The sequence below is a fragment of the Rhodococcoides navarretei genome, from assembly GCF_038069675.1.
Lineage (GTDB): Bacteria > Actinomycetota > Actinomycetes > Mycobacteriales > Mycobacteriaceae > Rhodococcoides > Rhodococcoides navarretei.
Genome location: NZ_JBBPCN010000001.1, coordinates 1,542,859 through 1,773,544 on the forward strand (window position 1 = coordinate 1,542,859; position 230,686 = coordinate 1,773,544).

At 62.6% G+C, this 230,686-nt stretch carries 198 protein-coding genes, 3 rRNA genes, 2 pseudogenes and 2 riboswitches (2 of these 205 running past the window's edge); of the genes and pseudogenes, 96 read left to right on the forward strand and 107 right to left on the reverse strand.

Features of this window, described 5'->3' with window-relative positions:
* Positions 1-439 carry the 5' portion of a hypothetical protein gene (locus AABD04_RS07595; protein ID WP_341440728.1) on the reverse strand. Its footprint begins 209 nt before the window's first position, so only the first 439 of its 648 coding nucleotides appear in the window; its start codon is at positions 437-439; its stop codon lies off the left edge, out of view.
* On the reverse strand, positions 439-1,107 hold the full coding sequence (locus AABD04_RS07600; RefSeq protein ID WP_341440729.1) for a hypothetical protein: 669 nt from the start codon (positions 1,105-1,107) through the stop codon (positions 439-441). Before AABD04_RS07600 ends, AABD04_RS07595 begins: the two co-directional genes overlap by 1 nt.
* A gap of 262 nt (positions 1,108-1,369) precedes the next feature.
* Between AABD04_RS07600 and AABD04_RS07605 the strand changes: the two genes are divergently transcribed.
* Entirely contained in the window at positions 1,370-1,894 is a 525-nt protein-coding gene (locus tag AABD04_RS07605) for a hypothetical protein (protein ID WP_341440730.1), read from the forward strand.
* 26 nt (positions 1,895-1,920) lie between these two features.
* Positions 1,921-2,445: a hypothetical protein gene (locus AABD04_RS07610; RefSeq protein WP_341440731.1), complete on the forward strand. Its 525-nt coding sequence runs from the start codon at positions 1,921-1,923 to the stop codon at positions 2,443-2,445.
* Positions 2,446-2,464: 19 nt separating this feature from the next.
* Here the strand turns inward: AABD04_RS07610 and AABD04_RS07615 are convergent, their stop codons facing one another.
* From AABD04_RS07615 to AABD04_RS07630, 4 genes are all read right to left on the reverse strand, one after another.
* Entirely contained in the window at positions 2,465-2,635 is a 171-nt protein-coding gene (locus AABD04_RS07615; protein WP_341440732.1) for a hypothetical protein, read from the reverse strand.
* Between the two features lie 300 nt (positions 2,636-2,935).
* On the reverse strand, positions 2,936-4,033 hold the full coding sequence (locus AABD04_RS07620; RefSeq protein WP_341440733.1) for a serine hydrolase: 1,098 nt from the start codon (positions 4,031-4,033) through the stop codon (positions 2,936-2,938).
* Positions 4,034-4,298: 265 nt separating this feature from the next.
* The gene (locus AABD04_RS07625) at positions 4,299-4,868 is read right to left on the reverse strand and encodes a hypothetical protein (protein ID WP_341440734.1); all 570 of its coding nucleotides are present in this window, start codon (positions 4,866-4,868) and stop codon (positions 4,299-4,301) included.
* A gap of 82 nt (positions 4,869-4,950) precedes the next feature.
* Positions 4,951-5,724 carry an 8-oxoguanine DNA glycosylase OGG fold protein gene (locus AABD04_RS07630; protein ID WP_341440735.1) on the reverse strand — a complete coding sequence of 258 codons (774 nt, stop codon included), beginning with the start codon at positions 5,722-5,724 and terminating at the stop codon, positions 4,951-4,953.
* Positions 5,725-5,845: 121 nt separating this feature from the next.
* Here AABD04_RS07630 and AABD04_RS07635 point away from each other — a divergent pair, with 121 nt between their 5' ends.
* Positions 5,846-5,980: a hypothetical protein gene (locus AABD04_RS07635; protein ID WP_341440736.1), complete on the forward strand. Its 135-nt coding sequence runs from the start codon at positions 5,846-5,848 to the stop codon at positions 5,978-5,980.
* A 257-nt stretch (positions 5,981-6,237) separates the two neighbouring features.
* Here the strand turns inward: AABD04_RS07635 and AABD04_RS07640 are convergent, their stop codons facing one another.
* Entirely contained in the window at positions 6,238-7,335 is a 1,098-nt protein-coding gene (locus AABD04_RS07640) for a DNA cytosine methyltransferase (RefSeq protein ID WP_341440737.1), read from the reverse strand.
* 163 nt (positions 7,336-7,498) lie between these two features.
* Here AABD04_RS07640 and AABD04_RS07645 point away from each other — a divergent pair, with 163 nt between their 5' ends.
* From AABD04_RS07645 to AABD04_RS07680, 8 genes are read left to right on the forward strand one after another with little or no spacing between them, the layout of a single operon-like run.
* Complete coding sequence (locus AABD04_RS07645; RefSeq protein WP_341440738.1) at positions 7,499-9,286, forward strand: UvrD-helicase domain-containing protein; 1,788 nt, start codon at positions 7,499-7,501, stop codon at positions 9,284-9,286.
* Positions 9,283-12,477, forward strand: coding sequence for a helicase (locus AABD04_RS07650; protein WP_341440739.1), 3,195 nt, complete (start codon positions 9,283-9,285; stop codon positions 12,475-12,477). Before AABD04_RS07645 ends, AABD04_RS07650 begins: the two co-directional genes overlap by 4 nt.
* Positions 12,474-14,216 (forward strand): DUF1998 domain-containing protein, encoded by a 1,743-nt coding sequence (locus AABD04_RS07655; RefSeq protein ID WP_341440740.1) that lies wholly within the window; start codon positions 12,474-12,476, stop codon positions 14,214-14,216. The genes AABD04_RS07650 and AABD04_RS07655 overlap by 4 nt, the downstream gene beginning before the upstream one ends.
* 60 nt (positions 14,217-14,276) lie before the next feature.
* Positions 14,277-17,072, forward strand: a complete 2,796-nt coding sequence (locus AABD04_RS07660) for a DEAD/DEAH box helicase (RefSeq protein ID WP_341440741.1) — start codon at positions 14,277-14,279, stop codon at positions 17,070-17,072.
* A 3-nt stretch (positions 17,073-17,075) separates the two neighbouring features.
* Positions 17,076-21,776 (forward strand): restriction endonuclease subunit M, encoded by a 4,701-nt coding sequence (locus AABD04_RS07665; protein WP_341440742.1) that lies wholly within the window; start codon positions 17,076-17,078, stop codon positions 21,774-21,776.
* Positions 21,773-28,045 (forward strand): DEAD/DEAH box helicase, encoded by a 6,273-nt coding sequence (locus AABD04_RS07670; protein ID WP_341440743.1) that lies wholly within the window; start codon positions 21,773-21,775, stop codon positions 28,043-28,045. The genes AABD04_RS07665 and AABD04_RS07670 overlap by 4 nt, the downstream gene beginning before the upstream one ends.
* Positions 28,042-30,213, forward strand: a complete 2,172-nt coding sequence (locus tag AABD04_RS07675) for a UvrD-helicase domain-containing protein (protein ID WP_341440744.1) — start codon at positions 28,042-28,044, stop codon at positions 30,211-30,213. The genes AABD04_RS07670 and AABD04_RS07675 overlap by 4 nt, the downstream gene beginning before the upstream one ends.
* On the forward strand, positions 30,200-32,014 hold the full coding sequence (locus AABD04_RS07680) for an ATP-dependent helicase (RefSeq protein WP_341440745.1): 1,815 nt from the start codon (positions 30,200-30,202) through the stop codon (positions 32,012-32,014). Before AABD04_RS07675 ends, AABD04_RS07680 begins: the two co-directional genes overlap by 14 nt.
* A 70-nt stretch (positions 32,015-32,084) precedes the next feature.
* Here the strand turns inward: AABD04_RS07680 and AABD04_RS07685 are convergent, their stop codons facing one another.
* On the reverse strand, positions 32,085-34,034 hold the full coding sequence (locus AABD04_RS07685; protein ID WP_341440746.1) for a DUF262 domain-containing protein: 1,950 nt from the start codon (positions 34,032-34,034) through the stop codon (positions 32,085-32,087).
* A 68-nt stretch (positions 34,035-34,102) separates the two neighbouring features.
* Here AABD04_RS07685 and AABD04_RS07690 point away from each other — a divergent pair, with 68 nt between their 5' ends.
* Positions 34,103-36,871: a DEAD/DEAH box helicase gene (locus AABD04_RS07690; protein ID WP_341440747.1), complete on the forward strand. Its 2,769-nt coding sequence runs from the start codon at positions 34,103-34,105 to the stop codon at positions 36,869-36,871.
* A 509-nt stretch (positions 36,872-37,380) separates the two neighbouring features.
* Here the strand turns inward: AABD04_RS07690 and AABD04_RS07695 are convergent.
* The 4 genes from AABD04_RS07695 to AABD04_RS07710 form a co-directional block, all read right to left on the reverse strand.
* Positions 37,381-37,563, reverse strand: coding sequence for a LuxR C-terminal-related transcriptional regulator (locus tag AABD04_RS07695; RefSeq protein ID WP_341440748.1), 183 nt, complete (start codon positions 37,561-37,563; stop codon positions 37,381-37,383).
* An 81-nt stretch (positions 37,564-37,644) separates the two neighbouring features.
* Positions 37,645-38,448: a CBS domain-containing protein gene (locus tag AABD04_RS07700; protein WP_341440749.1), complete on the reverse strand. Its 804-nt coding sequence runs from the start codon at positions 38,446-38,448 to the stop codon at positions 37,645-37,647.
* 503 nt (positions 38,449-38,951) lie between these two features.
* On the reverse strand, positions 38,952-39,605 hold the full coding sequence (locus tag AABD04_RS07705; RefSeq protein ID WP_341440750.1) for a response regulator transcription factor: 654 nt from the start codon (positions 39,603-39,605) through the stop codon (positions 38,952-38,954).
* A gap of 38 nt (positions 39,606-39,643) precedes the next feature.
* Entirely contained in the window at positions 39,644-40,849 is a 1,206-nt protein-coding gene (locus tag AABD04_RS07710) for a sensor histidine kinase (RefSeq protein ID WP_341440751.1), read from the reverse strand.
* 165 nt (positions 40,850-41,014) lie between these two features.
* Here AABD04_RS07710 and AABD04_RS07715 point away from each other — a divergent pair, with 165 nt between their 5' ends.
* The 4 genes and pseudogenes from AABD04_RS07715 to AABD04_RS07725 all read left to right on the forward strand — a co-directional run bounded on the left by AABD04_RS07715 (position 41,015) and on the right by AABD04_RS07725 (position 45,178).
* Complete coding sequence (locus tag AABD04_RS07715) at positions 41,015-41,641, forward strand: DUF4352 domain-containing protein (RefSeq protein ID WP_341440752.1); 627 nt, start codon at positions 41,015-41,017, stop codon at positions 41,639-41,641.
* Between the two features lie 79 nt (positions 41,642-41,720).
* On the forward strand, positions 41,721-42,365 hold the full coding sequence (locus AABD04_RS07720) for a vWA domain-containing protein (RefSeq protein ID WP_341440753.1): 645 nt from the start codon (positions 41,721-41,723) through the stop codon (positions 42,363-42,365).
* Between the two features lie 417 nt (positions 42,366-42,782).
* A pseudogene (locus tag AABD04_RS25155) lies at positions 42,783-42,896 on the forward strand (DUF6188 family protein); the annotation flags it as partial.
* A 725-nt stretch (positions 42,897-43,621) separates the two neighbouring features.
* Positions 43,622-45,178, forward strand: a complete 1,557-nt coding sequence (locus tag AABD04_RS07725) for a TerD family protein (RefSeq protein WP_341440754.1) — start codon at positions 43,622-43,624, stop codon at positions 45,176-45,178.
* 316 nt (positions 45,179-45,494) lie between these two features.
* On the opposite strand, the gene AABD04_RS07730 is transcribed toward AABD04_RS07725, so the two are convergent.
* The 9 genes from AABD04_RS07730 to AABD04_RS07770 all read right to left on the reverse strand — a co-directional run bounded on the left by AABD04_RS07730 (position 45,495) and on the right by AABD04_RS07770 (position 54,610).
* Positions 45,495-46,106, reverse strand: coding sequence for a hypothetical protein (locus tag AABD04_RS07730; RefSeq protein WP_341440755.1), 612 nt, complete (start codon positions 46,104-46,106; stop codon positions 45,495-45,497).
* A 258-nt stretch (positions 46,107-46,364) separates the two neighbouring features.
* Entirely contained in the window at positions 46,365-47,288 is a 924-nt protein-coding gene (locus AABD04_RS07735) for a hypothetical protein (protein ID WP_341440756.1), read from the reverse strand.
* A 20-nt stretch (positions 47,289-47,308) separates the two neighbouring features.
* Positions 47,309-49,012, reverse strand: coding sequence for a protein kinase domain-containing protein (locus AABD04_RS07740; protein WP_341440757.1), 1,704 nt, complete (start codon positions 49,010-49,012; stop codon positions 47,309-47,311).
* Complete coding sequence (locus tag AABD04_RS07745; protein ID WP_341440758.1) at positions 49,000-49,746, reverse strand: PP2C family protein-serine/threonine phosphatase; 747 nt, start codon at positions 49,744-49,746, stop codon at positions 49,000-49,002. Before AABD04_RS07745 ends, AABD04_RS07740 begins: the two co-directional genes overlap by 13 nt.
* Before the next feature lie 83 nt (positions 49,747-49,829).
* The gene (locus AABD04_RS07750) at positions 49,830-50,333 is read right to left on the reverse strand and encodes an FHA domain-containing protein (RefSeq protein ID WP_341440759.1); all 504 of its coding nucleotides are present in this window, start codon (positions 50,331-50,333) and stop codon (positions 49,830-49,832) included.
* On the reverse strand, positions 50,321-50,983 hold the full coding sequence (locus AABD04_RS07755; protein ID WP_341440760.1) for a 4Fe-4S single cluster domain-containing protein: 663 nt from the start codon (positions 50,981-50,983) through the stop codon (positions 50,321-50,323). The genes AABD04_RS07750 and AABD04_RS07755 overlap by 13 nt, the downstream gene beginning before the upstream one ends.
* Complete coding sequence (locus tag AABD04_RS07760) at positions 50,980-52,815, reverse strand: AAA family ATPase (RefSeq protein ID WP_341440761.1); 1,836 nt, start codon at positions 52,813-52,815, stop codon at positions 50,980-50,982. Before AABD04_RS07760 ends, AABD04_RS07755 begins: the two co-directional genes overlap by 4 nt.
* The gene (locus AABD04_RS07765) at positions 52,812-53,993 is read right to left on the reverse strand and encodes a hypothetical protein (RefSeq protein ID WP_341440762.1); all 1,182 of its coding nucleotides are present in this window, start codon (positions 53,991-53,993) and stop codon (positions 52,812-52,814) included. The genes AABD04_RS07760 and AABD04_RS07765 overlap by 4 nt, the downstream gene beginning before the upstream one ends.
* Entirely contained in the window at positions 53,990-54,610 is a 621-nt protein-coding gene (locus tag AABD04_RS07770; RefSeq protein WP_341440763.1) for a hypothetical protein, read from the reverse strand. The genes AABD04_RS07765 and AABD04_RS07770 overlap by 4 nt, the downstream gene beginning before the upstream one ends.
* A gap of 240 nt (positions 54,611-54,850) precedes the next feature.
* Here AABD04_RS07770 and AABD04_RS07775 point away from each other — a divergent pair, with 240 nt between their 5' ends.
* Positions 54,851-56,296 carry a phenylacetate--CoA ligase family protein gene (locus AABD04_RS07775; protein ID WP_341440764.1) on the forward strand — a complete coding sequence of 482 codons (1,446 nt, stop codon included), beginning with the start codon at positions 54,851-54,853 and terminating at the stop codon, positions 56,294-56,296.
* Positions 56,293-57,390: a ThiF family adenylyltransferase gene (locus tag AABD04_RS07780; protein WP_341440765.1), complete on the forward strand. Its 1,098-nt coding sequence runs from the start codon at positions 56,293-56,295 to the stop codon at positions 57,388-57,390. Before AABD04_RS07775 ends, AABD04_RS07780 begins: the two co-directional genes overlap by 4 nt.
* 129 nt (positions 57,391-57,519) lie before the next feature.
* Here AABD04_RS07780 and AABD04_RS07785 read toward each other — a convergent pair whose 3' ends face one another.
* The 3 genes from AABD04_RS07785 to AABD04_RS07795 are packed head-to-tail and all read right to left on the reverse strand — an operon-like array spanning position 57,520 to position 61,984.
* Complete coding sequence (locus AABD04_RS07785; RefSeq protein ID WP_341440766.1) at positions 57,520-59,007, reverse strand: hypothetical protein; 1,488 nt, start codon at positions 59,005-59,007, stop codon at positions 57,520-57,522.
* Positions 59,004-60,431: a hypothetical protein gene (locus AABD04_RS07790; RefSeq protein ID WP_341440767.1), complete on the reverse strand. Its 1,428-nt coding sequence runs from the start codon at positions 60,429-60,431 to the stop codon at positions 59,004-59,006. The genes AABD04_RS07785 and AABD04_RS07790 overlap by 4 nt, the downstream gene beginning before the upstream one ends.
* Positions 60,428-61,984 carry a hypothetical protein gene (locus tag AABD04_RS07795; RefSeq protein ID WP_341440768.1) on the reverse strand — a complete coding sequence of 519 codons (1,557 nt, stop codon included), beginning with the start codon at positions 61,982-61,984 and terminating at the stop codon, positions 60,428-60,430. Before AABD04_RS07795 ends, AABD04_RS07790 begins: the two co-directional genes overlap by 4 nt.
* A gap of 309 nt (positions 61,985-62,293) precedes the next feature.
* On the opposite strand from AABD04_RS07795, the gene AABD04_RS07800 reads away from it, so the two are divergent.
* Positions 62,294-63,106 (forward strand): hypothetical protein, encoded by an 813-nt coding sequence (locus AABD04_RS07800; protein WP_341440769.1) that lies wholly within the window; start codon positions 62,294-62,296, stop codon positions 63,104-63,106.
* A gap of 3 nt (positions 63,107-63,109) precedes the next feature.
* Positions 63,110-65,692, forward strand: a complete 2,583-nt coding sequence (locus tag AABD04_RS07805; protein ID WP_341440770.1) for a tetratricopeptide repeat protein — start codon at positions 63,110-63,112, stop codon at positions 65,690-65,692.
* Between the two features lie 74 nt (positions 65,693-65,766).
* On the opposite strand, the gene AABD04_RS07810 is transcribed toward AABD04_RS07805, so the two are convergent.
* The 9 genes from AABD04_RS07810 to AABD04_RS07850 all read right to left on the reverse strand — a co-directional run bounded on the left by AABD04_RS07810 (position 65,767) and on the right by AABD04_RS07850 (position 76,682).
* Entirely contained in the window at positions 65,767-66,495 is a 729-nt protein-coding gene (locus tag AABD04_RS07810) for a CHAP domain-containing protein (protein ID WP_341440771.1), read from the reverse strand.
* Between the two features lie 190 nt (positions 66,496-66,685).
* The gene (locus AABD04_RS07815) at positions 66,686-67,804 is read right to left on the reverse strand and encodes a hypothetical protein (RefSeq protein WP_341440772.1); all 1,119 of its coding nucleotides are present in this window, start codon (positions 67,802-67,804) and stop codon (positions 66,686-66,688) included.
* A gap of 102 nt (positions 67,805-67,906) precedes the next feature.
* Entirely contained in the window at positions 67,907-68,728 is an 822-nt protein-coding gene (locus AABD04_RS07820; protein ID WP_341440773.1) for an ABC transporter permease, read from the reverse strand.
* Positions 68,728-69,552, reverse strand: coding sequence for an ABC transporter permease (locus tag AABD04_RS07825; protein WP_037148404.1), 825 nt, complete (start codon positions 69,550-69,552; stop codon positions 68,728-68,730). The genes AABD04_RS07820 and AABD04_RS07825 overlap by 1 nt, the downstream gene beginning before the upstream one ends.
* Positions 69,549-70,358: an ABC transporter ATP-binding protein gene (locus AABD04_RS07830; protein ID WP_341440774.1), complete on the reverse strand. Its 810-nt coding sequence runs from the start codon at positions 70,356-70,358 to the stop codon at positions 69,549-69,551. Before AABD04_RS07830 ends, AABD04_RS07825 begins: the two co-directional genes overlap by 4 nt.
* Before the next feature lie 30 nt (positions 70,359-70,388).
* A complete protein-coding gene (locus AABD04_RS07835) occupies positions 70,389-71,405 on the reverse strand; it encodes an ABC transporter substrate-binding protein (protein WP_341440775.1) in 1,017 nt (338 codons plus the stop codon).
* A 176-nt stretch (positions 71,406-71,581) separates the two neighbouring features.
* On the reverse strand, positions 71,582-72,841 hold the full coding sequence (locus AABD04_RS07840) for an amidase (RefSeq protein WP_341440776.1): 1,260 nt from the start codon (positions 72,839-72,841) through the stop codon (positions 71,582-71,584).
* Positions 72,787-74,604, reverse strand: a complete 1,818-nt coding sequence (locus AABD04_RS07845) for a hydantoinase B/oxoprolinase family protein (protein WP_341440777.1) — start codon at positions 74,602-74,604, stop codon at positions 72,787-72,789. The genes AABD04_RS07840 and AABD04_RS07845 overlap by 55 nt, the downstream gene beginning before the upstream one ends.
* Positions 74,601-76,682 (reverse strand): hydantoinase/oxoprolinase family protein, encoded by a 2,082-nt coding sequence (locus AABD04_RS07850; protein ID WP_341440778.1) that lies wholly within the window; start codon positions 76,680-76,682, stop codon positions 74,601-74,603. Before AABD04_RS07850 ends, AABD04_RS07845 begins: the two co-directional genes overlap by 4 nt.
* Positions 76,683-76,999: 317 nt before the next feature.
* Between AABD04_RS07850 and AABD04_RS07855 the strand changes: the two genes are divergently transcribed.
* The 6 genes from AABD04_RS07855 (at position 77,000) to AABD04_RS07880 (ending at position 83,014) form a co-directional block, all read left to right on the forward strand.
* Positions 77,000-77,734: a FadR/GntR family transcriptional regulator gene (locus AABD04_RS07855; RefSeq protein ID WP_243595429.1), complete on the forward strand. Its 735-nt coding sequence runs from the start codon at positions 77,000-77,002 to the stop codon at positions 77,732-77,734.
* 132 nt (positions 77,735-77,866) lie between these two features.
* Positions 77,867-78,430, forward strand: a complete 564-nt coding sequence (locus AABD04_RS07860; protein ID WP_341440779.1) for a MaoC family dehydratase — start codon at positions 77,867-77,869, stop codon at positions 78,428-78,430.
* Positions 78,427-79,644, forward strand: coding sequence for a CaiB/BaiF CoA transferase family protein (locus AABD04_RS07865; protein WP_341440780.1), 1,218 nt, complete (start codon positions 78,427-78,429; stop codon positions 79,642-79,644). The genes AABD04_RS07860 and AABD04_RS07865 overlap by 4 nt, the downstream gene beginning before the upstream one ends.
* Positions 79,641-81,011 carry an MmgE/PrpD family protein gene (locus AABD04_RS07870; RefSeq protein ID WP_341440781.1) on the forward strand — a complete coding sequence of 457 codons (1,371 nt, stop codon included), beginning with the start codon at positions 79,641-79,643 and terminating at the stop codon, positions 81,009-81,011. The genes AABD04_RS07865 and AABD04_RS07870 overlap by 4 nt, the downstream gene beginning before the upstream one ends.
* 24 nt (positions 81,012-81,035) lie before the next feature.
* Positions 81,036-82,199, forward strand: a complete 1,164-nt coding sequence (locus AABD04_RS07875) for an acyl-CoA dehydrogenase family protein (RefSeq protein WP_341440782.1) — start codon at positions 81,036-81,038, stop codon at positions 82,197-82,199.
* Complete coding sequence (locus tag AABD04_RS07880) at positions 82,196-83,014, forward strand: HpcH/HpaI aldolase/citrate lyase family protein (RefSeq protein ID WP_341440783.1); 819 nt, start codon at positions 82,196-82,198, stop codon at positions 83,012-83,014. Before AABD04_RS07875 ends, AABD04_RS07880 begins: the two co-directional genes overlap by 4 nt.
* A 33-nt stretch (positions 83,015-83,047) precedes the next feature.
* Here AABD04_RS07880 and AABD04_RS07885 read toward each other — a convergent pair whose 3' ends face one another.
* From AABD04_RS07885 to AABD04_RS07910, 6 genes are all read right to left on the reverse strand, one after another.
* Positions 83,048-83,263: a hypothetical protein gene (locus AABD04_RS07885; RefSeq protein ID WP_045840812.1), complete on the reverse strand. Its 216-nt coding sequence runs from the start codon at positions 83,261-83,263 to the stop codon at positions 83,048-83,050.
* Positions 83,264-83,289: 26 nt separating this feature from the next.
* The gene (locus tag AABD04_RS07890) at positions 83,290-83,580 is read right to left on the reverse strand and encodes a 2TM domain-containing protein (protein WP_341440784.1); all 291 of its coding nucleotides are present in this window, start codon (positions 83,578-83,580) and stop codon (positions 83,290-83,292) included.
* A gap of 450 nt (positions 83,581-84,030) precedes the next feature.
* Complete coding sequence (locus tag AABD04_RS07895; RefSeq protein ID WP_341440785.1) at positions 84,031-84,840, reverse strand: ABC transporter ATP-binding protein; 810 nt, start codon at positions 84,838-84,840, stop codon at positions 84,031-84,033.
* A gap of 9 nt (positions 84,841-84,849) precedes the next feature.
* The gene (locus tag AABD04_RS07900; protein ID WP_341440786.1) at positions 84,850-85,878 is read right to left on the reverse strand and encodes an ABC transporter substrate-binding protein; all 1,029 of its coding nucleotides are present in this window, start codon (positions 85,876-85,878) and stop codon (positions 84,850-84,852) included.
* Positions 85,879-85,913: 35 nt separating this feature from the next.
* Positions 85,914-86,783, reverse strand: coding sequence for an ABC transporter permease (locus tag AABD04_RS07905; protein WP_222068610.1), 870 nt, complete (start codon positions 86,781-86,783; stop codon positions 85,914-85,916).
* 116 nt (positions 86,784-86,899) lie between these two features.
* The gene (locus AABD04_RS07910) at positions 86,900-87,928 is read right to left on the reverse strand and encodes a LacI family DNA-binding transcriptional regulator (RefSeq protein ID WP_341440787.1); all 1,029 of its coding nucleotides are present in this window, start codon (positions 87,926-87,928) and stop codon (positions 86,900-86,902) included.
* A 211-nt stretch (positions 87,929-88,139) separates the two neighbouring features.
* On the opposite strand from AABD04_RS07910, the gene AABD04_RS07915 reads away from it, so the two are divergent.
* Genes AABD04_RS07915 through AABD04_RS07930 form a run of 4 tightly spaced genes read left to right on the forward strand, consistent with a single transcriptional unit; the run spans position 88,140 to position 92,402 of the window.
* Positions 88,140-89,297, forward strand: a complete 1,158-nt coding sequence (locus AABD04_RS07915; RefSeq protein ID WP_341440788.1) for a Gfo/Idh/MocA family protein — start codon at positions 88,140-88,142, stop codon at positions 89,295-89,297.
* Positions 89,294-90,475 (forward strand): dihydrodipicolinate synthase family protein, encoded by a 1,182-nt coding sequence (locus AABD04_RS07920; RefSeq protein ID WP_341440789.1) that lies wholly within the window; start codon positions 89,294-89,296, stop codon positions 90,473-90,475. The genes AABD04_RS07915 and AABD04_RS07920 overlap by 4 nt, the downstream gene beginning before the upstream one ends.
* Positions 90,472-91,323, forward strand: coding sequence for a sugar phosphate isomerase/epimerase family protein (locus tag AABD04_RS07925; protein ID WP_341440790.1), 852 nt, complete (start codon positions 90,472-90,474; stop codon positions 91,321-91,323). The genes AABD04_RS07920 and AABD04_RS07925 overlap by 4 nt, the downstream gene beginning before the upstream one ends.
* The gene (locus AABD04_RS07930) at positions 91,320-92,402 is read left to right on the forward strand and encodes a glycerate kinase (protein ID WP_341440791.1); all 1,083 of its coding nucleotides are present in this window, start codon (positions 91,320-91,322) and stop codon (positions 92,400-92,402) included. The genes AABD04_RS07925 and AABD04_RS07930 overlap by 4 nt, the downstream gene beginning before the upstream one ends.
* A 51-nt stretch (positions 92,403-92,453) precedes the next feature.
* Here the strand turns inward: AABD04_RS07930 and AABD04_RS07935 are convergent, their stop codons facing one another.
* Positions 92,454-93,107 carry a hypothetical protein gene (locus AABD04_RS07935; protein WP_341440792.1) on the reverse strand — a complete coding sequence of 218 codons (654 nt, stop codon included), beginning with the start codon at positions 93,105-93,107 and terminating at the stop codon, positions 92,454-92,456.
* A gap of 248 nt (positions 93,108-93,355) precedes the next feature.
* Here AABD04_RS07935 and AABD04_RS07940 point away from each other — a divergent pair, with 248 nt between their 5' ends.
* The 3 genes from AABD04_RS07940 (at position 93,356) to AABD04_RS07950 (ending at position 95,059) form a co-directional block, all read left to right on the forward strand.
* On the forward strand, positions 93,356-93,910 hold the full coding sequence (locus AABD04_RS07940) for a DUF3558 domain-containing protein (RefSeq protein ID WP_341442986.1): 555 nt from the start codon (positions 93,356-93,358) through the stop codon (positions 93,908-93,910).
* A 14-nt stretch (positions 93,911-93,924) separates the two neighbouring features.
* On the forward strand, positions 93,925-94,338 hold the full coding sequence (locus AABD04_RS07945) for a hypothetical protein (RefSeq protein WP_341440793.1): 414 nt from the start codon (positions 93,925-93,927) through the stop codon (positions 94,336-94,338).
* A gap of 145 nt (positions 94,339-94,483) precedes the next feature.
* Positions 94,484-94,602, forward strand: a riboswitch (SAM riboswitch).
* Positions 94,603-94,630: 28 nt separating this feature from the next.
* Positions 94,631-95,059: a mandelate racemase/muconate lactonizing protein gene (locus AABD04_RS07950; protein ID WP_341440794.1), complete on the forward strand. Its 429-nt coding sequence runs from the start codon at positions 94,631-94,633 to the stop codon at positions 95,057-95,059.
* 39 nt (positions 95,060-95,098) lie between these two features.
* Here AABD04_RS07950 and AABD04_RS07955 read toward each other — a convergent pair whose 3' ends face one another.
* The 3 genes from AABD04_RS07955 to AABD04_RS07965 all read right to left on the reverse strand — a co-directional run bounded on the left by AABD04_RS07955 (position 95,099) and on the right by AABD04_RS07965 (position 96,895).
* Positions 95,099-95,563, reverse strand: a complete 465-nt coding sequence (locus tag AABD04_RS07955) for a nucleoside deaminase (protein ID WP_341440795.1) — start codon at positions 95,561-95,563, stop codon at positions 95,099-95,101.
* 136 nt (positions 95,564-95,699) lie between these two features.
* Positions 95,700-96,077, reverse strand: a complete 378-nt coding sequence (locus AABD04_RS07960; protein ID WP_008714841.1) for a DUF6941 family protein — start codon at positions 96,075-96,077, stop codon at positions 95,700-95,702.
* A complete protein-coding gene (locus AABD04_RS07965) occupies positions 96,074-96,895 on the reverse strand; it encodes a hypothetical protein (protein ID WP_341440796.1) in 822 nt (273 codons plus the stop codon). Before AABD04_RS07965 ends, AABD04_RS07960 begins: the two co-directional genes overlap by 4 nt.
* Before the next feature lie 75 nt (positions 96,896-96,970).
* On the opposite strand from AABD04_RS07965, the gene AABD04_RS07970 reads away from it, so the two are divergent.
* The 5 genes from AABD04_RS07970 to AABD04_RS07990 all read left to right on the forward strand — a co-directional run bounded on the left by AABD04_RS07970 (position 96,971) and on the right by AABD04_RS07990 (position 102,158).
* Complete coding sequence (locus AABD04_RS07970; protein WP_341440797.1) at positions 96,971-99,430, forward strand: SEC-C domain-containing protein; 2,460 nt, start codon at positions 96,971-96,973, stop codon at positions 99,428-99,430.
* A gap of 181 nt (positions 99,431-99,611) precedes the next feature.
* Entirely contained in the window at positions 99,612-99,908 is a 297-nt protein-coding gene (locus tag AABD04_RS07975; RefSeq protein ID WP_341440798.1) for an SAV_915 family protein, read from the forward strand.
* Complete coding sequence (locus AABD04_RS07980) at positions 99,905-100,189, forward strand: type VII secretion target (RefSeq protein WP_341440799.1); 285 nt, start codon at positions 99,905-99,907, stop codon at positions 100,187-100,189. Before AABD04_RS07975 ends, AABD04_RS07980 begins: the two co-directional genes overlap by 4 nt.
* Before the next feature lie 41 nt (positions 100,190-100,230).
* Positions 100,231-101,259, forward strand: coding sequence for a hypothetical protein (locus AABD04_RS07985; RefSeq protein WP_341440800.1), 1,029 nt, complete (start codon positions 100,231-100,233; stop codon positions 101,257-101,259).
* 83 nt (positions 101,260-101,342) lie between these two features.
* A complete protein-coding gene (locus AABD04_RS07990) occupies positions 101,343-102,158 on the forward strand; it encodes a hypothetical protein (protein WP_341440801.1) in 816 nt (271 codons plus the stop codon).
* 122 nt (positions 102,159-102,280) lie between these two features.
* Here AABD04_RS07990 and AABD04_RS07995 read toward each other — a convergent pair whose 3' ends face one another.
* Together AABD04_RS07995 and AABD04_RS08000 are read right to left on the reverse strand one after the other, a co-directional pair.
* Positions 102,281-103,504: a type II toxin-antitoxin system HipA family toxin gene (locus tag AABD04_RS07995; RefSeq protein ID WP_341440802.1), complete on the reverse strand. Its 1,224-nt coding sequence runs from the start codon at positions 103,502-103,504 to the stop codon at positions 102,281-102,283.
* Positions 103,501-103,761 (reverse strand): helix-turn-helix domain-containing protein, encoded by a 261-nt coding sequence (locus tag AABD04_RS08000; RefSeq protein WP_341440803.1) that lies wholly within the window; start codon positions 103,759-103,761, stop codon positions 103,501-103,503. The genes AABD04_RS07995 and AABD04_RS08000 overlap by 4 nt, the downstream gene beginning before the upstream one ends.
* Before the next feature lie 265 nt (positions 103,762-104,026).
* Here AABD04_RS08000 and AABD04_RS08005 point away from each other — a divergent pair, with 265 nt between their 5' ends.
* Entirely contained in the window at positions 104,027-105,772 is a 1,746-nt protein-coding gene (locus AABD04_RS08005; RefSeq protein ID WP_341440804.1) for a TerD family protein, read from the forward strand.
* 133 nt (positions 105,773-105,905) lie between these two features.
* Positions 105,906-106,193: a hypothetical protein gene (locus AABD04_RS08010; RefSeq protein ID WP_341440805.1), complete on the forward strand. Its 288-nt coding sequence runs from the start codon at positions 105,906-105,908 to the stop codon at positions 106,191-106,193.
* A 703-nt stretch (positions 106,194-106,896) separates the two neighbouring features.
* Here AABD04_RS08010 and AABD04_RS08015 read toward each other — a convergent pair.
* From AABD04_RS08015 to AABD04_RS08035, 5 genes are all read right to left on the reverse strand, one after another.
* On the reverse strand, positions 106,897-108,522 hold the full coding sequence (locus AABD04_RS08015) for a long-chain fatty acid--CoA ligase (RefSeq protein ID WP_341440806.1): 1,626 nt from the start codon (positions 108,520-108,522) through the stop codon (positions 106,897-106,899).
* Between the two features lie 67 nt (positions 108,523-108,589).
* Positions 108,590-109,669 (reverse strand): alpha/beta hydrolase, encoded by a 1,080-nt coding sequence (locus tag AABD04_RS08020; RefSeq protein WP_341440807.1) that lies wholly within the window; start codon positions 109,667-109,669, stop codon positions 108,590-108,592.
* A 71-nt stretch (positions 109,670-109,740) separates the two neighbouring features.
* Positions 109,741-110,664 carry a hypothetical protein gene (locus tag AABD04_RS08025; RefSeq protein WP_341440808.1) on the reverse strand — a complete coding sequence of 308 codons (924 nt, stop codon included), beginning with the start codon at positions 110,662-110,664 and terminating at the stop codon, positions 109,741-109,743.
* Between the two features lie 31 nt (positions 110,665-110,695).
* A complete protein-coding gene (locus AABD04_RS08030; protein WP_341440809.1) occupies positions 110,696-112,051 on the reverse strand; it encodes an FGGY-family carbohydrate kinase in 1,356 nt (451 codons plus the stop codon).
* Positions 112,052-112,061: 10 nt separating this feature from the next.
* Complete coding sequence (locus AABD04_RS08035) at positions 112,062-113,066, reverse strand: LacI family DNA-binding transcriptional regulator (protein ID WP_341440810.1); 1,005 nt, start codon at positions 113,064-113,066, stop codon at positions 112,062-112,064.
* 75 nt (positions 113,067-113,141) lie between these two features.
* Here AABD04_RS08035 and AABD04_RS08040 point away from each other — a divergent pair, with 75 nt between their 5' ends.
* Entirely contained in the window at positions 113,142-113,723 is a 582-nt protein-coding gene (locus tag AABD04_RS08040; RefSeq protein WP_341440811.1) for an AAA family ATPase, read from the forward strand.
* On the opposite strand, the gene AABD04_RS08045 is transcribed toward AABD04_RS08040, so the two are convergent.
* Both AABD04_RS08045 and AABD04_RS08050 read right to left on the reverse strand, forming a co-directional pair.
* Entirely contained in the window at positions 113,708-114,715 is a 1,008-nt protein-coding gene (locus tag AABD04_RS08045; RefSeq protein WP_243595396.1) for a LacI family DNA-binding transcriptional regulator, read from the reverse strand. The two genes, AABD04_RS08040 and AABD04_RS08045, sit on opposite strands and share 16 nt — an antisense overlap.
* Before the next feature lie 31 nt (positions 114,716-114,746).
* Positions 114,747-115,472: an SDR family oxidoreductase gene (locus AABD04_RS08050; protein WP_341440812.1), complete on the reverse strand. Its 726-nt coding sequence runs from the start codon at positions 115,470-115,472 to the stop codon at positions 114,747-114,749.
* 406 nt (positions 115,473-115,878) lie between these two features.
* Here AABD04_RS08050 and AABD04_RS08055 point away from each other — a divergent pair, with 406 nt between their 5' ends.
* The 4 genes from AABD04_RS08055 (at position 115,879) to AABD04_RS08070 (ending at position 120,358) form a co-directional block, all read left to right on the forward strand.
* Positions 115,879-116,658 carry an ATP-binding cassette domain-containing protein gene (locus AABD04_RS08055; RefSeq protein ID WP_057475871.1) on the forward strand — a complete coding sequence of 260 codons (780 nt, stop codon included), beginning with the start codon at positions 115,879-115,881 and terminating at the stop codon, positions 116,656-116,658.
* Entirely contained in the window at positions 116,655-117,752 is a 1,098-nt protein-coding gene (locus AABD04_RS08060; RefSeq protein WP_243595393.1) for an ABC transporter permease, read from the forward strand. Before AABD04_RS08055 ends, AABD04_RS08060 begins: the two co-directional genes overlap by 4 nt.
* A gap of 53 nt (positions 117,753-117,805) precedes the next feature.
* Positions 117,806-118,777, forward strand: coding sequence for an ABC transporter substrate-binding protein (locus AABD04_RS08065; RefSeq protein WP_341440813.1), 972 nt, complete (start codon positions 117,806-117,808; stop codon positions 118,775-118,777).
* Positions 118,778-118,879: 102 nt separating this feature from the next.
* On the forward strand, positions 118,880-120,358 hold the full coding sequence (locus AABD04_RS08070; RefSeq protein ID WP_341440814.1) for a mannitol dehydrogenase family protein: 1,479 nt from the start codon (positions 118,880-118,882) through the stop codon (positions 120,356-120,358).
* On the opposite strand, the gene AABD04_RS08075 is transcribed toward AABD04_RS08070, so the two are convergent.
* Together AABD04_RS08075 and AABD04_RS08080 are read right to left on the reverse strand one after the other, a co-directional pair.
* Positions 120,346-121,137, reverse strand: coding sequence for an acyl-CoA thioesterase (locus AABD04_RS08075; RefSeq protein WP_341440815.1), 792 nt, complete (start codon positions 121,135-121,137; stop codon positions 120,346-120,348). The two genes, AABD04_RS08070 and AABD04_RS08075, sit on opposite strands and share 13 nt — an antisense overlap.
* Positions 121,138-121,218: 81 nt before the next feature.
* On the reverse strand, positions 121,219-122,265 hold the full coding sequence (locus AABD04_RS08080; RefSeq protein WP_341440816.1) for an SDR family oxidoreductase: 1,047 nt from the start codon (positions 122,263-122,265) through the stop codon (positions 121,219-121,221).
* Between the two features lie 167 nt (positions 122,266-122,432).
* Between AABD04_RS08080 and AABD04_RS08085 the strand changes: the two genes are divergently transcribed.
* Positions 122,433-122,675 carry an ArsR/SmtB family transcription factor gene (locus AABD04_RS08085; protein WP_374230295.1) on the forward strand — a complete coding sequence of 81 codons (243 nt, stop codon included), beginning with the start codon at positions 122,433-122,435 and terminating at the stop codon, positions 122,673-122,675.
* Here the strand turns inward: AABD04_RS08085 and AABD04_RS08090 are convergent.
* Entirely contained in the window at positions 122,659-123,060 is a 402-nt protein-coding gene (locus AABD04_RS08090) for a hypothetical protein (RefSeq protein ID WP_341440817.1), read from the reverse strand. The genes AABD04_RS08085 and AABD04_RS08090 overlap by 17 nt on opposite strands.
* Positions 123,057-124,559, reverse strand: coding sequence for a class I SAM-dependent methyltransferase (locus AABD04_RS08095; protein ID WP_341440818.1), 1,503 nt, complete (start codon positions 124,557-124,559; stop codon positions 123,057-123,059). The genes AABD04_RS08090 and AABD04_RS08095 overlap by 4 nt, the downstream gene beginning before the upstream one ends.
* A 29-nt stretch (positions 124,560-124,588) precedes the next feature.
* On the opposite strand from AABD04_RS08095, the gene AABD04_RS08100 reads away from it, so the two are divergent.
* Together AABD04_RS08100 and AABD04_RS08105 are read left to right on the forward strand one after the other, a co-directional pair.
* The gene (locus AABD04_RS08100) at positions 124,589-125,092 is read left to right on the forward strand and encodes a DUF1648 domain-containing protein (protein WP_341440819.1); all 504 of its coding nucleotides are present in this window, start codon (positions 124,589-124,591) and stop codon (positions 125,090-125,092) included.
* 17 nt (positions 125,093-125,109) lie between these two features.
* Entirely contained in the window at positions 125,110-125,889 is a 780-nt protein-coding gene (locus AABD04_RS08105; RefSeq protein WP_341440820.1) for a hypothetical protein, read from the forward strand.
* Positions 125,890-125,974: 85 nt separating this feature from the next.
* On the opposite strand, the gene AABD04_RS08110 is transcribed toward AABD04_RS08105, so the two are convergent.
* On the reverse strand, positions 125,975-127,225 hold the full coding sequence (locus AABD04_RS08110; protein WP_341440821.1) for a TetR family transcriptional regulator C-terminal domain-containing protein: 1,251 nt from the start codon (positions 127,223-127,225) through the stop codon (positions 125,975-125,977).
* 173 nt (positions 127,226-127,398) lie between these two features.
* Between AABD04_RS08110 and AABD04_RS08115 the strand changes: the two genes are divergently transcribed.
* The gene (locus AABD04_RS08115; RefSeq protein ID WP_243610097.1) at positions 127,399-127,659 is read left to right on the forward strand and encodes a LuxR C-terminal-related transcriptional regulator; all 261 of its coding nucleotides are present in this window, start codon (positions 127,399-127,401) and stop codon (positions 127,657-127,659) included.
* Positions 127,660-127,663: 4 nt separating this feature from the next.
* Here AABD04_RS08115 and AABD04_RS08120 read toward each other — a convergent pair whose 3' ends face one another.
* Complete coding sequence (locus tag AABD04_RS08120) at positions 127,664-128,317, reverse strand: DedA family protein (RefSeq protein ID WP_341440822.1); 654 nt, start codon at positions 128,315-128,317, stop codon at positions 127,664-127,666.
* Positions 128,318-128,404: 87 nt separating this feature from the next.
* On the opposite strand from AABD04_RS08120, the gene AABD04_RS08125 reads away from it, so the two are divergent.
* On the forward strand, positions 128,405-129,424 hold the full coding sequence (locus AABD04_RS08125; RefSeq protein ID WP_341440823.1) for an SMP-30/gluconolactonase/LRE family protein: 1,020 nt from the start codon (positions 128,405-128,407) through the stop codon (positions 129,422-129,424).
* 146 nt (positions 129,425-129,570) lie between these two features.
* Positions 129,571-130,116 (forward strand): hypothetical protein, encoded by a 546-nt coding sequence (locus AABD04_RS08130; RefSeq protein WP_341440824.1) that lies wholly within the window; start codon positions 129,571-129,573, stop codon positions 130,114-130,116.
* A 24-nt stretch (positions 130,117-130,140) separates the two neighbouring features.
* Here the strand turns inward: AABD04_RS08130 and AABD04_RS08135 are convergent, their stop codons facing one another.
* From AABD04_RS08135 to AABD04_RS08145, 3 genes are read right to left on the reverse strand one after another with little or no spacing between them, the layout of a single operon-like run.
* Positions 130,141-130,626, reverse strand: a complete 486-nt coding sequence (locus tag AABD04_RS08135) for an SRPBCC family protein (protein ID WP_341440825.1) — start codon at positions 130,624-130,626, stop codon at positions 130,141-130,143.
* A gap of 3 nt (positions 130,627-130,629) precedes the next feature.
* The gene (locus tag AABD04_RS08140) at positions 130,630-130,956 is read right to left on the reverse strand and encodes an ArsR/SmtB family transcription factor (protein WP_341440826.1); all 327 of its coding nucleotides are present in this window, start codon (positions 130,954-130,956) and stop codon (positions 130,630-130,632) included.
* 48 nt (positions 130,957-131,004) lie between these two features.
* Positions 131,005-131,634, reverse strand: a complete 630-nt coding sequence (locus AABD04_RS08145; protein ID WP_341440827.1) for a TetR/AcrR family transcriptional regulator — start codon at positions 131,632-131,634, stop codon at positions 131,005-131,007.
* A 134-nt stretch (positions 131,635-131,768) separates the two neighbouring features.
* Between AABD04_RS08145 and AABD04_RS08150 the strand changes: the two genes are divergently transcribed.
* The 4 genes from AABD04_RS08150 to AABD04_RS08165 all read left to right on the forward strand — a co-directional run bounded on the left by AABD04_RS08150 (position 131,769) and on the right by AABD04_RS08165 (position 134,914).
* Entirely contained in the window at positions 131,769-133,067 is a 1,299-nt protein-coding gene (locus AABD04_RS08150) for an alpha/beta hydrolase family protein (RefSeq protein WP_341440828.1), read from the forward strand.
* A gap of 108 nt (positions 133,068-133,175) precedes the next feature.
* Positions 133,176-133,865 (forward strand): DUF998 domain-containing protein, encoded by a 690-nt coding sequence (locus AABD04_RS08155; RefSeq protein ID WP_341440829.1) that lies wholly within the window; start codon positions 133,176-133,178, stop codon positions 133,863-133,865.
* A 64-nt stretch (positions 133,866-133,929) separates the two neighbouring features.
* On the forward strand, positions 133,930-134,505 hold the full coding sequence (locus AABD04_RS08160) for a DUF3558 domain-containing protein (RefSeq protein ID WP_341440830.1): 576 nt from the start codon (positions 133,930-133,932) through the stop codon (positions 134,503-134,505).
* A 172-nt stretch (positions 134,506-134,677) separates the two neighbouring features.
* Positions 134,678-134,914, forward strand: coding sequence for a hypothetical protein (locus tag AABD04_RS08165; protein ID WP_341440831.1), 237 nt, complete (start codon positions 134,678-134,680; stop codon positions 134,912-134,914).
* 60 nt (positions 134,915-134,974) lie between these two features.
* On the opposite strand, the gene AABD04_RS08170 is transcribed toward AABD04_RS08165, so the two are convergent.
* Positions 134,975-136,348: a dicarboxylate/amino acid:cation symporter gene (locus AABD04_RS08170; RefSeq protein ID WP_335742239.1), complete on the reverse strand. Its 1,374-nt coding sequence runs from the start codon at positions 136,346-136,348 to the stop codon at positions 134,975-134,977.
* Between the two features lie 320 nt (positions 136,349-136,668).
* Between AABD04_RS08170 and AABD04_RS08175 the strand changes: the two genes are divergently transcribed.
* A complete protein-coding gene (locus tag AABD04_RS08175; RefSeq protein ID WP_341440832.1) occupies positions 136,669-137,346 on the forward strand; it encodes a SanA/YdcF family protein in 678 nt (225 codons plus the stop codon).
* A gap of 42 nt (positions 137,347-137,388) precedes the next feature.
* Here AABD04_RS08175 and ehuA read toward each other — a convergent pair whose 3' ends face one another.
* The 4 genes from ehuA to ehuB are packed head-to-tail and all read right to left on the reverse strand — an operon-like array spanning position 137,389 to position 140,456.
* The gene (gene ehuA / locus AABD04_RS08180) at positions 137,389-138,150 is read right to left on the reverse strand and encodes an ectoine/hydroxyectoine ABC transporter ATP-binding protein EhuA (RefSeq protein WP_243610208.1); all 762 of its coding nucleotides are present in this window, start codon (positions 138,148-138,150) and stop codon (positions 137,389-137,391) included.
* Between the two features lie 19 nt (positions 138,151-138,169).
* A complete protein-coding gene (gene ehuD / locus AABD04_RS08185) occupies positions 138,170-138,814 on the reverse strand; it encodes an ectoine/hydroxyectoine ABC transporter permease subunit EhuD (RefSeq protein WP_243595373.1) in 645 nt (214 codons plus the stop codon).
* Positions 138,811-139,542, reverse strand: coding sequence for an ectoine/hydroxyectoine ABC transporter permease subunit EhuC (gene ehuC / locus AABD04_RS08190; RefSeq protein WP_341440833.1), 732 nt, complete (start codon positions 139,540-139,542; stop codon positions 138,811-138,813). Before ehuC ends, ehuD begins: the two co-directional genes overlap by 4 nt.
* Positions 139,543-139,565: 23 nt before the next feature.
* Complete coding sequence (gene ehuB / locus AABD04_RS08195; RefSeq protein WP_341440834.1) at positions 139,566-140,456, reverse strand: ectoine/hydroxyectoine ABC transporter substrate-binding protein EhuB; 891 nt, start codon at positions 140,454-140,456, stop codon at positions 139,566-139,568.
* Between the two features lie 363 nt (positions 140,457-140,819).
* On the opposite strand from ehuB, the gene AABD04_RS08200 reads away from it, so the two are divergent.
* Positions 140,820-142,415 carry an ABC-F family ATP-binding cassette domain-containing protein gene (locus AABD04_RS08200; protein ID WP_341440835.1) on the forward strand — a complete coding sequence of 532 codons (1,596 nt, stop codon included), beginning with the start codon at positions 140,820-140,822 and terminating at the stop codon, positions 142,413-142,415.
* Between the two features lie 10 nt (positions 142,416-142,425).
* Here AABD04_RS08200 and AABD04_RS08205 read toward each other — a convergent pair whose 3' ends face one another.
* The 8 genes from AABD04_RS08205 to AABD04_RS08240 all read right to left on the reverse strand — a co-directional run bounded on the left by AABD04_RS08205 (position 142,426) and on the right by AABD04_RS08240 (position 152,503).
* Positions 142,426-144,042, reverse strand: a complete 1,617-nt coding sequence (locus AABD04_RS08205; protein ID WP_341440836.1) for an AMP-binding protein — start codon at positions 144,040-144,042, stop codon at positions 142,426-142,428.
* Between the two features lie 21 nt (positions 144,043-144,063).
* A complete protein-coding gene (locus AABD04_RS08210) occupies positions 144,064-145,365 on the reverse strand; it encodes a DUF2786 domain-containing protein (RefSeq protein ID WP_341440837.1) in 1,302 nt (433 codons plus the stop codon).
* 89 nt (positions 145,366-145,454) lie between these two features.
* Positions 145,455-146,264 carry a hypothetical protein gene (locus tag AABD04_RS08215; RefSeq protein WP_341440838.1) on the reverse strand — a complete coding sequence of 270 codons (810 nt, stop codon included), beginning with the start codon at positions 146,262-146,264 and terminating at the stop codon, positions 145,455-145,457.
* A 186-nt stretch (positions 146,265-146,450) separates the two neighbouring features.
* Positions 146,451-148,046, reverse strand: coding sequence for an FAD-dependent oxidoreductase (locus AABD04_RS08220; RefSeq protein ID WP_341440839.1), 1,596 nt, complete (start codon positions 148,044-148,046; stop codon positions 146,451-146,453).
* A gap of 62 nt (positions 148,047-148,108) precedes the next feature.
* Positions 148,109-149,128 (reverse strand): AurF N-oxygenase family protein, encoded by a 1,020-nt coding sequence (locus tag AABD04_RS08225; RefSeq protein ID WP_341440840.1) that lies wholly within the window; start codon positions 149,126-149,128, stop codon positions 148,109-148,111.
* Positions 149,129-149,220: 92 nt separating this feature from the next.
* On the reverse strand, positions 149,221-150,522 hold the full coding sequence (locus AABD04_RS08230; RefSeq protein WP_341440841.1) for a T3SS (YopN, CesT) and YbjN peptide-binding chaperone 1: 1,302 nt from the start codon (positions 150,520-150,522) through the stop codon (positions 149,221-149,223).
* A 91-nt stretch (positions 150,523-150,613) separates the two neighbouring features.
* Entirely contained in the window at positions 150,614-151,780 is a 1,167-nt protein-coding gene (locus tag AABD04_RS08235) for a hypothetical protein (protein ID WP_341440842.1), read from the reverse strand.
* Between the two features lie 48 nt (positions 151,781-151,828).
* Positions 151,829-152,503: an NUDIX hydrolase gene (locus tag AABD04_RS08240; RefSeq protein WP_341440843.1), complete on the reverse strand. Its 675-nt coding sequence runs from the start codon at positions 152,501-152,503 to the stop codon at positions 151,829-151,831.
* 61 nt (positions 152,504-152,564) lie between these two features.
* Between AABD04_RS08240 and AABD04_RS08245 the strand changes: the two genes are divergently transcribed.
* Complete coding sequence (locus AABD04_RS08245) at positions 152,565-153,491, forward strand: ADP-ribosylglycohydrolase family protein (RefSeq protein ID WP_341440845.1); 927 nt, start codon at positions 152,565-152,567, stop codon at positions 153,489-153,491.
* Entirely contained in the window at positions 153,488-153,997 is a 510-nt protein-coding gene (locus AABD04_RS08250) for an O-acetyl-ADP-ribose deacetylase (RefSeq protein ID WP_341440846.1), read from the forward strand. The genes AABD04_RS08245 and AABD04_RS08250 overlap by 4 nt, the downstream gene beginning before the upstream one ends.
* Before the next feature lie 6 nt (positions 153,998-154,003).
* On the opposite strand, the gene AABD04_RS08255 is transcribed toward AABD04_RS08250, so the two are convergent.
* Positions 154,004-154,693: an excalibur calcium-binding domain-containing protein gene (locus tag AABD04_RS08255; RefSeq protein ID WP_341440847.1), complete on the reverse strand. Its 690-nt coding sequence runs from the start codon at positions 154,691-154,693 to the stop codon at positions 154,004-154,006.
* Between the two features lie 171 nt (positions 154,694-154,864).
* Complete coding sequence (locus AABD04_RS08260) at positions 154,865-155,215, reverse strand: VOC family protein (protein WP_341440848.1); 351 nt, start codon at positions 155,213-155,215, stop codon at positions 154,865-154,867.
* 148 nt (positions 155,216-155,363) lie between these two features.
* On the opposite strand from AABD04_RS08260, the gene recC reads away from it, so the two are divergent.
* Genes recC through recD form a run of 3 tightly spaced genes read left to right on the forward strand, consistent with a single transcriptional unit; the run spans position 155,364 to position 163,803 of the window.
* Positions 155,364-158,630, forward strand: a complete 3,267-nt coding sequence (recC, locus tag AABD04_RS08265) for an exodeoxyribonuclease V subunit gamma (RefSeq protein WP_341440849.1) — start codon at positions 155,364-155,366, stop codon at positions 158,628-158,630.
* Positions 158,627-161,944, forward strand: coding sequence for a UvrD-helicase domain-containing protein (locus tag AABD04_RS08270; RefSeq protein ID WP_341440850.1), 3,318 nt, complete (start codon positions 158,627-158,629; stop codon positions 161,942-161,944). The genes recC and AABD04_RS08270 overlap by 4 nt, the downstream gene beginning before the upstream one ends.
* Positions 161,941-163,803 (forward strand): exodeoxyribonuclease V subunit alpha, encoded by a 1,863-nt coding sequence (gene recD, locus AABD04_RS08275; RefSeq protein WP_341440851.1) that lies wholly within the window; start codon positions 161,941-161,943, stop codon positions 163,801-163,803. The genes AABD04_RS08270 and recD overlap by 4 nt, the downstream gene beginning before the upstream one ends.
* A 21-nt stretch (positions 163,804-163,824) precedes the next feature.
* On the opposite strand, the gene AABD04_RS08280 is transcribed toward recD, so the two are convergent.
* The 4 genes and pseudogenes from AABD04_RS08280 to AABD04_RS08295 form a co-directional block, all read right to left on the reverse strand.
* Positions 163,825-164,643 (reverse strand): TY-Chap domain-containing protein, encoded by an 819-nt coding sequence (locus AABD04_RS08280; RefSeq protein WP_341440852.1) that lies wholly within the window; start codon positions 164,641-164,643, stop codon positions 163,825-163,827.
* Positions 164,644-164,721: 78 nt separating this feature from the next.
* Positions 164,722-165,864: pseudogene (locus AABD04_RS08285) on the reverse strand (sulfite reductase subunit alpha); the annotation flags it as partial.
* Positions 165,865-165,972: 108 nt separating this feature from the next.
* The gene (locus AABD04_RS08290; protein ID WP_341440853.1) at positions 165,973-167,442 is read right to left on the reverse strand and encodes a DUF2079 domain-containing protein; all 1,470 of its coding nucleotides are present in this window, start codon (positions 167,440-167,442) and stop codon (positions 165,973-165,975) included.
* A 50-nt stretch (positions 167,443-167,492) separates the two neighbouring features.
* Positions 167,493-168,473 (reverse strand): GTP pyrophosphokinase, encoded by a 981-nt coding sequence (locus AABD04_RS08295; protein WP_243595352.1) that lies wholly within the window; start codon positions 168,471-168,473, stop codon positions 167,493-167,495.
* A 91-nt stretch (positions 168,474-168,564) separates the two neighbouring features.
* Between AABD04_RS08295 and AABD04_RS08300 the strand changes: the two genes are divergently transcribed.
* Positions 168,565-169,539 (forward strand): sigma-70 family RNA polymerase sigma factor, encoded by a 975-nt coding sequence (locus AABD04_RS08300; protein ID WP_341440854.1) that lies wholly within the window; start codon positions 168,565-168,567, stop codon positions 169,537-169,539.
* Between the two features lie 12 nt (positions 169,540-169,551).
* Here AABD04_RS08300 and AABD04_RS08305 read toward each other — a convergent pair whose 3' ends face one another.
* Positions 169,552-169,959 (reverse strand): VOC family protein, encoded by a 408-nt coding sequence (locus AABD04_RS08305; protein WP_243595350.1) that lies wholly within the window; start codon positions 169,957-169,959, stop codon positions 169,552-169,554.
* A 168-nt stretch (positions 169,960-170,127) separates the two neighbouring features.
* Positions 170,128-170,397 (reverse strand): hypothetical protein, encoded by a 270-nt coding sequence (locus AABD04_RS08310; RefSeq protein ID WP_243595349.1) that lies wholly within the window; start codon positions 170,395-170,397, stop codon positions 170,128-170,130.
* A gap of 269 nt (positions 170,398-170,666) precedes the next feature.
* On the opposite strand from AABD04_RS08310, the gene AABD04_RS08315 reads away from it, so the two are divergent.
* Positions 170,667-171,848, forward strand: a complete 1,182-nt coding sequence (locus AABD04_RS08315) for an NAD(P)/FAD-dependent oxidoreductase (protein ID WP_341440855.1) — start codon at positions 170,667-170,669, stop codon at positions 171,846-171,848.
* A gap of 70 nt (positions 171,849-171,918) precedes the next feature.
* On the forward strand, positions 171,919-173,028 hold the full coding sequence (locus AABD04_RS08320; protein ID WP_341440856.1) for a hypothetical protein: 1,110 nt from the start codon (positions 171,919-171,921) through the stop codon (positions 173,026-173,028).
* 34 nt (positions 173,029-173,062) lie between these two features.
* On the opposite strand, the gene AABD04_RS08325 is transcribed toward AABD04_RS08320, so the two are convergent.
* Genes AABD04_RS08325 through AABD04_RS08340 form a run of 4 tightly spaced genes read right to left on the reverse strand, consistent with a single transcriptional unit; the run spans position 173,063 to position 178,054 of the window.
* Complete coding sequence (locus tag AABD04_RS08325) at positions 173,063-174,505, reverse strand: GntP family permease (RefSeq protein WP_341440857.1); 1,443 nt, start codon at positions 174,503-174,505, stop codon at positions 173,063-173,065.
* Positions 174,502-175,140 carry a bifunctional 4-hydroxy-2-oxoglutarate aldolase/2-dehydro-3-deoxy-phosphogluconate aldolase gene (locus tag AABD04_RS08330; RefSeq protein WP_341440858.1) on the reverse strand — a complete coding sequence of 213 codons (639 nt, stop codon included), beginning with the start codon at positions 175,138-175,140 and terminating at the stop codon, positions 174,502-174,504. The genes AABD04_RS08325 and AABD04_RS08330 overlap by 4 nt, the downstream gene beginning before the upstream one ends.
* Complete coding sequence (locus tag AABD04_RS08335) at positions 175,137-176,750, reverse strand: N-acyl-D-amino-acid deacylase family protein (protein WP_341440859.1); 1,614 nt, start codon at positions 176,748-176,750, stop codon at positions 175,137-175,139. Before AABD04_RS08335 ends, AABD04_RS08330 begins: the two co-directional genes overlap by 4 nt.
* 14 nt (positions 176,751-176,764) lie before the next feature.
* Entirely contained in the window at positions 176,765-178,054 is a 1,290-nt protein-coding gene (locus AABD04_RS08340) for a type III PLP-dependent enzyme domain-containing protein (RefSeq protein WP_341440860.1), read from the reverse strand.
* 121 nt (positions 178,055-178,175) lie between these two features.
* On the opposite strand from AABD04_RS08340, the gene AABD04_RS08345 reads away from it, so the two are divergent.
* The 6 genes from AABD04_RS08345 to rrf all read left to right on the forward strand — a co-directional run bounded on the left by AABD04_RS08345 (position 178,176) and on the right by rrf (position 186,117).
* Positions 178,176-179,198, forward strand: a complete 1,023-nt coding sequence (locus AABD04_RS08345) for a sugar kinase (protein ID WP_341440861.1) — start codon at positions 178,176-178,178, stop codon at positions 179,196-179,198.
* The gene (locus tag AABD04_RS08350) at positions 179,195-179,992 is read left to right on the forward strand and encodes an IclR family transcriptional regulator (protein ID WP_341440862.1); all 798 of its coding nucleotides are present in this window, start codon (positions 179,195-179,197) and stop codon (positions 179,990-179,992) included. The genes AABD04_RS08345 and AABD04_RS08350 overlap by 4 nt, the downstream gene beginning before the upstream one ends.
* Positions 179,989-180,390: a RidA family protein gene (locus AABD04_RS08355; RefSeq protein WP_341440863.1), complete on the forward strand. Its 402-nt coding sequence runs from the start codon at positions 179,989-179,991 to the stop codon at positions 180,388-180,390. Before AABD04_RS08350 ends, AABD04_RS08355 begins: the two co-directional genes overlap by 4 nt.
* A gap of 452 nt (positions 180,391-180,842) precedes the next feature.
* Positions 180,843-182,360 (forward strand): 16S ribosomal RNA (locus AABD04_RS08360).
* A gap of 351 nt (positions 182,361-182,711) precedes the next feature.
* Positions 182,712-185,867, forward strand: a 23S ribosomal RNA gene (locus AABD04_RS08365).
* 133 nt (positions 185,868-186,000) lie between these two features.
* Positions 186,001-186,117 (forward strand): 5S ribosomal RNA (rrf, locus tag AABD04_RS08370).
* The 16S, 23S and 5S rRNA genes sit together here, the layout of an rRNA operon.
* 1,340 nt (positions 186,118-187,457) lie before the next feature.
* On the opposite strand, the gene AABD04_RS08375 is transcribed toward rrf, so the two are convergent.
* Positions 187,458-187,742, reverse strand: a complete 285-nt coding sequence (locus tag AABD04_RS08375) for a GNAT family N-acetyltransferase (protein ID WP_341440864.1) — start codon at positions 187,740-187,742, stop codon at positions 187,458-187,460.
* Between the two features lie 186 nt (positions 187,743-187,928).
* Between AABD04_RS08375 and AABD04_RS08380 the strand changes: the two genes are divergently transcribed.
* The gene (locus AABD04_RS08380) at positions 187,929-188,699 is read left to right on the forward strand and encodes a hypothetical protein (RefSeq protein WP_341440865.1); all 771 of its coding nucleotides are present in this window, start codon (positions 187,929-187,931) and stop codon (positions 188,697-188,699) included.
* A gap of 230 nt (positions 188,700-188,929) precedes the next feature.
* Positions 188,930-189,250, forward strand: a complete 321-nt coding sequence (locus tag AABD04_RS08385) for a homoserine dehydrogenase (RefSeq protein WP_243597054.1) — start codon at positions 188,930-188,932, stop codon at positions 189,248-189,250.
* Between the two features lie 22 nt (positions 189,251-189,272).
* On the opposite strand, the gene AABD04_RS08390 is transcribed toward AABD04_RS08385, so the two are convergent.
* A complete protein-coding gene (locus tag AABD04_RS08390) occupies positions 189,273-189,638 on the reverse strand; it encodes a helix-turn-helix domain-containing protein (RefSeq protein WP_243610853.1) in 366 nt (121 codons plus the stop codon).
* 73 nt (positions 189,639-189,711) lie between these two features.
* Here AABD04_RS08390 and AABD04_RS08395 point away from each other — a divergent pair, with 73 nt between their 5' ends.
* Entirely contained in the window at positions 189,712-190,368 is a 657-nt protein-coding gene (locus tag AABD04_RS08395; RefSeq protein WP_341440866.1) for an FMN-dependent NADH-azoreductase, read from the forward strand.
* Between the two features lie 130 nt (positions 190,369-190,498).
* Here AABD04_RS08395 and AABD04_RS08400 read toward each other — a convergent pair whose 3' ends face one another.
* The 6 genes from AABD04_RS08400 to AABD04_RS08425 form a co-directional block, all read right to left on the reverse strand.
* Positions 190,499-191,245: an ABC transporter ATP-binding protein gene (locus AABD04_RS08400; protein ID WP_341440867.1), complete on the reverse strand. Its 747-nt coding sequence runs from the start codon at positions 191,243-191,245 to the stop codon at positions 190,499-190,501.
* The gene (locus tag AABD04_RS08405; protein ID WP_341440868.1) at positions 191,238-192,074 is read right to left on the reverse strand and encodes an ABC transporter permease; all 837 of its coding nucleotides are present in this window, start codon (positions 192,072-192,074) and stop codon (positions 191,238-191,240) included. Before AABD04_RS08405 ends, AABD04_RS08400 begins: the two co-directional genes overlap by 8 nt.
* Positions 192,052-193,065 carry an ABC transporter substrate-binding protein gene (locus AABD04_RS08410; protein ID WP_341440869.1) on the reverse strand — a complete coding sequence of 338 codons (1,014 nt, stop codon included), beginning with the start codon at positions 193,063-193,065 and terminating at the stop codon, positions 192,052-192,054. Before AABD04_RS08410 ends, AABD04_RS08405 begins: the two co-directional genes overlap by 23 nt.
* Positions 193,062-193,784 (reverse strand): TenA family protein, encoded by a 723-nt coding sequence (locus AABD04_RS08415; protein ID WP_341440870.1) that lies wholly within the window; start codon positions 193,782-193,784, stop codon positions 193,062-193,064. The genes AABD04_RS08410 and AABD04_RS08415 overlap by 4 nt, the downstream gene beginning before the upstream one ends.
* A riboswitch (TPP riboswitch) is annotated at positions 193,778-193,877 on the reverse strand. (Overlaps the previous gene by 7 nt.)
* Before the next feature lie 62 nt (positions 193,878-193,939).
* The gene (locus tag AABD04_RS08420) at positions 193,940-195,337 is read right to left on the reverse strand and encodes a sugar porter family MFS transporter (RefSeq protein ID WP_341440871.1); all 1,398 of its coding nucleotides are present in this window, start codon (positions 195,335-195,337) and stop codon (positions 193,940-193,942) included.
* Between the two features lie 118 nt (positions 195,338-195,455).
* Complete coding sequence (locus AABD04_RS08425) at positions 195,456-196,103, reverse strand: hypothetical protein (RefSeq protein WP_341440872.1); 648 nt, start codon at positions 196,101-196,103, stop codon at positions 195,456-195,458.
* A gap of 98 nt (positions 196,104-196,201) precedes the next feature.
* Between AABD04_RS08425 and AABD04_RS08430 the strand changes: the two genes are divergently transcribed.
* The 7 genes from AABD04_RS08430 (at position 196,202) to AABD04_RS08460 (ending at position 204,378) form a co-directional block, all read left to right on the forward strand.
* Positions 196,202-197,779: a carboxylesterase/lipase family protein gene (locus AABD04_RS08430; RefSeq protein ID WP_341442987.1), complete on the forward strand. Its 1,578-nt coding sequence runs from the start codon at positions 196,202-196,204 to the stop codon at positions 197,777-197,779.
* Positions 197,780-197,916: 137 nt separating this feature from the next.
* A complete protein-coding gene (locus AABD04_RS08435; protein ID WP_341440873.1) occupies positions 197,917-199,431 on the forward strand; it encodes an ATP-dependent DNA ligase in 1,515 nt (504 codons plus the stop codon).
* Between the two features lie 104 nt (positions 199,432-199,535).
* Complete coding sequence (locus AABD04_RS08440; RefSeq protein WP_243597139.1) at positions 199,536-200,375, forward strand: nitrilase-related carbon-nitrogen hydrolase; 840 nt, start codon at positions 199,536-199,538, stop codon at positions 200,373-200,375.
* Complete coding sequence (gene hydA, locus AABD04_RS08445) at positions 200,375-201,796, forward strand: dihydropyrimidinase (protein WP_341440874.1); 1,422 nt, start codon at positions 200,375-200,377, stop codon at positions 201,794-201,796. The genes AABD04_RS08440 and hydA overlap by 1 nt, the downstream gene beginning before the upstream one ends.
* A gap of 3 nt (positions 201,797-201,799) precedes the next feature.
* Positions 201,800-202,831 carry a TIGR03842 family LLM class F420-dependent oxidoreductase gene (locus AABD04_RS08450; RefSeq protein ID WP_243610862.1) on the forward strand — a complete coding sequence of 344 codons (1,032 nt, stop codon included), beginning with the start codon at positions 201,800-201,802 and terminating at the stop codon, positions 202,829-202,831.
* Positions 202,832-202,941: 110 nt separating this feature from the next.
* Positions 202,942-203,073 (forward strand): hypothetical protein, encoded by a 132-nt coding sequence (locus AABD04_RS08455; protein WP_341440875.1) that lies wholly within the window; start codon positions 202,942-202,944, stop codon positions 203,071-203,073.
* On the forward strand, positions 203,074-204,378 hold the full coding sequence (locus AABD04_RS08460) for an aspartate aminotransferase family protein (protein WP_341440876.1): 1,305 nt from the start codon (positions 203,074-203,076) through the stop codon (positions 204,376-204,378).
* Between the two features lie 70 nt (positions 204,379-204,448).
* Here the strand turns inward: AABD04_RS08460 and AABD04_RS08465 are convergent, their stop codons facing one another.
* Genes AABD04_RS08465 through AABD04_RS08475 form a run of 3 tightly spaced genes read right to left on the reverse strand, consistent with a single transcriptional unit; the run spans position 204,449 to position 206,947 of the window.
* Entirely contained in the window at positions 204,449-205,831 is a 1,383-nt protein-coding gene (locus AABD04_RS08465; protein WP_341440877.1) for an FAD-binding oxidoreductase, read from the reverse strand.
* Positions 205,832-205,890: 59 nt separating this feature from the next.
* On the reverse strand, positions 205,891-206,424 hold the full coding sequence (locus AABD04_RS08470) for a DUF3558 domain-containing protein (protein WP_341440878.1): 534 nt from the start codon (positions 206,422-206,424) through the stop codon (positions 205,891-205,893).
* A 7-nt stretch (positions 206,425-206,431) separates the two neighbouring features.
* A complete protein-coding gene (locus tag AABD04_RS08475; protein WP_341440879.1) occupies positions 206,432-206,947 on the reverse strand; it encodes a DUF3558 domain-containing protein in 516 nt (171 codons plus the stop codon).
* Between the two features lie 191 nt (positions 206,948-207,138).
* On the opposite strand from AABD04_RS08475, the gene AABD04_RS08480 reads away from it, so the two are divergent.
* Positions 207,139-207,450, forward strand: a complete 312-nt coding sequence (locus AABD04_RS08480) for a hypothetical protein (protein WP_341440880.1) — start codon at positions 207,139-207,141, stop codon at positions 207,448-207,450.
* A 7-nt stretch (positions 207,451-207,457) separates the two neighbouring features.
* Here the strand turns inward: AABD04_RS08480 and AABD04_RS08485 are convergent, their stop codons facing one another.
* Both AABD04_RS08485 and AABD04_RS08490 read right to left on the reverse strand, forming a co-directional pair.
* Entirely contained in the window at positions 207,458-208,102 is a 645-nt protein-coding gene (locus tag AABD04_RS08485) for a Type 1 glutamine amidotransferase-like domain-containing protein (protein ID WP_341440881.1), read from the reverse strand.
* The gene (locus tag AABD04_RS08490; RefSeq protein ID WP_341440882.1) at positions 208,099-208,539 is read right to left on the reverse strand and encodes an HIT family protein; all 441 of its coding nucleotides are present in this window, start codon (positions 208,537-208,539) and stop codon (positions 208,099-208,101) included. Before AABD04_RS08490 ends, AABD04_RS08485 begins: the two co-directional genes overlap by 4 nt.
* 254 nt (positions 208,540-208,793) lie before the next feature.
* Between AABD04_RS08490 and AABD04_RS08495 the strand changes: the two genes are divergently transcribed.
* From AABD04_RS08495 to AABD04_RS08505, 3 genes are read left to right on the forward strand one after another with little or no spacing between them, the layout of a single operon-like run.
* A complete protein-coding gene (locus AABD04_RS08495; RefSeq protein ID WP_341440883.1) occupies positions 208,794-209,912 on the forward strand; it encodes a Re/Si-specific NAD(P)(+) transhydrogenase subunit alpha in 1,119 nt (372 codons plus the stop codon).
* Positions 209,912-210,235, forward strand: a complete 324-nt coding sequence (locus tag AABD04_RS08500) for an NAD(P) transhydrogenase subunit alpha part 2 (RefSeq protein ID WP_243597072.1) — start codon at positions 209,912-209,914, stop codon at positions 210,233-210,235. Before AABD04_RS08495 ends, AABD04_RS08500 begins: the two co-directional genes overlap by 1 nt.
* Positions 210,235-211,656 carry an NAD(P)(+) transhydrogenase (Re/Si-specific) subunit beta gene (locus AABD04_RS08505; protein WP_243610868.1) on the forward strand — a complete coding sequence of 474 codons (1,422 nt, stop codon included), beginning with the start codon at positions 210,235-210,237 and terminating at the stop codon, positions 211,654-211,656. The genes AABD04_RS08500 and AABD04_RS08505 overlap by 1 nt, the downstream gene beginning before the upstream one ends.
* A gap of 40 nt (positions 211,657-211,696) precedes the next feature.
* Here the strand turns inward: AABD04_RS08505 and AABD04_RS08510 are convergent, their stop codons facing one another.
* Positions 211,697-212,413 (reverse strand): hypothetical protein, encoded by a 717-nt coding sequence (locus AABD04_RS08510; protein WP_341440884.1) that lies wholly within the window; start codon positions 212,411-212,413, stop codon positions 211,697-211,699.
* A 592-nt stretch (positions 212,414-213,005) separates the two neighbouring features.
* On the opposite strand from AABD04_RS08510, the gene AABD04_RS08515 reads away from it, so the two are divergent.
* Entirely contained in the window at positions 213,006-213,332 is a 327-nt protein-coding gene (locus tag AABD04_RS08515) for a hypothetical protein (protein WP_243597075.1), read from the forward strand.
* A gap of 112 nt (positions 213,333-213,444) precedes the next feature.
* Positions 213,445-214,470: a phosphotransferase family protein gene (locus tag AABD04_RS08520; RefSeq protein WP_341440885.1), complete on the forward strand. Its 1,026-nt coding sequence runs from the start codon at positions 213,445-213,447 to the stop codon at positions 214,468-214,470.
* 4 nt (positions 214,471-214,474) lie between these two features.
* Here AABD04_RS08520 and AABD04_RS08525 read toward each other — a convergent pair whose 3' ends face one another.
* Together AABD04_RS08525 and AABD04_RS08530 are read right to left on the reverse strand one after the other, a co-directional pair.
* Positions 214,475-214,948, reverse strand: a complete 474-nt coding sequence (locus tag AABD04_RS08525; RefSeq protein WP_341440886.1) for an acyl-CoA thioesterase — start codon at positions 214,946-214,948, stop codon at positions 214,475-214,477.
* A gap of 10 nt (positions 214,949-214,958) precedes the next feature.
* Entirely contained in the window at positions 214,959-216,185 is a 1,227-nt protein-coding gene (locus tag AABD04_RS08530; protein WP_341440887.1) for a benzoate/H(+) symporter BenE family transporter, read from the reverse strand.
* Positions 216,186-216,361: 176 nt separating this feature from the next.
* On the opposite strand from AABD04_RS08530, the gene AABD04_RS08535 reads away from it, so the two are divergent.
* The gene (locus AABD04_RS08535; RefSeq protein WP_423228218.1) at positions 216,362-217,108 is read left to right on the forward strand and encodes a GntR family transcriptional regulator; all 747 of its coding nucleotides are present in this window, start codon (positions 216,362-216,364) and stop codon (positions 217,106-217,108) included.
* 2 nt (positions 217,109-217,110) lie between these two features.
* Here the strand turns inward: AABD04_RS08535 and AABD04_RS08540 are convergent, their stop codons facing one another.
* Together AABD04_RS08540 and AABD04_RS08545 are read right to left on the reverse strand one after the other, a co-directional pair.
* Positions 217,111-217,575 carry a PTS sugar transporter subunit IIA gene (locus tag AABD04_RS08540; RefSeq protein ID WP_341440889.1) on the reverse strand — a complete coding sequence of 155 codons (465 nt, stop codon included), beginning with the start codon at positions 217,573-217,575 and terminating at the stop codon, positions 217,111-217,113.
* Positions 217,572-217,802: a glucose PTS transporter subunit EIIB gene (locus AABD04_RS08545; RefSeq protein WP_032378914.1), complete on the reverse strand. Its 231-nt coding sequence runs from the start codon at positions 217,800-217,802 to the stop codon at positions 217,572-217,574. Before AABD04_RS08545 ends, AABD04_RS08540 begins: the two co-directional genes overlap by 4 nt.
* Positions 217,803-217,965: 163 nt before the next feature.
* Between AABD04_RS08545 and AABD04_RS08550 the strand changes: the two genes are divergently transcribed.
* The 3 genes from AABD04_RS08550 to nagB are packed head-to-tail and all read left to right on the forward strand — an operon-like array spanning position 217,966 to position 221,207.
* Positions 217,966-219,213 (forward strand): PTS transporter subunit EIIC, encoded by a 1,248-nt coding sequence (locus tag AABD04_RS08550; RefSeq protein WP_335742805.1) that lies wholly within the window; start codon positions 217,966-217,968, stop codon positions 219,211-219,213.
* Positions 219,210-220,394 carry an N-acetylglucosamine-6-phosphate deacetylase gene (locus tag AABD04_RS08555; RefSeq protein WP_341440890.1) on the forward strand — a complete coding sequence of 395 codons (1,185 nt, stop codon included), beginning with the start codon at positions 219,210-219,212 and terminating at the stop codon, positions 220,392-220,394. The genes AABD04_RS08550 and AABD04_RS08555 overlap by 4 nt, the downstream gene beginning before the upstream one ends.
* Positions 220,395-221,207 (forward strand): glucosamine-6-phosphate deaminase, encoded by an 813-nt coding sequence (gene nagB, locus AABD04_RS08560; RefSeq protein ID WP_341440891.1) that lies wholly within the window; start codon positions 220,395-220,397, stop codon positions 221,205-221,207.
* 1 nt (position 221,208) lies between these two features.
* Here nagB and AABD04_RS08565 read toward each other — a convergent pair whose 3' ends face one another.
* The 3 genes from AABD04_RS08565 to AABD04_RS08575 form a co-directional block, all read right to left on the reverse strand.
* A complete protein-coding gene (locus tag AABD04_RS08565; RefSeq protein WP_341440892.1) occupies positions 221,209-222,036 on the reverse strand; it encodes a shikimate 5-dehydrogenase in 828 nt (275 codons plus the stop codon).
* A gap of 10 nt (positions 222,037-222,046) precedes the next feature.
* Entirely contained in the window at positions 222,047-222,721 is a 675-nt protein-coding gene (locus AABD04_RS08570; protein ID WP_423228219.1) for an HNH endonuclease family protein, read from the reverse strand.
* A 145-nt stretch (positions 222,722-222,866) separates the two neighbouring features.
* On the reverse strand, positions 222,867-223,772 hold the full coding sequence (locus AABD04_RS08575) for an NADP-dependent oxidoreductase (RefSeq protein ID WP_341440894.1): 906 nt from the start codon (positions 223,770-223,772) through the stop codon (positions 222,867-222,869).
* A 105-nt stretch (positions 223,773-223,877) separates the two neighbouring features.
* Here AABD04_RS08575 and AABD04_RS08580 point away from each other — a divergent pair, with 105 nt between their 5' ends.
* The 5 genes from AABD04_RS08580 to AABD04_RS08600 all read left to right on the forward strand — a co-directional run.
* Positions 223,878-226,712, forward strand: coding sequence for a DEAD/DEAH box helicase (locus AABD04_RS08580; RefSeq protein ID WP_341440895.1), 2,835 nt, complete (start codon positions 223,878-223,880; stop codon positions 226,710-226,712).
* On the forward strand, positions 226,712-227,470 hold the full coding sequence (locus AABD04_RS08585; protein WP_243597106.1) for an SWIM zinc finger family protein: 759 nt from the start codon (positions 226,712-226,714) through the stop codon (positions 227,468-227,470). Before AABD04_RS08580 ends, AABD04_RS08585 begins: the two co-directional genes overlap by 1 nt.
* A 79-nt stretch (positions 227,471-227,549) precedes the next feature.
* Positions 227,550-229,058, forward strand: a complete 1,509-nt coding sequence (locus AABD04_RS08590) for a CoA-acylating methylmalonate-semialdehyde dehydrogenase (protein WP_341440896.1) — start codon at positions 227,550-227,552, stop codon at positions 229,056-229,058.
* A 7-nt stretch (positions 229,059-229,065) separates the two neighbouring features.
* Positions 229,066-230,205: an isobutyryl-CoA dehydrogenase gene (locus AABD04_RS08595; protein ID WP_243597108.1), complete on the forward strand. Its 1,140-nt coding sequence runs from the start codon at positions 229,066-229,068 to the stop codon at positions 230,203-230,205.
* Positions 230,202-230,686, forward strand: partial view of an enoyl-CoA hydratase/isomerase family protein gene (locus AABD04_RS08600; protein ID WP_341440897.1) — the start only. 574 nt of this gene lie beyond the right edge of the window; only the first 485 of its 1,059 coding nucleotides appear in the window; its start codon is at positions 230,202-230,204; its stop codon lies beyond the right edge, outside the window. The genes AABD04_RS08595 and AABD04_RS08600 overlap by 4 nt, the downstream gene beginning before the upstream one ends.

Here is a 230,686-nt window from a genome sequence, read left to right on the forward strand (position 1 = left end):
CGAGTTGGTCGATGGTGAACGACGGGGTGACGCAGTTCGCGCCGTCGGGTATCGGAGCATCTGCTGCCTGGCAACCGGACGAGAATTCACTGTCGCCGATCTTGCAATAGATGTTGCCCGACGGCGACTTCCAGCCCACCTGATTGCCGTACGCGCTGTATCGAGCCGGGTCGACGGGGGTGATGGGTGCGGTGTTGTTCGCGGTATCGGCGACGGTCGGGTTCGATTCGGTCGCCTGTGGTGCTTCTGTCACACCTTCCGCGTCGCCATCGGTGGAGTCGGTCGGCGCGGCAATGGTCATCTGCGGAGGCGCGGGTATCTGCGCGGACACACTGGTGGCTGGGGCCGGATCAGCAGCGGGTGTTTCCTGACTGCCACATGCCGTCAGTGCCGCAGTGGTGAGCGCTGCGGTCAGCGTGAGTTTCCAGAACTCCCTCATCAGAATGCGATGTTGACGTCGCGGGAGATCATGAAGCCTCGGTCGCCGTCGTAGCAGGTGATGCCGGCCTCGGTGGAGCGACAGAATGTGCCGGTGACTCCGATGACCTGGCCGTATTCCAAGACTCGAGGGCGTTCAGGTCCGCCGACGAAGATGCCCTGATTGGTGCAGATCTGATCGACGGTGCCGTCTTGGTTGATCTTCACCCCGTAGGTGTTGTTCTCGGTGTTGAGGCACTCGCGGCCGGTGTTGCCCGGCACCGAGTAGCGGACCTGGCAGCCCACGATGGTCCCGGGCGCATTGGAGGAGTTGAATCCGCAGAACACGTTCCCGCTGGGGGACTGGAAGAAGTACTGTCCTCCGGCTTGCTCGAAGTTGCGTGCATCGACGTTGACGTCGTCGCGGTTCGGGGCGGGCGATACGGCTGGCGTGACCGCGGCGGTGGGTATTGCTTGTGCTGGGGTGACCACGTCTGGAGCCTGTGCGATTCCGCCTGCGCCGCTTCCACCGTCGGAGTCGGAGTACCCGTTTGCCGACGGAGCAGCCGCTGCACTGGTGGCCGGGGTGTTTGGGTTGCTCACCGGCTCGTCGGAGCCGCAGGCCGTGGCTGCGAGAGCGGTAACGGCGATCAGCGCGCATGTGGCCACGATTGTGCGGACTTGGCTCATTCGATGATCCTCACCGGTGGCTGCGGAGTGCATCACCTCTGATCATTGAATCGAACGGGCCAAGTGGTCTGTTAACGTCGTTCGTGTCACGACCCCGTCACGAATCGGTATCCGGGCGGTCCTTTTGTCGCTGTGGCTGCGAGGGTGGGTCGGGTAAAGACTCAAGAACCACTTGATGTTTCAGGTTCAACCTGGGGTTCTTGGTCCGGTGTCACGTGCGATCCGGTATCTCGTTGTGCGACATGAGCGAAAGGCGTGCTGTATGCGAAAAACATTGCGGCGAGCGGTCGTATCGATCGCACTGACGATTCCCCTGATTCTGGGGCTCGGCGCGGGAACGGCCGTGGCAGTGCCACAGACCACGCTGCTCCAGATTCCGGTCGTCACCGGTTTCCAGATCGCACCCGGTGCCGTCCCCGGTGGGCTGTTCCAGACCATTCCGATGAAGGCCACGGTCGGTACCGAGCCGGGTGTTCTGCTGTTGTCCACGGCGAATATCGCGCCGTATGCAGACCAGTATCCGTACCGAAGTCTCGGTGTGAACTGGCGAAACTGGGACATCGGCTTCCGCGGAAGCGCGGGACTGCGGCATTGGCAGGACAACCCCAACCCGGGCCCGCCCAACGACCTGCCGCCGCTACACAGTGAGCAGTACCCGCGCGAAGTAGCTCTGCCCACCGGAAGTGGCTGGGTCGAGATCACCGTGACCCACTACCGCGACTACCACTACGGCGAGCCCTACGCCGACACCCTGATCCCGGGCAAGGGTCTCATCTACGTCCCCTGATCCGAACGCGTATCGAAAGGCACACAATGCGAACATCCTTCCGACGCGGAGTAGTTGCGCTGGCGCTCTCCGTGCCACTGGTTCTGGGTGTCGGCGCTGGTACGGCAACGGCGGCACCCACGACGTCCGAGCTTCTGGTTCCTCTCGTCACCGGGCCGGAGTTCGGTCCGGCCGGGGTTCCAGGCGGACTCGTTCAGACGATTCCGATCGAGGCGACAGTAGGTGACAAGCCGGGTGAGGTGCGCTTCGCGGCCGCGGCCATCAGGCCGTACTACTACCAGTTCAATTACCGCTTCCTGACGGTGAACTGGCGCAATCTCGACACCGGAGCCGTCGGAGCGGTCGATCTGCGGCACTGGGAAGCCCTCGAGAACCCATCGCTACCGATCAACGCGGAGCCGAGATATCCGGTCAATCTGCCTCTCGAAGTGACCGCGCAGACCGGGGCGGGCCCGGTGGTCGTGACGGTCACTCACAATCGGGAGCAGTGGCAAGCCCCGCCGGCATCGAACGCTCTGATCCCCGGGTTGGGTGTGTTGTTCGTACCCTGACACGCGGTGTTGTAGGCGGTCAGGTACCCAGATCGCCTGCGATATCCGCTGCGGCGAGCATCGAGACAAATAGCGGCACAACTCGTTTGGCGGCGATTCGATAGTCTCCGCGGCCGTGCTGCTCCACGATGTTCGCCGAACTGAGCGTCTTGAGATGGTGATAGATCTGGCCGGACGAGCCGAGCCCCACCGCTGCAAGGAGATCCGCCGCGTTCGCCGGGCCTCGGCAGCAGTGTCCGCACGATCTGCAACCGCACCGGATGTCCCAGAGCTGCAAGCACTTCTGATGCCGACGGAACGGGTAACTCCACGATGGCGTCGGGGGAGTAGCCGATGTCCCAGCGGACTGTGCCGTGCAGATGGACGTCGCCTTGGTAGGCGATCATGCCGCCCGTCGACGGGGCGGCATCGAGCTGCTCGGGAGCGTCGCGTCGTTCCAGCTCGGCGACGCGCGCCTCCAACTCTGCCAGTCTCGACTCGAACTCTGCGCTCACACCACGCAGGCTATCCGGTCGAGTACCTCGGGCGAGAGCATCGCCTCGAGGATGAGGCCCTGTTGCACGCCCATTCCGGTGATAGCCTGATCCAATCGGGCAGCCGGCAGTCCGTCGGTCAGCCACACAGCCGTCGCGACTGTTCCGTCGTTGCGGCGCAGCTCGAATCCCTGGGTCAGAACGCCGGCGAGACTGCCGCCCTTGAAGCCGACTCCGCGAACGCTGTCGCCTGCGGGCTGCCATTCCAATTGGCGCACAATGGTGTCGGACGCATCGCCGAAGGTGTCGTCGGTGAAGGCGCGATACATCTCGTTGAGTTGTTCTGCCGAGCCGCCGCGGAAGGTGCTCTGCACTCGGTCGGCTTGTTCCTCGTAGGTCGAGGGTTGGATGGCTGCGCTGACCTGCGCCCGGAACTGTGGGTCGAACGCCCACATCTGCGCGGTCTCCCATCGGTCACCGTCGGCGAGGGCCGGGTCGTACAGCGACAGAATGTCGGTCACCAGACTCGGTACCTGGAAGTTCTCCCACCCTCCGGTCGCGGCGGCGTCGACGATCGCTTGGTCGCCGAGTCGATACCGGAGATAGTCGGGAACCGAATTGTCGCTCTCCTGGATCATGGCCGTGACCATGTCGTCGACGCGTACCGTGGCCTGGGGATCTGTTGCCGCGATGCCGTCGTTCGCGATGCCCAGCCTGTCCAACGCGGCCGGGTGTGCGCCGGCATCGGTACCGGGTACGTACCAGCGTTCCCAATCAATCAGTGGCACTTGCTCGTTCGGGTCGATGGTGCCGTCTGCGACTGCTCGGGCGTAGGCGGCGAGATGCACCACCTTGATCGCCGATGCGAGCACCTGTTCCTGGTCGGCACGGTGTTCGACGGTTCGGCCGCGGCCGTCGTCGATGACAAGGCTGACGGTGTTGGGTGCTTGATCGATCAGTCCGATCCACCCGTCCTCGGTGGCGAGGTCCGTCGAGGTGACGGGAGCGCAGTTCTCCGGCGTTGGAGTGGCGGCATTCGAGTCGGCGGCGGTGGCACATCCGCCTACCAACAGCACGGCCGCGCAGGTCGTCGAGATCCAGATCGAGCGTCGCATCGAGCCCTCTACCTGTTTCCGTAATTACGGATAACTGTAAAAGGTGGTCGAGTCACCTGACAACCCCGCTTCTGATCTCCATCCGATGCCTGTCAGTGCCGACAGAGCCTCGGTGGGGATTGCGCGGTAGCGCCGGAAGCCACGTCCGCCGAAGTCGTGTTGTCGAAACCCTCTCCGTACGAACTGCTTTCGCACGAAGAGTCGTACCGATTGTCGATGCCAGTCGGTTGAGGAAAGTGAGGCTGCCGAGGACGCCGTGAACGGTTCACGACCTGAACGGCTGTGCCGCCTCGTCCGTCGCGATGTCAGCTCGCCGAACGAGGTGGCCGGTCGCGCGAACCGCAAACAACAGCCCGATGACAGTAGCTCCCACCACGTTGCTCGTGCGGTAGTCCGCATTGTTGGCACATACGCGTACGAACTCGCTCTGTGGGATCGGTCGATCCCGCACGATGGGTTCTCCCGACGTGCCGTCGGTTTCGCTGAGGTCGTCGTCTTGGACTCTGTCGATGATCGAGCCGCACACGACTCGGTTGTTTCCTACGCTTTCGGTGGACACCGAGAAAGGAGTCAGCAGGGCCCACCCGGCGGAAAGCAGGGCGGCAGTAGCGATCAGGCCACAGGCCAGTGCCCACAGTGTGCGCAGCTCTTGCGGCCGTCGCGCCCGCCACCAGCAGTAGTTGGCCGCTCCGCCGAATGCGGCGAGCAGAAGCCACCATTGCCAATCCGAATTGAAGACCAACCAATACGTGGACACCACGAGGATCACCCAGAATGCCGTGGTGAACCATGTGGGATGCACCTGACCGAGTCGCCCGTGCAGCTGCATGCTCATCGCTACATCATGGCCGCTTGCCGGCGGGGGCGTCGTCACGAGCGGGCGGAATTCGGTCTGAGGTGCGTGGGTACTCGACCGTTCAGAACAAGGTGGGTGCGGTGTAGCGGCCGTGTCGTGCTTCGTTCAGTCGGGCGCTCCAGCGCTGCACGAGCCACATTTCGACGAGTTCGGGGCTGGTGCCGATGTCGGTGGCCCATGCGGTGATGAGTTCGACGTAGCGGTCGTAGCGACGACGAGTGAACCCGGTGACGGACGGGTCTTCGAGCCATCCTTCGTGGATGAGGGTCGAGACTCCGTATTGGTCGATCAGCTGCGCCGGGCCGCCGTAGACCGACGCCTTCACCGCCCACAGGAATATGGCCATCAGGGACATTCCGACGCCCGGGGCGTCGGGCCAGCCGGACCAGGTCGAGTTCGGGTGGTCAGGCACTGCGCGGTTGCGTACGCAGCTGTCGAGGACAGCGAGAGTCTTCGCGACGGGATTCTCGTCGGGACGGCTGAGGTGCGGGTTCATGACATCTGGGAATCGCCGCATCGCTCTGCGGTGCCGATGGCTGCCCTGCCACGCCGCGCAGAGGAACAGCAGGCCGAGCGAATCGTGTTCGCCTACTGCCAGATCGGTGCCGATCCGAAGATCGTTGCGCTGCACGGTGGCATCGCCATACTCGACAATTTCGCCGTCGAGGTTGCGGCCGCGTAGTCGAAGATCATGACCCGCGCGGTCGAGGTGGCCGTTCCACCAATCCAGGTCCACCTCCACACCGTCGTCGAGGACATGCAGGTCGTAGTTGCGGTGCTGACACCACTGCACACAGGCCGTGGGCGGCGGGAACCCCTCGTCGAGTCGTGACATACCGCCATCGAAGCATCGGGTACCGACACATCCGGTGGCGTTTCCGATGTACCTGCGCGCTGTCGGTCCCATATGGAACTGTGGGGTCTGGTTAGCCATCAGAACGAACAGGGGAGTGCCGGTGACCGTTGCCGACAATGCTGTCGACAGGCCAGTGGTCGACGTGGTGATCGATGCCATCGGCGCGGACACTGACCTGTTCGATGAGGTCAAGTACTACGTGCTCGCAGCGCTCGAAGGGCCGACGGCACAATAAGAACTACTCGACGGCGTCTCGACTCCCCGAGTCATCGGACGACAGGACTGTCGAAGAGCCCGTCGGCGCGTTCCTGACGTCCATCGGTGTGGCGGGCTCCCGGGGTATCGGCCCGAAGGCGACACTCGAATTGCGTCCTGCTTCGGGATCGCCATCGTCAGTAGTTCCAGAGGATTGGCCTGTTCGGGTTGGATAACGATTACGAGCAAGATGGGTTGAGTTGCAGGACTTTTGAGTGGCGAGGAGATGGTGGCTTGTCAGCCGGTGAGCAACGGCTCTCTCAACGCAGTTTCCCTGATGATGCCGGACACACCGGAACTAGACTCGCTCCAGGGTAGGCGCACTGCCTCGTCGAGCCGCGCGCTGTCGATTAATCGACCTGTAGCGGTTGCGAGGACGTGTGCTGCGAAACGTGGTGGCACAGCGTTTCCAACTTGCTGTCCGATATCTCCACCGCGCCAGGGGAAGTCGGAAGGAAATGTCTGCAAGATGCCCGCTTCGGGGAGTGATAGACGTGATTGTCGTCCGTCCGGGAACTGCAGCCTGTTGCGGGTGATTTTCCCGGTCACGGTTGCAGCCGGCTGGTCAGCGCTTCGTCGTCCACGATTTTTGGGATCACCACCGCTGCCGTAGTTCGAAATGACGGTGAATTCGTCATTACGATTGAGGGCATCAGCCATCGACACCCATCCGAGCAGATGTGATTCGCCCGGAGGCAAAGTTCCCTTGTGATACGCCTGGTGGGTCTCCGGGGGGAGCGCAGCTTTGCCATTTCGGCGCGCGATCAACACCGCCCGCCTGCGCGTTTGCGGCACACCGAACTGTTCGGTGCGCAGAACGTCGTGACAAACATCGTAACCATTGGCTGCCAAAACGCGCCCGATCGCTTTCCAGACAGGCAGGACTGCTGGTACCTGCTCAAGGACGATGGATTCGTATGGGGTGCCTTGTCGAAGGGCTTGCATTGCCCATCGAAGTGGTTCGACCACCAGGCCGGTTCGCTCATCGTGAAGAGTGCGAAGTCTCGTTGCGATATCCTTCCCGCTGGCGAGCTCGTCTACCAATCCGAGCACGGTATCAATGGCCTTACGGCCGGTTCCGGAACCGGCGATCGTGAACGTCTGGCACGGTGGCCCACCTGCAAGCACTTTGGCACCAGGGAAGTCGTCGGGGCCGAATATACGAACGTCGCCCTGTACGGTGCGCAGTCCGGCTGCCATCCTCGTCTCGCATGCGCGCGGATCGAGCTCGATCCCGCACACCGATAGACCCAGCCATGACGCGCCGACGTCTAACCCGCCTGGTCCCGCGAAGAGGTCTACGACGTCAAGGTGTGCGTCGAGTGATTCGGCCATGTGTCGATGTTATCCCGCTGGCGGCCACTCGAGTGCCTTCGACAAGCAGTCGAGTGTATTGCTCAAGCAACACGGGAAAGTTCAACGTCCGTACAGATTGCCGCCTCGCAAGGTAGAAGTGGTCATAAGCGATAGCTGTCTTGGAACAAGGGGTTGTTCGGTTTTGGTTGTTTTGGACGAAGCGCAACGTCGCGTGGTCAATGCGCCTGCTGAGGCGCGGCTAATGGTGGAGGCGCCGGCCGGGTCTGGCAAAACCGAGGTTGTCGCGTCTCGTATCGCGTATCTGGGAGCCGACGAGGGTCTGTCGGCGACAGCGGAGATCTTGGTGTTGAGCTTTTCCCGTGCAGCCGTTCATGCAGTCCGAACGAGAGTGTCGGAGGGCGAGAGAGTAGAGGCGAACGTACGCACATTCGACTCCTTCGCGTCGCAGCTCTTGCTTGATTTCGACATCGAGCCGCTGAGCTCGTACGACCAGCGAATCAGGCAGGCCACCGCAGCACTTACAGCCCTACAGGACCCGCCAGACCTGATCGCGGATCTGGCTCATGTCCTCATCGACGAGGTCCAGGATCTCGTCGGGGATCGTGCCGAGTTCGTCCTGGCTGTACTGGCGCACCTGGATGCGCACGCGGGCATCACTGTGCTGGGCGACCCGCTACAAGGAATCTACGACTTCGTCCTTGACGACTCAAGCAGCGCAATGAGCTTTGACGCATTCTTCGACGCGCTCACCGGGGAGTTTGGCCTCCAACGCTTGACTCTTGAGCACAACTACCGTGCGAGAGGTGCAGATTGTGTTCGTCTTGCCAATGTGGTGAGGGGACTTCGTCTGGAGACGGACCCGAGTTGTGCTCTCGATTTACTTGACGGCTTCGAAGGGTCGCTGCCGCAGGTGGATCAGCCATCGGACTGGAAGTTTTTGCAGTATTACTTTGGGCGGACAGCAGTGCTGTGTCGAAGCAATGCAGAAGTTCTGCGCATTTCCCGATCGATGGTTGATCACGGTATTCGCCACGTGGTGAGGCGGCCGGCGCGGTCATCTGGTGCTGCGCGTTGGATCGCTCCTGCTTTATGCCGCCTCAGCGGTCCGATCGTTGCGCAGTCGGACGTCGAGTCCGCCCTTCGCATCCAGCTCGATGACCTTAATGCGGAGAACGCCTGGTATGTCCTCAAGTCGGCGGAGGGCCGATCTCGGAATTACAAGCAGATTGACCTTGGCCGCCTGCGGGCGAAAGTTCGCTCTGCGGCTATGCCGATCGCCCTGACGCAGGGGGACGACCTGGAAGTCATCGTCTCGACGATCCATCGTGCCAAGGGACTGGAGTTCGATAACGTGGTAATAGTCGAGTCGACTGTGGGCTTCGAGGAAGAGCCATGGGCTCAAGTTCGCCGAAGGTACGTTGCCCTCAGCAGGGCGCGAGATTCAATTGCTTTAACGCGCCTGCCCCAGGCGCGGTCGTCGATTCGTGAATTCGATTGGCTCGCAAACCGTTTACAGGAGAGAGTAGGAAGGTCGGGTCAAACGCGAGCTCGCGCGATTGAATTTTGCCCGGCCGATGTCTACAGTGACCGACCTTCTGCCGGAGATGAAGTCGACGCACGTGCGGTACAGCAAATACTCGAGGCGGCGCTACCGGGCGTCGCTGTGGAGGGCACACTAGATACTGCCCTGTCCAGTGTGAACCACCCGATCTATACGCTAAGGATTGACGGTGCGCCCATCGGCCGGACGGCGGACGAGTTCGGGCATGCGTTCGCTTCGCTCTTCAGGATCAAGCAGGGTTTCTGGCCCGCCGAGCTTGTCGACCTGACGTTGGCGTCGGTCGAGACCACCGCTGGAGATCCGCGCTTCACCGAGGAGGCCGGTCTCGGTCCTGGGGGATTCTGGCTGGTCCCACGAGTAGTCGGACTGGCAAAGCCGTTATGGGACGTCATGGAGGAAGCGCGATGAACGAGCAAGATGCACTCGACGAAAAGTACAGGTTTCGCGAAGACATGGTTGATGCCCTGGTGGCCGACCTCGTCGGTCCGGCAGATGGAGATCGCGAGCACGTTGGTGAAGCTCCACTGAGCAGATACGTTATTGGTGCCCTGTGGCCGCGAATTTCCGATGATGACGATGACATCAATGAGTCGATGCAGAAGTCGTCAGCCGAGCCTGACAGTGCTGAGTCTGACTCAGAGGGCACGGATGATGGCAATCCGGTTGCTCAGGCGCTAGCTCGATTTCCGTCATCGATGGGGATGACGTTTTCCGTACGTGCCTCAGCGGGCCACGTTGTGATAGCTAGTTCCGCGGCGCGGTATGAGCAGCCGATCGATGACGATCAGGTCGCTCAAGATTGGGTCCGAGTCCCATCAAAAATAGAGCCGGTTGTTCAACAATTGGCTAAACCTGGGGTGCACCGGCGCGAGGTTGCCGACGGGCTAGAGCTCTATTGTTACGTGCGACCCGTCAGGAACGGTATCGTCACGCTATCTGTGGCTCTCAACAACACACATGTCGCCCTTCAGGGGGACATGCGTGACGCCATTTCCTGGTTTCAGGTCGGAATTGAAGCGCGAACCCAGAACGCAGACATCGTGGACCGCTCGTCACCCGGAAACATCGGGCATGACGCTGACTTAGACAGTGCTGCACTGATGTATCGACATGCCTACACCTTTGCCATCGGTCACGGATGTGCCGCCGATTGGGAGCTGGGCGCGATCGACAACGGCGCGGTTCCCCACGTAGCAACAACCTTCATTCCGACGCATGAGGTCCACCGAGCGCGTCCGGGTGCGTTGGAGGGCGTCGATCTTCGGATGTCGAGTCTCGCGGACCAGTCGTTGGATAAAGTCACCGCGAGCCTGAGAAGCCTGACCGGACAGTACCGCGAGTGGATCGACAACCTCGCGCAAACTATCGCATCGGGTGCCGCATCGGTGTCTGAAGAGCTCGCGCCGGTCGCTGCTGGTCATATTGCCGAGATGCGACGCGTCGCAGACCGTATCGACGCGGGCATACGCCTGCTAGAGGATGACGAAACGGTCTACAGAGCTTTCAAACTCGCGAATCGCGCGATGCAGCGGCAGCGCGCTCGGCAGGACTGGGTCCGTTCGGGTGCGAAGCCTGGTGAGTTGACCGACGGATCGGCCGCAGCATGGCGACCCTTCCAGATTGCGTATGTGCTTCTAAATCTTCCAGGTATTGCTGATCCCAAGCATGAAGACCGTGACGTCGCCGACCTGCTGTGGTTTCCGACGGGCGGCGGCAAAACGGAGGCGTACCTCGGCTTGGTCGCGTTTGTCATCTTCCTGCGTCGCATTAGGAGTTCGTCCGCGATAGGCGTGGCCATCATCATGCGTTATACGCTGCGACTGTTGACAATTCAGCAGTTCGAGCGCGCTTCGATGCTGATGTGCTCACTGGAAACAATTCGGAGGGACAACGCGTACCTTGGGTCGCGCGGGTTCTCGATCGGGCTCTGGGTCGGTGCGGGCGCTACACCGAATAGCGTTCGCGAGGCGCGAACGTCCCTGAATAAGTTGGCGCGGAACGAGACTTTGATCGAGAAGAATCCCGTCCAGCTGACCCAGTGCCCCTGGTGCGGAGCAATTATGGACCACGAGAACTACTCTGCCCCAAGAAACCCATATGATCACCTGATCATTGCATGCGGTACGTCGACGTGTGACTTCAAAGACGGCCTGCCGGTGCATGTAGTCGACGAGGACGTCTACCGTGAGCGTCCGGAACTTGTTCTCGGAACCGTCGACAAGTTCGCGATGATGGCGTGGAACGAGAACGTCGGAAAGTTGTTCGCGCGGGACGGTCAGGGCATACCCCCGGAGTTGATCATCCAAGACGAGTTGCATCTGATCTCTGGGCCCCTCGGGTCGATGGTCGGTCTCTACGAGACAGCCGTCGATGCTGCATGCACAGTCACGTCGCTCGACGAGGAGTCGAATCGCGCTCGGCCGAAAGTCATCGCGTCCACTGCGACGATCCGTCGTGCCGACAAACAGATCGCTTCGGTATTCGCACGCAAAGCGGCACTTTTCCCGCCGCCTGGTATCGACCCTGATCGATCCTTTTTCGCTGAACCGTCCACAAAGGAGGAGCTGGGGACGCGTCGGTACGTCGGAATAATGGCGTCAGGGACCAGTCACGCGACGCTCTTAGTCCGCACCTACGCAGCCCTTCTGCAGGCTGCGAAGGACGTCCCTGGTAGCGACGAGACGCGAGACCCCTACTGGACGCTGCTGGGATACTTCAACAGCCTGCGAGTGCTCGGTAGCGCGAACCTTCAAGTCGAGGGTGACGTGCGGGAGCGACTGGGCGTTGTAGCCGGACGCAAGGGCACGGAGAAGCGCGAACTAAAAGTCGTGAACGAGCTGACTAGTCGTGTTGCGTCGTCCGAAATCCCTGAGCGCCTCAAGGCCTTGGAACGACGGCTCGGCGGCGCTAACCCGCCGGACGATGTGGTGCTCGCGACGAACATGATCTCGGTAGGCGTAGATATCGACCGACTTGGCCTCATGACGGTGATGGGACAGCCGCAGGCGAGTGCTGAGTACATCCAGGCCACCAGTCGCGTCGGTCGTCAATACCCTGGACTCGTAATAACCATTTTCAATTCGGCTCGGTCGCGTGATCGCTCGCATTACGAAAGCTTTCGCCCCTTTCACCAGGCTCTCTACCGCGCCGTTGAAGCGACCAGTGCAACGCCGTTTGCGGCGCGTGCCCGAGATCGGGGACTGCACGGTGTCCTTATTTCGATGGCGCGTCTATTGATCCCAGGGTTGTCCGGCAATGGGTCTGCATATCTAGCCGACGTTAACTGGGATGACTTGACGAAGGTTGTTGCGCTGATTGAGCAGCGTGTGAGCATGGTCGAGGGTGACGAAGCAGAGGGCACGGCGGACGAGTTGGGGGATCTGCTCGACATTTGGTCCGACGCCGGCCAGGCGCGGGAGTACATGAAGTACCAGAACAGGGAATTGGAAGCCGCGCTGATGGTGCGACCCGAGGACGCCTTGACGAACGACGAGATCGAATACTCGCAGCGCGAGGTCCCGTGGCCGACGTTGCAGAGCATGCGCGACGTGGACGCCGAAAGCAGTCTCTATCAGATCCCAATGAAGAGGAAGCCATGAGCACCGCCGACGCGAAGGCACGCCGCAGCCAATTACTCAGCACCTACGGTATTGGAGGGTTGTTTCCTTCCGAGACGTCGAGTTTTATGATTGTCGGTCTCGATTTTTGGAACGAAGACCGAGCGCCGGTGATAAGCGAGCCCAGGCTGGCCCGGTCACTCGACGTCAAGGAACTCAAGTCGCCACCTGCAGGAGGGCGTAAAGATGTTCCGGTGGTGCGGTTTCCACAAACGCAGATCTGCCCAGGATGCAGGCGAATCGGCAGCGCGGCCGAGCTGGGCGGTGATTGGAATGCGTCGCAATGTAAGTGCAAGGAGGGGCGAGCCGGGGTAGCCCTGTCCCCGTTCCGTCTCATCACTGCATGCACGCGTGGCCACATCAACGAGTTCCCGTTCTACAACTGGTTGCACGCAGGTCATGCCACGACACCCGGCGACAAGCACGACATGAAGATGGTGTCGTTAGGTCGGACTTCATCTCTGGACGATCTGGTCCTTGAATGTAGCTGCAATGTGCCGCGTCGCTCGCTTGATGGTGCCTCACAGGGGCACGCGATGAAGGGAATCTTGTCGTGCAAGGGCTTTCGCCCGTGGCTCGGGCCTGAGTATGCCGAACCGTGTGACGAAACACCGAGGGTGTTGCAACGTGGTGCATCGAACGTTTGGTTCCCGGCGGTGCGGTCGGCGATATCGATTCCGCCGTATTCCGAGGCACTCGCGAAATTCGTAAACAAACACTGGGTTTCACTTGAAGACCCTGCCACTGTCAACGATGCGCTGCTGGTCAAAATCGCTAAGGATTCCCGCGGCCGATTCACCGTCACACAAATAGTCGCGGAAGTCGACCGTCGCCGCGGTGAGCAGAATGGCGACGCAATCGGCGAGGAACAGCTCCGTAAACAAGAATTCGGTGCATTGATGGACGGTCGTGATGCGACACGAGATGAGTCGGATTTCGTCTGTGAGAAGACTGTCGTCGGTGGGGACTTCGACGGCGACGTTCCCAGCATCATCACCGATTTGCGGAAAGTGACTCGGCTCCGCGAGGTTCGGGCGCTATACGGGTTCTCTCGACTGACCGGTTCAAACGACCCGGACACTCTATGCACTCTGTCCGGTGAGCCCAAGTACTGGTTGCCGGCAATCGAGGTCATCGGCGAAGGAATCTTCCTGGCGATGGACCGACAAGCGCTGAGCGACTGGGCAGGGGACAAGTTCGCTCAGAAGCGGCGCCATAGCCTCCAGAAGGCAGCCAATCGTCAGGCGGAGGCGTTCAAGAGGCCGCCCGTCACGGTCGACATCGCCAAGGTTGCCTTGCACACCTTCGCTCACGTCCTCATTGACCAGCTGTCGCTCGATGCTGGTTACCCGGCGTCGGCTCTACGGGAACGGCTGTTCGTCGACCAAGAGATGGCAGGAATTTTGGTTTACACCGCGAGTTCGGACTCGGCGGGCAGCTTGGGCGGTGTCGCATCGCAAGCTGATCCAGAACAGTTCGCAAAGGCGATCAACGAAGGTCTGACTCGCTTGTCGTGGTGCTCTTCCGATCCGGTCTGCATCGAGTCGACCGCATCGGGAACCGATGCGCTCAACCTCGCGGCGTGCCATGCATGTGTTCTCGCCCCCGAGACGTCGTGCGAGTTGAACAACACCCTGCTCGATCGTGCACTGTTGTTCGGTACGCACGAGGAAGACGAAGAGGATGCGGGGTTGTTCAGCGAATTCCTTGCACGGGCATAGCTGCCAAACAAACCCAGGGAAGTAGGCGACACGGTGGCAGATATTGCCGCGGGAGAACGAGTGATCGTTCGCGATGAAGAATGGCTGGTCCGGTCCGTCCGGTCGACCGAGTTCGACGGGACTCGGGTTGAGGTGACGGGGGTCAGCGAACTAGTTCGCGATCTCGATGCGGTTTTTTTCGACCACCCCGAGCTCGACGACATCGAGCGCCTCGATCCGAAACAGGGCACCCTCGTTGCCGATACCTCGCCGGGATTCCGACGCACCCGGCTCTGGCTCGAGTCGGTCCGTCGGGGTAGCCCGATCCCCAGTGCCGACACCCGCATCACGGTTGGCCATCGCGCCCTGCTCGATCGCATGGACTACCAGCTTCGGCCGGCTTCTCAGGCTCTACAGAATCTGCGACCACGCATCTTGATCGGCGACGCGGTCGGCCTGGGCAAAACGCTCGAGATCGGAATCCTTCTGTCCGAACTCATCCGACGCGGACGTGGCGAGCGCATTCTGGTCGTGACGCCGCGCGCTGTCCTCGAGCAGTTTCAGCAGGAACTGTGGACCAGGTTCGCCATTCCCCTGATCCGTCTGGACTCGGATGGCATTCAGAAGGTCAAAAGAGACCTGCCCGCGTCACGTAATCCGTTTAGCTATTACAAGCGGGTCATCGTCTCCATCGACACTTTGAAGAACCCGGCCAGGTACAAGCACCACCTCAAGAACCAGCACTGGGACGCCGTAGTGATCGACGAGTGCCACAACCTCATCAACCGCGGGACGCAGAACAACGCACTCGCGAAATTGCTCGCGGAGCAGACCGATGCCTTGATCCTGGCCAGTGCTACGCCACACAACGGCAAGCCGGAGTCATTTGCTGAGCTGGTGAACTTGCTGGATCCGACTGCGATCGCAGATCACGACAAGTACTCGGCGAAAGACATCGAGCATCTATACGTACGACGCCACCGGAATTCGCCGGATGTGAAGCTCGACGTGGCACATAAATGGAAAGAGCGTTTGCAGCCGGAAGTTGTCGGAGTCGAACCGACCCCAGCAGAGCTGGACGTGCTGCGCGAGCTGGAACATGTCTGGCTGCATCCCGACGGGCCATCGGTCATCACCGGGCAGGGGCGGCAACTGTTTCCGTGGACGCTGTACAAAGCGTTCCTTTCCTCGCCCAAAGCGCTGCGCGCGAGCGTCGGAAGACGCCTCAAGAACGTCGACGACGAGAAGGGGCCGGAGGCGATGGCGCTCCGACGCCTCGACGAGCTGGCAGCGGCTGCTGACAAAAGCACCCCCGCCAAGCTCGACGCGCTCATCCGCCACCTTCAGAAAATCGGGGTCGGCAAAGACTCCGACACTCGTGTCGTGATCTTCTCCGAGCGCATCGACACCATCGACTGGCTACACGACGAGGTCAGCAGGCGACTGAAATTCTCCGGCAAGCCGACAGCTGACTTGCACCCGGTCGAACTTTTGCACGCGGGATTGTCCGACCAGAAAATCCAAGAGGTCGTCGAGGGGTTCGGGCAAAGCTCGTCCCCCATTCGAGTGCTGGTGGCCTCTGACATGGCTTCGGAGGGGCTGAACCTCCACAAGGAGTGCCACCAGTTGGTGCACTACGACCTGCCATGGTCGTTCATCCGTATCCAACAGAGGAATGGTCGTATCGATCGCTATGGCCAGCTCCATCGACCGCAGATCACCGCACTGGCTCTTACCGCCGAAGCCCACGCCGATGTCACCGACGACCTGAACGTGGTGACGAAGCTTCTGCGGAAGGAAGACGAAGCGAACCGAGCTCTCGGCGATGCAGGCGCGCTCCTCAACCTCCATGACGCGAAGATCGAAGAAGCCGAGGTGATGGAGGCGATCCGACAAGGAAAGGACATCGACGACGTGGTCCCCGAGGCCACACCGGCCAAGCTCAATCCTTTTGCGGCGTTGATGGCCACCGGCGGCGAACACCGTGCCGACACGTCTCCCGAGACAGCGGAGCTGTCGACATTCTTCGAGGACGACGACAACTACCTGACCGATGAGCTCGCGGACATCAGTAGCGGCAAACTCGGGCCGGATATGGAGATCGAGCGCGACGCCGACAATGATTTCGTCGCGTTCAGGCCCCCTGACGATTTGATCAATCGATTCCGCGATCTGCCGCCTGACTACCTCGACGAACAAGGCATCGCCGAGCGACTGCGGCTCACCGGCAGCAAGACGTTCGCACAAGGACGGTTGACTCGTACCCAGAAGGCAAAAAAGACATCCTGGCCCGACGTGCATTTCTTGGCGCCGATTCATCCCGTGCTCGACTGGGCCGGTGATCGCGCTGTGGGTCGATTCGGCCGGAACGAGATCCCGGTCGTCGCAGGCGACGTGGACGAACCCCATTTCTTGACTCAGGCGGTCTGGTCCAACGACGCAGGCAGCCCGGCTATCGCGCACTGGGGTGCCGTCGGTGGGCTACCGGGTGATCCTGATGTTCGTGACTTCGACGAGATCGTCGACGTCGCGGGCATTCGTGAAGGCGCGACTAACCCGGGGGTCAACAACGAACTCCTTGGAGATTTGCAGAAGAACGTTGCGGGGGCAGTCGATGCTGCGACAGCACATATTCGTACTCGACGAGACGACTTCGAGGTCGAACTCCTCGAACGAGTGGACCGATACCGCGCCAGCCTTAAAAGCTGGGAGCAAACTGCCTTGACGGTGTTCACCGAGACCGGCGCGCGGAAGAACACGCGACTGGACATCGAAAAGACCGCCGATGCCTGGAGTGCGATCATCGATTCACTTGCGGCCTCAGGCGATCCGTTCGTACGGGTCGTCGGCGTCATCATTCCGAAAGCGAGGGCCTGAGTCGTGTTCGATTCGATCCACAACGCCAACGACTTCTTGTCCGAGCATTGGCTCGCGGAAGTTTTCCCATCGAGATTGAAGGACCTCGCCAAGGGGTGGAAGGAACGTGCCGAACAGGACAAGCCGACGCCGCTGCGAGGTCTGTCGGCCATTGCCGGCGCTTACCTGAAGGAACTTGCCGACCTCCCTCCAGTAGGGGCATCGGAGTACCCGAGCCGAGTGACAGAGGTCCATACCGGATTGCTCGCAGCGGTCGGGTTCCAGGCTGCCGCGACAACAATTGAAACGCTGCAAGCGAATACACCCATCGATGTCCCCCTTCTGGCACGTTTCCCCAGCACCAGTACGACGGACTCGCTGCACATCCTGCACGCGGTACCTGTCGACAGCGTCGATGCGCTCCTCGGAGGCGATGCGGAGCTCATCGAGCCGTTCCGAATCCACGTCACCAGTCAAAATATCGAGGAGGTGACGTCGGTGGCTGACGCGGTGACGCAGTTGTTCGTGAGCGACGACGCACCTCGGTACCTGCTGGTCGTAGCCGGAGGTGTGGCGCTGTTGACCGACGTCGCACGGTGGGCAGAAGGCCGGTACCTCGGCTTCGACATTGCGACCGCGCTCGACCGTCGCGACGTCAAGGCCGCAGGCGAACTCGCCTACCACGCCGGATTGTGGTCTTCGGATGCGCTGCTTCCGGATGAAGATGGCAAGACCGAACTCGATCACTACACCGAAGACTCTGAAAAGCACGCGGTCGGCGTCAGCGAGGACCTCCGGGAGGGACTCCGTATCTCGATCGAGAAGATCGCGAACGAGGTACTAACCCGCAGGCGTGCTGCGGGCCTGCAGGTCGAGGGCGTGCCCGAATTGCCGCGCGACCTGACCACGCAGTCGCTCCGGTTTCTGTATCGAGTCCTGTTCTTGCTCTTCGCCGAAGCTCGACCAGAACTGGGCGTTCTGCCCGTGGGCACCCCCGAGTACGAATCGGGCTATGGCCTTGATCGCCTCCGGGAGATGGTGCAGGTGCCGTTGGCCGGAAGCTCGGCCGAGGGCCACCACTTGCACGAGTCACTCGATCGGCTGTTTCGCCTGGTCAACACCGGCCACAACGCAGGCCGCGCGAGCACCGATGCCTTTGTATTCGAGCCGCTTCGGTCGGATCTGTTCGATCCTGAAGAGACGCCCCTCATCGACGGTGAGGGGATGCGACTCAGTAACCGGGTACTGCAAGAGGTGCTGAACCTTTTGCTCCTGTCCAAGCCGTCAAAGAACAAGAACAGGCAACGCGGATACATCTCTTATGCGCAGCTCGGCATCAACCAGCTCGGTGCCGTGTACGAGGGGCTGATGTCTTACTCGGGGCTGATCGCCACCGACAACATGATCGAAGTGGCCAAGGACGGAAATGCCGACAAAGGTTCCTGGCTGGTGCCGTCGACAAAGTCGGCTGAGTACGACGAGAAGGACATCGTCTGGCGCGAGGACCGTCTGACTGGTCGAAAGGACATTGTCCGTCATCCCGAGGGCAGCTTCGTATTTCGTCTGTCCGGCCGAGACCGACAGCGCAGTGCCTCGTACTACACACCGGAAGTTCTCACGAAGTGTGTGGTGAAGCATGCACTTGCCGAACTGGTCACCGATGAGACGACGGCCGGCGAGATTCTCGAGTATCGCATCTGCGAGCCGGCCCTCGGCAGCGGGGCGTTTCTCAATGAAGCTATCAATCAGCTATCGGCTGAATATCTAAGCCGCCGGCAAGATGAACTCAAGGAGCGAATCAAGCCGGAGGATTACACGACTGAGCTCCAAAAGGTGAAGGCATACCTGGCGCTGCACCGGGCTTATGGCGTCGACTTGAATTCCACTGCAGTCGAACTCGCAGAGGTCTCACTGTGGCTGAACGTTATGCACCCCGGACTTCAGGCACCATGGTTCGGGCTGCACCTTCGGCGCGGCAACTCACTAATCGGAGCCCGCCGCGCCACCTATGACTTCACCTCGCTTGGTCGAGCCAAGAAGAGCTGGCTGAAGACTCCGCCTATCGATCGGCCACTGTCCGAGGGCGGAATCGGCGACGGAGAGATCCACCACTTCCTTCTTCCTGCCGACGGTTGGGCCGCAGTCGCTGATGCCAAGCAAGCGAAAGAGTTGGCACCTGAAGCGGCTCAGGCCCTGAGGACCTGGCGTAAGTCGATCACCAAAAAGCCCGACGCTAAGCAACTCAACCGATTGCGGTCCTTGGCGACGCGCGTCGAGCGACTGTGGGCGCTAGTTCTTCGGCGGCTTGAGATCAGCGAGCAGCAAATTTCGCGACAAATCGACGTGTGGGGCGCTAAATTGACGCCGTCCGCTGATGTAGTCGATCGAGGCAGGGTCGAAGAGGAATTGCATGACCCTGAGGGGCCCTACGCGCGGTTACGCCTGGTCATGGATGCTTGGTGCTCACTCTGGTTCTGGCCGCTTACCGCATCAGAACTTAACGACGACAAGGAGCATTCCTACTTACCCGACCTGAATGAGTGGATCCTCACTCTTGAGGAGCTTCTCGGTGCAGCCGGTATCCAGAAGATTGACAAATCGCAAGGCACGTTCCAGGATCTCGCCGGTGGGTTCGAAGAACTTGCAATGATCGATGACCAAGACCGAGTGTTCTCCGGTATGCGGCGAATGCCTGACCTGCTGGTAAGGCACCCTTGGCTCGGCCTGGTACGTGAGATCGCACGGGTTCAAGCCTTTTTCCACTGGGAGTTGGACTACGCGTCAGTATTCAGGCATGGCGGCTTCGATTTACAGATTGGCAATCCTCCTTGGGTTAGGCCATCGTGGAATGACGCAGTAGAGCTTGCGGAGGCGCAACCGCAATTTTTGCTGGCGGAGAAAATAGAAAATAGCAAGTTTAAACTTATGAGGCTACACGTACTGGAAAGTAATTACCGACACTCATATTTGGAAAGTCTTTCGATGTGGGCGGGGTCAGTAAGCGTCCTCGGAAGTGTCGTAGAGTATCCCTTGTTGCGCGGAACAAAAGTGAACCTTTATAGCGCGTTCATTGACCGCTTCTTTCGAAACCTCGCCCCGAAGTCCGCAGCCGGAATCCTTCATCCAGAGGGAGTTTTCACCGACCCTAAGGGCGGTGCTTTCCGAGAGCAGATCTACGTTCGGCTACGCAGGCATTTTCAGTTCGGAAACAATCTATTGCTTTTTCCTGAAATCGACAACAATATATCGTATAGCGTGTGCGTGTATGGAACTCCGCGAGAAATAAACTTTCTAAATATGTCGACGTTGCAAGACCCGGCACTTGTAGATGGAAGCCTTGAGCATGACGGAGAAGGTCCGGTACCTGCAACCCAACATCCCTGGGGAGGATGGGATCTGCGGCCACACAAGTCTCGCGTCGCGCGAGTCGACCGGACCGTTCTGAAATCCTGGGCGCAAGTATTCGACCCGCCCGGAACCCTGCCCGAACGTGCTCGCTTGGTCCGCCCGCTCACAACTGAGCACCTTAGTATCCTGGCTGTGTATGCCCAGCAAAGCCGAAAGCTCTCGGATCTCGATTACATCTTTACCTTTTGTTTTGACGAAGGAAAAGCGAAGCGTGAAGATCAGATTGTATGGAAGACGGAGCGTAACGAGCGCTGGGCAGATGTGATTCTGCAAGGCCCAAATATATCAGTGGCGAACCCGCTATACAGAGAGCCGAACGAGAATTGCAAATCGAACAAAGATTGGTCCACGATTGATCTGGATGGGTTTGACGAATTATACATTCCTCGAACAAACTACCAGGCTGCCGGAACTTTCTCAGACTACAGGGAAAGTTTACCGATGTGGGGCGATGCCGTTGCAACGGACTGCTTGCGAATGGGTTGGAGGAATATGACTCAGCCGGGTTTGGAGCGATCGCTTCATGCCGCGTTGCTTCCTAGAGGTGCAGCTCACGTCCACGCAGTGTGTTCGATGGCGGTTGGTTCACGAGAATCGATCGGTCGTACAAGCGAGTCACTGGAGTCTCTGTGGGAATTAGTACGCCTGGCGGGTTTGTGGGCGTCGTTGCCGTTTGACTATCTAATTAAGGTAAGTGGCATGAGTCACGTCAGTCCGGAGCTGATAGCTAGCTTCCCGGCACCTCACGACGAAAATCTTAGTAACTGGCTCGTCCGCCGAGCCCTACGTCTCAATTGCATGAGTCGGGACTTCTCTGAGTACTGGAACACCTTGGAGTCTAGCCTCGACACCACCGATAGGTGGACATCGGCGTTTGGGCCCTATTGTTCGGACTTGTCCCGCTCCGGACGCTGGGATAGATCTAGCCCTTTGCGCCTCGATATGGAGCGTAGAAGTGCGTTGGTCGAAATTGACGCACTCGCCGCACTGATGCTCGGTTTGACCTCGGAGGATCTCGCACTCATGTATCGAGCACAGTTTCCGGTGCTCCGCAAATACGAGTATCAGATGTACTTCGACGCGGACGGTAGAAAAATTGCTAAAGAACACCACGCGCAGGGTGTCTGGCAAAAGAAAGACGACTTCAAGCTATTGGAGGCATGGAGTAGTGGGCAGGATTGCGGAGATCTCCTCGACCGTTATAAGCCCTTCGCGCCCGATGCTAACCATGATGATCCGTGGTTCTATAAGCCGGACCGTGAGGCCGAGATGCGTATCGCCTATGCTGACTTCGAACAAAGACTCGCCAAGGCATGAAACTTAAACAACCCTCATTTCCTTCTCTTTTGGCCGAGGAGACGCGCAGGTCAATTGTTGAGTACCTATCGACAACTTTTGCTTTGTCTGATCCCACTGCTCAGACTGCGTTGCGTGGCTTCTTGGCAAGCCCTGAGACTGGTATTTTCCGCGGCCCGTACGTGAAGGTTCGAACGCCCTATGAATCCGTTGGTCAGGGACGGCAGTCCCCGCTCGAGTGGCTTCCACCGGGGTTTAGGCCTTTCCGGCACCAGGCCGAGGCGTTTCATCGTTTGTCGACGAACGGCAAGCCTGCGCAGCCGACCATCGTCACAACCGGTACGGGTTCGGGCAAAACGGAATCATTCTTGGTTCCGGTGCTCGATCACGCACGTCGAGCTGCGGCCCGCGGCGAAACGGGCATCAAAGCGATCATTTTGTATCCGATGAATGCTCTGGTAACCGACCAGGCGCGTCGGCTGGCCGAGTACATCCATGACGACCCGCGTCTTGCGGATGTAACCGCAGGCGTTTACATCGGCGGCAACGGGAAGCGTCGCCGCCCTACTCAGCACGCTCTGATTGACCACCGAGACACGTTGCGGCAGAACCCTCCCGACATCCTTCTGACCAACTATCGGATGCTCGACCTGCTGTTGCTGCGCGCGGCTGACGCAGGCCTGTGGTCAGATGCCGCGACCAGCCTTCAATATCTGGTTCTCGACGAGTTCCATACGTATGACGGCGCTCAAGGAACTGACGTCTCCATGTTGCTCCGCCGTTTGGGTGCCAAGTTGGGAGTTGCGGGCGAGGGAAGGCCGCTCGGCCGTGTGACGCCGGTCGCCACGTCGGCGACGCTGGGAGGTGGCTCGCGAACGGCCGAACTTCTTGCGTTCGCCGAAACCGTATTCGGGACGCCGTTTGACGCCGAATCGCTAGTCACCGAGAGCGCGTTGACCGCTATCGATGTTGTTGGCGACGTCGACTTCACTCTCGAGATCCCGACGGTCGGCGACATCCTGAACACATCGACACCAAGATCGTCCGACCCTCAATCATGGGTGCCGTTGGCAGAAGCTGTCCTGAATGCGGCAGGTCACCCTGTAAACGGGAAAGGCCCGGACTTCACCGACCCCGTGGTGGTGGGTGAGAGTCTTCGAAGGCATTTCCTCACTAGGGTGGTGATCGACGTGTTGGGCGGTGACCCTCGGTCAATCTCAGATGCCGTGACGGGGATCGCTCAAGCGGGCATCCTGCCGTGGGGAGTCCACAACACCTCTCGGCCAGAAGAAGTTCAGGCCGCTTTGTTGAAATTCCTAGCCTTGCTGTCGGTCGCGCGGGTACAGGATCCGCACGGCACGCTCCGGCCGTTGGTGAATGTCCAGGTACAGGTATGGGTTCGCGAGGTCAGCAGATTACTTCGCGCCGTGGCTCCGGAACCAGAATTCCATTGGTGGCACGACGGTCCCAGCGAAGGACCACCGACGCTGCCCGCGGCCTATTGCCGGGTATGCGGTCGCGCCGGATGGATGGCAGCAACCACTGAACTCGGCGACAGCCTCTCCGGGGAACCAGTAGCAGTCTGGCGCAACAGCGCTCGACCGACGTCTCGAGGGAAGACGCGCGTGCTGCTCGCTGCTGACGCTGCCGAAAACGGCGTTTCGCATCTCGATCCGGAGACTCTCGAAATTCAGCCCAAGCCAGGCGATGGCTTGCTGCCGGTGCACGTGTCGGCGACAGCTGAGGACGCCGCTAATGAGGTGTGCCCGTCGTGCGGGGCGCGTAACGCGATCCGGTTTGTGGGCTCGAGCGTTGCCACGCTGTTGAGCGTCGGTTTGACGACCGAGTTCGGTTCGAGTGTGCTGGCGGATGACGAGAAGAAGACGCTGGTGTTCACCGACTCGGTCCAGGATGCCGCTCACCGGGCGGCATTCATCGAGGGCCGCGCATTCGCGTTCAACTTCAGGTCCGCGATGTTCCGGTCCGTGAGCGCCGGTCGAATTGACCTCGCCGCCGTTGCCGAACGCCTCGCGACGAGCACCTCGACCGACGATTTATATGCGATCACGCCTCCCGACTTCGCCCGCCGCCTTGCGGGCGATGCCGACTGGCTCGACCATGATTCTGGTGGTGGACTTCGTTCACTACTCGCAATGCGACTGGCCTTTCAAGCGCATCTGGAGGCGGGACTCAATGCACGCACCGGTCGTACTCTCGAAATCACATCGGCTCTGTCGGTGGATGTCGATGTCGATCTGACGTCATTCGCCGAGCACAGCCGCGAAGCGCATCAGAATCTCGCGCAGCTCAGCTTGGCCAGCTCGTTGCCGAGCAGTCGCTATGAGCCGTGGTTACTGGGTCTGCTCGATCACCTCCGCGTCAACGGCGGGATAGTTCATCCGTGGCTGCACACTTACATCAAGGAAGAAGGTAAGCGCTGGTCGATCTGGGGCGGGAGTCCCGATGGCATGACCAAATTCCCCCGAGGCCGGCCTGCGCCATCGTTCTACACGACGGGCGTCGCCGGCGACAGCGACCTCCAGTCACTCAATCCGCGCGGCGAATCCTGGCTCACTGATTGGACGAAGCGCTGCCTCGAAGTCACGCCGAGCGAGGCGCGGGCGTTGCTCACCGCTGTCGTCGATCAGCTTGCGAACGCCGAAGGACCGCTGCAACGACGCTCAGGCGAGCGCGGTGCACACATCTACGGATTGGACCCTGCAGCTGTACTCCTCGACGGCACCGACGTCGCCCGTCTGGAATGTCCTGTGTGTCATCATGTCCAGCCATCCGCTGCATCCCGCATCGCGATCTGGGAAGGTGCGCCATGCCCACGGATGCGATGCACCGGCCGACTCGGCACCGTGGAGATCGAGCCCACGAACTTCTATCGCGATCTCTACCGCAGCGGCAGGATCCGCCGCATTGTCAGCGCCGAACACACCGGACTCCTGGACCGAGACGAACGGGAGCTGGTCGAGGCTCGATTCAAAACCGGAGGTTCTGCCTCGGACCCTAATATTTTAGCCTGCACTCCGACACTGGAACTCGGCATCGACATCGGTGATCTGAGCACAGTTGCTCTCGCCTCGCTGCCGCGGTCAACGGCCAGCTACCTGCAGCGCGTAGGACGTGCAGGGCGGTCGACCGGTAACGCCTTCGTGCTCGCCGCGGTCCCCACCTCTCCACGCGACCTGTACTTCTTCGCAGAGCCCGAACACCTCCTCGCCGGCGAGGTTCTGCCGCCGGGCGCTTACCTCGACGCGACCGAGCTTCTGCAGCGCCAATACTTTGCGTTCTGCCTGGACAGGCTCGCTGCGGGAACCATCTCGCTCCCGCAACCTATGCCCACCAGATTGGCCGAGTGCCTCGACGACGGCATGGCTGATGGTCACTGGCTACGATCCGTGGTCGAGGAATGCATCGCCCAGTCTTCCGAACTCGCTTCTCAGTTCTTAGCGCTCTTCGGCGACCATGTCAGCGAGGACTCCCGCGTAGGCCTTCGCGTGTTCGCTGATGGCGGTCTTCGTACAGTCGTCGCGGAGACGGCGGCACGGTGGGCGGGTGAGAGCGACGAGATCCGTTCGCGCCGTAATGAGCTGGCGAAGACGATGGACGAGATAGACAAGCACGGACATCTCGGCGATCTCGAGAAAGAAGATCGCAAGCGCTGCGCAGGCGAATTCAAAGCCCTCAGCGATCAGCTCTACGAACGAAGCAAACTCGAGACGTTAACCGGCTTGTCGGGCGTGGGGCTCTTGCCGAACTACAACTTGCTGGACGATTCGACGGCTCTCGACGTTCACCTGTGGTGGACCACCGGCACCGCACCCGGTGGCAAGCCGCAGGCCGAAGCGCTGGATCTCACCTACGAGCGGGGGAGCTCAACCGCGCTAACCGAACTCGCGCCCGGTGCTTTCTTCTATGCCGGGGGCAAGCGCGTCGAGATCGACGCGGTGGACATCGGCCCGTCGTCCCGACCGCACTGGCTCGCCACTCGCCTGTGCCCTGACTGCGGTTGGGGGACAACCGATTCAGCTCCGGTGTCAGCCTGCCCTCGGTGCCATTCCGCGGCGGTGTCGGACTCCGGCGCCGTGCACGACGTACTCGAACTACGAAAGGTGTCCGCGGTACATCGCCTCGATGACGTCCTCATCGACGAGGAAGCCGAAGACCGCACACGAACCTTTTTCAGCACAACCACGAGCGTCGACATCGATCCCACGACGATCACCAAGGCCTGGCGACTGAAGGACAAGGCATTCGGTGCCGAGTATGCGCGGATAGCGGTGGTCCGCTCCATCAATACCGGGCTCGGCGACGCGCCCGGAGAGGACGTCACGATCGCGGGCGAAACGAATAACGCCGCTGGCTTCACGACGTGTGCGCACTGCGGCGTCGTCGTACGTCGAGCGTCCGCAACTGCCGACGCCCGACATCGTGGGTATTGCGCAACGCGTCGCGGCACCGCCGAGAAGTGGACTCGGCTGTTGCTTTCCCATGAGCTCAGTACGCAGGCTGTCCGACTACTGCTCCCGGTGTCGTTGCTGCACTTCGAGACGACCCTTGCCTCGTTCAAAGGTGCGCTGTTGTTGGGGCTTCGAAAGGACTTCGGTGGAGATCCCCAACACCTCTCGGTGGTCGCTTCGAGCATGACCGACTCCGCAGGGGCAATCCGTCGGTTCCTGGTACTTCACGACACAGTTCCAGGCGGTACCGGTTACCTTGACCGCTTCGGTGAGTCCGATCGCCTCCAGCACATTCTCGTGCTGGCGCATGAGGCATTGGCTCAGTGTCCGTGCCGCACCGAAGAGCGCGCCGCGTGCCATCGTTGCCTGTACGGGGTGCTCTCACCGCGAGAGATGCCGAATGCGTCACGTGACTCGGCTCTACGCTTGTTGGATGAGTTCCTGGCGGAATGGGACGTCGAAGAAATAGATTCCGTCACCGGCGTGGATATCGGGTCGGTACAGCTCAGTGAGTTAGAGATTCGTTTCCGCGAGGCGTTGAAGCTACATCTCGACCAGCGAGATGGTGCGTCGTTCGAGGTATCGATCGGCGCGAAGGGCGAAGAACTCGACATCCGTCTACCCGGGGGTGGAGGCGAGGTCCGGCGCTGGCGTATGCGTCCGCTGGTGCAGGTCGTCGAACTCGGCGTCGCGACCGAGCCCGATTTCCTGCTGACCCGAGTCGACGCGCAAACCGCGGATGTTGCAATCTATCTTGACGGCAAGCACTTTCACGCGAGTGTCGAGAATAATCGAACGGCGGATGATGCTTTCAAGCGGGACGCCTTGCGTCGGGGTGACAAGCGTGTCTGGTCGATCTCGTGGGATGACGTTGCGGTGTTCGAGAATGTTTCGGCCAAGCTGACAAGCCCCGAGATGCTTCACCAGCACACGAAAAATGTTGTCGGCGAGACCATGTCCGACACTCGCGTCAGATACATGTGGGGAAACCCGATTACTTTTCTGATCGAGTATCTCGCAGACCCAGATGACGACGTGTGGGGTGCCGGAGCGGTTCAGACCACTCTTGAATTAGTCCCGGCATCCCCAAAGCATGGGCGCGCTGCGCCCGTTCAAACTACGGGTGCCCAGTTGGGCGCAGCGCTCGTCGCACTTGCTGAAGGGCTAACTCCACCCGCAGACGCGAGCGGCACGATCATGATCGTCCCGCGCCACGGACTGACTGGTCTCCCGATGTGGATCTGTGCGGACACTGCTGACCACGAGCGTTCCCTTGGTGTGCTTTCCGTTCTAGACGATTCGGAAGCCGCGATCGGTGGACTGGACCACGACGCGCACTGGCGTGACTGGCTCCGGTGGTCCAACGTCTTCCAGTTCTTGACGATGCCGGTCTATGGCACCGTGATGCCCCGGCGAATGGCCGCTATCTGGACTACCAGATCACTGGGGGAATTGGTCTCACAGCCGATACCGCTTGCCGGTGCGGGCAGCGACCTGTCCGAGGCCGGACTCGAAATGCCTGCGGACTGGACACTCGTCGCAAAATACGCGGATACATCGCTTGCCGAACTGATCTGGTCGCTGGTGCAGCGAGGAGTAGCTGCGCCGGAGTCAGGGCTCGAGATCGGACGGGTCGACATGGTCTGGCAAGTCGAGATGGCTTGGGAGGATTCCAAGGTGGCGGTGGTGATCGACTCCGATAGCGAACGCGAGAAGTGGTTGGACGACCACGGGTGGGCCGTCGTGAGCATCGATGCGGGCAGTGACACGAAGTCGACAGCAGTGAACCTCGACGCATTGATCACGAAAGGAGTGAGATGACCGTTCAAGTTCTCATACATAAACAGTTCGAGGATTCCTACGACCGACTAGACGGGAGCATCCGAAACCGGGTGCTCAACTTCATGGTCCGACTTCAGCGAGAGCCCGAGTCTCCAGGTCTCGATCTCAAGCATCCGCAGGGTGCCCAGAGTCACGTACGTACCGCGAGGGTCACCGACAACTACCGTGCGGTTCTGGTCACCTCGGGTGCAGACGGTGACACGGAGCTGCTATCGCTGATAGCAGTCAAGAAGCACGACGACGCTTATGAGTTCGCGAGCACAATTCGTCTCGAGGTGAATACGAAGACCGGCGCGGCCGAGTTATATCAGCCCGCCCTACTGCAGGCGGCGATGGAAAGTGCTCCGACGACGGCTACGAATTCCGAACTGAGGTTTCTTCCCAGTAGCGTGCGCCAACTGGACCTTGAACGGTTCGGTATAGCCCCTGACATTGCCGAGAAACTGGTCTCGGTGATCGGCGAGAAGCCGTTCCTCGCAATCGCTGGTGCACTTCCCGATACGCAAGGTAGCGCCTTGCTCGACCTTGCGTTCGGGAAGAGTCCCGATGAGGTGTGGCAGGACTATGGCATCGACAACGTCGGTCCGATCGATGTTGATGATGTTGAGACGGCGTTCCAGCGACCCATTACCAGGCTCAATTTCACTGCGGCTGCGGCCGACAATGAAGATGAGCTGCGCGCAGTGCTCGAAGGTGATTTTGCAAAGTGGCGAGTCTGGTTGCACCCATTGCAGCGGTCGCTGGCCTACCACGACGGGTGGAATGGGCCGTATCGAGTCACCGGCGGAGCAGGCACAGGCAAGACGGTGACAGCCATCCACCGGGCGCGTCATCTTGCGGAGGGTCTCGACTCGGCTGGTCCGTCGTCGAAGGTCTTGCTCACAACGTTCACACGGAACTTGGTAAGGGCCATCGAGGCTCAGCTCGTCGAATTGGCTGGCCCAGGTATCTTGGGAAAGGTTGATGTTCTTAACGTCGACTCCTTGGCGAGATCAATCGTCGCGGCAAGTGAACCGGGCCGGGTGCTGGTTCAAGGTTCGACAATCGTTCATGAGAGCGCCGATCGAGTCTTGGAGCTGTGGCGAAGTGCCAGACAATCGGCATCCGGTAGCTGGGAACCGGAATTCCTAGCCGATGAATGGTCTTTGGTGGTGCTGGGCAACGCGATACAAGACGAAGCTGGTTACCTTCGGATTCCGAGGAGTGGGCGCTCACGGAGACTGAGTCGGCCTCAGCGCGCCGACGTATGGGTAGCGGTCGAGCAGTTTCAGAGGCTGATGCGCGCCGATAAATTGATCACGTTCACCGAACTCGCGGCACGGGCCGCAGCTGCTCTGGCTGGCGACCCATTGCTTCGAGCCTCGTTCGACTACCGCCATGCAGTTGTCGACGAGGCTCAGGACCTGCATCCCGCGCACTGGAAGATGTTGCGGGCTCTGATTGAGCCAGCTTCCGACGACCTCTTCATCGTCGGCGACGCCCACCAGCGCATTTATGGTCGACCGACGCCCCTGTCTCGATTCGGGATCGAGACCAGAGGGCGTTCGCGACGGTTAACCATCAACTACCGCACGAGTCGGGAGATCCTCCGGTGGACGCTCGGTGTCGCGGATCCTGACGTAGACGATCTCGACACTGAGTCCGATACATTGCAGGGTGCCCGGTCGGTCTTCGGTGGGCCGGAGCCAGAAATAATCAGCTTCAAGAATTCGCAAGCAGAGAGCGCCGGCATCGCCGCGCTCGTGAAGAGCTGGTGTGCAGACGGATTAAGGGCATCGGACATTGCGGTTTTCGCCTACGAGAAGCGACACATGACAGAGCTGGTCGAGTCCCTAACTGCAGAGGGGCTGAAGAGCGCAATCGTTGGCCCTGACACGCGAGAAGAGAAGCTCGGCGACGTGGTCCGGGTAATGACGATGCACCGTGCCAAAGGGCTCGAATACAGAGGAGTGGTGTTGGGTCGAATGGGTGCGGCCGACTTTCCGCCTCGGTACGTCAAGAGCATGACCGGTGCAGCGAAGGACCGTGAACTGAAGAAACTTCGCAGCGTGCTCTATGTTGCCGGATCGCGTGCCCGCGAACGTATGGCGATAGCCTCCACAGGGCCCGTCACTGGCATCATTGGGGGCGAGAATGCAGGAGGATGAATCGGCCGCCGACAACTTGGCGGCGATAGAGCTCGACGCAGACCAAATGGCCATCGTCAATGCACCTGCGAATGCGCGCACCCTGGTCACCGCAGGTGCCGGGCAAGGAAAAACCGAGGTCGTCGCGGCACGCGTCGACCACCTGGCGGCGAGTGAGGGGCTGTCGCCATCGGTCGAGATACTGGTCCTCAGCTTCTCGCGTGCAGCGGTGGCGGCGGTTCGACGAAGGACTGCGGAGCGTGACTCCGGAACACCACACGTTCGGACATTCGACTCCTTTGCGTCCTTCCTTCTGGGGGAGAACGACGTTGAGCTGCATGGTGGTTTCGATCATCGAATCCGAGAGGCCACGAAGCTCTTAAAAGGACAGGGAGATTTGGCGGGCGTCGAAGACTTGCGTCATGTGATTTTCGACGAGGTACAGGATCTTGTCGGCGACCGAGCAGAGTTGGTTCTCGCGCTCTTGGGCAAGTTAGGTGATGAGGTTGGCTTCACAGCACTGGGTGATCCGTTGCAAGGAATCTACGACTTCACACTTGAGGAATCCCGCAGCAAGCGGACGTCAGACGATTTTCGTCATGAGCTAGTCGCTAATTTTGGTGCAAGGGTATTGTCTCTGTCAGTTAACTACCGCGCTCAAGGTCGTCGTCCGAAAGATGTTGTGCGACTCGGTATCAAAATGCGTGATGAACCATCGAATACGACAGCGGCAGGACATCTTAAGAATCTGTCCAATACATTCCCGCACTCTGGGATCGTATCTGACTGGTCGTTCCTTTACGAACAGAACGGTAGTGTCGCGGTTCTTTGCGCGACGAACGGTGAGGTTCTGCGAGTTTCTAGGGTGCTCTCTACGCAGAATATCTGCCACGTCGTTCGCCGGAACGCTGAAGATTTCGGTGCGGCCCGGTGGATTGCCGATGTTTTCGACGGGATGGCCGGCCCCGAGGTTGCACGGGGGGATGTAGTTTCACGTATCGAAGAGCAGCTCGAAGGCATTCTTCGGGACGAAGCTTGGTATCGACTGAAGGCTGCTGAGTCGCGGCCTCGTTCCAAGGATCAGCTCAATCTGCACCGTATCCGCGGCCTCATCAGCGGGAGGGGTTTACCGTTGGAACTGACTGAACCGGATTCGGTAGATATCGTTGTGTCAACCATCCACCGAGCGAAAGGCTTGGAATTCGACAGCGTCTACTTTGTTCATCCGGACTGGGTGAAAGGAGACCCGGACTCTTGGGCCAGGTTACGTGAGCGGTACGTCGCGCTGAGTCGGGCCCGACATGATATTGCCGTCGTCGAGCTTCCGTCTGATTGGTCGTGGTTCGAGGACCATGAGGGGCGGCTGAGAGAGCGCAAGAAGAGCAAAAAGGGCAATCGCTACACCCGGGCCTTCGAAGTTAAATCTGATGATGCAGAGGTCGTCGGGAGGGCGGATACCGGCATTTTGGCAGCACAGGACGTCCAAGAGGCCCTTCGAGAGGTCGACCTCGGCACTCCCGTCACCGGAGTTGCAGAACCTGCGCTGTCCCATGGCAAGGACATTCCTGCTTTTGTTTTGACGACGAGCTCGGGGTCCGAAATCGGCATGACGGGAAAGCAGTTCGGGCGCTATATGAATTACGAATTCGGCTACCGATTCAAGGACGAAGGTTGGGACGGCATCACCATCGAGGGGATGAGACTCACGTCTGTGGAGACGGCTGCCGGGGACCCACGTTTAGGCGAGAGCGTGGGTCTCGGTCCCTCTGGTTTGTGGCTTATTCCACGGTTGGGTGGTCTAGTTGCACCAGTGGATAAATAATTAAGCATAGAATTCGGCCAAAACGATGGGTGTGTAGCGATGACCGCCGACCAAGGGGTGGTTCGTATGCTCAATCGCTTGCTTTTATCTCGCCAATCTTTTCGATAAAGAACCTGTCGCCTAGCTTGAGCAGCTCTACGCCGTTGATCAACGAGTTCAACTCGGCGTCGACATCCTGCTGATCGATCTCGGTCGAAAGGCTGAGCGTATCGTATGGCAGTGCGGTACCGATTGGTAGATTAGCGAAGCGGTCGCAAAGTTCGTCAAGTGCGCTCTGTACCGCGGGCGCAAGTGCCGCTGGCGGGGGTGGTATAGACTTGCTGTCTGGGTGTGTCCATCGACGACAAAAGGCGTCAGCCATTGCGGCGGCGCGGACTGCTACTGCCGCATCCGATATCTCAGATAGCGCGAGCGCATTCACCAGAAAATCGTCTTTGGGAAAGAACCTTTCGCGCTCTACCCAAGAGGTCACGGTAGCAATTCCTCTTGGTCGGGGTGAGTTGACCAAACCAAGGTTGCCGATCGAATTTCGCAGGGCGTCACTACGGACATCATCTCCTACGAGAAGCTGCGCTACCTCGAATGTGTCCGGGGCTGGTTCGGCGGCTATACCTGACGCAATGAGTAGACCTGCTTCGCAACCGCGGATGACGAGCTTGCTGCGTGCCCGTGTGAGATTCTTGTACAGCGGGGTGGATATCAGGACGTCCCGCATCTCTTTGTTCGAAGGCCAACGGCCGGACTCCGATGTATTAGATAGCAGAAAGTTCTTGACTACGGGCTCGAACGGAGCGTCGGCTCCACGCAAGGCCTTGAGAAGATCCAGCAACATCCTGTTGTAATTCTTACTAGTGGACCGTAAAACGGCACGCCGGACCAGCCATGACTCGATGTGGGCATAGGCCGCGGACCGGTCGTCTGAACTGGAGTGCTGCTCAAGGTAGAGCACCACGGGTGCAAGGACAGACGTGTCAAGGGCCTCCGCAACGTCCATAAGTTTCTGGTGTGTTGCGCCGGCCGATCGCACGATGATCCGCCGATAGGCGTCGCTATTTGTAGCAATGTGTTCGATACGTTCGACCAGATCTTCGCGACCAGAGTTTGCAGTCAAGGCCTTAAAGGCCGTGAACAGTTCAGTAGACAAGACTTCCTGGCCGCTACACATCGTGAGATAGTGCCCGAAAAACGCGTCGAGACGTGATCGGATGAGCCGGCCCTGCCGGATCTCCTCGCGCCAGAAGTCCGTTTCGAGCCGACGCCAGTGATCGTCGAAGACTTGCTCAACGTCTGCACCCGAGCGCTCCAAGAGCTGAAAGAGGGAGTTTTTCACCAAATCGCTTGGGAGCAGAGGTGTGCCACGGTCGTTAAGGCTCTCGAAGATGACCTGGGCGTTGTCGGTTGCCGCGAGTTCGATGACAACGACCTGCAGACCAGTTCGAAGCACTTTCACCAAAGACGCTGTTCTTTCGGGATCCGTGCGAGACTCTTCCAAGAAAGCCAAGGTCGCACCCAAGAAATAATCGTATGCGTCGCGAAGCCGGGAGTCGCCGGGCCCCGGTGCGTCCCCGCTCACGATGGATCGAAATTCAGTTCGGTCCCGCAACGTGGGCCAGACCTTGAACGGTGCAAAATCGGCATCCGAAAGGCCTTCGTCGTTGCTAGTCAACGAACGGAGCGCTCGGACCAAGCGCGCCTGCGCGTCGGTAGCAATCATCGCATCACGGACAGCGCACAGAACGACCTGTAAAGTCGTAACTCGCTGCTGGCCGTCGATAACCTGTCGCACACTGATGTCCGCCGAATCCTTCTCAGTTGCGTCCAGGACGACGGCACCCAGAAAGTGCGGTTCAGCATCCTCATCGGTCGAGAAGCGATCGACCATCTCAGTGATGTCGTTCCAGAGAGGTTCCCAATTCCGGGTGCGTGTCCACACGTAAGGCCGTTGGAAGACCGGCACGACAAGACACTGCTCACCCTCGAACAAGTTGCGCAGTCGCTGAGCGGTTGCCTTCAAATCCATGACTCCGTCGGTGTCGGCTGATCTAATCCACTATGACGGTATCGGACAATGACGACAGAGGAGCCCCAATGAGTGGTGTGGCCGCCGCGATTTTCGATGAGCTCAATCGTGTGGGGGCCCTGTCTGCTGACCAACTCGCCGAAAACCTGGGGGAGTCGGTCGGCTTCGTCGAACAAGCGTTGGTAGACAACCACTTGGTGTTCCAGACCGTCGGCGATACGAGAGTCTGGAGCGTCGCTTCACCTGAATCGTTCGGTGCGGCCTTGTATTTGAACCGCCTAATGCGAAGGTGGCAGGTAGAAGCTCTCCAAAAATGGTTGTTGAGCGGCCGTTCAAGCCTAGTCGAGGCTGTGACCGGCGCGGGTAAGACCGATTTGGCTCTCGCTGCGATCGTCGAGGCTAGACGGCGAGGGCTCGCGGCTTTGATCGTGGTTCCCGATCAACACGACATTGATGCATGGTCTAAGGCGCTGTCGACAGGCATTCCTTCATCAATCGTTGCCCAAGTTGATCGAGGAACCGGCTCGCTCGACGCGTATCCTATATTGCTGGCTCGTTCATCAATTTTGGGCGACAGACGGTTGCGGTTCGCGAGGAGGGAACGTCTGCTGATAATCGATGAGGTAGATCAGCTCTCGGTTACTGACTTTGCGAATTTGACAAAGATTGGGACTGTCACGGACAAGCTAGGCTTGACGGCGGCCTATGAGTGGCCTGATCTTGGGGCAGAGAGCGTCCTAAAGCCGTATTTCGGCGACGTCATCGACGGTTGTGACTATCTGCGAGCTGTCGAAGACCGAATGATGGCTCCTCCGGTGGTCGTTGCTGTCGGGGTGGATTTTACCGACAGCGAGGCCCGCGACTATCGAATCGCAACCGACAAGGCGTCTGCCTTAACGGCCGAACTTCTCGATGCTGACGATGGCTCACCGGAGGGGGCACTTTCGCTTGCACGACGTCTTGACGCGGATGCAGCCGTAGGACCTCGAACGAGCACTGCACGGGCACTGCTTGGAGTGGATCGAGACAGACGCGCAATACTAAGCCGCTGCACGGCGAAAATGTCCGTTGTTTCTACCTTGCGGCAGGCAATGCATAATACCGATTTGAGCGCCGTCTATTTCGACTATGACGGAGCAGACGGAACCGATACTAACGTGCAACCGAAGAAGACCGCGCAGAGTACTCCATCTGTCGGAGTCCTACTCTCGGTCCCGCGCACACCTCGGTCATTGATGGGACTGTTGGCTCGCGTATTTGAACTAAATTCTCCTTCAGAAGCCTTTGTCACGCTGGTCTATGTCAGAGGGACAATGGAGGATCCGCAGACGGATTCTGCTGCGGCCAACCTTGCCCTCCTACGCGAAATTGCCCTTGAGTTCAACGACGTGAACGAGAGTGATGCTCTCTCATTGCTTTTGCTCAGAGCCAGTGAACGTGACGGAGGGCTCGATGTATCGCTCGATTCCGGATTCAACGATGGCGGCCCCATCGAGGGCCCGGACACCTGGTCCGTCGTAGATGCGATCAAAGATATTTTTGATGATTATCAAGGCTTCCCCCTTTGGGAAGAGATTCGAGAATTGCTACCAGACATCGACGCAGAGCAAACGCTCAGGCAAGGCGTTGACGGTATCTCGTGGATGCCAGTCGGTTCTGCGCTTGTCGGTGCTGGTGGCCCGGGCACCCGTATCGAGCGCATACGTGCGTTGTCCGTGCTGGCAGACGTGTTCGAGGAACTCGGAGCGCATGCTCAAGAACTGAGCGACCTGGCTCAGGCGTTTTCACGCTCGGCACTGCTTTCCGAGAACATGACAACAAACAGAATCAGGGAGTTGTGGACAGGCTTGGGCGGTCGAGTAGCGCCTGGTGATAGAGCGCCGGTCGAAGTGCGCTCGGTCGATGACGTCATGCCGCTCGCCGCTGACGTTGATATGAGCCCGGCTCTGCGCCGTGTGTTGGTTGCGTTCGATGCTGCAGTCAGCAATCGAGGGGGCGCAATGAGAGGTCCGCTTGGCTCTCGCAAAGACGAATACGAAGTGTTGGACGCTCGGGGGGTCCGCCGGACAGTACGTCTTGCCGCTGACGACGCAGAGGGGTGGTCTGTCCCAAAAGCCGAGCTCAATCAAGCGAGCAACGCAGTTCGCGTCTTCATGAGTGCTTTGGATCATCATCGATTCTATATATTCACGGCCCCTGAATTTCAGCAGGTTGCCCGGGAAGCGACAAAGAACTCCACTTTCGGGCAGAAAGGGAAGGCCAAGTCGAAAATAATCGTGATCCCAAAAAGATCTGTTGTGGCCGGGCTTGATAAGTGGGAAAAGCTCGGCACGCTGGCAATGTCGAGCGCCGCAACCGCCAATTCGACGTCCATTTCCGAGTCGCGTGTCAGGCGAGCTCATGGTACTTCGAGCGTCGACCCTGCCTCGGGCGGGAGATCAACGATCGGCGCAGTCGAAATATCAGGGACCGGCGCGCAGAAATTTTCGCCGGATGCGTCCATCGTCGAGCCTTCCGACCATCCCTTGTTCGATAGCGCCGGCCGCATTCGAGTTACATTGAAGGTCGATTCCCATTCGGTCCCAGGTGCTTTGGATACCGTCACCGGACAACTGCAGATTGCTGAGGTGGAGGTCGCAGGTAAGAATTCCGGAAAGCTATTCAGGAATGCGGCAACGGCCGCCTCGGCAGTGAGATCGATGAACAAGCCTGAGACTACTTTCAGCGACGGAATTTCTGAATGGACGGTTGACGGAACAAATGGAAAGTTTCTAGCGCATTATCTCGACCAAAGTTCTTGGACAATTGAGATTCCCGAAAAGAGCTCCGCCGGGTAAACGGTGGCTGTCGGGTTGAGGGCTGTCAGCTTGACCGGCTCCGGCTTAGGTCTCAGGCTGGCCCTTAGTCGGTGCGGGTGGGTTGGCTCAAAATCGGAGACGGACTAACTAATCTTGACTAAACTCAAACTAATGGTCTCAGCTGGGTGACCGACGGTCTGACGACGTTTTAAATCCGCTTCTGGCTAATATTGAAATCTAGCAATCGTACTCTTGTTGTGGGTGCATTTGGGCAGCGCGCTAAGCCTAGGTGAGGTCCAGTGCGCCGTGTAAGTGGCGTTGGTTAAACCAGTCGACACATCACATAGTTGCGAACTCGACATCGTCAGTTGTCTTCTTGGGTCCGATCAGAAACGGCAACGCGTCAATGCTGCCTCCGTCACAAATGATCTAATTGAGCTCTACGTCAACGCGTTATCGTAGGTGTTTCCGATGCTTCTGATCGATGTTGTAATACCCCCGAATATAGGCGTTTTTGCATCACGTGACTATTCCTGCCCGGAAGGCAGCTAATGCCGCCGCCAACTCGAGTGCGCACAACCGAGTTCGATGAATATTTTAGAGATATGGGTCTTCACCGTCGTCTCACTGAGGTACAGCTCTGAGGAGATGTCCGCGTTGGTTGAACCAGTAGGCAAAATGCGGAACACATCTGGACCCCGCGGACGCATCATGTCCATCGACATTGTCATCGAGGCCGGTGTGGCAATTTAGACGTCAAAGACTCTAAAATGAGTCAACGGCTTGAGATGGCACTCACCTCTTAGGTCGATCTATTTGACATCCTTATTCAGAAGCTTTAACCATTTCAGGAAATTCTGAGCTTGTGTAAGCACTTCGGGTTCTGGCGGGTCCGGGCTGAAATGCATGATCTCGTTCCTAAGTTCCCTGAGGCTCTGCAGTGCCTCAAGGAAAACGTTGCGGTCCACATACCAATTGATACGATCCCAATTCGTGGGACGCTCAATTAGTCTTTGGATCTCTCCGAGAGTTAAATCTTCAGCCGATATTGCTTCGCGACCAGGATCATTGGGATTTTTCGAGTCTTCGATATCTGTCGTGGTGAAGTGAGTATTGACGATCTGTCGGAGGTGACGTTCGGCCTCGCCGGCAAGCAGAAATGGGCCTGCCAAGATTTGAAATGCTTCACTCAGATCGGCGGTCGTTACTATTCCGCAAATTCGATTTTCAACGTCCCGTACAAATAGATAGCCAGAATCGATGATACGTGGGATTTGGCTTAGTAAATCGTCGTCTAATGAGACGGACTCGGCCGTAGAAATGCATAATCTAAGATCTGCCTCAGGCGAGTGGACTGTGGCCTTAGCGATGGATTCCCAGCTAATCGCTCCCTCGAGCTTTCTGCCGCCCTCGATTACTGCTAATTGGGAGTAGTCGTGCCGAATCATCAAGGATTGTGCTTTCCTGAGCGAATCGCTTTTGCTAACTGAGATCAAGCCGCGGTTCGCAGACTCAAGACTCGACACTCGAAGCGAGTTAATCTGTGGCGCAATTGGTGCGATCGGTGAACCTACCGGACTGTTTTCTGTGTTCTGGTGCTCTTGTTTAAGAAGCACCTTTATCTGACTGTCGATCCAGCCCGTTTCGAATGGGGGGGGAAGTGGTCAGGCCATGACGAGTCAGGTCGTCATTGATCTTTTTAAGTACCCAAACTCCGCGACGCTTAGCGCCCCATGGGGCAAGAAACTCTCGAATGGACGTTGTTACTTCTTGTGTTGTTGCTTGTTGGGCGGCCCTTTTGAGGAACTCTTCCGATTCCATTCGATGATCCTACCGCGTCTTCTCCCGTAGTGTGCCATTTTCTGGCCGTTTGTCTGAACTCGCGTTTCCTCTGCTGAGGTGCTGTCGATCCTGGCGACTGCCGCAGACAAATTGGAGCAGATCGTCTGGAAATCTCGGCCTGGAGTTGCGTGCAGGTGCCGTATTAGATGCCTCGCGCTTTAACTGTGTCCGTTCATTGTCGACATGCATACTGCACGAGACTGGCTTCTGATCCGGCGGTGCATTCTGTTCTACGGCAGTTTGAAGTCAGGCGGCCGGCGATGTTAGCTCGATTCGCTCACGTGACCATTCCCGCTCGAAATGCCGCCAGTGCCTCCTCAACTCGATTTCGCACACCGAGTTTCACGAAGATCCCGGAGATATGGGTCTTCACCGTCGTCTCGCTGAGGTATAGCTCGAAGGAGATGTCCGCATTGGTCGAGCCAGTAGCCAAGATGCGCAGCACATCTCGTTCCCGCGGGCTCAGCGCATCCATCGACACGGATGTCGACGCCGCCGGCAATACCGACGTTGCCACAATCTTCCGCAGCGAATCCTCACTGAACAACGTATTGCCCGATGCCACCGCTCGAACCGACTGATGGAACGTCTCGGGTGCTTCACTCTTGCTCAAGAAGCTGTGCGCCCCCGCCTCGATGGCCCGGACTACCAGATCGTCCACATCCATCGCCGTCATCGCAATAACCTTCGGGGGATGGGCGAGCGTCATCAACTCGCGGGTGCAATCCAATCCGCCGACCCGTCTCATCTGAAGATCCATCAGCACCACGTGCGGCCGGAACGCCGCCACCGCAGCAGGCACCTGGTCACCGTCCTCCACATCCGCCACTACCGAAATGTCCGGGGTCTTCGCGAAGATGTCGGTCGCGCCACGTCGAACGAAGGGATCGTCGTCGACGATCAGAACGGTGATCACGGCTGGCGCTGTCATGGTTCGCTGAGCTTAGAACGCGACTCCGACACTGCCCGTCAGGAGTACCACGGCAGCCAGCACGAGACCACGAATTCGCCCGGCTGAGCGCCGGCAGCAAACGTGCCGCCCACCCCGCGGACTTGTTCGGCCAGTCCGGTCAACCCCGCACCCGACCCATGCGCAAACGCCGGTTGTCCCATCAGCTGATTGCGTACGTCCACGCGAAGGCCAGCCTGATCGGACCCGTGCACCGCCACCCGAATCGTCGAACCGGCGGCATGCTTCTGCGCATTGGTGAGCGATTCCTGCACCACCCGATACACCACATGACTGCTCGCAGCGCCGATTTCACCGGGCGTCACATCGAGCATCAGCGACGTGTGCAAGCCCGCGTCCCGTGCCGAGTGCACCAGATCCGAGATGCCCTCGACGCTTTGCCGACCACCGCCCGAGGCATCGGCCGATCCGCGCAGCACGCCGATGATGCGCTTGAGCTCGTCGAGCGCATCGTGGGCGGTCTGCCGAATCAGCGACGCAGTTTGGGCTACCTTCTCGGGTCCATCGGTGCTGTTGACTTGCATTCCGCCTGCGAACAACGAGATGCGACTGACGCTGGCAGCGAGGGTGTCGTGCATGTCGCGGGCGATGCGCGCGCGTTCCGCATTCAGCAGCATCTCCTCACGAAGAGCGTTGGACTCCACCGTCACCTTGTCTCGCGTGACCACAGCCTCCGTCAGGTCGGATCGTGTGCGTCGCAGCACCGCTCCACCCACGACCAACCCGACGAGCACTGCCGCGACGACCCACGGAATCCACGCCGGGACGTCCCACTCCACCGGCATGGATCCGTCCTCGGCCTTCGCCGAACCGAGGGTCAGCACGGAGTAGTACCGACTGCGATGCGCGTCGTACGTCAACGACACCCCGCACGCGACGTACACCGCGACGGCAGCGGCCGCCAGCGGCTTGGTGCGCGCGAACGCACCGACGGCAAACAGGGCGATCAACGCTGCCGTCGCATCGGTTGCGAAGAACAGCGGCCCGGCCAACGCCAGACCCAGAACGATCCATGGCCGCTCGTGTCGCCAGATCAAGGCGACGCCGGCGATCAGGTTGAGCGTGACTCCGAGGCCCAGGTTCCACCCGGGCGTCCCGGATGAGCCCGCCAACCCGGCGGTCATCAACGAGCAGAACAGGCTGAAGGCCACCGCCGCCGTAGTCCAGGCTTTGCGGCGCAGGGTGCCTGTCCGGTGGGTGCTCACGAACAGAAGCGTACGGCCGAGCACCGACACGATGAATCGTCCGAACGGCCCGCATGTCCGATCGGATGCGACCGAAAGGAGGAGGGGCACCGACCGGTAAGCCGAGGCGCGGACAGGGCCGACTGCGGTGTGGTTGATGCATCGCCGAACGAGAGGAATTACGACATGACCAACCACAACCCGAACCCCCAGCAGCAGCCGTACGCCCCGCCCGCTCCCGAGCAGAAGAAGAGTTGGTTTGCCCGACACAAGATCTTGACCGTCATCCTGGCGGTCGTCGTGTTGGGTGTCCTCATTCGGCTCATCGGTGGTGGTTCGTCGGAGAGCCCGACAGCTCCCGCGCCGGCCGGATCCCCGTCGTCGGAAGAAGCAGCTACTGCGGCCCCTGCCGAGCCGACTCAGCCGGGAATCGGCGTCCCAGTGCGCGACGGCAAGTTCGAGTTCGTCGTCACCGCGGTCGCAGCACCCGTCGCGACGGTCGGCTCGGAGTATCTGACGCAGACCGCTCAGGGTGAGTTCGTCCAGGTGAAGATGTCCGTACGCAACATCGGCGATCGTGCGCAGAGCTTGGACGCGTCCTCGCAGAAGTTGCTGGACGCGGACGGCAAGCAGTACTCGGTCGACAGCCTCGCGACTGCCTACCTCGATGAGGGCATCGGCTACGAACAGATCAACCCGGGCAACGCGCTGGACACGACCGTCGTGTTCGATGTCCCCGTCGGGACCGTGCCTGCCGAGATCGAGCTGCACGATTCGGCGTTCTCGGGCGGCATGACGGTCACCCTCCGGTGATCGCCGCGAACAGCACTTGCGCTCTCTCCGAATCTATTTCACTCGTTGCAGTTTCGGCTGCGACCTGAAGGAGGAAACTATGACCAACCCTCAGTTGTCCCTTGTCGCCGCACTGCCCGACCGGTCCGGCTCGATGCTTTCCATCGCCGACGACACCCGCGGCGGATTCGACTCGTTCGTCGCCAAGGAGCGCGAGGCTGACGGTCGGACCGTGGTCACGCTCGCGCAGTTCGACGACCGGTACGAGCTGGTCTACGACAACACGCCCATCGAGGACGTCGCCCCGCTCGTACTCGAGCCGCGGGGCAGCACCGCGTTGTACGACGCGATCGGCCGGCTCGTCAGCGAGGTCGGCACCGGGCTGGCCACGATGCCGGAGGACGAGCGTCCCGGCTCGGTGACGGTGCTCGTGATGACCGACGGTCACGAGAATGCGAGCCGGGAGTGGACCAATTCTGCTGTGCGGAAGCTGATTCAGCGGCGGGAGGCCGAGTACAGCTGGGACTTCGTGTTCCTGGGATCGAACATCGACGCCGTCGAGGTGGGTGCCGATCTGGGCTTTCAACGGGACAAGTCGATGACGTACGTCTCGACGTCGGTCGGTGTGACGGCAGCCTTCGATTCGGTGGCGGACTACCAGCATCGGAAGCGCTCGGCCGGTGTCGATGCGTGTTCGGTATCGGCTTTCAGTTCGGAGGACCGCAGGCGCGCGCAAGGGGAGTAGGGGAGAGGGGCGACGGACAGACAGCGTCACGCAATGGGGCTCTCCAATGTCAGCCGAGTGGAACCGCGCGCGGCGCTGCTGCGTCCAACAGGGAGGTGTTCGACGGGTCAACACACGGTGAGACGTTCGTCGGGGCTCGACTTCAGTTCCGAAAGGTTGGTAGCGGGTGTACCTGCCGCTGGCAGGCCAAATGATTGTGTCCCTGGAGTTCGGGTTCTCCCTCGCGCTGCAAACGAATCAAAGTTGCGCGCTGCGAAAGCGAATCGAGTTTTGATCTCCACACGCCCGGGCCCGAAGTGTTCCGAGATGCGCCGGACGCAACGCTCTCCGAGCACATCTCCGTCAGGCGTCTCGAGGGCAGGGAGTCGTCCGTGCGTACGCTTCCAATAACGGCGACCTGCGGATCGATTCGCCGATGGTGCGAGCCTGACAGTGCTTCTCGATCCTGATTTCGAGGCGTGGACGGTCGCTGCGCCTCAAGGCTTCAAGGCTGTCAGTGTGGCTGGCGGCGGGTTCACAGTCTGGGATTGAAACATATTCGTCGCGGTCCTGCGGGCCTGCAAAGGGTTGCTAGCCATCCTACGAGATTTGTGTCGCTATGGCTCCTCGGGCCGACAAGAGCGAGGCGGTGCCAGCAAGCGTGTACCAGAATTCGTCTGAACAGTCTATTTCGGAGGGTCGAACATCTCTGTACTGTGCGATTCGTATGGAAACCGCTGAGATGGGAGTACGCCCTGGAACGCAAGACGTGCTGCAAGCGTCTCCACGGTTATCCCGGAGGCGGCAGCGATTTCGGTGAACGTGTCACCCGTCCTAGGTGCAGCAACGTCGGTGTCTTGTGCAACACACGCGATGGCTACTGGGAGTAGCGCAGCAGCATCAGCGCTTGAGATCGGCACCTTGAAAATGGTGTCGACAGAAAGAAAGACGCCATCATGGGAATATTCACGCGGCAGCGCACTGTCATCGACTGGACTTCGGAAAAGATTGTTCCACTGCCGAATTGGCAGGCGCACCAGACTGCGCGGCCGAGTTTTGCGGCCCTCGCTGACGCCCTGATCTCGGAGAGTGGTCGTGACTCGAGGCGCATCGACACCGCTAAGGTCGTCGGCGCACTGACAAACATCTGCAAATCCATCGCCTGCGAGAATCTTCCTGACAGAGTTGCGGCGATCGAGGCAATTCTTGAGAGGCCCGGGCCCACACGAGATGAGATCTGGGACTACTTCACGCACGCGGGAGCCAAAGGCGTGGCGGTGTCGAACAATATCGGGGAGCTACTGACAAGCGAAAAAGTCCGCAACGTCATCAATAAGATGATCGACGAGGGGCAGGTTGCCGCAACCGGCGATACCGCGCCGGACGGACTGCCGATGATGTCGCCGGACAGCCCTGAAACGGTTGCTCTGTCCGACCCCGGCGGCGACGAGTTGGATCCGGTTCGAACGGCATTCAATTTGATCAGTAGCGTCGGCGTCAGTGTAATCGTGTACGGCCCCGGGAACGTTTTCGATTGCTTCCTTGCCACGTCTAGAGCCGCACCGATCTTCTCGGAGACGACCACCGAAAGCGGTCTCCTCGGTGCGTTTCCAGACCTGCCGAATTCGTACTGGTTCGGAATCGATGGTGTCGACGGCTCTGCAATCGTCGTGCCCGTCGCCCCGAACGTTGATGGAAATCGTATTCTTCACGAGATCATCTACCCGGTCTTGGGGGTGGGGCCACCGTGGTCGACGGCGATCGCCCGTGGCTCGGTCGTCCCCGCCACGTTCGCAAAAATTTTCGGTCGGTCCGTTATCAGGCGGGTTTGGCACCTACCTGGGCTACACGAGCTCGCGCCCGTCGGCTGCGATCCGCTCGAACTGTCGTGGGATCACCGAGCGCAGTTGATCGCTGACGGATGGACGAAAATAAGTGGGGACGCCTTCTCGAGAGAGTTCGCCGATGGTCAGGGCGGCCGTTTCGCCGTCCATCTCGCGCCGTGGGACGGCTCACACACGGTCTTCGCTGTTATCGGTGAACCTGTGGCGGGTCGAATCCCGCAAGAACTGACACGTTTCACGTTCCACTCGTGCGAGGTCGCGCTGGCGTACGAGCAGATCGTACTGATCGAGAGGCTGCGGGGTCCTGGCCTTCCGTCGCTGGCCGATATCAAAGTGGCCGCTGACCGCGTGTCCGAGGGGCTGAGTGTCATTTCGGGCGCGAGCGTGAACCCGCCATCTCGAGGCGTGGCGGATCCACCGGCCGAGAGCATCCCCGTTTCGGAGTACGAACACCAGCCGATCGCGGCAGTGGTGCTGACCCGTGGCGCGAATTGTGCAATGTCCGCGCACCGTGTGCGCGTGGAGCTGCGGTGGGACACCGGCCCCGCCGGAGCCACATTGGATACATCCGCATTGTTGTTGGCGAACAACGGACGAGTGCGATCCGATTCGGATTTCGTCTTCTACAACCAGCCACGCCATGACAAGTGTTCGGTCCGGCACGAGAGGTCGACGGGCATTGCGACAGTGAACGACTGTGTAGCAATGGATCTGACTACGGCAACTTCTTACGCGGACACCATCGTCGTCGTGGGTTCTCTCGACGGGAGAACATTCTCCGCACTACAGGGACTATGTGCGGTCGTGGTCGACTCGGATTCGGGAGCGAACGTCATATCGTTCCCGATCACAGGGTTGAGCACCGAGACAGCCCTCATCGTCGGTGAGATGTACCAGCGCAACGGTGGGTGGAAGTTCCGAGCAGTCGGCCAAGGGTACGCAGCCGGCTTACGCGGTGTGGCGGAGGATTTCGGAATCACCGTCGACTGAGGTTCTTATTGGAGCACAGTCGTGTCGACACAGATGATGCGCGGTGGCGCCACCGCGCAACGAGCTCGGTACGAAGGGCAGAGCGATGATGCCCAACGTATTTGTACCCGGATGTCGAAGTCGCACCGAATGTCGGAGTCGAAGCCCGCACATTGTCCGTCAGACCAGACGATTGCGTCGATTCGATCGTGGGTGCCGTTGTCCCTCGATAGTCGTATTCGGAAGTGTCATCGTCGCAGCCTCGAATCCGGTTGACCCCGTACTGGTCAGCTTGTCGGGGACAGAAGCCCTCTGTGTGCTGTTCTCGAGCAGACCGTCACGCCGTTGTGCGTTCGAGCTCGAGGGCGGCAACGGCGTCGAATGCTTTGCGTCGTTTCATCAGGAACTGCACGGTGTGAGCGACCTCGATCGCACCCCATACTGCGATCCATTCGGACAGCCAGATCTGAAGAACGACCGCGTCATCTTCGGGTTCGATGGAGAAGGACATCACGGGGCGGTCCTTCCGGCCACCTCGGAGAAATCCGAGCCGCTGGTTGATCTGCCCTTCTCCATTCACTTTGACCCAGCCTTTGAAGACGCCCGCGTTCGCCATCGCCTGCTCGATATCCCGAGGCGTGATACCGGTGAAGGTCGCACGAATCTGACGCTTGGCTATGCCCGTCAGGATCCATGCGCTGATGAAATACGCAATCGCGAAAATGAAAAATCCGTACAGATACCCCATGATGAACGGCTGCCTCTCGATTGGTCGATCTCTTCTCGATCGGCAAATCATGACCGAGAAGAGGCAGGCGCGAAAGTCGTTCAATCGCCTTAATGCTTTGCCGCGCAACGGGAATTGTAGTGCGTTCAAACGATTGATGGTTGCGGTGAAGCATGCGAAGCTCTGTATTCGTCCAGGCCACAACGCGAAGGAATTCAACATGAGTCAGTGCAAGAAGTGTTTTCGCCCGGTCCATGAATGCAGCTCGTGCAATGGAGGACGGGCAAGCGGCCTGGCAGGCAAGCTCACATGCAGCAAATGCAACAACACCGGTTCACAGTGCAACGAGCACGGCGGGTTCTGGAAGTAACGCCGGAGCAATACACGATCGATCACGAAGCCCTCACCGCACTCGGTGAGGGCTTTCGGTTGTCAATTAAGCTTTACCGCAAAGTGTCTCGGCTCGGTCGGGTGGGCGTATCACGCGACGGTGAACAGATTGTTGGCCGCACCGTCGAGTGTGAATCTGATGTGACCGCCGAATTCGGTGGTCAGATCCACACCGACAGCAAGAGGGTTCATGGGTTCGCGCGAGATCTGGTACACGCTGGTGGAGCCGCTGGTGATCAAGGGCTCGGTCCAGTCTGGCATGTTCACCACGATATCGCCTGTGAAAGTGTCGCCGTTGCCGAGATCGAATGAGCCGACGAAGATCCAACCTCGATAGACATTGATTCGATTGCACCCGTCCACGTCGGTGCCGCGGGTACGCCCGAGATGCACCTGCCACAATTCGCGCTGCGACGCACCGTTCTCGGAGTCGAAATCCCAGCTGTAGCAATCGATGTACTCTTCCGCGAACGGATACGAGGTCTCCCGGAGCGACGCGACGGTTTTGGCCTCCGCGTCGTCCCATTGCGACATGGTTGTCGGAATCAGGATCGCGATCAGTGCTACCGCCAGAACCCACCCGAGAATCACAGAGGGCTGCCGGAACGCCCACGGCCGCACAAGCAAGAACACTGCAAGCACGGCCACGACAACCGCCAGACCACCGAGATAGTCAGGCAGAAAGTGATCCCCCAAACCTCGCGCCCGTTCGTCGTATACTGCAGGGTCCGGTACGAGGAGTGGGGTCTTACGCAGCACGAAGTGACCTAGCAGGTAGGGACCGAGAACGGTGACGGCGGCACCGCCTGCGAGCGTAATCGCCGAAAAGTCCGTACCTCGCCTTCGGTTGGCCTGCTGCCGCTGGGTCGCTTCGATCCCGGCGAGCCGAGTTCGTTCGATCTCTTGGAGCCGTTGAACTTCCGCCAGGTCGTTCGCGGCAACCTGAGCGCGAGCGGAAGCAGCCTGCTGCTGGGCGAGTTCGACCGTCGCGTCCGCGAGTACGACAGCAGCCAAAGTGTCATTGGAACGCGTAGTCACAACTGTGCCTCACTTCGCAGTCGAGCGAACCACGGAGTTTCGCCCGCAAACTCGAACTGCGGCCCGTCGATACGTGACCGAACCTGGCGTACGAACTCGTCCACCACGGCGTCGTCGGACGCGGCAATAAGTAGGCTCTGGCGAATGATGTGACTGCGAGCCGAGCTCTCGAGAGGGATGTTCTTCGACCGCGCAAGCGCGATGGCCTGCTCGGCGATGTCATGCCAGTTCGCGTCGATCATCTTGTACGAGGCTCTGGACTTGCCCGAATTGATGCAACCCAGAAGGTCGTGATCGTAGAGCTTTTCGATTGCATCGTCGTTTCCATTGCTGTCGGCCAGTTTTCGTAGCCGGCTCGGCGAGCTGATGTTGCAGCTCTGGTAGATAAGATCAGCAGCGGGTGCGAGGCGCGCCACGAAGTAGGGAACCAACTCATCGGGCCCCCACTTGCTGCCATGGGAGGACACCTCGGAGTAGGTTTCGCCGGTCCGAGCAGAACCCGTCAACCAGTCGATAAGACGCTGGCGTCCCTTGCCCGCCAGAGACCGAGCGGCAACCTCGGGATTCGACGACATGGCAGCGCCGAGTTTTGCCGCATCGAAGAATTCTCCGACCCCTGGCAGTGCATAGGAGGTGGACGCCAGGTGCACGGCCGGCTGACCGACGGCGGGTTCGTCTCCGCGTGCGGCGTCGTCGAGGGGTCGGTGGACTTTCGGCGACTTGTTGTCCAGCCACGACTTGATCTCAGGCATTCCCCAACGAACATCCGGGTCACGAGTCAGCAGGCCCGCCAACAACATCCGCCAGCGCTTCAGATGCTCGGGACGCACCTTGCTGTCATCGAGCTCCGACAGAGATACATCACGGGACAGCAGGTGGCTCTCGATGGTGCGATTGTCGATCCAGGAACCGTTGTCCAGCTGGAAGTACCCCCGCCCCAGCAGTACCTGATACATCACCATGCCGAGGCTCCACCAGTCGGCGGCAGTTGTCTTGTACCTCATGAGTTCGGGTGCATTGAAGGCGATCGTGCCGAGACCGAGGTTGGTGAGCCTGGACCGGTCACCGAGATCGACCGTCAATCCGAAATCAGCGAGCACCAGGTCGAGCGGGATATCGGTGCGCACGAGGATGTTTTTGGGCTTGATGTCTCCGTGAACAAGTCGGTTGGAGCCCGCAGTTCCTTGCATGCCGTGGATCGCATCGGCAATCTGGGTCAGTATCTCCACCGCATGTTTGTTGGTACCGAACCCGCCGCGGTCGGCCAAATACGACTCCAAGGTGCCGAAGCGGCACAGTTCCATGAGTTCGTAGTGCACTCCATGATCCATACCCGGTGCTTCGAGCAGCTGAACCGCGACCTCGGGCGGGAAGTGGGTGCGGTACTGTTCCGAACCGAATTCAAGAGCATATTTGGGCTCGTGGCGGTAGAGCTTGACGGCTACCTCGTTGCCCTTCTCATCCGTGCACAACCACACAGATGCCTCGGCACCGTCACCGAGTGGCCTGACCATGGTGAAGCGAGCATCCAGGCCCGGTGGCAGCCGTTCGCGCAGATATGCGGTCGGCGTGCCCCCATCGAGGTTGGTGGGCGGCGCTGAACTGTTGTCCAGTCGCGTGCGAGGAGATGATGGCCTGGTGTAATTGATCTTCGGGGCTCGGGGGCCGTCGATCGGGTCGAGACGTGTCACATCGGCCATGCTGTTCCTACCTTGTTCGCGTTGATTTCGTTGGCGTCTGACGTCGGGGCAGTGTCGGCTCGATGATCCAGAGGGGCGATGGCCTCGATTTGAACTACGGTCACGTTGTCCCCGCCGCCGCCTGCCAACGCGAGATTTCGCAGTTCGGTGACGAGGTCGGTGCCGGTGGCCAGTGCGAGTCGTTCCACATCGTGGGGGTCCGAATAGTCGTCGAGACCGTCCGTGCACAGCAGTAGTCCAGGGGACGGCGGAAGGGGTGACTCGAAGAAATCGGGTTCGAGTATCAACCGCTTCCCCCCACCGAGGGCCTGTTGCAGGACGTTGGACCCAGCCTGTCTGTGGTCCACGCTGAGTTGGGTCAGATATCGTCCGTCCACCTGATAGCACCTCGAGTCGCCGACGTTGAACACCACGGAGTGGCCAGCTGGGTCGACGACGACACCGACTACGGTGCACCCCATTCCCGCGAGTTCCGGACGGGCGTCACCGACGTCATTGATGGCGTCCGACGCGTTCTGAAGCATCGTTCCCAGTTGGTCCAGCACCGCGCCTCGGTCCAACACAGCGACCCCGTCGACACCGGTGAATGCCTCGGGATCGGTGAGTATCTCGCACGCAAGACGGCTCGCTTCTTCGCCGCCCTCGTGCCCGCCCATTCCGTCGCAGACGACGATCGCCGTCGGTGCCGTGATATCGAACTCGGATATCAGAAGGCCGGGTTGAGGGCCTCTCATCGACCATCCATTCCAGCCGATGCAGTCCTCGTTGCCTGATCGTTCGAGGCCACGGTGGGTGATTGCGGAAACTCGAATGCGCATCAGGACTCCCATCGAATGTCGATGTCGACGTCGGCTGCCAGCCTCAACTTCTGCCCAGGACGAACTTCGTACTCGGTATCCGGTGGAATCTTCTTGTCATTGACGAACGTTCCGTTGCTCGATTGCGTATCGGTGACGAGGAGTCTCTGCCCGTCGAACCGAATAATTGCGTGGTACCTGCTCACATTGGTCCGACTACGGAAGATATCCGCAGTCGGATAGTCGTCGTCACGACCGACCGGAAGAGACTGTCCTGCATCGAGGTCGAGCGTCGAGCCACAGGTGACCAGCCTCAGCGTTGCCCGGGAGCCAGTCGGATCCAACGTCGTGCGCGGGCTCGGCACGACGGGCTCTTTACTTGGATCGGGTGGAGGCGGTACGACGGCCTGTGGCTCCGATTCGATATCCCACAAGTCCGAGCCGTCGATCGTGCACTGCGAATATGTATTGCGGTCGAATGTTCGACCGCAGCACACGACGATATCGGGAGCTAGGTCAGCCATGAGGTTCTCCTGAGATCCACGCCTCGTGAAGCGAGTTGTTGTTCGAACTTGCGCATGTCGCCGTCGGTGGGAATGCCCACCATCCAGATCGATTCCGCGTCGACGTGAACCGATATGTCTCGTCGCTGACCGGAGTAGTCACTCTCGAGCGTGTCGGCGGGGTATCGGGTGCGCGCCAGTTCGCTGAAGGTGTGGACAATTTGATTCGCCGATCCACGCAGTGCGCAGTCCGTCGCACCGGCGGCAATGTAAGGACCGCTGACGAGCACGTCGACATTGCCGCGCATCCAATCGAATCTGTCCCCGAGCTCTCGAGGCGTCCGTCCCGAGTACAGCAGGATGTCGATCGGTTGTGTTGTGCACGAGCGCCATCTATGGATTTCCGCTATTAACTCTGTGAGAGCTACGGGTTGGTCGTTCGGCTCGCCCCCTGAGATGGTCACTCCGTCGATGGCGTCGAAGGGAATGCTGCGCAGCCACTGCGCAACTTCATCGATGCGCACACCGCTCGACGGCTCGAACGGCCAGGTATCCCGGGAGACACACCCCTTGCAGTAGATGGTGCAGCCCTGAAACCAGATGCCCGCTCGGCGACCGAATCCCAGGTTGTGCACTGGATAGTGCAGACGGGAGAGCAGCATCGACGTCATCGGAGAACCACCGACCATCCGCCGGCGTCAGTTCCCAGTTCCTCGACAGTCACCGACTCGGTGCCGAGGGGCAGGTCGAACAACGCTCTCGCCAATGGGTTGACCAGAAGCGACTCCACCGTCGTTCCGACACCTCGGCCACCGAAATCGAGCTTGGTCAGAGCCTCGCTGATCAATCGTTGATGGACAGAGTCAGAGACTGTCACGTCGATTCCCGTGGCGTCAGCCACTCGCGAGACGACGTTATCCACGAACTTCGGAACAAGCAGGCGCGCAGTCGATTCCGAGATGAAATCGAATACGACGATATTGTCGCCGATCCGGTTCAGTAGTTCGGGCCGACCGATTTCCTTGGTGAAGTGATCGCCGACCGCTTCTCTGATTGCGCTCTCGACCTCGCGGAACTCGGAACCGCGCGGCACCACGGGCACCCGCGTGCCGAACTCGTCGGTTCGGTAGACGCCCAGATTGGAGGTGAACACGAGGAGGGTCTCGGAGAAGAACACCGTTGCACCGGTGCCATCCGTGAGCCGTCCGTCCTCCAGGATCTGCAGAAACTTGTCGAGGATTCTGGGGTGGGCCTTTTCGATCTCATCGAAGAGAACAAGACGAAACGGCTGCTGTCGTACAGCGTTGGTCAATTCGCCGCCGCTGTTGAAGCCGGTGTACCCGGGCGGAGCCCCGATGAGGCGGGCTTCGGCGTGTTCGGAGGAGAACTCGCTCATATCGAATCGAACGAACGCGTCCTCCCTGCCGAACACCAGTGCCGCAATGGCCTTTGCCAGTTCAGTCTTGCCCACGCCTGTCGGGCCCGCGAAGAACAGCACGCCCTGAGGACGAGACCCGCCCGACGACGCGTGCGCACCCGTCAGGCCCATGGCAGACCGGATCAATATGTCGACCGACTTACGAACAGCCGCAGGCTGACCGAGTACTTTCCCTTCCAGATGCTTCGGCCCGTCCTTGATTCGCTTACGTAGCGCCGGATCCTGCCAGGGGTTGTCAGGGACGCCCACTCGGAAGGTGCGTATGGCGTCCTCGATAGCGGATGCGGGGATGAGACGGTCGATCGCCAGACGGTTGATCTCGCGGATGGAGCGAAGCGTCAGCCCGCTCGTCTGAGATGCATATCGAGCCACGATGTCGTCGAACAGTGGCCCTGGTTCCGGTGCGTCTGGCAGAGACGCCACGTGGCTCGCCGCCATGATTGTGCGCTGGGACATCCCAGGCGCGGGAATGGACACGACGCGGGCGAGCTCGCCGCCTATCAGCCAGTGGGGAAGGTCGCTCTCGCGGTCGAGCAGCCATACCACTGTGTTGTAGAGCGGAGTGCGGTGCGGTCCGGCGACTTTGACACGTTTCGCGGTGACGAGAAGCTTCTCGGCGGTGACGAGCAACGTGTGCATGGCTGGCTCTGAGAAGTCCGAGTCCGGAGTGAGACGGGACGCGCTGTCGATTACCACGCAGCATGGGAGTGTGGACATGACCACCGACCGCAGTAGACGCGGCAGCCAGTCCAGCAGACGTTCGTTCTCGGCCGACGGTGCGGTCGCTGCGATGATGTCCGCGGCGACACCGTCGGAGTCGATCGCCGACCTCGCACCGTCGACTGGGTCGGCGACGATCACGCTCGTGTGACCCGCCGTCGACAGGAGCGAGATGACGGCATCGACAACCGACGACACTCGAGGGTGCGGAGACTGCGGCCGCGGCAGCAACACCAAGTCGCGCTGATTCCCGGTGACGAGAATCTGAGGATTCGCGGCCAGCGCCACGTCGATCTCGCGCAGCCACGCCGGCAACTCGTCGATCGAGCCGGCGTCCGGGGTCATTCTCGTGTCCGTTCGTTCTCCCGCGTACGACGCGTACCGACGTGCGCTGGCTTGGCTGTTGCCGGTGCTGCAAGGGTCGAAGTGATCAGCTTCGGAGTAGTCACGCCGGCCGGTACAGCCCTGACTCTGCCCGGCATCACCCCACGTGCTCGCAGTGCTTCTATGAGCGGATCGAGATCCGAGCACATCTGCTGTTCGGCGGCGAGATCGTCACCCTTGTCAGTGGCGGCTGTCGTCCTGACGGTACGCAGCCCGATCTCCCCGTCGCTCACATTCGCCGTCACAGCATGAGTCTGTGGACCGGAGCGCTTGAACACCGCTGAACTCGGTGTTTCGAGGTCGATCGGAGACACCGAATAGCCAAGTTCGACAAGGGATTCGGTCACTACTCCCAGTACGAAGGCCTGATCCCGCTCTTCCCGTTCGAGAGCAGACTGCATTGCGAGCGTTGCCCGGGCGGAGGTCAGCGACGGTGTCGGGTCCAGATGGGATTCGAGCGCATGGTCCGCGCCGTCCAGGAGCATGTCGATTCGACTGCGGTCGAGTAGCAAGGAAGCTTCGCACCTGATCTCTTCGATCTGCCCGCGGTTGTCGATCCGTTGCTGGGATCGGCGGTTGGCTGCGTTCACCCGGCTGCTCAGGTCCGAGAGGAGCAACCGAGCGCGAGCTGGCGGGGCACGCAGAACCCCTGCCGCCATCGTCTCCAGCTCATCGGACTGCTCGACCAACGACGACAGGACTCGTCGAACACGGTCGGCGATATCGCTCTTGGTCCCGATATCGACCTTTTCGGCGTCTTCGAGGACGTTGTGTGAGGACTTGGGCCGAACGTCCTCTGCCAACACAGAGGCTGCCGATTCTCGCTGGTCCAGTTCCTCGAGAATCGCATCCAGATTGTGGGTGATTCGTTGTGAGCGTTGCGCGCTCAGTTGTGACTCCAACCTGGTGTGCGCCGAAGCCAGCGTTCGCTCCAGCTCCGCGCACGCTGCCTCGATAACAGCGGAAGTCCCGGCTGGCACCGCGCCGGGAAGAACACTAGCGTCGCTCATGTTCAGCGCAGAGCATCTCAACGAAAAGGCCTGTACGCGTCCGTTCAGCGCGCGCCACTTCTGCATTGCGTCTTCGGCGCGACGGCGTTCCAGTGCGATCTCGTATTGAATTCCTTTGGGGCCGCTCATATCCGCATCCTGGCGAACGGCTCGGCCTCGGCTCCTGTTGCGGCAGACATTCTGATGCCGCCGAACACGAGGTGGCCTGCCACCGCGAACAGGGGAGGCCACCACCAACTCGCTGCCGACCCCGAGCCTGCCAGTGCTTGATAAAAGAGGAGTAGAGCGCCCAGTGCGAACCCGCCGATACCCGCTGAAGAAATTACCTCTTCGCCATCCGGATAAGGAAAGACGAAGGCCAACCCGACCAGGCACACGATCATTGCAATCAGCAGCTTGGCAAGAAGCCCGTACAGCGTGCCCGGTCCGCTGCCAGAGGTCGCACCGCTGTCACCTGACAGGAAAACCGTCTGAGTGATGTTGTCGCTGAAAACTGTCAGGATCGACCCGACGACCGGAGTCAGAACCCACAGCGGAACCGACACGAACATCAAGCTGAAACCCTGCCCGCGCACCCGTCGAAGGAATGCCGAACGTTGCATTCTCCGATTTTCGGCTCGTTGTGCGGCGTCGATGCGGGCGGTTTCGATATCGGCCTGCTCTCGCGCAACCTGCGCGGCCCGAGCCTGGACGGCTAGCTGTTGCGCATGAGCAACCGTGGCGTCCGCAAGGATGACGGAGGCCAAGTTGGCATTCGTTCGCACATACACCTCTGTCTGAAACATTGGATGAGCCAGAATCTTTGGAGCCGTACCCCCGGGCGAGTGTCAGCAGGAGATCAGGATTCCATTTGCCTGCCGTGTTGTCTGTACGTCGATCGTCTGACAGAGCAGGCATGACTGTGAGTCGGCCCAAAGACGTTTCGGGGGTTCGGTATCCCGTGCAGCAAGACGATCCACGTCTTGTTCCACGAAAGGAACTCGGCCATGTCGTTGACACAGTCGACACGGAGCGCTGCAGGAGTGAACGGGGCGTTAGACACGTTCTGGAAGGCGGTCCGCAGCACCGACGCGTATCCGGATTTGCTGATGAACCTGGGATTCGACCCGAACGGCGTGCGAACATCAGCGGATTTTTCGCACGTTCCGCCCATGACCAAGAAGAACTACCTCTCGATGTACTCTCTCCCGCAGTTGATTCCGGGTGGAGATGTTGCATCCGCATGCCTGTGGTCGTCGAGCTCGGGTTCCTCGGGCACCCCGACGAACTGGCCGCGCGCGGAACTATCGCTGCAACAGAGCGTCGATCTCCACGAGCGCATCCTGCGGCAGCAAGGAGCCGACCGAAAGTCGACATTGCTCGTGGTGTGCTTTGCGATGGGCAACTGGATCGGCGGCATCTACACGATGCGGGCGGTCGAGGAACTTCGCAAACGGGGTTTTCCGGTGTCAGTGGTCACGCCCGGTGTTCATGTGGATACCGTTCGGGAGAACATTGCGTCGCTCGGTCGCCACTACGAACAGGTACTGGTCGCCGGGTACCCACCCTTCGTCCGTGACGTACTCGATGGAGCAGGTGAGCAAGTACTCGACCAGGATCTGAAGTTTCTTCTGGCCGGCGAAAGCATCAGCGAGGCCTGGCGGGACGGAATACTCGCCTTGGTCGGCAAGTCCGATCGCCCCGAGGACGTCTGCTTGGTCTACGGAACTGCGGACGCGGGGATGATCGGTCACGAGACACCGACGACCATCGCTGTTCGACGCCTGGCCGTCGGCGACACTGAGCTCGATGCATCAATCTTCGGCGGTACTGCAGCGTCGGCGACATTGGTGGAATACGACGCGTCGATGCGGTTCGTCGAGACCGACGACGACGGGTTCCTGCTTTTCACGGTCGACAACACCATTCCGCTGATTCGATACCGAATCAATGACATCGGTGAGGTACTGAGCGCGGAAGAGATGCGGCGCAGGCTGTTTGAAGCCGGTCACACCGTCGACGTCGCGGCCACGACTGCGCACTCCGGCTATATCGTGCTGAAGCGTCGGGCAGACATCGCAGTGTCGTTCTACGCGGTCAACATATATCCCGAGCCTGTCCGGACTGCTCTTTCCGATCCAAGGCTGTCGAACACCGTCACGGGAAAGTTCTTCATGACAACTACTCCGCAGAAGGATCTGCGTGACGGATTGTCCTTGCACGTGGAGTTGCGGCCCGGCGTAGGCTCGGCCGAGCGGGCAGATGCTACGTGTGGGGACCTCATCAAGACCGCCGTCGTGGATGCCTTGGTTGCGGCAAGCAGCGAATTCGAGGAGTTACACGGTCTTCTGGGAACGCTGGCAGAGCCGAAGGTCACCTTCGGAATGTTCGCCAGTGATGGCTTCGAAGTGGACGTCAAGCTACGTCACATTCGGAAAGTGAGTGGACGATGATCGAGGTACTTCACCCCACCGATGATGCGGAAAGGATCGAGGAACTACGCCGAGCCGAATACGGACTGGCATACGTCGACGGCTGGGCGACCGCGCGGTCGGAGCTGATCGCGATAGATTCGTTCAGCTCCCTGCCGCTCGACTGGAACGACGAGCGTGTCGTGGATAGTTCGAGTCGCTTCATTCACTTCCCATGGCGATCTACCCTGGTCCGTCTTCCGGACAGTGAGCACTTCTACCGTCTGCGAACCGCGCGTAACCGTTTTCTGATCGACAACGACGAGCAAACCACGTGGGGCTCGGCCCTGATCGGAATCGCGGGGCTGAGCGTCGGATCGTCGGTGGCGGCGGTATGTTCGCTGACCGGCGCCCGTCGCTTCCATATCGCGGACCCCGACACCCTGGGCCCGAGCAACCTGAACCGGCTTCAGGGTTCGGTGTGCGACCTGGGCATGGCGAAGGTGACGCTTGCACAGAGAAGGATCTTGGAGATCGATCCGTATTCGGACGTGTCCGGGTTTCCTGGCGGTTACACGAGTACGGACGGGACGTTTCTACGGTCGTCGGGCGGAGAACGGGTGGCGGTATTGGTGGAGGAGATGGACGATCTCGCGATGAAGTTGGCAATTCGTCTCGAGGCCCGCGCATTGCAAATTCCTGTTGTGATGGCAACTGACAACGGCGACAACGTCATTCTCGACGTCGAGCGCTATGACCGCGACGCAAACTACCCACCGTTCCATGGTCGAGCCGGGGATCTGACAGCGTGCAGCGAGTCCGAACTCAACGAACCCGCGAACCGAACGCGATTGGCCAACGCAATCGTCGGGAGCGACGTTACCCCGCGCACTCGATACTCGCTCACCGAGGTCGGACGGACACTGCCGTCATGGCCTCAGCTCGGAACGGCCGCGAACGCGGCCGGTTCGACGGCGGCCTTGGCAGCGAGACTCATGGTGTCGGGTGCGGATATCCAATCCGGTCGATACCGAGTCGATCTGGATCGCATTCTGCTCGGTGAGTCGGCATCACTTGCGACGCGGTGGAACGAGCTGGACGAGAGTGCTTTCGTGAGGTCGATGGCGCAGCAATAGCTACGCGAAAGCATTAGTGGTCGTCAGCGATATCCGTCCATCGGACTATCCCAACGCCCATCAAAAGATGCCTGATCTGGGTTGCGTAGCGTCCGAACGGGCGCGGGCGTTGCGCAATTCGGGAAGCTGCTACCCCGGCGACGGATCGGTGCCGTGTACTCGGGATCGTTCGGCACCGCGTGAACGGATCTGGGCACCTCTCGGGACCCTGGTCTCGGCGACGGTGTGCGTCAACGCTGCCCAGACGATGGGGGAGTGTTCGACGGCGGCAGGGCTCGATTCCCACTTCGTCAGTTGCTCGCGTTGCCATTGATGCACGAGTCCGATCGGGTCGTCGCGAGAGTGTGCACGGTCGACGGCCAAAGCCAGTTCGACCGTAGGGAATACCGATCTGCGCACTCCGGCGACGGAATGGAATGCGTGGTCGGTCGGTAAAGTCCATCGGGTCGTGGTGACGAGTGAAGCACCCGAGTCCACCATGGCGACAACCAAACCGAACGTCTCCGCCGACCGGAAATCGACGCCCCCCTCACACGCGATGAGTGCCACCCGGGACGGCATCGGCCAGATTTCGTGGCCGGGCTGGGGGCCGTCCGATCCGTGCAGAGCCCAGACCCTTTCGTCCGTACACTGCTGGGTTCCCAACAGAAGATCCAAGGCGGACAACGGAAGGTGATCGTCCGGTCGCGCGGCGGCGAGAGTTCCACGCTTCGTCTGTGGTCGGAGGGGCTCTGCCATGCCCCACGATGCCGAACCGGCCGCCCCGGCGGTGTCGTGTAGGTGAATCGATGCCGATCCAGGTTCGTCGGCCGCCGACGACACATGGCCGAAGTAGAAGAACCGGGATCGCGGAACGTGAAGTTGATGCGACAGGTCGAGCCTGCTGATGATCTGGGACGTGTTCAGTCGCGTGTGCGAACTACTGTTACCCACACCGGCTTCGGCTGAAATTCCCTTGATCAGTGCATTCTTGGCAAGGCCTGCCAACGTTCTTCCCAGTCCATGCTCGACGGCCCGGACCGGTAACGACGGATCGAGAACATGAAGTGCAGGGAAGTGGCTCACCTTCGCCCATTGCGGAGGAAGCACAGTGCGCTCAGCGTGAACGGTGGACGGCGGGTCGAAGGTGATGACGGCGACATCCAGCAGTCGCCGGCCTGCATCCACGAACAGCAATTCCCACGGCACGCGCGCCAGCGTCGGACTGGGTGTAATCCTCATATGCACAGTGCCGTGGCTGCCTGCGCGGTCAACTATTTCCGCCCGCAAGGTCTCGGGTAGCACCGCTTCGGTGAGCCGCGCGGACAACAGACGTTCCTCGGCGAGGTTCGTGAAGGACCCGGTCGCCAGCGCACGATGGGCGGCGGCCTCCCTGGATTCGTACTCGACGTCGTCGCTGCTGCCGTTGCTACCGCTGGCGTCGAGAGGCCGAGGTGCCAGGAGCGCGCGACCGAGGAGATCGAGCGCAGCGCTCGTCTGTGCAGGGTCGAGCTTGACAGCGCTCGGTTTGGCCGGAGCGTCGAGCCAGGTCCACGACAGATAGGTGGGACCTGCGTCGGCTGCCCTCAGCAGTACGACGGGCCAGGACGATCGATCGGCCTCCGGGTGGTCCGTCACCGGCGCACATCGAGGTCGGAGTCGTCGAACTGCGGTGCCCGGACAAGTTCGGCCAAAAGTGGTTGTGCGCCGGCAGGTTCAGGCGTACGGGACTCGATCCGCTCGACGAATGCCCGAATGGCGTCGATACGGGCTGTCACCAATTCGAGCAGGGGCGTCGATTCGACGCCGACCGAGGTGCGGACACGCTCGAGTGCGGCAACCGCACGGTCGGCTGCATCGAGCGCATCGACGGTGAAACCGTCCGCGACCGACTGCGCAGCATCTGTCGTCTCCTCGTCTGCCGCAGTTCCGACGGTATGAAGTGCGGCAGTCGCCGAGCGTCCCAGACTCCACGCTTCGATCATATTTCGGTCCGCGTCGATCAGGGCCGGGGCAAGTTGTCCCAGACGGAGGTCTCGCGGATCGCCTGTGCAGTCGAAAACCCCAAATGTGGCCGTCTCGAACTCCGCTTCCATAGACGAAAAAGCGCCCGTCAGGGTGGTCCCGTTCGGTACCAACGGCGTGGTCGCGAGCAGCTTTCCCGAGCGGTCTGCAGCGAACCCGATCAGTCGGGAGGCTTCGGCACACTGCGGATCCACTCCATAGGCGAGTCGGACAGTCAGGACCACCCGGGGTGGTCGAACGGCGGTGTCGAGCTCAGCTCGTAATTCGGGTACCCGGGCACCTCTCCACTCCAGGATTCTCGGCGGGACGAGATTAGGATCGACGAACGCCCACTCCACTTCGGAGCGCGCGGTCGACTCTCCTCCCGCCAAGTCGCTCCCGACGAGATCGAACGCTTCGGCCTCGACCAGATCTTCGAGCCACCGCATCAGTAGCTCGTCGTCGAAGGCACCGATAGCGGCGATGGTGTCGACTCGTCCCGACAGGGCTGCAATGGCGTATCCCCAGTCCTCGCCGATCGTGACGTCGCGGGCGGATGCGGCCAGGAGCGCGAGTTCAGACGTTGCGCTACTGCAGGTCTCACCGTTTTCGCAGTCTTCGGTGAGTATCTCCAACGCCGGGGAGGCTGCGGCTACCAAATGTGCGGCCCCATCGTGATCGCCGGTGCGGTAGCGCGCGCCCGCCTCGTCCAACATGAGTGCACCCTCGTCGATCGGGGAGGGCTCCCACCTCGCTATCGCTGAGGTACGGGCCCTGCGTGTCCACGCCGCAACAAGGTGCAAGGCATCGCACTCGATCTCGGATCCAGCACGAGTGGTCTCGATGATCTGCACGACGTCCTGCTCTGCCACCGCGTCGGCGAACGCCTGCACGTTGCTGTCGCGGAGCACTCGCCAACTCAGCAGTGTCGACGTGTCGGCTGCGTCGAGAACGACGTCGACGCCCGGTGCGATTTCGACGGCGACTTCCGCTACAGCCGGCGCAAGCCCACTGTCCCAACTGAATGCTGTCGCGTCGGACAGAACCGGCCGGCTCATGATGTGCTCTCCGTCAGTAGGTTCCATGTATCGCGATACTCGTGGAGAGTACGCAGGACCTCTGCTGTCTTCTGGGCCCAGGTCTGACCCGAGGCTCTCTGGCCGACGACCTCGAAACCGTCGCCACCAACGATGTCGTCGTCGTTGAGCGAGATGGCCAGCGCTCCGCACAGCAGTCGAGCAGCGAACGAGATCGATGCCCTTCGGTTCGCCGCCAGGGTGTCGGCGGGCCGTTCGGTGTCGTAGCGGTGAGCGATCGCCCGTTCGATCTGTCCTGATTGGATGTTGTCCTCGAGTTCGGAGAAGTGATCTGCATCGAGGTTCGCGTACGCGCCCAATATCTCCAGGACTGTCGCACGTTCCCAGCAGGTGGACGTGCCGCCCGCCGTCCACCCCCAAGGATTCGTCGACTCCACCTCGCTGGTGGACACGTGCTCCCGCGCCTGGCGGAAGAGGGCGCGGAGCACAGTGCGGCGGTGTTCGAGATCGTCGTCGGGAACCGAACTGCGCTGCGGCAGAGTCAGAACCGCGTCGAAGTTCGCCGGCCGGTCGCTCACTGAACTGTGGTGCTCCTCGCGCAGTAACTTGCGCTGTAGGTCCTGCGTGGCGCGTTTGAGATTGGATCCGTACACCCGAGCGATCAGTTCGTCGTCGAATGGCACACCATTGATGTGAAGCCGCAGGAGATTCCGCTTGGCGCGACGCCACGCTTCGCCGGCCACATCGGCGGTCGTGTAGAGAGTGCTGCCCTGAATCAGAGGTGCGTCCGAGACCGGCTGATCGGCCTCGCGCGCACTCAGAAACTTCGACAGGGTGCCGTCCACGAACCGCGATTCGGATGGCGTCGGCAAGCGGTCCGCAGCGTCGGGCTCGCCGTATCTCTCGGTGAGATCGTCCAGCGCGGCAATCAGCGCTGAGCGTGTGCTCTCGTCGATGTGATCATCCGTGCGTTCCAAATATTCGGTCAGCTTGCCGCTGTATGCCCGCATCGCCGCCGCGATGATCGCACCTCGGTAGATCTCCGGGTTCTCGACGAATGTGTCGGCGTGGGCACGGGAGGCGGTGACGGTCCCGCACTCGACTACACCGATCATCGAGTTTCGGGCAGATGTTCGCGGTGGGCCGTCCTCGTACTTGCGGAGCGCCTTCGATATGGCGTTCGGCAGGTCCCTGGGACGTTCACGTTTCACCTCGCTGACGATGCCTGCCGAGCAACGAGCGAAGGGGTCTGCGTACCGCGCCGTGACGGTACAGACGTCGTCCCAGATATCGCGTCCGCCGAGTATCTGATTGATCCCTTGCCGCATTCGTCGGGCTGCTTCGGGTGAAGACGCCTGCACAACCCAGGTAGCGGACCCCAGCTCGCTCATCCATCTCGCCAGGTCCTCGGCAAGATGCTTGATGTTCGGTTTGGGCTCCGGAGCTGCCTTGACCCAGAGGTGGATCAGCTGGGTGCGGGAGATCGACTCGGCGGCGGCGCGTCCGGTCTGCGATGTGTCGTCGGCCCACCACCCACTGGTCACCCAGGAACTGTCGGGTGGTCTATAGGGCATGCGCTGACTCCTCTTGCTCTGTCTCGCCTGTGACCGTGTTCTTCCGTCACGACGATCATGGTGTCAATGTCTAGTCGGCAAGCCCAGCAATGTCATTCGCTCGAACGACACTGGCGCTCGACATCGTGTTGCGCTCGCCAAGGTCTGGACCGAACCCCCATGCGAGTCGAGTTCGATTCGCCTTACTGAATGACTTTTACAGCCAGGCAAGATCGGTGATCATTGGTCACGGCGACGGGACTCGACAGCTGGCGCCCTTCGGTTCGATACGAAAGAGGGTCACATCGCCGTGTGCGCCGGGGTTACTGCGTGACTGCGATCGTCATCGTGCTGGCTTTCTCGATGATCATCGCCCACTTCCTGCTTGGACGACGAGCGTTCGCACGTGATGACCGACCATCCGGCGGCGGTGGGCTGTCCGGCGTCAACCCCGACGGTGTCGCGTTTCTGGGCGGCTTCGTGGCGGTCGCTGCCCTCGTTCAGCTCAGTGCTGCCGGCCGCATCGACATCGGGTCGTCCCTCGTGATCGGTACCTTTTTCGCTGCCGTCGCGTTCGTTCTCAGCAAGCTTCGACGCGTTCCCGGCGTCGAGCCGGCCGGGAACCTGCTGTACTCGCTACTCGGACTGATCGCGCTCTTACCCGCTCTGGCCGGTGTGACCGAACCTCAGATCTGCGGTGTCGAGACCAACGTCCCATTGCGTATTTCAGCAATTGCCTTGTTCGTTCTGGTCGCCGTGGTCAGTGGGGCGGCCGGATTTTTCATTGGAGGCCTGCGCAGTTCGGTGGTGAGCAGCGTCGGCCTGGGGTGGTTCGGAGCAGTCGACGTGGTCCTGTTCCTCACGTCGCCAGTTGGGGTCGTGGGAGGACCCGGACCGATGGTGCTGGGGCTGAGCGCAGCCGTCGTACTCGGTGCGATCATCGGGGTCGCCCCTGAGCTAGGGCTGATGACCGTCGGCGTCGGACTCGCCCTGATCGTTATGTTGACCTCGGCATACGGATCGACTCTGGATTGCCAGGATGCGGACTCGGTCGGATCCGTTTCGGCGTTCGTCGCCTATGGGCTGGTGTTCTGTGTTCTCCGACTGGTAGTCGGCAAACTGTCCAAGAATCGGGTCGAGTAGACTATGACCGAAAATGCCTGGCCCAGTGCGGCTTTCCTGGTAGGGCTCGACTTGTTGGACCAAGGTCGAACAAACGAATCCCTCGGCGTCATGTGCCAAGTTTTGGCTGATTGCGAGTCAGCGGGAAATGCGTACCGCATCGCGCATTCTCTGAGGTGGATCGGCGCTCTGCAATTGGAACTGGGTGAGCTGAAGTCGGCTGTGGATTCGCTGCGTTACGCACTCCGACTTCTCGTCGACGTGGACGACGTCGAGCTGACCGCCGATTGCACTGGAATCCTGGGAATGGCGTTGACCGAACTCGGCGATGTGCAGGAAGCGGTGAAACTTCTCGAAGCGACATGCGCGGTCTGCGGCAATTGCGGTGACATCGAGTCGGAGGGGTTGTATTCGAACGCGCTGGGGGAGGCATACGAGAAACTGGACACTTTTGGCCCAGCGCGTCGCGCTTACGTACGTGCCGCAGAGTGTTTCCGGCTCGCCGAGCACTGGGCCGAAGCGGCTGACAGCAGCGAGAGCGCTGGGTCCTGCTCGATCGAGATGGATGACTCCCCGGGGGCGCGGAGCGCATTTCGAATCGCTCGGGACCTGTACGAGCATGACGGCGACGAACTCGACGCCGCGCGTTGCCAGTTCTTGTTCGGGCTGTGCTCGGGCCTGGACAACATCGTTGAAGCCGAGAGCGAGTTACTCTCCGCAATAGACTATTTCGGCTCGACGTCGCACAAGGAAATGGAGGGTGATTGCTGGGAGCAGCTCGGCGAGCTCTATATGGCCGCGGAGCGTGTGGATGATTCATTGACTGCCTTTGAGAATGCGCTTTCCCGTCGGGAGGAGACCACGGGGGGAATACAGAGTGCATACTGTCACCGGCAATTGGCTCGGCTGCATGCACATCGACAAGCGGTCGAACCCGCTATCTCGTCGTTTACTGCGGCCCGGAACCTCTATGTCGATGTGGAGCCTGCAGAGGCGGCAGACATCGACATAATTCTCGGCGAAATACTCGAAGATCTGGGCAGGTTGGAAGAATCGCTCGTTGCCTACACAAGGGCCAGGCCTGTACGTGTCGCGCTCGACAACGAGGTCGCAGTCGCGTTGTGCGACATGAACATCGGTACGGTACGTATGCATATGGGAGACCACACCTCGGCTGAGAGGATTTTGGTCGGGGCGTCTGCAGTGTTCTCGGCGGCGGGGGAGCACGTCGATCACGCTCGGAGTCTCCGCTACCGTGCGGCGGTCAAAAGAGAGCTGGCGGAGCTAGCCGAGGCAGAAGCACTGCTGCACGAAGCGCTTCGTCTGGTGCAGGGGTTCGACGACGTCGCCGAGTTGGAGAACGACTGTAAGCAGGACCTAGCGCTACTGCTATACCTGTCGACAGATTTCAGTGGCGCGATCGACGAACTCGCTGTGATCCGTGCGGAGTACGTTAGCTTGGGAGTCAGTGCGAAGGCTGACCTGTGCCTTCAAAACATTGGTGCTGCATACTCCTCTTTGGGCCGTTACGCAGATGCAGAACGTGCTCTGGTCGAATCGCGGAACGCACTCGAGAATAGCGGGATCTATTCGGCGGCAGCGGTATCCGACGCACATCTCAGTCAGCTGTATCTCGAGACAGGCAGGCTGGAGGATTCCGAGAACGCTTTCGCACGCGCTCGACGTACCTTCGAGTCGATGGGCGCCACCGACCGTATCGCCATGCTCGATCAGAATTTGGCCGGCCTGCATATGTCCCGCGGCGATCTCGATGCAGCGGAGGAAGCCTTCCGCCGCGCCGCCGCGGTCTTCGCCGCCCTGGATCAGAGACCGAGGAGTGCCCTCTGTCGATGTAATCTAGGGGCGGTTGCGCTTTTGAAGTCACAGTTCGGCAGGGCCGCCCACATTATCGGCGAGGCGTTGCATGAGCTGAGGTCGGACCCAGCTCACCGACGTACAGTGGCCTGGGCTGAGCGAAATCGGGCATGCGCAGAATTGTTGCTCGGCAACAAGAACCGCGGACTGGTGCATCTCGGTGCTGCGCGGACCCTCGCGCTCGAGCTCGGCACAATGCTGGATGTGGCAAAATGTGACTACATTGCGGCGTTGTGGGACGTATCCGACACTGGAGACGACCGGCTGCGCGAAGGGATCGACCTGGCTCTCCCGGCGCTGCAATACCTCGATGCTCAGCGGTTCCAGTTCAGTTCCGCCGGTACGCGCGAAGCATGGTCGAAAACTGTCGCTTTGTGGACATCGAACCTATTCGACTGGGCTCATCGCTTGGACGACGAGGCGCTCATGGCTGAACTCATCGAATCCGCGATCAACTCTGGGACGCACGTATCCGATTCGCCCGCCGACTTGACGGCTGTGTCGATGGACCTCGCATCATCTGGACACGACATCGACTTCGGTGCCAAACAGCTACCGACGCTCGATATCGGAGGGAGAGCAGGTTCTCTCATTGCCGGTGCGGTTCTACCGATGCAACCTCCACCCATGCTGGTGATGCCTGATGGCCGCATTGCCCTGGGGGCGTACTTCCGTGCCGCAGACAGTCGATACGGTAAGCAAGCGCGGCCCTCGGCTGTAAGCGTTGTGTGAGACGCTGAACGAATTCTGGACGCGCTCAAGAGGTCCCGTGTGCGAGCGATTGACTCGCCCGCACACGGGATGGCTCATGGTGCGAGGATGTAGCTCATCCCAGCTACGTCCTTGAGAACGAAATTACCGTAGCCGTTCATGTCCCTGCCGCGGATGTAGCGGCCATCGGCTCGGTTTTCCACCGAGTCGACCCACCCGACGTGTCCGTAGTTGCGGTCGGCACCGTGAACTCCCGGCTGAAACACCACGATGCTGCGCGCCTGCGCATCGGCTACCACGGTCCAGCCATTGGCTCGCGCGTCATTGCCCCAATCTTTCGCGTTACCATGAATATTCGGGTAATAACCGGTCGCAACTTTCCAATAGTTCTTTGCTCCCCACGTGCATTGTCCCGCAGGCGCGTCGTTGCTCGCCATTGTCCGGCCCATGGTGCGTCCGGTGTTGGCCGACGGTGCCGGGGTGCCACACCGCGGGGTGACGGCCGAATTCGAGCCCGTTTCCAGATACGAGTCGGTGACGTAACCGCCACCATCGATCGTGTACCAGATTGTCGACGTAGTGCGGTACGGGCCGGTCACTGCCTGTCCTGGGACCCAGCAATTGATTCCTACGCTGGTTCCGGCGGGAATTGTCCGGACGACAGGGCCGCCGGTGTTGGGCGCGTTGCGGACGTTGACTTGTTGGATTACTTTGCCGGTCTTTATGCCGGCGTCGGCCAGGGGCGCGTTCAGCATGCTCAGCGAGGTTAGGGCAATACTGGAAGCAACTAGGGCCAACATGGCGGTGCGAGTGCGATACGTCATCGAAGTCTCCTGGGTCGGGTTCGCTTACACGACCTTTACCGAACCCCCGAGGGCATCGAAATAGCCGGGCGTACTCGACGGCCACTTCGGGCCTGCCGATCTGCCGGAAAACTCGGCAGATCGAATGGGCCCCGGGTCTCGGCCTGTCCAGGAACCTAATCGGTGTTACCGGCAGAATTGACGTTCGGGCTCAACACACCTCGTTGCCGAGTGTCGGATCGAAATGGCCACCCATGGACGGGAAATACCATTGCACCCTCGAGTAGGCGCGGCGCGTGTTGCAGGTCGAGATGTCGTAGGCAATGACCTCCGCCGGCATCATCTCGGCGTCCGCGACGGAGTCGACTACGTACAGCGCGTTTCCGTGACCGGTTGCACGTTCGCCACCCCATGAATCCCACACGATGTCGCTGACCAAACCACTGGGCGACCCGCCGAAATATATCTTGGCGGGGGTTGTTTCGCCATAACCCTCGGAATAGGAGGGCGGTCGGCCGCCGAGGACAATGTTCGGATCCAGTTCGGAGACCGTCGGCGCGAACGCTGGGGGAGCGGAATGCACCGGTTCGCATTCGAACGTCCCAGTCTTGGCGAGCTTGTTCGGACTGGTGTACTCACCGGGCACCCTTGTCGTGTCGCTCTCAGACCATGCGCCGTTTGCCCAATCGGAAGTGACAGTCTCCGTGTACGCACCACCCGGGGTCGGTGTTCCGTAGCTGCTGTCACCCTCCGTCGTGACCGCCCCGACCGACCCTGGCTGCGGGCACCGCACCAGGACTCGCAAACCCTCAGTAGGCACCGTCCATGCCGTCGGGTCTTCGAATTCAGAAGCAAGGACGGGGGGAGCGGGAACGACCACGGGTCCGTCGTCCCACCCGATCACGCCGAACAGTTCCGAACCGCCGAGCCCGAATTTTCCGTCGACGACGATATCCGCGCCCTGTCCGCGCGTGATGTAGTACGCACCGACGAACACGTTCGACGGCGTGATGTCGCTGCGCAGAATGTGCTTATCCTCGATACTTGCAGTTGATACAGTGCCGCCCGTGTCGACGTGGACGCTGACCAGACCGTCGACCAATTCGATGGCCACATTGTCAGTGTTGCCGTCACCGTCCACGTCGACGGACGCGACTACCTCACACGGACCACGGGTGCCGTCGCACGGGTTGCCTGCTGGTGCTCGCTGTGGACTCGAAGCTGTGTCCTCGTCGACGGCCGACGAGGATGCCACCGCATTGGGCCCTGTGGTTGGCTCGACGCCGTCTTCACCGCACGCCGCAACCAAGAGTAGAACGGACGTTGCCATGACACTGAAGACTTTCCTTCGCCGCATATCCGTGAATGTAAAGTGGCAGAGGGCAGAACGGTATCCGGTGTTTGATCGACGATGGCCGCCGAACCGTCCTCGTCAGCGGCCGCCGTATTTCGAGGTGATGCGAGTTTCCAACCACTGCAGCGCAATGGTGGGCGGCAATGCCATCACGAGGATCAGCACAACTGTGCCCATGATGTTTTCCATCCGCACCAGGCTGACGTTGCGCAGAAGTTCGTATCCGATGCCGCTGGACGACGAGAACATTTCGGCGAGAAGCAGTCCCAGGAACGCCAAACCGAACGTCATCCGCATACCCGTCGCCAATGCCGGAAGCACTGCGGGAATGACGATCTGACGGATCAACCGGGGCCAGCTCACCTGCAGTGATGCGGCCATCTTGAGGTGAATTCGCTGGACCGATGCTGTGGCCTCGACCGCGACGAGGAACATCGGGATGAAGGCGGCGTAGAAGGAGAAACCGAATCGGCTCAGTGCGCCGATACCGAGGAACGACAAGAAGATCGGGTACAGCACGATCTTCGGAATGCTGTTGATCGAGTACACGATCGGGGCGATGGTTCGGGTCCAGAACGGACTCAGTCCCAGCGTCAGACCCAGCAGTGAACCCACGACCGTGCTGGCCAGAAACGCGAGCACGAGGATGCGCAGCGAGTCACCGACATTGGCGCGGAAGTCCGCCTTGCCCAGGTCCTCGACGAGCGAGGCCATGGCCTCGGCGGGCGTCGGGAAGATGAGACTGTCGACCAGAACGGCCGCGACCCACCAGATCAGAACCGCGAGAACGGCCACGACCACGGGAGGGAGGAACCGTCGGGCGTTGTCGCGACCTACGGACGAGACGGCTTTCGGGGGAGCGGTCGGGGTGGTGGCTACTCTGTCCAAGGTGCTGCTCATCAGCGGCGCCTCCAATCGAATCGGTTGAGCGCGAGCGAGATCAGCGAGGTCGAGAGCAGAGCGATCAGCGCCACGATGAGGATCCCGGCGTACATGTCGGCGATGTCGAATCCGTCGTAGGCGATGGAGATGAAGTGGCCGAGCCCTTGAGTCGACAGGATGAACTCACTGGCCAGCACCGAGATGACGGCGTACGAGAGACCCAGCTTGAGTCCGGTCACTATGCTCGGCAGCGCATACGGAAGCAGCACCGATCGGAAGTACTGCCACCGCGTGAGCATCAGTGTGGTGCCGAGCTTGGTGACGATCGGCGATACCGAGTTGAATCCGGTGCGCGCGTTCAATGCGACCACACCGAAGGCGAAGATGGTGGACAGGATGGCGATCGGAGCCACACCGGCACCGAACAACACCACCATGATCGGGTACAGCGCGAACGTCGGAACCGCGTAGTAGACGTTGAGATACGGCTGAAACGCTCTGTCCCACAGCTCGTACCGCCACAGAACGTACGCGGCGGCGACACCGAGTACGGAACTGAGCACGAACGCCAGAACGATGATACCCAGCGTTCGGCCCAACTCGTCGATCAGGAAGTCAGGGTCGGTCAGCAAGCTCAGCGACGTCGAGATCATGTCGGTCACCGGAACGATGTCCAGGGGTGAGGCGAAGAACCGTGCCGAGATGTCGATGGCCACCAGTGCCGCGACGAGGATGAGCACGGTCCATCCCCATGCGGGGAGACCGAGTTGTCTGGAGGGGGCCGGCCGGATGTATCCGGGGACCACGGAGGCGCGCGTGCTCTCGCGCGTGGGCGCACTCATGGTTCGATGCTCATGGTCTTCTTGGCCTCGTCCCGCAGCCGCGACCAGATACGTTCGTGAAGTGCGACAGCCTCGGGACTCGCCAGTACGTCTTCGGACCGTGGACGCGGCAGGTCGATGTCCACCTCGTCGATGAATCGGCCGGGCCGTGCACTCATCACCATCACGCGATCGGAGAGCAGTACCGCCTCCTGGATGCTGTGGGTGATGAACAGGACTCCGCACGTGAGCTTTTCGACGATCTTCAGTAGCTCGTACGACATGACCAGTCGCGTCTGCTCGTCGAGCGCGCCGAACGGCTCGTCCGCGAGAATGAGGTCGGGCTCCATGGACAGGCAGCGCGCGATGGCCACACGCTGGCGCATACCGCCGGACAACTGGGTGGGGTAGTGGTCGCCGAACTTGCTCAGCCCCACAGTGTTCAGCAACTCGTCGGCGCGGGACCGACGTTCCTTCTTGCCGACGCCCCGGACTTCGAGAGCGAACGCGACGTTGTCACGGACGGTCCGCCAGGGCAGCGTCGCCGATTCCTGGAAGATCACTGCCGTCTTGGACCGAGGGCCGGTCAGCGGTTGGCCGTCCACGTGCACGGTGCCGCCGTCGTGATCCTGTAACCCGGCGAACACTTCGAGGAGAGTGGACTTACCGCAGCCACTGGGTCCGACGACGGAGACGAATTCGCCTCGGCCGATGGACAAGTCGATCTCGTGGAGGGCGGTCACATCACCGAAGTGCCGCGACACCGACGAGGCGACGGCGATGGCGGAGGTGGTGTCGGGGCGGGGTCGAGTCGCTGCTTGGGTCACGTCGCTACCTTCTGGTGGTGGGAAATGCTGTCAGGAGTCGCAGTCGCCGGGAACATCGTTCTCGACTCCTTCGGCGAGGAACTCCGGGTCGAACAGAGTGCAGAAATTGGGTACGCGATCGCTCCCCGACGCTTCCACGCCGTCCTGGGCGGATTCGACGGACGCTGTATCGAAGCCGCCGCCCCACGTGCCGACCGAGGACGCGCGTTCGACCACTGCGGTGGCCGATTCGACGTCGAATCCCGTGTAGTTCGCGTAGATCTGGGCAGCGGCAACAGGATCGGCCTCGATCGACGCGACCGCTTCGGTGTAGCCGGCGTTGATGGCACGTACGACCCCGGGGTTGCTCGCGGCGTAGTCCTTGGTCGTGGTGATCGTCGACTGCAGGAACCGCGACATGTAGTCGGGACTACTGACGATCAATTTGAAGTCCTCGGGCCGCTGTTCGGCGACGATCGAGGGGACGAGGGCGATATCGACGTTTCCGGCTTCGAGAAGTGCGAAGCCTTCGCCGATTCCGCCGGAGGCAACCCGCTCGATCTGTCCCGGTTCAACGCCCGCGAGTGAGGGAATGAGGCGCGTGAGGGCGTCGGACGCGGAGTTGGGGCGGGTGTAGGCCCAGCGACGTACGTCCTCGATGGTGTTGATGTTGGGGTTCGAGGCGAGCGCGTAGAAGTTCATCGGATACGGCCCCTGGGTGCCGCCGCCGACGATGCGCAGCTCGGAGCCGGCCGCATCCGCCTGCACGATCGACGGGTAACTGACCTCGCCGATGGGGATGTTGCCGTCGAGCAGGGTTCGCATCGTCGCGCTGCCGCCCTTACCCGGCACGATGTTCTCCACGATCACACCGTGCTTCTCGAACAATCCCTGCTGCTGCGCGACAAGCCAAGGGATGCTGTAGATTTCGGCCGCTGCCGAGACGGTGACATCGATCGTGACCGGATTGGCGGGGTCCGCGTCGGGACCGGGATCGGATCCACAGGACACCAATGCGGTGGACAGCGTCAGTGCTGCCATGATGGACGTGGCTCGGCGTAAATGCATCTGCGTCCTCGCTGGATGATCGGCGTAGCGCTTACCGAAGTGGGAGTGGCGGCTGTCGCACGAGCACTCATGGTGAGACGTACGTAACAACTGTGTTCCACCTAAACATAAGATGTTTAGGGCGTCAAGACGGCCTCATTCGGCCCGGATGCCGAGAAATCAGTCCCGCAGCTCGGTTAAAGATCTGATGTATGCGGCGGAGTTGTCCGATGCCAGTCGGTCACCGACTGGTAGCGCTCACCCAGGGCGAACAGTGCGCCCTCGCGGCGCGATGCAGCCGTCAGCTGCGCTCCGACCGGCATGCCCGAGGACGGGTGGAATCCGACCGGCAGGGCCAGCGTCGGACCGTCGTGCAGAGACCACGGGTACGTGAACTGACCCATTCGGCGTGAGAGAGCGACAACATCGTCACCCCCGTCCCTCGGGGGGACGTCGACGGGCATGGCCGGGGTCAACACCACGTCGACCATCTCGAACGTCGCGGCCGTGGCCTCGCGGAAGCGGTGGCGGCCAGTGAGTGCGTGAGCGCGATCGGCATCGGAGATGCTCAGGCCCAACGCTATTCGCTCACGGGTGGCGGGTTGAAAGCGTTCGGGCTCCGTGTCGAGCCGGTGCCGATGGCGGCGGGCGAGGTCGCTGTAGACGATCGTGTAGACGATGTCCTGGGCATCGGCTGCGTGCTCGAGTTCGATGGGGACGATCTCGTAGCCCAGCTCGGCGAACGTGCGCACCGCGGCTGCGACGGTCTGCGCGACGCCCGGGTCCACGTCCGCTGTGAGGAACACGGTGGGGACACCGATGCGCGTGACGTCCGAGGGTTCGGATGGGTTGGGGGACAGGACGTCGAAAAGGGCTTTCACCTCGGTGATCGACCGCGCCATCGGGCCGACGGTGTCGAATTGCTCGCTCACCGGGAACACGCCGTCGTTGCTGATCGACCCCCAGCTCGGTCGTAGACCGGTGATTCCGCACGCCGCGGCGGGTAGGCGCACCGACCCGCCGGTGTCGGTGCCCAGAGACGCGTCGACCAACCCGGCAGCGACGGCGATCCCCGAACCACCACTCGACCCGCCGGGCACCCGAGTGCGATTCCACGGGTTGTACGACGGGCCTGCGGCCGAGTTCTGCGAGGTGACGCCGACGGCGAACTCGGCCATGTTCAGTTTCGCGACCACCGACGCGCCCGCGCGACGCAGGCGGACGACGACCTCCGCATCAGCGTCGGCGACGTTGTTCTCGAAGAACTCCGACGCGCAGGTGGTTTCGACGCCGGCGACGTCGATGTTGTCCTTGACGCCGATGCGCAGGCCGGACAGGGGCCCCGGGGTGTCGTTCCGGTCGTCGATCCACCGGACGACACCGCCGAAGGTCCCGTCCTCGATCAGGCTGCGCTCCGGGCGCGCAGCTCGGACGTCGCGTCCTCGTCGACCGTCCACGAATCGGTGTTCACGACCACACCGTAGTCGCGTCGGGCATCCTCCTCGGTGAGGTACTCGTCCCAGACGTCGCTGAGCACCTGGAAGGGATCACGCTCGAAGGGATTTCCGAAGCCGCCGCCCGAGGGCAGTTTGATCTCCAGCGTCTCACCGGAACGAATCGTCTCTTGAGTGACCTTGGAGTACAGCACTTCCTCGCGATCGGTCCCGGCGTTCCTGGTGAACGAGCCGGACACACCGTTGTGGCCACCGAGCGCTCCGGCCGGCGGATCCGACCGGTTGTCGGCTTCGGAACCGAGGAACGTATCGGTCTCCATCAACCACTTGCGCACACTGCCTATACCGCCGCGCCACTTGCCCGGTGCGGGTGCCTCGTCGCGCAGCTCGTACCGCAATGCGCGCATGGCGTGGTTGAGTTCGAGCTCTTCGATCGGGTTGTTGCGAGTGTTGGCCATCAGAGCGTCGACGGCGTCCATGCCGTCCTTGCCGTTGCGGCCACCGTAGGAGCCCTCGTTGATTTCGATGTAGACCCAGTACGATTCGCCGTCCGGCGCGATACCGGAGTAGGCGATGGCGCACAGCGCGGCGGACGATCCCGCGATCGCATGATCCGGAAGTACCGGGGCCAGAGCGAGATTGATCGAGTCGAACACGCGGTTCACCTGCGAGAACCGCGCGAAGCACGATGCGGGGAAGTCCGGGTTGAAAATCGTCCCCTCGGGGGCATAGGCCTTGACGGGTCGGAAGCACCCGTCGTTCTGAGGAACGAATTCCTCGGTCAGATCCTCGTCGAGCAGGATCGTACGAATGGCCGAGACAGCCACCGGCAGAACCGAACCCTCGAACGGGACGTTGAACGCGGTGGGCACCTGGCTGTTGGAGCCGGTGAGGTCGATGAGAATGTCCTCGCCCTCGACCTGCACCCGCACGGCCACCTTGAGCGGTTCGTCGCGGTTCTTACCGTCGTCGTCGAGATATCCGATGGGCGCGGTGTAGCTGCCGTCGGGAATCTCGCGAATCTTTTTGCGCAGCATCGATTCGGAGTAGTCCATCCACCGCTCGCCCGCGCTCATGACGGTGTCGAGGCCGTACTTCTCGAGCAGCTCGGTGAATCGTTTCTCGCCGATCCGCGAGCAGGCGATCAGTGCTTCGAGGTCGCCGCGGTTCTGCTCGGGCGTACGGACGTTGTCGAGGATGTGCTGGATCAGGTAGTCGTTACGGACGCCGGCCTCGTAGATCTTCATCGAGTCCATCAGCTTGCCCTCGGCCCACACGTCGACGACGTCCATGCACAGGCCGGGGAAGTTACCGCCGACGTCGGACACGTGACCGGTACACCCGGCGAAGCCGATGTGCTCGCCCTGCCAGAAGATCGGAATGATCACGCCGTAATCGGGGGAATGGGCCGCACCGTGGTACGGATGATTGTGCAGCACCACATCTCCGGGCTTGTACGTTCCGGCGAGGCGACGGTTGACACCCTTGATGTAGGCGGGAATCGAACCACAGTGCATCGGAGTTGAATCCGATTCGCACAGTTCACGTCCGTTGATGTCGAAGATGCCCGCGCCGAGGTCCTCGGACTCTCGGATGAGCGAGGAGTACGCCATGCGGTAGAGGACCTGGGCCATCTCCTTGGCCATCGACTGCAGTGCTCCGCCGATGACGCGCAGGGTGATGGGGTCGACCTCGACGTCGTTCCAGGTTCGAGTGGATTCGCCCGCCAGTGACACTCCGGTGGTGGGCATCAGCGCCTTGCTCATGCGGGGTTCCTCTCGATGATGATGTGGCCGACGGCGTCGACGGTGGCGTGCTGATTCATGCCGATGATCGTGGTGGAATCGAACTGCTCGACGATCGCAGGACCGTCGATCTGGTTGTTCGCCAACAACAACGACCGCTCGTACACCGGGGTGTCCACCCATTGCGGCGCGGACGTCTCGTCCTGCCAGAACAGCGCCTGCGTGGTCGTCTTGATCGCGGCGGAGGAGTCGGCGGTACCCACGGCGATGTCGGCGATCTGCACGTGGGGGACCGCACCCACTCCGGTGACTCGGACGTTGATCAGCTGTACGGGCTTGTCGTCGAACCGCTGTGAGTAGGTGCGGCCGTGCACGTCGTGGAATGCCTCGGCGACGGTCTTGACCCACACGTCGTCGATGTTGCCGTCCGGCGCGGCGACGCGGAGTTCGTAACCCTGGCCGACGTACCGGCAGTCGACGCTGCGTTCGAGCGAGATGTTTTCCGCCGCAACGCCGTCCTTCTCGAGCTGCGCGACGGCGAGGGCCGACAGACGCTCGATCTGCTCCTGCAGAAGTTCGATGTTCGGGTCCGCCGACGACGTCCACACCGTCGTCGGCTCCTCGTAGCGGATGTCGGTGGTGAGCAGGCCGACGGCGGAGGTGATGCCGGGGTGACCGGGCACGATCACGCGCGGAATACCGAGCTGGTCGGCGATCTGCCACGCGAACAGCGGCCCCGCTCCACCCTCGGCGATGAGTGAGAAGTCGCGCGGGTCATAGCCTTTGCGGACCGAGTGCAGGCTGATCGCCTCGGTCATGGAATGGGCGAGGATCTTGAAGATGCCCATTGCGGCGTCGTCGAGTGGCGTGTCGAGCTTGTCGGCGATGTGCGTCTGAATCGCCTGACGTGCCAGCTCGGGCTTGACCTCCATGGTTCCGGACAGGAAGCTCTTCTCGCGCAGCCATCCCATCATCACCATGGCATCGGTGGAGGTCGGTTCGGTGCCGCCGTGCCCATAACAGGCGGGACCGGGAACGGCACCCGCACTACGTGGTCCGACGCGGAACATGCCCCCGTCGTCGACCACGGCGATGGAACCGCCGCCGGCACCGATGGTGTCGACCTCGGCCATCGGCACCATCGCGTGATAGTCGCCGATCCGGGTGTCGAGCAGATGCTTCATCCGCAGCGCGCCGTCCGGTGCCACGCCGACGTCCGCCGAGGTGCCGCCGACATCGAGGGTGATGACACTGGGGAACCCGGAGGCCTTACCGATGGCGCAGCCACCCAGCAAGCCGGCGACCACGCCGCTGGTCAGGAGTGAGACCGGGATTTCGCTGGCGCTGCGCGAGGTGACGAGTCCGCCCGCGGAGGTCATGAGGTGCACGTCTTCGCCGACCTGCGCCGCCTTGGCCTTACCCGCCAAGTTCTCGATGTACTTCGAGGTCTTGGGTCCGATGAAGGCGTTGAGCGCTGCGGTCGAAAAGCGTTCGTACTCCCGGTATTGCGGGGCCACTTCGCTGGAGAGGGAGATGAAGACGCCCGGAAACTCCTCCTCGATGATGGCTCTGACGCGTTGCTCGTGCGTGGGGTTGCGGTACGCGTGCAGGAATGCGACGGCGATGGCCTGCACGCCTCGCTCGCGCAGCAAGCGAACCTGTTCGCGCACCGCATCTTCGTCGAGTGGGGTGAGAATATTTCCTGCGGCGTCGATGCGCTCCGGGACCACCCGACGGTTGCGTCGCGGCACGAGCTGCCACTTCTGCCACGGAAGATCCTGGTAGTTCGAGTAATTGAGAGGACGCTTCTTGCGCGCGATGTGCAGCAGGTCGCGGAAACCCTCGGTGGTGATCATGCCGACGTCGCAGCCGTTGTGCTCGAGCACGATGTTGGTGGCCACGGTGGTGCCGTGGAAGAACATGTCGATCTCGGACGGGTCGATCCCGGCGCGTTCGGCGAGAACTTTGATTCCGTCCATCGTGCCGATCGAGGGGTCGTGGTTGGTGGACGGGGTCTTGTGCACGACGACGGTGCCGTCGTCGTCCCACAGGACGAGGTCGGTGAACGTGCCGCCGACGTCGACTCCAATTCGTTTCATGTTGCGTCCGTTCTGTCGGTGCCCGAGTGGAGCGGGAAGGCGTGCTCCGCCTGTCCTACGAAGTCGTTGTGGTCACGGCTGAGGTGACATGAGTCATAGTGCTGATGATCGGCGAGAAAAGCAATACCTCTGATGTATTGGGACCGAATTCTCAGGATTCGCGGTCCGATCCGGGACCATGCCGACGATTCCCCGCTAAAAAGCGGATGTATCGAGGGTCGAGATCCCCGCATCTCGGAGCATCGGCCAGGCTAAGCTCGAGCCGACCAGTACCCACCGGTCAGCAGAAGCAGTCGAGCGACAACCAGGGGGAAGACGTGGCCCAATCGGCACCGCTCAAGGCAACAGCCAAGAGCGTCCCCGCGTATGCGGTTCTCGCGGGACACCTGCGTACCCGCATTCTGTCCGGTGAGCTGCAACCGGGAGAGCGGCTCCCCGGCGAGGCCGAGCTGACCGCCGAATTCGGCGTCGGACGCAGCACCATCCGAGAAGCGCTTCGGTCGCTGGCCAGCCAAAATCTGATCGAGACGACCAGGGGAGTGACCGGGGGAAGCTTCGTGGCCGTCCCCAGCGTCGGGCACATCAGTGAGCACCTGGAAACCGGTGTGGCGTTGATGGCCGCCGCCGAGACCGTCACGGTCGACCAGCTGATGGAAGTGCGCAACCTGATGGAGGTGCCGGCCGCCGGCATCGCTGCATTTCGCCGCACCGACGAGCATCTCGAGCAGCTCAACGCGTCGATCTTCGACCCCAACGACGTGCAGGGCCCCGAAACGTTCACCAAGAACCAGGAATTCCACCTGGTCCTGCTCCGTGCAGCGCACAACCCGCTGCTCGAGCTCATCACGGCTCCCGTATTCCGAGTGTTGTCCGGCCGATTCGGCCGCGACCACGCACCCGAGGGCTTCTGGCAGTGCGTCGACAGCGACCATCGCGGTCTGCTCGACGTGGTGGCCGCCGGGGATTCCATGGCTGCGATGGACTTGATGCGTAAGCACCTCGACCACCTCGGCGACTCGTACCGACAGATGGACCGACTGCGCACCTCGTGAAACATCTGCTCTTTATGGAGCGATTCGCCGCAAAACTTGTCGTCCACCGGTTTCGTCGAACCCTTGACGCCGTAAACATCTGATGTTTATGGTCTAGGTAAGGCACTCGCCAAACTGACACGAGGAGACACGGTGGCAATCCATCCGGCCGTTCTGGGGCGCTTCTTCGATGACTACGCCGTGGGGGACGTCTACCAACATCCCTTCGGGCGGACGATCTCGGAGACCGACAACACGTGGGTCACACTGCTGTCGCTCAATACCAACCAGAACCACTTCAACGCGCATCTGGCGTCGCAGAACCCCATCACCGATGGGAAGGTCATCGTCAACTCCGGCTTCACCGTCTCTGTGGTGCTGGGGCTTTCGGTGATCGACATGAGTCAGAACGCGATCTCGAACCTCGCCTTCACCGATATCAAGATGTCTCACCCCGTCTACGCAGGCGACACCCTGTACGCCGAAAGCATCTGCACCGGGTTGCGCAAATCCGAGTCACGCCCCTACGCCGGCATCGTCTCGATGATCACCCGCGGCCTCAATCAGGATGGCGTCGAGGTCATTTCGTGGAAGCGCTCGGTCATGGTCGCCACCCGCGACAGTGGCATCGGGCAGAACTACTTCCCCGAAGCACAGAACGGCCCGCTCGAACTCCCGGCAGACCTTGAACTACAGACGAAAGACTCCGACGCATGAGGCCACTCGAAGACGTCCGCATCATCTCCCTCGAGCAGTACGGCGCAGGCCCGTTCGGTAGCTTGCACCTCGCCGATCTGGGCGCGGATGTCATCAAGATCGAGGACCCCAGCGTGGGCGGCGACGTCGGCCGCTACGTCCCGCCCTACAACGAGGGCGAGGACTCGCTGTTCTTCGAGAGCTTCAACCGGAACAAACGCTCTCTCTCACTGGACCTTTCGACCCCGAGCGGCCGAGCGGTGTTCGAGGACCTCGTCCGCACCAGCGACGCCGTCTACTCGAACCTCCGCGGCGACGTGCCCGAGAAGATCGGCATCACCTACGACCAGCTCAAGCACCTCAATCCCGCGATCGTGTGCTGCAGCCTCACCGGCTTCGGCATGACCGGTCCGCGCGCGAAAGAACCTGGCTACGACTACATTCTGCAGGGTCTCGCCGGCTGGATGAGCGTCACCGGCGACCCGGACGGCCCGCCCACCAAATCCGGTCTGTCCCTGGTCGATTACTCCGGTGGATTCGTCGCCGCGATCTCGCTGCTCTCGGGATTGCACGCTGCCCGACGCGACGGCATCGGTGGGGACTGCGACGTCTCGTTGTACGACACCGCGATGTCTCTGCTCACCTATCCCGCGACGTGGCACCTCAACGCCGGCTTCGAGCCGATCCGCACGAAGAACTCGGCACACCCCTCCCTGGTTCCGTTCCAGGCCTTCGAGGCGACGGACGGCTGGCTCATCGTCGGCTGCGCGAAGGAGAAGTTCTGGGACCGTTTGGTTGTTGCCATCGATCGCCCGGATCTCGGTGCCGATCCGCGGTTCACCAACTTCTCGCTGCGCGGTAAGCACCAGGACGTGCTGCTGCCGATCCTGGAAGATGTGTTCGCCACCAACACCGTCGATCACTGGCTCTCGAAGCTCGGCCCTGCCGGGGTGCCTTCCGGGCCGATCAACGACGTCGAGCATGCGCTGACCGAACCCCACACGCTCGCACGCAATCTTGTGGTCGAGACCGAGCATCCGGTGTACGACACGGTGCGCCAGGTCGCCTCCCCGGTCAATTTCGGATCCGAGGCCAAGCAGTACCGCCGTGCTCCGCAGCGCAACGAGCACTTCGACGACATCGTGCGCGACCAACTGGGATACGACGACGAACGCGTCGCAAAACTGAAGGCGGAGGGAGCCTTCGGTACGGCGAAGGACGAGGTGCGGGCGTGACCTCGACGATCCTGGCGGAGTGGGCATCGGGTGTCACCGTCGCCGATCTGTCCGAGGACGTCCGGCACGCGGCCGCACGTCACCTACTCGACGGCGTCGGTAATACCGTTGCGGCCCAACGTCTCGGCTATGGCCGACCGGGCTGGACAGTAGCCGACGCCCTGGGTGGGCCCCAGGAAGCCCGGCCACTCACCGGAACCCGCGGACTGTCCGCGCCGGCAGCCGCCTTCGCGACCGGGGTGATGCTGCACTCTCTGGATTTCGACGACACGCATGCGGGCGCTCTGGTGCACGCGACGGCGGTATCTCTTCCTGCGGCATTCGCCGTCGGACAGCAAGTGTCGGCCTCGGGTGCAGATGTGCTGACCGCCGCGGCCCTCGGGCTCGAAACCGCCTGTCGCCTCGGCGAAGTCAGTCCGCACGGATTTCACGCTCGGGGCGTGCATGCCACGGCAGCGGTGGGACCGTTGACGGCCTCGCTCGTTGCCGGACACCTCTCGAAGTTCGACACCGAAACACTGGTCAACGCCCTGGGCATCGCCGGGTCGTCCAGCTCGGGACTGCTCGAGTTTCTCGATACCGACGCCGACACCAAGGCGCTGCATCCCGGATCGGCCAGCATGAACGGTGTGCTGGCCGCCCGGCTCGCGGCCGCCGGAGCCACCGGACCGTCGTCGGTTCTCGAAGGTCGACGCGGACTCTACGCAGCGTTGACCGACCGGCCGACGAACTTCGCGTCACTGACCGAAGGACTCGGGACGCGGTGGGAAGCCACCCGGATCGGCATCAAGCCGTATCCCAGTTGCCAGCTGATGCACGTCACGCTCGATGCAGTGACGAAGGCGCTCGGCGACAGTACGGTTCAGGCGAGCGACGTGGCCGACATCGAGGTGTTCGTTCACCCCGATTCGAGTCCGTTCGTCTGCGGACCCAACACCGGGGTCGCGTCACCGCGTAGTACCTACGACGGCAAATTCGACCTGCCGTGGAGCGTGGCCGCGCTGCTGCACGACGGTGCCATCACCGTCTCGACTTACACCGACGAATCCATCGCACGCGAGAACGTCCTCGTCACCGCCCGCAAGGTACGGGTGACGAACCTACCGTCCGAGGTTCCCGCGGCGGCCGCGTCGGGCAGGGCGGTTCTCACCCTCACCGACGGACGAGTGCTCGACGCCTCCGTCGGCGGCAGCCAAGGAAGCGCCGGGTTCCCGCTGAGCGACGACCGTCTGCTGGAGAAGTTCCTCGGCAACTGCGGCAACGACTCTCGTGCCACCGAGCTGGCCGACCGCGTCCTCGGGTTGGTCGACGAAACCGACTTGACCGCCATCCTCGACCTCGCCGCAGCCATCGCGCCGGCACCCTGACACTTCAACCGACAGGACATCATCATGGACTTCACGTACGACGAGCAGCAGACGGCCTTCCGGAAAGCATTGCGCACCTTTGTCGACAAGGAAATCATCCCCGTCGCGAACGAGTGGGAGAAGACGGGTCGATACCCCACGGAGATCGTCGAGCATATGAAGGCCATGGGACTGTTCGGGATCACGACGCCGGAGGAGTACGGCGGCCTCGACCTCGACAAGGTCTCGTTCACCCTGGTGTACGAGGAGCTGGCCCGCGGATGGATGGGCGTCGCCGGCATTCTCGGCAGCCACAACCTCTCGTGCTGGATGATCGGCAAGCACGGCACCGAGGAGCAGAAGAAGACGCTGCTGCCCAAGCTCGCGTCCGGTGAATGGCGAACGGGCGTCGGTCTGACCGAGCCGGGTGCCGGCACCGACCTGCAGGGCATCAAGACCACCGCCAAGCGCGACGGCGACCACTACGTCGTCAACGGTGCCAAGACGTGGATCACCAACGCACGCCACGCGAATGTGCTTCCGGTACTGGTGAAGACCGACACCACGACCACGCCGGCCCACAAGGGCATGTCGCTGCTGCTGATCGACACCAGCACCGACGGTTTCGAGGTGCAGCGCGACATGGGCAAGCTCGGCTACAAGGGCACCGAATCGTGTGAGATCACGTTCACCGATGTGCGCGTCCCCGTCGACGCAGTGCTCGGTGGGGTGGAGGGTCGTGGTCTGCAGCAGGCGCTGTCCGGTCTCGAGATCGGTCGCCTGAATATTGCCGGACGCAGCGTCGGCATCGCACAGGCCGCCTACGATGCTGCCCTCGAATACGCGAAGCAGCGCACCGCATTCGGGCAGCCCATCGCCGAGTTCCAGGCCATCCAGCTCAAGATCGCCGACATCGCGACCCAGCTGCAGGCTGCACGTCTGATGACGTACTGGGCTGCATCACAGGCGGATTCGGGTAAGCGCGTCGACATGGAGGCCGGCATGGCGAAGTACTTCGCCTCCGAAGCCGCCATCACCGCCAGCCTCGAAGCCATGCGCATTCACGGTGGCTACGGCTACTCCACCGAGTTCGTCGTCGAGCGTCTCTACCGCGACGCTCCGCTCATGGCCATCGGTGAGGGCACGAACGACATCATGCGCACCGTGATCGCCAAGTCTCTCGTCGCGGGCACGGGCGTCATCGGATGAGGACGGCTCTGACCTACCTCTATGTTCCCGGGGACGTGCCGGAGCGTTTCGACAAAGCACTGGCATCGGGCACCGACGCGGTGGTGTTGGATCTCGAGGACGCCGTCACTGCGGCGAACAAGGATCACGCCCGTGCGACGGTGGCCGAGTGGGTTGCTGCCTGCGATCCGGGTGACGTGCAGATCTGGGTGCGGGTGAACCCAGGGCCGTTGCAGGAGAGCGATATTCGCGCGGTGTTGCACCCGAACCTGACCGGTATCTGGCTGCCCAAGGTGTCGTCTGCTCGCGAGGTGGAGCAGGCCGATGCTCTACTGAGTGGCACCGGCGCGGTGGTCTCGCCCCTCATCGAGACGGCCGCCGGAGTGTTTGCCGCTCTCGAGATTGCCCGTGCCCCTCGGGTCAAGTTTTTGCAGATCGGGGAGGTGGACCTGGCCGCAGATCTCGGCGTCGACGGCTCGGCGGAGTCACTGTCGTTCGTGCGTGCTCAGGTGGTGGCAGCCAGCGTGGCGGCAGGAATCGATCCGCCGCCTGCGGCGGTGTCGCGAAACTTCCGAGATTCCGATGCGTTCGAGGCCGATACTCGCACGTTGGCCGGTCTCGGATTCGTCGGACGCGCGTGTATACATCCGGCTCAACTCGCGCGGGTGCGAACGGTGTTCGTGCCCTCGGAGGACGAGGTGCGTGAGGCCGAGGAGATGTTGGCCGACTTGGAACGTGCCACCTCGGGAGTGGCCGTGGACAGCAAGGGATTCCTGATCGACGAGGCCGTGGCCCGAACTGCTCGCCGAGTGGTGGACCGGGCCGCGTCGCGATAGCCGATCCGGTGGATTCGAGACGGCGGCAACAGGTTACCCGGCCAACGCCCCGAGGGCCTGGTAGACGAGGAACGCCGGCCAGACGAACGACTTGAGTACGGCGACAACGTGTTCGCCGAATCCTGACGCGGCCTGCCACCAGAAGATCAGACTGCCGATGCCGCCGAAGAAGTACACCGCCTCACCTCCGGTTCCCGGAGTGGAACGGGTCGACGTGCGGTGCGTGTGCTCTCGATCTGTAGCGGACATCGAATTCTCCTGCTCGTCGTGAGTGGTCAACTTCGTTCTTGGATGCGCTTCATCTCGCGCTGGATACGCGCTTCGCTGGGGGAGTGGCCGAAGGCGTCGTATGCGTCGAACAGCACACCGATTCCCCAACCCACGATCGAAAAGATCGGCCAGAAGAACGGACGGCCGTTCATCGCCCAAATTCCGGTCAGGCAACCATTGACTATCAGGTAGATCATCAGATGGACCCGAAAGTCCGCCTGCCTGTTCAAGCGCGCAACTGCTCGCGTACGTAGATCAGGCTTGTCGGTTGCACCCTGCTCTTGTCCCGTGGTCATCACGTTCGCCTTCCCTCTGCGGCTGCGTCGGAGATTCATCGTCCATCGATGTCGACCGGCGACCCTAGGGCCTTGTGTCACATGGACCCGACCCGATCGGCCCGGAAACCGAGGCCTCGGGCCGGCCGTCCTGCTGCGATCGAGCGACCGTTGCGTGTTCAGAATTCGAGTAGCTGCCGGAAGACATGCGAGGGAGCCGTCCGGTGAGCGGCCAAGGAGCCGGGAAGCGAGTGGGCGAACTCGTGGGCGCTCGGACCGCGGGACGCTGTGGTGGATGTCAGCTCGATCAATCCGGACATGCGCGAGGGGCGAATTGGTGCGATGAGCGTGCAGCGACGGCAAGATATGTTGGGTCTCGGAGAAGAGCGTCGGTATTCTTTGTCCTGAGCCGAGACGCCGGAAGGCCCTGCAGACCGGTGTCATCTGCAGGGCCGAGTATGGGAGTTGTACTCAGTCCGCGCTCGTCGTCGCTCCCAGCAGATCACGCACAGTGTTTGCAACACTGATGAATTCGGGCTTCTCCATCGTGGCGCTGTAGTCCCGATGCACAGGAAGGTCGACGTCGAGGATGTCCACTATCCGACCCGGCCGCGGGCTCATGACGACGACCCGGTTGGCGAGGTAGACCGCTTCGGCGACGGAGTGAGTGACGAGCATGACCGTCGTGCCGGTTTCTCGCCAGATGCGGTGCAGCTCGACGTTCATCTTCTCGCGGGTGAGAGCGTCCAGAGCGCCGAACGGCTCGTCCATGAGCAGCACCTCCGGCTCGTGCAGCAGGGCACGGCACAGGGATACGCGCTGCTGCATGCCGCCGGACAGCTCGTGGGGGAGAGCTCCCTCGAAGCCCGTCAAACCGGTCATCTCGATCAGCTGATCGGCTTTCGCGGCCGCGGCCTTCCTGTTCATTCCGCGCATCTCACCCTGAAGCAGAATGTTCTTCCGCACCGTCCGCCATTCCAGCAGGGCCGCGCGTTGGAAGACGTAACCGATGTTGCGCTGGGGGCCGTGCACCTCCTTGCCTGCCAGCTCCACCGAACCACGAGAGGCACCGGTCAGGCCGGCGACCACCTTGAGAAGGGTGGACTTGCCGCAGCCGGACGGCCCTGCGATGGAAACGAATTCGCCCCTGCCGACTCGGAGGTCGACGTCGGAGAGAGCGGTGACGTCACCTCGCTTGGAGGAGAACTGGACGGTCAGGTTGTCCACCGATACCGCGGTGTCGGTCATCGTTGTCGGCCGTTCACTGGTGATGGCGTTCATGATTGCGTCTCATTCCTCGTTGGAGGTGAAGCTGGAGTCCCAGTACGTCGACGCCTCGGCTCCGGTCTCGGTGAGTCCGGCGTCGCTGAGGATGCTGATGGTGTTGGCCCAGTCCTCGTCACTGTTGACGCCCGGTGCCATTCCTTCGGTGTTCTCGGTCGTGAGCAGTGGGATCGTCTCCTGCCATTGCTGCAGCAGCACCGACTCCGGCGGAGTCTGCGGGTCCTTACCGACCATCGACGCCACGGCCGCTTCCGGATTGGCGATGGCTGCCTCGAACGACTCGCGGGTGGCGTCGACCATGGCCTGAGCGAGCTCCGGCGAGTTCTCGATGGTCGACGTGTTGGCGATGAGGCCGTTGCTGTAGAAGTTCAGCCCCTCATCGGAGTAGCGGAGATAGCGCATCTCGCGTCCGGACTTGTTCGCGATGTTGGGCCCTTGGTCGTGTGCGAAGCCGATGAGACCGTCGACCTGACCCGACAGCATCGCGGCGATCTTGCCTGCGGAGTCCAGACTCTGCTGCTGAACCTGGTCCTCGGGAACGCCGGCGCGGTCGAGGAAGATGGGGAATGTGGTGGTGGGGGCGTCGCCGGCGGACACGGCGATGGTCTTGCCTGCGAGGTCGGCGGTGGTCTGGATCGGTCCGTCCGCGTAGACCTGCACAGCCGACGGCGTCGTCTGCAGGAATACGCCGAGGCTCTTGACCTTCACGCCCTTGTCGATGTTGGACATCACGGCCGCGGTATCGGCCCAGCCGAAGTCGGTTTGGTTCGAGCCCGCCGCCTGGGTGGTCTTGGTCGATCCTTGTCCGGCGGTGATGGTGAGGTCGATACCGTGCTCGGCGAAGATTCCCTCCTGCACGCCGTAGTAGAACGGGGCGTGCTCGCCGTAGGGATACCAGTTGAGCATCAGCGAGGTCGCGGTGGTCTCACCGTCGGTGCCAGGGGCCTTTTCCTCGCCGCCACCTCCTCCGCTGCATCCGGCGAGTACCAGAGCGGACGACGCGACGGTCGCCACCAGAACGTTCTTGAGCTTCATGGAATGTGTCCTTCGATGTAGGGAGAGCAAGCGGGTCACACAGCGCCGACGGACGCGGTGGAGCGACGCGATGCGTGCCAGGGGATGAGGAATTTCTCGGCGATCTCGATGATCAGGAAGAGGAGAATTCCCAGTAGGGACATGATGATGAGCGCAGCGAAAAGCATTGCTGTGTCGATGTTTCCGTTGGCCTGGAGGATCACGTACCCCAGACCTTCGTTGGCACCGACGAATTCACCGACCACCGCACCGGTCACCGCGAGTGTTGCGGCGATCTTCAGGCCGGACATCAGCTGGGGCAACGACGCGGGAAAACGCACCTTGCAGAACGTCTTCCATTTGCTCGCGCCCATCGTCGAGGTGAGTTCGAGGATCTCGGGATCGACGGAACGCAATCCCGCCATTCCGGCGATGACGATGGGGAAGAACGCCATCAGGACGGCCACGAGGATCTTGGGGCTCGGACCGAAGCCGAGCCACACGACGAACAGCGGCGCGATGGCGATCTTCGGGATCACCTGCGCGAACAGGATGAGCGGGTACATCGTCTTCTCGATCGAGGACGAATAGATCATCACCACCGCGACGGCGATGCCGACCACCGAGGCGATGACGAAGCCGGCAATGGTCTCGTAGGTGGTCACCCAGGTGTGGCCGGCGAGGTAGGAGGCGTTGTCCACCATCGTCGACCACGTGTCACCGGGTGACGGGAGAATGTAGGGCGCAACGAGTTCGGAGGCGGTGACGGCCCACCAGGCGGCGACGAGCACAGCCACGAGGGCCAGTGGCCGCCACAGACCGGACCAGGTATTGCGGAGCGAAGGGAACCGTCGACGACGGGTCGGTGCGGGTTGAGGAACCGACGCAGTGGCAGAACGGACTTCGACCGACGATGTTGTCGTCATAAGGAGTCCTCGAGCTAGTAGGAGAGCGGGTCCGTCTACTCCCGCTGGAATGCGCTTTCCGAAGCTGTCGCCCAACGTAGTGTGATTGCGCCCACAGTGTCAAGCAATTCGGACAATCAGCTGTTCAGGGCAGTGCTGCGCCGCAGCACGACGGTCCCCGGTGCCCACTCCCGGCTTCCGGGGCGACTCTGCGGATCGAGGGCGAGCTGCACGGCTCGCTCGCCGATGTCGACCAACGACAGAGCGACGGTCGTCAGGCTCGGGGAGTGATCCCGCAGGGTGGGGATGTCGTCGAATCCCGCGACGCAGACGTCCTCCGGCACGCTCAGGCCCAGCTCGCGCCACGCTGCGATTGCCCCGATGGCCATGACGTCGGTGACCGCGAATACGCAGGGAGGTGTGCCGTGGCCGGGGGAGAGCTCGAGCGCAGCCGCCAGGCGTCGTGCGGCGCTGTAGCCACCGTCTCGCGAGAAGTCCCCGGCCACTTCGATTTCCGGTGTGAGGCCGTGTGTGCACAGTGTCTCGACGAAGCCGTTGCGACGATCGGTCGAGGTCCGGATATTTCCCGGTCCGCCGATGATCGCGAAGCGTCGATGGCCGTGTGCGTGCAGGGCCTGTGCCAGAGCCGCCGATGCGGCGAAATTCTCGGGTTCGACCGCAGAGGCGAACGGCACCGGTTGCCCGATCACCACCACCCTGCCGCCGTTGTCGCGGTATGCCGCGAATTCTTGTTCCAACGCTCGGTCCAAGTCGCCACTCTGCCTCGAGCCGGCCAGGATGATGGCGTCGGCGCGGTGCGAGATGAAGGTGGCGACCGACTGCCGTTCGAGAGCGAAATCGCGCTCGGTACTGGCCAGCAGTACCAGCTTGTCGGCCGCGCGAGCCTCGTTCTGCACGCCGCGAACGATGGACGAGAAGTAGGGGTCGGCCACGTCGTGCACCACGAGCCCGATCAGGCCCGTCGACGACCGGGCCAGCGCTTGGGCCTGAGCGTTGGCGATGTAGCCGAGATCGGCCGCTGCTGCGCGCACGCGATCGGCCACACCCTCGCCGGGTACTCGTGACGAGCCGTTGAGCACCCGCGACGCTGTGGCCTGCGAGACGCCCGCCGCCGCGGCCACATCGCTGAGTCGTACTGCGGCCATGCACACTCACCCCCTGCGAAATCATTGCGATCGACGGTCGCCTCTTGACCGATCGACTCCGACAGCATAGCTTGGAAAGCGCATTCCGAAGCTGACTTTTCCTCACGACGCGTAGTGGACTTTCCGCCACACCGTCGATACGGCCCCATCCGTCATGGCTCGCCGTCGTCCCACGTCCTTCGTCATCAGTGCACAGAAAGGGCAATCTCTCATGCCCACACCAACCCGTACCTTGCGCATCGCCATGAACGGCGTGACCGGCCGCATGGGCTACCGTCAGCATCTCCTTCGGTCCATCCTGCCCATCCGCGACGCCGGTGGACTCCTCCTCGACGACGGCACGCGCATCCAGGTCGAGCCGATCCTGGTCGGCCGCAACGAAGCCAAGCTCCAGGAGCTCTGCACCCGGCACGGTATCGCCGAGTACACCACCGACAGCGCATCCGTCATCGACGACGCGTCCATCGACATCTACTTCGACGCTCAGGTCACCTCGCGTCGCGCCGAGGCACTCTCGTCGGCGATGAAGGCCGGCAAGCACATCTTCACCGAGAAGCCGACCGCCGAAACACTGACACAAGCCATCGAACTGGCCCGCATCGGACAGAACGCGGGCATCACGGCCGGCGTCGTACACGACAAGCTCTACCTCCCCGGACTGGTCAAGCTCAAGCGGCTCGTCGACGAAGGATTCTTCGGCCGCATCCTCTCCCTACGAGGCGAATTCGGCTACTGGGTCTTCGAGGGCGAGGGTCAGCCCGCCCAACGCCCCAGCTGGAACTACCGGGCCGAGGACGGCGGCGGCATCGTCGTCGACATGTTCTGCCACTGGAACTACGTGCTCGAAGGCATACTCGGCAAGGTCGAGACCGTCACCGCCAAGACCGCCACTCACATCCCGACGCGCTGGGACGAGCAGGGCAACGAATACGCCGCCACCGCAGACGACGCCGCCTACGGCATCTTCGAGATGGAGAACGGCGTTGTCGCCCAGATCAACTCGTCGTGGGCGGTGCGAGTGTTCCGAGACGAACTGGTCGAATTCCAGATCGACGGCACGCACGGATCGGCGGTCGCGGGGTTGCGCAACTGCGTCGCCCAGCATCGTTCGCACACCCCCAAGCCTGTGTGGAATCCAGATCTGCCCGTCACCGAACCGTTCCGCGAACAGTGGCTCGAGGTCCCCGCGAACGCCGACCTGGACAACGGTTTCAAGTTGCAATGGGAAGAGTTCCTGCGTGACGTCGTCGCCGAACGGCCGCACCGCTACGGTCTGCTCTCCGCCGCCCGCGGTGTGCAGTTGGCCGAGCTCGGTTTGCGTTCCTCCGCCGAGGGCCGCCGCCTCGACGTCCCGGAGATCGCGCTGTGACCGCCGTCGACTCCCGGGTGTCGATCACCCTCCCCGGCCACGGGTTCTACGCGCTCGGCGAACCGGGCGAGTGGATCAAACCCACCGCACCCATCACCTCACGCGTCGCATATGCCGCCGCACACGTCATCCCTAGTGTCATGGGGGACAACACTCCTGGGGCTCCCGCCGACATCGACTGGGACGCCACTCTGGCCTACCGCCACGAACTCTGGTCCTACGGACTGGGCGTCGCCGACGCGATGGATACCGCCCAGCGCGGCATGGGCCTGGACTGGGCCGCGACGTCCGAGCTGATCCGCCGCTCCGGAGCCGAAGCCGCTCGCGTCGGCGGGTCACTCGCCTGCGGTGCGGGCACGGACCAACTCGACTTGGATGCGCTGCCGTCGGGCAAGGACGGTCTCGTTGCTGTGCTCGACGCCTACCGCGAGCAGATCGCGGTGGTCACCGAGTCGGGCGCGAAGGTCATAATCATGGCCTCACGCGCTCTGGCTCGGGTCGCGACGTCTGTCGACGACTATCTGTCGGTCTACTCGACCCTGCTCGACGAGGTCGATGAGCCAGTCGTATTGCATTGGCTCGGAACGATGTTCGATCCGGCGCTCGCCGGGTATTGGGGGAGCTCAGACATCCCCTCGGCCACTGCGACTTTCGAGAGCCTGATCGCCTCGCACTCATTCAAGGTCGACGGCGTGAAGGTGTCGTTGCTCGACGCGCAGCACGAGATCGCCCTGCGAGCCGGGCTGCCCGACGGCGTCCGCCTCTACACCGGCGACGACTTCAACTACCCCGAGCTGATCATCGGTGATGGACAGCATCATTCGGATGCACTGCTCGGCATCTTCGCCGGTATATACCCCGCGGCGTCGACGGCATTGCAGGAACTCGACCTCGGCAATACCGCTCGCGCCGAGGAGATTTTGCGCTCGACGCAGGAACTCGGCCGGCACATTTTCGCCGCTCCCACGTATTATTACAAGACCGGAATTGCGTTCCTGTCGTGGCTCAACGGCAAGCAACCTGGGTTCTCGATGGTGGGCGGCTTGTCATCCGGACGCAGCGTGAAGCATCTGACGACGCTGTTCGTCCTGGCCGATCGCGCAGGGTTGCTGGCGGATCCATCGCTGGCCGCGCACCGCATGGGGCTCTACCTCGAACTGAACGGGGCAGCGTCGTGAGTATCGCACCGTTCGACCTCGACAACCCTTACTCAGCACTGTCTCTCAACACCAAGACGACGAACGCCTGGACGCTGAAGCAAGCCGTCGACGGTGCCGCTCGAGCCGGGCTGGGTGCAATAGGTCCGTGGCGGGATCGAATTCAGGAAGCCGGTGTGAGCGAGTCGGCCAAGCTGATCTCGGACGCCGGTCTGCGGGTGTCGAGCCTGTGTCGCGGCGGGTTCCTCACGGCCATCGACGACGACGGTCTCGACGACAACCGTCGCGCTCTCGACGAAGCCGCCGAACTCGGGGCACCCGAGCTCGTGATGGTCATGGGTGGCATCCCCGATCGCGACCTCGTCGGAGCTCGGGCGCGAGTGGAGGAGAGGCTGGCCCTGCTCGTTCCGTACGCACTCGAGCGTGGGGTGCGCATTGCGCTCGAACCCTTGCACCCGATGTTCGTGGCCGACCGCGCGGTCATCTCCACACTGGGACAGGCATTGTCGATGGCCGAGCCGCACCCGGTGGAGGCCGTGGGCGTCGTCGTCGACACCTTCCACGTGTGGTGGGATCCGGATCTGGAGTCACTGATCCGAATTGCTGGTGAGCGTGGCCGCATCAGCTCGTACCAGGTGTGCGATTGGCTGGTGCCGATGGAAGCCGACCCCCTCCTCTCGCGCGGAATGATGGGCGATGGTGTGATCGACTTCGAGTCCATCGGCCGATGGGTTCGAGGCGCTGGATACCGGGGTGATGTGGAAGTGGAGATCTTCAACGCTGCTGTGTGGGCGACCGACGGGGACCAGGTGATCGAGACGATGAAGCAGCGCTACCGCGATCTGGTTCTGCCCGGTCTGATCGCATGAGAATTCTCTTCGCCCCCGATTCCTTCAAAGGCACCATCGACGCTGTCGATGCCGCCGCGGCGCTGATCGAGGGGTGGGCGGCTGTCCGCAGCGGTGACGACCTGGTGTCGATGCCGCAGGCCGACGGGGGTGAAGGGACACTCGATGTGCTGGCAGCGTGCTCGGCGGGCTCGACGTGGTCGTCGGTGTCCGGTGTCTGCGGCCCGGACGGTCGGCCCGTCGACGCGCGATGGTTGACGCTCGAGAACGGCCGGGCGGTGATCGAGCTGGCGGAGTCCTCGGGCATCGCGATGATGGTGTCGCTGAATGCACTGACCGCGACGACGCGCGGGCTCGGAGAGGTGATCCGGGAGTGCGGTTCGGATCGAATCTCGGTGGCACTCGGGGGCTCGGCCTCCACCGACGGTGGGTTGGGAGTGCTCCGGGCACTGGGTGTTCGGGTGCTGGACGAATTGGGTCAGGACGTTCCGGAGGGCGGTGCCGGTCTGCTGGTCGCCCGATCGGTGGACGCGTCGGGTCTCGCGGGAGTGCCGTCCGACATCGAATTGCTGACCGATACGCGCGCGGTGTTGTTCGGACCCGACGGTGCCGCACAGGTATTCGGGCCGCAGAAGGGTGCGTCGGCCGCCGACATCGAGGTACTCGACGAGGCGTTGCAGCGCTGGGCCGGGTTGCTCGCCGACGCCGGCTTGCCGGCCGATCCGTTCATGCCGGGGACCGGCGCTGCGGGCGGAGTGGGAATTGGGCTGTGCGCGCTGGGGGCTCGTGTATCCGGCGGGGCGGAACGGGTGTCGGAGCTGACAGGACTGTCGGCTGCGGTTCCTGCAGCGGACCTCGTGGTGACGGGTGAGGGCAAGTTCGACCGCACGTCGCTGACGGGCAAACTCGTCGGACATGTGGTCCAGATGTGTTCGGACGCTTCAGTTCCGGTGGCGGTGGTCGCCGGGGCGGTCGATTCGGACGTCGACGTGCGGACCGTGTCGCTGACGGACCTTGCCGGCAGTGGGGAGACGGCCATGGCGGATCCGCGACGGTGGTTGATCGACGCTGGACGGCGTCTGGCCAATGAAGTCCGATAGCGAGGGCCACAGAGAACTACGAGGGCGGCGCGGAGGTCGAGCCTCGAGCTCCTAGGCCGTCGTACGCAATGCCCACGCCCGCGCGAGTGCAAAGGTTGCCACGAGTACGCACAGCACCGCCACGATCACGGCGACGAAGGTCGATGCCGTCGTGGAGAATCCGCGAATCCAGGCAGTCCCCGTTCCGACGAGAGTGGCGAGGACACCTCCTACCGGGAGAAAGGCAGCCACGACCTTGGTCGTCCGGGACGACAACGGATCGTGACTTGCCCTGAGCAGCAACCGAACCGAGGCGACTCCGAGCGCGTAGGCGAAAACTCCGGTGCCTGCGTATATCGGCAGCAAGTACTCGGTCGAGACGCTCGAATTCAGACCGGAAAAGCTTGTTCCGACCAGAATCAGTACGGGCGTCATCCCCAGCGTCACTCCGATCAGACCGGCAACGGCGACCAGCCCAACTCGCCGAGAGGGATCGACAGCGAATCGAAAGCCGCACAGGTACAGCACCAGGCCTGCGAGCATCCCGACCACTGCCCCGACTGACGCAGCGACAATGGGCTGCACCCACGGCCCCAGCGTGGTGTCCGGACCATAGAACGACCCGCCGGAGACGTACGCCGAGTACCCCGCAGTCGAGGTCGCCGAGTGACCCAGCACTGCAATCACCGCGCCGAGCAAAGCAAAACCACTTCCCTGTTTGATCACGCGTCAATGATGACGGATGTCCGATCTTCGTAGAGAAATTCGGACGGAGTGTTGCCCGGTCGTCGAAGGATGGCTCGTTCCCTGCCGCGGCTTCGCCCCGGGGTGCGACGGTGTCCACTCGAGCGGGGCAATCGTCGCACCGATCGGGAAACGCCAGGCACAACTGCGTCCGATCCGATGGAACCGATGTCGCGGTAGCTGCGTCCAACATCAAGGATGGGTTCCATGGACGGAGTGCTGTGAGCAAGATGCGATTGCTGATCGGGAGTGCGGCCGGCGTGATGCTGGTGGCAACCGGATGCGGAGGGGCGACCGAAGGCATACCCGTTGCAGCACCGTCGACGACATCGGTGATGCCAACCGCTCCGGCGAACGGGGCGTGGGATCCGTGCACCATCCCAGACGCTGCCATCGAAGGTGCGGGGTTGGCCGTGGAGACGAAGTCTTCGAACTTGGTGGGGGATCTGCCGATCTCGGAAGACTGGATGACGTGTATCTGGACAAACCCTCTGCCAACGCCGTGGTATCACCTCGGAATCTTCTCGTCCACTGAAAGTCTGGACTATCTGCGTGGGAGTGGACGTTTCGGGCAGTTCGAGCCGATTGAGGGCCTCGACGGGTTGCGGTTCCGCCGGACTACTCAGTACGACGAGGTCAACTGCGGCGTCGCCTTCGAACACCCGAATGGCGTGTTCTACCTCGTCCTCGACGGCTTTCTGGCGACCCAGCCCCTCGGAGATCCGTGTGTCGAGGTGGAACGGTTGGCGCGTTCGCTCCGGCCATCCATGCCTTCATCGAACTAGTTGGGGAGGAACTGATGGGGTCAGAAACGAACGAGCTGGCGGCTTCGATGCAGCAGTGGCAGTGGCAGTGGCAGTCGCTGTCGATGCAGGCAGAGGCCGGGCAGCTCGAGATTCCAGAAGGCGTTGCGTTCCAGTGCGACGAGGTATGCGCTGCCTACATCAGGCATTTAGGAGACATGGCGCGTAAGACGGAGTACTTGGTCGACGTCGAGGCGTTCGGCACCTTGGATTCGGCCAGACAGCTCGGCAAGAAATTCGAGAGGATTGCCTACAGTGGTGATCGATCACTGCGCGTGGTGTTGATGCAACATATCGAGGTCATCGAACTGATGCGGTCCGTGTTCAAGCGCTATTTCGATGAGGCCGAGTACGCCGATCAGCGGACGTTGCAGTCCATCGGGGAGATCGCGGAGGGTCTGGGCAGGTGACTTTTCGCGCCGAGGTTCGAGTCGATCGATGCCGCTGGGCGGGTGAACAGATTCTGTCCAGACGCTGAATCGGTATTCGAGGTGAATGTCGACAGTGGTGGAAATTCGTTGTCCAACCCGTACCCCTCGGCTACTGTGGATGAAGGTTCAAGAGCAATAGCCGTACGTACCTGGCCGGCTGTTCGGCAACCCCGTCTCCATCGACAGGGTGCCCCAGGGGAAGAACCGGCGCGTCCCGCAACCGCAGGCGTGCAAGTCGATGGAGGGTTGCACCTCCGGGGCGAGGTGAACGATGTCCGGTAGTGATGAACTCGAAGCAGCGCAAGCGAAGTGGGAACCCATTCCGCCGGAACGCCGTCGTACTTGGTGCCAGACGCTACTGAGTTACCCGCCGATCTGGTACGGCGTGTTCCCGATGATCGAGACTCGAAGGCTGGTGCTCGAAGGCAGGTACGCCAATGCCGAAGCTTGGATCGACCTTGCGAAACGTGCTGAAGCAGTGGGCTTCACGCCGCAGACGTGGTTGATATTCCGACAGAGTCTCGAGCCCGCGTACCTGAAGGATCGGTTCTCATCCCATCCCGAGAACATGCCCAAGCGGCGTGGGAACGGTGGTGTCGAGACTGTGGTGGTCGATCCCGAGGACTTCTCCGAGTGGCCATGGCTGTTCGAGGCGGGGTACCGCGCGGGCGAGGCGACCTGGCAGGCGCTGGTTCGCTGAGTCACCCGAGCACAGACAGAACCGGTTCGGCGGCAGCGCTCATGCGTCCTCCCCGATATCCTCGAACCACAGGCTCGGACGCTCGGCGAGCATGCGTTCCATCAGTTCCACGCATTCGACGTTGTCGACGACGTCGACCTGCACGCCGTGCTCGCGTAGCAAGCTCTCCGATGTCTCGAACGAGCGGTTCTCACCGACGACGATCCGAGGAATCTCGTACAGCAGAGCGGTTCCCGCGCACATGAAGCATGGAGACAACGTGGTGTAAAGCACCGACTTTCGGTACACCGACGCCGGAAGCCGCCCTGCTCGCTCGATGCAGTCGGTTTCGCCATGACGGATTGCGCTGTCCATCTGGACTCGGCGGTTCCGACCGACCGCAAGAACGTCGCCATCGTGAACGAGTGCCGCGCCTATGGGAACCCCGCCTTCCTCCCAACCGATCCTCGCCTGTTCGAGTGCAAGTGCGAGAAAGTACTGGTCTCCGCGCAATGGACTGTTCACATGCTCTCCTCGGTGTTCAAAAAAAGCGTATGCAATTCGTGTCCTCGAAAGGACCTGGGTGCCTCCCATAGCAAGGGGTACCGAGAATGCGATCGGGGTCGGATGTCGGCGCGGCCATGAGCATCGCGTCCCGACGTCAGCCGAAGGCGATGCGAAGCCCGACGCTCGCGGTGGCCCCACCGGCGCTGAGGATGAAGTTGTGCCGTCCTTCGTCGCGAAACACCATTTGCATCGGTAGGAACCAGAAGCGATTCTCTCCGGTGAAGCCGGCACCGGGGATCTGAAGGCCACCCTGATTCACGATGTGTTCGCCGTTCGCGTCGAGCACTTCGAGTGTCGCGGGAAAGTCCTTACCGATGTCGTCGGGTCCCGTCTGCAACAGCGCGACCAGGCGGCATTCGAGCATGCGGGTGTCGCGTGGAACCGTGCAGGTATCCCAGACGCCTCCGAGGATATCGAGCATGTCTTCGCTGACCCGTGCGTACTCCGCGAAAAACAACCCGGTGATGATCATCGGCTGGTCTCATCCGTTTCGTAGTAGGGAAGTGATGTCATCGCATCCAGAACGGCCGGGCGAAAAGGTTGCGGCACTGTGTACTTGCCGTCGCAGACCAACCACCCATCGGCAATGAATCGCTCCAGCATGCCGCGAAGTATCAACGCCTCGATGTGTTCGTACAGATCCCCGGCACCGACCGGGCCGACTGCCGGGAGCCGCGTCCGCGGAGTGCTCGTCATCGCGGCGAGAACGATCTGTCCGGCAACGACATCGACGGCCGGGGACGGACGTAGGGGGTCCTCGCTGAAGAAGTGACGACCGATGACGTGCGAGAGTGCCGTTCGGTGAGCGGCGAGGGAGCTGGCAAGTGAGTGGGCGAACTCGTGCGCATGTGGACCGGGAACGGCTGTGGTGGAAGTCAACTCGATCAATTCGGCCGCTTTCGCCGCATCCCACAGTGTCATCAACCCTGGGATCTCGAGCATCGATCTCGACTTCAATGCGCGCCCATCCAACTCCACGCCGACGGCGTTCGCCAGCTCGCGAACCGACCCTGGCCGCGGAACACCCGTGCCGGTGATCGGTCGTGACGTACCGAGCCAGACGAGAAGCGAGCGAAGCTGCGCTATCGGCTTCGACGCGGTCAGCGCTGCCAACTCTTCGCCGGCGTCTGGCGTTGCGGGCTCGATGCCGTGGGGCGTCACCCGTTCGACTGGGGACTGGACTGTCGGCTCGACGTCGTCGGCCAAGTCCGCGGTGGTGGTACGGGATCCCCGGCGACCGAACAGTGGAATCACTTCGGCGAGGTCGCGACCTGTGCGGTGGGGAGTCACACGCACATCTTATGGAAGACGCGGGGGCTCGCGCTGGTGTCCACCTTCCCGACCGTCACGTTCATGGTGGCCGCGATGGACGACAACGATAATTACGACGAGCTCGATACTGCAGCTCTCGATGTCCTGCGGGAGCTCGGTCCGCTGAGCACCGAGGACTGGGCGATTGCCATGCCCGACCGAGGATTCGGACGCCGGCGGGATATGTACGAACTCGTCGACATTGTCGATTCGGTCGATCTGGCCTTTCTGCCGGACATGCGGAAGATCGCAGTCGCCACGGTGTTGGAGGGCCGCGCCCTCACTCACCGTTTCAACCACCGGGAGGTGGCGTCGGACATCATCGAGTCGATGGACGACCTGTCGCCCATCACGACCCTCTTGCAGTTCGCCGAGGATCCCGCTGGCCTTCGCACGAAGTACCGAGGAATCGGTGACGACCAGATCTTCACCATTCGCGGCATCGATGACCCGCAGTGGCCGCCCAGCGAAGCGCTCGTGCTCCCAGAGGGGACGCTCAGCGACTACGAACCAGGTGACCTCGTATCGCTCGTCGTGGTGGACGGCGTGGTTCGTATTCGAGCGGTCGACGGCCCGCTGGAGCACATCGACGTCACAGCCGCGCTGCACGAGATTGTGCCCGAAGACGAGAGCGTCGAGCGCGATGCTGTTGTCTACCAACTGATGTACGACCGTCCGGACCTCTTCGCGAAACCAGGACCACCGCTGTCCGAGATCTACGCCGGTGCCGGCATCGAACAATCCGATGACTATGTGGCCCGCACAGGATTCGACTTCGACGCCGCGGCGGCCACCACGCGAATGAACATTGTCGCCAACACCTTCGGAGTTGATACCGACGAGGCCCGTGCACTCATCTGGTTCGGCGACATCATGCGGGACATCCGCGGCGAGGCCGCTCACGACGCCCAACAGCGTGCCGAGGCGGCGGTATCGGACGGTGCAGATGAGCTCGCCTCACTTGCTCGATCCGACGTAGCCGCCCTGGCGCTGAACAGGCATTTCGACAGCGAGGGGGCCGCGGAGGCGTTGCTGCATGTGGCACACGCGTTGCTGAATGCAGGGCCGCGGCGGGTGACCGCAGCTGCGCACTGGTTCCGCGCTACCGCGCTGGACCGGCTCGGGGACGCACTATCGGCTGAGAAGGCGCTGGAGAAGGCACTCGACGCCGACTCGCATTTCGAACCTGCAGTGCTGGCTCTCGCCGAGTACGCGTCGACGCGGGGAGACGCGGTCCGTGGACTGTCTCTTCTCGGCCGTATCGATCCCGACGCAGGCGCGGATCTGCGAGAGATGTTGGAGCCGTACGTTCCTCAAGATCGCCCCGATCTGGGGCGTAACGATCGCTGCTGGTGCGGCTCGGGTCGCAAGTACAAAGTATGTCACCTCGGCAAGAACGGTCTTTCACTCGAGGAGCGCGGAGAGTGGCTCTATCAGAAGGCCGGTGGTTACGCGACAGGGGCGAATTCCGCGGAGCTCATTCTCGCTCTGGCGCGCATCCGCACGGAGCATCTCGGTAGTGGCGACGATGCGTTGGCGAAAGCCTTCGATGAACCGTTCGTCGGCGACGTCGTGTTGTTCGAGGGCGGGAGATTCGCCGAGTTCGTGACTTCTCATGGCCCGCTACTTCCAGCCGACGAGTTGATGCTGGCCCAGCAATGGCTCCTGGTGGAACGGTCGATTCACGAGATCGAATCGGTCAGTCCCGGAGAAGGCATGTCGCTGCGTGATATTCGTACCGGCGACCGACATGACGTCACGGAACGCTCGGCCAGTCGACAGTTGTCTGCAGGACAATTCATCTGCTCGCGCGTCGTACCCGTCGGTGAAGGGTTCCAGATCTTCGGAGGAATCGAACCCGTCGATCCGTCTCAACGTACAGAGCTGATCGAGATCCTCGACGCCGATCCGGTCGATGCCGAAGATCTGGTGAGCTTTCTCAGCGCCCGGCTGGCTCCTCGCCGAATCGAAACGCGTGACGGTGATCCGATGGTGTTGTGCGAGGCAGTGTTCGAGCTCGGTGAAGTCGGGGGACTACGGCGGAGGCTGAGCCGCAAATACGGGGCAGCGGAGGGCGATCGTTGGCACTGGAAGGCCGGAACGGCCATCCTCGGCACACTCACCCTGGACGGCACCCAACTGACGCTGGAAGCAATGTCCGAACGCCGAATCGACACGTTGATCGATGACCTGATGACCCTTCACCCCGATGCGGATCAGATGAGCCAAAGACGCCTCTCGGCGGAAGAAGCGATGGCCGAGAGGTCGGGGGAGGCGACAGAGCCTGTCGAGGTGACTCCGGAGCTGGCTGCGCTCCTCGACAAACAGGTCCGTGCATACGAACAGAAGTGGCTCAGCGAGTCCATCCCCGCCCTCGAAGGTTGGACGCCACGCGATGCCGCCGCAGATCCGACTCGTCGCGATGATCTCATTCGTCTTCTCGACTCTTTCCCGGAAGAAGAGCGAGTTGGTGCGATGAGCGTGCGTCGACTACGCGACATGCTTGGTCTGTGAGGAACACGTCGGCGCTTCCGCTCCTGAAGTGAATGGATTCGCATGGTTCGGTGGAACCGATTCGTCACGGACTGCGTCCAATGGTGTGAGCGCGACGCGGTGGCGGGCCAGACGAAGATAGGGAACCGAACGGCTACTTGCTGCGTCTGATCTGTCGTGGGGTTCGACCTCCCCACGGTCGATGGGGGAGAAGATGCGGCTACCGGACAACATTCCACCTGTGGTGTACGTACCGTGCACCGCGCACGTCTCCATCGTGGAGCAGGCAGTGGTCGACCTACGCACCACCCGCGACGGGCGTAGTGCCCTGCTCGCGTATTCGGCACTGGATCGGCTCCATACCTGTTGTGGCGATGACCAACCCTGGATGGTGCTGCCGACAACGGCCCTGTCGAAAATCTACGAGTCACATCCGTTCGACCTCCTGCTGATGGACGTCATGATTCCCCAGCACGAACGTCGGAGCGTCCACCAATGACCCTGTACGTCGACGTTGCTGTACTGCGCGATTCCGCGGACACAATGCTCAGAATCGCCGACGACTTCGACACCGCAGCGTCGTCGATCCCCGACGCCGCTGACACCGGTATCGGAGCGCCGGCGCTGGCCGGGATTCTAGCGCTGTTCACCGGCCGCGGCGGCGAACTGCAAACCGCATTGGCGTCGTACTCGGCCGCGCTCGACGAATGCGCCTCCGAATACGAGACCCAGGACGTCACCACGGCCGAAGAGGTCAACGCCGCGCTCTGGGAGCAGTGACGGTGCCCATCGACACGAAAGTCGACGGCAGCGTGGCCTCTGTGCACGCTGTCGCCGGGTGGCTTCGCAGCAGCTTCGCCGCGGACCTCAGTACCTCCATCGACACGCTGGATAGCACCAGAAATCGAACAGACGCCGGATGGGACGGCCCCGCATCCGAAGCCTTCTTCGCGCAGGCGCTTACCACTACAGACGGTGCCTCTCAGTTGGCCACTGCAGCAGCAGATTACGCCGCCAAGGTCGACGCATTCGCTGCGGCACTACAGGCATTGCACGATGGGATGCGTGACATCCGATCGGACGCAATCGATGCTGGACTCGACGTCATCGACGACACCATCATCGAACCCATCGACGACGCCCTGCGCGGTACTTTCGACGCTCTCGAGCGGAGAGTCGCGCAACTGCGAGGCGACGAGACCGCGGCGGGCGAGCAGATCAAAGTCGACTACATCGACGCGGCCGCCAAGACCTTTTTCTTCGGAGGCTCGGTAGCGATCGGCCTGGCGCAAGCGGCGATGGAAACGCGTGCGTGGTTGATGACCTCGAAAGCCAAAGATATGTATGCGCGGGCTGTTCAGTGGGCCGAGTTTGCCCGCACGGCCCCTGCCGGGTCTCCCTTCTCAACTGTTTACCGCGATTTCGGGTTCTCCGACTTTCTTCGGAACCAGGCCGACGACCTGGTCCGGAACGCTGATGACCTGTACTCGAAGGCCGGAAGATGGGGGTTGCGTGCTGGAGGCGGCTTGGCGGTGCTCAGCATCGGCTACGACATCGCCAACGGTAAGCCTGTCGACCAGGCCGTAGTTGCCGGTGGATTGGGGTTCGGGGCCGCGGTGGCCGCGGGGGCAATGATTGGCACCGCGATTCCCTTCCCCGGTGTAGGTACAGCTGCGGGAGCGATAGGCGGTGCTTTCGTGGGAATTATCACCTCCGGAATGGTCGATGACCTCTACCAAAACGGATTTCACTCGGTGGCTGACTCCATAAACGCGGGATGGAACTCAGCAGACGAGACGGCCACGGCAATCAAGGACGTCACAACCGGGGTGTGGAATGCAATCTTCTAAATCTCCGAGGCGTTGGACCTCCGATACTTGACGAAAAAAATAGGTACAAATGCCGCAACTGACCACTTCGCAAACTTGCTTCCATGACGACCGGAGACACTGTGCACACCGATGATCCGAGAGCCTCTGGACTGGCCGAGTACGTCCACGAGAACCGGATCGACATCAAATTCATTGCTGGTCTGTTATTTCTGGAGTTCTTCGCATTCGCGATCAGCTTCGGCGCGATTCAATCAATGGTTGCAGAAAGCTCGATTTCCTCTTTCTGGGGAGTGCTTATCGGGCTGATGATCGGTTTGACTCCCGCAATGCGTATCTCTCACAGGGCCGGGCGCTCGACGGGCCAGGCGGTATATCGGACTACAACCGGATCTAGTGTCCGCTACAAGCACGGCGTGTTTCGATTGTGTCTGGTTATCATGGTCCTGGCGGGGACAGGACTCATGTGGCTAGGGCTACAGGACGGCATCCGCGGCGAAACAGTTGTCGGCGTTGTATTCACAATTCCGTTCGTCGTTCTGTCCGTAGGCTTGATACGCGGTGGACGGCGGCGTCCGAGAATTGAACTCACACGTGAAGGTGTCATTCAAGAGGGGTATGGGTTCAGGAAGATCATTCCATGGGAAGCGCTGAAAGATGCAGTACTGAAACCGAAATGGCCACCCGAGCTTGAGCTGCGGGCACCAATTCTCGGCTCGTTCGAGCACGCCAAACTGACCCGGCTCAAGCTGGACGAACAGCCGATTTTCTTCCCCGGCGCTTTGATCGACTGTCGATTCTTCGACGTCCACCCTGTAGTCCTGACTCGATGGATCCGGCTGTACCTCGACCACCCGAAACTGCGACACGAACTCGGTACGGATGCCGCCACCGAACGCCTCGCAAACCTGCTGCCATGACCATCCGTTACCCGGTCGCTCGCTTGGGCGCGGGGACTACCTGCTTTGCGCATCGCAGGACATGCGCCACGATCTCGGTCTGAACCTTGTCTTTTGCACCGAACGGCGACCACAGCACCAGTTCAGGACAGCTCTGTGCAGCGCTGATCGAGTAGCTGCTTCAACTGACGAGTTTGTTTGTCATCGAATCCGATCACGTCGACTTCATCGATTCCGTTTTGAACGCCTGCGCAGACGTCGTCGAGGATTCGTCGAGTCGCTCGCTCGGGCATTCTCAGGCGGCCGGCGGACTCGACGAAATGAGCTCGTGTCCAACGGTTCGCGCGCCCGTAGAAGTTCAATGCCATCGGATCGCTCCACGACGCGTAAGGCTGCGTGCACAGAAGGTCGTAGGCGGGTGTGATCGACCAGAGTCCCCGGGAGTTCTTGTGTATCGAATAGTTCTTGCCGTGCAGGTCGCCGTTTCCGATCGCATACGAATAGGCCGTCAAGCGAAGGAGTTCGGCGGTGGCCTGGCGCGCGGAACCGCCACCGCGCTCGACAGTGTCCGCGAGCAGCCCAATCACCGCTTCGGTCTTCATTCGGTACTTGGACGCGGGATAGAGCCCGGATACTTGGCACGCATCCTCTTGCGGTAGCCGTTGTTCACCGATCCGGTCGAATCGCGCCACCAGCAGACCGCTGATTCCCTTGTCGTCCTCGATCACGCGGTGTTCCGGCACCGAAAGCCCGCATCTACGTGCCAGATTCATGAAGAAGCTCTCGTTCTCGACCAATCGCGGCAGTCGCGCCGGCGGGGCGAGTTTCAGAATGGCAGGCCCGGCCGTAGTCGACACCGGAGTCGAGTACATCTGCGCGGACACTTTGCCCTGAACGCCCGGCAGAGCGGACGGATCCTGACTCACCGACTCACCCGTTGACAGGGAATCGAAGAGGCGACGAAGATCTGGAACGCGGTGCCTCGAATCGAATGCATTGCCCGGCAACGACATCTCTTGACCACGTGGAAGCACCCGAACATCCCCGATGGTGTCCGATCCGACCGCCAGCAGCAGCGTGAAGTGATCGTCCTCGGACGTCTTGGTAGCCCTTACCACTCCGGTGAGACGAACGCCTTCCGGCAGCAGGCCCGCGAAAAAGGCAGGGACGCTACCGCCCGATGCCCGCGTCTCCAGCGACGACTTCGGAATCGACCACGCGAGATCCGGCGCAGAAGCGCTGTCGAGGTAATCGCTGCCGTACCGAAACACGACGTCGTTCCCCACACGCGTCAGTGAGCCGGCGAGAAGATCGCCCTTGTAGACATCGGCTGCATCGACATCCCGCAGCTCGGATACTGGGATCATGTCGCGTCCAGTGGCGGCACAGGTGATCCGGCGCGCGTGAGCAATGTGATCTCGCAGCCCAACGCTTCCGCGACAGCGACCGCGCCGTCGAGCTGCACCGTGTCTTTTCCGCCCTCGAGCGCCTGGACTGTCGAGCGGCCCACGCCGGCGAGTAGCGCTAAATCGGCTTGAGTCATGCGCAACTGATGCCGACGCGCGACGAAGGCTCTGGCCAGGTCGCCGGAGTGCTTCCGAGCTCGTCGTCGTGGTTCGGCCATGATCTCTCCTTGTGCTTGCGCAGGCATGCATATCGGAGCTTACATCGCGAACTATCCGAGGGATAGCTTTTATGCTTGTAGAAAAAGGCATAAGCACGCAGAACATGGCGTCGGGAGAGCTTCCTGGCTTTTAGGGCATGCGTTCCAAAGCTTAAGCCTTCGGATAGCGCAAACCAGCTCTGCTAGCCACGATTTGACTCGTGATCAGCAGCTCGTACGGCATAGTAACCACCACAGTCCGACTGCGTCGATTGGTGGAAGCTCTGTGAAGAACGCGCTCAAAAGCGGCAGCGACAAGTGGGTCGTCGTCGATGTCGAGACCTCGGGTCTCAAGGCATCCCGTGATCGGGTGCTCAGTGTGGCCGCTATGACGATCGACGAGGACGGACGCGTCGGGCGCGAACTGTCGACTCTGGTGAACCCGGGCTGCGATCCCGGTCCGGTACACATCCACAAACTGACGCGCGAACGGCTTGCCGATGCACCGACTTTCGACATGATCGCCCCGCAACTGATGGATCTGCTGGACGGTCGAACCATGGTTGCGCACAACGCGAGCTTCGATCACGGCTTCTTGAAGCTCGAATCGATGCGTGCCGGCATCGACATGCCGACAAAGCAACGACTGTGCACCGTCGCATTGTCGAGACGATTGCAACTCGACACTCCGAACCACAAGCTCTCTACCCTCGCCGCACACTGGAAAGTGCTGCAGTCCAATGCACATGATGCCTACGACGATGCCCGAGTGCTGGCGCAGGTGTTCACTCACAGTGCTCGACTGGCCAGGTCGCTCGAACTTCCCCTTCCCGTCGTCACGTGCACCGAGCGCTTGACGCTGTATCCGGACACTGTTCCTCGTACCCATTGCCCGTGGGAGAACCCCGGTCCTCTTGCTGAGGACGGTGCACTGATTCAGGGCATGCGAGTCGTGATCAGCGGCGACACGCGGATCCCGCGGTTGCGTCTGGCCGCTCAGCTCACCGAAGCCGGCTTGGACGTGATGAACTCCGTCAGCCGATTCACCAGTGTGGTGGTGTGCTCGGATGCCACAACGGAAAGCAGAAAGGTCGAACGTGCTCGCGCCCATGATCTTCGGGTCATCTCGGAGTCGGAATTGCTCGACCTACTGCGGAATGTGCAACCAGGATCGCCGAAAGGTACTCGGCCGCAGACCCAGCCGAAGCCACCCGTGCAGAAGCCCGATCCAGTCACCAAGCCCTGGCAGGCAAGAAGGGTCTTGGTCATGGGCGGTTCGCACGCCGAGTCCGTACTGATGCGATCCCGTCTGATCCAACTCGGGGCCACGCCCGCTGTGAACCTCAGCGCAGGCGTCACCGACATCCTGATCCTGGACGGGGGCGACGGGGATCCTCGGATGCCGAAAGTGAAAGAACGGGACCTCACACTGCTGACGCCGGCAGCGATCGACCGTGAACTGAAGATCGAAGTGCCTGCGCCGCTCCCCGCTCGGCGGTCTCGAATCGCCCAGCTAGTGCCACGGGGTGGCGTCGTCGACCTCGACCCTCATCAGACACTGTTCACGGTCAACAGTTCCTGGGGCGCCGATGAGTCCGGGCGCGTCGGCGTCGACGTCGTCACATTCCTGGTCAATGACGACGAATTGGTGTCCAGTGACGAGGATTTCGTCTTCTACAACACTCCGGCTACCTCGGACGGTGCCGTCTCGATGTCGATCGACGGCGACAGTGAGCAGGGTGTACGGATCGATCTGGCACTCGTTCCCGACGAATGCGCGCGCATCGTCGTCGCCGCAGCGATCGATGGCGACAAGACGTTCGGTGACGTCGGTGCCGTCTCGGTATCGCTCGATGGATTCGAATCGACGGTTGCTACGGCTGTGCTCGACGCGGCTACGACCGAACAGTCGATGCTGCTTGCAGAGATCTATCGCCGAGGGTCTGGTTGGCGCTTTCGGCCCATCGGTCAGGGCTACGACGACGGATTGGCCGAGCTCGCGGTCAGATACGGCGTCGAGGTCGACAGCTAGCCGACCTTCCTCTTTCGCAAGCGGTAACGAGACTGATGATTGGCGCGACGTCACCCATGAAGGGATCGAGTCGGTGCCCGGATTACGGCCGGCGACATTTGTGCAGACCGTGCCGCCGACGAAAGGCCCTCGAATGAAGCGCACCAACAGACGCATTGCAGTGGTGACCGGAGTACTGGCCCTCCCGATTACTGCCGGAGCCACCATGGGAGTTGCGACCGCCAGCGCCGACGAATGGCATTATGGCCCCGTCTATCGCGCCGAGCAGTCCGGGGAAGGCGCGCAGTACTTTTGCAACAAGGCGCTGTCGCTCGAGAAGGCGTCACAGTCGTACATTGTGGTGCCGTGCACCAACGTCGAGAACACCGACACCTGGTATCGAATCGTGGTGAACCCCTACAACTGGGGCTGGAGCGGGTAGTCCGGTCCGTCGAGGGGTAACACGAATCGTTAGCGGTCGCTGTGCACGGGATGGGCAATACCGCTGGCACTCGCCTTTCCCGCAAGGCTCAGACGACCAAGCTGTCAGTGGCCCGTTCTACGCTCGTCACCAAAGTAGTCGGCCGAATGCGTAGGGGGACGAAATGGTGACTCTGTCTGCAGTATCAGCGCTGGTAGCGGTTTGTGTGCCGCTCATCGCGACCCTTCTGCGGCGAATGCGGGATGAGAATCTCAGCGGCCGCGCGAGGACGCTCGCCCGGGCTTATGAGCGGAAGGAACGGCAATTCGCCTTCGCAGAGAACCTGGAAGCCATGGGCTTGCGCGACGAGGCAGCCAGGTCTCGTTACGACGGACTGTTTGCGCTCTACCGGGTAGGGGTGCAGCGGAACTATCGGCAGTCCAATCCGGCCGAGTTCGTAGCAGCCTTCGCCGGAGGGTTGGCCGTTCTCCTGGGTGTAGGCATGGCGCTGCTAGCTCCTCGGTCGTTTCTTGCTTCGGTCCTCTCAGCCGGCCTGGTGTGTGTAGCCGCGGTGGCTTACGTCGCGTGGGGGTGGTTTGCGTTTCGTGAAGTTCAACGAACCAAGCCTCGTATCGAAGCGTTTGTCGCAGATTTCGCATCGGAGTGCGGTTTGAGGGTGTCGCGCTGAGACGCGGCGAACTGCGACGCGCGGAGAAATGCTCCCCTATACCAGCTCGATAACCTCCAGCGCCCCGTCGGCGTGTGAGCTCCGCAGTCGTTTCTTGTCGTATTTGCCGACACTGGTTTTCGGAACCTCATCGATGAAAGTCCAACGTTCGGGCAATTGCCAATGCGCGACACGACTGTCGAGGAATTCCCTCAGTTCCTCGGCCGTCACCGACGCACCCTCGCGCACGACGACAGCTACCAAGGGGCGCTCGTCCCACTTCGGATCGGGCACGCCGATGACTGCGGCCTCGCGTACGGCGGGATGGCCCATCACCTGGTTCTCGAGTTCCACCGACGAAATCCACTCGCCACCGGACTTGATGATGTCCTTCGAGCGGTCGGTCAGGCGGAGGTAGCCGCCCTCGGAGATGGTTCCCACGTCACCGGTGCGCAGCCAACCGTCGTCGAACTTGTCGTCCGCATCGGCTCGGTAGTAGCTGCCGGTGATCCATGGGCCACGCACCTCGAGTTCACCGACGGTCGTGCCGTCCCAGGGCAACACCTCACCGGCATCGCCGACGAGTCGTGCTCGAACGCCGGCGACGAATCTGCCCTGTGTGCAACGTAAATCGAACTCGTCCTCCGGCGACAGACCGGCGTCGGGCTTGCCGGAGGTGCCCAGCGGCGAGGTCTCGGTCATGCCCCACGCCTGCGAGATGTGCACGCCGTACTTCTCGTGGAATGCCTTCATCAGGCTCGGTGGGCACGCGGCACCGCCGACCACCACGTCACGCAGACTCGACAGATCCGCCGGGTGCTCGTCCAGGTGTGAAAGCAGAGCCTGCCAGATGGTCGGAACGGCCGCAGCGGCTGTCGGCCGCAGAGTCGACATCATCTCCGCCAACGGGGCAGGCTGGAGGAACCTGTCGGGCATGATCAGAGACGCACCGACCATCAGCGCTGCGTAGGGCAAACCCCACGACATCGCGTGGAACATCGGCACGATGGCCAACACCTTGTCGGACTGGGCGATTGCCATCGCGTCGGTCATGCAGGCCTGCATCGAGTGCAGGTAGATCGAGCGATGCGAATACACCACGCCCTTGGGGTCGCCGGTCGTGCCCGAGGTGTAACACATTGCGGCAGCAGATCGTTCGTCGAGCTCGGGCCAGTCGAACTCCTCTGGCTGACTCCTCAGCAGATCCTCGTAGCCCAGCACCTCGATACCGTCGGGTGCAGTGACCTGCGCCGGGTCGACTCCGACGACGACGAGATGACGCACGGTCTCGAACGTCGGTAGCAGCGGCGTCAGCAGGGGGAGCAGGCTCGCGTCGGCGATGATCACCTGATCCTCGGCATGATTGACGATGTAGGTGAGCTGCTCGGGGAAGAGTCGAATGTTCAGCGTGTGCAGCACTGCGCCCATCGCGGGAATCGCCATGTAGGCCTCCATGTGCGGGGCGTTGTTCCACATGAACGTCCCGACGCGCTGATCGTCGTCGATGCCTATCGACCGCAGACCGTGCGCCAGTTGGGCTGCCCGCCTGCCCAACTCCCCGAAGGTCACCGTGGTGGGTCCGCTGTCGGTCCAGGTGGTGATCTCGGCCGAGGAGTGAATGGACGTCCCGAATCGAACCAGCTGGCCGATGGACAGTGGGGTGTCCTGCATGGTGCTCTTCATCGATCTCGCTCCTGAAGTCTCGGCATCACATCGGTGTGCTGCGCGTCACACCATGCACGATACGGACTTACTCGGACGCGTGGTCGCGGGTACCTCGAATTCGGGTGTCGACCTCGCGAAGGAGGTCCCGATAGATCTCCGACTCAGGATCGACGACGGCGAAGTGGCCGCCCGGTCCTTCGATGTACTCGACCGAATCCGGGCCGGCTGCAGCGGCGGCGTAATACGCCCGACTGATTTCGAGCAAGTTGGGGTCGTCGGATACCGCACTCACCACCAGATGCGGGACACCGAGCGGAAGCCTCGAGATCGGAGACGACGCCTCGTAGGTCTCCTGCGCACCGGCGAATCGCGCACCGATCGCATTCGACACCGCGCCCTCGCCGAGCCAGCGCTCGTCGGCGACCCGCAGATCGAGAACACCGGCCAGGCTGACCGCAAGGGCAGGTGTGACCGGCTGGCCGACGGAATCTGCCGCGACGCGCAGTGCGAGTTGACCGCCCGCCGAATGTCCGAACAGGACTACGCGAGACAGATCCAGATCACCGGGCGCCGTCGCCAGCGCTGCGAGCGCGGCCGCGACATCTCCGGTTGTCGCATCCCACTCGTGTTCGTCGGGGCGACGGTATTCGACGTTCCACGTCGCGTAACCGCGCTTCGTCAGATCGACGGCCATCGCGTCCATCAAGTCGGACTCCCACCGCGAACGCCAATACCCACCGTGAACGAGCACGGCAACGGGAAAGGGGCCATCACCGCTCGGCACACGCAGTTCGGCGCGTTGCTCGGGGTGATCCCCGTAGTCCACGATCGTGCCGGGATGGAAACGGTGGAAATACACACTGTCGATCGCGAAGCGCAGCCCGTCGAGTCCGCGGCCGCGAATGTGAGCGCGGATGCCCGGAGATCTGTCCGGTGCGCACTGCCCGAGGTCGACTCGAACCGCACTGCCGTACGTTGACGCATCGACGGGGATTCTGTCGCCGGGAACAACGATGACCTCGTCGGATCCGGTTGCTGCGTCGACGATTCCGCCGGACAATCCGCGTGCGGCGAGGGCCCTGGCTATCAATTCCTGCGCGGTAGTGAGATCGGCGAACACACCAGGCGCGGCGATGATGTCGATGTGCTTCGAGACGTCGTTCATGGGTTTCACGCTACCCACCTGGCGTCGACCGAGCCCGAACTGCGAGTTCGGGCTCGGTCGAACGACGCGAATCAGGCGTCGACAGCCTCTTTCAGCTCACGCAGACGGGGCAGTGCGCGGTTCGTGAGAAGGTCCTCGCGGGTCTCGGCGGAGACGGCCATGCTGTCCTTCCACAATGACCGGCCTGCCATTGCTCCGCGGGCACCGTTGGCGACGGCGATGCGGACCTGCTCGATGAACGTCTCGTGATCGACGCCAGCCGAGAGAACGGCCCACGGAACACCCTGTGCCGCTTCGGTAACGGCCTTGCAGGCCTCTGCGGAACCGGGGTAGGGGAGCTTGAGCACCTTGGCACCGCACTCGACCGAGATGCGCGTGGAGTCGGCGATGATCTTGCCGAAGCCGGCCTTGTACGCCTCGTCCGACTCGCCCTCGAGCTGGTAGGTCAAGATCTCGACGATGAGTAGCAAACCCTCGGCGGAGCAGGCCTTGACGAGGTCGCGGATCTCCTCGGCCACGCGGGAATCGACGCCCTGCTGCTCGGGGCGCATGTAGAACAGCATCTTTGCGACGTCGCCGCCGAGATCACGCACGACGCGCGGGGTGACGCCGTCCACGAAGCGGGTGTAGCGCAGACCGTCGGTCTCCTCGAAGCCCGACGCATCCATGCCGACCACCAGAGCGGTGTTGCGCGAGAGCACACCGTCGTCGACGATCTTCGGCAGTGCCACCTCCGGGTCCAGCAGGATGGCTGGCGCGTGATTGCCGAGGTAGCGCACCAGATCGGCCTTGGCATCGGCGAGCTGCTCGACGGTGATCGAGCCCGGTCCGTCGGTAGCGTCCTTCATGACGGCCTTCATGCCGTTGCGCTGATCTCCGGCGACTATGAGCATGTTGCCGTCCGCGGTGGAGATGGCAGCCATTCCGCGGCGTTCGAGGGTGGTGAGTTCGTTCATCTTCTTCTCCTGGTGGGTGTTGGGGTCGAGCGCAGTCAAGACAACGTTGTCTCACTACAGAAATGTGGGCTCAGATTTCTATGAGCGTCAGTAGGCGAGCAGCGAACAGTGCTGCGCCGTAGGCGGTGTCCTGTGAACGGGTCGAGACCGAGACGCCGGGCAGCACCTGAGCTCGTGCGTCTCGCACGCTGGCCATTCCGGCCCAGCCGCCGGTGAGCAAAGTCGTCCTGGCGGGCGGCACCTCGGCGTCGAGTGCCTCGATGAGTCGAGCCACTTCGTCGTTGCCGTGCAACAGAATCGAACGGAACAGCTCGGCCGAATCGATCCCATCGGTGCGGACCGTGATGGACAGAACCCCGTCGTCGTTACGGGCACCCGCGATGTCGATACCGCCGTCGGTGAACGGCCCACCAGAAGGCAGAGCGCACACTCGCTCGTCCAGTAGATCGCGTCCGGCTCGATCGTTGATGTCGCACAGCTGCAACGCCCGTCGCATCAGCAAACCGGTCTTGACTCCGGCGACGAGTACGTGTTGGCCCGGCACCACGTGGCGCACCGAGTTGATGAGATGGTCGGCGAGCCTGCTCCGCGCGGCCGTGGTCAACGGCGAATCGAGTACCCGCAGCAGAACCTCGGCGGTGCCCATCGACACGTGGTAGCGGTCGTGAGGGATTGCTCCGCCGGACACCGCGGACACAAGATGGTCGTGACCGGCAACGGTCAGACGAGCGCCGTTGATGGACTCGGGAAGTGCTGCCGCGTCGGCGATTCCGAGGTCCGTTCCGGCGTCGACCAAGGGGGGAATGAAGTCGGCTCCGACGCCCAAGTGCGCCAACATCTCCGACCATGGTTCGCCGCTGTCCTGATCGAGTAGTCCGGTACGCGAACTCAGCGAGTAGTCGGCCACCGGCCGGCCGCCGAGGGACAGTACGACGAACTCCGGCAAATTGAACCAGCGAAGTCCGTTCAAGCTCAGTCCGTTGTCGCGAAGGTGCGCGATCTTGACCACCGAGACCTGCACGCCTACGGGAAGGCCCGTCTTGCCGGCGAACTGATCGCGCAGATCCTGGGGCAGCGCATCCACCTGCTCTTGACCACGTGGATCGAACCACGCGAAGGCCGGCGCGCGGACAACGTTGTCTTCATCGAGAAGGAAGCCCGTCTCGCCCATTCCGGACACCGCGATGGCGTCGATCCGGGCTGCTGGATCACCGGTTGCCTCGGGTAGTCGACGAGCGACGGCGTCGAGCAACTGCCCGATGGTGGTCAGTAAGTCCTCGGCAGCGAGGTCGGTGGTTCCGCCCGGGCCGTGGCACCACGGTGTGGGACTCTGCTCGATGAGCAGTTCGGTGCCGGCATCGTCGGTGACGAGTACTTTGACGCCGGTGCTTCCGAGGTCCAGTCCCGCAACAAGTCTGGGGTTCACGGAGTTGGTCTCATTTCTGTACGGGTAGGGGGAGTGCATGCGAGAGTCTTTCCACCAGCGTGGTCGGTGCGACCTGTTGCTCCGGTTCGAGGTACGGATCGTCGAACCGCTGCACCAGGCGATCGAACGCGAGTGTGCCGATGCGATACGGGTCTTGGTCTATGCAGGTCACCGACGGGCTGACGGCGTCGGCGAGCGAGAAGTTACCGAACGACACCATCGCCACGTCGGTGCGGCCGATCTCGTGCAGCACGGACACCACCGCCGTGGCATGCCGTGCATTGGCGACGAAGAAGGCGGTCGGCGGGTTGCGCAGTGCCAGTAGCTTCTTGACGACGGGCCGCACCGAATCCGCGGCGTGGGACACCGGGGGAGCAAGTGCTGCGTCCGGCTTCTGGCCGAGGTCCGCGAGGACATCGAAGTAGGCCTCACGGCGCAACTGTGCCGTCTGCAGCCGATCGTCGAAGCCGACCAATGCAATTCGGGTGTGGCCGCCCTCGACCAGTTTCTCGACGGCACGCTTGGCTGCGCCGTAGTCGTCGACGATGACCGAATCGAATCCCGCGATCGAACGGTCGATGGTCACCGTGGGAAGTGTTCGACGACGCGGCACGAGGAAATCGCTGTGGTCACCGACCGGCGCCAGGATGATGCCGCGGACGTGCTGGCCGGCCAGCAACGCGAGCTGGTCACGTTCGCGTTGGGCGTCGAACCCGGTGCTGCCGACGATCACCGCGAGACCGTGTTCGAGGGCTCGATCCTCGACGGCACTGACCAGGGAAGCGAAGAACACATCGTCGATGGAGTCGACGACGATACCGATGGTGTTGCCCGATCCCGACTTCAGTGACCGTGCGGCCGAATTGGGGACGTAGTTCAGTGTTTGCACAGCGGCTTCGACGCGTTCGCGGAGCTCGGGCAAGACCGTATCCACACCGTTGACGACCCGTGAGACGGTCTTGAAGCTGACGCCTGCCAACGCGGCGACGTCTTTGATGCTTGCGCGCTCGGTCACGTGAACTCTCGATCGGGGGGAGTGTGTCCGCTCTGGGGTGGGTGCGAGACAACGTTGTCTTGTATGATTGCCGCTATGCCTCATGTCTGTCAAGACGTCTCCCGGATCGAACGGGAATCTCTACCGGTTCTGGTGGTTGCCGGCGCCGCGGGAAGTGGCAAGACGACTCTCGGTAGGGAGCTGGCGAGACGATTCGGTATGGCATTGCTCGACTTGGATACTCTCACCAATCCGCTTCTCGACGAACTGGATTCGTTCTTGGATGGACAACACTGGAACAGTGCGGGCCCGCACTCGGAACGCATCCGAGCCGGCCGATACGCCGTACTGCTCGCCGCTGCTCGGGACCTCGTGGAGATCGGTCAGCGCCCCGTCCTGGTCGCACCGTTCACCCGCGAATTGAGCGCCGGCGCGGAGTGGGAACGACTGGTTTCGCACGTAGCTCCTGCTGCAACGATGGTCGTGCACGTCGACGGCTCGCCAGAGCTGTTGGCGCGCAGGCGCGCTGCGCGTGGGGCGGAGCGCGATGCCCATCGGTCGCTGGATGCCCTGGCAGAGAAGCCGCTCGTTCCCCATCTGCGGGTCGATGCCGAACTGTCGACCCCGCTGCAGGTCGACCTGGTCGCGCACGCGCTCGAGGATCAGTCGCAGCGGTGATCGTTTCCGGGCGTGCAGGATCGACGCTCGATCAGCTCGACGCCGAGGATGTTGCGGCGCTTGTAGCGCTTGGTCGGATTTTCGATCCGTCCCAGTAGTCGCTCGATGGCCAACCGGCCGAGGCGCGCGGGATTCTGATCGATCACCGTCACCGGTGGCATCACTGCATCGGCAAGGGGAAAGTCGCCGAATCCGACGAACGCCAGATGCAGCAAATTCATCTGCTGCAGAACAGGAACGCATGCCATCGCCACTCGCGCGTTGGACAGAAACAGTGCGGTAGGCGGACTTTCGAGTGCGGTCAGGTCGGTCAATGCCACCCGGGCATCCTCACGGTCCAACACACCCAGAGCGACGAGAGTGTCGTCGAAGTCGATTCCGCGTGCGTGCAACGACTCCCGATAACCCTCGAGCCGGTTTCGGCTGGTCGGGATGCCGGCGCTGTCACCTATGACCGCGATGCGGGTATGTCCCAGGTCGAGGAGGTGGTCGGTGGCCAACACCGCCCCGCCGTGATCGTCGTCGACGAAGCTGTCTGCCTTGAGTCCATCGGGAGCCCGATCGACGAACACCGTGGGGGTCTTGTCGATCCACCGCTCCAGGTAGGAGTGATGTGCACCGGTCGGCGCGATGATCAAACCACTCAGCTGCCTACGCAGCAGTGACTCCACCAGAGCCTGCTCCTGATCGCCGTCATGACCGAGGCTGGTGACCAGAACGGCCATGTCGTCCTCGCGGGCGCGTTCCTCGATGGCTCGTGCGATCGACGAGAAGAAGGGATCGTCGATATCGGGGACGGCGACTCCGATGGCCGCCGCCTGACCGTTGCGGAACGACGTGGCCATCGTATTGGGCACGTAGTTCAGCGAATTCAGGGCCTCGGTGACGCGGGCACGAGTATCGGGGTCGACGTGAGGGTCGTTGTTGTACACCCGTGAGACGGTCTTGGCACTGACCTTGGCCAGCGCCGCGACGTCTTGCATGGTGGTCATGTTCTACCCCCGTCTGCTCGTCATCGTCTCGTCAGCGACTGGTGTAGCCGCCATCGACCGGCAACGACACTCCAGTCACCATGGAAGCATCATCGCTCAGCAGGAAGGCAATCGGCGCGGCAATCTCGTCTTCGGTGGCCCACCGTCCCAGCGGCATCTGAGCCAGGAACGGCTCCTCGATCTCGGGGCGACCCCAGTAGAACGCAGACATCTCCGTCATCACGACCGTCGGATTGACACCGTTGACTCGAATTCCGTGCCGGCCGAGCTCCAGCGCAGAGACACGAGTGATGTTGTCCAGAGCCGCTTTCGACGAGCCGTACGAGACGTGGCCGGTGAGGGCGACCAGGCTGGCCTGGCTCGAGACATTGACGATGGCACCGGTACCCGCCGCGATCATGGCCGGAACGGTGTACTTGATGACCAACAGTGCGCCGCGCGCATTGATGGCGATGACCTTGTCGAAGATCGAGATGTCGGTGTCCTGAGGCGTGGCGATCTCGCCGCCGAATCCTGCGCAGTTCACCACGCCGTACAGCTCGAGGCCTTCGACAGCCTCGCGGACGCTGTTCTCGGAGGTCAGGTCGAAGGCCAGGGGAGTTGCGCCGGTCTCGTCGGCCAGCTTGTTGAGTGCATCGACCGATTGGCCCGCAGCGACGACGTCGGCACCGTCGGCCACCAACCGCCGTACAGTCGCCGAGCCGATGCCTCCGCTGGCACCTGTCACCAAGATCTTCCGGCCGTCGAACTTCGCCATGGGGGTCTACCTTCACTGTCTCCGAATGGTCATGTCATCGATGTCATCGGCTCCGCTGAGCCCGGATATGTCATCGGTGTCATGGACGGTACCTCAGCCCGCTTGCGTCAGCGTCGAAAACGGCCAGATTGTGTATCGACGCAGTTCAGAGACGGTACCTCTCGGTCCGGTAAGGGCTTCTCGCAGGCATGGCACAGCAGGTGCCGTTCACATCCATGTCACCGGTGACATGAATTTTCTCGAAACGCGTGACAAATGCGAGTTGTTTGGGTCACACTCATGTGCACAGCGAGCCCCGAAGGGAGCTCGACCTGCTTCGCAGACCATGTCCACGGACCGTGCTGCGGGCGCCGGTGGGGGTGTCCATCCCGCACTCGAAGCTTCTCGATTCGACCTAGGAGTATCCATGGCCAGCGTTGCACCTGTTGCGACACCGATCCTCGAAGCGAGGGGATTGTCGAGGAGCTTCGGAAACGTGCGCGCCCTCGACGAAGCCGACTTCGACATCTACCCGGGTGAGGTCGTCGCCCTCATCGGCGACAACGGCGCAGGCAAGTCGACGATGGTCAAGGCGCTCTCGGGCAGCCTGGCCGTCGACACCGGCGAGATCCTGTTCGACGGCACCGCGGTCGATCTCGACAGCCCCACCGTCGCAGCGGAACTCGGCATCGAGACGGTGTTCCAGGATCTCGCCCTCGCGCCGCACCTCAACGCGCAGCAGAACATGTTTCTCGGACGCGAACTGCCGGCGAAGGGGCTGCTGGGCCATCTCGGTTTTCTCGACGTCTCCACGATGCGCAAGCAGTCGCAGGACGCGCTGAACGAACTCGGAGCCACCGTGCGTAGCCTGACCGTTCCGGTGGGAGCGATGTCGGGTGGGCAGCAACAAGCCATTGCCATCGCGCGTGCAGTCGCCTGGGCCAAGGGTGTCGTCTTTCTCGACGAGCCGACCGCAGCGCTCGGAGTCGTCCAGACGCGCAACGTGCTCGACACCATTCGCCGCGTGGCGGACAGGGGAGTGGCCGTGGTGTTCATCAGCCACTCCATGCCGCACGTGATGGAAGTTGCCGATCGAGTTCAGGTGCTGCGCATGGGCAAGCGCGTGGCCACTCTCGACGCCAAGAACACGACCATGGAAGAACTCGTCGGCGCGATGACCGGCGCAACCACCGGAGCCACACGATGACCAACCAGACCATCAGCCCCTCCCTCGAGCCGATGCCGCCCGGCGACAAGCCGTCTCGCCACTCCTTCGATCTCGTCGAAGCGCTCGGTAAGTTGGCCCGGGTTCAGGTGTTTCAGATCGTGCTCGTCTTGGCTGCGATCTGCCTGGTGTTCTCGATCATGGCTCCCGGCAGCTTCCCCGAGTGGGGCAACATCCGCCAGATCATTCAGAACGTCTCCATCCTGGCCGTTCTCGGAATCGGCATGACGTTCGTCATCGTCACCAGCGGCATCGATCTCTCGGTCGGCTCCGTTCTCGTGTTCTCCGGCGTCGTCTCGGCCAAGACCATGGCAGCGATCGGCGGCGACGGATGGGGAGTGGCGGCCGTCGGAATCGTCGTGGCACTGGGGTGTGGCCTCTGCTGGGGATTGCTCAACGGTTTCCTGATCGGTAAGGCCAACGTGCCTCCGCTGATCGTGACTCTCGGGACCTTGGGTGGCGCTCTCGGTCTTTCGCAGGTCATCACCGGGGGTGTCGACATCCGCGACGTACCACCGGTTCTGGTCGACACCATCGGCTACGGAAACTTCCCGGCCACCACCATTCCCCTGATCTCGAGCATCGCGTTGGTGCTCGTGGTGATCTTCGGAATCGTGCTGCATCGCACCAAGTTCGGCCTCTACACCTTTGCTGTCGGCTCCAAGGAGCAGTCTGCTCGACGCGTCGGCATCAAGGTGGACATGCACCTGGTCAAGGTCTACGCGCTCTCCGGTACCCTCGCCGGGTTCGCCGGGATTCTGTCGCTGTCCCAGTACGGCACCACCGCCATCGCCGGGCAGTCGCAGACCAACCTCAATGTCATTGCGGCAGTGGTCATCGGTGGAACGAGCCTGTTCGGCGGCATCGGCACCATGTTCGGCACCGTCGTCGGACTGTTCATCCCTGCCGTGCTGCAGAACGGCTTCGTCATCGTCGGCGTCCAGCCGTTCTGGCAGCAGGTCGCCGTCGGTGCTGTCCTCATCGCAGCGGTCTACTTCGATCAGCGTCGACGCGACGCGGCGAGCCGAGGTCAATCGCCCAGCTCCCTCAAGAAACTCTGGTCCCGAAGTCCCTAGCTCCGGCCAGCTCCGAACTCCCCTCATCACAACCCTTTACAAGAAAGTCGACCATGATCACATCACGCACCGCCGTCGTTGCATTGAGTGTCGCTTCGGTCTCCGCCATGTTCCTGGCGGGTTGTTCGTCCGACTCCGGAAGCGGTGGCGGCAGCGGCAACATCGCCTTCATCCAGGGCGTCAGTGGCGACGAGTTCTACATCAGCATGCAGTGCGGAATCGAAGCTGCGGCGAAGGATGCAGGCGTCACCGTCGACACCCAGGGCCCGGTCAAGTTCGATCCCACCCTGCAGAAGCCGATCGTGGATTCGGTTGTCGCATCACGTCCGTCGGCGATCCTGATTGCGCCTACCGACGTCGCTGCCATGCAGGCGCCCCTCGAGGCAGCGTCCAAAGCGGGCATCAAGGTCGTTCTCGTCGACACCACCCTGGAAGACCCGTCCATCGCGGTCTCCTCCATCTCGTCCGACAACAAGGGCGGTGGGGCAGAAGCATTCAACGCGATCGAGCGGCTCAGCCCGGCGGGCGGCAAGGTGCTCGTCATCTCCACCGATCCCGGCGTTTCCACTGCCGACGCCCGAGTGGAGGGCTTCGAGGAAGCCGTCGGTGCCAACCCTGCCTTCGACTACCTCGGCGTGCAGTACAGCCACAACGACCCGGCCGAAGCTGCTCGTCTGGTCTCGGCCGCCCTGGCCAAGGACCCCGACATCACCGGCATCTTCGCCGCGAACACCTTCGCAGCCGAGGGCACCGCGACCGGAGTTCGGCAGGCGGGCAAGCAGGATCAGGTCAAGATCATCGGCTTCGACGCAGGCCCCGCACAGGTGAAGCAGCTTCGTGAGGGAACAGTGCAGGCTCTGATCGCGCAGCAGCCCGACACCATCGGCACCGACGGCGTCGCGCAGGCCATGGCCGCCATCAACGACGAGCCGGTGACCGCCGAGATCTCGACCGGCTTCCACGTCATCACCGCCGACAACATCGACGGTGAGGGCGCGCAGTACGTCTACAAGTCGTCCTGCTGATTCCGGACGTGTAAACCCCTGAACTGCGGTGGTGCTCCTGGTGGCAGAACATGCCCGGGAGCGCCACCGCTCACCACGTTCATTCGACCCCGAGGACCCGCCATGATCGAGCTTCGTCGCACCACATCGAAGGACCTGCCTGCGGGCGTTGCGAAGCCCGAGTACGACGCGGACGAACTGCACTGCGGCGTGGTGCATTTCGGGGTCGGTGCGTTTCACCGTGCGCATCAGGCCGTCTACTTCGATCGCCTTCTCGCCGCCGGTCATCTCGACTGGGCGCTGTGTGGAGTGGGAGTCCTGCCGGGAGACAGAAGAATCGGGGAGATCCTCGACGCTCAGGATCATCTCTACACGGTGGTGACGGTGGACCCCGATGGCCGACGCGAGGCGCGGGTTGTCGGTTCGGTCGCGGACTTCGTCTTTGCACCCGACGATCCGCAGGGAGTGCTCGACGTGCTCAGCTCACCCGCCACGATGATCGTCTCGCTCACCATCACCGAGGCCGGCTACGGCGTGAACGATGTGACCGGAGTGTTCGAGCCGACCGATCCCGCGGTGCTCGCCGACCTCGAGGACCTCTCCACGCCGTCGAGTGTCTTCGGGTTTCTCACCGTTGCCCTCGCCACCCGCCGATTCCACGGAATTCCGCCGTTCACGGTGATGTCCTGCGACAACATCGTCCACAACGGAACGGTCACTCGCACCGCGCTGACGTCTTTCGCTCGCCACCACGACAGCGATCTGGCCGACTGGATCGATGCCACGGCCGCATTCCCCAATTCGATGGTCGACCGCATCACCCCGGCAACAACGCCCACCGTCGTCGACGACCTGCGACGCGATTTCGGCATCGAGGACCTGTGGCCGGTCCAGTCGGAATCGTTCTCGCAGTGGGTACTCGAAGATTCCTTCTCGTTCGGGCGACCACCCTTCGGAGACGTCGGCGTGCAGCTCGTGACCGATGTCGCCCCCTACGAGCACATGAAACTGCGCCTGCTCAACGGTTCTCATCAGGCCATGAGCTACCTCGGTATCCTGGCCGGCTACACCCACGTGCACGACGTCATGGCCAGTCCTGACCTGCGCGAATTCGTCGCGTCGTACATGCGTGCCGAGGCCGCCCCGACGCTTGCGCCGGTACCGGGAATCGACCTCGATGCCTACATCGAGCAACTGCTGCAACGATTTTCGAGTCTGGCAGTTCGCGACACTCTCGAACGTCAGATCGTCGACGCATCGGCACGGATCCCGAAATTCGTACTGCCGGTGATCCGCGACCGACTTGCCGAGGATCGATCCGTCGATCATGCCGCCCTGGTCCTCGCCGGGTGGTGTGCGGTATACGAGCGTGGGGATGTTCCGATGATCGACGCCGATGCCGAACGCTTGCAACGATTGTCGTGGGAAGACCACGACAACCCGGGCGCGTTTCTGACCAACCGGGCGGTGTTCGGGGACCTTGTGGGCAACCCGAGACTACGAGGTGCGTACCAGCGAGCCAAGCGTTTGTTGCAGGACAGCGGTGCGCGTGGCGCTGTGCGTCGGGTGCTGGAGCAGTCGTCGGCGGTTCAGACCTTGTAATAGACCACCTGGTGGCTGGTGGCCAGCAGACTCCCGCCCTCGGTCCACAGTTCGGCCGTCTGGTCGAAGTAGCCCTGATGGAAGCGGCGTGCTCGTGCGGTGCCCAGGATGTAGCCGTCGGCGTGCTGCTCGAGGTCCTTCGGCGTCGCGAAGTAGTGGGTCGTCAACGAGATGGTGCCCGCCGGAACGTACTTGCCCAGCCGCTGAAAGATTCGGGGATAGAACACATCGCTCAGCGAGGTCAAGGCTGCGAAGTCCATCGGCCGCGGCGGTGTATCGCGGATCCAGAGAGTTTCGGTCGAGTCTGCGGACTCCTGTTCGCTCAGTGCACCTGCAACAAAACGCATCTCGTAGTTCTGAGCCCACGCGATGGCGTCGGGTAGACCGCCTTGCTTGGTGTCGGCGGGGGAGGGAACGTCAGGGACCGTCGCCTCGATGTTGTCCCAGGTGTCGCGTCGCGCTCCGAACACTGCTGTAGCCGTGGTGGCCACCGCACCGTTCTGCGTCAGTTCGAGATACCAATGCTGGTTGCTTCGGTTGGTTCGCACCGGACGTGCGGAGATCTCGAATTCGCCTTCGGAGACGGGACCGGCGAAGTTGACCGTGAGCGAGACCGGTGATCCGAGGCATTCCGGGTGCAGTTCGATGGCTCGAACGAACGTTGCAGCAGTGAGGCCACCGAACGGGCCGACCATGTTGTTGTACGGCGCTGACGTCCTGCCTCGGTAGGTGCCGTCGCCGATGGTCTCGAGGGCGACTGCTGTGTCGAACGGATGCATTGTTCTCCCGTAGGTCTCGATCGGCGTTCGTGCCGTTTCAAACTATCCGGCCCACTCCGGTGGTGCGCATGGTGACTCCCCTCAGGGAATGATCCGTAGGCGACGTAGCTCGGCGAAGATCTCGGCGAACATTGCCTCGGTGTCCACGAAACGATGAAAGCCCAGGCGGCGCGCCTTGGAACCGTCGGAGATGACGTCGTAATCCCAGGAGAACACGAAATCGCCGAATCCCCAGGCAGATACATCGCGGTAGGGAGTGGGCTTCAGATCGTGCTCGGCGACGATCGAATCCCACAGCGACTCCTTGTCGGCCATCACATCGGTCAAAGACATGGGCAGTGGGGTGGCGGTATCCACACCGAACAGACCCGCGATGCGCGGCCACATGTCCTTCCAGCGGAAGAGGTCTCCGTTGGTGATGTTGAACGCCTGGTTCGCGCACTCGGGAGTGGTTGCGGCCCATACCGTCGCTTCGGCGAGCAACGATGCATCGGTCATTTCCAACAACGATCCGAAGGCACCGGGCTTGCCCGGGAAACGCATCGGTACGCCCAGCTTCTTGCACATGGTTGCGTAGACAGCGATGACGGTGGCCAGATTCATCGGATTTCCGAGTGCCACGCCGCACACCACCGATGGCCGCATTGCCGACCAGGTCCACGTCTTGCCTACCTGACGGGTCTCCAGAAAGTGCTGTTGGTCGACGTTGAACTCGGGCGGCATGTGCGGTGGATCGGATTCGAGGGCAGGCGTTTTGAACGGACCCAGATGCGCGCCGTACACCTTGTATCCCTGCATCAGGCTGACGTGTTCCAGAGTGGGCGAACTGTCCTCGATCACGGAGACCACGTTGACGAGCATCTCCAGATTGGGAGGTACGAGCTCGGCCCAGGTGGGGCGTTCCTGATACGCGGCGTAGAAGATGTGTGTCACGTCCGTCAGGTGCGAGAGCCGGCGTCGAGTCTCCTCGCCATTGAGGAGATCCACCGCAATGTGCTGGACGCGTTCGCTGTCGACACCTCCGCGCCGTGAGAGCCCGATGATGTCCCAATCCCTGCTTCGCTGCAGGTGGGCGACAAGGTTTCCGCCGATCACTCCGTTGGCACCCACGACTACTGCTCGCTGCATGAGTTACTCCTTATCTGGATATCGCGATATTGCGATGTCCAGGCAAGTAGACCACAGATCGGGATATTGCGATATTGGAGTACGCTTCGAGGGTGGCTGACGAACTGGACCCCGCGGAGCTTGCGGCAGTGTTCGGTGCGCTCAGTAACCCGGCCCGATTGGCGATCATGCGATGGCTCAAGGACCCGAGTGATTTTCCGCCCCAACTCGAACCGGCCGACCAGGTAGGGGTGTGCCTCAAGCACATTCAATCCAGAGCGGGCGTCTCGCAATCGACGGCCTCGCAATACATGGCGGTGCTACAACGCGCCCACCTGGTGACCAGCACCAAAATCGGGCCGTGGGTGCACTACAAACGCAATGCCGATTACCTGGACCGACTGGCCGAAACGATCAAGACCGATCTGTGAACCCCGTGTGTCCGCTGTGTCGGCGCGACTTCTGCGAGTGGCCCGACAGCAGGTTGATGATTCCGGACAGCGTGAGGCTTCCGCCTGGGTAGAGGAGGAGTCCGGGAGAAAAGATGACGGGTTCCGACGCGTCTTTCACCATGTACGCGGCGCCGATACCCGTCAGGACGAGTCCGAAGATGGTGAGCAGTGCGATGGTGCGGCGGCTCAGACGGGACAATCGTGTCGAGATCAAGGCTGCGAAACCAGCGAATACGCAGAGAAAGATCGACGCAATGAACAAGGCGTCCCACTCGACGACGGTGGCCACGAAGAACATGGATCCGCCGATGAGAAGGAGCCCCAGCTCCGGAACGGGTTGTCGCTGAGGTGGATCGGCTGTCACAGTGTGTGTCCCCTCGCACGATCGACCGCGTGAGTGAGCGATGCTGCCTCGAACACTGGGCCGTGCGCGGCCGCGGTTGCGGCGGAACGCTCCCTAAGAGCAGCGGGATCCGTTGCCCGGGCGATGGCCGAGAGGTCGATGCGTTGGAGGAGCTTCTTCGTTACCGGCCGCTTGCTGTCCCAGAATGCCAGAGCAGCAATGAGATCGGTGGCTTCCAGCCCGGTCAGTAGCGCGTGGGCGACTGCGCACGATGCGGGATCCTCGAAAGGGAGCAGGTAGGTGGCGTCGTCGAACACCGCCGGTGTGCCGTCGTAGGGCCCGACCATCCTGAATTGTGGAATCTTGTGGAACCCTGAGATCGCAATCTTGTAGGGAGCAAACGTGTACGGGCCGACACCGAATATGCAGAAGCGGGCCCTCTTCTGGTAGATCGACGACTTCCGCCCGTCGAGCACAGCGGCGTTGTCGGTCAGGTACTTCCACAGCTTCGGTGCAGTCGACGCAAGTAGCTCGGTGTCGTCACCGGTGTGCGATTGCGGCACGATCATCCAACGCGACACCACGCTCAGGTTGTCGCGATAGACGTCGGTACATTTGAACAGCGGAAACAGGAAGTCCTTCTCGATATCCACCGAAGCTCCGAGTTTGGTTCGTGGGCCGTCGTTCTCGGCCAATTCCATGACGGCAGACGCGTCGTGTTTGATGCCCTGACGCCACATCAGTGGGCTGACGCCATCGAACTGCTTGCTTCGCTCGTAGGCGTCGACGTTCGCGACCAGTTGGCCGTCGACGACCCCGATTCTGTTGTCCGGTTGTGACGCGTCGACGCGCGGATATGTCTGCGCGGTGTAGTCGGTCCTGCCCGGCCCGAGTTCAACCGTGAACCAGCAGGCATCGACCCCTGCGTCGAACCACTTCTTCGCATCGATCATTCGCAGACTCGAGCTGGTAACAGGAAGGCTGTGTCGAGCACAGTGCAACAGAACGTTTCGAGCTACCTGGGTTTTGCAGATCATCGCGATGGTCACCGGTCTATCGCTGAACTCGGTGACGAGTTTGATCCAAATGAATTCTGCGATATCGAAATTCGAGCTTCCGGTGATCGCGTCGATCCCGCGAGCGTTCTTGGTGTTCGCGCGGGAAGGGCGATTGATGGAATCGAGCACCGACAGTTGTGAGTTGGTCACCCACGGTGGGTTTCCGATGACGAGAGTCGGGCCTGGCTCCGATGTCCAGTCGACATCACCCGCCAGGTCGAAGTCGAAGATCGACGCAGTGATAATCCTTCCGAATTGTGATGCGGAAGAGGCATACTCGGGCTGTACCTCGATCCCGACGCGCTCTGCTTCGGGATGACTCTGCGCCATCACCGACAGGAAGTTCCCGACACCGCAGGTGGGTTCGAGGATGCGAGTCCACCGTTGTCGAGGCAGTGTGTTCACCAACGCGCGCGCCAACTCGATCGGGGTCTGGAAGTCCCCGAACTCGTTGTTGGGCATCGGTGCCTCCGGCGCTACTGTGGACTCCGATGAAGCTTTCGCGTGCAGCCCTACTGCTGTCAACTCTGGTGTTCATCGGCGCTCTGATATGGGTTGCCGTCACTGCGGGGGATCAAGTGCCCGCGCACTTCGACGGATCCGGTCAGGTGGATCGGATGGACTCGAAGCTTTCCTTTCTCCTCACGATGGGCGGCACCGGATTCGTAATGATCGGGCTGTTCGCGAGCGTCGGCTGGTGGCTTCCCAAGGTCCCGGCCCAGATGGTGAATCTGCCGAGTCGACGACTGCACGAGTACTGGACCTCCGCCGAGAATCGGCCCGAACTGAATCGCAAGATGTCCGAGGACCTCGATTGGATCGGTGTCGCGACTGCACTGCTGTTCGCCTGGATATGCGTCGTTGCGGGTACGACGACCGATGCGTCGGTGAGCGTCTGGGTCTTCGTGGTGCCGACGGTGCTCTATGTGGTGGCGATTCTGGGATATGCGGCCTTCGTGTTCATGGGCAGTCGTTACCGTGTTCCGAAGGACTGACTGCGTGGGGAGTGGACATGGGATGGAACCCGTTCGATCGTCGGTCGAAGGATCAGCGTGCGATCGACGACGCACTGGTCGATCTCGGCAAGCCGGCGTGGCGTGGAGCGCACGGCCACTTCGTCCGAGAGGCACTTACCTCCTGGCGTCTCGCCGCTACATCCACTGTGCATGATCCCCCGACTGCAACCAGGCTGGACAGAGTGCGCAAGGTCGTGGATCGGGAGCCGGCAAGTCGAGGACAAGCCGACATCGCAGAGCTCGAGAGCCTGCGAAAGACGGTCACGGGCAGTGTCGTTTACGTCGTCGCTGCTCTGGCTACTGCTATCGAGGGCCTTGCGGCATGGACGGCGAATGACGTAGCGCACCGGATCGTGCGCATCGACCTGTCTGCGGAAGTCGCCTCGGTAGCGCGCAGTGCAGGGCTGCTCCAGGCTGCCTTCGATCGTCTCGGTGGCCCACCGTCGGGTCATCTCGCCAACGATGCGGAGGTGCAAGCGATGTACGCCCGGCGCACCGAAGCACTCGCCGACCGCCAACGCACCCTGATACTGCGATTGACGGCATTGCGTTCGTATCTGGACGGACTGATGGACATCGAGAAGGAACTCGAGAAGATGCGGTGGATCGAGCATCACGGGTCTCCGGACTTCGCCGAACTCGAGGAGCGCGAAAGCGATGAGCTGGCCTCCTTGAATCTCAGCGCGGCGCGAGATCTGTTCGACGAGGCGACCGATCGCATCGGAGTGCAATTGCGCGAGGCGGCACAAAAGCTCGGGGATTCCGGACGGCCTTGACGTGAGCGACCTTTCATGACGTCACCGGTGGGCGGCGGTTGGTCGTCGACCTGGCCGCCGATCGGGCCGAGTACATCGAGCACGCTCAGCGCGTACCGAGTCCGTCGAGGAGAAGTTCACCGACGAACGTCGCGTTGTCCTGCGGGCTGTTCTGTCGTCGGGTGAAGCACCGCATCAACAGAGTGTTGGTGATGCCTGCCGCGAGATCGACTGGACCGAAGCTCTTTCGGAAGACACCGCTGTCCTGCCCTCGTGCGATGACCGGTGCGATGATCGCCGGCAGGTTGAGCTTCTCCTTGATCGAGATCAGTCCCTCCGGCTCGCCGTACGTGTCGTGTGCGACCGCGACGAGGAGAGCGTCCATGAATTCGAGTTCGTCGGCGGCGAGTTGCGCGCACCGCAGCATGTGATTCTGCAGAATCGTGAGCTCGTCGAGGCCAAGCAACTGGTCGTCGTCCACCGACTCGCGAAGACGATCGACTCGGCTCTGCAGTGCTGCAACGATGACGGACGGCTTGGTCGGAAACAGTGTCTTGCACGCCGCCCTCGGTACTCCGGCGATATCGGCGACGTCGTCCATACGCGTCATGAAATAGCCGCGCTTTCCGAACTCGTCACGGGCAGCGGTGACGATCGCAGCGCGTGGATCGCGAGGCATCGGCCGTTCCTCGACCGGCACACCGCCGACGTCCCCCACGACATCATCGAGGTGCTGATGATGTCCCGACGTGTCGACGACGGCCCCGAGGAAGGCGAGCACCGCGTCGGACATCACGTCTGCCGATACGGAAGCGGGGTCCACCTGACTTCGGATGCGAAAGCCGTCGACGATGGCATTGACCGTCACAGCGAACGATCGGGCCGTGAAGGGACGGCGAAAGGCCCCACCTTCGGGATCGAACAGTGCCTCGAACGCGTCCAGTAGGGCGTCGTCTCGAAGGCGGTAGCCGCCGGCGAGTGCCGCGGAAGCAGGTCCGCGGAAAACATGGTCGAGAAGAGTCGCAGTGGTGCTCTTCTGGTCGACGATTGCCGGAAAGTAGTGCGCAACGAGCGCCGACACCGCTGCGCGAATCGATGCGCCACTGTTCGTCATCTGCGTGCGAACGGTGTCGCGAACGTCGGCGGGCAGGGGTGTTCGGGTCAGATGCTCGACGACCGTGGTGAGGAAGTCGGATTTGGTGTTGAACTTGCGGAAGAACGTTGCTGTCGACGAGTCGGCCTCGTGGACCACGTCCTCGATCCGTAGTCCCCGTTCAAGAATCCTCTGCGGATGCGCGATCAGCAAGGCGACACCCGCCTCGACGAAGTGGGCGGCGGTCGCGTCGAGCTCGGTCATAGAGGCGGACTTTACCGAGGTGAGGTCGAGCGCGGCGGCGCAGGTGACAGTGTTCACTCTCAGGTGAGAGCAACCTAGGTCATTCCTCGGAGTGACGCAGCGGAGTGAGTGCGGTGTCATTGGCCGTGCTCGCTCCACCAGGACAGCGGTGGTGCCCGACATCAAGGACCTCCATGACAGTGCTCGACATCCGCGTCGGAGACGCACCCGACCCACGGCTCAGCGCTCGTGAAGTAGAAGTGCTCACGACCTGGCTCATCTCGGATTCCAAAGCCGAGGCATCGCGCTCGCTCTATCTCTCGATGGGAACCGTCAACACACATCTGACGCGCATCAGAGCCAAGTACACGGCAGTGGGGCGAACTGCTCCGACCAAAGCGACGTTGCTGGTGCGTGCTCTACAGGACGGGTTCATCGATATCGACGAGCTGTGAGGATCTACTGCACCTCGACGCGCCTGGACTTCGTTTTCTTCACCACGAACCACGCGATCAACGCCACAACGATGCCGATGACGACGTACTGGAACACCGAGGCGTAGTTCTCCACGTAGTGCCAGTTCTCGCCGAGGAAGTAGCCGGCGAGCACGAAGATGGAGTTCCAGATCAGGCTGCCGAGCGTGGTGTAGAGGGTGAATTGCAGAATCGGCATCCGTGCCACTCCGGCCGGGATCGAGATGCCGGACCGGACCATCGGAATCATGCGGCCGAAGAACACGGCGGACCGGCCGTGGCGAGTGAACCAGTCCTCGGCCTTGGTCAGATCCTCCGTCCCGACGAACGGCATCTTCTCGACGATGGCATACATCCGATCGCGGCCGAGTTTGATGCCGAGCCAGTACAGGGCGAGTGCGCCGATCACCGAGCCTGCCGTCGCCCAGAACACCGCGCTCAGTAGCGTCATGCCGCCCTGAGATGCCGTGAACCCGGCGAGGGGCAGGATGATCTCGCTGGGAAGGGGCGGGAAGAAGTTCTCCGCTGCGACGGCGATTCCGGCGCCTGGGCCGCCGATCGCCTCCATCAGACTCACTGCCCAACCGGCGATCCCTCCGAGGTCGCTGTCGGCGGCGGCAAGGGAGGAGAGATCACTCATGGTCTCGACTGTACGAAACTGGCGGACCGGAAACCTCCTCACCAGGACAAATGCCCGGAAAATGAGACATATGAAACACTCGGGCGTGTGAACCGAGTCTCTCATATAGCCCCTGCTGTTGCCGTCGCCACATTGTTGCTGAGCGCCTGCGGGTCCTCGGATACCGCGGAGCCGACACCGACCACTAGCAGTGATTCCTCCGCGCCGGCGTCGACATCACCGAGTTCGGGCTCTGCAACGGTCTACGACCTGCCCGGTAGCGCAGTGTTCCCCGAAGGCATCACCGCCGCGGACGACACCTTCTATGTGACGTCCACGTCCGACGGCGCAGTGTTCCGCGGGACCGTCGGCTCGCCGGATGTCTCGGTCTTCTTGCCGGGCGGCGCGGACGGACGCACCGCGGCCGCAGGAATCGACGTGACCGATGACGACGATCGCGCCGACTACTTGGTGATCGCCGGTGGGGCCACCGGCAAGGTGTGGGTGTACGACGCGAATTCCGGTGATTTGGTTGCCACCTTCATCAACGGGCTCGGGTCCGACGCGACATTCCTCAACGATGTCGCCATTGCCGACAACGGCGATGCCTACGTCACGGACTCGCGGAGCCCGGCGTTGTTCCGCATTCCCGTCGAGCAGATGACGGCCGGAACGCAGGACGCTCCGATGGAGACGTTCGTGAGTTTCGACGGCACTCCGTTCACGTACGGGGAGGGATTCAACGCCAACGGAATCGTCGAGAACGACGACGAATCGGCGTTGATCGTCGTGCAGTCCAGTACCGGAAACCTGTATCGCATCGACAAGACCTCGAAAGAGGTCAGTCAGGTCGACCTGGGTGGTGCGACGCTGACGAACGGCGACGGGCTCGAGATGGACGACGACACCTTGTACGTCGTTCGCAATCGCGACGGTCTCATCGCGACGGTCGATCTGGACGACGACGGCCGAACCGGCGTGGTCACCGGCGAGATCACGGACCCATCGTTCGCGTACCCGACAACCGTTGCGGCCATGGACGATCGGCTGTTCGTGGTGAACAGTCAGTTCGACAAGCGTGGGGGAGAGCCCGTCGAGCCGTTCACCGTCAGTTCCGTACCGGAGTAGAGCGGCTTCCGCCGCACGTGCACGGAAATTCGTAGCAGAGACCGAAGTTTCATTCACCACAATCAATCGGCGTCAATCTGGCTCAGGGCAGGTCGCAGCTTGTCGACCCGTTGTTCGGGCGGTGAAACTGTGCGACGGTGGGCCGCATGGAATCCGGCGCACGCATGGCTCCCGAAAAGATCGGCTCGATCATCGGAGCCGTTTTCGGACTGGTCTTCGTTTTCGTCAATTCGGATACGTTTTCGACGACGCTGACCATCGGGGTGCGCGTCGTCGCAGTGGTGGCGTTGGTCGCCGTGCTTCTTGCGGTGTGGCGAGTGCCGCCGGCCCCCGCTCCGGAGGGCGGCGCCCGCGGCGGCTTCGGCCGCGGGTACTGGGTTGTGGTCGCCGTCGAGGTGGTTGCCATCTTCGGCGGTCTCGCGATCATCAACGGTCCACTCGATGCACCGCAGGCTGCGGTTGCCTGGATTTCGACGGTGGTGGGCGTGCACTTCGTCGCGCTCGCTCTGGTGTGGAAGCTACGTTTCTTTGCCGGCCTCGGCGCGGCGTTGACAGTGCTCGGCGTGCTCGCCCTGATTCTCGCCGCCGCGGGTGCCGCCGACAGTTCGATCGACACGATCGGTGCAGTCCTGCCTGGTTTCTTGTTGCTCGGCTTCAGCCTGTGGGGGAGCAGTCGAGCGCTGATCGCGTGACGGTCGCATCGTGACGCTGCACGATCACTCGGCGACGATGGCGTCGATCTGACCGAGGGCGAGACTCATACCCTCTTCCATGCCCATAGCGACAAGCTCCTCTAGTTGTTGCGCGCTGTCGAATCGCGAGCGGATGGTCATGCGCGTTCTGCCGTCTACGTCCTCCAAAGTTGCGACGGCGTGGGTGACCGGCAGTGTCGACGACGGATTGCCGGAGTCGTCGGAGAACCCGTCGTCGAACGACAGTGTGGTCGGAGCAGAAATTTCGGTGAAAAGCCACCAGCCGGCGGCCTTTTCGCCGTCGGGCCCGGACATGTAGTACGACGCCTTGCCGCCCGGAACGAAGTCGTGGGATACGAAAGTCGCAGGCCATGTGGGCGGACCCCACCACCGTTCGAGCTGGCGCGGGTCCTCCCAGATCTGCCAGACGCGTTCGACTTTCGCGTCGAACTCCGCGATCACGGTCATGGTCAGATTCTCGGGGTCTTTGTGCGAGCTGATGAACGGCATGATTCAGCCTTTCTCGTCCTGGGAAAGAAGGTCGTCGATCCGGTCGACGCGTTGTCGCCAGATCTCCTCGTAGGTGTCGAGGAGTGCTCGCGCTTTTGCGATGGTGTCCAATCGAACTCGCACGATCTGCTCCCTGCCGCGCTTGTGTTTCGTGATTACTGCGGCGCGTTCGAGAACCGCGACGTGCTTCTGTACAGCGGCAAAGCTCATGGCGTAGTGAGCCGCCAACTCCGATACGGACCGTTCACCGACAGTGACCTTCGCGACGATGTCGCGACGCGTCGTGTCTGCGAACGCCTGGAACAGGCGATCGACCTCTGCGTCACTCATCTCATCTACAACCATTTGGTTGTAGGTTATGCCGAGGTTCGGATTCGGTCAAGAGCGCTCGCCGTCGGTCGTCGTCGTGCTCCGTAGTGATCCGATCGCTGCGGCGACCACGGTGTCGATGAATTCCGCGTCACACGGCAGCCGGGTGAGGAGGTGGCGAAAGTGGATGGGGGCGATGAGTAGTTCTATCGCGGTTCGGGCATGTGCTTCGGCGTCGGCGGAAATCTCACCGCGTGCGATTGCCTGCCTGATCATTACTTGGTTCGCCTCGAAACGTTTGTGCCAAAACGTGTTTCGAGCTTCTTTGATCTCGGGAGAATCGGTGACGAAGGCGAGCGCTCGAACCAGGCCACGACCAAGAGGTGAAATCAGATACGAGCTCAAAGTAGAGGCAAGCGCCGTCAGATCCCCACGCAGCGAACCGGTATCGGGCCGTGGGAGGGTGTCCTCGCTGGCGGCGAGCATCGCGTCGAGCACGAGATTCTCTCGAGTGCCCCACCGTCGGTAGACAGTGCTGTCTTGCACGCCGGCACGGCGGGCGATGTCGGGTATGCCGATCTTGTCGACGCCGCCCTCGATCACGGCGTCCAGTACGGCCTGATGTACCGCGGCCCTGACGTGAGCCGCCCGCCCCCCGGGCCGTCGGCGTGGTGCAACGCGCTCGGTGTCGTCATCCATTCGTGAATGCTATTGCAGCGTTCCTTGCATTAGGTGATCGAGGCGCATACCGTGCCTTAAAGCAGAACTTACTGCTTTGAGAGGCGGGGGAGCAGCCGGTGACATCGTTGATGGATTGGGGACGACGGTTAACGGTGAGCGTCAGGGCGCTGACCCACAGCACCGAAAGTGCCGCGCACAGGCGAGGTGTCGCGCCGTTTCTGCCGCGGCTGTTCGTCGACCGCTTCACGCATCTCGGCGGAATCCCGGATGCAGAGTTTCGGCGTCAACTGTCGGAATGCCGTTCGTTCGACGATGACCGGTGGGCTCCCTATTGGTCGACATTCGCCGATCAGTACCTCGCGCGCGCAGACCAGGCCTTGTCTCGATTGGGTGCGCCCGACAGTGCCCGTTTGCTCGACGCCCCCGACCCCTCGGCGCTGACGGTTCTGGGTGAGGCGCTGGCACCAGCGGCGACGATTCTTGCCGATCGTGGCACGGTGGCGGATCCGGAGGCACCGGCACGGTTCGTCGCAGCACATCCCGAGGCAGCCGACGCGGCTGTTGCGATGGACGGTTTGATCAAAGCAGTGGTGTACGACTTCGTCGCCGCGTGGCCCGGTGGAAGTCCACAACGTCAGCGTGCCTACCGGCGCTCGTCGCGCTTGTCGGAAACGTTGTTGCAGGCCATGGCACCGACGATGGGGTACGACGTCGAAGTGCTCGACATCGTCCTGCCCGGCACCTCCGACCGGGTGCACGGCGTTCTCGCGTTGCCGGTCGGTGCGACGAACATGCCCACGGTTCTGGTCACGAACGGGTTGGAAGGCACCATCGCCGAGACTCTCTTTCCTCTTCTGGCGCAGCGCGAGGCCGGTCTCGCCACCTTCGTCATGGAGATGCCCGGCACATATTCGTACAACGACCACATGACGGTAGATGCCGAGAACGTGTACAGCTCGGTGATCGACTTTCTTGCTGGCGATGAGCGCATCGACGCCGAGCGGCTCGGCATCATGGGTTTCAGTTTCGGCGGCTACTGGGCTGCGCGCATGGCCGCGGTGGACCCTCGTTTGAAGGCGGCGGTGTCCAACGGGCCTCTCACGCACCGCAGTTTCGGTGTCGTCAATTCGATCGGGATGCCGGAGGTGATGCTGTCGACGCTGAGCCGGACACTCGGTGCCACCAGTACTGCCGGCCTGTTGCGCAAGGTGTCGAAACTGTCTCTGCGGCAACTCTATCGAGACATCGGTATCCCACTGTTGGTGATCAACGGGGCCCGCGACACGTTGGCCAGTACCCGCGACTCGATCGACCTCGCAGTCGCTGCACCGAACGCGCAGCTGGTGCTCTTTGCCGACGACGACCACTGTGCGATGGGCAACGCCAAGCACTGGTCGTTGCTGTCCACGCGCTTCCTCCGCGAGCATCTGCTGGCCCCGTCGACGAAATAGGCTGGTAACTCTGACGGCCGGTGTCCGGGGGACGTCTAAGAGCAAGGGCCATCGTTCAGGCACCATGAAGTGTGGGCAGCCGACCGTGCCGTCCCAGAGGAGAGCGACGTGCCGATTCGACCGGCCCTGATCGGCACCCTGTCGATCGTTCTGGGCGCACTCGTGGTGCTGGTTCTCGATCTTTACACGGCATGGCAGACGCCCTCCCATCTGCGCCGAACGATCAGCGAATACGGTCTCGGCGCGCAGCAGTGGGTGTTCTCGATCGGCGTCGTTCTGCTCGCATTCGGTTCGGCTCTCACGCTCGCCGTCGCACTCCGTCACCGCCTCGCTCGGCCCGCTTCCGCCGCGTCGATCGGCCTCGTGTTGTGGACCGTGGGACTTGTCGCAGTTGTCGCTGTGCCGAAGCAGGATTGGTCGAACGACGCGGCGCTCAGCGTCGGGGGCACGATCCATCGACTCGGCGCGGCGGTCGCGTTCGTGAGCATCCCCGTTGCGGTGTTCGCGTTCTCTCGCCCGTGGATTCGAGACGGGGTGTGGGCGGTTCGTGCGCGAGTGACGATGGGACTCAGCGCGCTCTCGGTCGTGACTCTGCTGCCGATCTTCTATGCGCTCGCCGTCGGTGCCACCGGATCACGCCCGTGGTACCGAGTGGTCACCCTCGGCTATGTGGAGCGGGTGCTTGTCGTCGCCGAAGTGATCGCGCTCATCTCGCTGGCCCTGTGGGTGTGGGCGGCGGAACGCCGGAGCCTCGCTTCCGAGGGTGCGCAGGAGATCAGAACCTCGCAGACTGTATAGGGAACCGATTGCCCTCGCGGCGCGTCCAATCGTTCAGTGACGTCGGTGGCGAGAGGTTGAACGAATGCGGCTAGTGGGTGGGCACCGATTGGCTGTGGTCTGTGCTTCGGTGCTTGTGCTGACGGGGTGTGCGGACTCGACGCAGGGAACACCCGCCGCGAGTGGGGACTCCTCGATGGTGTCGACGACGACGACGGTGGTGGCCGGCCCGGAGCCATTCGATCCCTGCACCATTCCCAAAGCTGCAGTGACGGCCAGTGGGTTGGACGTCAGCACCGAACGACCGGATTTTGCAGGTCTCACTACCTACCCAGGTTGGAAGAACTGCACCTGGGACGCCTCCGGAATCAGCCCTTGGTATTACCTGTCCGTCATGTCATCGATCAACTCGATCGACGAATACTTGCGTAGCCCTCAGAATCAACGCCAATTGCCGGTGCAGGTCGGCTCACGCGAAGCGGTGAGGTACAACGCCGACTACCAGGGAGATCCGCCAACCGGCTGCGACATCGTGCTCGACGTAGGGGGAAATCTGATGATTTTCGTTCTGGACACGATCGGTTCGGAAGACACCTTGGGTGATCCCTGCACCGAGGTCCAGAAGCACGCAACCGACCTCGAGCGTTACCTGCCGAAGTGAGTGAGTGGACGTAATGACTGACGAATCGTTCGGGCTTGTCGACAACCTTGCTTACTGGCAGACGCTGAGAGGAAGGGCCTCCGCAGGTGAGCTCCACGTAGAACCCGAGGTCGCTCAGCAGTGCGACAACGCATGCGAGAGCTACCTGCGCGATCTGTCGAGGATGCTCGAGATGACCGCGAACTTGTCGAAGCCCGAAGCGTTCGGCGACTTGCCCTCAGCTCAGATGCTCGGGGCGAAGTTCCATCGCCTGGCTGTTGGCGAAGAACGCTCCGCCCGCTTCGCGATCAAGCAGCAGATCGAGATCATCAAGACGATGCGCGAGTTCTTTCAACACTATTTCGCCAGTGTCGAGGCGACGGACGCCGAGACCGCGTCCACCATCGAAGCGCTGTCGCCACCGCGTTAGACGTCGATTCCCGACGACCCAGGTGCTCGGTCGTCGGGAATCGCAAATCGAATTACTTTGTCAGCGAGCGAGTTCCACTTCCTCTTCCTCGTCGACGAAGGGGTCGCCGTTCCGCGGAGCGTTGTAGCGCTCGAGGTCGAGGATTCCCTCACGCTTGGCGACGATGGTCGGCACCAATGCCTGACCTGTCACGTTGACTGCGGTGCGGCCCATGTCGACGATCGGCTCCACCGCGAGCAGCAGGCCGACTCCGGCCAGAGGCAAGCCGAGTGTCGACAGCGTAAGGGTGAGCATGACCGTCGCACCCGTTGTTCCTGCCGTTGCTGCAGAACCGATCACGGACACCACGATGATCAGTAGGTAATCGGTGATGGTGAGATCGATACCGTAGAACTGAGCCACGAAGAGGGCCGCGATCGCGGGATAGATTGCCGCGCAACCATCCATCTTCGTCGTCGCTCCGAGTGGCACCGCGAACGACGCGTACTCGCGCGGTACTCCGAGGTTGCGTTCGGTGACGCGCTCGGTGAGCGGAAGGGTTCCGATCGACGAGCGAGACACGAAGCCCAGCTGAGTGGCAGGCCAGACACCCGAGTAGAAGTTGCGCACCGAAAGGCCGTGGGCGCGAACGATCACCGGGTACACCACGAAGAAGACCACGGCCAGGCCGATGTAGATCGACACGGTGAACACGCCGAGCGAACCGATTGCGTCCCAGCCGTATGTCGCCACCGCGTTGCCGATCAGTGCCGCCGTGCCGATCGGTGCCAGGCGAATGATCCACCACAGCACCTTCTGCACGATGGCCAGCAACGAGGCGTTGAACGCGAGGAACGGCTCGGCCTTCTTGCCGACTTTCAGAGCGGCAATTCCGATGGCTGCGGCGATGACCAGCAACTGCAGGATGTTGAAGCTCAACGACGTGGTTGCGGTACCGCTCTCGGCGACCGTGGTTTTCGCGCCGAGTGCGAGGAAGTTGTTCGGCACCAATCCGGTGAGGAACGACCACCACGACCCGACACTCGATGGATCGCCCGCCGACTCGGCACCCGCGCTGGTACGCGAGCCCGGCTGCGCGACCAAGCCGATCACGATGCCGATGATCACGGCGATGAATGCTGTTATGGCGAACCACCACAGCGTCTGGATCGCCAGACGAGCAGCATTGGTGACCTCACGCAGGTTGGCGATGGAACTGACGATCGCCGTGAACACCAGCGGGATCACCGCGACGGTGAGAAGTTTGACGTAGCTCGAACCGATGGTCGACAGGGTTCCGACCAACCAGTTGTCGTTGCCGTCGGCGGCGTCGGGCATCGAGCGGGCGACGAGTCCGAGAACGACACCGAGGATGAGACCGGCAACGATCTGTGGACCGAACGCGGTTGCCCAGGTAGGGACACGGCGCGTTCGGGTAGCGCTGGGCGCAGACATGGATATGCCTTTCGAAAAGGGGAGATGTCGACAGGGGTGAACGACAGAAGTATTGGTCGGCCGATGGGCCGAACTTCAGAGGTTGCGGTCTAGAGAACCGTCAACAGGTAGCGCTGGCTTGCAGACGCAAGTCGACATACCGTCGAGAGGTCAGCAGCGGATTCACTGACCGAACGGTACTCCGTCTCCGAACTGCGCAATCACGCAGGGGGCGGGCTCTGAGGGATCACTGTGGAATCGGTATGGGTGCGCCTCGGCGACGCTCGGACGCCGTCGTCGTGGGTTAGCTTGAGGTTTCTTCCCGCCGACGAAACGAGATCATGAGTACCGAATCGAAGCCCCGAGGATTGGCCGGACGTCTCGTTCGTGCCATCTGTGCGGTGGTCGCCGCCCTGGTTGCCGTCGTTCTGGCATCGGCCGGTTGGGTGGCATACGCGACTGCGGGGAAGGTCTACGACGTCGACGATGCGCCGGACGCGCCGGTGGCCATCGTCCTCGGTGCACAGGTGCGCGACGGCAAGCCGATGCGGTTTCTCTCCGGACGTCTCGACACCGCGATTGCCTTGATGGCGGCGGGCAAGATCAAGGCAATTTTGGTCTCCGGTGACGCAGACGGCAACTCCGGCAACGAGATCCAAGCGATGACCGACTACCTCGTCGAGCACGGAATCGACCCGAGCGTGATCATCGGAGACGATCACGGCATCGACACCTACGACACGTGCGCTCGCGCGAAGGAGACGTTCGGCGTCGAGCGGGGACTGATCATCAGCCAACCCCTGCATGTGTCGCGAGCAGTGGCGTTGTGTGATGACATGGACCTCGACGTCGACGGAGTCACGGCGGAGTGCATCGACTGCAATACCCTTGCGGTGGTGCGCAACTATGCGCGAGAGTTGTTGGCGCGTCCCAAAGCCGTGCTGGATCTGTGGTCGGGTCGCGACCCCGTGGTGGTATCGCCGCCCGTCGATTCGCTCGCGACCATCACCGACCGATGAGTGCTCATGCCCGAGTCGGCTCAGCCTGCGGTCATACGTTCGTCATTCTGCAAGAACAGCTTTGAGGAATCGCTGCGTTCGCTCCTGCTGTGGGTTGCTGAAGATGTCCGCCGGCGGTCCCTCCTCGAGGATCTTGCCCTCGTCGAACACCAGGACTCGGTCTGCGACGTCGCGGGCGAATCCCATCTCGTGGGTGACGATGAGCATCGTGATGTCGGTGGTCTCGGCGATGGTGCGCAGCACGTCGAGTACGTCGGCGACGAGCTCGGGATCGAGCGCCGAGGTCACCTCGTCGAGCAGCAGGATGTCCGGGTCCATGGCCAGCGCCCGGGCGATAGCCACGCGCTGCTGCTGTCCGCCGGACAGCTTGGTCGGATGTGCATTCTCCTTGTCCGCCAACCCCACCGTCTGCAGAAGCTCGCGCGCACGCTCGGTGGCCTCGGCCTTGCTCTTGCCGAGTACGTGAACGGGAGCTTCGGTGATGTTCTGCAGCACAGTCATGTTGGGAAACAGGTTGAACTGTTGGAACACCATGCCGATGCGGGTACGCACCTTCCGAAGGTGTTTTTCCGATGCGACGACGAGCTTGTCGCCCTTGCGCTGATGCGTCAGCGGCTCGTCCTCGATCCAGATGACACCGTCGTTGACCTTCTCGATGGTCATCAGCAAACGCAGAATTGTCGTCTTACCGGAGCCACTGGGCCCGATCAACGCGACGCGTTCGCCGCGGCGAACCTGGAAGTCGAGATGATCGAGAACGACATGATCGCCGAACTGCTTGACCACCTTGTCGAACTTGATCATCGGTACGGTGCCCGAATCGTCAGTAGGCAAGGGACTTCTCCAGTCTTCTGATGAGGATCGATGTCGGGTAGCTCGCCAACAGGAAGATGACGCCGGCCAACGTGATCGGCTCGAGGTATTGGAACGTGCTCGCGCCGTATTGCTGCGCCGCTGTGACCATCTCGACGACGGTGATCGCGAACAGGAACGGCGTGTCCTTGAACATCGAAATCGCGTAGTTGCCCAACGCAGGCGTTGTGCTGCGCACTGCCTGGGGCAGGACCACCGCGCGCCACGTCCGGGTACTCGGCAAGGACAGTGCGCGAGCGGCTTCCCACTGTCCCGGAGGGACGGCGTCGATGCCGGCGCGGTACACCTCGGCCATGTAGGTCGAGTAGTGGATACCGAGGACGGTGATACCGATCTGCAGCGCAGAGAACTGTGGCAGCAGGTAGTACGCGAACAGCAGCTGCACGATCAGCGGTGTCAGACGGATGAACTCGCTGATCATTCGAAGTGGAACGGTGACGAATTTCGGCCCCGAGTGCCGTACCACCGCGATCACCAGACCGAGAGTCGCAGCGAGGACGAATCCGAGCACGGTGGCCAGCAGCGTGATCTTGAAGCCTTCGAGCAGGAAGGGCAGGGCGTCCCACGCCCGTTCCCAGCTCCAGTCGACGCTCATCGACCCACCCCCACATTCTGGTCGGCGCGTTCGGGTTTCAGGCGCAGAACTTCACGCATCGACGGCCCGGATCCGAGACGTCCTTTGGCCCGCACCTCGAGCAGGTTCATGAACAGCGTGAGGATGTAGGCGATGACGAAGTAGATGACAAGTCCGACTCCGAAGGCGAAGAGCGTGTCGCCGGTGGTGCGTCGCAGCTGAGTGATCTGGTACGTGAGGTCCTGCAGCAGAACGAAACTGGCGAGCGCACTGCCCTTGAGTAGCTGAATCAGCAGGTTCGTCAGCGGTGGAATCATCTGCACCCATGCCTGTGGGAACACGACGCGGTGCAGCCGTTGCCACGGAGAGAAGTTCAGCGCCAGAGCGGCTTCCCACTGCGACTTCGCGACGGCCGCAATGGAACCGCGCACCACCTCGGCACCGTAGGCACCGTAGTTGAGACCGAGCGCGAGGATCCCACAGAACATGGCATCGAGTTGAAAACCCAACAGCGGCAACACATAGAACAGCCAGAACAGCTGAACCAGCAACGATGTGCCCCGGAAGAATTCGACGACGAAGCGAGCGGGGGCGCGCACGTACATGTGCCGGTTTCCCGCTGCCAGGCCCAGCAGTAGTGCCAGAGCGAAGGCGAGAGCGGCTCCGCCGAGGGTCAGATAGACGGTCGTGAGAATGCCTTCCTGGATTCGCGGCCACGAATCCAGGAAGTTCTCGATGTTCTCGTTCACGGGCGATCAGTCTGCAGCAGCGATCAGCCCTCGCAGAGCATGGCGGTGGTCAAGCTCGGATCCGGTAGCTCCTCGGCGGTGAAGCCGAAGTCCCCGACGATGTCGAGGTACGCATCGGTGTTCGAGGTGATCTTCGCGAGCTCCTCGTTGTACGCGTCCAGCAGCTCCTGATCGTCGGTGCGGAATACGGTCGCACCGGCTCCCACCTGCGGCTCGCCGTCGATCTCGGCGACGAAGGACTCGGTGACATCCACCGGAGCATCTGGGTTGTTGGTCTTCATCCAGTTCAGCGAGATGGCCGTCAGGGCGAACACGTCTGCACGACCGGAGGTGACGGCATCCATTCCGTCCTGCGGTGCGGCGACTTGCTGACTCGAAATGCCCAGTGCCTCGGCATAATCGGACTCGATCGCTCCGGTCATCGTGGCCAACCGCAGGCCACTGTCTGCGACGGACTGCATGTCGGTCAGACCTGCCGGATTGCCCGTCGGGACCATCAGAGCGGTTGTGTAATTGAACTCGGGGTCGCCGAACGCGGCCTGTTCGCAGCGTTGCGGAAGGATCGACATTCCCGCGCTGACGACGTCGAATCGATTGGCCTGCAGGCCCGGGATCAGTGCGCCGAAGTCGGCGTTGACACCCTCGACGGTGTCGATTCCGAGATTGCCGAAGATCTCGCGGTGCAAAGCGATTGTTGCGCCGGTCAATTCACCGTTCTCCTCGAAGCTGTACGGCGCTTCACCGGCAACTCCGACCGTGATGGTGCCGGCGTCGCGCAGTGACTGCAGGCGATCGGCTCCGTCGTCGGTGTTGGTGGAGGTACATCCTGCGAGGCTGCCTGCAACGAGTGCGGCACCGGCGAGGGTGGTGATGATCTTCTTCGTCGAGCCTGTGTTCAGCGCACTGTGTGCCATGCGTGGGGCCTTCCGGTTCTTGACTGTGCGAAAACCGGACCTGCGCCGATGTGCCGGGAGCGATACGCGCAACACTTCGGCCGGACCGGTTGCAGTCTTGTGTACTGCGTGGGGATTGCTTTGTCCGAACTTGAACGTAGCACGGTGATTTGCCGAATTCGGCGTGAACGACCAGCACACAGCGCTGTCTGAATTGTCGGACCGACGCGTATCGCCACCACAGAGTGCGATTCGGTGGCGATGAGAACGAAACTGTAACGATGCGTCGTTCGATCGAAATCCGATTCGAAACACGCCGACGTTAGAGTGAGCGCGCCCGGTTCGACGACTCAGCGGACCCGTGTTTTCAGGAGAAGTGAACGCTTGAGCTGGATCCGCTTGAACGATGTTGCCAAGGGATACGACCAGAAGGTGATGCTGCGTGAGGTGTTCTTCCGCCTCGCGGACGGCGATCGCATCGGTCTGATCGGACGCAACGGCACGGGCAAGACCACTCTGCTGCAGCTCCTTCTCGGGCGCGAGACACCCGATTCCGGAACGGTCGACGTCACCGAGGGAGCGCGAATCGGGTACTTCTCGCAGTTCTCCGAACTCGACGGCGATCGCAGCATCCAAACCGAGCTCGAATCTCTCTTCGGCACTGTGCACGCGATCGAGGTCGAATTGGCCGAGGTCGAAGCCGCACTCGGGGGCGACCTCGACGAGAAGCAGATGTACAAGCTGGTCGATCGCCAGGCCGAGCTACTCGACGCCATGGAGAACAGCGGCGGCTGGACCTATCACCAGCAGATCGACACGGTGCTGTCGATGCTGGGATTCAACACCGAGCGGCGCGAATTGCCCGTCGGTCGGTTGTCCGGTGGCTGGCGCAATCGAGCGGCGCTGGCGAAGATACTCATCGAAGCGCCGGATGTTCTACTCCTCGACGAGCCGACCAACTTCCTCGACGTGGCCGGGATCGCGTGGCTCGAGCGCTGGTTGCGTGATTTCCGAGGAGCGCTTCTGGTCGTCTCGCACGACCGCGCCTTCCTCGAACAGGTCGTCACCGGCATCGTCGAGATCGAGAACCATCACCTGCAGACCTACGACGGTAGCTACTCGGAATACGTTCAGCAGAAGCAGTTTCGACTCAAGAATCTCGAGCGCGAGTACAGCAACGAGCAGCAGTTGCTGGCCTACGAGCAGGAAGCGATCAGCGATCGCAAGGAAGCAGTGAAGAACCCCAGCGGGGTGCTCAAGCGGCGGCTCGCGAACATCAAGAAGAGCAAAAGTCCGCGCCCGGTCGACACGGTGGTCACCGCGATCTACGGCGGACTGCACGTCCACGACAACCTGGCGGAGATCACGGGGATCTCCAAGAGCTACGGCGAGCAACGACTCTTCGAGAACATCTCGTTCACCGTGCATCGAGGCGACCGTATCGCCATCACCGGACCGAACGGCTGTGGCAAGACAACCCTCGTCGACATCCTCGTAGGTGCCGAGCAACCGGACAGCGGCAAGATCAAATGGAAGACCAAGGCACCGTCGTTCATCTACTACAACCAGGTGCTCGCAGATCTGGATCTCGACGACACGGTGTCGCACTCGGTCAACGCGATGCCGGGCAGCCTCGCACTGACGGCGACCAAGAAAGAAGTCCATCGCTTTCTGACACTGCTGCAGTTCTCCGAGCTGGATCTCAAATCGAAGATCGGTGTTCTGTCCGGTGGACAGAAGGCACGAGTTGCGTTGGCGCAGTGTCTGCTGTTCGGCGCAGGCGTGATCGTGCTCGACGAGCCCACCAACCACCTCGACCTGCCGAGCACCCAGGTGCTCGAGCGTGCCCTGATGGCGTTTCCCGGCGCGGTGATTCTGGTGAGCCACGACAGGTTCTTCGTCGAGAAGGTGGCGTTTCGGCAGTTGTCCTTCGACGGCACGGGCGGGGTCACCCAAATCGCCGGTGTGCAGATGGCGTGACCGGAGTGGGCTACCCGTTGATCTTCGAAGCGGACGTGCCCCACTCCGCGTCGCGCAGTTCCTTCTTCCTGATCTTGCCGGTCGATGTCTTCGGTAGCTCGACGATGAATTCGACTGCACGAGGGGCTTTGTAGGAGGCGATGGCAGATTTGACGTGCGCTACGAGGTCCGCCTCCGACACTTCCGCGCCCGGTGCCAACACCACGAAGGCCTTGGGCCGCTCACCCCACTTGTCGTCCGGCACCCCGATCACCGCGACGTCGGCGACGGCAGGGTGGCTGGCGAGCGCCTGTTCCACCTCGATCGTCGAGATGTTCTCCCCGCCGGAAATGACCACGTCCTTGGCGCGATCGAGTAACTGAACATAGCCGTCGGGATGCATCACCCCGAGATCGCCCGAATGGAACCAGCCGCCCGCGAACGCCTGCCCGGTGCCGGCGGTGTCGGCGTAGTAGCCCTTCATGACGTTGTTGCCGCGCATGACGATCTCGCCCATTTCCACGCCGTCGGGTTCGACGTCGATCAGTGCCCCGCCGGGGCCAGGCGTCTCCCGGACCACGCGCAACCGGTCGGCGGTGAGCATCCCGACACCCTGCCGAGCCAACCGTCGGGCTTGCTCGTCACCGTCCAGTTCGAGCCATTCCTGCTTCGGCTCGCAGACCGAGTACGGACCGTAGGTCTCGGTGAGTCCGTAGACGTGCACGAGCGTTGCCCCCAGCGCACGAATCTTGCCGATGATCGTCGGGCTCGGGGGAGCGCCCGCTGTGACTATGGTCAAGGGCCGGTCGAGTGAATGTGCTTGCGCTGCAGTGGCAAGAGTGGTCAGTACGGTCGGCGCGCCGGCGAGGTGGTCGACGCCGTCGTCGATGGCGGACCAGATCGCATCGCCGCGGACACCGCGAAGGCAGACGTGCGTGCCCGACGCAGCAGTGACGGCCCAAGTGGTGCACCACCCGTTGCAATGGAACATCGGCAGCGTCCACAGATAGCGAGTGTCGATGCCGAATCCCTGGTGGTGCAGTTCTCCGAGCGAATTGAGGTAGGCACCGCGATGGGTGTACATCACTCCCTTGGGCCGACCGGTGGTGCCGGAGGTGTAGTTGATCGTGATGGTGGAGGTCTCGTCGTCGACCTCCCACTCCATCGGTTCGTCCGAGCCACGACCCAGGAAAGCGTCGTATCGCGTGGTGTGCGGCAACTCGCCGTAAGTGCCGTCCACCGAGGGAGTCTCGACGATCTCACGAACCGAATCGGCGATGGGATCGGTTCCGAGTCCGGTCAGCAGGTCCGAATCACCCACCAGCAGAACCGAACCCGAATGATCGCAGATGTAGCGAACCTCGGCGGGCGACAGTCTGGTGTTGATTGCGACCAGAACGGCACCGGCCAAGGGAACGGCGTAGTGCGCGAACAACAGCTCTGCAGAGTTGGACGCGATGTACGCCACTCGATCTCCGTGGCCGACACCCGACGCGCGCAGTGCGTGCGCGAGCCGGGTGACGTCGGCGGCGAACTGTTCGTAGGTGAACGTCCTCGGCCCGTCCACCACGGCGGTCTTGTGGGGATGGACCTCCGCTGCGCGTTCGAGAAAGCGAAGGGGCGTCAAGGGAGTATCGAGACCGGTCATGGCAGTCAATGTAGCGCGCACTCACGAGGCCAGATCGGATTTGTCGATCCGCTCGCGCCCACCGGTAAGGTCCGCGCGTTCGGCGGCGGCACGGCCGGCATACGATCCCTCCGCATTGCCGCTGCCGAACGTGATCGTTTTCGTCGACGGGTACCGGGCAGCGTAGGCACGGTCCACGGCGTCGGATCGTTCCGCCATGATGGGCACCAGAGCCGATCCGTGTTGCTGCGTCGCAGCCGCAGTAGCTCTCTTGCGCGCCTCGTGCAATCGTTCGCCGACTCGGTGGGCGTACGCGATCAAGAATGCGTGACGGAAACTGCGGGTCCTCGCTGCCGGCGAATCGGCCACCTCGTCGAGTGCGCGGGCCGACTGGACCAGCAACGAGGTGTAGAGAAGTTCACACAGATCGAGATCGACGGGGAGACCCATCACGGTGGCCAGCAAGTACTTCTTCTTCCACAGTGTCCTGGCACCGTTTGCGTGACATACGCAGTGCAGCAGAAGCAGCTTGGCTTTGGAGTACGGATTGCTCACCATGATGCGTCGGGTGACGACATCGTCGATCAGGCTGCGATGGTGCTCCGAATCGAGAAGCGCGCTGTCGATCGCATAGCGCGTCATCAGGTCCTGGGCCTTGGCCGACAATGCCTCGGCCTCAGCGGGGAATTGCGTCGACTCGGCTTTGGCCAGCAGCCCCCGGATTCTGCCGAGCATCTTCGTGTCCGTGGCTGGTCCGGGGCCGGTTGCCGCCGACTGCGATGTCCAACGAGCTGGAGGAGGCAGGAGCTTTTCGAGGGGCAACAACCATGTTGCGCAACCGAGTACGAGCAACAGGGTGTACCAGGACTGCGCCGACGATCGTCGGTTGTACGAACGCCACCGCCGAAGGCGCTCGGCAGTAGTGCCCCCTGCGTGGTCGATGTGCAGCTCGGACAGTTGATCGCGCCAGGAATCGGGAGCGAGGCGTTCGGCCGAGCTTCGCTCCGCGTGTGCGCCGATGGCCTCGACCATGACCACTGTGCCGTCGCCTCCGGCGCACTGACGCGTCACGTGCACCAGTTCGGCGGGCTGCCAACCGTTCTCGAAAGCCGTGTCGAGTGCGCCGTCGAGTATGGTCGCCGCCCGATCGTGCACCGAACACGCCGGATCGGTTTCGTCTGCGGCGGACAGGCGCTCCGCGATCAGCTGCGTCATGTCCTTCGCCGACGAACCCAACTGGGCGAAACCGATTCCGCTGTCCAGCAATTCGTGCGGATCGGCACTCTCGCGCTTATTCGTGGCGTGTGTGTACTTGAAAATGCTGTCCGAATCGATACGACTCATCGTCGTCCCCTCCACGTCCCCCGGTGTGGTCCCCGAACTTTTCGGTAGATCGCAGAGTAGGGGAGGGGTCCGACAGAGTTTCGAACGTATCAGCGAGGGGCGAGCATCTGCAGCAATTCTTCGACCGACGGCAGGCCGGGAATCACGGGGAGGTTCGGAACAGGAGCGGCGGCCGGCGGTGCCGTCAACTCGACGCCGCCGAGACCTGCCATGACGTCGTCGGTGTTGGATCGGGTCGGTCCGTATGTATTGGACGCAATGACGAAATCATCGCCGATCGACGCGGACGCGACCACACTCGATCGGTCGTCGGCCCATCCCCACTTGGTCCCGGTCACGCCGGACAACTGCTTGGTGCCCCAGTCCTGAACCATTCCATCGCGTGCCACAGGAGCCGCGGTGTTCATCCAGGCGAGGACTGGGCTGGCGGGATCGGTGCGCTTCTTCGCCGCCAAGAATCGCACGGTGTCGGCTGTGCTCGTGGACGAGTTGCCCCAGAAACCGCCCCGCGAGGTAGAGGTGAGTCCGTATTCCGCGGCGGTTGCCGAAATCGCCTGGGGGTATTTGTTGTCGAGCGTCGAAGCGGCACCGTCGTCGCTGACCTGGACCATCCTGGCGGCCAGGTCGAGGTCTCTGGGCGAACCATCGCCGAAGCGGACGACGTAGTCGGCCATGTAGAGCTTGACCGTCGACAGTCCTGGGCGCGCCGAGTTGTCCTCCGCGCTGCCCACGTACGTCCCCGTCGGGATGTGTTCGTACGACAACGAGGTTCGGGCCGGAACATCCGAGAGGTCACCGGGTGTCGGCAGGGCCTGGGCCGGTGCTGCGCACACCAACGCCACAGCGATACCGACAATTGGGACAGCAGTCCTGGTGAAGATGCGTCGCAGGGCCGGCATCTCGTGCTCCTCGAGGTGTTGGCCCGCCGCGAATCGGTGGCCGATGACTGTAGCTACCCCGATGGTAGACGGTTCAACCTCACGCCGCTTTCCCCGGTTCTGCGGCCTTCGTCACCTGGATGAATGTGGCTTTCTTGCAGTTGGAGTGACTGAAAGCCGCATTGATCCCAACCTGGGGGTGAGTAATCAGGACCGGCGCAGCGCCGAGAGCATCTCCTTCGAGCGTTGCAGAGCACCCCGGGCCGACTCGGTCGGCCAGGTATCGGGCAACTCGATCGGGTCGGTGAGGCGGCCTGCATTGAAGTCGTCCACGAGATGGCCGACGGTTTCCTGGGCGCAGGATTTGTTGGTCCCGATGAACCCGGACGGACCGCGCTTGATCCAGCCGGTGACGTAGCGGCCCACCTCGACGGGTCCGCCCGGTTCCTGCAGTATGCGTCCGCCGGCGTTCGGGATGATCCCGGCGCGGTCGTCGAACGGAACGCCGGGGAGAGCGACGCCACGGTAGCCGATGGACGTGAGGACGAGGCCTGCGTCGATGCGGTCGACTTCCCCCGTCGGAATGCTGTGCACCACGTCGTCGCTGTCCACGGTCAGGCCCATGCGATCGAACTCGATCCCTGTCACCCGGTCGGTGCCCAGGATGCTGGTGGGGGACAACAGGTAGCGCAGCGTGATGCGCTTTCTGGCGCTGGGTTCGGGTGATTCGTCGACGTGGCGGAGCAGTTGAAGCTTCTGTGCCACGGCGTGGGGTAGGTCGTCGGTCGCGGCGAGTCGGACGGTCACCGGATCGAGTGCGAGTTCACTACGGTCGATGGCCAGGTCGATGTCGGGAACGGTCAGCAATCCGGCGAACTCGGGAACGGTGAACGCAGACTGCGCCACACCCCGCCTGCCGACGACGACCACCTCACGAACTGAGCTGTGACGCAGGGCGTCCAAGGCATACGGTGCGATATCGGTCTGGGCGAGCGCTTCCGGGTTCATCGTCAGGATGCGGGCGACGTCGAGTGCCACGTTGCCGTTACCGACGACGACGGCGCGCTCGTGTGAGAGATCGAACGTGCGGTGCGCATGATCGGGGTGCCCGTTGTACCAGGCGACGAAGTCGGTTGCCGACGTACGCCCGGGCAGTTCGGCGCCTGGAATGCGGAGCTCGCGATCCGATGATGCCCCGACCGCGTAGATCACGGCATGGTGGCTGTCCATCAACTCGTCGTGGGTGATGTCCTTACCGACCTCGACTCCGAGGTGGTAGGTGAATCCCTCTTGCGCAGAGATGGTTTCGAACAGACGCGACACCTGACGCGTCTTCTGGTGATCGGGTGCGACGCCGAGTCGAGCGAGTCCGTGCGGTTGCGGAAGCCGGTCGTAGACATCGACGCTCACGCCGGGTTGAGTGAGCAACTCGTCCGCCGCGTACATGGCCGACGGACCGGATCCGACGATCGCCACTCGAAGCGGCTGGCGATCCCGCGAGACCGATGCAGCGGGCGTCACAGGTGCCAGGATCGGCCGAGGGGGACGCTCCTGCTTGTAGAAATCCGCGTTGATCGTCAAGAACGGCAGTTGCGCCTCGGTCAATTTTGCCTGCGGCACAATGGCATCGACCGGACAGGCCGAAACGCACGCGCCGCAGTCGACGCACGATTGCGGATCGATGTGCAGCATCTCTGCCGTCAGGAAGTCCGGCTCGTCGGGGGTGGGATGAATGCAGTTGACGGGACACGCGTAGACGCACGATGCGTCGCTGCAACATGACTGGGTGACGACGTGGGGCATGAGGGGTTCCTGACGGCAGAGGCAAGAAGGCTGAGCGGCGAGAGGGCTGTGCGGCTGGTGACCTAGGCGGCGAACTGGCTCGAGCTGCGATCGGGCTCGCTCCGGAAACGTGAGGCCTTGCCGTCGATTCCGCACAACTTCCACATCAGGCGAGCGGCTCGGTTCATCATGCCGGTGTCGGTGGCCAGCATGCGGACATCGCCGAAGTAGTCCTGCAGTGCATGCTGCGATTCCGGGGTGCCCCAGAACAGGTCTTTCTTCACCTGCTTCGGGATGTCGAACTTCGTCCAGAACTTCTTCGGCGGGATGACGATGACGTCGCACAGGATGCGCATCGTGATCGGGAAGGCCAACGAGAGCAAGAATCGTCCGGCCTTGGACATCTTGGGGACTCGGCGACGCAGCAACTGGTGTGCGAACGAGATATGGCGCGCTTCTTCGGCAACGTGAATGGCCATGACGCTCTGCATGATCGGGTGAATGTCTTCACCGGACCGCAGGACCGACTTCTGGATGTGGTCGATGGGCTCCTCGCCCGCGAGAACGCCGACGAAGAACAGTTCGGGCAACAGCGTCGCGAACAGCGGGACGAACGGCGAGAGCATCTTCATGGGCCGACTCATGCCGGGGGCGTCGGAATCGACGCGGTTGACCATCTCCTGGAACATCAGGGTGTGGTTGCACTCTTCGATGGATTCGTGGGTGCAGTAGCGTGCCTCGGCCGAGCCGTTGGGCAGTGAGAACACGTACTGCATCATGCCGCGGATCAGGATGTTCTCGAACTGGAGACCGACCTTGGCGACGTTGGCCTGACGCCACATGCCGATTTCGATCTGCTTCTCGAGGGGAAGCGCGCGGTACCAGGCGTGGCCACCGATCGGGTCCGTCTTGACCGGAAGGACCCAGCGAGGATCGTTCGCGGGCACCGCGAACTTCTCGGACTCCCAGTCGATGTCCACGTACGGGTCGAAGTGCTTGTGCACAGAACCCTCGGACAGCAAGGTGAGTGTCTCGTTGTACTGCTGTTCGTCCGTGGCGTCGGTATCGACCGAAACGGACGTAGTGCCTGTCGTCAGTGTCATGGCTTCTCCAAACGAGGTGCGAACATAGAGTTAATGTAACCCCAGTTAACACGAAAGGGAAGCGCTCGAGTGAAATCCTGTTCGTCTACCGTCTACTGATCGTCCGAACGCTCGTCGGAAATCTCCGCGACCTCGTCGGTCTCGAACAGCTGCAACTGGATCGCCGAGGGATCGACCACCGGCGTGACCTGCTCGGGTGTGCTGCGAAGTACCTCGCGCAGAGCAGCTACAGCGCGTCCCCACTTGCCGGCCTCTCGGTCTGCCTCGTCGACGTCGCAGTGCTCGTCACCGAGATCCGCGGCGACGGCCATACCGCGCCACGAGGCCTCCTGCTCGGCGCTGATGCGCAGGTAGGACACGACGACATCGCGATCGGATGAGCAACATCCGAGGACGGTGTCGATGTCGAGGGATTCTTCGGATCGGGCAACGAGCTCGACCAATTCGAGCAGCTTCTCCGGAAAGTCCTCTGCGTCGATCGGCGGTGGCGTCGGTTCCCCGAGTGCGCCGCCGAAATCCTCGGCGAACTTCTCGTCGACCTGCTCCCACACGTGACTGAGCATCCGCACTGCCCACAGCAGGTGGTCGGCGACGAAGGGTGACCCGCTGACCCGTACCTGCGCGACGATGCAGTCCTGAACCAGGTGCAGCATCACATCGGGCAGCTGCAGATTGAGATCGACCAGCAACTCGGCTGCGCGGGTTCGTCCCGACACGGCGTGCACCAGCGTCGAATTGATTTCGACCACAGGTTCGGTGGGCTTGACCGACACGTAGGCGGTGCCGCCCACGAACCGCAGGGGGATGTCTCCGTCGGGGTCGTGATCCGGCGGGAAACCGAACCATGGCTCCAGGGCTCGATCGACGAGTTGCTGTAGGTGTTCCTTGCCCTTCGGCTGCACACACTGTGGAACGATCGTCGGGCCGGACTCGGCAGTGGTGGCGTCGAAACTCGGGACGTCGTAGCGACCGGTGGCGCGCGAGCCGAGGAAGGACGGGTGGGGCAGACCCCAGATGTCGCGGAACACCGCGACGGTTTTCTTTGCCAGATCATCGGACCACGAGCGATTGCGGTCCACGTGCGGTGCTGTGGGCTCGGAATCGACCGACATGCGAAAGCCGATCTGGCTCAGCGCTTCTCGCTGCTCGTCGGTGATGGCGCGGCTACTGTGCAGGTGCTCGTTCGCCGGAATTTCGCAGCGAACCATATCGAGATCCCAGGCGTAGAACTGCACGCAGGCGGCGGTGTCGGGCACGCCGTCGGTGGTGTCGTAACGTGACTCGATCACCAGCGCATCGCCGTCGCGCATCGCGCTGACGTAATCGCCGAGCTTGCGCTGGAACTGCATCCAGGCAGCATCGACGTCGAAGTCGAACTCGAGTGAATCGCTCATGTCGGCTCCTTACCCAGATCGCGTTGACGTAACGCACAGTCGATGACGCTAGCGGCGACCACCGACACGGTCTCGGCGCTCGCGGGGGCCGTCACGACGACGCCGAATCCTCGACCGAGCCGTAGAGCGGGTCGTCCTGCGACTCCTCGTCGATCGCTCCGAACGGCTGCGCCTCGGCAACACCGTCCAGCACCGCCGGACGCAACGCGTGCGGAACGGCGAGTACCTCCTCGATCCTGACGAGGATGCCCTGCTCGATGAGGGATCGAACGCGGTGGTCGATCAGCTGCGCGGTACGCAGGTCCTCGCCCTCCAGCTCGGCGTAGTCCTCGCCCTCGTTGTTGATCGGCAGCTCGTCGGTCATGGCGGCCAGAAGCGTCTGCACCGCGAACGTGTTGGCCAGCGACCGTGACACATCGGGGTCGTCGCCATCTCCCGACAGCTGCACGCGGACGTGTTCGGCAACCAGTTCGTGCACGGTCTCGGCTCCACGGTCGGCCAGCGAATGTGCATTGTCGCCGGGCCTGGCGGTGTCTCCGTCGATGCGAATGAGTTCTGTTGCGATGGCCGTCGACCAGTAATCGACCGCGGCGCCCGCGTCGAGCCGGGCAGGATCGAGCGGGGCGGAGCCCACGGCGCGCTGCAGGTCGGCATCGTCGCCCACCGCCAATCCGTCGGCCACGCGCGCGACGATCTCGTCGAGTGCAGGCAGCAGCGGCAGCCCCGAGATCGCCGCGAGTTCTTGGGCCAGGGAAACGTCGGGCAGGTCGATGTCGTCGGCGTCGAGCATGTCGGGTTCGTCGCCCTCGAGGAAGTCCGAGAGGTCTTCCATGCAGTGCGCGTAGTCCTCGGGGCTGCCGTCCCAGAGATCGGTCTCGTCGAGGAAGGTCAGGTACTGCAGCGAGGTGAGAACGAGATTGACCGCGGTGTCCTCGGCCGTCTCGGACTCCTCCTGAAGGATGCGTTCGGCCGCATCGACCAGCAGGTGCGCATCGGCGGGCAGCCAGGCGCTGGGGGAGAAGCCATGACGAGCACCGGCAAGCTGGGTCAGTGTCGACGACACGAGCCGAGAGATCGCCTCCGACTGTTCTGCCATCTCGCTCGCGTCGAGCCATTCGACGAATCCGTCGATCAGATCGGCGATGCGTTCGGTCTCGACACCGCTCGGAGCCGGTCGGGATTGCTGGTGACGCCGTTGCCGGGCCTTGGTCTTTTCTGCACGTTTCTGTCCGCGGTTGGCAGGCCGCTTCGATCCCATGGCTTGCAGCTTATCTGCTGTCATGTCCGGTTTCGTCGATCCATGCCCTCAGCCGAGTAGGAACGAGCCCGTGGACGGAGGGAGAGTCGAGTCCGCCGCGCGGCGATACAGTTCGGCGGGGCGCCCGCCGCCCACGGTCGACGTCGTGCCCGTTCCCTGCAACGCACCGATGACGTGGCGTCGGAACGTGTCTTTCGGCAGCGGGCGATCGAAGACGATCTCGTACAGCTCGCGGAGTTCGAGAAGTGTGAATTCCGCGTCCATCAACAGTGCGGGATCGACCTCACGCGCGTAACGACCGCGCAGGTCGCCCACTGCTTCGGCCACCATGTCGTCGTGGTCGAAGGCCAGCGGAGACGCCGGCCTCGTGTCGTCGACAAGCATGGATTCGGTTGTCGGAGTGAGTGATCGGATCGACACTGCTGCGCTGTGCGCCATCGACAGTACCCAGCCGCGATCGTCGCGGTCGGGGGCGTCGAACATTCTCAGTTGATGAAACGTGAGGTCGACGATGCCTGCTTTCGTCCTCAACGCGCGGTCGGCCGCGTCGGCGAGAGTCTCTTCGGGGTGCAGGAACGTACCCGGCAGTGCAAGGCCTCGTTCCGAGGGCACCACGACCACATGCAATCGCCGTTCGCGGACGGTCAGTACTGCCACATCGACCGCCACCGAGGGTCGCGGGTAGTCGATCAGGGCCTTGCCTCCTCGGTCTCTCCATGTCATGCCTTGCATCTTAGCGCGAATCTGATCTATTGTTAGCGCAACATCGATCTAAGGGGTACTCATGCACTTGACGGACGTTCAGCACGATCGAGCGAGGGGCGTTCTGCTCGGAACCGCAGTGGGCGACGCGTTGGGCGCGGGCTACGAGTTCGGATATCCGACGCCCGAGACAACCATCGCCATGATCGGCGGCGGCACATTCGACTGGGCCCCGGGGGAATGGACCGACGACACCTCGATGGCGCTCTGCGTCGCGCGCGCACTCGAGCAGGGTGGCGACGTGGACGACATCGCTGCACACTTCCGCGACTGGTTCGCCCAGAACCCTCCCGACGTGGGAAACCAGACTCGTCTGGTGCTGTCGCGGCCGACTCGCGATGGTGCCGATATGACTGCGGTGGCAGCGTCGTTGTCGGGTAGAACCGGCGGCAACGGATCGCTCATGCGAACGGCGCCGGTTGCCCTCGCCTACCTCGACGACCCGGCCGGCTGTCGAGATGCCGCGGCGCGGATCAGTGCCCTCACCCATTCCGACCCCCGTGCCGGTCAAGCCTGCCAACTATGGAGTCACGCAATTCGATACGCGGTTCTGAACTCGACCTACGACGGCGTGACCGAATTTCTGGACGATGCCGACCCCGACGTTCGCGACTTCTGGCAACCATTGATCCATCAGGCACAGGAGGGGGAGCCGGCCGACTTCCCGAACAACGGCTGGGTAGTGCATGCTCTGCAGACGGCGTGGTGGGCGATCCATCGGTCTGCCGATTCGGATCGGCCCCTGCCCGCCGCTCTCGAATCGTGTGTCCGCGCAGGCGGCGACACCGACACCACGGCGGCCATAGCCGGAGGGCTCCTCGGAGCGCGTTGGGGCGCATCGGCTGTGCCGAGCGACTGGCGCGACATCGTCCACGGCTACCCAGGGTTCCGAGCCGACGATCTCGACCGAATCACCTCGAACATCATTGCAGCGAAAGACATTTCATGACGATCATCGACGTCGTCCAGGGCGACATCACGGACATGGCCGCAGATGCGATCGTCAATGCCGCCAACACACGACTACTCGGTGGTGGCGGAGTGGACGGTGCAATCCACCGCGCCGGCGGACCGGACATCCTCGCCGAATGCAAGGCGCTGCGGGCCACCACCCTGCCGCACGGACTCGACGTCGGCGCAGCCGTCGCGACCACCGCGGGCCGGCTACGTGCAGCGTGCGTCATCCACACCGTCGGTCCGCGGTACTCCCCGCACGAGGACAGGTCGGAACTGCTGCGGCTGTGCTACGTCCGCAGTCTGGCTCTCGCGGCGTCGATGAACCTGAAGTCCATCGCGTTCCCTTTGATTTCCGGCGGCTCGTACGGATGGCCGACGCACGATGCCGTCACCCAGCAGGTCGTCGCCGTCAAGGCGGCACGGCCGTCCGTCGATCTCGTCATGCTGGTCGCCTACACCCGAGAAGTGGCGGACCTGACGCGGCGGTTGGTGGGTTAGCAGGGATCAGGTGTCGCAGCCGATCCCGTCTTTGTCGCGGTCAAGCTTCAGGCTGTACCCCGGCTCCCCGGCGTAGATCGGGGCTGCACCTGCCGCACGGACCGCATCGCAATTGGCGTACGAAACAACGGAAGGCACTGCGGCCAACGGCGCGGGGGCGGTGTAGACCGGCTCAGGTGTGTAGACGGGCTCAGGGATGTACACGGGCTCGGGATCGGGCAGTGGGATGTACTCCGATGTCGTCGGTAGCTCGACGACGGCGGCGACGGCTTCGGTCGTCGGAGCCGCGGTGGTCGTGGTCGGGGCCGGTGTCGTGGTGGAGGGCGTCGGTGCGACGGTCGTCGTGACGGTCGGCAATGCGGGCACGGCCGCGACCGGTGCGATGGCGGTCGTGGTCTCGGGTTCGGTCGTCGTGGTCAGCCCCATCACGAACAGTGCGGGGAGGACGGCGATGGCAGGTACCGCCCAGACCTTGCGACCCCGCGCGGGCGACGAGCGCAGGTACATGACTCCGGTGCCGACCAGCAACGCGCCGACCAGTAGCGCGCCGAACTCGAACGAGACGATCGCTCCGATCAGAAAGAACGCCCCGAAAACGATTGCGGTCCAGGCGAATACCTTTCCGAGCAGGGGGCGGCGAGGCGTCTGTGCCTCGGGTGCCGGACGCTGAAAAGGTGGCGGGTAGGCGCTGGTCATGTGGAGGGTCCGTTCGGGTCGCGAGAGGTGTCGATGTCGCGGCCGAGATGTGACCCGCGAGACCGGAAGCAACCGTCTCGTTCTCTTCGAACCGGTCGGTCGCATTTCCGTTCACCATGTCGCACCGACGGGGTTCGCCGTTACATACCGTGAGAGAACGGCAACCGCCGATCAGTACTGCTCGCGAAAGCCGCCGATCGCCGTGATCGAATTGCCGTCGGGATCGGAGACCGTCGACAGTCTGACTCCCTTGTTCGCGTCGACGATGTCGCCGAAGTCGATGCCGCGGGAACGAGCGGCCTCGACGAACACCTCGATGTCTCCGACGGCAACGTTGAACAACGACGAGCCGGACCGCTCGGAATCGACCGTCACTTGCAGCCAGGCAGCGGGGGCAACCTGCCACTCCACCAGACTCGGCATCGGATTGTTGTCAGCGGGCCGATCGAACAACCGCCGATACCAGCCGTCGGCCGAATCGATATCGCGCACCGCTATCACTGCAAGCACATGCTCGAACATGTCGTTCTCCTTCGTCTTGGCAAGGGGTCCACGGATACTGACCGGGATCGGCGGCCGGACTCATCGCAGAGAATCTGTCGGTGCCTCGAGTAGGGTCGTCACGAGCCCGAAATCGGGCACCAGGACGAGCAGGCAGGGGACCGCAACGGTGTTGACGCTCCACCGCGCCGAACGCGCCGGAACACTTGCGGCTGCACTCGCCGACATTCTGTCCGTGCCATTGGACGATCCATTCGCGCCCGAGATCGTGTCGGTTCCGGCGAAGGGCGTCGAGCGCTGGCTCACTCAGCGACTGTCGAGCACGCTGGGCAGCTCCGAGGGTGCGGGCATTGCAGCCAACATCGACTTCCCGAGCCCGGCGCGATTGGTGTCGCGCGCCATCGCGTCGGTCGACGATATCGATCCCGACGACGACCCCTGGGCTGTGGGCCGGGTGCTCTGGACCGCGTTGGAGGTGATCGACGAGTGCCGCACCGAACCCTGGGCCGCGGTGCTGTCCAAGCACCTGGGGGCCGGTTCCGAGGGTCATCGTGCGGGACGCCGTTGGTCGACGGCATCGCATGTGGCAGAACTGTTTCGCACCTACGGATCTCAACGACCTCAGATGCTGCGCGACTGGTTCGCCGGACGCTTCACCGACGGACACGGCGGCGACCTGGACGAGGACCTGCTCTGGCAACCACGAGTCTGGGGCATGGTGCGGGAGCGAATCGGCAGCCCGAGTCCAGCCGAACGACTGCCGCAGACATGCGAACGACTGCGGGACGCACCGGAGTCGGTGGAGCTACCGAGTCGATTGTCGGTTTTCGGCCCGACCCGACTGGCGACCGATCAGCTCGAGATACTCGGAGCGCTGTCGCACGCGCGCGACGTGCACATCTGGGTTCCGCATCCGAGCCCGACCATGTGGAACTCCCTCGCCGATCGGCAGCGCGTGACTCGCCGACGAGACGACACGACGGCTCTGGCCGTCGAACACCCACTGTTGGCCAGTCTGTCGCGCGACGTGCGAGAACTCCAGGCGGTGATCGCTCCGGCGGCGACTCGTACCGTGCACCACGACGGCCCGCACCCGGCACCCACCCTGCTCGGGCGAGTGCAATCGGACATCACGGCCGACGCCCCTCCCTCCGGCGACGGCACAGTCGTCGCCGACGACACGGTGCAGATTCACGCTTGTCACGGGCCTGCGCGACAGGTCGAAGTACTACGCGAGTCGCTGCTGCATCTGTTCACCGAAGACCCGTCGCTCGAACCGCGGGACGTCCTGGTGATGTGCCCGGATGTCGAGACCTACGCGCCGTTGATCCGCGCGAACTTCGGGCAAGCGGCGCTGGTACATCCAGGGCATCGGCTGCGCATGCGCCTCGCCGATCGGGGTCTACGCCGCACCAACCCCGTCCTCGACGTCGTCGCCACGGTGCTGGATTTCTCGGAGGGGCGGGTGACAGCGAGCGAGCTGTTGGACTTCGCCGCCAGTGGCCCGGTGCGCGAAAAGTTCTCGTTGACCGACGACGACCTCGAGCGCCTGCGCGACTGGGTGACGACCTCCGGTGCCCGCTGGGGATTGACGGTCCGGCAACGAGAAGCGTTCGGTCTGAAAAACTTTCGGCAGAACACCTTCAAGTCGGCGCTCGATCGCATCCTGCTGGGGGTGGCCGCGGACGAGACTCGGAACGAATACCTCGACCTCGCCCTGCCGCTCGACGACGTCGACAGCAACGACATCACCCTTGCCGGCCGCTTCGCCGAACTCGTCGATCGACTGGCCTCGGTTCTCCGAACACTTGCCGGCCCGGCGTCGGTGACCGAATGGACGCGGCACTTGAGCCGCGCCCTCGATCTCCTCGCCGACGTGCCCACGGCCGACGAATGGCAACTGGCACAAGCGCATCGTGAGATAGCCGACGCCACCGAACACGGCAGCGCGGTCGAACTTCGGCTCGCGGACGTGCGCGCCATGCTGGCCGGCAGACTCGCCGGACGACCTACCCGGGCGAACTTCCGCACCGGTGAACTGACCGTGTGCACCATGGTTCCGATGCGATCGGTACCGCATCGAGTGGTGGTACTCCTCGGGCTCGACGACGAGGTGTTCCCCCGGGTGGGCAGTATCGACGGCGACGACATTCTGGCCCGCGACCCAGCCGTCGGCGAACGAGACATCCGGAGTGAGGATCGGCAACTGCTTCTCGACGCGGTGATGTCGGCCGAGGAGAAACTACTGCTGTTCTACACCGGAGCCGACCCCGTCGACGGATCGGCGAAGCCGCCCGCGATCCCACTGCGCGAGTTGATGGACGTGCTCGAGGCGACCGCGGGCGGACGCGTCGAGCATCGGCATCCGCTGCAGCCGTTCGACCCCCTCAACTTCGAGGCCGAGCACCCGTTCAGTTTCGACGCGGTAGCCCTGGCCGGAGCGGTGTCGCAGCAACGAACGCCCGGTCCGGCAACACCCTTCATGCCCGATCCACTCCCGCCGGCTCATCGCGGGGACGTCGGCCTCGCCGAACTGATCGCCTTCGTCGAGAATCCGGTGCAGGCGTTCCTGCGCCAACGGTTGGGCTTCCGCGTTCCGGAGCTGGAGGACGATCTTGCCGACAGTCTCGACATCGAACTGGACCCGTTGTCCCGGTGGAGTATCGGCGACCGGATGCTGGCCGCGGTGCTCGCGGGCGGTGACATCGGAGAATTCGCCGACGCAGAGTGGCGGCGCGGCACCCTGCCGCCGTTCCACCAGGGCCGACGGGAGATGTCCGACATCAGACAGATCGTCGGGATCATCGCCGACGCGGCCGCGCCCTTCCATGCGGGCGCGGCCGAGACCATCGACGTCGCGGTCGATCTGGGCGACGGACGGCGCCTGACCGGCACCGTCACCGGAATTCACGGCCACACTCTCGCGCGCTCCTCGTACTCGCGCCTGGCCGCCAAGCATCGACTGGCCGCGTGGGTGCGGTTGCTCGCGGTAGCCGCATCGGAGACAGGGGAGTGGACCGCCGTCACCATCGGCCGGGCGAGCGGGATGCGCCCGCCTCGTCGCTCTTCGATGAGGGCCCCGCGTGACCCTGTCGCTGTGCTGCGGGAGTTGGTGGACTTGCGCGATCGCGGACTGGCGTCGCCGCTGCCGATCTCGACCGGTACCGCATCTGCGTACGCGGAGAAGCGGTTCGGAGGCGGTTCGATCGAGGACGGCTACGACTCGGCCACGTGGGCATGGCGCGGCGACTTCGGCGACGGAACCGATCGATCGTTGCGGTACGTCCACGGTCCGACCTTGTCGTTCCAGACGTTGCTCGCGACGGTCCCGCTCGCCGACGAGACGGAGCCGTCGAACGAGAACAGCCGCTTCGGCGTTCTGGCTCGAAAGCTGTGGGATCCGTTGCTGGCCGCCGAGAACATGGGGAATGCATGACCACCGCCCGTGGATTCGACCTGCTCGGTTCGATGCCGACCGGAACGACCGTCCTCGAAGCCAGCGCCGGAACCGGCAAGACGTATGCGATCGTCGGGTTGGCCGCGCGCTACATCGCCGAAGGAATCGCCGAGATTTCGGATCTGCTCCTGGTGACGTTCAGTCGGGCTGCAACCCAGGAACTCCGGGATCGCACCCGCAGCAGATTCGCGTCGATCGCCCGCGACCTGGCCGACCCGGGCACCGCTCGCGCGTCCGAGGATCCACTCGTGGCATTCCTGGCCGCAGTCGACGACGCCGAAGTGGACAGGCGTCGAGGACGATTGCGAAAAGCTCTGTCCGACTTCGATGCCGGGACCATCGTCACCACCCACAGCTTCTGCCAACGAATGCTCGACGGACTCGGCATAGCGGGCGAACGCGAACCCGAATCGACATTCGTCGAATCGGTCTCGGATCTCCTCGAGCAGGTCGTGGACGATCTGTATCTGCAGATGTTCAGCGGCGACGACGAGGCACCGGCATTCAGCAGGCGGGATGCTCAGCAGTTGGCGTTGGCGGCCGTGGGTGACCAGCAGTCGACTCTGTATCCCGACACCGAGGACCTGGACGACGACAACCGCGAGCCCGCTCTGCGGGTGCGGTTCGCCCGGGAAGCACGACGTGAAGTCGAACGTCGCAAGCGTCTGCTCGGGGTGCGCGACTACAACGATCTGCTCGGACTTCTGCATTCTGTGCTGTCCGACCCAGTACACGGCGAGGCCGCCTGCGCGCGAGTGCGGGATCGATACCGCGTCGTGTTGATCGACGAGTTCCAGGACACCGACCCGATGCAATGGGACATCCTGCGGCGGGCTTTTCACGGATTCACGACGCTCATCCTCGTCGGCGATCCGAAGCAGGCCATCTACGCGTTCCGCGGAGCCGAGGTACTCAGCTACCTCGACGCGGTGCAGACCGCGGACCACCTCTACGAGCTCACAGCCAACTGGCGTAGTGATTCGGGGCTGCTCGACGCCCTGCATCATCTGTACGGCGGCGCGGCCCTCGGTCACGACGACATCGTGGTGCACCGAGTCGAGGCGCGAAACCCGCTCTCGCGCATGGTCGGACATCCTCCCTTGCGGGTGCGTTATCTCCCCCGAACCGGCGCTGGTCCACTGCGGCAGGGTTTTCCCGCAGTGGACCGACTTCGATCTCGGGTTGCGGCAGACGTTGCGGCGGACATCGTCGAGCTACTGTCCCGACATGCCGTGATCGATCGACCCGACGGGCCCCGGTCGATCGAACCGCGGGATATCGCCGTGTTGACCCGAACGACCAAGCAGGTGGCGTTGATTCGGGACGCACTCGACGCGGTCGGGGTTCCGTCCGTCGTGTCGAGCAGCACCAGCGTGTTCGGCACCGAGAGCGCCCGAGATTGGTTGTGGCTGCTGCAGGCGATCGAACAACCTCATCGCACGGATCGCGTTCGCCTCGCCGCCTTGACACCGTTGCTCGGATGGACTGCTGCACAGCTCGATTCCGGGGCCGAGGACGCTCTGTCGCAGGTCAGCAGTCGACTGCGTGAGTATTCGGTGCTGTTCGACCAGGCCGGGTTCGCAGCAGTGTTCGAGCGGGTGTCGGCCCAGTCCGGACTCGACGCCCGGCTGCTGGCGGTCGAGGCCGGCGAGCGCACGATGACCGATCTGCGTCACATCGCCCAATTGCTCAATCGCGCAGCGGTATCCGAGTCCTTCGGAATCACCGCCCTCACCCGGTGGTTGACGGACCGCATCAAGGAACCGGCGGCCGGCGGGTCGACCGATCGCAGTCGCCGGCTCGACAGTGATTCCGCCGCAGTGCAGATCATGACGACACACGGCAGCAAGGGACTCGAATTTCCGGTCGTCTATCTCCCGTATGCCTGGGACGCGTTGTACTTCAGCAAGCCGTCGACGTTGCTGTTGCACGAGAACGGCCAACGCATCCGAGACGTCGGCGGACCCTCCGGTGCGGGGTACGCGGCCAGGAAGGTGCTCAACGATCAGGAGGAGGCAGGCGAGGAACTGCGATTGCTCTACGTCGGACTCACACGAGCCGAGAGCCAGGTCGTCCTGTGGTGGGCACCGGGCCGGAACACCGCGACCTCCTCGCTGCACCGCATGCTGTTCGGTCGCATCCCCGGAATTGCGCAGCCGGAGCGGTCGTACAAGGTGCTCGATGACGCGACGACTGCGAACCGGCTGCAATCCTGGGTCGGGTCGGCAGCCGACCTCGTCTCGGTCGAACCGGTGGGCCCCGGTGCACCATCGAGCGAGCACTGGATCCGACCCGAACAGGCGCACATCGACGTCGCTGCCGCACGCTTCGACCGAACCCTCGACCTACTGTGGCGTCGAACGTCCTACTCCGCGTTGACCGCTCACGCTCACGATGCCGCGCCCGTCCAGTCGGAGACGGGAGTGACCAGCGAGGCCGAACACCCCGAGAAGACGGACGAGCCTGCGGAACCGCCGGTTGGCGAGGGCGAACAGCCGGAGGGAATTGCGTCACCGATGAACGGCATGCCCGCCGGTGCGGCGTTCGGAACGCTCGTACACGAGGCGCTCGAACACGTCGACACCTCCGCGCCCGATCTGCTCGCGGAACTGGAGCGCCGTTGTGCAGCGGCTGTCGCAGCGCGGATGGCCGAGGTCGATCCGGTAGCTCTGGCCGCGGCCCTACTGCCGGTGATGCAGACACCGTTGGGATTCGGGACCCTCGCCGACACGGCGCCGTCCGATCATCTGGCCGAGCTCGACTTCGAGCTGCCCTTGGCCGGCGGCGACGATCCGGTGGCAGCCACGGTCACACTGAAGTCCGTGGCGCGCCTGTTGCGGCACCACCTCGATCCGACGGACGTGCTCGCGTCGTACGCAGATCTGCTCGACGATCTGGAAGCGACACCACTGCGCGGCTTTCTCACCGGAAGTATCGACTCGGTTCTTCGCGTGCCCGGACCGCGGTACGTCGTGGTGGACTACAAGACGAACCGTCTCGCTCGTGGGGATCTGACCACCGGTAATTTCACGCGCGAGAAGATGGCCCAGGAGATGATCCGTTCGCACTATCCGCTACAGGCCATCCTGTATGCCGTTGCGCTACATCGATATCTGCGATGGCGTCAACCGGACTACGATCCGACAGTGCACCTCGGTGGCATTCGCTACCTGTTCGTTCGGGGCATGGTTGGACCCCGGACTCCCGCCGGGTGCGGGGTGTTCGACTGGGATCCGCCCGCAGCTCTGGTAGTGGAGCTGTCGGACCTGCTCGGCGGGAAGGTGGTCCGATGACCGGGGTCTCGATTGCGCTGCGCGGCAGTGGAATTCTGCGCATCTTCAACGATGCGGGCGTGCTGTCGGCATCCGATGTGCACGTGGCGTTGCGGCTCGGTGCCCTTGCGGGGGAGTCGTCGGAGCTGGTACTGCTCGCCACTGCCCTTACCGTGCGCTCGGTGCGATCCGGCTCGGTGTGCCTGGATCTGCGACGACTGCGAGACGTCACCGTCGACGAGGATTCGGATGTCGATCCGAGCGTCCTTCCGTGGCCCGAACTCGACGACGTACTCCGAGCACTGAGGGTGAGCCCACTGGTGGTCGGCAGTTCGAATGGACCGCTGAGGCCGCTGAAACTGGTCGACACCGATCAAGGTGAGCTGCTGTACCTGGATCGATATCATCTGCAGGAGAGCACCGTTCGAAATGTTCTCGACGCCCGTACGCAGTCCCACCCGACGGCCGATGCCGGCGAGATCAGGGACGCCCTTTCGGCGCTGTTCGTGGACGAATCGGGTTTGCCGACGGCCGCTCCCGATCGACAGCGGATAGCTGCAGCCCTGGCGGCAACGCAGTGGACCACGGTCATCGCCGGCGGGCCGGGAACGGGAAAGACACATACGGTGGCGCGCATCCTGGCGCTGCTCGTCCGCGAGCACGGGAGCGACCTACGCATCGGACTGGCCGCACCCACCGGCAAGGCCGCGGCCCGATTGCAGGAGTCCGTATCCGAACAGGCCGATCTACTCGGGCTTCCGGCGGAGCTGAAGGCGATGACGCTCCACCGACTTCTGGGGTGGAAGCCCGGCAGCAAGACGAGGTTTCGGCACGACGCCGAGAACCGGTTGCCGTACGACGTGATCGTCGTCGACGAAGTCTCGATGGTGTCGTTGACGATGATGTGCCGACTGCTCGAAGCGGTGCGCCCCGAGTCTCGGTTGATCCTCGTCGGCGACCCGGATCAGCTGACGTCGGTCGACGCGGGAGCAGTGCTTGCAGATCTGGTGGCCCGACCGGTCACCGGCACCGAGAATCCGGTGCTGGCGCAGCTCGTGGACGAGGATTTCGCCGCGGCCGAGGACCCTGCAGAGGCCGCTCTCAGCGGGTTCGAGCGAGATCGATTGCGCGGCGGCGTAGTTCGGCTCAGTCGTGGCCGACGGTTCGGCGGGGCCATCGCCCGCCTGGCCGTGGCCGTGCGAGACGGTCGGGGCGACGACGTCATGGCGCTGCTCGAGTCGGGCGCGGAGGAGATTTCGTTCCAGGGCCCCGACGACGTCGATGCGCTGCGATCCGACGTTGTGGACACCGCAGCCGAGGTGACCGCCGCCGCTGCACGCGGAGACGCCACCGCAGCTCTGCTCGGGCTCGAGAAACACCGCCTCCTGTGCGCGCACCGCGAGGGTCGATGGGGCGTCTCGCGATGGGACCGGCAAGCAATGGAGTGGGTAGGGGAAGGAAGCGGAACGTTTCTCGATCCCTCGCTCTGGTACCCCGGGCAACCTCTCTTGGTGACGGCCAACGACCACGAAGCGAGGATCTACAACGGAGATACCGGAGTGGTGGTGCTGGGTGACAACGGAACTCCGATGGCGGCGTTCGCCCGGGGACGCGGCCACGTGTTGATCCACCCGAACGTGCTCTCCTCGGTACATACCGTCTACGCGATGACGATCCACCGCAGTCAGGGCAGTCAGTACGACACCGTCTCTGTTCTGCTGCCCGCCGAGGCATCGACGCTGCTGACCCGAGAACTGCTGTACACCGCCATCACCCGGGCGCGCTCACACGTCCGGGTCATCGGTACCGAGCAGGCCATCCGGGCAGGTGTGGAGCGTCAAGTGCTGCGGGCGAGCGGGTTGCGACGAAGAATTCTGTAGTTCGTCGGGTTCTGTAACTCGTCAGCGGCACGCGTGCCGGTCCGCAGTGGTTACGGCCTCGATGCTGCGTGCGACCAACATCCAGGTACGCGCAAGATTTCTCGACACGGCGACCGGGTTCTCTGCGCCGGAGTCCGCAGATCGGCGGGCCCGTGCCGCAGCCGATCGATGCAGCGACAGTGCTCGAACTTTCAGCGCGTCGATATCGCCGCCCGCGCACACCGATCGAACGGTGCGCGCGTCCACGCGCCGACCGACCAACTGGCACAACGCCTGCAGTGACCTCAGCTCGGCAGGAACGTCGTCGGATGTCTCCGCGGGGCTTTCGGTCGCTGTGCCGGCCGTCCGACCGACGAAGCCGCGTTGTAGGTCGACCGGCCCGGACGACGTCCCGTCGGCCCCGACACCCCAAGCGCTCAGGAACGACGGGTGCGGCACGTTCCAGATCTCGCGGAACGCGCGCGTGATCATCTCCGCGACGAGCGCCGCATCTGCTCGGTCGTCGGTGCGCGTGAGATCGATGATCGACCCGTCTGCGACCGGCTTGCCTCGATCCAGCCAACCGCAGTCGAGGAGCTGCACATCAAGGGCCGTTGCGTCCGGGGCATCCGGGTAGAGCAGCGACGGCAGCGCTGCCACCGACACCAGCGGACCGCCGTCCGTCGCCGCAACATCGATGTACGGCCGCAAGCCACGCTCCCCGGGACTCGCCTGTGCAGCCGAAATCGTGATGTAGTCCCGCCGCGGCAATGTCCGAAGACGAGCATGCAGGTTTTCGGTGAACGTGGCCCACGCGAGCGCGGTGGTGGAGTCGAAATGGCCGTTCTGCAGTGCGGTCACGATGCAAACCCTCTTCTCGGACGAGAACTGATGCCTGTATCCGAGACCGTAGCGAGGGGGTCCGACAAGAACGGCTCGTCAGTACACGTCGCGCAGGTAGCGCTTGGATCGCTTGAGGTCGTTGACGTAGTCCTCGGCCGCGTCGGGGGAGCGACCACCGTGTTCGGCGACGATCTCGTGCAGTGCCTCGTCGACACCTTTGGCCATCCGGGCCGCATCACCGCACACGTAGAGGTGCGCACCTGCTTCGAGCCACCCGTACAGCTGCTTACCCGACTCGAGCATGCGGTGCTGCACATAGATCTTCTGCGGTTGGTCGCGAGAGAAGGCCAGATCGAGTCGAGTCAGCAGGCCGTCTCGCTCGAAATCGACGAGCTCGTCCTCGTACAGGAAGTCGCTCGACCGATGCTGATCGCCGAAGAACAGCCAGTTCTCGCCCGTAGCGCCCCGTGCGCGACGCTCGTGCAGAAAAGCTCTGAACGGTGCCACTCCGGTTCCCGGACCGATCATGATGATCGGGGTGTCGTCGGATGGGAGGCGGAAGGACTTGTTGGCCGACAGGAACACCCCGGCCTGGTGTCCGTCCCCGACGCGATCGGCGAGATACGTCGAGCAGACGCCACCGCGATCACGCTCGGCCGATCGGTACCGGACCGTGGATACGGTCAGATGTACGGTGCCCGCGTGTGCGATCGGTGACGACGAAATCGAGTAGACCCGGTGTTGCAGTGGACGCAGCAAACCGAGAAATTCGGCTGGGTCGAATGCGCCCGGTCGATCGAGGTCGAGAACGTCCACGACGTCGCGACCCCACGTCCAGGCGTCGAACGATGCCCGGTCGCCGTTCTGCAGAACGTGGTCGAGTTCGGCGTCACCGGCGCGTTCGGCCACCGCCTCGATCAGATCCATCGACGGGATACCGATCTCGTAGTCCGTGGTCAACGCGTGGGCCAGGGTGATCTCGCCGGACTTCGTGTGGACTGCGGTGTCGGCCGGCACTCCGAGACGCTCGATGACGGCAGCGACCAGTGCCGCGTCGTTGACCGGCTTGACGCCGAATCCGTCGCCGGCCTCGTAGGCGATGCCGCTCTCGCCGAGAGCGACCGCAAAATGCCGGACTTCCTTGGCGGACTCGGGACCGGACAGGCGTCGGTTGCTCAGGATCTGCGCGAGGTAGGGATTCTTGCGATTCCACGGTGAGCGCTTCGATGCGGTCTTGGTGGCGCCGAGATCGCCGGTTCGAGCGTCGATAATCTGTACCTGCCTTGCGATTGTCGTCACGGTGAGTCGAGCGAGGGGTCGATCGGCTCAAACACTAATCGGGACCACTCACCGGCGGTGGAGGACCTCGATACCGTCGACGGAGTAGACGACGTCGTATCCGGTCGACAGTGCCCGGTCGACTGCCTGACGATCCCCGGTCTCGTCCGTCGGCCACCCTGCAGGCCGTTGCTGGTTGACGACGATCCAATCCGGGACGGTCGAATCGGTGGCGCGCTGCGGAAAGACCGACACGTCGTGGTCGGCGACGAGCTGTGCGACGAGATTGTTCGACGCAGCCACTCGATCGCCTGCGGGAATCGACTCGGATATCTCTCGGACGGTCGTCACTTGCGGCGCGATCGTCCACTCCTGCGCATGCACCACCCGCGACATGGGCAGGAACGGCAACGCGATCACCGCGAACGCTGCCACGAACGCGACGATCAGCTTTCGGCCTCGTTCGGTGAGTTGACCGTGCCGGTGGCTACGCGCCAACGCGTCGAGCAAGGCGACGAACACGATGACCATCAGAATCGCGTTGTAGTGGTAGATCGGCTTCCAGAAGTTGGTGTTGTCACTGAGAAAGCGCCACGCGATCGTCGGTACGGCGACCAGCAACAGCGGGGATCGCAGGGCGAAGAAGCCGGTGACCGCGAGTAGTAGAAAGGCGGTGGCCGCTCGGGAATCGCCTGCGACCAACCCGTGCGCGGTGTCGGCGATGCCTTCACCGAGTGGAGGCAGTTTGGAGCCTTGGTCGTACGAGTTGTCCGAACTGAGCGCCGGGACGATCACCTTGACCGCGAGAACCACCCAGGCCAGCCCCCATACAGCCGTCAGCGCCCCCAGAATGCGTGTTCGTCCGGTCGTCCACAGTGCCACCAGAGCGCCGATGACGATCACCGTCAGGCCCATGTCCTCCTTGACGAACACCAGAGGTAGAGCCCAGGCCAGGGCAGGCAGCCAGCGGTGTCGAACCAGCGCGACCATCGACATCGCCAGCAGCGGCATCGCGAACGCCACCTCGTGGAAGTCGAAGTTCAACGCCGCCTGGACACCCCACGACAGCCCGAACGCCGCGGCGATCACGACGCCGACGGTCGTCCCGAACTTCTGAACCGCCAGTCGGCTGATCGGGATCACGGCCAGCGCGAACAGCACGGCCTGCGCGATCAGCAACGTCTCGGCGTGCGGGAACAATCGATAGACGGGGCCGAGCAACGCGGTGATGGGGGAGAAGTGGTCGCCCAGGGTGTTGAACCCGGTCCCGAGCAGGTCGGAGGTCGGCGCCCGAAACTGCGAGTACGACGCAATCTGCTGGACGAATATCCCCAGATCGAACCCGGATGTGCGGAGTTGGCGATGCCCCAGCACGGACATCGTCGCGTACAGACTCGCCAGAACGGCGAACGAGATGGCCGGCACCACCGTCTCGGCTGTGCGAAACCTCGCGTACCGGTTGGCGGACCCTCTCGTAACGGCCGCAGTGTCGACAGTGTCGGCATCGGTGACGACCGTGGAATTCTCGGTAGTGGTCACGAGAAGGCATGTCTACCGGACCGACGTGAGATGTTCCTGAGAACTCCAGGTCAGCGCTTGCGCTTCTTCGCAGGTTTGCGCCGTGGCGGCTGCGAGGTGAGGTGATAGTAGAGCGCATCCTCGGAGTCCTCGACGACCACATCGATGAAGTCGCCCACTTCGAGATAATCGTTGACGGCGATCCGGTCGGTCGAGCCGATGACCGCTTTCACCGATCGAGCGGGAACGAGGCCCCTGCGGCCATCCGGGCCGACGGCGAGTGCATAGCGTGGACCGGTGCGGGTGACCCTGGCGCTGATGAAGTCCGGATCCTTCGGAATCGGGTCGGCCGCGAGCACGCCCCCGTCCTTCGACGCGGCTGTCAACGAGTCGAGCTGCGCGGCAAGATCATCGGCCATCGCATCCACCTGATCGAGCAGGTGGGCCATGTGCGCGGCGTAATCGGTGTGCTTCTTGGTCGGCTTGAGTGCCTCACCGGGCTTGTACATGTCCTCGTGGGTCAGCTCGCCCCAGGCGTCCTGCAGGCGGGTCTTGACCTGCACTTCGACCTTCACGTCGAGATCACCCTGATGTGTGGCCACTCGAACGACCAACACGGCGTGGTACGCGCGGTAGCCACTCGGCTTGGGAAAGGCGACGTAGTCGGTGGGTGGTTGCGCGAACCGCACAGAACATTCAGGGTCGTTGCATGCTCGCTCGAGCGCAGCGACGAACGACAGCTGATCGCGCGGGGTCTTGCACAGCACCTTGACGCCGACCAGATCGGGCAACGCCTCGGCGACGGCGTCCGCGTCGGTGGGCTCGTCGATTCGCCCCTCGGAGAGATAGCGGCGCAGTTTGTCGGCCGATCTGCCCGGGTCCTTGATGCGTGCCGTCTGTGCATTCAATCGGTCTCGATCGACGTCCTCGAGAATCTCGTCGGCGATGGTCTCGAGGAAATTCTGCGCGGTGACGAGAGCGGCTTCCCACGCTCGACGACGCTGCAGGTACAGCTCTTCGACCAAGTCGTCGATACTCGTTGCCGATGTCACGATGCCGAGGTTAACGCAGAAGAGTCGGCAATCCTTTCGGCGGCGCGCGTTCGACCTGTGGCGCGACCGGGTCCGGTTTACGCTCTACCGCATGACCGTGGCCTCGGAGCAGAAGGACGACTTCGTCCAGCAGTTCGATCCCTTTCGTCGTGAGTTGCTCGCGCACTGCTATCGCATGACCGGGTCGATTCACGATGCCGAGGATCTGCTGCAGGAAACGTACATTCGCGCCTGGCGTGGGTACGCCAACTACGAGGGCCGTTCGTCCCTGCGCACGTGGCTGTACCGCATCGCAACCAACACCTGTCTCACCGCGCTGGAGGGTCGGGCGAAGCGTCCTCTGCCGACCGGCTTGGGTGCACCGAGTTCCGGACCCACCGACGAACTCGTGCAGAACAACGAGATTCCGTGGCTCGAGCCGATCGCCGATTCCGATCTGGCGGATGCAACTGATCCCGCCTCCATCGTGGTGGCCAAGGAATCCGTGCGGCTCGCCTTCGTCGCCTCCCTGCAACATCTGTCGTCGCGGCAACGCGCGGTGCTGCTGATGCGCGAAGTGTTGCAGTGGAAAGCGTCGGAAGTTGCCGAAGTTCTCGCCACGACGACGACCGCCGTCAACAGCCTCCTGCAGCGAGCACGGGAGCGCCTGGACGAGATCGCGCCCGAGCTCGACAACGTCGAGCCCATCGAATCCGCGGAACTACAGAAACTTCTCAGCCAGTACGTGGAGTGTTTCGAGAGCTACGACATCGACCGACTGGTCACACTCTTCACCTCGGACGCGGTGTGGGAAATGCCGCCGTTCGTCGGGTGGTACCAGGGTGGCGAGACGATCGGATCGCTCATTCGAAACAACTGCCCTGCAAACGGGGCGGGGGATATGCGGATGGTGTCGACCTCTGCCAACGGTCAACCTGCGTACGGGCTCTACATGCTGGGTGAGGACGGTGTGCACCGGCCGTTCCAGCTGCACGTTCTCGATGTCGATGCCAGAGGGGTCGGGCACGTGGCCTGCTTCTTCGATCTGAGTCTGTTCGATCGCTTCGGTTTACCCGACCGCCTCTAGGCACAGGGTCGGTCAGCTCTCCGGGACGGCCGACGGGTCCATCCACATCACTTCCCACACGTGGTTGTCGAGATCTCGGAACGCCCGGCCGTACATGAACCCGTGGTCCTGGGGCTCCATCCACTTCGATCCACCCGCGGCGATCGCCGCGTCGGTGAGCGAATCGACCTCTTCGCGGCTGTCGGCCGAGACACACATCAGTACTTCCCGAGCCGAGCCCGTGTCGCAGATCGAGTCCGAGATGAAGTCCTCGAACCGAGAAGTGGCCAAGAACATCACGGTCGCCTGATCGCTGACGACCATCGAGGCACAGTTCTCGTCGCTGAACACATCGTTGAACTCGAATCCGAGACCCTCGAAGAATGCGCGGGTGGCGACGACATCGCGGACGGGCATGTTGGCGAACAGCATTCGGGACATGGATACACCTTTTCTGCGGGAACCTGCTGCGTCGAACCGTCGAACAACGGTCTTGCTCGTACTGACAGCTGCAGATCCGAAAAGTCACCGGCCGCACCGCCCCGACACGACGCGACCCCGCCGAGCGGGTGCTCGGCGGGGTCGCAGACTGCGAAGCTGAAAGGGGCGTTATCGGGTGATCTGCGCAAGGCGGGAAAGCATGCGCGAAAAAACGTGACCGTCGTTACCCAGCTCGGCGTACGGCTCGGTTTCCTGGCTCGACGCGGTGGCGTCGGGTGTTGCCGCAGCGAGTGTGCGGGCAAGGCGGGTGCGACGCTCGATGGCGTCGAGGATGGTGGCGTCCAGCGTTGAAACTTCGTCGAAGAGCTGGTCGACGTCGGCTGTCGCAATATCGGCGGTCTCGTTGCCAATTGCGAGCGAATCGATCTGAACAGTCACATCGTCTCCTTTTGTTCGCGTCCTGAGGTGTGAGTCGTTCGGTCGGCCGGAACTGTTACAGCTCGTCTCGAGTAAAAACGATGTTTCCTCGCCGTGACCAACATGCCCACTCGACGGGCCTGGGCCAACCTCTTCGGGGTGTGATGCTGCATACAGTCCGGTTGGTTCCAGTACCTGGAGATTCCTCGAGCCGAACAGCGCGAAGATTGCTCCGGCGCTGTCCCGGGTAGCCCATGCAGCGAATCACGTCGACTTTCGAGGAGTGAACTATGCGTTACGACTACCTGATCATCGGCGGGGGAATGGTCGCCGACAGCGCCGCTCGCGGAATCCGCGAGCAGGACGAGGCGGGCACCATCGGCATACTCGGCGCGGACCCGGACGAGCCGTACACGCGACCCGCCCTGTCGAAGAAGCTGTGGACCGACCCGGAGTTCGGCCGTGATCAGGTTCCGCTCGACACCGTCTCCGACACCGGTGCGGAGGTGCACACCGGGACTCGGGTCGTGTCGGTCGATCGCTCGAACTCGTCGGTGACGACGGAATCCGGAGATCGCCACGAGTACGGGACGCTGCTTCTGGCCACGGGAGCCGTACCGAACCAGCTCGAACTCGGCCCCAGCCCACGCGTTGTGTACTTTCGCACTTTTGCGGACTACCGAGCGCTACGCGAGCTCACGAAGACCGCTGATCACATTGCGGTGGTCGGCGGCGGCTACATCGGCACCGAGATCGCAGCGGCCCTGTCACTCCAGGGTGTGAAGGTCACTCTCGTGACCTCCGACGCCGTCTTGGGCGGGCATATGTTCCCGCCCAGTCTGGCCGCCGGTTTCGACAAGGGCTTCGCCGGCCACGGAGTAACCGTGCGCCGAGGGACCAAGGTCGTCTCCGGTGCCGAGGCGTCGGCGCGCGTACAACTGCAGCTCGACGACGGCTCGACCGTGGAGGCGGACGGCGTCGTGTTCGGTCTCGGCGTCCGGCCGAGCACCGAGCTAGCCGACACTGCCGGGTTGGCGGTCGACGACGGCATCGTCGTCGACGAATTCCTCCGGACCGCCGACGAACACGTCTACGCGGCGGGCGACGTGGCCAACTATCCCGACGCCATCCTGGGACGCCGACGCATCGAGCATGTCGACAACGCAACCGAGATGGGCAAGGCTGCCGGACGCAACATGGCCGGCGCCGCAGAGTCCTACTCGTACACTCCGTACTTCTATTCCGACGTCTACGACGACGGTTATCAGGCGATCGGCACGGTATCCATGTCGCTGAACGTCGTCGAGGACTGGAAGTCGGTAGGCAAGGAAGGCGTCGTCTATTACCTCGATGACGATGCTGTCGTTCGCGGTGTGCTCATGTGGAACGTCTGGGAGGGCCTCGACGTGGCGCGCACACTGCTGGCCGAGAAGAAGCCGCAGACCGAGCAATCGCTACGCGGTCTGATCTGAAGTTCTGGAACACTCGTGTGCGAGCGATCCGTAGACGACACTCGCGATGCGGCGTGAACTAGGAGAAGCGATGTCCGTGTTCGATGGCAGTGGGTCGGCCGAACAGCGTGCCCGATTCGACGACGAGGTTCACAGCCGCTGTGCGGACTGCCGGTTGCCCGGCCATTCCGAGCCACTGTCCGACGCGGCCGCCATCGCCATCGCGGCCGGGCAGGTCGACGAGGCCACCCGAGCGGTGCTCGTTCACCGTTGGCATGCCGGACGCTCGCTGCCGTCGATCGGGGGCTTCGGCGCGCTGCGCAGTCTGGTGGACGAACGCGATCGGTGGCGCGCCAAGGACACGACGAGCAAGCCTGGATCGGCTCTGGCGTACCGGCTGCGAGCCGCCGAGCTGACCAAGCGCATCAATCACCACCGCACCACCGTGGTGATGTCGAATCGGCACTACGCCACCGGAGTGCGTGCGGCGCGGAAAGAACGGCGAGAGGGTGTGCATCTCGATCTGGACCAGCGGGACGCAGTGTTCGACGCTCTGACGAGAACGCCCGCGCCTCAGAAGTTCGGGCCGATCGCCGAACGTGGCCTGTCGCTGGTGGACGCAGCGACGGATCGAGTGAGCTCGCTGGCCCGGAGGACCCCGGTGGCCGACCGGGTGGAGTGGGCGACCGGACTTGTCGACCAGTTCGTCGATCGTAAGGACGACCGGTTCGACGATCGATACGACACCTTGCTGTTCCTGGCCGGCACTTCGTTCGATCGGGTCCGTCGGTCGCCGGCGTGGCAGTCGACGTACTTCGAGATCCAGCGCAATCAGCTCGATCTGTTCGTCGAGCTCACCGAGATCTCGGTCGATGCGACGTCGTTGCGCGCTGTTGCGGCCGAGCTGAATCGAATCGGTGAGACGATGGTGGACGAGGACACCGCCGCCCAGGTCGAATCCCGTCGCGGTGCACTGGAAGTGGTGTGGACACAGTTGACCGGACGAGTGGCCGCACTGGTTCGACTCGCGAATGTGGTCGAGTCCTCCGAGACCGAGGCGCGCACGTCCGACGCGATGGCCCGCGCGCACAGTCTCGACGACCGAATCGACGACCTGGTCGGGCGATCCGGTAGCCGGGAGATGTCCGCGGAGAACACACATTTCGTCGGTGATCAAGTGCGGACACAGTGGCGCGAGTGAGTGCCGCCCAGGGCACCCGATCGCGCCACTGGCTCTAGGCGATGATCGCGAAGAGAACTCCCGCGACAGCAAAGCTGACCACGGACAGGATCGTTTCGAGGACCGTCCATGTTTGCAGTGTCTGCTTGACGGTCAGGTTGAAGAATTTCGCGATGATCCAGAAGCCGCCGTCGTTGACGTGGCTGGCGATGATCGAGCCCGCCGCGATGGACATGGCGATCAGCGCGACGGCCGGAGCCGAGTAGTCCTGCGCTGCCACGAGGGGGCCGACTATTCCACCTGTCGTCACGATGGCCACTGTCGCCGAGCCCTGCGCTACGCGTAGTGCACAGCTGATGATGTAGGCCAGGACGATGATCGGAAGTCCAGCAGCAGCCATGGTGTCGGCCAAGGCAGTACCGATCCCGGTGGCGGAGATGACTTTCCCGAAGAACGCGCCTGCTCCGACGACGAGCAGCAACATGCCCACCGGACGCAGGGATTCTCCGGTCAGTCTGCTCAATTCCTGGACCGTCGATCCGCGGCGGATTCCCAGCACGTAGAACGCGATCAACACGGCGATGAGCAGCGCAACGGCGGGCGTGCCGAAGAACGTCAGAACTTCGAGCAGGTTGCCGGGGTCGAGCAGAATGCTGCCGAACGTGGCACCGAGGATGAGGACCAGCGGGACGGCGATGATCGCTCCGATGGTGCCCACCGACGGCGGCGTCGTGACGACGGGGCGCCTGGTGGTGACCGTTCCGGCACCTCCGCCCTCGGTGGAGCTCGCGTCGTCCCCGTCGTTGATGAAGTCGTCGGGTACATCCACGATGATGCGCTTTCCGATCCAATTGCCCCACACCAGGCCGGCGGCGATGAATCCTGGAATGCCGCAGATGAATCCGAACAGGATGAGCCATCCCAGGTTCACCTCGAGCAAGCCGCCGAGGGCAACCGGTCCGGGATGCGGCGGCAGGAAAGCGTGTGTCATGGACAAGCCCGCCAGCATCGGCAGTGCGTAGAGCACCAACGACTTTCCGCCCTGACGCGCCGCCACGTACACCAGCGGTGCCAACACGAAGATGCCGATGTCGAAGAACACCGGAATGCCGAAGATCAACCCCAGCAGACCCATTGCGACGGGTGCTCCGCGTTCTCCGAAGACACCCAGTAGCTTGGCGGTCAGTGCTTGTGCGCCACCGGACTTCTCTAGTATCGCGCCGAGCACCGTTCCCAGCCCGATGATGACGGCGATGTGACCGAGAATTCCGCCGAATCCGGTCTCCAGCAACGACTCGTTGCTCTTGATCGCAGTGCCGACTATCTCGTTCACGGGCAAACCGGCAGCCAGCGCCAAGCCGAGGCCGACGATGAGCAGCGCGATGAACGGTTCGAGCTTGACCTTGATGATCACTACGAGCAGTACGGCAATTGCGATGCCGCACAACACGAGTAGACCGGGCGTGGAGGTTCTGAGCCAGTCGACCACAGAATTCATGACGAGCCTTCCTTGATGTCTGCACTGATAGCCGTCACGAACGCCTGTGCTCGTGCGGTGATGTCGTCCCACTGGGCGGCCGCGACCGACGCCGGTGGAACCACATCGGTGCCTGCAGTCACTGCGACGGCACCGGATGTCAGGAACTGGGCGGCGTTGCCTGCGTTGACTCCGCCGGACGGAACGAGTCGAGCGTCGGGAAAGGGGCCGAGCAAGTCCTTGAAGTACGCAGGCCCGACGGTTCGTGCCGGAAATATCTTCACGGCATCCGCTCCGAGATCCAGGGCGGTCATCACTTCCGACGGGGTGAGCGCGCCCATCATCAGCGGGATCCCGGCGTCGGTGACGATCGCGGCAACGTCGGGGCGGAGCCCGGGAGTGACGACGAAGTGTGCCCCGGAATCGATCGCGGACCGCGCTTGGTCGGAGGTCAGGACTGTGCCCGCCCCGACGACTGCACCTGCGTCCGATGCGGCGCGGATCAGTTCGAGGACGCCGGGTGTGGTGAAAGTCAGCTCGAGCGCACGAATTCCCCCGCGCGCGAGCGCATCTGCCAACGCAGCAGGATCGGAGATGTGCGGGGCGCGGACCACCGACAGTGCGCGGTCCTCGCGAATCGTCGTCAATGCATTCATGATGTTTGCTTTCCGGTGGGATTCATCCGCAGGGCGTGGCCTGCCAGAGAATGCGTGGGCCGTCGATCGTCGATGGCGAACGCGCCGTTGACCATGACGTGGCTGATGCCCTCGGCCTGTTGCTTCGGGTTCTCGAACGTGGCCGTGTCGCGCACTGTCGTCGGGTCGAACAGGACGAGATCGGCTGCGTGCCCCTCGGCGATCGTGCCGCGGGCGCGCAGGCGGAGCCGCGCAGCGGGACGACCGGTCAGGTGATTGATGCAGTCTTCCAGCGAGAGCAGCTGCTCGTCCCGGACGTAGTGACCCAGGTAGCGGGGGAACGTTCCCCAGGCGCGTGGGTGCGGCTTCTCGCCGACCAGGATCGCGTCGCTGCCGCCCATATGGCGTGGATGCGCCATGATCTCTCGGACGTTCTCCTCGTGGCCGACGTGCTGCAGGATGGTGGTGGCCAGCGCGTCTCGGCGGAGGAAGTCGAAGAACACGTCCACCGGTGACCGACCCGCCTCGGCCGCTATGTCGGACATCGTGCGCCCGACGTAGCGATCGAGCTCCGGATTCGCCACTCCACTGAGCTGGATGGTCTCCCACTCGACGGTGACGCCATGGCAGCCGTCGGACCCGTCGACGTCGACGTCCTGTGCGATGCGTCGACGCATGTCCGGATCGCCGAGTCGTTCGAGTGCGCGATCCGGGCCACCCGACATCGCCCAACTCGGTAGCAGCGCAGACAGAGTGGTGGCTCCGGGCAGATACGGATACGTGTCGAGGGTGACGTCGCACCCGTCGGCGATGGCAGAATCGACGCGGTCGAGAAACTCGCGTGCCCGGCCCCGATTGACGCCGAAGTTCATCGTTGCATGCGTCAGGTGCAGTGCGCATCCCGTGTCGCGGGAGAGGTCGAGCATCTCCTGGTACGCGTCGAGCGCCCCCGCGCCGTACGAACGAGTGTGGGGTGCATAGAAACCGCCGAAGTCGGCGACGACCTCACACAGTGCACGTAATTCACTTGTGTCCGCGTACATTCCGGGCGTGTACGTCAAACCGCTGGACATTCCGACGGCACCCTCCTGCAGTCCCTGTGCCAACAGCTCCTGCATGTGGGCTATCTCGGACGGCGTCGCGGGTCGCTGATCGGCACCTACCGCCAGGTATCGCAAAGTTCCCTGGGGAACGAGATAGGCAGCATTCGGGGTGATTCCCTGATCGAGGCGAGTGAGGTACTCCGACACCGAACGCCACGAGAAGTCGAGGTCGACGGGATTGCCGTTCCATCCGGCGATCTGACGCCGCACCACGTCGAGCGTCGCGTCGTCGATCGGAGCGTAGGCAATGCCGTCCTGTCCGATGACCTCGGTCGTGACGCCCTGACTGATTTTCGGAAAGTGGTCGGGGTCGGTCAACAAACGTAGGTCGGAATGCGCGTGCATGTCGATGAACCCGGGGGAGAGGACCTGGCCCGGCGAAGCGTCGACGATTCTGTCGGCACCGGGCACGGTTCCGGGTTCGGCGATCGATGTGATGATTCCGTCGCTCACGAGAACGTCGCGACGCACACGTGGCGCTCCGGTGCCGTCGATGACATCGGCACCGCGAAAGAGAGTGCTGGGCATTGGGTTTCGTCTCTCTAGAAGAATGTGTGCACGAGGTCGACCACGTGGGGGTCCTCGCCGTCCGCGTCGTCGACGACGGGAACGAGTCGCCACTTGTCGAAGGCCGTGCAGGGGTGAGACAGGCCCAGGCGTACGACGGACCCCACCGGCAGAGCAGTGTTGTCCTCGGCCGGGAGTCGAAGGAAGGCGTGTTGGTCGTTCAGCGCGGTGACCTCGGCCCTCGGGTCGAGGATCTCGGTCCCTCGAATATGTTGCGCGACAGGCATTCCTTCGTCGAAGGGGAAGTCGCGCTTTCCTGCGTCGAGCAGTGCGAGCCCGGGCTCCGGACGAGATACCGTGCGTGCCCATCCGTGCATCGCAGACATCAGTGGTGCGTCGGTTCGGGCGGGAGTGAGTGGTGAGATCTGCGAGTAGAAGCCGTCGTCGTGCACCACGTAGGCTCCCGAGCGCAGCACTACGTCGGTAGGTACCCCCTCCCCGGTGGTGAGGGAATGCAACCGCTCGACAACGAGGTCCTGGTAGGCGCTCCCGCCGGCGGTCACAATCGCATGCTTGCCGTACAACCCTTCGGCATCGAGGGCGCGATGGAGGGCAGCGACGTTGTCGAGGTATGTCCGAACTGCCCCCAGGCCACTGTCCGAGCGGTCGTGGCTCAGTGCGCCCTCGTAACCGCCGACCCCGGCCAGGGTGAGCCGGGAGGACGACGCGATCGCACGGGCTATCGCGGTTGCCTCCTCGATCGTGCGCGCGCCGGTTCGGCCGTGCGGGCCACCGAGTTCGACCACGACCGAGACCGGGCGGGTTCCCTGCGTCGAAAGAATGCGGTCCATCTCGTGGACCGTCGCCACGCTGTCCGCCCAGCAGTAGAACTCGAAGGTCGGATGCGAATCCAGTTCGGCCGCAATCCACGTCAATGCCACCGGGTCGATCTCGGCGTTGGCAAGAACGATACGTTCGACCCCGAACGCGCGCGCCGCCTGAACCTGCCACCCGGTTGCGAGGGTGATGGCCCAGCTACCGGCGTCGAGTTGCTGCTTCCACAGTTGAGGGGCCATCGATGTCTTGCCGTGGGGTGCGAGCAGCACGCCCGCGCGCGCCGTCCACTCGGCCATGACCGAGATGTTCGATGCGATTCGCTCTCGATCCAAAGTGAGTATCGGCGTCGTGAACTCGGAGAGCCGTGGCGACGTGGCGAGAAAGCTCTCGATGGTGTGTCCCCACGATCTCGGGGGCAGTGCCTTGTGCTCGGGTCCGAGCACTCGTCGGTTGAGTGCCTCGACGGCATCGGTGTCGATCACGGTCATCTCCTCGGTCCGGGAAATCTCAGATACGTTGCGTATTCTGCAACGCTAGTTGCGCAATGTGTTTATGCTTTGTAGTCTGCAACGAAAGTCAGCGTTCCCGCAAGAGTTCGAGGAGATCGACGTGAAAGCACCACGAGCGGTGTGCGTAGGCGAAGGCCTCGTCGTTCTGGTTGCCGAGCCGGGCCCACTGGAGCAATCGACCGTGTTTCACCGCACGTCCGGGGGTGCGGAAGCCAACGTGGCCAGGGTGTTCGGCCAGCTGGGCGTCGATGCATCGTGGATCTCGCGAGTGGGCGACGACGGATTCGGCCGATACCTGGTTCGGCAACTGGTAGGGGCGGGCGTCGACACTTCCGGTGTGGCGATCGACGCCGAGCGACCCACGGGTATGTACGTGAAGGAACGCGGCTCTGGCTCCGGCGACCGTCACGATCTTGCGTTCGGAGACAGTGCGATGACGTACTTCCGTGCCGGCTCGGCTGCGAGTGCTTTGTCTCCCAATGATATTCGCGATACTGCTTCGGACCTGATCGCCGGCGCAGACTTGATTCACTTCACCGGAATCACCGTGGCCATCTCGGAAACCGCGGCCGACCTGACGAGATGCCTGATGGATTCACCCACAGTCGTCAGCTTCGATCTGAACTATCGGCAGGCTCTGTGGAAATCTCGACCGAACGCAGCTGCACGCGTGCTCGGTGAACATGTTCGGGGAAGCGATGTGGTGTCGATGGGTGCCGACGAGGCAGGACTCGTGTTCGGAACGTCGGATCCCGCCGAGCTGCGCGCATTGTTTCCGGAACCACGACACCTGGTCATCAAGAACGACGCACACACGGTGACGGCGTTCGAGGGGAATTCTCGGGTCGACGTCCCTGCTCTGAAGCTCGACGTGGTCGAAAAGATCGGTGCCGGAGACGCCTTCGCGGGCGGTTACCTGACCGGATTGTTGCTCGGTAAGAGTGCTGTCGCGCGTGTTCGGTTCGGGCATCTGTGCGCAGCGGGAGCCCTGACCGGGCACGGCGACATTGCGTCGGTGCTGCCCCTGGCGGTGCTGACCGAATTGGCGGAACTGCGCGACGCCGATTGGGCGAGGCTGGACTACGCACCCATGGCCGTGAGTCGGTCGGAGGTGCCGCAGTGAGTCAAAGCCTCGCTCGCGCGATGACACTTCTCGGCTTGCTCGGCGACGGACCGCGATCACTGGACGAGTTGGCGTCGGTGCTCGAGGTCCACAAGACGACCGTGCTTCGGCTGCTTCGCACGATGGAAGCCGACAGATTCGTCCAGCACGACGCGGATCACCGATATCAGCTCGGATCCAGGCTGTTCGAGCTCGCCAATCATGCGTTGGAACAGCGTGACGTTCGGAGCATCGCGCGGCCGCACTTGGCAGAACTGAACTCGATCACCGGTCAGACCGTCCACCTCGCCACCTACGAGGCGGGCGTTGTCATCTACATCGACAAGTTCGACGCCCAACAGAGCGTTCGTATGTACTCGCGGATCGGAAAGCCTGCACCGCTGCACTGCACAGCCGTGGGGAAGATTCTGATCTCCGCTCGCCCCGAGGCCGAGCGCGCGAAGATCGCAGACGGCATCACCTACACGCCGTTCACGGAACGAACCATCACGACGGCCGAGGGTTATCTGCGTGAGCTCGAACTCGTGCTGGAGCAAGGCTTCGCCGAAGATCGCGAGGAGCACGAGTCCTTCGTCAACTGCATCGGCTGCGCAGTACGCAACGGAACAGGTGACGTGGTTGCGGCTGTGTCGATGTCCGTGCCCGACATGGTGCTCGATCACCAGCAGGTGCTTGCCGCGCTCCCCGATGTGCAACGCGCGGCAGCGGCGATCTCCGAGGGACTGGGCTGGCGACCCAGCCGAGAACGGAACGAAACGACAGAAAATCCGAGTCAGACGAAAGGGATGCAATGAGCGAGAAGATCGAAATTCGAACCACGGGTGCTCCCGCGCCGGCCCATACCTTCTCCCAGGGAGTCCGCAAGGGACCGTTCGTACAGGTCTCCGGGCAGGGGCCCGTCGACCCAACCACCAGCGAGTATCTGTACCCAGGTGATGTCGCTGCGCAGACCACTCGCACGCTCGAGAACGTCAAAGCCATCGTCGAGGCCAGCGGCGCAACGTTCGACGACGTCGTGATGTTGCGGGTCTATCTGACCAAGCGAGAAGACTTTCCCACCATGAACGACGCCTACGGGCACTTCGTGTCGGCGCACACCTTGGGTGACGTCCTGCCGAGTCGAACGACTGTGTTCACCGGACTCCCCAGGGAAGAGATGTTGGTCGAGATAGACGCCGTCGCGATCATCTGATCGACGCCGTGCGCAAGATGTTCACACGGAAATAACATCTGACCTGGCGATTTGCGTATGCGTTGGTCTTCGCGTAACTTTTGTCGAGTCAGAGCGACACGGACACCGACCCGGTCTTCACGGACAGGGACAACGAGGTTGTACGGAGTATGCACTGACCAACCCAGGCAAGGCTCGAAAGTAATGAGTCATGTCTGGGGTTCGAGCGTGTAAGCCCCGGAGTTACCGTGCATACGGTAGTGATGGTGTGTGCGTGTTCTTTGAGAACTCAACAGTGTGTCGATGAATGTCAGTGCCGAATTTATTTGGTGAAAGCATTCGATGTATCAGCCATCCGCTTGTGGTGGTTGTTGTCGGGTGTTGTTTTGAATGCTAGTTGAGTTTTTTTGCTAGTGATTTGACTTGATGTCTTTGACTGATTCACGGTCTTCGGATCGTTGTTTCGCAGGTCTTTTACGGAGAGTTTGATCCTGGCTCAGGACGAACGCTGGCGGCGTGCTTAACACATGCAAGTCGAGCGGTAAGGCCTTTCGGGGTACACGAGCGGCGAACGGGTGAGTAACACGTGGGTGATCTGCCCTGCACTCTGGGATAAGCTTGGGAAACTGGGTCTAATACCGGATATGACCGCATGCCGCATGGTGTGTGGTGGAAAGATTTATCGGTGCAGGATGGGCCCGCGGCCTATCAGCTTGTTGGTGGGGTAATGGCCTACCAAGGCGACGACGGGTAGCCGACCTGAGAGGGTGACCGGCCACACTGGGACTGAGACACGGCCCAGACTCCTACGGGAGGCAGCAGTGGGGAATATTGCACAATGGGCGGAAGCCTGATGCAGCGACGCCGCGTGAGGGATGAAGGCCTTCGGGTTGTAAACCTCTTTCAGCAGGGACGAAGCGTGAGTGACGGTACCTGCAGAAGAAGCACCGGCTAACTACGTGCCAGCAGCCGCGGTAATACGTAGGGTGCGAGCGTTGTCCGGAATTACTGGGCGTAAAGAGTTCGTAGGCGGTTTGTCGCGTCGTTTGTGAAAACCCGGGGCTCAACTTCGGGCTTGCAGGCGATACGGGCAGACTTGAGTGTTTCAGGGGAGACTGGAATTCCTGGTGTAGCGGTGAAATGCGCAGATATCAGGAGGAACACCGGTGGCGAAGGCGGGTCTCTGGGAAACAACTGACGCTGAGGAACGAAAGCGTGGGTAGCAAACAGGATTAGATACCCTGGTAGTCCACGCCGTAAACGGTGGGCGCTAGGTGTGGGTTCCTTCCACGGGATCTGTGCCGTAGCTAACGCATTAAGCGCCCCGCCTGGGGAGTACGGCCGCAAGGCTAAAACTCAAAGGAATTGACGGGGGCCCGCACAAGCGGCGGAGCATGTGGATTAATTCGATGCAACGCGAAGAACCTTACCTGGGTTTGACATACACCGGAAAACCGTAGAGATACGGTCCCCCTTGTGGTCGGTGTACAGGTGGTGCATGGCTGTCGTCAGCTCGTGTCGTGAGATGTTGGGTTAAGTCCCGCAACGAGCGCAACCCTTGTCTTATGTTGCCAGCGCGTTATGGCGGGGACTCGTAAGAGACTGCCGGGGTCAACTCGGAGGAAGGTGGGGACGACGTCAAGTCATCATGCCCCTTATGTCCAGGGCTTCACACATGCTACAATGGCCAGTACAGAGGGCTGCGAGACCGTGAGGTGGAGCGAATCCCTTAAAGCTGGTCTCAGTTCGGATCGGGGTCTGCAACTCGACCCCGTGAAGTCGGAGTCGCTAGTAATCGCAGATCAGCAACGCTGCGGTGAATACGTTCCCGGGCCTTGTACACACCGCCCGTCACGTCATGAAAGTCGGTAACACCCGAAGCCGGTGGCCTAACCCCTCGTGGGAGGGAGCCGTCGAAGGTGGGATCGGCGATTGGGACGAAGTCGTAACAAGGTAGCCGTACCGGAAGGTGCGGCTGGATCACCTCCTTTCTAAGGAGCATTCTCCAGAACATGTACCAGCACACAGGTGCTCGGATGATGGTCTGGCAGAGCCCGTTTCGTTCCCACACGTGGAACGGCGGGAGCTCACGGGTGGAACACTGACAACCAATTCGTTCATCGTGTCGCCGGCAATGCCGGTGGCCGAACGAGTTATATCGATGCACTGTTGGGTCCTGAGAGAACACGCGTAAGCATGTTTCTTTCAAGGCAAGACATATACAGGCTGTCATGGCTGGTTCTATCGGCTGAGGGATGAAAGTTTCTCGGTGTCTGAGGGTGGCGTGAACATGGGAGTGTGTGTGTTGTTTGAGAATTGCACAGTGGACGCGAGCATCTTTGTTGTAAGTAATGAAGAGCGTACGGTGGATGCCTTGGCACCAGGAGCCGATGAAGGACGTAGGAGGCTGCGATAAGCCTCGGGGAGCTGTCAACCGAGCTGTGATCCGAGGGTGTCCGAATGGGGAAACCCAGCACGAGTGATGTCGTGTTACCTGCACCTGAATATATAGGGTGTGTGGAGGGAACGTGGGGAAGTGAAACATCTCAGTACCCACAGGAAGAGAAAACAATAGTGATTCCGTGAGTAGTGGCGAGCGAAAGCGGATGAGGCCAAACTTTGTGCGTGTGATACCCGGCAGGGGTTGCGTATGGAGGGTTGTGGGGTTTGCATTGTCGATTCTGCCGGATCGGCCGACAGTGAGAAATTGTGGTGTTAGTCGAAGTGGTCTGGAACGGCCTGTCGTAGAGGGTGAGAGTCCCGTAGACGAAAACACTGCAACTGTCGTTGTGAATACCCAAGTAGCAGCGGGCCCGTGAAATCTGCTGTGAATCTGTCGGGACCACCCGATAAGCCTGAATACTCCCTGGTGACCGATAGCGGACTAGTACCGTGAGGGAAAGGTGAAAAGTACCCCGGGAGGGGAGTGAAATAGTACCTGAAACCGTGCGCTTACAATCCGTCAAAGCTGGTGAACAGTTTGTTCTGTTGCTGGTGATGGCGTGCCTTTTGAAGAATGAGCCTGCGAGTTAGTGGCATGTCGCGAGGTTAACCCGTGTGGGGTAGCCGTAGCGAAAGCGAGTCCGAATAGGGCGTATCCACGTTTGTGGTGTAGTGGCGTGTTCTAGACCCGAAGCGGAGTGATCTACCCATGGCCAGGTTGAAGCGACGGTAAGACGTCGTGGAGGACCGAACCCACTTAGGTTGAAAACTGAGGGGATGAGTTGTGGGTAGGGGTGAAAGGCCAATCAAACTCCGTGATAGCTGGTTCTCCCCGAAATGCATTTAGGTGCAGCGTCACGTGTTTCTCGCCGGAGGTAGAGCTACTGGATGGTCTAGGGGGCCTACAAGCTTACCGAAATCAGCCAAACTCCGAATGCCGGTGAGTGAGAGCGTGGCAGTGAGACTGCGGGCGATAAGGTTCGTAGTCGAGAGGGAAACAGCCCAGATCGCCAGCTAAGGTCCCTAAGCGTGTACTAAGTGGAAAAGGATGTGGGGTCGCGAAGACAACCAGGAGGTTGGCTTAGAAGCAGCCACCCTTGAAAGAGTGCGTAATAGCTCACTGGTCAAGTGATCCTGCGCCGACAATGTAGCGGGGCTCAAGTACACCACCGAAGCTGCGGCACTCACACAACAGCCCCATGCAAGTCTGCGGATTTGTGTGCAGGTGTGTGGGTGGGTAGGGGAGCGTCGTGCAGCCATGGAAGCATCGGAGTGATCCAGGTGTGGAGGCTGCGCGAGTGAGAATGCAGGCATGAGTAGCGAAAGACGAGTGAGAAACTCGTCCGCCGAATGACCAAGGGTTCCTGGGCCAGGTTAATCCGCCCAGGGTGAGTCGGGACCTAAGACGAGGCCGACAGGCGTAGCCGATGGACAACGGGTTGATATTCCCGTACCCGTGTAACCGCGCCCATGGTGAATCAGTGACACTAACCACCCTGAATCCATATGACCGATCTCTTTCGAGAGTGAGGCGTGTGGTGGATGCGTGGGACCTGATCTGGTAGTAGCCAAGCGATGGGGTGACGCAGGAAGGTAGCTGGGCCAGTCAGTGGTTGTACTGGTGTAAGCCTGTAGGGCGAACGGTAGGCAAATCCGCCGTTCATGAAGCCTGAGAGGTGATGCGTAGCCGATTGAGGCGAATTCAGTGATCCTATGCTGCCGAGAAAAGCCTCTAGTGAGTTGTTACACGGCCCGTACCCCAAACCGACACAGGTGGTCAGGTAGAGAATACTAAGGCGATCGAGATAACTATGGTTAAGGAACTCGGCAAAATGCCCCCGTAACTTCGGGAGAAGGGGGGCCCTGTCCGGTGACGGAATTTACTTCCTGAGCTGGGTGGGGCCGCAGAGACCAGTGAGAAGCGACTGTTTACTAAAAACACAGGTCCGTGCGAAGTCGTAAGACGATGTATACGGACTGACGCCTGCCCGGTGCTGGAAGGTTAAGAGGACCGGTTAGCCAGTAATGGCGAAGCTGAGAATTTAAGCCCCAGTAAACGGCGGTGGTAACTATAACCATCCTAAGGTAGCGAAATTCCTTGTCGGGTAAGTTCCGACCTGCACGAATGGCGTAACGACTTCTCAGCTGTCTCAACCATAGACTCGGCGAAATTGCATTACGAGTAAAGATGCTCGTTACGCGCGGCAGGACGAAAAGACCCCGGGACCTTCACTACAGCTTGGTATTGGTGTTCGGTTCGGTTTGTGTAGGATAGGTGGGAGACTGTGAAGCGGTGACGCCAGTTACTGTGGAGTCGTTGTTGAAATACCACTCTGATCGTATTGGATACCTCAACCTCGGACCATGATCTGGTTCAGGGACAGTGCCTGGTGGGTAGTTTAACTGGGGCGGTTGCCTCCTAAAATGTAACGGAGGCGCCCAAAGGTTCCCTCAGCCTGGTTGGCAATCAGGTGTCGAGTGCAAGTGCACAAGGGAGCTTGACTGTGAGACTGACAAGTCGAGCAGGGACGAAAGTCGGGACTAGTGATCCGGCACCGGCAAGTGGAAGCGGTGTCGCTCAACGGATAAAAGGTACCCCGGGGATAACAGGCTGATCTTCCCCAAGAGTCCATATCGACGGGATGGTTTGGCACCTCGATGTCGGCTCGTCGCATCCTGGGGCTGGAGTAGGTCCCAAGGGTTGGGCTGTTCGCCCATTAAAGCGGCACGCGAGCTGGGTTTAGAACGTCGTGAGACAGTTCGGTCTCTATCCGCCGCGCGCGTAAGAAACTTGAGGAAGGCTGTCCCTAGTACGAGAGGACCGGGACGGACGAACCTCTGGTGTGCCAGTTGTTCCACCAGGAGCACCGCTGGTTGGCTACGTTCGGAAGGGATAACCGCTGAAAGCATCTAAGCGGGAAGCCTGTTCCAAGATGAGGTTTCTCACCCCCTCGAGGGGGTAAGGCCCCCGGCAGACCACCGGGTTGATAGGCCAGAACTGGAAGTCGGGTAACCGATGCAGGTGACTGGTACTAATAGGCCGAGGACTTACCGCAAAGAAGCTACGCGTCCACTGTGCAATATCTGAAACAACACACGAGTTGATTCAGCAAGCACAATCGAATACACGAATCCGCAACCCACACTCGTGTGGGTGACAGGTTCGCTCGTGACACTGTTTCACAGAGTTACGGCGGCCATAGCGGAGGGGAAACGCCCGGTCCCATTCCGAACCCGGAAGCTAAGCCCTCCAGCGCCGATGGTACTGCACTCGACAGGGTGTGGGAGAGTAGGACACCGCCGAACACAAACAAACGGAATGCCCCCGACCTCACGGTCGGGGGCATTCCGCATTTCGAAACCACCCACGACCACACCAGAATTCAGGCTTTCCAGTTGGATGCCCAGGTGCCGGAAAGCGCAGGCGTCGACATCTGCACCTGCAGTCCCATCCCTCGCCGCGCGCACCGCCTGCCTCGTCACCCCCACCCAGAAGGCAAACGCGAGCGCAGTTGCCATACCCGAGCAGAACCGCGACACCACACTGCACGCACCAGACGAACGCGCGCGCGTTCGCACAATCCAGGCGGGGTGGCTGCGGCTCCGGCCATCCTGGACAGGGCCGGCCCCTGACGCCGGGCGCCGGCCTCGCCAACACCAACACCAACCCCCGTCGCAAACGCGAGCGCGTTTGCCAGACGCGAGCAGAACCGCGACACCAGACTGCGCGCACCTGACAAACGCGCGCGCATTCGCACAATCCAGAGGTGCCAGCACCACGTCGCCGCCCATAGTGCCCATCGTCGACGCGTTACCGTCACCCCCCCACCCTGGTCGCAAACGCGAGCGCGTTTGCCAGACGCGAGCAGAACAGCGACACCAGACTGCGCGCACCTGACAAATGCGCGCGCATTTGCGGACGGCCAGAACCCCGGTGCCGGCGCGCGAGGGGGCTGCGGACTGCGGGGTATGGACGCGACCGCCTTGGCGGATTCGGAGTCTCGACCTCGCCTCAGGTGACGATAGATCCGAGGATTGTCGAGCAGAGCACGGTGGCGTCGTTTCGGCTCCGCGCAATCCGGATCTCAGGTGCTTGCGAAATGACATGTCTGTCAGGCGAATTCGAGGGCCGAAACTCATGCGTCGTGCGTGCCGATTTTAATCGGTGGAGTTCGTCGCCACGGCCGTGCATGATCGTTGCACAGGGACATCGCAGAGACCGTGGAGGTGGACAATGGCAACAACAGCGAATGACGCAGGCCGTCGAGTTGTTCATATCCGGTCTGCGATTTTCATCGATGATGCTCTCTGAGTAGAGCTTCGGGGCTGTCGGTCCATTCGGACCCAGCCGGTGTTGCACTCGATCCAATACTCTGCCGCGCAGCAATGCTCTGCGTTCGGCGTCCACTCTTGTTGTAGGAGAACAGATGTACCACTACGAACAAATCCTGAACGAACATCGACAACGCGTCGCGCGTGGTGCGCAGAACTACGAACGGCGTCGGGTCGCGGCGGAACGGGCCGCCGAAACAACTGTCGCAGAATCGGATTCACGTGAAAATGAGGCCATGCAGGGACCGACGTGGAACGACTGCGAATCGGAATCGGAGATCGGCATCGAGGCGATGTCGTTTCGGGGCTGACTGTCAGGGCTCGACCAGATGCGAGTAGCGATCGCCCGCAGCCGCGATGAAGTCGCGAACGAACCAGCACGTAGGGACAACTCGGAGTCCCTGCGTGCTGGTGTCGTCGAGTGCATATTCGGTGAGGGCAGCGGCAAGCCCTCGGCCGCGAAACTGCGGAAGCGTCACGGTGTGATGAAACGTTCTGGAGCCGTCCGATTCGAGGTATTCCGAGTAGCCCGCCAACTCGGCATCGACATGGATCTCGAACCGATGGTCGGCATTGTCGTGGGTGATCTCGACCGTCATGGTGGTACCTCCTGCCCGAGTTCTGTGTCACCACGGTAACCGGCGCTCGTCCGGTGGGGTGTTCTGCGGTTACTCGAGCATGCATCGACGCAGTAGGGTGAGGGAAACCGAGTCGTGCGAGCGCCACCCGTCGCAACACCGCTCTTCATAAGTACGGGGCGCTCTCGAGGCTGAAGGTGGCAATCCGTGGAAGACACATCCGACCGGGGAATCAAGGCATTCATACGAACCGTCGCTCAGCGCGGTGGGCGTGCGGAGCGGCTCACGACGTCGCGTCGCAATCCAGTGCAGGTTTGGTCGATGGACGGCACGTCGTCGTGCATAGTCCGGGTGCGATCCAAGGTCACAGGTGATTGGAAGGCCCGCAGGCAGGACGAATCGCTCGAGAGTGACGACACCGGATCCTCGTACTGGGTATTCGTCGATCTCGCGAACGACGAGCCGCGCTTCTACATGGTCTCGTCCGAGGAGATGGCCACCGACATTCGCGGAGAAGTCGACCTGTGGGTCCAGGATTCGCCACTCCGAACCAGAACCGGACATCACGCTATCGCGGTGGACCGAGTGCTGCACGGCAGCGAGCGTTGGGACCTGCTGGGTCTGAGTTCGACGTTGGACACATCGATCGATGTCGGCCCCGAACAGACGTGGGTTCGCACTCCACGGGTGAAAGTACCTCGTAAGTCGGCGAAGGCGGCCGTGGAGGAAGAAGTGATCGACAACCGAGTACGGGTGGTCGCCGATTGCGAGGGCTATCGGCTGAGCGGCCGCTACGACCCCGAGACACAGCGACTCGAGATCACTGCAGGACCGATGGAGGGCAGACGGTTCGACAATCCGTCGGTTGCTGCCAGCGCGGTTGCCACGCACATCAGTGGCGACGTCGAAGAGCGCGACGGTTGGCAGTTCTGGCAGCTGGACACTCCGGATCGTGCGCCGCTGGGATCGTTTCAGTAGAGAACTGCAGCTCGCGACTGGTTTGTTGTGACTCCTCACCAAATTGGCATTTACCGTGAAAACGGGACAAAGGTCGGATTAATCTAGCGCTGGTAGGACGAGCTCCCTCTTTTAGCCCCTGGGTCGAATCGATGTTCGAGAGTTCGTCCGTGCATCGAAATTCGGGAATCAGCGAGCTCAGCGGTCGACAGTGCGAGGGGTGCTGTCGACCGTGGGGAGAGGTATTCACCATGGACCATTCCTACCGGTCGGGCACAGCCCACGCGTCACGGTTCCTGTTCCTCATCGCGCAGTTCGTCGACAGAAGAATCCCCGCCGAATTCTTCTCGGCGCAGTTTCGCGAGCTACAGAACACCCAGTCCACGTACCTCGATGCCGACGTTTCGTCGGTGATCGGGATGTTGTCGGTCGACGTCGGTGCGTACCTGGGCGATGTCGAGATACGAGGGGTCGACTACATCGACTCCGAACAACTCTGGCTGGCTGCCGGTCAGGCGTTCCGCGACCTGATGACCGTCCAGTCCGAGCATTTCGAGCGCGAAGCCGGGTGAGGGCCACGCCCATCATCGCCCGTCATGACCGGAATCGATCACGGTGCCGCAAAAGATCTTCGAGCCGAAATCGACGATGAGTGCCGCGCATTTCGATCGGCAGATCGCCTGCGTCGGCCAACCGTCTGACATAGGTGTCGGAAACACCGAGCACCTCGGCAGCGTGCGAAGTGGTCAGTAACTCGTCGACCGTTCCGATCGCAACAGCTCGGGCGGTCGCCAGCTGGGTGAGGAGCTCGAGTACTGCGGTGCGTGCTGCGTCGTCGAGCGGTACCTCCGAACCTCCGATTCTGATGTCGACGTCTGCTCCGGTCCGCTCGTGAACGACCGCCGCGAGCGAGGTGGCCGATCGCGACTCGAGGGCAGGCATGACGAATCGGAAGTCCATTCGTCCAGGATAGGACTGGCGACGGAGTCGGTACGCATAGGCTCGAAGCACCCAGTATGTGAGGAGTGCTCCAGTGCCGCAGTTGTTGCATCTCGATTCGTCCGCCGATTCGGCTCGTTCGGTCAGCCGTCGGGTGACCGCTCGCTTCTCCGACGCCTGGCATGCCAGCGGTTCCGACCATTCGGTGATTCACCGGGACCTGCACTCGAGTCCGCTGCCGCACCTACCGACGTCTGCGCTGCATTGGGCACCTCATCTGCGAACCGCCGACGAAACCGTGGAGCCATCCGCCGAGGCCCTGCAGATCGAGCTGATCGAAGAACTGATCTCGGCAGACGTGGTGCTGATCGGCGCGCCGATGTACAACTGGTCGATCCCGTCGACCCTGAAGGCATGGATCGACTACGTACACGTTCCGGGCATCACCGTGCCGTTCGACGGTGACACGGCACCTCTCGTCGGCAGGCCCGCCGTCGTGGTGACCAGTCGGGGAAACGACTACACGCCCGGTACCGACAACGCGTCCACCGACCACACCACCGCGCAATTGCGCCAGGTGCTCGGAGTGGCGCTGGGGATGGACGTCCACTTCGTGCCGGTCGATCTGACGCTCGCCGAGCGGGTGCCGGCCCTCGCACCACAGATTCCGAGGGCACGAGCCAATGTCGAGGCGGCGTTCTCCGCCGTCGACGATCTCGCGCTGCGGTTGGGTGGAGCAACGCCCAGGTGATGGCCGAGTAGTCGGCGAGGTGCTTCCGAACGGCCCAGGCAACGACGCCACGCGCACCGCCGATCACCGCGGCCGCTGATAGGGGAACAACGCTGAAGTCCCCGCGTCGACTGCATTCGCGCGGTACCGGTTACAGCGTCGATGCGCTGAGGAGAACGTCCATCAGCTGCTTCTCGACTGCCGCGAAGTGCGGCGTCGTGACGATCTCGAGCCCGCGTGGGCGGGGCAGCGTCACCTCGATCTGCCGTCGAACATGGGCAGGCCTGGGGGAGAGGACGATCACGCGATCGGACAGATAAACCGCTTCGCGGATGTCGTGCGTGATCATCAGCACCGTCCACCGGAACTCCGACCAGACCTGCTGCAACCAGGCCTGCATATCGCTCCGAGTCAACGAGTCCAGAGCCCCGAAAGGCTCGTCGAGCAGCAGTACCGATCGTCCCTGGACCACCGTGCGCAGCAGTGCCGCTCGCTGACGCATACCGCCGGACAGTTCGGACGGCCTGGCCGACTCGAACCCGTCCAGGCCGAACACCGGGAACAATTCACGTGCCCGCGCACGCGCCTCCTTCTTGGCAACGCCTTGCACTTCGAGACCCAAGGTCGTGTTGTCGAGCACCGAACGCCACGGAAACAACAAATCCTTCTGCGGCATATAGGCGCACGGCGGTACTCGAACAGTGCCGGAGTCGGGCCTGTCGAGCCCGGCCAGCATGTTGAACACAGTGCTCTTGCCCGAACCGCTCGGGCCGATGATCGACACGAACTCCCCGGGCTGAACACCGAAAGACACACCGTCGAGTACGGGGTTCTCGCCGAACGATTTGCTCAGGTCGCGGACGTCGATGCAGCTGTCGGAAGTGCCGGCGTCAGACATGAAGGCCCGTCGGTCCGTGGCGTGCCCAGGGGGCTACCACACGCTCCACCACGAAAGTGGACACGAAGAGAATCACACTGATCACGGCCGTGACGGCAACCGCGGCCAGAACCAGATCGGTACGAAACGAGTTCTTCTGCTGGCTCATGTAGATGCCGAGTCCCGCACTCGCTCCGGCGTATTCGGCAAAGATCGCACCGACGACGGCGTAGGTGATCCCGATGCGAAGTGAGGTGAAGAACCGGGGGAGCGCCGACGGTAGCCGCACATATCGGAATTGTTGCCAGCGCGAGGCACCCATGCTGGCCAGCAGCGATCTCGCGTCTCGATCGGCAGCTGCGAAACCCTCGATGAGCCCGATGGCCATCGGGAAGAAAGTGGCCAGGGCGATCACCAGGATCTTCGGAAGCAACCCGAAGCCGAACCAGATGATCAACAACGGCGCGATCGCGATGATCGGCAGCGTCTGCGACACGACGAAGAGGGGCACGAACGCGCGCCGCAGCCACGGGGAGAAATCGACCGCGACCGCGAGCAACCACGCCAGGGCCAGAGATACCGCGAAGCCGACGAGGGTCACCTGCAGGGTCGCCGACGCGTTCTCCGCGATGGCATCGCGCTGCGCCCAACCCTGGACCACCACGCGACCGGGGGACGGCAGCACCTGCGGCCTGATGCCGCTCACCTCGACGTAGACCTGCCAGGCGGCTACCAGCAGGACGACGACGGTCAGCGCGGGCCACGCCCACCGAATCGAGGCTCGGATGCCACTGAGCGAGTAGGAACCTCGATCGGCGGCTACCGCCCTACCGATCGCCGAGGTAGTCATTGGTGAAGTAGGTCGACCAGTCCGGCTCTGCGGTCAGCGGCGCGCCGTTCTGATCGGCCAGCACACCGCTCTCGTAGAGGAATTTCGAGTATGCGGTCCACTTGTCGAGGCTTTGTCGTCCGACCTCGCCGGAGGAGTCCTTCATGTACTTCGCCGCCAGCATCTCCTGGCTCTCGAAGACGAGCGATTCGTCGGTGAAGGTACCCGGATTGGCGTCGATGAGATCCTGCGCAGCCCTGTCCGGGTCGTCGGCGGCGAGCTGGTAGCCGCGCTGCAGTGCCTGCACGAACTTCTTCGCCTCGTCCGGGCGGGCTGCGAGCCAGGGTTCGTTGCCACTGATCGTGATGGCGTAGGCATCGGGAAACCCGTAGTCGGTGTAGTCGAAGTACTTCATCGGAGTTCCGCTGTGCTCGGCCTCGATGCCTTCCCATGCGAAATACGAGACGGTGAAGTCCGCGGTACCGGAGTACACGGCCTCGTACGCCGACGTCCCCAATACCACCGTTTCGTATTCGCCTGTGCCGCCGTCGTTCTGGATGACCTTCGCGAGTCCGGCCTGCTCGCCGGACTCACCGAAGCCTGCGTAGACCTTGCCGTCCAATGCTTTCGGGCTCGGTATGTCGTCTCGATCCGCACGAACCCCGATGCCGGTTGCCCAGCGCTGAAGTGGAGCGAGGACCGAGACGGTCTGCGCGCCGGCCGAGGTGGCGAACACGCCGGAACTCTGTGTGCTGATTCCGAACTCGGCGTTGCCGGCGTCCACCAGTGTGTCCGCCGCGGTGTTGTTGTAGGGCAAGATTTCCACGTCCAGCCCGGCGTCGGCGAAATAGCCTTCCTGCAAGGCCACGTAGAGACCGGTGTGGTTGGTGTTCGGGGTCCAGTCCAGCGCGAAGCGAATGGTGTCGGAGTCCGACGACTCCGAGCAGCCGGCCAGTCCGGTGGTGGCAACGACGGCCGCCGCCAACGCCGCGAGAATGCGAGTGGTTCTCATGCGGACACCGCACTCTCGGCCAGGGGCCACGGGGTGGGATGTAAAGCGCTGTCCCAGAACATCAATTCGTACCTCGATGCCACCACGAAGGCGTCGACCATCTGCTCTCGTTGCTGCGCAGTCGCGGCGGCTGCGGCGTCGTCGACGAAGGTCTTGGCGGAGTCGACGACGGCATGGAATTCGGGTGCGTCGTACGCCGCGACCCACTGCGCATAGGGGTGCTCGGGGTCGCTCTCGAGCACTGTCTTCGCAGCGCGCGCGAGTGCGCGGCCGACATCGGCGTAGATCCAGAAACATGGCAGAACAGCTGCTGCGGCAACGGCATACGGTTCGGTTGCCGCCGTGGCGGTCAGGTAGGAGGTGTATCCCAGGCATGCCGGTGAGGGCTCGGGCGTCCCCGTCGACGGCGGAAGTGCTCCGCCGGTGAGCATGGTCTCGTGCGACGCGGCTTCGTCCATCGCGCTCGCGGCGGCGCTCGCCCAGAATGCACCGGCGACGGGGGTCGGTGCGTGTGCTGCCACAAGGGACAGCGACTTGACGTACCCGCCGAGGTAGAGCGAATCCTGTTCGAGGTATCGACGGAACGCGTCGAGCGGAAGCGTTCCTGCCCCGAGCAACTGGAGAAATTCCAGGTCGTCGATCGCGCGTCGAATGTGCTCGGACGCATCCCACAGTCGATCGGTGAAGCGGACCGGGTCCGCAGATACAACAGGCGTCATCGCCTTGACATCCCTTCGTCAGCATTACCTGCATCAGGTTCGGCGGGTTTGATCTCAGCATCCGCATGAGCGGACACACCCCGTGTCAGAACGAAGCGACAGTAACACCGGTCACTCGGTGTCGCTGCTGCCGCCCCTGCATCTGCGGTCCGGCGTCACCCCAGCATGTCTTCGAGCTCCATACCCTTCGTCTCCCTGATCTTGGCCTTGACGAAGAAGAACGAGAGCGCGGCGAACAACGCGAATCCTGCATAGATGACCCACAGGCCCACGGACGACGTCAGGGGTGGGAATGCAAGCGTGACAGCGAAGTTGGCCATCCAGTTGGCCGCGGTACCTATTCCGAGCGCCATCGCTCGCATGCGGTTGGGGAACATCTCGCCGAGCATGACCCACATGATCGGACCCCAGGTCGAGGCGAAGAAGATGACGAACAGGTTCGCGCCGATCAATGCGATCGCACCCCACGGGGCGGGCAACGTGACGTCGTCGCCGCTGCCGGTCGCCTGCGAGAACGCAACGGACGCCATGACGAGCCCGACGAACATGCCCATCGAACCCGCCAACAGCAGCTTGCGCCTGCCGATTCGATCGACGAACAGGATCGCCACGAACGTCATGGCCACGTTGATCACGGCCGTGATGACAGAGGTGGTGAACGACTGATCCTCGGTGAAGCCGACCGAGCGCCACAGCGTTGTCGAGTAGTAGAAGATCGCGTTGATGCCGACCAGCTGTTGCAGCACGGCCATCGTGATGCCCACCCAGACGATCGGTTGCAGGCCGAACTTCGGCCCGCGGATGTCGGCGAACGACGAGCGGGACTCCTTGCGGAGTGTCAGTCTGATCTCGTGTACTCGCTCGTCGGGATGTAGTTCGCCGGTGATCTCGGTGAGAACCCTGGCCGCTTCTTCGTCGAGATGTTGACCCACCAGGTAGCGCGGCGATTCCGGTATGAGCGTTGCCAGCAACCCGTACACCAGTGCCGGTACGACGCCGACCAGGAACATCCAGCGCCAGGCCTCGATACCGAACCACAGGTCGTTGGACGCGCCGTCGGCCGCACCGGCGAGGAGGGCGTCGGACAGCAGAGCAGCGAAAATGCCGATGGTGATGGCCAATTGCTGGAGCGAGGCCAAAGAGCCGCGCCATCTGGCGGGAGCGATCTCGGCGATGTACGCCGGTGCGATCACCGACGCGATGCCGATTCCGAGTCCACCGAGCACTCGCCACAGCATGAGATCCGGGACGCTGAAGGCCAATCCCGAACCGATCGAGGACACGACGAACAGGGCCGAGCCCAGCAGCATCACTTTCTTTCGTCCCCATCGGTCTGCGAGGCTGCCGGCGAACCAGGCGCCGACGGCACATCCGATCAGGGCGATCGCGACCACGAAACCAGTGGTGAACGAGCCGAGGGAAAAGTGATCTTCGATCGAGTCGACGGCTCCGTTGATGACCGAACTGTCGAAGCCGAACAGGAAGCCGCCCACAGCTGCGGCGACGCTGACACCGATGACCTTCGCTGTGTGGTGGTCCGAGGTCTGATTCATGAGTGACGCACCTTCCGGCCGCGCGCACGGGCGTCGGCCGCTGGGGAGACCGTACGGCAGGGATTGTCGTACCGTCCTGGGACATTACGCCTGGTAATTCGCCGCACGAACGAGACCGTCAACGAAGGTCGAAATCCTCGTCCGAGACGGTGAATCCGTGACCGACCTGATCGGTGCACGTGACCCCGGTCTGCTCGTCGACGGTGCATCGAAGACCGTTGGTGGAGCCGCTACCGGCGACGCTGAGCACCTCGCCGTACGGCAGGGCTTCTGCAGGCCCGTCGAATCGGTGGAACTTGGGATCGCCGAGACTCTCGAACTTCGCCGGAGATCCGGCGATGAGCTGCACGGAATTGGGCTTCACCGCCGTTCCCGACGGACCGCTTCCGGGAACCTCGGGTGCCGATTCAGGCAGTGACCCGTGGCATCCGGCGATCGACGATTCGAGGACGGCGATCCCGCACTCGAACTTACCGCTGGGACTGGAGAAGTAGTACCAGCCGGGTGCCTTGCCTGCGTAGTCCTGCGGCTTTGCCTGGGCTGCAGCAGGACTCGACGGTGCCGCCGTGGTGGACGTCGGCGCGCCGGTCGCTGTGGTGGACGGTGCTGCCGACGTGGCAGAAGGGACGGAGGGAGCCGTGGTGATCGGGGTGGGGCGGTCGGTGATCACGGTGGCCATCGGCCCGTCGCCCCCGCCGCTCGAACCGCAGGCTGTGAGCAGGCATGCTCCGACGACTGCCATAGCGGCACATCCGACTCTGGTCACGGCCTCGTCCTTCGCTCGTGGGTATCGACGCTCCGCAGATCGTCGCCGACGGGGTGGTCGATGTTGGTACGTTGGGCAACGACCGAACGGGAGGTTCGATGGTCAACGCGTCCGGCTCGACAGCGTCCGACTCCACCGTGCGTGTGAGCACGCCCTACGGCGACGTCCTGGGCTACCCGGTCGCCGCCGACTCGTCGCCGATCGTGGCCTGGCGGGGTATTCCCTATGCGACGCCTCCGGTCGGGACACTTCGATTCAGGGCTCCGCGCCCGCTGCAGCCCTGGTCCGGTGTGCTCGACGGACTCGAGTTCGGCGCGATGGCTCCGCAGGGGCGTGACAGTCCGGTGCCCATCGATCCGTCGTTGTCTATTTCCGAGGACTGCCTTTCGCTCAACGTCTGGGCTCCCCGTCCCGAGGGGGAACTGCGCCCGGTGCTGGTGTGGATCCACGGTGGTGCGTACTCGCTCGGATCGTCCGCCCAGCGGGTCTACGACGGGAGAAACCTCAGCGAGAACGGCGACGTGGTGGTGGTGACCATCAATTTTCGTCTCGGCGCGTTCGGGTTCCTCGACCTGTCCTCGTTCTCCACCGACGAGCACACGTTCGAGACCAACCTGGGGTTGCGGGACCAGATTGCCGCGCTCGAATGGGTCCGCGAATGCATCTCTGCGTTCGGCGGCGATCCCGATCAGGTGACGGTGTTCGGCGAATCCTCCGGGGGAGCGTCGGTCACCACGTTGATGACCTCTCCGAAGGCCGAGGGGCTTTTTCAGCGAGCCATTGTGCAGAGCGCGCCTGCGACGTCGGTGTACGGCCCCGATCGGGGTGCCGCGGTGGCGGCGAGGTTCCTGGAGTTGGTGGGTGTCGACCGGGAAGACATCGGCGAACTGTTCGACATGCACTTCACGAAGCTGGTGACCGCGGGTGACACACTCTGCTACGAGGTTCCGACGAGAGTGCCTGGAACACTCGGACTTTCGCCTGTGGTCGACGGTGACATCGTCCCGCGTTACCCCGTAGCGGCATTCCAGAAGGGTCTCTCGCACAGGATTCCGTTGATCATCGGCACCAACCACGACGAGCCCTCGATCTTCCGATTCATGAAGTCTCCTCTGATGCCGATCACCTCCGACACCGTGTCCGAAATGTTCCGCGCCATCGCCCACGACCACGCGGATCTGCCTGCCTATCGGGTTGCCGAGATCATGGCGGCATACCCGGACCGAGACAAACCGGCTGGGGCACAAGCGATGTCGCGCGATGCTGGATTCCTGATGCCGAGCGTGTGGATCGCCGACGGACACAGCAGGCATTCGCCGACGTGGATGTACCGATTCGATCATGCGACGCCGATGCTCAAGGCTGCACGGGTGGGAGCCGGACACGCGACCGAACTGCCGTATGTATTCGGCAATTTCGGAACACTCAACCGAGATCCCACCTTCTGGCTCGGTGGCCGAAAGCCGGCAATGGCGGTGTCCGCGCGGATGCAGAGACGCTGGCTCGCCTTCGCGCGGTACGGCGTTCCCGCCGCACTGGATGCGTCCAAGCACTGGGCTCCGTACACCGAGAAGACGCGCTGGACGCTGGTGATCGATGCATCCGACACCCTCGTCGACGACCCCGACGGCGACATGCGCGCTGCGTGGGGCGACCGCGTTCTCGGATTCAGCTGACACGTCGCTCGTGCGTTTTGCCGCACGGACGTTGCTGACATGAATCGAACGTAACAGCAAGAACACCGGTCGCTCGAGTCACACCGATAACAATTGGATGTCAGCAACCTGTCGGTAGGTGCGGTTATGTTCGATGGGTGTTGATGTCCAGGATCGTCGAAACGTCCCGTGCCGTGGCCGCGACGCGCTCACGAAAAGTCAAGATCGAGCAGATCGGTGCCCTGCTCGCCGAGGCCGATGCCGGTGACATCGAGCCCGCCGTGTCCTGGCTGTCGGGGGAGTTGCCGCAGGGGCGGATAGGGGTCGGCTGGCGCACGCTGGCCGATCTCGACGTGACGTCCGCTGCCGACTCGACGCTGACGGTTGCCGAGGTGGACGAGGCCATATCCTCGGTCGCGGCGACGTCGGGGGCCGGTTCTGCTGCGCGGCGGGTAGCGATACTCACCGACCTGTTCTCCCGAAGTACAGCCGAGGAGCGTCAGTTTCTGATCCGCCTCGTCACCGGCGAGCTGCGTCAGGGCGCGCTCGAGGGAATCATGGTCGACGCTGTTGCCGCGGCCACCAACCTGCCGCAGGCTCCGGTACGTCGAGCGTTCATGCTCTCGGGTCGTTTGCCCGCGACGGCCATTGCCGCCATCACCGGTGGCGTCGACGCGCTGGATGCATTCCGGCTCGAGGTCGGTCGCCCGGTTCGGCCGATGCTTGCCTCTCCCGCGGAGTCTCTACACGCTGCGTGGGAACAATTGTCCGGCGACCTCACCGTCGAATACAAGCTCGACGGTGCGCGAATTCAGGTGCACCGCTCCGGAACCGACGTGAGCATCTACACGCGGACTCTGCGCGACATCACCGCGAGCGTGCCCGAGCTGGTGGACCTGGTTCTCGAGCTGCCGTGCGATTCGGTGGTCCTGGACGGGGAGACCCTTGCACTCGAAGACAGCGGGCGGCCCAGGCCTTTCCAGGAAACGATGAGCCGATTCGGTGCCGAGAGCGCACACGAGCTCCTGCTGCAGCCCTATTTCTTCGACTGTCTGCACCTCGACGGTGTCGACTTGCTCGATTCCCCGCTGGAGCAGCGGCTGGCTGCACTGGACCGAGTGGCACCGGGGCACCGAATTCCCAGTGCCGTACGGCCCGATGCGGACGAGGCGGCGGCCCACTTCGACGCTGCACTCGACGCCGGGCACGAAGGAGTGATGCTCAAAGCTCTCGGTGCACCGTACGCCGCAGGCCGCCGCGGAAAGAGCTGGCAGAAGGTCAAGCCCGAGCGCACTCTCGATCTCGTCGTCCTCGGAGCCGAGTGGGGATACGGGCGTCGCACCGGCTACCTGTCGAACCTGCACCTCGGAGCTCGCGATCCCGACGGAGGTGACCCGATCATGGTCGGTAAGACCTTCAAAGGCCTGACCGACGTGCTGTTGCAGTGGCAGACCGACGAATTCCCGAAACACGAGCGAGAGCGCGACGAGCACACCGTATACCTGCGCCCCGAACTGATCGTGGAAATCGAACTCGACGGCGTGCAGGTCAGCCCGCGTTACCCGGGCGGTGTGGCCCTGCGATTCGCGCGAGTACTGCGATACCGCCCTGACAAGAACCTCGCCACCGCGGACACCATCGAAACCGTGCGCGCACTCCTTCCACAGTCATGAAAACAGTTCCGACGATTAATACATACGAAACCGGCCGAACGACCCCGTAACACGGCGCAAAATATTCTCGAGGGTGCAAGCCAGCGAGAGATGGAGTGCCAATGATGTCCACAGTTCGAGCTGCTCTGGTCCAAAGCACGTGGACCGGTGACAAAGAATCGATGATCGCGGCACACGAGGGGTTTGCTCGGTCCGCCGCCGAGCAGGGCGCGAAAGTCGTCTGCTTCCAAGAACTTTTCTACGGCCCGTACTTCTGCCAATTGCAGGACGCGAAATTCTACGATTACGCTGAATCGGTACCAGGGCCGACCGTTGACCGTTTCGCCGCGTTGGCGAAAGAACTCGGCATCGTGATGATCCTGCCCGTCTACGAGCAGGAACAGCCCGGACTCCTCTACAACACCGCGGCCGTGGTCGATGCCGACGGCACTTATCTCGGCAAGTATCGAAAACACCACATCCCGCACGTGAACGGATTCTGGGAGAAGTTCTACTTTCGCCCCGGCAATCTGGGGTGGCCGGTGTTCGATACGGCGGTCGGCCGAATCGGTGTCTACATCTGCTACGACAGGCACTTTCCCGAAGGCTGGCGTGCGCTCGGCCTCGCCGGGGCCGAAATCGTATTCAATCCCTCGGCCACCTCGCGGGGACTCTCGAACTACCTGTGGAAGCTCGAACAACCCGCTTCGGCAGTGGCCAACGAATATTACGTAGGCGCGATCAATCGCGTCGGAATCGAATCCGAATACGGCGACGACGACTTCTACGGGACCAGCTATTTCGTGGACCCCGAGGGCAAATTCGTCGGCGAGGTGGCCTCGGATTCCGAATCCGAAATAGTCGTTCGCGACCTCGACATGGACCTGATCAAGGTGGTCCGCGACCGGTGGGCCTTCTATCGTGACCGCAGACCCGATGCATACGGCCCATTGGTGGAACCCTGATGGCCACCACCTTCGTGCACGGTGGAACCGTGGTATCCACCACCGTCGCACAGGAATTGGATGTGCTCATCGACGGCGAAACCATCGTCGCCGTGCTGGCACCGGGATCGGTCTCTCTGGCTGCGGACCTGAAGACCTCTGCTGACACCGTCGTCGACGCGACCGGAAAGTACGTCATTCCCGGTGGGGTCGACGGTCACACGCACATGGAGATGCCGTTCGGTGGCACTTTCGCGTCCGATACCTTCGAGACCGGAACGCGCGCCGCGGCGTGGGGTGGCACGACGACGATCGTGGACTTCGCTATTCAGACCCCCGGACAACGCGTCCAGGACACTCTGGCGCAATGGCACGAGAAGGCCGCGGGGCAGTGCGCCGTCGACTACGGCTTCCATCAGATCATCGGCGACGTCACCGACGATTCGCTGAAAGCCATGAGCGAGTTGGTATCCGAGGGCGTCACCAGCTTCAAACTCTTCATGGCGTATCCGGGCGTGTTCTACTCCGACGACGGCAAGATTCTGCGGGCGATGCAGTCCGCTGCCGAAACGGGTGCACTGCTGATGATGCATGCGGAGAACGGAATCGCGATCGACGTGCTCGTTGCTCAGTCGATCGCGCGGGGAGACACGGCCCCGTACTTCCACGGCACGTCTCGGCCGTGGCAGCTCGAGGAGGAGGCGACGCACAGAGCCATCATGCTGGCCAATGTGACCGGTGCACCGCTCTACGTCGTGCACGTCTCTGCCAAGCAAGCTCTCGAGCAGATCGCGCAGGCTCGGGGCAACGGGCAGAACGTGTTTGCCGAGACCTGTCCGCAGTACCTGTACCTGTCGCTCGAGGAACAGCTCGGCGCACCGGGCTTCGAGGGTGCCAAGTGGGTCTGTTCGACGCCTCTGCGGTCGCGGGCCGAGGGTCATCAGGACGAGTTGTGGCGATACCTGCGTACCGGAGACGTGGCAACCGTCAGTACCGACCACTGCCCGTTCTGTATGAAAGACCAGAAGGAGATGGGTATCGGCGACTTCTCGAAGATCCCCAACGGGATCGGCTCGGTGGAACATCGCATCGATCTGATGTTCCAGGGCGTCAAGAGCGGCAAGATCACTCTCGAGAAATGGGTCGACGTCTGCTGCACAACCCCGGCCAGGATGTTCGGCATGTACCCGAAGAAGGGCGTCATCAGCCCAGGAGCCGACGCCGACATCGTGATTTACGATCCGAACGGGCATACCAGCATCGGAGTCGAGAAGACCCACCACATGAACATGGACTACTCCGCCTACGAGGGTTTCGAGATCGATGGCCATGTGGACACCGTGATCTCGCGTGGCCGGATCATCGTCGACAGCGGATCGTATTCCGGTACTGCGGGACACGGCCGTTTCGTCCGACGCGACCTGTCGCAGAATCTGATCTGAGCCATGGACATCGGGGTAGTGCTGCAGTGTAATCCGCCGGCGTCCCGGGTGATCGATCTGGCGAGGCAAGCCGAGACACATGGGTTTTCGCACGTATGGACGTTCGATTCGCATTTGCTGTGGCAGGAGCCGTACGTCATCTACAGTCAGATTCTGGCTGCGACCAGGCGCGTGACCGTGGGCCCGATGGTCACCAATCCGGCTACCCGCGACTGGACCGTGACGGCGTCGACGTTCGCGACACTCAACGACATGTTCGGCAATCGAACCGTGTGCGGCATCGGTCGAGGCGACTCCGCGGTCCGCGCTCTCGGAGGTAAGCCGACAACGCTTGCCTCGCTTCGAGACTCGATCGAGGTGATCCGCAGTCTTGCCAACGGGCGCAGTGCCCGGGTGGGTGAGACGACGGTGCAGTTTCCGTGGGCGGAGCACTCGAAGCTCGAGGTGTGGGTCGCGGCCTACGGACCGAAAGCGCTCGAGCTCACCGGGCAGGTTGCGGACGGCTTCATCCTGCAGTTGGCCGATCCGGATATTGCTGCCTGGACGATCGGCCGAGTGCGTGCTGCGGCAGAGCAGGCGGGTCGCGATCCGGATTCGATCTCGATCTGCGTGGCAGCGCCCGCCTACGTCACCGACGGTACCGAGGCCGGCCTCGAACATGCCCGCGACCAATGTCGGTGGTTCGGCGGGATGGTCGGCAATCACGTCGCCGACATCGTCTCGCGCTACGGCGGCGATGGCGGTGGTGTTCCACAGGCTCTCACCGACTACATCGCAGCACGTACCGGGTACGACTACAACGAGCACGGTCGAGCAGGAAACTCGCACGCAGAATTCGTTCCGAACGAGGTGATCGACAGGTTCTGTCTACTGGGCACCCCGGCCGATCACATCGCCAAGCTGAAGGAGCTGGAGACACTCGGCGTCGACCAGTTCTCGGTCTACCTTCAGCACGACGCCAAGGCTGCCACGCTGGAAGCGTACGGAGAGAGCATCATTCCGCAGATCCGCAAGTCCGTGACGGCTACGTCGTGACCGGTGTTCTCGATCAGGCTTCGGTGGTGGCACCGACTCCCACACGTGCGGGACGGGGTTTCGTCCCAGATGACTGCGCGAAGTCCAGGCAGAACGCCGAGGGATCCTCTGTGCCGACTGTTGATCCCTACACGAATGCGTACGTCAAGGAGGCGCTGGATTTGTCGAAGGCCGACGGTGCGGACGTCACCGGTGAGTCGTACGCTCCGATGGAGGTCACACTGGAGGAAGGCTGCAAGTAGATGGATCACGTGTTCTACTCCTGGGCAGCGCAGGCCGAGCTGAATCCGATCACCGTCGAGGGTGCGACGGGATCGTGGTTCTGGGACGACAAGGGAAACAGGTACCTGGACTTCTCGTCGCAGTTGGTCAACGTCAATCTCGGGCATCAACACCCCGACGTCGTTGCCGCCATCGTCGAACAAGCCCAGGTTCTGACGACCATTTCTCCCACCGTGGCCAACAACAAACGCAGTGAACTCGCCGCGTTGATCGCCGAACGCGCGCCGGGTGATCTGAACCGCGTGTTCTTCACGACCGGTGGCGCAGAAGCCGTCGAGCATGCGGTGCGGCTGGCGCGACAACACACCGGGCGTACGAAGATGCTTGCCGCGTATCGCTCCTACCACGGTGGAACCGGAGTTGCGATCGGTCTCACCGGTGAGCCGCGGCGGTGGGGCACCGAACCGACCAACGTCGACGTCGTACGCTTCTTCGGGCCGTATCCGTATCGGTCGCCTTGGGGGACAACGACTCCCGAGGACGAGACGGCCGCAGCACTGGCACACCTCGAACAGGTCATCGTGCTCGAGGGTGCACAGAACATCGCCGGACTGATCCTCGAATCGGTCATCGGCACCAACGGTGTGCTGATCCCGCCGCCCGGATATCTGGCCGGCGTTCGGGCACTGTGCGACAAGTACGGAATCGTCTACATCGCCGATGAAGTCATGGTCGGGTTCGGGCGAATCGGCGAATGGTTCGCGTGCCAGGCCTGGGATGTGACACCGGATCTGATCACGTTCGCCAAGGGCGTCAACTCCGGATACGTGCCCCTCGGCGGGGTGGTCATCTCGGAGAAGATCGCCTCGCAGTTCGATCACAAGCCGTATCCAGGCGGGTTGACCTACTCCGGGCACGTACTCGGGTGTGCCGCGGGCGTGGCGTCCATCGGAGTGTTCGAGCGCGACAAGATCCTGCCGCACGTGCGTCATGTGGGGGAGGACGTGCTGGGTGCGGGCCTTTCGAAGCTGGCCGAATCTCACCCGAGCGTGGGCGAGGTGCGCGGCAAAGGATTCTTCTGGGCCGTCGAGCTGGTCAAGGACGGCACGACCAGAGAGCCGTTGGTGCCGTTCGCCGCGTCGGGCAAGGACGCAGCGGCAATGGGCACTGTGACCGCCGCGGCGAAATCCCGTGGCCTGTGGCCGTTCGTGTCGGGCAACCGCCTCCAGATCGCGCCGCCGCTGACGACGTCCGAGGACGAGATTCGTCAGGGACTGGAAATCCTCGACGAGGTACTGACCGTGGCGGACGGGTTCGTCGGCTGACTCGGGGTCGTGCGCGGAAGTTCGACCCCTGCTACGAAGTTCCGCGCACGTGCGGCGTCAGCCGCTCTGCTCACAGCACAGCACCGGGGTTGAGGATGCCCGCCGGATCGAGTGCGGTCTTGATGCGGCGGGTCAGCTCCATGACGTCCTCGCCGACCTGATCGGGCAGCCAGGCCTTCTTGAGACGACCGACACCGTGTTCGCCGGTGATGGTCCCGCCCAACGAAATTGCGAGATCCATGATTGCGCCGAAGGCGATGTTGGCGCGACGCGTCATATCCACGTCCTCGGGGTCGAAGACGATCAGAGGGTGAGTGTTGCCGTCACCGGCGTGCGCGATGACGGCAACCAGTACGTCGTATTTCGCGGACAGGTCGGCGATTCCGTCGACGAGGGCGGGGAGTGCGGGCAGTGGAACGCCGACGTCCTCGAGCAGCAGGCTGCCGAGTCGCTCGACCGCGGGAATGGCGAATCGCCTGGCGGCAGCGAAGGCCTCGCCCTCGTCGGGGTCGTCCGTGGTGAAGACATCCGAGGCACCGGCCTCGGTACATGCCGTCGCCATGATCTCGATTTCGCGCCCTCGGTCGGCACCGGGGGAGTCGGACCGAGCGATGAGCATTGCCGCTGCCTCGCGATCGAGTCCCATGTTCATGGCGTCCTCGACGGCATTGATGGATGCGCGATCCATGAATTCGAGCATCGACGGCCGCAAGTTGCGGGTGATGGCGAGAATTGCCGCGGTTGCGTCGTGCACCGACGCGAACGAAGCGACCACCGTACTGGCGGGAGGTTGCGCCGGAATCAGCCGCAGTGTGATCTCGGTGATGATGCCCAGGGTGCCCTCGGATCCGACGAACAGCTTTGCAAGGGAAAGGCCTGCAACATCTTTCAGGCGGGGTCCGCCGAGTCGGACGGCGGTGCCATCGGCCAGGACGACTTCGAGTCCGAGAACGTAATCGGTGGTGACGCCGTACTTCACGCAGCACAGTCCGCCCGCGTTGGTGGCCGCATTGCCTCCGATGGAGCACATCTCGAACGACGACGGATCCGGTGGGTACCAGAGACCGTGTTCCGCGACGGCCTTCTTGACCTCGGCGTTGAGCAGTCCGGGTTGTACGACGGCGATGCGGGTCACCGGATCTACGGTGATTTCTCGCATCAACTCCGTGGTGAGCACGATTCCGCCGTCCACGGCGGTGGCCCCACCGGACAAACCCGATCCTGCACCGCGTGGGACGACCGCCACGTTGTGCTCGGTGGCCCAGCGCATGACGGCTCGAACGTCCTCGGTGGACTGTGCGCGCACGACGGCCAGCGGGGTGCCCGCGTCGGGATCCTTTGCCCAGTCGCGTCGGTAGCCCTCGGTGATGTCCGGGTCGGTGAGCACCGCTCCGGGTGAAAGAAGTGATTCGAGCTGGCTCAGGCGGGCATCTGCATCGGTCGTCACCGACATCTCGGTCTCCTCACGTCGAAAATGTGACCGTCGACACTCGAGTCTGTCACGGACGTGAGTCACTGGTTGCGTTGCAGCGTCAGTTCTGCGAGTTCGGTTGCGGCGGCGCACGGATCGACCGGAGTGCCGCCTCGGTACTGCACCCACCAGCTGATGACTCCCGAGTATGCCGCGCTGATCCCGCAGGACGACGGGTCGGCTGGTCGCCTCGACAGGAACGCGGTGGTGCCCGCAACGTCGACATCCTCGGTCGCGTAGCCGAGCCGACCGGCCAGTTCGCGCTCGCGCGTGAGCGCATCGTCTTCGAACCAGGCGAAGGTCACGTCGACGAGTCCGCCGGCTCCGATGCCGGTCCACATGCACACCGCGCCGTAGAAATACTGATCGACGAGATCGGCCCCCACTGTCTCGGCGATGGTGGGATCCGGGACGGCGATACATTCCTCCAGCAGCTTGTCGAATTGTCCGCTCACATCCGATCGAGCGGGCATCGCCGTGCCGGTCACCGTGGTGGTGCATCCGGTGCCGACGGCGGCCGTGACGAGGGCAGCGGCGAGCACGCGACGGACCGAATGTGCGGAGGGGAACGTCATGGTCGAGTCACTTCGCCGTCGAGATCGTGGTTCTGGCCAGATCCTCGACCACGTCGCAGGAGTCTCGGGGGCCGTCGACGATGTAGTTGACGGACCAATGCACGAAGCCGTCACCGTTCTCGACACCGGCCTCGCACGACGCGCCGGACGCAGCCGCGGTGAATCCGGGGTGGCCGTTCACGTCGATGCGCTGGATGGTGCGGCCGACAGCTTCGGCCACGGAACTCTCTCGGTCGATCGGGCTGCCGCGGTACCAGGTGAACATCGCGTACGCTCCGCTCGCGGATTCCCATCGACAGCGAATTGCGTTCTCGGACACCACCGTGAGGTCGGATATCTTCGTGATTGCCTGGAGTTCCGTGTCGTCCATCGACCCACACTCACCAACGAAGAGTTCTTCGGTGACCGGCCGGCCGGCCGTCTCGGATGGATCCGGATCGGTCTCGGTGCCCGGTGTGTTCGAGCACCCGGTCAGAACGCAGACGATCGCCGCGACCGACGCTGCAACGGCTCGAGTGCGCACGAACGCGGACTCTACCCACCCGGTACACACCGGCGTGCGCAATCGACGGAAGTAGTCACATCAGTAACACCAGCCTCAGGCGTTACCAGATCGATGCGTCGTCGACACGCAAATTTGTAGTTTTTCGCGCTAGCGTCCAGCGCAGCGAACCTCGCACCCCATGCGGTGCGAGTCGACAAGGAGGCTGCACCATGATCGATCCCGGAAGTGACTCCTGGAACTACGTGGCCGCGATGTTCTCGTACGAATTTCTCGGGGGCGGAATCGAATACGACACCATCGAGCGCATTCACCGAGGCGAGATCGACGAGTGGGTGCAGGCGTTGACACAGTCCGGGTTGTTCGAGCGAGCGACCATCGCGAAGATCGCCGACTCGTGGCGGCACGCCCCTCGTGAGCTGTTCGACATGCTCGTTCTCGAAGCGGACGAGATGACCGCCCGACGATGCGCGTTGGCGTGGTCCTCGCTCGATCGGCTCGCTCCACTTGCTCGCCTGGGATGAACGAATTTCAACGGCCGAGAAATCGCGTTCCCGACTCATCGACGACGATGGCTTGATCGTCGGTCAACCCATGACAGGCGATACCGGCGCTGTGTAGGCGCTGCAGAGTCGCAGACCCCGAATCGTTCTCGTCGAGAATCGAATTCAGGTGAGGCACCATCGAGAACGTCACCAGATCCAGTCCGCTCCACACCGGATCGACGCCGGTAGCGGGCCGAACTTCGTCGGGGTCGTCCGCATCCTCGACTCCGGCCAGCGACGGCGCTGCCACGCACGCGCCTGCGCTGTAGCCGCCGTAGACGAGGGAGTCGTGTCGAATGCGCTCGGACAGAATCTCGTCTGCGCCCGAGCGAGCGAGCTGAGCGCGCAGGACGAAGGTGTTGCCCCCACGAACCCAGACTGCACCGAAGCGGTCGAGTGCGCGCTCGAACGCGGCGGGTCGATCTACGTAGTGGCGCAGATCCAACTCCGCGGGCCGATACCCGAGGGCGCGCAGCGGTCCGAACTCACTTCTGAGCGAGGACTCCCGAGCGGCTGCCGGCCATGCGTCGGCCGCGTTCGCGATCACGGCGAGATCGGACGGCGGTCCGGTGAGGTCGACGAAAGCATCGGCGTGGCCGCCGAATCGATACGACGACAGGAACAGCTTCATGCCGTCGCGTCGCCGTCGAGCCGAGTCAACCCGACGCGAACGGCGTCGGCCACCTGTTCGGGCTCACGCAGGCGGCGCGTCACGAACCCGGCAGCGAACCGCAGCCGATCCCGGTGCCAACGCGGCACGACGTGCAGATGCAGGTGGAAGACCGTCTGGAATGCCGCCTTGCCGTCGTTGATCACGAGATTGGCCCCGTCGGCGCGCAGGTCCGAGTGGCGCATCGCACGCGCCAGCGTGTGCCCGACGCGAAAGACGTCGGCGGCCGCGTCCGGATGGGTCGCGTTCAGATCGGTGGCATGGTCACGCGGAACGACGAGAAGGTGTCCTCGGGTGACCGGCCGAATGTCGAGGAACGCGACCGCGTGGTCGTTCTCGAACACGCGATGTGCGGGAGCGTCGCCCGCGACGATGGCACAGAAGATGCAAGATTCCACGAATGTCACTGTAGGGTCCGATCATCACCGATAGACCTGTATGACGTGCATCACAATTGCTCGTTCTGTGGCTGCGGAATGCCGAACGGACTCGATTCAGAACGAATCGGACTGTGTTCCGGGTTACCCGCGGTCTGTTTCCTCTGGCTACTATCAGGGACCTTGTGCCTTTGTCGCATGGGTTCGTCCATTCGTCGCACGTTCGAGGCCGTTGGCCGATCGATGGACACCATTCAACGCAGGAAGACGGAGATTTGGATACATCGCAGAGCGCAGAGAATAGTTCGGGATCCACGACTGTCGTCGGTGTGGTTCGGGAATCGGGGGAGGGCGAACGTCGCGTCGCCCTGGTGCCCAAGATCGTTGCATCCCTCACGAGCAAGGGCGTCGAGATCGTCGTCGAATCGGGTGCAGGACTGGGCGCTCTCATCCCCGACGAGCTGTATGTCGAGGCCGGCGCGACCATCGGTGATCCATGGTCGGCGGACGTCGTGGTCAAGGTCGCGCCGCCGTCCGACGCCGAGATCGCCAAGTTGACGTCGGGTTCGACGCTCATCGGATTCCTGGCACCGCGCAACGCGGAGAACAGCATCGGGGCGTTGAAGGCGGCCGGGGTACAGGCGTTCGCCGTCGAGGCGATTCCGCGTATCTCGCGCGCGCAGGTGATGGACGCACTGTCCTCTCAGGCCAACGTCGCCGGTTACAAGGCCGTGCTGTTGGCCGCGTCGGAGTCCACCCGGTTCTTCCCGATGCTCACCACCGCCGCGGGCACCGTCAAGCCCGCCACAGTCCTCGTACTGGGCGTCGGCGTTGCCGGGCTGCAGGCGCTCGCCACGGCGAAGCGTCTCGGCGGCCGTCCCACCGGGTACGACGTGCGTCCGGAGGTGGCCGACCAGGTTCGGTCCGTCGGCGCGCAATGGCTCGATCTGGGGATCGACGCCGCCGGTGAGGGTGGATACGCGCGCGAGCTGACCGAGGACGAGCGGGTGCAACAGCAGAAGGCTCTCGAAGAGGCCATCAAGGGCTTCGACGTGGTCATCACCACGGCATTGGTGCCCGGACGCCCCGCGCCGCGGCTGGTCACGGCCGCCGCCGTCGAGGGAATGAAACCCGGCAGCGTCGTCGTCGATCTCGCGGGTGAGACCGGCGGCAACTGTGAACTCACCGAGCCCGGCCAAACCGTCGTCAAGCACGACGTCACCATCTGCTCCCCGCTGAACCTGCCTGCCTCGATGCCCGAGCACGCCAGCGAGCTGTACTCGAAGAACATCTCGGCATTGCTCGAACTCATGCTGGTCGACGGCAAGCTCGCTCCCGATTTCTCGGACGAGGTTCTCGCCGGTGCCTGCGTGACACGTGAGAAGGAGAACTGATGTATACCCCGCTGCTCGCGAACATCGCGATCCTGGTGTTGTCCGGGTTCGTCGGCTTCGCGGTGATTTCCAAGGTGCCCAACACCTTGCACACCCCGTTGATGTCGGGAACCAATGCCATCCACGGCATCGTCGTGCTCGGAGCCCTGGTGGTGCTCGGCAAGGTGGAGGATCCCTCGATCGGCCTGCAGGTCATCCTGTTCGTCGCACTCGTGTTCGGAACCGTCAATGTCATCGGTGGATTCGTGGTCACCGACCGCATGCTCGGCATGTTCAAGTCCAAGCCCGTTCCTGCCAAGGCTTCGAAGGGTGCTGACTCCTGATGGACAATCTCGTCAACATTCTCTATGTCGTCGCATTCGGCATGTTCATCTACGGCCTGATGGGTCTGACCGGCCCGAAGACCGCTGTGCGCGGCAACCAGATCGCTGCTGTCGGTATGTTCATCGCCGTCGTGGCGACGCTGATCTCCGTTCGGGACACCGAGAATTGGATACTGATCATCGTCGGTCTTGTCGTCGGCGTCGCGCTCGGAATCCCGCCCGCTCGCCGAGTCAAGATGACCGCGATGCCACAGCTGGTGGCTCTGTTCAACGGTGTCGGCGGTGGAACGGTCGCACTGATCGCCTGGGCCGAGTTCCTCGACACGTCGGGGTTCTCGAACTTCAAGCACGGTGAATCGCCGACGGTGCACATCGTCATCGGCTCGCTGTTCGCGGCGATCATCGGATCGATCTCCTTCTGGGGATCGCTGATCGCTTTCCTCAAGCTTCAGGAGACGCTGCCCGGCTCGCCCATCACGATCGGCAAGTTGCAGCAGCCGCTCAACGCCCTGCTACTGATCGGTGCGGTCGCCGCTGCCGTGGTCATCGGCATCAACGCCACTCCGGGCGGCGGGGTGTCGCAGTGGTGGATCGTTGCGGTCCTCGTGTTGGCAGGCATTCTCGGTCTGACGGTGGTGCTGCCCATCGGTGGTGCAGACATGCCGGTGGTGATCTCGCTGCTCAATGCTCTGACCGGCCTGTCGGCTGCGGCTGCCGGTCTTGCGCTCAACAACACGGCAATGATCGTCGCAGGCATGATCGTCGGCGCGTCCGGCACGATCCTGACCAACCTCATGGCCAAGGCCATGAACCGTTCCATCCCGGCAATCGTCGCCGGTGGATTCGGCGGCGGCGACGCAGCCGCAGGCCCCGCGGGAGCGGCCGGGGGTACGGCGAAGGCCACCTCCGCGGCCGATGCGGCCATCCAGATGGCATACGCCAACCAGGTCATCGTCGTGCCCGGATACGGCCTCGCCGTTGCGCAGGCACAGCATGCGGTCAAGGACATGGCCAAGCTGCTCGAGGCGAAGGGCGTCGAGGTCAAGTACGCCATTCACCCCGTGGCCGGTCGCATGCCGGGGCACATGAACGTCTTGCTCGCCGAGGCCGACGTCGCGTACGACGCGATGAAGGAAATGGACGACATCAACGACGAGTTCTCGCGCACCGATGTCACGTTGGTCATCGGTGCGAACGACGTGACCAACCCGGCGGCGCGCAACGATCCGTCGAGCCCGATTCACGGGATGCCGATCCTGAACGTCGATCAGTCGAAGTCGGTCATCGTTCTCAAGCGGTCGATGTCCTCGGGCTTCGCAGGAATCGAGAATCCTCTGTTCTTCGCAGAGGGCACCTCGATGCTGTTCGGTGACGCGAAGAAGTCCGTGTCCGAGGTGACCGAGGAGCTCAAGGCTCTCTAGGTACGAGGACGTATCAGCACCCCTGGGGCGCTCCCGGTACTCACCGGGAGCGCCCCACCTTGCGTTGGACCGCCAATGCCGCCGTATCGAGCGGATTGCGGGCCTCACGGGCAGCGGCGTCGGGGGAATAGAGCATGACGATCGAGCATGCAGGCCACCACAGGAAGGCGATCGAGGCTGCGCCCACGATCCCGGTGATCGACGCGGATCCGACGATCAGGGCAGCCGCTGCCACCGCCAGCGTCGCGACAGTTCCCAGACCGAGAACCACGGGCCGCCACGTAGTCGATGCCACCATGGACGCGGCTCCGAGGAGTGAGGCCGCGGCGGCGAGTTGGCCGCTCGGAAGGTCGGCGGGCTGCATCGTCGCTCCCATGGTCTGCCTGACAAGAGCAGTGGTCACCACGGCGCCGACGGTGCAGGCGATCACCACCCCGATTCCGAACGGAAGCTTGCGCATCACAGCCACGACGGCGAGAGCGGCGACGACCGTCAACACCGCGGTCACGTCGATCGCGTCGAGTACGCGGGCGGCCAGTGCCGTGGCAGGGTTCGATTCCTCGGACCACTCGGCCGGCACGTGCGGCGACGCCCACATCGGCCAGAGGATCAGCAGGACCGCGAAGGCGCCGGACACAGCCAACCGCGTGATCACGGCTCGCCGGCGCGCCCGGGACGAGGTGTCGGACGGCGTTGCGGGGTAGCCGGCGTCCAGGGATCTTCGGATGGGTCCTGAGTCGAGGTTCGGTGGCGGCATGGGGCCACGGTGCCGGACCCAGCTGAGCACCGGATGTGAGTAGGTTGGGAACAGGCTGATGGTTTACGCGGTAACGGTTCCATCACGCGGGAGCACCGACTCGGAACTGCGGTGTCTGCGACCGGGTGCGCGACTCGTTACGCGCTCCGAGTTTGCGGAATGCGCCTAGATCACGCAACGAGACTGTTCAGGGCCATCAGAACGGGTTTCTGGTCTCTTACTGGATCGACCGGCGCAGACCGGCGACGCCCGAATCCGGGCGACTCCGTATTACTCGATGGAGCGTCACGTGCCGTCTACCTGGGCATATGTCGGCTGTTTGTCCCCGGTCACAGCGTTTCGTGAGGCGAACTATGACTTCGTTGCAAGTCGTTGATCGGATGGGTCCAAGTGTGTGACGATAGTCACAGAGTCCAAGTCACCCTGGGCGAGACTGCTCCGAAGGGCGTAGTTTCAGCCGCATCGGAAAACCGTATTCCGTCGTTACAGTCAAACCGGTAACGATATGGACACGAGCTGTGGTACCCGTCACATCCCGCCGTAATCGGGTACTCGACAACTACGGACGCCGGAAAACTCGAAGGAGAAGAACATGACCGCAATGTCTCAGGGACAGCTCGATATGGTCCGCGCGTTCTTTTGCAACGAGTTCCAAGCGGACTCGCTCGATCGAACCACCATGCCCGAGCCTACGTCCGAAGCAGTCTCCGAGTGGATCGATGCTCTGGCAACCAGCGGGCTCTTCGCTCCTGCCGAGGTCCGCAACATCTCGTCGGTCTGGGCCGCCGAGCCGGAGACGATGATTTCACTGCTCGTCGGTGAAGTGGACGAAATCGCGGTCAAGCGCCACGCAGTCGCCACTCCGGCCGCGGCGATCGCAACTCCGGCGCTCGTGTCCGCTTTCGGCCGGGCCAGCTGACCTCTACCGGGCTCGGTGTCTCGGCACCGAAGCGTGTGTCGCTTCGCTACTATCGGTCGACTCCGGCAACGGCCGTCGACAACGATGTCGCACAGCGAAGTGAGGGTTCTGTATGGGCGCAGTGGGACTGGACGAAAACGCAGTATCGACCTGGATCGCAGGATTGGGAATCGGCGCAACGTCGCCGCTGACCTTTCATCGGATCGGCAACGGTCAATCCAATCTCACCTACGCGGTCCGTGATGCCGGCGGCAGTACGTGGGTGCTCCGACGCCCACCGCTCGGGCAGTTGCTGGCGTCCGCACACGACGTCGTGCGCGAGCATCGAATTCTGTCCGGCCTACAGAACACAGCGGTGCCGGTTCCGAAGATGATCGCGATCACCGAGGATTCTTCGGTGTCCGAGGTCCCTGTGGTGCTGATGAGTTTCGTCGACGGGATCGTGGTCGACTCGGTGGCCACAGCCGAGCAACTCGATGTCGAGCATCGACGGAAGGTCGGACTGGGGCTTACCGTTGCGCTCGCCGATATCCACCGCGTGGATCTCGAGTCGTCGGGACTGGCGGACCTGGCCAGTCACAAGCCTTACGCTGCACGTCAACTCGCCCGGTGGACGAAGCAGTGGCAATCCTCGCGCACTCGCGACGTACCCGGTATCGATTCGCTTGCAACGCGATTGGCCGCCAACGTTCCTCAGCAGCAGGAAGTGACCCTGGTGCACGGAGATTTTCACCTCAGCAACGTGATCACGGACCGCGAGGACGGTCGGGTAGCCGCAGTCGTCGACTGGGAGCTATGCACACTCGGAGACCCGTTGGCGGATCTCGGTGGGCTACTGGCCTATTGGCCGCAGGCCGACGACGGGGTCGCGGGCCCGTTCATGGCGTCGACGCTGCCGGGCTTTCCCACTCGGGCCGAACTAGTCGAGTCGTACGCGCAGCACACCGGACGTGATGTTTCCGATGTCGGTTTCTGGCAGGTGCTGGCGCTGTGGAAGCTCTCGATCATCGCCGAAGGTGTCATGCGCCGGATGGAAGCGGACTCGCGAAACAGGGCCGTGGCGGGCGGGCCGACCACAACGCTCATCGACGACATCGTCACCAGGGCGCTGCACACAGCCGATGAGATCGGCCTGTAGGCGGTCAGCTCGTCGAGGTGCCGATCGTCAGAGTGCGTGCCGCGCTTTCGATCTCGGGCGGAATCGCGACAGGTCTGCGCGTGACGCCGTCGACGTAGACGTGCACGAATCGTCCCCGAGCCGCCAGCTCCAGCACATCGTCGCCGGCCTCCCGGAACAACCCGAGTGAATACACGATGCTGCGAGTACCCAACTTCTCGACGGCGAGTCCGACCTGAAGGCGGTCCGGAAAGCTCAACTCGGAGAGGTATCGGCACGACGTTTCGGCGACGACGCCTATCGCCGACAGGGTGCGGATGTCCAGTCCCGTCGTCTCCATCAACCATCCATTGACGGCTGTGTCGAAGTACGCATAGTAGGTGACGTTGTTGACGTGGCCGTAATGGTCGTTGTCGTCCCATCGTGTCGGCACCGGCCACAGCGCCGGAAAGTCCGATGCGAGCGACAACTCGGCAGTGGCGTTCACCTGTTCCGTCATGGATGTGACCCTAGCCAGTAGCGTCCGAGACTGGCAGCGCCGGGGACTGCCGTCGCAGAATCGCCCGTACGGCGAGTCCGACGATCAATGCCCAGAACGCCGATCCTATCCCCACAAAGGTCAGGCCGGATGCAGCGACGAGGAACGTCAGGACGGTCGCTTCTCGGTCCGACGCGTGCTGCAGTGCGCCGAACAGCGACGCCGCGAGCGTTCCCAACAGTGCAAGCCCGGCAACGGTTTCCACCACTCCGGCAGGAGATGCGGCCACCAGAGTCGCCAGAGCCGTGGCCAGCAGTGCGAGCACCGAGAACGAGCATCCGGCGGAGAATGCCGCGACCCATCGTCGGTTCGGGTCCGGATGAGCGCTGGGGCTCGCCGATAGTGCAGCGCTGATCGCGGCGAGATTGATCGTGTGCCCACCAGCGAATGCTCCCAGCACCGTTCCGGTTCCGGTGACGGTCATCGATGCACGCCACGGGATGCGGTAGCCGAACGACGCCATGACCGATGTGCCCGGGATATTCTGTGACGCCATCGTGACGATGTACAACGGCACTGCGATGCCGACGGTCGCCTGCCACGTCCAGTGCGGAATCGTCCAGTCGATTCGGGGGACGAGATCGGACGCCGCGATGGAGGTGGCGCTGCCGATCACGTCGGCAGCGATGATCACAGCCGCCGCAGCGAACGCAGCGGGGACCGCCCAGCGTGTGCTGAAACGGAGCACCACGAGCCAGACGAGAACCACCGGCGCTACGTGTTCGGGGGAGCCGGCGAGGGCTACCACCGGTGCCGAGCAGAGGGGTAGCAGCACTCCGGCCAGCATCGCCTGCGCGAGTGGTACCGGGATTCTCGAGACAAGAGCGCCGAGCCGCGGCCACAGTCCGGTCAGGACGATCATGAGCCCGACGGTGACGAACGCACCCACTGCGGCAGGCCAACCGCCGACCACCACGCCGGTTCCGGCGAGCAACGCGGCATCCGGTGTCGACCAGGCAAGCGTGATGGGCTGTCGATATCTGCGCGCAAGCCACATCATCCCGACGGCCTGCGTCAGACACAGTGCCGACAATCCCGAGGCTGCCTCGGCTGGGCTGGCACCCACCGCGCGTAGGCCGGTGAGGACTACGGCGAACGAACTGGTGAAGCCGACCAGAGCGGCCACGATTCCGGCGCTGACGGGGGTCGAGAGACTTGTCGGTCGGTCGGCAGCGTCGGAATTGTCGGCAGAGGTCACGATCGATGATGTTGCACGGTCCGCCGGCGCCTGTCGCGTCGTTTCCCACCGAGTCGGGTCGGCGAAACCGGTGGCGACCGGATGCTGTCGGTGCACCCAGGTGTGACGTAGTCTTTGGTTGGACCGGACCAGTCCGTACCGCTGGTCCGTCGAGTGACCGAAAGGCCGGCGCAGTGGTGATGCCCGTACATCTGAGGGACAGTCAGATCCCGAAACACGAACAGCTGCGCGCAATTCTGTTGCATCGCTGCACCAAGGAGCTCCAACCCGGCGATCTGATGCCGAGTGAGCGGAAGCTGATGGAGGATTACGGCGTCAGCCGCATCACCGTCAGGGAAGCAATCGGCCAACTCGTCAACGACGGACATCTGGTGCGCGTGCGCGGCAAGGGCACGTTCGTCGCCAGTCGCACGGTTCAGTCTCGCTTGCACCTGGCGTCGTTCTCGGAGGAGATGCGCGCGCAGGGATTGACACCGACGACGGTGGTGCTCTTCGCACGGCTCGAAAAGCCTTCTGCATCAACTATTCGCGCCCTCGGTCTGGTCGACGGGGAGCAGACTTACCACATCAAGAGGCTGCGGTTGGCCGACGCCGAGCCGGTCAGCGTCGACGACGGGTGGTACCGGGCCGGACTGCTTCCGGAATTGATCGACCACGATCTGAGCCAGTCGATCTACGAGGCTGTGCGCAATCACTACGGTCTGACGATCGATCGGGCCGAGCAGACCGTCAAAGCGACTGCAGCCGACAGTGATACGGCCACCCTGCTCGGTACCAAGCGCGGCGCACCGGTGCTGTACTTCGACCGGGTCTCCTTCAGCGGCGGCGAGCCGCTCGAGCATGCCGAGAGCTGGTACCGCTGCGACCGGTATCAACTGTCGATGGAAGTCGAAGGCGGGCGACGCACCACGCCGCGTCGGTGAGGTCAGGGCAGCTCGAACAGCGGATCGCCCTTCACGACGTCGGTGCCGATGCTCGCACTCGTCACCGAATCCGGCTTCGAATCCATCAGGACCACGGGGACGACATCCGAGTAGCCTGCCGACGCGATCGCTGCGGGGTCATAGGTGACGACGAGGTCGCCGGCCTCGACTCGATCACCCTCTGCTGCAACGAGTTCGAAGCCCGAGCCCTTCATCTTCACGGTGTCGATACCGATGTGGACCAACACACCTGCCTTGTCGTCGGTGAAGACGACGAACGCGTGCGGATGAAGCTTGAGTATCTTGCCCGCGACCGGAGAACGGACCTCGACGGGACCGTCGCTCGCGGCCGGCTGCAGTGCGACACCGGCACCGACCATCTGCGCGGAAAACACTGGGTCGGGGACGTCGGCGAGCGAGATCACCCGGCCGGCAACGGGACTGAGGATCAGGTTGGCGTCGTTCACAGAATGTCTTCGATATCTTCTGCGAGCGTGTCCGCTTCGGGGCCGACGATGACCTGAACCGCGGTGCCCTTGTGGAACACGCCGTGCGCACCGGCCGCCTTGAGTGCTGCCTCGTCCACCAACGATCCGTCCTTCACCTCGGTGCGTAACCGAGTGATGCACGCTTCGATCTCGACGATGTTGTCGGCACCGCCGAGGCCCTTCACGATCGCGTCCGCCTTGGACATGTCCGGATCTCGCTTTCTGTCGGCTGAATCACACGACCGGGTTGACATGTGCTTGCCACCTGGCCAAACTACAACTGGTAATGACCGGACAGTACCCCTGATGGTGCCCGGTCACAACAGCGGAAACCGCCCTCGAAGGACCAGCCTCGAAGAGAAGGTCGCCATGACCCCGAAGAAGACCGACTCGGTCGATACCGAGCCGAAGAAGGAATCCCGATCACTGGCCGGACTGCAGCGGTTCGGTCGCAGCCTCATGCTCCCGATCGCTGTTCTGCCCGCCGCCGGCATCCTGCTCCGTCTCGGTCAGGACGACCTGCTGGGTAGATTCAGCGCGCTGGAGACGGCCGCCGCGGTCATCTCTGCTGCAGGTCAGGCGGTATTCACCTGGCTTCCGCTCATCTTCGCAGTCGGTATCGCCATCGGCTGGGCCAAGAAGTCCGACGGGTCGACCGCACTCGCTGCTGTGGTCGGCTACATGGTCATGAACGGTGTGTTCACGGCAATGTCACCGGTCGTGCTCGACGGGGAGGTCGATGCGAACGGTGATCCGGCCGTGATCGACTACGGGGTCCTGGCGGGCATCGTGATCGGCCTGCTTTCGGCCATCCTCTGGCAACGGTTCTATCGCCAGAAGTTGCCCGACTACCTCGGCTTCTTCAGCGGCCGCCGGCTCGTGCCGATCATGACGGCGATCACGGGTCTCGTTGTCGCCGTGATCATGTCGTTCGTGTACCCGCTCTTCTACAGTGCCCTCCAATGGGTCGGCAATACGGTCGCCGACCACAGCGTTGTGGGCAGCGGAATCTACGGTTTCGCCAACCGCATGCTCATTCCCACCGGACTGCACCACATTCTGAATTCCGTGGTCTGGTTCCTCGTCGGCGACTACCAGGATGCGAGCGGCCAGCTGGTGCGCGGCGACCTCAACCGGTTCTTCGCCGGCGACCCGTCTGCCGGAGTGTTCATGACCGGATTCTTCCCGATCATGATGTTCGCTCTTCCCGCTGCGGCCTTCGCGATCTACCGCAACGCCAAGCCGTCGCAGAAGAAGATCGTCGGCGGAATCATGCTGTCCACCGGTCTGACTGCCTTCGTCACCGGGATCACCGAGCCGCTCGAGTACTCGTTCATGTTCGTCGCCTGGCCGCTCTACATCATTCACGCGGTCCTGACCGGAACGTCGATGGCGCTGACCAATGCCCTCGGAATCCACGACGGATTCTTCTTCTCCGCCGGTGGCATCGACTACCTCCTGAACTACGGGATTGCCACCAAGGCGTGGTTGCTCATTCCCATCGGACTCGTGTACGCGGTGATCTACTACTTCCTGTTCAGCTTCGTCATCAAGAAGTGGAATCTGCGTACCCCCGGCCGTGAGGACGACGCAGTACTCGAGCCCGATCGGGCATGACCGCTCCGGCTACGACCACGCTGCGAGGGCGGGTCGTCACGCGCGACGAGGTGATCGAGGACGGCGTTCTCGCGTTGGCGGGAGCCCGGATCGAGTGGGTCGGTCCGGCTTCGGCGTGGCTCGGGGACCCTGCACCGCAGTCGGATACGACGATCCTGCCCGGGCTGGTCGACCTGCACTGCCATGGCGGGGCAGGGGCATCGTTTCCGGATTCACCGGCCGACGATCTCATGACGGCGGTGCGGCATCACCGATCCCGCGGCACCACGACGATGCTTGCCTCGCTGGTGTCGGCGCCGCCCGAACGGCTGATCGCGCAGACGTCGATGTTGGCGGACCTGTACGAGTCCGGTGACATCGCCGGGATCCACATCGAGGGGCCGTTCCTGTCGGTCGCCCGCTGCGGCGCACAGGATCCGGCGTCGCTGCGCAGCGGGGATCCCGGACTGCTGCGCGATATCGTCGGCGCGGGCCGAGGAGCGGTGCGGTCGATGACCCTCGCGCCCGAGGTCGACGGGTTCGCTGCCATCGCAGAGATGCTGCGAGAGAACGACATACTGCCGAGTATCGGGCACACGGACGCCGATGCACTCACCACGCGCCGCGGAATCCGGGCACTGGGGAGCGGGCCGATCACGGCCACGCACCTCTTCAACGGAATGCCGACCTGGCATCATCGATCACCAGGGCCGGTGAGCGAATGCTTGGCCGCCGCGGCCCGCGGCGGCATGGTGCTCGAATTGATCGGAGACGGAGTACATCTCGCCGACGAGACCGTGCGCGCCGTGTTCGATCTCGTCGGCGGCACACGGATCGCGCTGGTGTCCGACGCGATGGCCGCGGCCGGTATGTCGGACGGCCGCTACCGACTCGGACCACTGGACGTGACCGTCCACCACTCGGTCGCACGATTGTCTCGCGACACCGATCCCGAGACGGCACCGATCGCGGGTGGGACTGCGACCGTGTTGGATCTGGTGCGCCGGGCCGTGCAGGACGCCGGCGTGCCCCTGGTCGAGGCGGTGCGGGCCGCGTCGTCGACTCCGGCCACGACGATCGGCCTCGGCTCCGACATCGGTTGCCTCGAACAGGACATGAGAGCCGACGTGCTGGTGGTCGACGCAGCGTTCGAGCCGATACAGGTGATCAGAAGCGGAACTGCGATCAGGGAGGACAGTTAGATGGAGATAGTGATCCTCGATGGGGTCGACGCAGTGGACCGCACGGCCGCCGACATCGTCGAACGAGTGGTACGAGCCGGTCCGGCTGCCAACCCGGGTCGTTCCGCCGGCTCCACCCCAGTCCTGGGCCTGGCAACCGGGTCCACCCCGGTGGGTACCTATCGCGAATTGGCGCGGCGGCATCGGGAGGACGGCCTGTCGTTCGCGCGATGCCGAGCCTTCCTGCTCGACGAATACATCGGACTGTCGAAAACGGCGGAGCAGTCCTACTTTTCGTTCATTCGACAGAACTTCGTCGACCATGTCGATCTGGACGACGCCGCGGTGTTCTCACCCGACGGCGACGCAGACGACATCGCGTCCGAGGCGCAGCGGTACGACGCAGCGATCGCGGCCGCCGGCGGCATCGATGTGCAGATCCTCGGAATCGGCACCGACGGACACATCGGCTTCAACGAACCTGGGTCGTCATTGAGATCGCGGACGCGGGTGAAGACGCTTACCGAACAGACTCGCGTCGACAATGCGCGCTTCTTCGACTCCCCGGAGGACGTGCCGCATCACGTACTGACGCAGGGGTTGGGCACCATCGACGAGGCGCGTCACCTCGTGTTGATCGCAACGGGGGAGTCGAAAGCGGAGGCAGTGGCTGCCGCCGTCGAAGGACCGCTGACGGCGTTCTGCCCCGCGTCGACGATCCAATGGCACCCGCACGCAACGGTGCTGTTGGACGAGGGCGCGGCGTCGTCGCTCGCACTGGGGGAGTACTACCGGTACGCCTATGCCAACAAGCCCCGGTGGCAGCACCTGTGAGTCAGCGGCGCGAGAATTCCGATGCGCGCGCGATCTGCTCGTCCGACGGTCGCACTCCGGTGTAGAGGACGAACTGCTCTGCGGCCTGCAGGGCGATGACCTGAGCGCCGGTGATCACGGGCTTGTTCGCCGCCCGGGCGGCAACGATGAGCGGGGTCTCCGACGGCATGGCGACGACGTCGAACACGGCACCGGCTGCATCGACCTGCTGTTCGGAGAACGGTGTGGAGTCGGCGTCGGGCCCACCGGCCATCCCCACCGGAGTCACGTTCACCAGCAGGTCTGCACCGACTGCGTCGGCCGACCAGTCGTATCCGTAGGACTCGGCGAGGGCCGGCCCGGTGTTCGCGTTGCGGGCAACGACGGTGCCGCGAGTGAAGCCCGAATCACGAAGTGCGGCAACGACAGCCTTCGCCATGCCGCCGCTCCCGGTCACCGCAACCGACCAGTCCGTCGGAAAATTGCTCGCCGCGAGTAGGTTCGCGACAGCCTGGTAGTCGGTGTTGTAGGCATGCAGAACGCCGTGCTCGTTGACGATGGTGTTGACGGACTCGATCGCGCTCGCCGACTCGTGCATCACGTCGACCAGTTCGATCACATCCTCCTTGAACGGCATGGACACGGCGCAGCCTCGAATGCCCAGCGCGCGAACGCCTCCCACTGCGGCGGCAAGATCGGTGGTGGTGAACGCCTTGTAGACGAAGTTCAGATCCAACTCGTCGTAGAGGTAGTTGTGAAAGCGCGTTCCGATGTTGCTCGGTCGGCCGGACAGAGACATGCAGAGCTGAGTCTCACGGTCGAGGAAGCTGCGCGAGTGTGCCGTTGACATCGTTCTCACCTTACGCCGCGCACGTCGAGGCGACCGAAGCGAGAACACCCTGATCGGCCTGCGTGATCGGCAGTTCGTACTGGGCGGCGACCGAGAGATACTTGCCCGCATAGAAGCAGTGGTAGGCCGCGTTCGGTGGTAGCCACTGCGACGGTGTCTTGTCGCTCTTGCTCTGGTTGTCTGCCCCGTTCACCGCGAGCAGATTGAACGCCACGTCGTTGGCGAACCGAATGCGCTTGTCCGGCAACCACGTGTTCGCGCCCATGTCCCAGGCGGCGGACAGGGGGTAGACGTGGTCGATCTGGATTTTTCCGGCGTCGGACTTGGTGAACAGCATCCGCTCGCCGGAGTACGGATCTGCGAGCGAACCCGCCAGCACGACGCAGTTGCGGGTGCCTGCCCGGAACTCGACCTCGGTCATCGACAGCGCCAGGACGTTGTCGCGGGTACCGCAGCCGTCGTGACCGCCCGGCCCGTCGTAGTCGTCCGTCCACGCCGGGCCGAACACACACCCTTCACCGCTCTTGCATCCACGCTCGTAGCCGAGGGGATCGGGTCGCGCGGCGACCACGCGAACCTGTCCGAGCAGCTCCTCGATCTGTGAGCGAGTAGGACTACCCGGAGCCGGTTCGGCGGGGGAGAAACCAGGAACGACGGGCCGGTCGCACGAGCCGAACACAGCCATCACCGCCGCAGCGACCACCAGCAGGACCGCTACCCACAGTTTTCTCACACACGTCCCATCGTCGATCTTCTCGGTCGGTCTTCGGTTCTTGCGACAGCAGTGTGCCGTACGGGACCGACAGTGATCCGCTGCCGCGGAACCGGCGTCAGCGAACCTCGACGACGACCTTGCCGAGCACGTGCCCGTTCTCGACGAGCGCGAGAGCCTCGCCTGCTCGCTCGAGCGGGAAGACATGGTCGATGCGCGGGCAAAGGACACCCGACGCGGTCAGATCCGCCAGCCGCGCGAATGCTGCGGTGCTGCGGTCACGTTCGACTCCGGAACCACCGAACTGGGCTGCCGACACCGGATCTGCGACGCTGACGATCGGTACCCCCGCCGTCACTGCGGTCGCGGCAGCGCGCAACGTCGCGCCTCCGACGAGATCGACGATGCCGGTCACCGGTCGCGAGATCGCGTCGACGAAGTCGGGGCCCGATTCGACGAACTCGGCCCCGAGGCTCTCGATCCACTCCCGTTTACCTACGCTCGCGACCGCGAGAACGTCGATCCCATCGGCTCGCGCGAGTTGCAGAACGGCCGAACCCACGCCGCCGCCCGCGCCGAGCACCAGGATGGAATCACCCACGACCGGATGAAGTCGTTGTAGCGCGTCGTACGCGGTGCCGGCCGCCACCGGAAGGGTGGCCGCCGCTGCCCACGAGACGGCCTCCGGCTTGTGTGCAGTGCTCGACGCGTTGAGCACGGTGTACTGCGCATAGCCTCCGAATCCCGCGTCGGTGGCTCCGAACACGTGGTCGCCGATCGGGAAGTCGACCACACCGGAGCCCGCCGCTACGACGGTGCCCGATACCTCCCGTCCCAGAACCGCGGGCAAGGTGATCTGCACGGTGTCCTTGCGATTGCCCGCCCGCACCTTCCAATCCGCTGGATTGACCCCGGCGGCATGCACCGCGACGAGGATTTGCCCGGGGCCCGGCTCCGCGACGGGTAGGTCGAAAAGGTGCTCGGTGTCGGGTCCGCCGTATTCGCTGAAGCCGTACGCGATCATGCGCCTACTGTGCCCTACCGGTCGGATCGACCGGTAGCGCAACGCAGAGACTCGCTCGGAGCGCCTCGCCTCGGCGGTGTCGGTGCCTGCTGATTGGATGGACCGATGTTGCACGGTCTGTGGTCCCCCGGTGCCGGGCTGATGCTGTGGGACGACGAAACCACCACCGGCGACGAACCCGCGCTGCCCCAGACTCACGCGCATGTCCTGACCAGAACGTTCCGGCACCGTGCCGAGGTGTCGTTTCCGGCAGCGGGACGGAGGGCTACCGCGCCGGCCCCGGTGCAGGTTCCGGCCATCGCGCTCGCGCCGCACGATGCGGTCGAATTGCTGCTGCGGACGCCGTCCGAGCACGCGTCGATCTCCGGTGATCTCCGCTACCTGGCGCACGTCGCCCGCGGAATCGAACGCTGGGTCCGCGGCGGCCGCGTCGTTCCGGCCCTGAAGTTGATGGACGGGCAGTGGTGGCCTCGCTGGCGTCTGGTCGGCGGCGAACGTCAACGCGCCTGGGCAAGCGAACTCGCCGTCGCGATGCCGTCCGTGCAGCGCGCCGGCGAGCGGCCCAAGAGGATTCTCGACGACATTGTCGAGGAGCTCACCGATCCGATCGTCAGATCGGTTCTGGGCAGACCCGACTCGGAGCATCCGCTGTTGTCGGCCCTGATTCGCGATGATCCATATCCCGATGGCACTCAACAGATTTCGACGCTGCTCGAGAACTGGCGCGGAAGCCTCACCGTCGACGAACCGTCCCTGGTGCTACGCCTGCTCGAACCCGATGACGACGAGGTCGCCGCCGAGAGCGCCTCCCCGGAAGAGGTGGAGTCGTACTGGACGCTGCAGGTGTGTCTGCGCGCCGACGGCGAAGCGCCGCGACCTGTTCCGATGAGCCGCAAGGTCGACGCGACCCTGCTGTCGATCGCGGTGCGCAAACTCGGCGAGGCCGTGGCGGCTTACCCGAGGCTGCGTGATCTGCCGTCGCAGGAAGGCACCCTCGATCTGTTGCTTCCGACGTCGGTGGTCATCGACCTCGTCGAGCACGGTGCGACGGCACTGCAGGCCACCGGTACGACGGTTCTACTTCCTCGGGCCTGGACGAGATTGGATCCGTCGATGCGGTTGCGCGTCGAGTCACCCGCGGTGACGAAAGCGGCCGCGGACAGGGCGGTCGGCATGGACGAATTGGTGTCGTACGACTGGCAACTCCAACTCGGCGACATGGTGCTCACCGAGGCGGAGATGAACAGGCTCGCCGTCTCGAAGGGCGATCTCGTCAGGCTCCGCGGCCAGTGGGTGTTGGCCGACGGCGGTCAACTCGCGCGCGCCGCCAAGTACGTTGCCGAGCATCACGGCGACGGGACTGCACTGAGCACGCTGATGCGCGAGATGACGCTGGCCGATCCACCGCCGGCTCCGGTCCAGGACATCCGGGCCACCGGGTGGGCGGCCACGTTGCTCGAACCCGGTGCGGTGCCGGAAACCATCCCCGTACCGGCCGGTGTGAACGCGACTCTGCGGCCGTATCAGCAGCGTGGGCTCGATTGGCTCGCGTTCATGAGTCGGCTCGGTCTCGGAGCGGTACTCGCCGACGACATGGGGCTCGGCAAGACGCTGCAGGTGCTGACCCTGCTCGCGCACGAACGGAGTCCGATGCCGACGCTGTTGGTGGCCCCGATGTCGGTGGTCGGTAACTGGCAGCGTGAGGCGGCGAAATTCACTCCGGCACTGCGAGTTCTGGTGCACCACGGGCCGGCTCGGTCCAAGGGCGAGGAGCTCGATCGGGCGATCGCCGAACACGATCTGATCGTCACCACGTACGCCCTGATGGCCAAGGATCGCGAGCAGCTCGCCGAGCAGACGTGGCGTCGAGTGGTCCTCGACGAGGCGCAGCACATCAAGAACTCGGGCACCGTTCAGGCCAAGGCTGCGCTCGCCATCCCCGCTGACCACAAGTTGGCACTCACCGGAACGCCCGTGGAGAACCGGCTGGACGAACTGAGGTCCATTCTCGACTTCGCCAATCCGGGCATGCTGGGCCGGCCGTCCGACTTTCGGAAGCGATTCTCGGTTCCCATCGAGCGCGAGAACGACGAGAACGCCGTCTCACGGCTGCGCGCCATCACCTCGCCCTTCATTCTGCGCCGCGTCAAGACCGATCCGACGGTCATCTCGGACCTACCCGAGAAGAACGAGATGACCGTGCGGGCGAATCTCACCGCCGAGCAGGCTGCGCTGTACAAGGCTGTCGTCGACGAGATGATGGCGCAGATCGCCGATGCGAAAGGCATGAAGCGCAAGGGCGCCGTCCTGTCTGCGCTCACTCGTCTCAAGCAGGTGTGCAACCACCCCGCCCATTTCCTGTCCGACGGCTCGCCGGTGCTCAAGAGGGGACAGCATCGCTCGGGCAAGATCGGTTTGGTGGAGGACATGCTCGATTCGATTCTGGGCGACAACGAGAAGGCGTTGTTGTTCACGCAGTTCCGGGAGTTCGGTGAGCTGGTGGCTCCGTACTTCGCCGATCGATTCGGCACCGCGGTGCCGTTCCTGCACGGTGGTGTGAGCAAGTCCAAGCGCGACGAGATGGTGGAGAACTTCCAGAGCGGTGACGGTCCGCCGATCATGATGCTCTCGCTCAAGGCCGGCGGCACCGGGTTGAATCTGACGGCCGCCAATCATGTCGTTCATCTGGATCGTTGGTGGAACCCGGCGGTGGAGAATCAGGCGACCGACCGGGCCTTTCGCATCGGCCAGCGTAAGAACGTCGAGGTGCGCAAACTGCTGTGCGTGGGCACCGTGGAGGAACGGATCGACTCGATGCTCGTCTCCAAGCAGGATCTGGCGAATCTGGCGGTGGGCACCGGCGAGAACTGGGTGACCGAAATGGACACCGCGGAACTGCAGGAGCTGTTTCGCCTCAGTGAGGATGCGGTGGGGGAGTGATGGTCGACTTCTCGCAGTACGGCAAGCGGCGACAAGCCAAGGGCGGCATCGAGTCCAGAAACAAGCGCGGCGCGTTCGGGCAGACGTGGTGGGGCAGGCATTTCGTGGCGGCCATGGAAGACCTCGCGGATCCGGGTCGGATTGCTCGCGGCAGAACGTATGCGCGCCAGGGACAGGTGCTCACGCTCGGGGTGGAGCGGGGGCAGATATACGGCGAAGTGCAGGGCAGTCAGCTCGAGCCGTTCTCGGCCTCGGTCACCGTCGATCCGCTCACTCAGGGGGAGGTTGCCGCACTCGTCGACAGGGTGCGGTCGAACCCGGGCATGCTGGGCGAGTTGGCGTCCAATGCCATTCCGCAGGCGCTGGCTTCGGTGTTGCTGCCGCACGACAAGGGGCAGCTCGATTTCGACTGCACATGTCCCGATGACGGGTGGCCCTGCAAGCACGCGGCGGCTCTGATGTACATCGCCGCCGAGCACATCGACGCGTCCGCCGCCACCATCCTGACGCTGCGTGGAGTCGATCTCGACCAACTGATCGAGGGCGTCGGGGGCGGGGAACGAGAGGACGAGTTCGATCCCGATGACTGGTTCGCCGATCGAGCGTCGTTCCCAGACCTTCCCCAGGTGTCGTTCGCTCCCGCGATGGACGATCTCGATCCGTTGATCCTGCGCCGAATATTTCGCGCCGACGGCTCCACCGAGGCCGAGGTCAGTCGGGCCAACGCCGATCTGAGGCAGTTCTACGACCGACTGTGAGGGTGGTTCTGGACTTACATGGACATCCGACTATAGGATGGGCGTACTTCACTTCCACGCTCGAGGACGGACGAATTCCATGGCTCGCGAACTCACACACTTCATCGGCGGCAAGCACGTCGCCGGAACCTCCGGAAACTTCGGGGACGTCTTCGACCCCAACACCGGCGAGGTGCAGGCCCGTGTGCCCCTGGCCGACGTGTCCGAGGTCGAGGCCGTCATTGCCGATGCCGAACAGGCCCAACGTGAATGGGCGAAATGGAACCCGCAGCGTCGCGCCCGCGTGCTGATGAAGTTCCTGGCGCTCGTCACCCGCGACACCGAGGAACTGGCCCGCTTGCTCTCCTCCGAGCACGGCAAGACCATCGCCGACGCCAAGGGCGACATCCAGCGCGGCGTCGAGGTGGTGGAGTTCGCCGTCGGCGTCCCGCATCTGCTCAAGGGTGAGTACACCGAGGGTGCAGGCGGCGGAATCGACGTCTACTCGATGCGTCAGCCGCTCGGCGTCGTAGCCGGCATCACCCCGTTCAACTTCCCGGCGATGATTCCGCTGTGGAAGGCCGGCCCGGCCATCGCCTGCGGAAACGCGTTCATCCTCAAGCCCTCCGAGCGTGACCCGTCGGTCCCGCTCAAGCTCGCCGAGCTCTTCCTCGAAGCGGGACTGCCGCCGGGTGTGTTCAACGTCGTCAACGGCGGCAAGGATGCCGTCGACGTGCTCCTCACCGACGACCGCGTCAAGGCGATCGGCTTCGTCGGTTCGACGCCCATCGCGCAGTACATCTACGAGACCGCAGCCCAGCACGGTAAGCGCGCACAGTGCTTCGGTGGAGCCAAGAACCACGCCCTGGTGATGCCGGACGCCGATCTCGACGAGGTTGCCGACGCTCTGCTCGGAGCTGCATACGGTTCGGCAGGCGAGCGGTGCATGGCGATTTCCGTCGCCGTTCCCGTCGGTGAGGAGACCGCCGACGCGTTGGTCGCCAAACTCACCGAGCGAGTGGCGAAGCTGAAGATCGGCCGCAGCGACGACGAGAGCGCGGACTTCGGCCCGCTCGTCGGCAGCGATGCGCTGAAGCGAGTCAACGACTACACCCAGATCGGTGTGGACGAGGGAGCCGAGTTGGTCGTCGACGGCCGCGGCTTCAGCCTCGAAGGCCACGAAGGTGGATTCTTCGCCGGCGCAACGCTGTTCGACAAGGTGACCACCGACATGCGCATCTACAAGGAAGAGATCTTCGGACCCGTCCTGATCGTCGTACGCGCGAAGGACTACGAGGACGCGCTGCGCCTGCCCACCGAACACGAATACGGCAACGGCGTCTCCATCTTCACCCGTGACGGCGACACCGCTCGCGATTTCTGCTCCCGCGTCCAGGTGGGCATGGTCGGCGTCAACGTGCCGATTCCGGTGCCGATCGCGTACCACACGTTCGGTGGTTGGAAGCGTTCGGGATTCGGCGATCTGAACCAGCACGGACCCGATTCGATCCGCTTCTACACCAAGACCAAGACCGTCACCCAGCGCTGGCCGTCGGGCACCAAAGAGGCGGCAGCTCAGAATCACTTCGTCATTCCGAACATGGACTGATCCGGCGATGTTCGCATTGAACGAGGACGAACGAGCGATCAACGACACCGCCCGCGAATTCGCCGACGAGTTCCTGGCCCCGAACGCCATCGAGTGGGATCAGCAGAAACACTTCCCGGTCGATGTGCTGCGCAAGGCAGCGGGTCTGGGAATGGGCGGTATCTACATTCGCGAGGATGTCGGCGGATCGGGCCTGACCCGCGTCGACTCGGTGAGGATCTTCGAGCAACTGGCCACCGGTGATCCGTCCATTGCGGCGTACATCTCCATCCACAACATGGTTGCGTGGATGATCGACACCTACGGCAACGACGAGCAACGGCAGCGCTGGCTGCCGGGGCTGTGTGCGATGGATCAGCTGGGGAGTTACTGCCTGACCGAACCCGGTGCGGGATCCGACGCCGCGATGCTCAGCACCAAGGCAGTGCGAGACGGTGACGAATACGTGTTGGACGGGGTCAAGCAATTCATCTCCGGCGCAGGTACTTCCGAGGTCTACGTCGTGATGGCACGCACCGGTTCTTCCGGTCCGCGGGGCATCTCGGCGTTCATCGTGCCGAAGGACTCTGCCGGTCTCTCGTTCGGAGCGAACGAGAAGAAGATGGGCTGGAATGCTCAGCCCACCCGACAGGTCGTTCTCGAAGGAGTTCGCGTTCCGGCGGAGAATCTGCTCGGCAACGAGGGCGACGGGTTTCGTATCGCGATGAACGGCCTCAACGGCGGACGTATCAACATCGCCGCGTGTTCGATCGGCGGCGCGCAGTCCGCTCTCGACAAAGCCGTCTCCTATCTGGCCGAGCGCAAAGCATTCGGGGCACGGTTGCTCGATGCGCAGGCGCTTCAGTTTCGACTCGCCGATTACAAGACCGAACTCGAGGCCGCGCGCACGCTGCTGTGGCGGGCCGCGGACGCATTGCAGAACGATGCTCCGGAGAAGGTCGAAATGTGCGCCATGGCAAAGCGTTTCGGAACCGACACCGGTTTCGAAGTCGCCAACGGAGCGCTGCAGTTGCTGGGTGGCTACGGGTACCTGGCCGAATACGGTGTCGAGAAGATAGTCCGTGATCTTCGGGTGCACCAGATTCTGGAAGGCACCAACGAGATCATGCGCGTCGTCGTCGCCCGATCGATCGTGGGTGCCGCATGAGCGACGTGATCCTCGAGGTCTCCGGCGGTATCGGCCGGATCACCCTCAACCGCCCCAAGGCGATCAACGCGCTCGATCATGCGATGGTGCGGGAGATCGCACCGGCGTTGGAGCAGTGGGCAATCGACGACGCTGTCGACGTCGTTCTCCTGACCGGAGCCGGAGAGCGTGGATTGTGCGCGGGCGGCGACATCGTCTCGATCTACCACGACGCCAAGGACGGCGGCAGCGGCAGCAAGGACTTCTGGCGTGAGGAGTACATCCTCAATGCCGCGATCGCGCGGTTCCCGAAACCGTTCGTGGCCATCATGGACGGCATCGTCATGGGCGGAGGCGTCGGACTCTCGGCGCATGCCAACACTCGCATCGTGACCGAACGGTCGAAGATCGCGATGCCCGAGGTCGGTATCGGCTTCGTCCCCGATGTGGGTGGCACGTACCTGCTCTCGCGCGCTCCCGGCGAGATCGGGACCCACTTCGC

Excerpts from the sequence above, each read along its gene's own strand:
- AABD04_RS07885 (WP_045840812.1), bottom strand. The coding sequence starts at position 83,263 with ATGTCCGCTACAGATCGAGAGCACACGCACCGCACGTCGACCCGTTCC.
- AABD04_RS08570 (WP_423228219.1), bottom strand. The coding sequence starts at position 222,721 with ATGGCTGTGTTCGGCTCGTGCGACCGGCCCGTCGTTCCTGGTTTCTCC.
- AABD04_RS07610 (WP_341440731.1), top strand. The coding sequence starts at position 1,921 with ATGCGAACATCCTTCCGACGCGGAGTAGTTGCGCTGGCGCTCTCCGTG.
- AABD04_RS08550 (WP_335742805.1), top strand. The coding sequence starts at position 217,966 with ATGACCCCGAAGAAGACCGACTCGGTCGATACCGAGCCGAAGAAGGAA.
- AABD04_RS07995 (WP_341440802.1), bottom strand. The coding sequence starts at position 103,504 with ATGATCCCAGTATCCGAGCTGCGGGATGTCGATGCAGCCGATGTCTAC.
- AABD04_RS07980 (WP_341440799.1), top strand. The coding sequence starts at position 99,905 with ATGACCCTGTACGTCGACGTTGCTGTACTGCGCGATTCCGCGGACACA.
- AABD04_RS08165 (WP_341440831.1), top strand. The coding sequence starts at position 134,678 with ATGACCGCGAACTTGTCGAAGCCCGAAGCGTTCGGCGACTTGCCCTCA.
- AABD04_RS08220 (WP_341440839.1), bottom strand. The coding sequence starts at position 148,046 with ATGCCCCACGTCGTCACCCAGTCATGTTGCAGCGACGCATCGTGCGTC.
- AABD04_RS07650 (WP_341440739.1), top strand. The coding sequence starts at position 9,283 with ATGAACGAGCAAGATGCACTCGACGAAAAGTACAGGTTTCGCGAAGAC.
- AABD04_RS07960 (WP_008714841.1), bottom strand. The coding sequence starts at position 96,077 with ATGATCATCACCGGGTTGTTTTTCGCGGAGTACGCACGGGTCAGCGAA.
- AABD04_RS08250 (WP_341440846.1), top strand. The coding sequence starts at position 153,488 with ATGACGATCATCGACGTCGTCCAGGGCGACATCACGGACATGGCCGCA.
- AABD04_RS07795 (WP_341440768.1), bottom strand. The coding sequence starts at position 61,984 with ATGCCCTATAGACCACCCGACAGTTCCTGGGTGACCAGTGGGTGGTGG.
- ehuA (WP_243610208.1), bottom strand. The coding sequence starts at position 138,150 with ATGATCAAGTTCGACAAGGTGGTCAAGCAGTTCGGCGATCATGTCGTT.
- AABD04_RS08485 (WP_341440881.1), bottom strand. The coding sequence starts at position 208,102 with ATGAAGCTGTTCCTGTCGTCGTATCGATTCGGCGGCCACGCCGATGCT.
- AABD04_RS08300 (WP_341440854.1), top strand. The coding sequence starts at position 168,565 with ATGACCGTGGCCTCGGAGCAGAAGGACGACTTCGTCCAGCAGTTCGAT.
- AABD04_RS08525 (WP_341440886.1), bottom strand. The coding sequence starts at position 214,948 with ATGACGGAACAGGTGAACGCCACTGCCGAGTTGTCGCTCGCATCGGAC.
- AABD04_RS08095 (WP_341440818.1), bottom strand. The coding sequence starts at position 124,559 with ATGCCCAACAACGAGTTCGGGGACTTCCAGACCCCGATCGAGTTGGCG.
- AABD04_RS07910 (WP_341440787.1), bottom strand. The coding sequence starts at position 87,928 with ATGGCCGCAGTACGACTCAGCGATGTGGCCGCGGCGGCGGGCGTCTCG.
- AABD04_RS08330 (WP_341440858.1), bottom strand. The coding sequence starts at position 175,140 with ATGAATGCATTGACGACGATTCGCGAGGACCGCGCACTGTCGGTGGTC.
- AABD04_RS08135 (WP_341440825.1), bottom strand. The coding sequence starts at position 130,626 with ATGCCGTTCATCAGCTCGCACAAAGACCCCGAGAATCTGACCATGACC.
- AABD04_RS08375 (WP_341440864.1), bottom strand. The coding sequence starts at position 187,742 with ATGACGGTCGAGATCACCCACGACAATGCCGACCATCGGTTCGAGATC.
- AABD04_RS08050 (WP_341440812.1), bottom strand. The coding sequence starts at position 115,472 with ATGGCGAAGTTCGACGGCCGGAAGATCTTGGTGACAGGTGCCAGCGGA.
- AABD04_RS07655 (WP_341440740.1), top strand. The coding sequence starts at position 12,474 with ATGAGCACCGCCGACGCGAAGGCACGCCGCAGCCAATTACTCAGCACC.
- AABD04_RS08325 (WP_341440857.1), bottom strand. The coding sequence starts at position 174,505 with ATGAATTCTGTGGTCGACTGGCTCAGAACCTCCACGCCCGGTCTACTC.
- AABD04_RS08520 (WP_341440885.1), top strand. The coding sequence starts at position 213,445 with ATGGGCGCAGTGGGACTGGACGAAAACGCAGTATCGACCTGGATCGCA.
- AABD04_RS08555 (WP_341440890.1), top strand. The coding sequence starts at position 219,210 with ATGACCGCTCCGGCTACGACCACGCTGCGAGGGCGGGTCGTCACGCGC.
- AABD04_RS07740 (WP_341440757.1), bottom strand. The coding sequence starts at position 49,012 with ATGGCCGATGTGACACGTCTCGACCCGATCGACGGCCCCCGAGCCCCG.
- ehuB (WP_341440834.1), bottom strand. The coding sequence starts at position 140,456 with ATGGCACACAGTGCGCTGAACACAGGCTCGACGAAGAAGATCATCACC.
- AABD04_RS08225 (WP_341440840.1), bottom strand. The coding sequence starts at position 149,128 with ATGACACTGACGACAGGCACTACGTCCGTTTCGGTCGATACCGACGCC.
- AABD04_RS07865 (WP_341440780.1), top strand. The coding sequence starts at position 78,427 with ATGAGGCCACTCGAAGACGTCCGCATCATCTCCCTCGAGCAGTACGGC.
- AABD04_RS07945 (WP_341440793.1), top strand. The coding sequence starts at position 93,925 with ATGGGGTCAGAAACGAACGAGCTGGCGGCTTCGATGCAGCAGTGGCAG.
- AABD04_RS08230 (WP_341440841.1), bottom strand. The coding sequence starts at position 150,522 with ATGAGCGATTCACTCGAGTTCGACTTCGACGTCGATGCTGCCTGGATG.
- AABD04_RS08010 (WP_341440805.1), top strand. The coding sequence starts at position 105,906 with ATGAAGCGCACCAACAGACGCATTGCAGTGGTGACCGGAGTACTGGCC.
- AABD04_RS08390 (WP_243610853.1), bottom strand. The coding sequence starts at position 189,638 with ATGGACTTCCGATTCGTCATGCCTGCCCTCGAGTCGCGATCGGCCACC.
- AABD04_RS07850 (WP_341440778.1), bottom strand. The coding sequence starts at position 76,682 with ATGAAACGAATTGGAGTCGACGTCGGCGGCACGTTCACCGACCTCGTC.
- AABD04_RS08400 (WP_341440867.1), bottom strand. The coding sequence starts at position 191,245 with ATGTCTGACGCCGGCACTTCCGACAGCTGCATCGACGTCCGCGACCTG.
- AABD04_RS08410 (WP_341440869.1), bottom strand. The coding sequence starts at position 193,065 with ATGAGAACCACTCGCATTCTCGCGGCGTTGGCGGCGGCCGTCGTTGCC.
- AABD04_RS08045 (WP_243595396.1), bottom strand. The coding sequence starts at position 114,715 with ATGACCACCATGCAAGACGTCGCGGCGCTGGCCAAGGTCAGTGCCAAG.
- AABD04_RS08585 (WP_243597106.1), top strand. The coding sequence starts at position 226,712 with ATGGTCGACTTCTCGCAGTACGGCAAGCGGCGACAAGCCAAGGGCGGC.
- AABD04_RS07970 (WP_341440797.1), top strand. The coding sequence starts at position 96,971 with ATGGACGACAACGATAATTACGACGAGCTCGATACTGCAGCTCTCGAT.
- AABD04_RS08115 (WP_243610097.1), top strand. The coding sequence starts at position 127,399 with ATGACAGTGCTCGACATCCGCGTCGGAGACGCACCCGACCCACGGCTC.
- AABD04_RS07825 (WP_037148404.1), bottom strand. The coding sequence starts at position 69,552 with ATGAGTGCGCCCACGCGCGAGAGCACGCGCGCCTCCGTGGTCCCCGGA.
- AABD04_RS08020 (WP_341440807.1), bottom strand. The coding sequence starts at position 109,669 with ATGAACGACGTCTCGAAGCACATCGACATCATCGCCGCGCCTGGTGTG.
- AABD04_RS08440 (WP_243597139.1), top strand. The coding sequence starts at position 199,536 with ATGTCCACAGTTCGAGCTGCTCTGGTCCAAAGCACGTGGACCGGTGAC.
- AABD04_RS07600 (WP_341440729.1), bottom strand. The coding sequence starts at position 1,107 with ATGAGCCAAGTCCGCACAATCGTGGCCACATGCGCGCTGATCGCCGTT.
- AABD04_RS07820 (WP_341440773.1), bottom strand. The coding sequence starts at position 68,728 with ATGAGCAGCACCTTGGACAGAGTAGCCACCACCCCGACCGCTCCCCCG.
- AABD04_RS08565 (WP_341440892.1), bottom strand. The coding sequence starts at position 222,036 with ATGTCAACGGCACACTCGCGCAGCTTCCTCGACCGTGAGACTCAGCTC.
- AABD04_RS07640 (WP_341440737.1), bottom strand. The coding sequence starts at position 7,335 with ATGGCCGAATCACTCGACGCACACCTTGACGTCGTAGACCTCTTCGCG.
- AABD04_RS08075 (WP_341440815.1), bottom strand. The coding sequence starts at position 121,137 with ATGCATCCGTTCGACACAGCAGTCGCCCTCGAGACCATCGGCGACGGC.
- AABD04_RS08000 (WP_341440803.1), bottom strand. The coding sequence starts at position 103,761 with ATGGCCGAACCACGACGACGAGCTCGGAAGCACTCCGGCGACCTGGCC.
- AABD04_RS07775 (WP_341440764.1), top strand. The coding sequence starts at position 54,851 with ATGTCGTTGACACAGTCGACACGGAGCGCTGCAGGAGTGAACGGGGCG.
- AABD04_RS08130 (WP_341440824.1), top strand. The coding sequence starts at position 129,571 with ATGGAATCCGGCGCACGCATGGCTCCCGAAAAGATCGGCTCGATCATC.
- AABD04_RS07720 (WP_341440753.1), top strand. The coding sequence starts at position 41,721 with ATGACCAACCCTCAGTTGTCCCTTGTCGCCGCACTGCCCGACCGGTCC.
- AABD04_RS08510 (WP_341440884.1), bottom strand. The coding sequence starts at position 212,413 with ATGCCGCCACCGAACCTCGACTCAGGACCCATCCGAAGATCCCTGGAC.
- AABD04_RS07755 (WP_341440760.1), bottom strand. The coding sequence starts at position 50,983 with ATGACGTCGATGCTGCTCTCCCGTCTGCACTATCCAGTGCACAACCTG.
- AABD04_RS08160 (WP_341440830.1), top strand. The coding sequence starts at position 133,930 with ATGCGGCTAGTGGGTGGGCACCGATTGGCTGTGGTCTGTGCTTCGGTG.
- AABD04_RS07730 (WP_341440755.1), bottom strand. The coding sequence starts at position 46,106 with ATGTTGAATTCCTTCGCGTTGTGGCCTGGACGAATACAGAGCTTCGCA.
- AABD04_RS07905 (WP_222068610.1), bottom strand. The coding sequence starts at position 86,783 with ATGACGACAACATCGTCGGTCGAAGTCCGTTCTGCCACTGCGTCGGTT.
- AABD04_RS08085 (WP_374230295.1), top strand. The coding sequence starts at position 122,433 with ATGCGATGGCTCAAGGACCCGAGTGATTTTCCGCCCCAACTCGAACCG.
- AABD04_RS08545 (WP_032378914.1), bottom strand. The coding sequence starts at position 217,802 with ATGTCCAAGGCGGACGCGATCGTGAAGGGCCTCGGCGGTGCCGACAAC.
- AABD04_RS07625 (WP_341440734.1), bottom strand. The coding sequence starts at position 4,868 with ATGAGCATGCAGCTGCACGGGCGACTCGGTCAGGTGCATCCCACATGG.
- AABD04_RS08450 (WP_243610862.1), top strand. The coding sequence starts at position 201,800 with ATGGACATCGGGGTAGTGCTGCAGTGTAATCCGCCGGCGTCCCGGGTG.
- AABD04_RS07690 (WP_341440747.1), top strand. The coding sequence starts at position 34,103 with ATGAGTGGTGTGGCCGCCGCGATTTTCGATGAGCTCAATCGTGTGGGG.
- AABD04_RS08580 (WP_341440895.1), top strand. The coding sequence starts at position 223,878 with ATGTTGCACGGTCTGTGGTCCCCCGGTGCCGGGCTGATGCTGTGGGAC.
- AABD04_RS08175 (WP_341440832.1), top strand. The coding sequence starts at position 136,669 with ATGAGTACCGAATCGAAGCCCCGAGGATTGGCCGGACGTCTCGTTCGT.
- AABD04_RS08060 (WP_243595393.1), top strand. The coding sequence starts at position 116,655 with ATGACCAACCAGACCATCAGCCCCTCCCTCGAGCCGATGCCGCCCGGC.
- AABD04_RS07630 (WP_341440735.1), bottom strand. The coding sequence starts at position 5,724 with ATGTCACGACTCGACGAGGGGTTCCCGCCGCCCACGGCCTGTGTGCAG.
- AABD04_RS07845 (WP_341440777.1), bottom strand. The coding sequence starts at position 74,604 with ATGAGCAAGGCGCTGATGCCCACCACCGGAGTGTCACTGGCGGGCGAA.
- AABD04_RS07705 (WP_341440750.1), bottom strand. The coding sequence starts at position 39,605 with ATGACAGCGCCAGCCGTGATCACCGTTCTGATCGTCGACGACGATCCC.
- AABD04_RS08465 (WP_341440877.1), bottom strand. The coding sequence starts at position 205,831 with ATGTCGGTGACGACCGATGCAGATGCCCGCCTGAGCCAGCTCGAATCA.
- AABD04_RS08080 (WP_341440816.1), bottom strand. The coding sequence starts at position 122,265 with ATGCAGCGAGCAGTAGTCGTGGGTGCCAACGGAGTGATCGGCGGAAAC.
- AABD04_RS08470 (WP_341440878.1), bottom strand. The coding sequence starts at position 206,424 with ATGACGTTCCCCTCCGCACATTCGGTCCGTCGCGTGCTCGCCGCTGCC.
- AABD04_RS08460 (WP_341440876.1), top strand. The coding sequence starts at position 203,074 with ATGGATCACGTGTTCTACTCCTGGGCAGCGCAGGCCGAGCTGAATCCG.
- AABD04_RS07680 (WP_341440745.1), top strand. The coding sequence starts at position 30,200 with ATGCAGGAGGATGAATCGGCCGCCGACAACTTGGCGGCGATAGAGCTC.
- AABD04_RS08140 (WP_341440826.1), bottom strand. The coding sequence starts at position 130,956 with ATGAGTGACGCAGAGGTCGATCGCCTGTTCCAGGCGTTCGCAGACACG.
- AABD04_RS07990 (WP_341440801.1), top strand. The coding sequence starts at position 101,343 with ATGACGACCGGAGACACTGTGCACACCGATGATCCGAGAGCCTCTGGA.
- AABD04_RS08480 (WP_341440880.1), top strand. The coding sequence starts at position 207,139 with ATGATCGATCCCGGAAGTGACTCCTGGAACTACGTGGCCGCGATGTTC.
- AABD04_RS08145 (WP_341440827.1), bottom strand. The coding sequence starts at position 131,634 with ATGGATGACGACACCGAGCGCGTTGCACCACGCCGACGGCCCGGGGGG.
- AABD04_RS08515 (WP_243597075.1), top strand. The coding sequence starts at position 213,006 with ATGACCGCAATGTCTCAGGGACAGCTCGATATGGTCCGCGCGTTCTTT.
- AABD04_RS08235 (WP_341440842.1), bottom strand. The coding sequence starts at position 151,780 with ATGGGATCGAAGCGGCCTGCCAACCGCGGACAGAAACGTGCAGAAAAG.
- AABD04_RS08015 (WP_341440806.1), bottom strand. The coding sequence starts at position 108,522 with ATGAAGAGCACCATGCAGGACACCCCACTGTCCATCGGCCAGCTGGTT.
- AABD04_RS07875 (WP_341440782.1), top strand. The coding sequence starts at position 81,036 with ATGGACTTCACGTACGACGAGCAGCAGACGGCCTTCCGGAAAGCATTG.
- AABD04_RS07670 (WP_341440743.1), top strand. The coding sequence starts at position 21,773 with ATGAAACTTAAACAACCCTCATTTCCTTCTCTTTTGGCCGAGGAGACG.
- AABD04_RS07915 (WP_341440788.1), top strand. The coding sequence starts at position 88,140 with ATGCCCACACCAACCCGTACCTTGCGCATCGCCATGAACGGCGTGACC.
- AABD04_RS07620 (WP_341440733.1), bottom strand. The coding sequence starts at position 4,033 with ATGCGACGCTCGATCTGGATCTCGACGACCTGCGCGGCCGTGCTGTTG.
- AABD04_RS08240 (WP_341440843.1), bottom strand. The coding sequence starts at position 152,503 with ATGACATGGAGAGACCGAGGAGGCAAGGCCCTGATCGACTACCCGCGA.
- AABD04_RS07975 (WP_341440798.1), top strand. The coding sequence starts at position 99,612 with ATGGGGGAGAAGATGCGGCTACCGGACAACATTCCACCTGTGGTGTAC.
- AABD04_RS08420 (WP_341440871.1), bottom strand. The coding sequence starts at position 195,337 with ATGAATCAGACCTCGGACCACCACACAGCGAAGGTCATCGGTGTCAGC.
- AABD04_RS07695 (WP_341440748.1), bottom strand. The coding sequence starts at position 37,563 with ATGACAATGTCGATGGACATGATGCGTCCGCGGGGTCCAGATGTGTTC.
- AABD04_RS08105 (WP_341440820.1), top strand. The coding sequence starts at position 125,110 with ATGGGATGGAACCCGTTCGATCGTCGGTCGAAGGATCAGCGTGCGATC.
- AABD04_RS07760 (WP_341440761.1), bottom strand. The coding sequence starts at position 52,815 with ATGACCCCGGACGCCGGCTCGATCGACGAGTTGCCGGCGTGGCTGCGC.
- AABD04_RS08320 (WP_341440856.1), top strand. The coding sequence starts at position 171,919 with ATGTCCGTGTTCGATGGCAGTGGGTCGGCCGAACAGCGTGCCCGATTC.
- AABD04_RS08405 (WP_341440868.1), bottom strand. The coding sequence starts at position 192,074 with ATGACTACCTCGGCGATCGGTAGGGCGGTAGCCGCCGATCGAGGTTCC.
- AABD04_RS07605 (WP_341440730.1), top strand. The coding sequence starts at position 1,370 with ATGCGAAAAACATTGCGGCGAGCGGTCGTATCGATCGCACTGACGATT.
- AABD04_RS08505 (WP_243610868.1), top strand. The coding sequence starts at position 210,235 with ATGGACAATCTCGTCAACATTCTCTATGTCGTCGCATTCGGCATGTTC.
- AABD04_RS08040 (WP_341440811.1), top strand. The coding sequence starts at position 113,142 with ATGCCTCATGTCTGTCAAGACGTCTCCCGGATCGAACGGGAATCTCTA.
- nagB (WP_341440891.1), top strand. The coding sequence starts at position 220,395 with ATGGAGATAGTGATCCTCGATGGGGTCGACGCAGTGGACCGCACGGCC.
- AABD04_RS07810 (WP_341440771.1), bottom strand. The coding sequence starts at position 66,495 with ATGACGTATCGCACTCGCACCGCCATGTTGGCCCTAGTTGCTTCCAGT.
- AABD04_RS08260 (WP_341440848.1), bottom strand. The coding sequence starts at position 155,215 with ATGTTCGAGCATGTGCTTGCAGTGATAGCGGTGCGCGATATCGATTCG.
- AABD04_RS07745 (WP_341440758.1), bottom strand. The coding sequence starts at position 49,746 with ATGAGAGGCCCTCAACCCGGCCTTCTGATATCCGAGTTCGATATCACG.
- AABD04_RS07790 (WP_341440767.1), bottom strand. The coding sequence starts at position 60,431 with ATGAGCCGGCCGGTTCTGTCCGACGCGACAGCATTCAGTTGGGACAGT.
- AABD04_RS08595 (WP_243597108.1), top strand. The coding sequence starts at position 229,066 with ATGTTCGCATTGAACGAGGACGAACGAGCGATCAACGACACCGCCCGC.
- AABD04_RS07900 (WP_341440786.1), bottom strand. The coding sequence starts at position 85,878 with ATGAAGCTCAAGAACGTTCTGGTGGCGACCGTCGCGTCGTCCGCTCTG.
- ehuD (WP_243595373.1), bottom strand. The coding sequence starts at position 138,814 with ATGAGCGTCGACTGGAGCTGGGAACGGGCGTGGGACGCCCTGCCCTTC.
- AABD04_RS08315 (WP_341440855.1), top strand. The coding sequence starts at position 170,667 with ATGCGTTACGACTACCTGATCATCGGCGGGGGAATGGTCGCCGACAGC.
- AABD04_RS07835 (WP_341440775.1), bottom strand. The coding sequence starts at position 71,405 with ATGCATTTACGCCGAGCCACGTCCATCATGGCAGCACTGACGCTGTCC.
- AABD04_RS08065 (WP_341440813.1), top strand. The coding sequence starts at position 117,806 with ATGATCACATCACGCACCGCCGTCGTTGCATTGAGTGTCGCTTCGGTC.
- AABD04_RS08590 (WP_341440896.1), top strand. The coding sequence starts at position 227,550 with ATGGCTCGCGAACTCACACACTTCATCGGCGGCAAGCACGTCGCCGGA.
- AABD04_RS07780 (WP_341440765.1), top strand. The coding sequence starts at position 56,293 with ATGATCGAGGTACTTCACCCCACCGATGATGCGGAAAGGATCGAGGAA.
- AABD04_RS08430 (WP_341442987.1), top strand. The coding sequence starts at position 196,202 with ATGGTCAACGCGTCCGGCTCGACAGCGTCCGACTCCACCGTGCGTGTG.
- AABD04_RS07805 (WP_341440770.1), top strand. The coding sequence starts at position 63,110 with ATGACCGAAAATGCCTGGCCCAGTGCGGCTTTCCTGGTAGGGCTCGAC.
- recD (WP_341440851.1), top strand. The coding sequence starts at position 161,941 with ATGACCGGGGTCTCGATTGCGCTGCGCGGCAGTGGAATTCTGCGCATC.
- AABD04_RS07930 (WP_341440791.1), top strand. The coding sequence starts at position 91,320 with ATGAGAATTCTCTTCGCCCCCGATTCCTTCAAAGGCACCATCGACGCT.
- AABD04_RS08335 (WP_341440859.1), bottom strand. The coding sequence starts at position 176,750 with ATGCCCAGCACTCTCTTTCGCGGTGCCGATGTCATCGACGGCACCGGA.
- AABD04_RS08205 (WP_341440836.1), bottom strand. The coding sequence starts at position 144,042 with ATGACCGGTCTCGATACTCCCTTGACGCCCCTTCGCTTTCTCGAACGC.
- AABD04_RS08340 (WP_341440860.1), bottom strand. The coding sequence starts at position 178,054 with ATGACCGTGATCGACACCGATGCCGTCGAGGCACTCAACCGACGAGTG.
- AABD04_RS08245 (WP_341440845.1), top strand. The coding sequence starts at position 152,565 with ATGCACTTGACGGACGTTCAGCACGATCGAGCGAGGGGCGTTCTGCTC.
- AABD04_RS08215 (WP_341440838.1), bottom strand. The coding sequence starts at position 146,264 with ATGCCGGCCCTGCGACGCATCTTCACCAGGACTGCTGTCCCAATTGTC.
- AABD04_RS08055 (WP_057475871.1), top strand. The coding sequence starts at position 115,879 with ATGGCCAGCGTTGCACCTGTTGCGACACCGATCCTCGAAGCGAGGGGA.
- AABD04_RS08500 (WP_243597072.1), top strand. The coding sequence starts at position 209,912 with ATGTATACCCCGCTGCTCGCGAACATCGCGATCCTGGTGTTGTCCGGG.
- AABD04_RS08385 (WP_243597054.1), top strand. The coding sequence starts at position 188,930 with ATGGACCATTCCTACCGGTCGGGCACAGCCCACGCGTCACGGTTCCTG.
- AABD04_RS07685 (WP_341440746.1), bottom strand. The coding sequence starts at position 34,034 with ATGGATTTGAAGGCAACCGCTCAGCGACTGCGCAACTTGTTCGAGGGT.
- AABD04_RS07815 (WP_341440772.1), bottom strand. The coding sequence starts at position 67,804 with ATGGCAACGTCCGTTCTACTCTTGGTTGCGGCGTGCGGTGAAGACGGC.
- AABD04_RS08270 (WP_341440850.1), top strand. The coding sequence starts at position 158,627 with ATGACCACCGCCCGTGGATTCGACCTGCTCGGTTCGATGCCGACCGGA.
- AABD04_RS07940 (WP_341442986.1), top strand. The coding sequence starts at position 93,356 with ATGCGATTGCTGATCGGGAGTGCGGCCGGCGTGATGCTGGTGGCAACC.
- AABD04_RS08415 (WP_341440870.1), bottom strand. The coding sequence starts at position 193,784 with ATGACGCCTGTTGTATCTGCGGACCCGGTCCGCTTCACCGATCGACTG.
- AABD04_RS08120 (WP_341440822.1), bottom strand. The coding sequence starts at position 128,317 with ATGAGTGATCTCTCCTCCCTTGCCGCCGCCGACAGCGACCTCGGAGGG.
- AABD04_RS07715 (WP_341440752.1), top strand. The coding sequence starts at position 41,015 with ATGACCAACCACAACCCGAACCCCCAGCAGCAGCCGTACGCCCCGCCC.
- AABD04_RS07880 (WP_341440783.1), top strand. The coding sequence starts at position 82,196 with ATGAGGACGGCTCTGACCTACCTCTATGTTCCCGGGGACGTGCCGGAG.
- AABD04_RS07890 (WP_341440784.1), bottom strand. The coding sequence starts at position 83,580 with ATGACCACGGGACAAGAGCAGGGTGCAACCGACAAGCCTGATCTACGT.
- AABD04_RS08100 (WP_341440819.1), top strand. The coding sequence starts at position 124,589 with ATGAAGCTTTCGCGTGCAGCCCTACTGCTGTCAACTCTGGTGTTCATC.
- AABD04_RS07750 (WP_341440759.1), bottom strand. The coding sequence starts at position 50,333 with ATGGCTGACCTAGCTCCCGATATCGTCGTGTGCTGCGGTCGAACATTC.
- AABD04_RS07765 (WP_341440762.1), bottom strand. The coding sequence starts at position 53,993 with ATGAGCGGCCCCAAAGGAATTCAATACGAGATCGCACTGGAACGCCGT.
- AABD04_RS08575 (WP_341440894.1), bottom strand. The coding sequence starts at position 223,772 with ATGATCGCGTACGGCTTCAGCGAATACGGCGGACCCGACACCGAGCAC.
- hydA (WP_341440874.1), top strand. The coding sequence starts at position 200,375 with ATGGCCACCACCTTCGTGCACGGTGGAACCGTGGTATCCACCACCGTC.
- AABD04_RS08305 (WP_243595350.1), bottom strand. The coding sequence starts at position 169,959 with ATGTCCCGAATGCTGTTCGCCAACATGCCCGTCCGCGATGTCGTCGCC.
- AABD04_RS08355 (WP_341440863.1), top strand. The coding sequence starts at position 179,989 with ATGAGCGAGAAGATCGAAATTCGAACCACGGGTGCTCCCGCGCCGGCC.
- AABD04_RS08110 (WP_341440821.1), bottom strand. The coding sequence starts at position 127,225 with ATGACCGAGCTCGACGCGACCGCCGCCCACTTCGTCGAGGCGGGTGTC.
- AABD04_RS07950 (WP_341440794.1), top strand. The coding sequence starts at position 94,631 with ATGTCCGGTAGTGATGAACTCGAAGCAGCGCAAGCGAAGTGGGAACCC.
- AABD04_RS08255 (WP_341440847.1), bottom strand. The coding sequence starts at position 154,693 with ATGACCAGCGCCTACCCGCCACCTTTTCAGCGTCCGGCACCCGAGGCA.
- AABD04_RS07895 (WP_341440785.1), bottom strand. The coding sequence starts at position 84,840 with ATGAACGCCATCACCAGTGAACGGCCGACAACGATGACCGACACCGCG.
- AABD04_RS08070 (WP_341440814.1), top strand. The coding sequence starts at position 118,880 with ATGATCGAGCTTCGTCGCACCACATCGAAGGACCTGCCTGCGGGCGTT.
- AABD04_RS07675 (WP_341440744.1), top strand. The coding sequence starts at position 28,042 with ATGACCGTTCAAGTTCTCATACATAAACAGTTCGAGGATTCCTACGAC.
- AABD04_RS08170 (WP_335742239.1), bottom strand. The coding sequence starts at position 136,348 with ATGTCTGCGCCCAGCGCTACCCGAACGCGCCGTGTCCCTACCTGGGCA.
- AABD04_RS08210 (WP_341440837.1), bottom strand. The coding sequence starts at position 145,365 with ATGAGTCGTATCGATTCGGACAGCATTTTCAAGTACACACACGCCACG.